Source organism: Amycolatopsis suaedae (genome assembly GCF_004214935.1).
GTDB classification, from domain to species: domain Bacteria; phylum Actinomycetota; class Actinomycetes; order Mycobacteriales; family Pseudonocardiaceae; genus Amycolatopsis; species Amycolatopsis suaedae.
Map to the genome: position 1 here is coordinate 55,376 of NZ_SFCC01000006.1, position 229,605 is coordinate 284,980.

General features: G+C 70.0%; 205 protein-coding genes, 4 tRNA genes and 1 riboswitch (2 of these 210 only partly in view). Of the genes, 104 read left to right on the plus strand and 105 right to left on the minus strand.

All coding sequences use genetic code 11. The features are described 5' to 3' along the window. Together EWH70_RS12850 and EWH70_RS12855 are read right to left on the minus strand one after the other, a co-directional pair. A protein-coding gene (locus EWH70_RS12850; RefSeq protein ID WP_130475590.1) for an FAD-binding oxidoreductase crosses the window boundary here: on the minus strand, positions 1-497 show its 5' portion. Its footprint begins 889 nt before the window's first position; the window shows 497 of its 1,386 coding nt (coding positions 1-497); the start codon lies at positions 495-497; the stop codon falls past the left edge of the window. A gap of 97 nt (positions 498-594) precedes the next feature. Next, on the minus strand, positions 595-1,149 hold the full coding sequence (locus EWH70_RS12855; RefSeq protein ID WP_130475591.1) for an adenine phosphoribosyltransferase: 555 nt from the start codon (positions 1,147-1,149) through the stop codon (positions 595-597). Between the two features lie 423 nt (positions 1,150-1,572). Here EWH70_RS12855 and EWH70_RS12860 point away from each other — a divergent pair, with 423 nt between their 5' ends. From EWH70_RS12860 to EWH70_RS12870, 3 genes are read left to right on the plus strand one after another with little or no spacing between them, the layout of a single operon-like run. Further along, on the plus strand, positions 1,573-3,039 hold the full coding sequence (locus EWH70_RS12860; protein WP_130475592.1) for a DNA-3-methyladenine glycosylase 2 family protein: 1,467 nt from the start codon (positions 1,573-1,575) through the stop codon (positions 3,037-3,039). Positions 3,040-3,054: 15 nt separating this feature from the next. Further along, entirely contained in the window at positions 3,055-3,555 is a 501-nt protein-coding gene (locus tag EWH70_RS12865) for a methylated-DNA--[protein]-cysteine S-methyltransferase (RefSeq protein ID WP_130475593.1), read from the plus strand. 44 nt (positions 3,556-3,599) lie between these two features. After that, positions 3,600-5,165, plus strand: a complete 1,566-nt coding sequence (locus EWH70_RS12870) for a carboxylesterase/lipase family protein (protein WP_130475594.1) — start codon at positions 3,600-3,602, stop codon at positions 5,163-5,165. A gap of 8 nt (positions 5,166-5,173) precedes the next feature. Here the strand turns inward: EWH70_RS12870 and EWH70_RS12875 are convergent, their stop codons facing one another. Next, complete coding sequence (locus EWH70_RS12875; RefSeq protein ID WP_130475595.1) at positions 5,174-7,381, minus strand: terpene synthase family protein; 2,208 nt, start codon at positions 7,379-7,381, stop codon at positions 5,174-5,176. Between the two features lie 184 nt (positions 7,382-7,565). Here EWH70_RS12875 and EWH70_RS12880 point away from each other — a divergent pair, with 184 nt between their 5' ends. Continuing rightward, on the plus strand, positions 7,566-8,378 hold the full coding sequence (locus tag EWH70_RS12880) for an SWIM zinc finger family protein (RefSeq protein ID WP_130475596.1): 813 nt from the start codon (positions 7,566-7,568) through the stop codon (positions 8,376-8,378). On the opposite strand, the gene EWH70_RS35450 is transcribed toward EWH70_RS12880, so the two are convergent. Further along, complete coding sequence (locus tag EWH70_RS35450) at positions 8,318-8,488, minus strand: hypothetical protein (protein ID WP_165436255.1); 171 nt, start codon at positions 8,486-8,488, stop codon at positions 8,318-8,320. The two genes, EWH70_RS12880 and EWH70_RS35450, sit on opposite strands and share 61 nt — an antisense overlap. Before the next feature lie 316 nt (positions 8,489-8,804). Between EWH70_RS35450 and EWH70_RS12885 the strand changes: the two genes are divergently transcribed. Continuing rightward, on the plus strand, positions 8,805-9,269 hold the full coding sequence (locus EWH70_RS12885) for a DUF4262 domain-containing protein (RefSeq protein ID WP_130475597.1): 465 nt from the start codon (positions 8,805-8,807) through the stop codon (positions 9,267-9,269). Positions 9,270-9,325: 56 nt separating this feature from the next. Next, a complete protein-coding gene (locus EWH70_RS12890; protein ID WP_240686960.1) occupies positions 9,326-10,357 on the plus strand; it encodes a YhjD/YihY/BrkB family envelope integrity protein in 1,032 nt (343 codons plus the stop codon). A 97-nt stretch (positions 10,358-10,454) separates the two neighbouring features. On the opposite strand, the gene EWH70_RS12895 is transcribed toward EWH70_RS12890, so the two are convergent. The 7 genes from EWH70_RS12895 to EWH70_RS12925 all read right to left on the minus strand — a co-directional run bounded on the left by EWH70_RS12895 (position 10,455) and on the right by EWH70_RS12925 (position 21,849). Beyond that, positions 10,455-14,477, minus strand: coding sequence for a TIGR02680 family protein (locus EWH70_RS12895; protein WP_130475599.1), 4,023 nt, complete (start codon positions 14,475-14,477; stop codon positions 10,455-10,457). Beyond that, positions 14,474-15,700: a TIGR02678 family protein gene (locus tag EWH70_RS12900; protein ID WP_130475600.1), complete on the minus strand. Its 1,227-nt coding sequence runs from the start codon at positions 15,698-15,700 to the stop codon at positions 14,474-14,476. The genes EWH70_RS12895 and EWH70_RS12900 overlap by 4 nt, the downstream gene beginning before the upstream one ends. Next, on the minus strand, positions 15,697-17,235 hold the full coding sequence (locus EWH70_RS12905) for a TIGR02677 family protein (protein WP_130475601.1): 1,539 nt from the start codon (positions 17,233-17,235) through the stop codon (positions 15,697-15,699). Before EWH70_RS12905 ends, EWH70_RS12900 begins: the two co-directional genes overlap by 4 nt. Before the next feature lie 73 nt (positions 17,236-17,308). Next, entirely contained in the window at positions 17,309-18,310 is a 1,002-nt protein-coding gene (locus EWH70_RS12910; RefSeq protein ID WP_130475602.1) for a FecCD family ABC transporter permease, read from the minus strand. Further along, positions 18,307-19,323: a FecCD family ABC transporter permease gene (locus tag EWH70_RS12915; protein ID WP_130475603.1), complete on the minus strand. Its 1,017-nt coding sequence runs from the start codon at positions 19,321-19,323 to the stop codon at positions 18,307-18,309. Before EWH70_RS12915 ends, EWH70_RS12910 begins: the two co-directional genes overlap by 4 nt. Then, positions 19,320-20,870, minus strand: coding sequence for a siderophore-interacting protein (locus EWH70_RS12920; RefSeq protein ID WP_130475604.1), 1,551 nt, complete (start codon positions 20,868-20,870; stop codon positions 19,320-19,322). Before EWH70_RS12920 ends, EWH70_RS12915 begins: the two co-directional genes overlap by 4 nt. Position 20,871: 1 nt before the next feature. Then, on the minus strand, positions 20,872-21,849 hold the full coding sequence (locus tag EWH70_RS12925; protein WP_130475605.1) for an ABC transporter substrate-binding protein: 978 nt from the start codon (positions 21,847-21,849) through the stop codon (positions 20,872-20,874). Between the two features lie 101 nt (positions 21,850-21,950). Between EWH70_RS12925 and EWH70_RS12930 the strand changes: the two genes are divergently transcribed. From EWH70_RS12930 to EWH70_RS12940, 3 genes are all read left to right on the plus strand, one after another. Next, positions 21,951-22,640, plus strand: coding sequence for a helix-turn-helix transcriptional regulator (locus EWH70_RS12930; RefSeq protein WP_165436256.1), 690 nt, complete (start codon positions 21,951-21,953; stop codon positions 22,638-22,640). Positions 22,641-22,746: 106 nt separating this feature from the next. Next, positions 22,747-23,940 (plus strand): CaiB/BaiF CoA transferase family protein, encoded by a 1,194-nt coding sequence (locus EWH70_RS12935; protein WP_130475607.1) that lies wholly within the window; start codon positions 22,747-22,749, stop codon positions 23,938-23,940. Next, on the plus strand, positions 23,937-24,710 hold the full coding sequence (locus EWH70_RS12940; RefSeq protein WP_130475608.1) for an enoyl-CoA hydratase/isomerase family protein: 774 nt from the start codon (positions 23,937-23,939) through the stop codon (positions 24,708-24,710). Before EWH70_RS12935 ends, EWH70_RS12940 begins: the two co-directional genes overlap by 4 nt. 8 nt (positions 24,711-24,718) lie before the next feature. Here the strand turns inward: EWH70_RS12940 and EWH70_RS12945 are convergent, their stop codons facing one another. Together EWH70_RS12945 and EWH70_RS12950 are read right to left on the minus strand one after the other, a co-directional pair. After that, entirely contained in the window at positions 24,719-25,480 is a 762-nt protein-coding gene (locus EWH70_RS12945; RefSeq protein ID WP_130475609.1) for an IclR family transcriptional regulator, read from the minus strand. 24 nt (positions 25,481-25,504) lie between these two features. Continuing rightward, on the minus strand, positions 25,505-26,761 hold the full coding sequence (locus EWH70_RS12950) for an SLC13 family permease (RefSeq protein WP_130475610.1): 1,257 nt from the start codon (positions 26,759-26,761) through the stop codon (positions 25,505-25,507). Between the two features lie 118 nt (positions 26,762-26,879). On the opposite strand from EWH70_RS12950, the gene EWH70_RS12955 reads away from it, so the two are divergent. Together EWH70_RS12955 and EWH70_RS12960 are read left to right on the plus strand one after the other, a co-directional pair. Further along, positions 26,880-28,049 carry a pyridoxal-phosphate-dependent aminotransferase family protein gene (locus tag EWH70_RS12955; RefSeq protein ID WP_130475611.1) on the plus strand — a complete coding sequence of 390 codons (1,170 nt, stop codon included), beginning with the start codon at positions 26,880-26,882 and terminating at the stop codon, positions 28,047-28,049. After that, positions 28,046-30,916 (plus strand): FAD-binding and (Fe-S)-binding domain-containing protein, encoded by a 2,871-nt coding sequence (locus EWH70_RS12960; RefSeq protein ID WP_130475612.1) that lies wholly within the window; start codon positions 28,046-28,048, stop codon positions 30,914-30,916. Before EWH70_RS12955 ends, EWH70_RS12960 begins: the two co-directional genes overlap by 4 nt. On the opposite strand, the gene EWH70_RS12965 is transcribed toward EWH70_RS12960, so the two are convergent. The 12 genes from EWH70_RS12965 to EWH70_RS13020 form a co-directional block, all read right to left on the minus strand. Then, positions 30,902-32,656, minus strand: coding sequence for a choline/carnitine O-acyltransferase (locus tag EWH70_RS12965; protein WP_130475613.1), 1,755 nt, complete (start codon positions 32,654-32,656; stop codon positions 30,902-30,904). The two genes, EWH70_RS12960 and EWH70_RS12965, sit on opposite strands and share 15 nt — an antisense overlap. Positions 32,657-32,658: 2 nt before the next feature. Continuing rightward, the gene (locus EWH70_RS12970; protein ID WP_130475614.1) at positions 32,659-33,519 is read right to left on the minus strand and encodes a HalD/BesD family halogenase; all 861 of its coding nucleotides are present in this window, start codon (positions 33,517-33,519) and stop codon (positions 32,659-32,661) included. Between the two features lie 48 nt (positions 33,520-33,567). Continuing rightward, complete coding sequence (locus EWH70_RS12975; RefSeq protein ID WP_130475615.1) at positions 33,568-34,098, minus strand: HPP family protein; 531 nt, start codon at positions 34,096-34,098, stop codon at positions 33,568-33,570. Next, positions 34,095-34,808 (minus strand): respiratory nitrate reductase subunit gamma, encoded by a 714-nt coding sequence (gene narI / locus EWH70_RS12980; protein ID WP_130475616.1) that lies wholly within the window; start codon positions 34,806-34,808, stop codon positions 34,095-34,097. The genes EWH70_RS12975 and narI overlap by 4 nt, the downstream gene beginning before the upstream one ends. Beyond that, a complete protein-coding gene (gene narJ / locus EWH70_RS12985; protein WP_130475617.1) occupies positions 34,805-35,389 on the minus strand; it encodes a nitrate reductase molybdenum cofactor assembly chaperone in 585 nt (194 codons plus the stop codon). Before narJ ends, narI begins: the two co-directional genes overlap by 4 nt. Next, the gene (gene narH, locus EWH70_RS12990) at positions 35,386-36,942 is read right to left on the minus strand and encodes a nitrate reductase subunit beta (RefSeq protein ID WP_130475618.1); all 1,557 of its coding nucleotides are present in this window, start codon (positions 36,940-36,942) and stop codon (positions 35,386-35,388) included. Before narH ends, narJ begins: the two co-directional genes overlap by 4 nt. Continuing rightward, entirely contained in the window at positions 36,942-40,586 is a 3,645-nt protein-coding gene (locus EWH70_RS12995; protein WP_130475619.1) for a nitrate reductase subunit alpha, read from the minus strand. Before EWH70_RS12995 ends, narH begins: the two co-directional genes overlap by 1 nt. Before the next feature lie 91 nt (positions 40,587-40,677). Beyond that, a complete protein-coding gene (locus tag EWH70_RS13000; RefSeq protein WP_130475620.1) occupies positions 40,678-41,544 on the minus strand; it encodes a 5-oxoprolinase subunit C family protein in 867 nt (288 codons plus the stop codon). Beyond that, on the minus strand, positions 41,541-42,149 hold the full coding sequence (locus tag EWH70_RS13005; protein WP_130475872.1) for a 5-oxoprolinase subunit B family protein: 609 nt from the start codon (positions 42,147-42,149) through the stop codon (positions 41,541-41,543). Before EWH70_RS13005 ends, EWH70_RS13000 begins: the two co-directional genes overlap by 4 nt. Continuing rightward, a complete protein-coding gene (locus EWH70_RS13010) occupies positions 42,149-42,907 on the minus strand; it encodes a LamB/YcsF family protein (protein ID WP_130475621.1) in 759 nt (252 codons plus the stop codon). The genes EWH70_RS13005 and EWH70_RS13010 overlap by 1 nt, the downstream gene beginning before the upstream one ends. Then, positions 42,908-43,675 carry a putative hydro-lyase gene (locus EWH70_RS13015; RefSeq protein ID WP_476692387.1) on the minus strand — a complete coding sequence of 256 codons (768 nt, stop codon included), beginning with the start codon at positions 43,673-43,675 and terminating at the stop codon, positions 42,908-42,910. Positions 43,676-43,712: 37 nt separating this feature from the next. Continuing rightward, entirely contained in the window at positions 43,713-44,957 is a 1,245-nt protein-coding gene (locus EWH70_RS13020; protein ID WP_130475623.1) for an MFS transporter, read from the minus strand. Positions 44,958-45,075: 118 nt separating this feature from the next. Here EWH70_RS13020 and EWH70_RS13025 point away from each other — a divergent pair, with 118 nt between their 5' ends. Further along, complete coding sequence (locus tag EWH70_RS13025; RefSeq protein WP_240686961.1) at positions 45,076-45,747, plus strand: GntR family transcriptional regulator; 672 nt, start codon at positions 45,076-45,078, stop codon at positions 45,745-45,747. A 327-nt stretch (positions 45,748-46,074) separates the two neighbouring features. On the opposite strand, the gene EWH70_RS13030 is transcribed toward EWH70_RS13025, so the two are convergent. From EWH70_RS13030 to EWH70_RS13055, 6 genes are read right to left on the minus strand one after another with little or no spacing between them, the layout of a single operon-like run. Next, entirely contained in the window at positions 46,075-46,719 is a 645-nt protein-coding gene (locus tag EWH70_RS13030; RefSeq protein ID WP_130475624.1) for a response regulator, read from the minus strand. 3 nt (positions 46,720-46,722) lie between these two features. Next, entirely contained in the window at positions 46,723-47,916 is a 1,194-nt protein-coding gene (locus tag EWH70_RS13035) for a sensor histidine kinase (RefSeq protein ID WP_165436257.1), read from the minus strand. A 38-nt stretch (positions 47,917-47,954) separates the two neighbouring features. Continuing rightward, the gene (locus EWH70_RS13040) at positions 47,955-50,426 is read right to left on the minus strand and encodes an FtsX-like permease family protein (RefSeq protein ID WP_130475626.1); all 2,472 of its coding nucleotides are present in this window, start codon (positions 50,424-50,426) and stop codon (positions 47,955-47,957) included. Between the two features lie 3 nt (positions 50,427-50,429). Next, a complete protein-coding gene (locus EWH70_RS13045; protein ID WP_130475627.1) occupies positions 50,430-51,158 on the minus strand; it encodes an ABC transporter ATP-binding protein in 729 nt (242 codons plus the stop codon). Further along, positions 51,155-52,039 carry a CPBP family intramembrane glutamic endopeptidase gene (locus EWH70_RS13050; protein WP_130475628.1) on the minus strand — a complete coding sequence of 295 codons (885 nt, stop codon included), beginning with the start codon at positions 52,037-52,039 and terminating at the stop codon, positions 51,155-51,157. The genes EWH70_RS13045 and EWH70_RS13050 overlap by 4 nt, the downstream gene beginning before the upstream one ends. Before the next feature lie 42 nt (positions 52,040-52,081). Continuing rightward, on the minus strand, positions 52,082-52,663 hold the full coding sequence (locus tag EWH70_RS13055; protein ID WP_130475629.1) for a TIGR03086 family metal-binding protein: 582 nt from the start codon (positions 52,661-52,663) through the stop codon (positions 52,082-52,084). A gap of 57 nt (positions 52,664-52,720) precedes the next feature. Here EWH70_RS13055 and EWH70_RS13060 point away from each other — a divergent pair, with 57 nt between their 5' ends. Continuing rightward, the gene (locus EWH70_RS13060) at positions 52,721-53,623 is read left to right on the plus strand and encodes an RNA polymerase subunit sigma-70 (RefSeq protein ID WP_130475630.1); all 903 of its coding nucleotides are present in this window, start codon (positions 52,721-52,723) and stop codon (positions 53,621-53,623) included. On the opposite strand, the gene EWH70_RS13065 is transcribed toward EWH70_RS13060, so the two are convergent. Beyond that, positions 53,616-56,771 (minus strand): DEAD/DEAH box helicase, encoded by a 3,156-nt coding sequence (locus tag EWH70_RS13065; RefSeq protein ID WP_130475631.1) that lies wholly within the window; start codon positions 56,769-56,771, stop codon positions 53,616-53,618. The two genes, EWH70_RS13060 and EWH70_RS13065, sit on opposite strands and share 8 nt — an antisense overlap. Positions 56,772-56,974: 203 nt before the next feature. Here EWH70_RS13065 and EWH70_RS13070 point away from each other — a divergent pair, with 203 nt between their 5' ends. The 4 genes from EWH70_RS13070 to EWH70_RS13085 are packed head-to-tail and all read left to right on the plus strand — an operon-like array spanning position 56,975 to position 62,865. Then, positions 56,975-57,571 (plus strand): TIR domain-containing protein, encoded by a 597-nt coding sequence (locus EWH70_RS13070; RefSeq protein WP_130475632.1) that lies wholly within the window; start codon positions 56,975-56,977, stop codon positions 57,569-57,571. After that, positions 57,568-59,220 carry a tyrosine-protein kinase family protein gene (locus EWH70_RS13075; protein WP_130475633.1) on the plus strand — a complete coding sequence of 551 codons (1,653 nt, stop codon included), beginning with the start codon at positions 57,568-57,570 and terminating at the stop codon, positions 59,218-59,220. Before EWH70_RS13070 ends, EWH70_RS13075 begins: the two co-directional genes overlap by 4 nt. After that, positions 59,195-59,803, plus strand: a complete 609-nt coding sequence (locus EWH70_RS13080; RefSeq protein ID WP_130475634.1) for a hypothetical protein — start codon at positions 59,195-59,197, stop codon at positions 59,801-59,803. Before EWH70_RS13075 ends, EWH70_RS13080 begins: the two co-directional genes overlap by 26 nt. Continuing rightward, on the plus strand, positions 59,800-62,865 hold the full coding sequence (locus tag EWH70_RS13085; protein ID WP_130475635.1) for an ATP-binding protein: 3,066 nt from the start codon (positions 59,800-59,802) through the stop codon (positions 62,863-62,865). Before EWH70_RS13080 ends, EWH70_RS13085 begins: the two co-directional genes overlap by 4 nt. A gap of 46 nt (positions 62,866-62,911) precedes the next feature. On the opposite strand, the gene EWH70_RS13090 is transcribed toward EWH70_RS13085, so the two are convergent. Further along, positions 62,912-63,781 carry a signal recognition particle subunit SRP19/SEC65 family protein gene (locus EWH70_RS13090; protein ID WP_130475636.1) on the minus strand — a complete coding sequence of 290 codons (870 nt, stop codon included), beginning with the start codon at positions 63,779-63,781 and terminating at the stop codon, positions 62,912-62,914. Between the two features lie 223 nt (positions 63,782-64,004). On the opposite strand from EWH70_RS13090, the gene EWH70_RS35455 reads away from it, so the two are divergent. Then, entirely contained in the window at positions 64,005-64,145 is a 141-nt protein-coding gene (locus EWH70_RS35455) for a hypothetical protein (protein ID WP_165436258.1), read from the plus strand. A gap of 100 nt (positions 64,146-64,245) precedes the next feature. Further along, a complete protein-coding gene (locus tag EWH70_RS13095) occupies positions 64,246-65,430 on the plus strand; it encodes a helix-turn-helix domain-containing protein (RefSeq protein WP_205669111.1) in 1,185 nt (394 codons plus the stop codon). On the opposite strand, the gene EWH70_RS13100 is transcribed toward EWH70_RS13095, so the two are convergent. After that, a complete protein-coding gene (locus EWH70_RS13100; RefSeq protein WP_240686962.1) occupies positions 65,394-68,321 on the minus strand; it encodes an AfsR/SARP family transcriptional regulator in 2,928 nt (975 codons plus the stop codon). The two genes, EWH70_RS13095 and EWH70_RS13100, sit on opposite strands and share 37 nt — an antisense overlap. Before the next feature lie 120 nt (positions 68,322-68,441). Between EWH70_RS13100 and EWH70_RS13105 the strand changes: the two genes are divergently transcribed. The 3 genes from EWH70_RS13105 (at position 68,442) to EWH70_RS13115 (ending at position 70,312) form a co-directional block, all read left to right on the plus strand. Further along, a complete protein-coding gene (locus EWH70_RS13105) occupies positions 68,442-69,023 on the plus strand; it encodes a vWA domain-containing protein (protein ID WP_130475638.1) in 582 nt (193 codons plus the stop codon). Between the two features lie 74 nt (positions 69,024-69,097). Beyond that, positions 69,098-69,928: a hypothetical protein gene (locus tag EWH70_RS13110; RefSeq protein ID WP_240686963.1), complete on the plus strand. Its 831-nt coding sequence runs from the start codon at positions 69,098-69,100 to the stop codon at positions 69,926-69,928. Positions 69,929-69,985: 57 nt separating this feature from the next. Next, positions 69,986-70,312, plus strand: coding sequence for a nucleotide pyrophosphohydrolase (locus EWH70_RS13115; protein ID WP_130475639.1), 327 nt, complete (start codon positions 69,986-69,988; stop codon positions 70,310-70,312). Here the strand turns inward: EWH70_RS13115 and EWH70_RS13120 are convergent. The 4 genes from EWH70_RS13120 to EWH70_RS13135 form a co-directional block, all read right to left on the minus strand. Continuing rightward, positions 70,309-72,204, minus strand: coding sequence for a DUF2075 domain-containing protein (locus EWH70_RS13120; RefSeq protein WP_130475640.1), 1,896 nt, complete (start codon positions 72,202-72,204; stop codon positions 70,309-70,311). The two genes, EWH70_RS13115 and EWH70_RS13120, sit on opposite strands and share 4 nt — an antisense overlap. Before the next feature lie 228 nt (positions 72,205-72,432). After that, positions 72,433-73,107, minus strand: coding sequence for a DarT ssDNA thymidine ADP-ribosyltransferase family protein (locus EWH70_RS36700; RefSeq protein ID WP_130475641.1), 675 nt, complete (start codon positions 73,105-73,107; stop codon positions 72,433-72,435). After that, positions 73,104-74,540, minus strand: a complete 1,437-nt coding sequence (locus EWH70_RS13130; RefSeq protein ID WP_130475642.1) for a 3'-5' exonuclease — start codon at positions 74,538-74,540, stop codon at positions 73,104-73,106. Before EWH70_RS13130 ends, EWH70_RS36700 begins: the two co-directional genes overlap by 4 nt. A gap of 985 nt (positions 74,541-75,525) precedes the next feature. Beyond that, positions 75,526-75,598 (minus strand) — tRNA-Arg (locus EWH70_RS13135). A 171-nt stretch (positions 75,599-75,769) separates the two neighbouring features. On the opposite strand from EWH70_RS13135, the gene EWH70_RS13140 reads away from it, so the two are divergent. The 7 genes from EWH70_RS13140 (at position 75,770) to EWH70_RS13170 (ending at position 82,538) form a co-directional block, all read left to right on the plus strand. Continuing rightward, entirely contained in the window at positions 75,770-76,420 is a 651-nt protein-coding gene (locus EWH70_RS13140; protein ID WP_130475643.1) for a response regulator, read from the plus strand. A gap of 21 nt (positions 76,421-76,441) precedes the next feature. Further along, positions 76,442-77,029 carry a trimeric intracellular cation channel family protein gene (locus EWH70_RS13145; RefSeq protein WP_130475876.1) on the plus strand — a complete coding sequence of 196 codons (588 nt, stop codon included), beginning with the start codon at positions 76,442-76,444 and terminating at the stop codon, positions 77,027-77,029. A gap of 34 nt (positions 77,030-77,063) precedes the next feature. Then, positions 77,064-77,753, plus strand: coding sequence for a response regulator transcription factor (locus EWH70_RS13150; RefSeq protein ID WP_130475644.1), 690 nt, complete (start codon positions 77,064-77,066; stop codon positions 77,751-77,753). Continuing rightward, positions 77,750-79,144 carry a sensor histidine kinase gene (locus EWH70_RS13155; RefSeq protein ID WP_130475645.1) on the plus strand — a complete coding sequence of 465 codons (1,395 nt, stop codon included), beginning with the start codon at positions 77,750-77,752 and terminating at the stop codon, positions 79,142-79,144. Before EWH70_RS13150 ends, EWH70_RS13155 begins: the two co-directional genes overlap by 4 nt. 83 nt (positions 79,145-79,227) lie before the next feature. Then, complete coding sequence (locus tag EWH70_RS13160; protein ID WP_130475877.1) at positions 79,228-80,028, plus strand: DeoR/GlpR family DNA-binding transcription regulator; 801 nt, start codon at positions 79,228-79,230, stop codon at positions 80,026-80,028. Then, complete coding sequence (galT, locus tag EWH70_RS13165; RefSeq protein ID WP_130475646.1) at positions 80,025-81,113, plus strand: galactose-1-phosphate uridylyltransferase; 1,089 nt, start codon at positions 80,025-80,027, stop codon at positions 81,111-81,113. Before EWH70_RS13160 ends, galT begins: the two co-directional genes overlap by 4 nt. 66 nt (positions 81,114-81,179) lie before the next feature. After that, positions 81,180-82,538, plus strand: coding sequence for a S1C family serine protease (locus EWH70_RS13170; RefSeq protein ID WP_130475647.1), 1,359 nt, complete (start codon positions 81,180-81,182; stop codon positions 82,536-82,538). Positions 82,539-82,571: 33 nt separating this feature from the next. Here the strand turns inward: EWH70_RS13170 and EWH70_RS13175 are convergent, their stop codons facing one another. Genes EWH70_RS13175 through EWH70_RS13195 form a run of 5 tightly spaced genes read right to left on the minus strand, consistent with a single transcriptional unit; the run spans position 82,572 to position 85,969 of the window. Further along, positions 82,572-82,988, minus strand: a complete 417-nt coding sequence (locus EWH70_RS13175) for a hypothetical protein (protein WP_130475648.1) — start codon at positions 82,986-82,988, stop codon at positions 82,572-82,574. After that, on the minus strand, positions 82,985-84,076 hold the full coding sequence (locus EWH70_RS13180; RefSeq protein WP_130475649.1) for a molybdopterin-dependent oxidoreductase: 1,092 nt from the start codon (positions 84,074-84,076) through the stop codon (positions 82,985-82,987). The genes EWH70_RS13175 and EWH70_RS13180 overlap by 4 nt, the downstream gene beginning before the upstream one ends. Continuing rightward, entirely contained in the window at positions 84,073-84,675 is a 603-nt protein-coding gene (locus tag EWH70_RS13185) for a methyltransferase domain-containing protein (protein ID WP_130475650.1), read from the minus strand. The genes EWH70_RS13180 and EWH70_RS13185 overlap by 4 nt, the downstream gene beginning before the upstream one ends. Further along, on the minus strand, positions 84,672-85,319 hold the full coding sequence (locus tag EWH70_RS13190; protein WP_130475878.1) for a TIGR04282 family arsenosugar biosynthesis glycosyltransferase: 648 nt from the start codon (positions 85,317-85,319) through the stop codon (positions 84,672-84,674). Before EWH70_RS13190 ends, EWH70_RS13185 begins: the two co-directional genes overlap by 4 nt. Then, entirely contained in the window at positions 85,319-85,969 is a 651-nt protein-coding gene (locus tag EWH70_RS13195) for a glycosyltransferase family 2 protein (protein WP_130475651.1), read from the minus strand. Before EWH70_RS13195 ends, EWH70_RS13190 begins: the two co-directional genes overlap by 1 nt. 142 nt (positions 85,970-86,111) lie before the next feature. On the opposite strand from EWH70_RS13195, the gene EWH70_RS13200 reads away from it, so the two are divergent. Genes EWH70_RS13200 through EWH70_RS13210 form a run of 3 tightly spaced genes read left to right on the plus strand, consistent with a single transcriptional unit; the run spans position 86,112 to position 89,195 of the window. Then, positions 86,112-87,425 carry a hypothetical protein gene (locus tag EWH70_RS13200; protein ID WP_130475652.1) on the plus strand — a complete coding sequence of 438 codons (1,314 nt, stop codon included), beginning with the start codon at positions 86,112-86,114 and terminating at the stop codon, positions 87,423-87,425. Positions 87,426-87,435: 10 nt separating this feature from the next. Beyond that, complete coding sequence (locus tag EWH70_RS13205; RefSeq protein WP_130475653.1) at positions 87,436-88,137, plus strand: response regulator transcription factor; 702 nt, start codon at positions 87,436-87,438, stop codon at positions 88,135-88,137. Continuing rightward, positions 88,134-89,195 carry a sensor histidine kinase gene (locus EWH70_RS13210; RefSeq protein ID WP_130475654.1) on the plus strand — a complete coding sequence of 354 codons (1,062 nt, stop codon included), beginning with the start codon at positions 88,134-88,136 and terminating at the stop codon, positions 89,193-89,195. The genes EWH70_RS13205 and EWH70_RS13210 overlap by 4 nt, the downstream gene beginning before the upstream one ends. On the opposite strand, the gene EWH70_RS13215 is transcribed toward EWH70_RS13210, so the two are convergent. After that, positions 89,192-90,250, minus strand: coding sequence for an NAD-dependent epimerase/dehydratase family protein (locus EWH70_RS13215; protein WP_165436259.1), 1,059 nt, complete (start codon positions 90,248-90,250; stop codon positions 89,192-89,194). The two genes, EWH70_RS13210 and EWH70_RS13215, sit on opposite strands and share 4 nt — an antisense overlap. 116 nt (positions 90,251-90,366) lie before the next feature. On the opposite strand from EWH70_RS13215, the gene EWH70_RS13220 reads away from it, so the two are divergent. Next, positions 90,367-90,867 carry a MogA/MoaB family molybdenum cofactor biosynthesis protein gene (locus tag EWH70_RS13220; RefSeq protein WP_130475656.1) on the plus strand — a complete coding sequence of 167 codons (501 nt, stop codon included), beginning with the start codon at positions 90,367-90,369 and terminating at the stop codon, positions 90,865-90,867. A gap of 49 nt (positions 90,868-90,916) precedes the next feature. Next, positions 90,917-91,039, plus strand: coding sequence for a hypothetical protein (locus tag EWH70_RS36480; protein WP_276320560.1), 123 nt, complete (start codon positions 90,917-90,919; stop codon positions 91,037-91,039). Here the strand turns inward: EWH70_RS36480 and mscL are convergent. The 3 genes from mscL to EWH70_RS13235 form a co-directional block, all read right to left on the minus strand. After that, a complete protein-coding gene (gene mscL / locus EWH70_RS13225) occupies positions 91,036-91,452 on the minus strand; it encodes a large-conductance mechanosensitive channel protein MscL (protein ID WP_130475657.1) in 417 nt (138 codons plus the stop codon). The genes EWH70_RS36480 and mscL overlap by 4 nt on opposite strands. Before the next feature lie 77 nt (positions 91,453-91,529). Beyond that, entirely contained in the window at positions 91,530-92,171 is a 642-nt protein-coding gene (cpaB, locus tag EWH70_RS13230) for a Flp pilus assembly protein CpaB (RefSeq protein WP_130475658.1), read from the minus strand. Between the two features lie 127 nt (positions 92,172-92,298). Then, a complete protein-coding gene (locus EWH70_RS13235) occupies positions 92,299-92,658 on the minus strand; it encodes an FmdB family zinc ribbon protein (RefSeq protein ID WP_130475659.1) in 360 nt (119 codons plus the stop codon). Positions 92,659-92,775: 117 nt separating this feature from the next. On the opposite strand from EWH70_RS13235, the gene EWH70_RS13240 reads away from it, so the two are divergent. Continuing rightward, positions 92,776-93,159, plus strand: a complete 384-nt coding sequence (locus EWH70_RS13240; RefSeq protein WP_130475660.1) for a VOC family protein — start codon at positions 92,776-92,778, stop codon at positions 93,157-93,159. On the opposite strand, the gene EWH70_RS13245 is transcribed toward EWH70_RS13240, so the two are convergent. After that, positions 93,134-93,763 (minus strand): 5-formyltetrahydrofolate cyclo-ligase, encoded by a 630-nt coding sequence (locus EWH70_RS13245; RefSeq protein WP_240686964.1) that lies wholly within the window; start codon positions 93,761-93,763, stop codon positions 93,134-93,136. The genes EWH70_RS13240 and EWH70_RS13245 overlap by 26 nt on opposite strands. A 21-nt stretch (positions 93,764-93,784) precedes the next feature. Here EWH70_RS13245 and EWH70_RS13250 point away from each other — a divergent pair, with 21 nt between their 5' ends. The 5 genes from EWH70_RS13250 to EWH70_RS13270 all read left to right on the plus strand — a co-directional run bounded on the left by EWH70_RS13250 (position 93,785) and on the right by EWH70_RS13270 (position 97,656). Further along, positions 93,785-94,690, plus strand: coding sequence for a UTP--glucose-1-phosphate uridylyltransferase (locus tag EWH70_RS13250; RefSeq protein ID WP_130475661.1), 906 nt, complete (start codon positions 93,785-93,787; stop codon positions 94,688-94,690). Beyond that, positions 94,687-95,958 (plus strand): molybdotransferase-like divisome protein Glp, encoded by a 1,272-nt coding sequence (gene glp / locus EWH70_RS13255; RefSeq protein ID WP_130475662.1) that lies wholly within the window; start codon positions 94,687-94,689, stop codon positions 95,956-95,958. The genes EWH70_RS13250 and glp overlap by 4 nt, the downstream gene beginning before the upstream one ends. A gap of 2 nt (positions 95,959-95,960) precedes the next feature. After that, on the plus strand, positions 95,961-96,623 hold the full coding sequence (locus EWH70_RS13260; protein WP_130475663.1) for a GNAT family N-acetyltransferase: 663 nt from the start codon (positions 95,961-95,963) through the stop codon (positions 96,621-96,623). Between the two features lie 142 nt (positions 96,624-96,765). Next, positions 96,766-97,530, plus strand: a complete 765-nt coding sequence (gene sepX, locus EWH70_RS13265) for a divisome protein SepX/GlpR (RefSeq protein ID WP_130475664.1) — start codon at positions 96,766-96,768, stop codon at positions 97,528-97,530. Between the two features lie 53 nt (positions 97,531-97,583). Further along, positions 97,584-97,656 (plus strand) — tRNA-Ala (locus EWH70_RS13270). 79 nt (positions 97,657-97,735) lie between these two features. Here the strand turns inward: EWH70_RS13270 and EWH70_RS13275 are convergent. The 10 genes from EWH70_RS13275 to EWH70_RS13320 all read right to left on the minus strand — a co-directional run bounded on the left by EWH70_RS13275 (position 97,736) and on the right by EWH70_RS13320 (position 105,026). Continuing rightward, a complete protein-coding gene (locus EWH70_RS13275) occupies positions 97,736-98,839 on the minus strand; it encodes a site-specific integrase (protein ID WP_240686965.1) in 1,104 nt (367 codons plus the stop codon). Between the two features lie 100 nt (positions 98,840-98,939). Further along, a complete protein-coding gene (locus EWH70_RS36610) occupies positions 98,940-99,254 on the minus strand; it encodes an excisionase family DNA-binding protein (RefSeq protein WP_338078572.1) in 315 nt (104 codons plus the stop codon). After that, complete coding sequence (locus tag EWH70_RS13285; RefSeq protein ID WP_130475667.1) at positions 99,143-100,735, minus strand: replication initiator; 1,593 nt, start codon at positions 100,733-100,735, stop codon at positions 99,143-99,145. The genes EWH70_RS36610 and EWH70_RS13285 overlap by 112 nt, the downstream gene beginning before the upstream one ends. Before the next feature lies 1 nt (position 100,736). Continuing rightward, positions 100,737-100,997: a hypothetical protein gene (locus EWH70_RS13290; RefSeq protein WP_130475668.1), complete on the minus strand. Its 261-nt coding sequence runs from the start codon at positions 100,995-100,997 to the stop codon at positions 100,737-100,739. A 2-nt stretch (positions 100,998-100,999) separates the two neighbouring features. Continuing rightward, positions 101,000-101,686, minus strand: coding sequence for an ABC transporter permease (locus EWH70_RS13295; protein ID WP_130475669.1), 687 nt, complete (start codon positions 101,684-101,686; stop codon positions 101,000-101,002). Next, on the minus strand, positions 101,683-102,426 hold the full coding sequence (locus tag EWH70_RS35805; protein WP_205669112.1) for a GIY-YIG nuclease family protein: 744 nt from the start codon (positions 102,424-102,426) through the stop codon (positions 101,683-101,685). Before EWH70_RS35805 ends, EWH70_RS13295 begins: the two co-directional genes overlap by 4 nt. After that, complete coding sequence (locus EWH70_RS13305) at positions 102,423-103,250, minus strand: FtsK/SpoIIIE domain-containing protein (RefSeq protein ID WP_130475670.1); 828 nt, start codon at positions 103,248-103,250, stop codon at positions 102,423-102,425. Before EWH70_RS13305 ends, EWH70_RS35805 begins: the two co-directional genes overlap by 4 nt. Positions 103,251-103,349: 99 nt before the next feature. Continuing rightward, positions 103,350-104,168, minus strand: a complete 819-nt coding sequence (locus tag EWH70_RS13310) for a hypothetical protein (protein WP_240686966.1) — start codon at positions 104,166-104,168, stop codon at positions 103,350-103,352. Positions 104,169-104,388: 220 nt separating this feature from the next. Next, positions 104,389-104,661 carry a hypothetical protein gene (locus EWH70_RS13315; RefSeq protein ID WP_130475671.1) on the minus strand — a complete coding sequence of 91 codons (273 nt, stop codon included), beginning with the start codon at positions 104,659-104,661 and terminating at the stop codon, positions 104,389-104,391. A gap of 35 nt (positions 104,662-104,696) precedes the next feature. After that, on the minus strand, positions 104,697-105,026 hold the full coding sequence (locus EWH70_RS13320; protein ID WP_130475672.1) for a hypothetical protein: 330 nt from the start codon (positions 105,024-105,026) through the stop codon (positions 104,697-104,699). Positions 105,027-105,220: 194 nt separating this feature from the next. Between EWH70_RS13320 and EWH70_RS13325 the strand changes: the two genes are divergently transcribed. Both EWH70_RS13325 and EWH70_RS13330 read left to right on the plus strand, forming a co-directional pair. Next, positions 105,221-106,552 carry an NsdA family TPR-like regulatory protein gene (locus tag EWH70_RS13325; RefSeq protein WP_130475673.1) on the plus strand — a complete coding sequence of 444 codons (1,332 nt, stop codon included), beginning with the start codon at positions 105,221-105,223 and terminating at the stop codon, positions 106,550-106,552. Positions 106,553-106,558: 6 nt separating this feature from the next. Beyond that, the gene (locus EWH70_RS13330; RefSeq protein ID WP_240686967.1) at positions 106,559-107,113 is read left to right on the plus strand and encodes an NUDIX domain-containing protein; all 555 of its coding nucleotides are present in this window, start codon (positions 106,559-106,561) and stop codon (positions 107,111-107,113) included. A 711-nt stretch (positions 107,114-107,824) separates the two neighbouring features. Here the strand turns inward: EWH70_RS13330 and EWH70_RS13335 are convergent. Next, positions 107,825-108,991: an AraC family transcriptional regulator gene (locus EWH70_RS13335; protein WP_165436260.1), complete on the minus strand. Its 1,167-nt coding sequence runs from the start codon at positions 108,989-108,991 to the stop codon at positions 107,825-107,827. Between the two features lie 31 nt (positions 108,992-109,022). Between EWH70_RS13335 and EWH70_RS13340 the strand changes: the two genes are divergently transcribed. Beyond that, positions 109,023-109,934 carry a poly(ethylene terephthalate) hydrolase family protein gene (locus EWH70_RS13340; RefSeq protein WP_130475675.1) on the plus strand — a complete coding sequence of 304 codons (912 nt, stop codon included), beginning with the start codon at positions 109,023-109,025 and terminating at the stop codon, positions 109,932-109,934. Positions 109,935-109,939: 5 nt separating this feature from the next. Here EWH70_RS13340 and EWH70_RS13345 read toward each other — a convergent pair whose 3' ends face one another. Both EWH70_RS13345 and pdxR read right to left on the minus strand, forming a co-directional pair. Then, positions 109,940-111,337, minus strand: a complete 1,398-nt coding sequence (locus EWH70_RS13345; protein WP_130475676.1) for an FAD-binding oxidoreductase — start codon at positions 111,335-111,337, stop codon at positions 109,940-109,942. Continuing rightward, entirely contained in the window at positions 111,307-112,767 is a 1,461-nt protein-coding gene (gene pdxR, locus EWH70_RS13350) for a MocR-like pyridoxine biosynthesis transcription factor PdxR (protein WP_130475677.1), read from the minus strand. The genes EWH70_RS13345 and pdxR overlap by 31 nt, the downstream gene beginning before the upstream one ends. Before the next feature lie 83 nt (positions 112,768-112,850). Between pdxR and EWH70_RS13355 the strand changes: the two genes are divergently transcribed. Both EWH70_RS13355 and EWH70_RS13360 read left to right on the plus strand, forming a co-directional pair. Then, positions 112,851-113,699 (plus strand): EamA family transporter, encoded by an 849-nt coding sequence (locus EWH70_RS13355; protein WP_130475678.1) that lies wholly within the window; start codon positions 112,851-112,853, stop codon positions 113,697-113,699. A 21-nt stretch (positions 113,700-113,720) separates the two neighbouring features. Next, on the plus strand, positions 113,721-114,527 hold the full coding sequence (locus tag EWH70_RS13360) for an MBL fold metallo-hydrolase (RefSeq protein ID WP_130475679.1): 807 nt from the start codon (positions 113,721-113,723) through the stop codon (positions 114,525-114,527). Here the strand turns inward: EWH70_RS13360 and EWH70_RS13365 are convergent. The 4 genes from EWH70_RS13365 to ykgO are packed head-to-tail and all read right to left on the minus strand — an operon-like array spanning position 114,524 to position 117,585. After that, positions 114,524-115,114 (minus strand): TetR/AcrR family transcriptional regulator, encoded by a 591-nt coding sequence (locus EWH70_RS13365; RefSeq protein WP_130475680.1) that lies wholly within the window; start codon positions 115,112-115,114, stop codon positions 114,524-114,526. The genes EWH70_RS13360 and EWH70_RS13365 overlap by 4 nt on opposite strands. Next, positions 115,111-116,580, minus strand: coding sequence for an FAD-dependent monooxygenase (locus EWH70_RS13370; RefSeq protein WP_130475681.1), 1,470 nt, complete (start codon positions 116,578-116,580; stop codon positions 115,111-115,113). The genes EWH70_RS13365 and EWH70_RS13370 overlap by 4 nt, the downstream gene beginning before the upstream one ends. A gap of 25 nt (positions 116,581-116,605) precedes the next feature. Beyond that, positions 116,606-117,457 carry a class I SAM-dependent methyltransferase gene (locus tag EWH70_RS13375; RefSeq protein ID WP_130475682.1) on the minus strand — a complete coding sequence of 284 codons (852 nt, stop codon included), beginning with the start codon at positions 117,455-117,457 and terminating at the stop codon, positions 116,606-116,608. A 5-nt stretch (positions 117,458-117,462) separates the two neighbouring features. Then, entirely contained in the window at positions 117,463-117,585 is a 123-nt protein-coding gene (gene ykgO / locus EWH70_RS13380; protein WP_130475683.1) for a type B 50S ribosomal protein L36, read from the minus strand. A 134-nt stretch (positions 117,586-117,719) separates the two neighbouring features. Between ykgO and EWH70_RS35810 the strand changes: the two genes are divergently transcribed. The 4 genes from EWH70_RS35810 to EWH70_RS13400 are packed head-to-tail and all read left to right on the plus strand — an operon-like array spanning position 117,720 to position 121,295. After that, entirely contained in the window at positions 117,720-119,510 is a 1,791-nt protein-coding gene (locus EWH70_RS35810; protein ID WP_205669113.1) for a hypothetical protein, read from the plus strand. Beyond that, positions 119,486-119,863 carry a hypothetical protein gene (locus EWH70_RS13390; protein WP_205669114.1) on the plus strand — a complete coding sequence of 126 codons (378 nt, stop codon included), beginning with the start codon at positions 119,486-119,488 and terminating at the stop codon, positions 119,861-119,863. The genes EWH70_RS35810 and EWH70_RS13390 overlap by 25 nt, the downstream gene beginning before the upstream one ends. 28 nt (positions 119,864-119,891) lie before the next feature. Next, positions 119,892-120,779 carry a helix-turn-helix domain-containing protein gene (locus EWH70_RS13395; protein ID WP_130475684.1) on the plus strand — a complete coding sequence of 296 codons (888 nt, stop codon included), beginning with the start codon at positions 119,892-119,894 and terminating at the stop codon, positions 120,777-120,779. Positions 120,780-120,839: 60 nt separating this feature from the next. After that, positions 120,840-121,295, plus strand: coding sequence for an SRPBCC family protein (locus EWH70_RS13400; RefSeq protein ID WP_130475685.1), 456 nt, complete (start codon positions 120,840-120,842; stop codon positions 121,293-121,295). On the opposite strand, the gene EWH70_RS13405 is transcribed toward EWH70_RS13400, so the two are convergent. The 3 genes from EWH70_RS13405 to EWH70_RS13415 form a co-directional block, all read right to left on the minus strand. Further along, complete coding sequence (locus EWH70_RS13405; RefSeq protein WP_130475686.1) at positions 121,273-121,479, minus strand: hypothetical protein; 207 nt, start codon at positions 121,477-121,479, stop codon at positions 121,273-121,275. The two genes, EWH70_RS13400 and EWH70_RS13405, sit on opposite strands and share 23 nt — an antisense overlap. Beyond that, entirely contained in the window at positions 121,467-121,676 is a 210-nt protein-coding gene (locus tag EWH70_RS13410) for a DUF4328 domain-containing protein (protein WP_130475687.1), read from the minus strand. The genes EWH70_RS13405 and EWH70_RS13410 overlap by 13 nt, the downstream gene beginning before the upstream one ends. 219 nt (positions 121,677-121,895) lie before the next feature. After that, positions 121,896-122,348 carry a winged helix-turn-helix transcriptional regulator gene (locus EWH70_RS13415; RefSeq protein ID WP_130475688.1) on the minus strand — a complete coding sequence of 151 codons (453 nt, stop codon included), beginning with the start codon at positions 122,346-122,348 and terminating at the stop codon, positions 121,896-121,898. A gap of 85 nt (positions 122,349-122,433) precedes the next feature. Here EWH70_RS13415 and EWH70_RS13420 point away from each other — a divergent pair, with 85 nt between their 5' ends. Together EWH70_RS13420 and EWH70_RS13425 are read left to right on the plus strand one after the other, a co-directional pair. Beyond that, positions 122,434-123,087 (plus strand): DUF899 domain-containing protein, encoded by a 654-nt coding sequence (locus EWH70_RS13420; protein ID WP_130475689.1) that lies wholly within the window; start codon positions 122,434-122,436, stop codon positions 123,085-123,087. Between the two features lie 9 nt (positions 123,088-123,096). Further along, on the plus strand, positions 123,097-123,537 hold the full coding sequence (locus EWH70_RS13425) for a pyridoxamine 5'-phosphate oxidase family protein (RefSeq protein ID WP_130475690.1): 441 nt from the start codon (positions 123,097-123,099) through the stop codon (positions 123,535-123,537). Here EWH70_RS13425 and EWH70_RS13430 read toward each other — a convergent pair. Beyond that, entirely contained in the window at positions 123,534-124,682 is a 1,149-nt protein-coding gene (locus EWH70_RS13430) for an epoxide hydrolase family protein (RefSeq protein WP_130475691.1), read from the minus strand. The two genes, EWH70_RS13425 and EWH70_RS13430, sit on opposite strands and share 4 nt — an antisense overlap. A gap of 63 nt (positions 124,683-124,745) precedes the next feature. Here EWH70_RS13430 and EWH70_RS13435 point away from each other — a divergent pair, with 63 nt between their 5' ends. Next, a complete protein-coding gene (locus EWH70_RS13435; protein ID WP_130475692.1) occupies positions 124,746-125,702 on the plus strand; it encodes a helix-turn-helix transcriptional regulator in 957 nt (318 codons plus the stop codon). Here EWH70_RS13435 and EWH70_RS13440 read toward each other — a convergent pair. Continuing rightward, positions 125,695-126,627 (minus strand): LysR family transcriptional regulator, encoded by a 933-nt coding sequence (locus EWH70_RS13440; RefSeq protein WP_130475693.1) that lies wholly within the window; start codon positions 126,625-126,627, stop codon positions 125,695-125,697. The genes EWH70_RS13435 and EWH70_RS13440 overlap by 8 nt on opposite strands. Before the next feature lie 122 nt (positions 126,628-126,749). Between EWH70_RS13440 and EWH70_RS13445 the strand changes: the two genes are divergently transcribed. Continuing rightward, positions 126,750-127,562, plus strand: a complete 813-nt coding sequence (locus EWH70_RS13445) for an aldo/keto reductase (protein WP_130475884.1) — start codon at positions 126,750-126,752, stop codon at positions 127,560-127,562. Here EWH70_RS13445 and EWH70_RS13450 read toward each other — a convergent pair. Together EWH70_RS13450 and EWH70_RS13455 are read right to left on the minus strand one after the other, a co-directional pair. Beyond that, positions 127,541-128,074 carry a dihydrofolate reductase family protein gene (locus tag EWH70_RS13450; protein WP_130475694.1) on the minus strand — a complete coding sequence of 178 codons (534 nt, stop codon included), beginning with the start codon at positions 128,072-128,074 and terminating at the stop codon, positions 127,541-127,543. The two genes, EWH70_RS13445 and EWH70_RS13450, sit on opposite strands and share 22 nt — an antisense overlap. Continuing rightward, positions 128,071-128,652, minus strand: a complete 582-nt coding sequence (locus EWH70_RS13455; RefSeq protein ID WP_130475695.1) for a TetR/AcrR family transcriptional regulator — start codon at positions 128,650-128,652, stop codon at positions 128,071-128,073. The genes EWH70_RS13450 and EWH70_RS13455 overlap by 4 nt, the downstream gene beginning before the upstream one ends. Positions 128,653-128,762: 110 nt before the next feature. Here EWH70_RS13455 and EWH70_RS13460 point away from each other — a divergent pair, with 110 nt between their 5' ends. Together EWH70_RS13460 and EWH70_RS13465 are read left to right on the plus strand one after the other, a co-directional pair. Further along, a complete protein-coding gene (locus EWH70_RS13460; RefSeq protein WP_130475886.1) occupies positions 128,763-129,029 on the plus strand; it encodes a type II toxin-antitoxin system Phd/YefM family antitoxin in 267 nt (88 codons plus the stop codon). Next, on the plus strand, positions 129,017-129,442 hold the full coding sequence (locus tag EWH70_RS13465; RefSeq protein ID WP_205669115.1) for a type II toxin-antitoxin system VapC family toxin: 426 nt from the start codon (positions 129,017-129,019) through the stop codon (positions 129,440-129,442). The genes EWH70_RS13460 and EWH70_RS13465 overlap by 13 nt, the downstream gene beginning before the upstream one ends. Before the next feature lie 12 nt (positions 129,443-129,454). Here the strand turns inward: EWH70_RS13465 and EWH70_RS13470 are convergent, their stop codons facing one another. Genes EWH70_RS13470 through EWH70_RS13480 form a run of 3 tightly spaced genes read right to left on the minus strand, consistent with a single transcriptional unit; the run spans position 129,455 to position 133,653 of the window. Then, a complete protein-coding gene (locus tag EWH70_RS13470; RefSeq protein ID WP_130475696.1) occupies positions 129,455-131,296 on the minus strand; it encodes an alpha-L-fucosidase in 1,842 nt (613 codons plus the stop codon). Between the two features lie 55 nt (positions 131,297-131,351). Then, a complete protein-coding gene (locus EWH70_RS13475; RefSeq protein ID WP_130475697.1) occupies positions 131,352-132,125 on the minus strand; it encodes an SGNH/GDSL hydrolase family protein in 774 nt (257 codons plus the stop codon). 49 nt (positions 132,126-132,174) lie between these two features. Beyond that, positions 132,175-133,653 (minus strand): GAF domain-containing protein, encoded by a 1,479-nt coding sequence (locus EWH70_RS13480; RefSeq protein ID WP_130475698.1) that lies wholly within the window; start codon positions 133,651-133,653, stop codon positions 132,175-132,177. A 101-nt stretch (positions 133,654-133,754) separates the two neighbouring features. Between EWH70_RS13480 and exaC the strand changes: the two genes are divergently transcribed. Then, a complete protein-coding gene (gene exaC / locus EWH70_RS13485) occupies positions 133,755-135,278 on the plus strand; it encodes an acetaldehyde dehydrogenase ExaC (protein WP_130475699.1) in 1,524 nt (507 codons plus the stop codon). Next, positions 135,278-135,622 (plus strand): DUF779 domain-containing protein, encoded by a 345-nt coding sequence (locus EWH70_RS13490; RefSeq protein ID WP_476692386.1) that lies wholly within the window; start codon positions 135,278-135,280, stop codon positions 135,620-135,622. The genes exaC and EWH70_RS13490 overlap by 1 nt, the downstream gene beginning before the upstream one ends. A gap of 43 nt (positions 135,623-135,665) precedes the next feature. On the opposite strand, the gene EWH70_RS13495 is transcribed toward EWH70_RS13490, so the two are convergent. Then, complete coding sequence (locus EWH70_RS13495; protein WP_205669116.1) at positions 135,666-137,258, minus strand: beta-N-acetylhexosaminidase; 1,593 nt, start codon at positions 137,256-137,258, stop codon at positions 135,666-135,668. A gap of 230 nt (positions 137,259-137,488) precedes the next feature. Between EWH70_RS13495 and EWH70_RS13500 the strand changes: the two genes are divergently transcribed. Beyond that, entirely contained in the window at positions 137,489-139,261 is a 1,773-nt protein-coding gene (locus EWH70_RS13500; RefSeq protein ID WP_130475700.1) for a serine/threonine-protein kinase, read from the plus strand. A gap of 412 nt (positions 139,262-139,673) precedes the next feature. Here the strand turns inward: EWH70_RS13500 and EWH70_RS13505 are convergent, their stop codons facing one another. Both EWH70_RS13505 and EWH70_RS13510 read right to left on the minus strand, forming a co-directional pair. Beyond that, a complete protein-coding gene (locus EWH70_RS13505; RefSeq protein ID WP_240686968.1) occupies positions 139,674-141,230 on the minus strand; it encodes a dolichyl-phosphate-mannose--protein mannosyltransferase in 1,557 nt (518 codons plus the stop codon). Positions 141,231-141,251: 21 nt separating this feature from the next. Then, the gene (locus EWH70_RS13510; protein WP_130475701.1) at positions 141,252-141,887 is read right to left on the minus strand and encodes a hypothetical protein; all 636 of its coding nucleotides are present in this window, start codon (positions 141,885-141,887) and stop codon (positions 141,252-141,254) included. Between the two features lie 52 nt (positions 141,888-141,939). On the opposite strand from EWH70_RS13510, the gene rsmI reads away from it, so the two are divergent. From rsmI to EWH70_RS13550, 8 genes are all read left to right on the plus strand, one after another. Beyond that, positions 141,940-142,785 (plus strand): 16S rRNA (cytidine(1402)-2'-O)-methyltransferase, encoded by an 846-nt coding sequence (gene rsmI, locus EWH70_RS13515; RefSeq protein ID WP_130475702.1) that lies wholly within the window; start codon positions 141,940-141,942, stop codon positions 142,783-142,785. A 76-nt stretch (positions 142,786-142,861) separates the two neighbouring features. Further along, positions 142,862-144,001: a serine hydrolase domain-containing protein gene (locus EWH70_RS13520; protein WP_130475703.1), complete on the plus strand. Its 1,140-nt coding sequence runs from the start codon at positions 142,862-142,864 to the stop codon at positions 143,999-144,001. Positions 144,002-144,064: 63 nt separating this feature from the next. Then, a complete protein-coding gene (locus EWH70_RS13525) occupies positions 144,065-144,478 on the plus strand; it encodes a hypothetical protein (RefSeq protein WP_130475704.1) in 414 nt (137 codons plus the stop codon). A gap of 198 nt (positions 144,479-144,676) precedes the next feature. Further along, the gene (locus tag EWH70_RS13530; protein WP_240686969.1) at positions 144,677-146,308 is read left to right on the plus strand and encodes a peptide ABC transporter substrate-binding protein; all 1,632 of its coding nucleotides are present in this window, start codon (positions 144,677-144,679) and stop codon (positions 146,306-146,308) included. A 22-nt stretch (positions 146,309-146,330) separates the two neighbouring features. Beyond that, the gene (locus tag EWH70_RS13535; RefSeq protein ID WP_130475705.1) at positions 146,331-147,260 is read left to right on the plus strand and encodes an ABC transporter permease; all 930 of its coding nucleotides are present in this window, start codon (positions 146,331-146,333) and stop codon (positions 147,258-147,260) included. After that, complete coding sequence (locus tag EWH70_RS13540; protein WP_130475706.1) at positions 147,253-148,182, plus strand: ABC transporter permease; 930 nt, start codon at positions 147,253-147,255, stop codon at positions 148,180-148,182. Before EWH70_RS13535 ends, EWH70_RS13540 begins: the two co-directional genes overlap by 8 nt. A 3-nt stretch (positions 148,183-148,185) precedes the next feature. Further along, a complete protein-coding gene (locus EWH70_RS13545; protein WP_130475707.1) occupies positions 148,186-149,169 on the plus strand; it encodes an ABC transporter ATP-binding protein in 984 nt (327 codons plus the stop codon). Beyond that, positions 149,162-150,145 carry an ABC transporter ATP-binding protein gene (locus EWH70_RS13550; RefSeq protein ID WP_130475708.1) on the plus strand — a complete coding sequence of 328 codons (984 nt, stop codon included), beginning with the start codon at positions 149,162-149,164 and terminating at the stop codon, positions 150,143-150,145. The genes EWH70_RS13545 and EWH70_RS13550 overlap by 8 nt, the downstream gene beginning before the upstream one ends. On the opposite strand, the gene EWH70_RS13555 is transcribed toward EWH70_RS13550, so the two are convergent. Both EWH70_RS13555 and EWH70_RS13560 read right to left on the minus strand, forming a co-directional pair. Next, positions 150,146-150,631: a pyridoxamine 5'-phosphate oxidase family protein gene (locus EWH70_RS13555; RefSeq protein WP_130475709.1), complete on the minus strand. Its 486-nt coding sequence runs from the start codon at positions 150,629-150,631 to the stop codon at positions 150,146-150,148. A gap of 78 nt (positions 150,632-150,709) precedes the next feature. After that, entirely contained in the window at positions 150,710-151,252 is a 543-nt protein-coding gene (locus tag EWH70_RS13560; RefSeq protein WP_130475710.1) for a QsdR family transcriptional regulator, read from the minus strand. 64 nt (positions 151,253-151,316) lie between these two features. Here EWH70_RS13560 and EWH70_RS13565 point away from each other — a divergent pair, with 64 nt between their 5' ends. Beyond that, positions 151,317-152,273 (plus strand): quinone oxidoreductase family protein, encoded by a 957-nt coding sequence (locus tag EWH70_RS13565; RefSeq protein WP_130475711.1) that lies wholly within the window; start codon positions 151,317-151,319, stop codon positions 152,271-152,273. Between the two features lie 94 nt (positions 152,274-152,367). Here the strand turns inward: EWH70_RS13565 and EWH70_RS13570 are convergent, their stop codons facing one another. The 7 genes from EWH70_RS13570 to EWH70_RS13600 form a co-directional block, all read right to left on the minus strand. Further along, positions 152,368-153,657 carry an aminodeoxychorismate synthase component I gene (locus EWH70_RS13570; protein WP_130475712.1) on the minus strand — a complete coding sequence of 430 codons (1,290 nt, stop codon included), beginning with the start codon at positions 153,655-153,657 and terminating at the stop codon, positions 152,368-152,370. Positions 153,658-153,705: 48 nt separating this feature from the next. Further along, a complete protein-coding gene (locus EWH70_RS13575) occupies positions 153,706-155,322 on the minus strand; it encodes an ABC-F family ATP-binding cassette domain-containing protein (RefSeq protein ID WP_130475713.1) in 1,617 nt (538 codons plus the stop codon). Further along, positions 155,322-156,935, minus strand: coding sequence for an ABC-F family ATP-binding cassette domain-containing protein (locus EWH70_RS13580; RefSeq protein WP_130475714.1), 1,614 nt, complete (start codon positions 156,933-156,935; stop codon positions 155,322-155,324). Before EWH70_RS13580 ends, EWH70_RS13575 begins: the two co-directional genes overlap by 1 nt. Positions 156,936-157,106: 171 nt before the next feature. After that, on the minus strand, positions 157,107-157,721 hold the full coding sequence (locus tag EWH70_RS13585; RefSeq protein WP_130475715.1) for a glycoside hydrolase family 25 protein: 615 nt from the start codon (positions 157,719-157,721) through the stop codon (positions 157,107-157,109). A gap of 99 nt (positions 157,722-157,820) precedes the next feature. After that, complete coding sequence (locus EWH70_RS13590; protein ID WP_130475716.1) at positions 157,821-158,588, minus strand: ABC transporter permease; 768 nt, start codon at positions 158,586-158,588, stop codon at positions 157,821-157,823. Beyond that, complete coding sequence (locus tag EWH70_RS13595; protein ID WP_130475717.1) at positions 158,578-159,570, minus strand: ABC transporter ATP-binding protein; 993 nt, start codon at positions 159,568-159,570, stop codon at positions 158,578-158,580. Before EWH70_RS13595 ends, EWH70_RS13590 begins: the two co-directional genes overlap by 11 nt. 80 nt (positions 159,571-159,650) lie before the next feature. Continuing rightward, positions 159,651-160,244 carry a PadR family transcriptional regulator gene (locus EWH70_RS13600; RefSeq protein ID WP_130475718.1) on the minus strand — a complete coding sequence of 198 codons (594 nt, stop codon included), beginning with the start codon at positions 160,242-160,244 and terminating at the stop codon, positions 159,651-159,653. 62 nt (positions 160,245-160,306) lie between these two features. Here EWH70_RS13600 and metG point away from each other — a divergent pair, with 62 nt between their 5' ends. The 10 genes from metG to EWH70_RS13650 all read left to right on the plus strand — a co-directional run bounded on the left by metG (position 160,307) and on the right by EWH70_RS13650 (position 172,592). Next, positions 160,307-162,100 (plus strand): methionine--tRNA ligase, encoded by a 1,794-nt coding sequence (gene metG / locus EWH70_RS13605; RefSeq protein WP_130475719.1) that lies wholly within the window; start codon positions 160,307-160,309, stop codon positions 162,098-162,100. Then, positions 162,097-162,921, plus strand: a complete 825-nt coding sequence (locus EWH70_RS13610) for a TatD family hydrolase (RefSeq protein WP_130475720.1) — start codon at positions 162,097-162,099, stop codon at positions 162,919-162,921. Before metG ends, EWH70_RS13610 begins: the two co-directional genes overlap by 4 nt. Before the next feature lie 408 nt (positions 162,922-163,329). After that, a complete protein-coding gene (locus EWH70_RS13615) occupies positions 163,330-164,712 on the plus strand; it encodes a resuscitation-promoting factor (protein WP_240686970.1) in 1,383 nt (460 codons plus the stop codon). 9 nt (positions 164,713-164,721) lie between these two features. Then, positions 164,722-165,579 (plus strand): 16S rRNA (adenine(1518)-N(6)/adenine(1519)-N(6))-dimethyltransferase RsmA, encoded by an 858-nt coding sequence (rsmA, locus tag EWH70_RS13620; RefSeq protein WP_165436263.1) that lies wholly within the window; start codon positions 164,722-164,724, stop codon positions 165,577-165,579. A 51-nt stretch (positions 165,580-165,630) separates the two neighbouring features. Continuing rightward, positions 165,631-165,721: riboswitch (SAM riboswitch) on the plus strand. A 205-nt stretch (positions 165,722-165,926) separates the two neighbouring features. Then, positions 165,927-166,928 (plus strand): methionine ABC transporter ATP-binding protein, encoded by a 1,002-nt coding sequence (locus EWH70_RS13625; RefSeq protein WP_165436264.1) that lies wholly within the window; start codon positions 165,927-165,929, stop codon positions 166,926-166,928. A gap of 274 nt (positions 166,929-167,202) precedes the next feature. Then, positions 167,203-167,778, plus strand: coding sequence for a TetR/AcrR family transcriptional regulator (locus EWH70_RS13630; protein WP_130475723.1), 576 nt, complete (start codon positions 167,203-167,205; stop codon positions 167,776-167,778). A 9-nt stretch (positions 167,779-167,787) separates the two neighbouring features. Further along, the gene (locus EWH70_RS13635; protein ID WP_130475724.1) at positions 167,788-168,753 is read left to right on the plus strand and encodes a 4-(cytidine 5'-diphospho)-2-C-methyl-D-erythritol kinase; all 966 of its coding nucleotides are present in this window, start codon (positions 167,788-167,790) and stop codon (positions 168,751-168,753) included. Next, the gene (locus tag EWH70_RS13640; RefSeq protein WP_130475725.1) at positions 168,753-169,124 is read left to right on the plus strand and encodes an ASCH domain-containing protein; all 372 of its coding nucleotides are present in this window, start codon (positions 168,753-168,755) and stop codon (positions 169,122-169,124) included. The genes EWH70_RS13635 and EWH70_RS13640 overlap by 1 nt, the downstream gene beginning before the upstream one ends. Then, complete coding sequence (locus EWH70_RS13645; RefSeq protein ID WP_130475726.1) at positions 169,124-170,881, plus strand: ABC-F family ATP-binding cassette domain-containing protein; 1,758 nt, start codon at positions 169,124-169,126, stop codon at positions 170,879-170,881. Before EWH70_RS13640 ends, EWH70_RS13645 begins: the two co-directional genes overlap by 1 nt. Before the next feature lie 22 nt (positions 170,882-170,903). Further along, the gene (locus EWH70_RS13650) at positions 170,904-172,592 is read left to right on the plus strand and encodes a fatty acyl-AMP ligase (protein ID WP_130475727.1); all 1,689 of its coding nucleotides are present in this window, start codon (positions 170,904-170,906) and stop codon (positions 172,590-172,592) included. A gap of 1 nt (position 172,593) precedes the next feature. Here the strand turns inward: EWH70_RS13650 and EWH70_RS13655 are convergent, their stop codons facing one another. The 4 genes from EWH70_RS13655 to EWH70_RS13670 form a co-directional block, all read right to left on the minus strand. After that, complete coding sequence (locus EWH70_RS13655; RefSeq protein WP_130475728.1) at positions 172,594-172,989, minus strand: DivIVA domain-containing protein; 396 nt, start codon at positions 172,987-172,989, stop codon at positions 172,594-172,596. Next, positions 172,986-173,357, minus strand: a complete 372-nt coding sequence (locus EWH70_RS13660) for a DivIVA domain-containing protein (protein ID WP_130475729.1) — start codon at positions 173,355-173,357, stop codon at positions 172,986-172,988. The genes EWH70_RS13655 and EWH70_RS13660 overlap by 4 nt, the downstream gene beginning before the upstream one ends. 200 nt (positions 173,358-173,557) lie before the next feature. Next, the gene (pth, locus tag EWH70_RS13665) at positions 173,558-174,151 is read right to left on the minus strand and encodes an aminoacyl-tRNA hydrolase (RefSeq protein WP_130475730.1); all 594 of its coding nucleotides are present in this window, start codon (positions 174,149-174,151) and stop codon (positions 173,558-173,560) included. A 12-nt stretch (positions 174,152-174,163) separates the two neighbouring features. Then, the gene (locus tag EWH70_RS13670) at positions 174,164-174,790 is read right to left on the minus strand and encodes a 50S ribosomal protein L25/general stress protein Ctc (protein WP_130475731.1); all 627 of its coding nucleotides are present in this window, start codon (positions 174,788-174,790) and stop codon (positions 174,164-174,166) included. A gap of 274 nt (positions 174,791-175,064) precedes the next feature. Here EWH70_RS13670 and EWH70_RS13675 point away from each other — a divergent pair, with 274 nt between their 5' ends. Then, positions 175,065-176,147, plus strand: coding sequence for a hypothetical protein (locus EWH70_RS13675; RefSeq protein WP_130475732.1), 1,083 nt, complete (start codon positions 175,065-175,067; stop codon positions 176,145-176,147). On the opposite strand, the gene EWH70_RS13680 is transcribed toward EWH70_RS13675, so the two are convergent. From EWH70_RS13680 to EWH70_RS13700, 5 genes are all read right to left on the minus strand, one after another. Then, a complete protein-coding gene (locus EWH70_RS13680) occupies positions 176,144-176,992 on the minus strand; it encodes a TIGR03621 family F420-dependent LLM class oxidoreductase (RefSeq protein ID WP_130475733.1) in 849 nt (282 codons plus the stop codon). The genes EWH70_RS13675 and EWH70_RS13680 overlap by 4 nt on opposite strands. Before the next feature lie 258 nt (positions 176,993-177,250). Then, a complete protein-coding gene (locus EWH70_RS13685) occupies positions 177,251-178,231 on the minus strand; it encodes a ribose-phosphate diphosphokinase (protein WP_130475734.1) in 981 nt (326 codons plus the stop codon). Beyond that, positions 178,228-179,700 carry a bifunctional UDP-N-acetylglucosamine diphosphorylase/glucosamine-1-phosphate N-acetyltransferase GlmU gene (gene glmU, locus EWH70_RS13690; RefSeq protein WP_130475735.1) on the minus strand — a complete coding sequence of 491 codons (1,473 nt, stop codon included), beginning with the start codon at positions 179,698-179,700 and terminating at the stop codon, positions 178,228-178,230. Before glmU ends, EWH70_RS13685 begins: the two co-directional genes overlap by 4 nt. A 45-nt stretch (positions 179,701-179,745) precedes the next feature. After that, on the minus strand, positions 179,746-181,452 hold the full coding sequence (locus EWH70_RS13695) for a GGDEF domain-containing protein (RefSeq protein WP_130475892.1): 1,707 nt from the start codon (positions 181,450-181,452) through the stop codon (positions 179,746-179,748). A gap of 80 nt (positions 181,453-181,532) precedes the next feature. After that, positions 181,533-181,604 (minus strand) — tRNA-Gln (locus EWH70_RS13700). Positions 181,605-181,774: 170 nt separating this feature from the next. Here EWH70_RS13700 and EWH70_RS13705 point away from each other — a divergent pair. From EWH70_RS13705 to EWH70_RS13715, 3 genes are all read left to right on the plus strand, one after another. Continuing rightward, complete coding sequence (locus tag EWH70_RS13705; RefSeq protein WP_130475736.1) at positions 181,775-182,737, plus strand: acyl-CoA desaturase; 963 nt, start codon at positions 181,775-181,777, stop codon at positions 182,735-182,737. Between the two features lie 92 nt (positions 182,738-182,829). After that, positions 182,830-183,423, plus strand: coding sequence for a TetR/AcrR family transcriptional regulator (locus tag EWH70_RS13710; protein WP_165436275.1), 594 nt, complete (start codon positions 182,830-182,832; stop codon positions 183,421-183,423). A gap of 345 nt (positions 183,424-183,768) precedes the next feature. Continuing rightward, positions 183,769-184,503, plus strand: coding sequence for an SDR family NAD(P)-dependent oxidoreductase (locus tag EWH70_RS13715; protein WP_130475737.1), 735 nt, complete (start codon positions 183,769-183,771; stop codon positions 184,501-184,503). A 3-nt stretch (positions 184,504-184,506) separates the two neighbouring features. Here the strand turns inward: EWH70_RS13715 and EWH70_RS13720 are convergent, their stop codons facing one another. The 3 genes from EWH70_RS13720 to EWH70_RS13730 form a co-directional block, all read right to left on the minus strand. Next, entirely contained in the window at positions 184,507-185,349 is an 843-nt protein-coding gene (locus EWH70_RS13720; RefSeq protein ID WP_205669118.1) for an alpha/beta fold hydrolase, read from the minus strand. A gap of 9 nt (positions 185,350-185,358) precedes the next feature. After that, positions 185,359-185,916, minus strand: a complete 558-nt coding sequence (locus EWH70_RS13725) for a TetR/AcrR family transcriptional regulator (protein WP_130475738.1) — start codon at positions 185,914-185,916, stop codon at positions 185,359-185,361. A gap of 296 nt (positions 185,917-186,212) precedes the next feature. After that, positions 186,213-187,415 carry a PQQ-dependent sugar dehydrogenase gene (locus EWH70_RS13730; RefSeq protein ID WP_130475739.1) on the minus strand — a complete coding sequence of 401 codons (1,203 nt, stop codon included), beginning with the start codon at positions 187,413-187,415 and terminating at the stop codon, positions 186,213-186,215. 101 nt (positions 187,416-187,516) lie between these two features. On the opposite strand from EWH70_RS13730, the gene EWH70_RS13735 reads away from it, so the two are divergent. The 5 genes from EWH70_RS13735 to EWH70_RS13755 all read left to right on the plus strand — a co-directional run bounded on the left by EWH70_RS13735 (position 187,517) and on the right by EWH70_RS13755 (position 194,773). Further along, positions 187,517-188,122, plus strand: coding sequence for a TetR/AcrR family transcriptional regulator (locus EWH70_RS13735; RefSeq protein ID WP_130475740.1), 606 nt, complete (start codon positions 187,517-187,519; stop codon positions 188,120-188,122). Next, positions 188,119-189,195, plus strand: a complete 1,077-nt coding sequence (locus tag EWH70_RS13740; RefSeq protein ID WP_130475741.1) for an aminotransferase class V-fold PLP-dependent enzyme — start codon at positions 188,119-188,121, stop codon at positions 189,193-189,195. Before EWH70_RS13735 ends, EWH70_RS13740 begins: the two co-directional genes overlap by 4 nt. Positions 189,196-189,286: 91 nt before the next feature. After that, entirely contained in the window at positions 189,287-192,838 is a 3,552-nt protein-coding gene (gene mfd, locus EWH70_RS13745) for a transcription-repair coupling factor (protein WP_130475895.1), read from the plus strand. A 43-nt stretch (positions 192,839-192,881) separates the two neighbouring features. Beyond that, the gene (locus EWH70_RS13750) at positions 192,882-193,832 is read left to right on the plus strand and encodes a SurA N-terminal domain-containing protein (protein WP_165436265.1); all 951 of its coding nucleotides are present in this window, start codon (positions 192,882-192,884) and stop codon (positions 193,830-193,832) included. Next, positions 193,829-194,773: a nucleoside triphosphate pyrophosphohydrolase gene (locus tag EWH70_RS13755; protein WP_130475743.1), complete on the plus strand. Its 945-nt coding sequence runs from the start codon at positions 193,829-193,831 to the stop codon at positions 194,771-194,773. Before EWH70_RS13750 ends, EWH70_RS13755 begins: the two co-directional genes overlap by 4 nt. Here the strand turns inward: EWH70_RS13755 and EWH70_RS13760 are convergent, their stop codons facing one another. Then, a complete protein-coding gene (locus EWH70_RS13760; protein ID WP_130475744.1) occupies positions 194,774-195,343 on the minus strand; it encodes a TetR/AcrR family transcriptional regulator in 570 nt (189 codons plus the stop codon). A gap of 77 nt (positions 195,344-195,420) precedes the next feature. Between EWH70_RS13760 and EWH70_RS13765 the strand changes: the two genes are divergently transcribed. Beyond that, complete coding sequence (locus tag EWH70_RS13765) at positions 195,421-196,326, plus strand: aldo/keto reductase (RefSeq protein WP_130475745.1); 906 nt, start codon at positions 195,421-195,423, stop codon at positions 196,324-196,326. A gap of 35 nt (positions 196,327-196,361) precedes the next feature. Then, complete coding sequence (locus EWH70_RS13770; protein WP_338078574.1) at positions 196,362-197,216, plus strand: lysozyme family protein; 855 nt, start codon at positions 196,362-196,364, stop codon at positions 197,214-197,216. A 467-nt stretch (positions 197,217-197,683) separates the two neighbouring features. Here EWH70_RS13770 and EWH70_RS13775 read toward each other — a convergent pair whose 3' ends face one another. Continuing rightward, positions 197,684-198,079, minus strand: a complete 396-nt coding sequence (locus EWH70_RS13775) for a tetratricopeptide repeat protein (protein ID WP_130475746.1) — start codon at positions 198,077-198,079, stop codon at positions 197,684-197,686. A gap of 242 nt (positions 198,080-198,321) precedes the next feature. Here EWH70_RS13775 and EWH70_RS13780 point away from each other — a divergent pair, with 242 nt between their 5' ends. The 7 genes from EWH70_RS13780 (at position 198,322) to EWH70_RS13810 (ending at position 205,622) form a co-directional block, all read left to right on the plus strand. Further along, positions 198,322-198,780: a VOC family protein gene (locus EWH70_RS13780; protein ID WP_130475747.1), complete on the plus strand. Its 459-nt coding sequence runs from the start codon at positions 198,322-198,324 to the stop codon at positions 198,778-198,780. A gap of 92 nt (positions 198,781-198,872) precedes the next feature. Continuing rightward, positions 198,873-200,159 carry a phosphopyruvate hydratase gene (gene eno, locus EWH70_RS13785; RefSeq protein ID WP_130475748.1) on the plus strand — a complete coding sequence of 429 codons (1,287 nt, stop codon included), beginning with the start codon at positions 198,873-198,875 and terminating at the stop codon, positions 200,157-200,159. Between the two features lie 6 nt (positions 200,160-200,165). After that, the gene (locus EWH70_RS13790; protein ID WP_130475749.1) at positions 200,166-200,687 is read left to right on the plus strand and encodes an FtsB family cell division protein; all 522 of its coding nucleotides are present in this window, start codon (positions 200,166-200,168) and stop codon (positions 200,685-200,687) included. 9 nt (positions 200,688-200,696) lie between these two features. Then, positions 200,697-201,197, plus strand: a complete 501-nt coding sequence (locus EWH70_RS13795) for a DUF501 domain-containing protein (RefSeq protein WP_130475750.1) — start codon at positions 200,697-200,699, stop codon at positions 201,195-201,197. A 362-nt stretch (positions 201,198-201,559) separates the two neighbouring features. Further along, on the plus strand, positions 201,560-202,687 hold the full coding sequence (locus EWH70_RS13800; RefSeq protein WP_130475751.1) for a lytic transglycosylase domain-containing protein: 1,128 nt from the start codon (positions 201,560-201,562) through the stop codon (positions 202,685-202,687). 198 nt (positions 202,688-202,885) lie between these two features. Continuing rightward, positions 202,886-203,839: a Ppx/GppA phosphatase family protein gene (locus EWH70_RS13805; RefSeq protein ID WP_130475752.1), complete on the plus strand. Its 954-nt coding sequence runs from the start codon at positions 202,886-202,888 to the stop codon at positions 203,837-203,839. 58 nt (positions 203,840-203,897) lie between these two features. Further along, entirely contained in the window at positions 203,898-205,622 is a 1,725-nt protein-coding gene (locus EWH70_RS13810; RefSeq protein WP_130475753.1) for a S8 family serine peptidase, read from the plus strand. Between the two features lie 42 nt (positions 205,623-205,664). Here the strand turns inward: EWH70_RS13810 and EWH70_RS13815 are convergent, their stop codons facing one another. Beyond that, a complete protein-coding gene (locus EWH70_RS13815; protein ID WP_130475754.1) occupies positions 205,665-207,140 on the minus strand; it encodes a S10 family peptidase in 1,476 nt (491 codons plus the stop codon). A gap of 30 nt (positions 207,141-207,170) precedes the next feature. Between EWH70_RS13815 and EWH70_RS13820 the strand changes: the two genes are divergently transcribed. The 3 genes from EWH70_RS13820 to EWH70_RS13830 all read left to right on the plus strand — a co-directional run bounded on the left by EWH70_RS13820 (position 207,171) and on the right by EWH70_RS13830 (position 209,427). Continuing rightward, a complete protein-coding gene (locus EWH70_RS13820) occupies positions 207,171-207,863 on the plus strand; it encodes a uracil-DNA glycosylase (protein WP_130475755.1) in 693 nt (230 codons plus the stop codon). Between the two features lie 141 nt (positions 207,864-208,004). Next, the gene (locus EWH70_RS13825; RefSeq protein WP_130475756.1) at positions 208,005-209,327 is read left to right on the plus strand and encodes an NAD(P)/FAD-dependent oxidoreductase; all 1,323 of its coding nucleotides are present in this window, start codon (positions 208,005-208,007) and stop codon (positions 209,325-209,327) included. Positions 209,328-209,353: 26 nt separating this feature from the next. Next, a tRNA-Leu gene (locus EWH70_RS13830) sits at positions 209,354-209,427 on the plus strand. A gap of 327 nt (positions 209,428-209,754) precedes the next feature. Here EWH70_RS13830 and EWH70_RS13840 read toward each other — a convergent pair. Both EWH70_RS13840 and EWH70_RS13845 read right to left on the minus strand, forming a co-directional pair. Next, on the minus strand, positions 209,755-213,009 hold the full coding sequence (locus EWH70_RS13840) for a S8 family serine peptidase (protein WP_130475757.1): 3,255 nt from the start codon (positions 213,007-213,009) through the stop codon (positions 209,755-209,757). Then, positions 213,006-214,508, minus strand: a complete 1,503-nt coding sequence (locus EWH70_RS13845; protein WP_165436266.1) for a M20/M25/M40 family metallo-hydrolase — start codon at positions 214,506-214,508, stop codon at positions 213,006-213,008. Before EWH70_RS13845 ends, EWH70_RS13840 begins: the two co-directional genes overlap by 4 nt. A 235-nt stretch (positions 214,509-214,743) precedes the next feature. On the opposite strand from EWH70_RS13845, the gene EWH70_RS13850 reads away from it, so the two are divergent. The 4 genes from EWH70_RS13850 to EWH70_RS13865 all read left to right on the plus strand — a co-directional run bounded on the left by EWH70_RS13850 (position 214,744) and on the right by EWH70_RS13865 (position 220,742). Next, a complete protein-coding gene (locus tag EWH70_RS13850; protein ID WP_165436267.1) occupies positions 214,744-216,174 on the plus strand; it encodes a PKD domain-containing protein in 1,431 nt (476 codons plus the stop codon). Positions 216,175-216,248: 74 nt separating this feature from the next. Further along, on the plus strand, positions 216,249-217,985 hold the full coding sequence (locus tag EWH70_RS13855; protein ID WP_130475760.1) for a PKD domain-containing protein: 1,737 nt from the start codon (positions 216,249-216,251) through the stop codon (positions 217,983-217,985). Between the two features lie 21 nt (positions 217,986-218,006). Then, entirely contained in the window at positions 218,007-219,809 is a 1,803-nt protein-coding gene (locus tag EWH70_RS13860) for a PKD domain-containing protein (RefSeq protein ID WP_205669119.1), read from the plus strand. Positions 219,810-219,902: 93 nt separating this feature from the next. Further along, positions 219,903-220,742 (plus strand): LLM class F420-dependent oxidoreductase, encoded by an 840-nt coding sequence (locus tag EWH70_RS13865; RefSeq protein WP_130475761.1) that lies wholly within the window; start codon positions 219,903-219,905, stop codon positions 220,740-220,742. A gap of 9 nt (positions 220,743-220,751) precedes the next feature. On the opposite strand, the gene EWH70_RS13870 is transcribed toward EWH70_RS13865, so the two are convergent. Continuing rightward, a complete protein-coding gene (locus tag EWH70_RS13870) occupies positions 220,752-222,470 on the minus strand; it encodes an acyl-CoA dehydrogenase family protein (RefSeq protein ID WP_130475898.1) in 1,719 nt (572 codons plus the stop codon). A 324-nt stretch (positions 222,471-222,794) separates the two neighbouring features. Between EWH70_RS13870 and EWH70_RS13875 the strand changes: the two genes are divergently transcribed. Together EWH70_RS13875 and EWH70_RS13880 are read left to right on the plus strand one after the other, a co-directional pair. Then, positions 222,795-226,052, plus strand: coding sequence for a LamG-like jellyroll fold domain-containing protein (locus tag EWH70_RS13875; protein WP_130475762.1), 3,258 nt, complete (start codon positions 222,795-222,797; stop codon positions 226,050-226,052). A 64-nt stretch (positions 226,053-226,116) separates the two neighbouring features. Next, positions 226,117-229,605 carry the 5' portion of an RHS repeat-associated core domain-containing protein gene (locus EWH70_RS13880; RefSeq protein WP_130475763.1) on the plus strand. The gene runs 3,270 nt beyond the window's last position, so the window shows 3,489 of its 6,759 coding nt (coding positions 1-3,489); the start codon lies at positions 226,117-226,119; the stop codon falls past the right edge of the window.

The window sequence follows — 229,605 nt, forward strand, 5'->3', positions numbered from 1 at the left end:
AGGCCGCGCACGTGGTCGGCCGCGTAGCCGTACCTGCGTGCCATCAGCCCGAGACCGCCCGCGACCGTGTAGCCCACCGCCCCCACGTGCGGAGAGCTCCCGCTCAACGGAGCCAGCCCGTGCTCGGCGGCGAGGTCGAGCACCTGGTGCCAGCGTGCGCCGGCGCCGACATGCGCGGTACGCCTGCCAGGGTCGATCCGCACACCGGACAGCTGCCGGGTGTCGATGAGCAGGCTCGGGCCCGACGTCGTGCCGGGTGCCTGACCGTGCCCGGTCGACTGCATCCCCACCGTCATTCCGGTGCCGGCCGCGATCGTCACCGCGGCGCGCACGTCCTCGGCCCCGGTGGCGCTGACGATCACGCCGGGCTCGTGCCGCGCCGCCGCCTGGAAGCCCGCCAGGGCGTCGGCGAAGCCACCGGTGCCTGGCGAGTGCACCGGGCCTGCCACCGCCCGAGCCAGCGCCGACGTCACATCTGGGTTCACGGAAGTGCTCATGAACCCACCCTGAGCGTGCCCACGCCAGAAGTCCAAGACCTAGTTGCTCTATAGGTCAGAAGCAGTGGTTATGGAGATCGGTCGTTATGTGTGCTTGTCAATCAACAGTGATCAGGACGTCCAGCGGGACGCCGCCGAGGCCGTGCTCGATCCTCGCCCGGCCGCCGAGGAATCCCAGTTCGAGCAACATGGCCACGCCGACGACGGTCGCGCCCGCCCGGCGCACCAGCCGCAGGCCCGCCGCCGCGGTGCCGCCGGTGGCGAGAACGTCGTCCACCAGCAGCACCCGGTCCTGCTCGGTGAAGGCGTCCTGGTGCACCTCCACCTGAGCAGTGCCGTACTCCAGTTCATAGCTTTCGGTCAGGGTCGCGGCCGGCAGCTTGCCCGCCTTGCGAATCGGCACGAAGCCGACTCCCGCACGGATTGCCACCGGTGCCGCGAGGACGAATCCCCTGGCCTCCAGACCCGCCACCTTCGTGGCGCCGTACCGGGTGCAGAGGCCCGCCAGTGCCTCGACCAGCTCCGCGAAGGCTGCCGGGTCCGCGAGCAGCGGCGTGATGTCCTTGAACGTCACGCCGGGCTTGGGAAAGTCCGGGATGTCCCTGATGTGCCGGAGGAGCCGCCGGCCGAGCGTGGTCTCCGGTGTGGTCATGGCCATCCTTTCCTGATCGGGCCCGGGCGTGCTCCCCGCACGCGGCCGGCTCAGCCTAGGCCAGCCGCGGTGTTCGCTCATGGCCGCCACGTTACGGCGGTGGGAAGGGCGGGACATCGATCGTTCGTCGATGGTTGCCTGCGACTTTCGTCGATGATCCGGCGTCCGGGAAATACGACGGAAGAGACGGTGGTCCGTAACTTTCCGCCGATGTCCTGGCGCCGTGCCGGCCGTAGCGTGGCGGTCATGAGAACAGCTGGTCCTATGTGGACGAGCGGGCGAGCGGGCATCGGCACGGAACGGAGGTGGTCGACAGGACGGTAGGAGCGGGCGCATCACCGCCCTGCGGAGTGTGCGCCGGTGCGTCAGGTAGATGTCGCTTTTTCGCCAGCCGAACCCGGGCGGTTCGGCGATGCTGGTGACATGTACGAGGACGTGGACCGGTGTGTGCGAGCGGTGCGGTCGAAGGACGCGCGTTTCGACGGCTGGTTCTTCACAGCGGTGGTCACCACGGGCATCTACTGCCGGCCAAGTTGCCCCGTGGTGCCGCCCAAGGTGACGAACATGCGGTTCTATCCCAGTGCCGCGGCCGCGCAGCAGGCCGGCTACCGGGCCTGCAAGCGGTGCCGGCCGGACGCCACGCCCGGCTCGCCACTCTGGAACGAGCGTGCCGACCTCGTGGCCAGGGCGATGCGGTTGATCGCGGACGGCGTGGTCGACCGTGACGGTGTCCCGGGGCTCGCCGCCTCGCTCGGTTACAGCGTCCGCCAGGTGCAGCGACAGCTGCACGCCGAGGTGGGGGCCGGCCCGCTGGCGCTGGCGAGGGCTCAGCGTGCCCAGACTGCCCGGCTGCTGATCGAGACCAGCTCGCTGCCCATGGGTGACGTGGCGTTCGCCGCCGGGTTCGCCAGCGTGCGTGCCTTCAACGACACCGTGCGTGAGGTGTTCGCCCTGTCGCCCAGTGAACTGCGATCCCGTGCCGCCCGCGGTGCGCCGGGTGGCGCGGGCACGGTGGTCGTCCGGCTGCCGTTCCGCACGCCGTTGTGTCCGGACAACCTGTTCGGGCACCTGGTCGCCACGGCCGTTCCCGGCGTGGAGGAGTGGCGCGACGGTGCGTACCGGCGGACCCTGCGTCTGCCGCACGGTCACGGCATCGTGGCGCTGCGCCCGAGGGCGCGGTACGTGGAGTGCCGGCTGACGCTGAGCGACCTGCGGGACCTGTCGACCGCGATCGCCCGGTCCCGCCGGCTGCTCGACCTGGACGCCGACCCGGTCGCCGTCGACGAGGTGCTGGGCCAGGACCCGGCGCTCGCCGCGGCGGTGGCCTCGGCTCCCGGCCGACGGGTGCCCAGAACGGTGGACTCGGTCGAGTTCGCCGTCCGGGCGGTACTGGGGCAGCAGGTCTCCACCGCGGCGGCACGGACCCACGCGGCACGGCTGGTGCGCGCGCACGGTGAGCAGGTGAGTGACCCGCACGGCGGGCTCACGCACCTGTTCCCCGGAGCACCGGAGCTGACGGAGATCGACCCGGAGAGCCTGGCGCTGCCCGGGAGCCGTCGGCGGACGGTGGCGGCCCTGGCCGGCGCCCTGGCCGAGGGGGAGCTCGACCTCGGGGCAGGCGCGGACTGGGCGGCCGCCCGGGCGCGGCTGGCCGAACTGCCGGGCGTGGGCCCGTGGACGGTCGAGACCATCGCCATGCGCGCGCTCGGTGATCCGGACGCGTTCGTGCCGGGCGACCTCGGAGTACGGTCGGCCGCTCGTGAACTCGGCCTGCCGTCGACACCCGCGGCGCTGACTCGCCACGCCGCGGCATGGCGGCCCTGGCGTGCCTACGCCGTGCAGTACCTGTGGGCAACAGGTGACCACAGCATCAACCGGCTACCAGCCTGAACGAAAGGAAGGACGATGGAACGCACACACACGGTCGTCGACAGCCCGGTGGGGCCGCTGACGCTCGTCGCCACGGACGGCACGCTGTCCGGGATCTACATGGACGAGCAGCGGCACCGGCCGGACCAGTCGACGTTCGGAGAACGGGACCCCTCGGCGTTCGGAGAGGTGACGGAGCAGCTCGCCGAGTACTTCGCCGGTACTCGCACCGACTTCGAACTGGAGGTGAACTTCGGCGGAACTCCGTTCCAGCGGACGGTCTGGACCGCCCTCACCGGGATCGGCTACGGGGAGACCGTCACGTACGGTGAGCTGGCCGAGCGGATCGGGCGCCCCACCGCGGTCCGGGCGGTCGGCCTGGCCAACGGCAAGAACCCAATCTCGATCGTGGTGCCCTGTCATCGGGTGATCGGCTCGTCCGGTGACCTCACCGGCTACGGCGGCGGTATCGAACGGAAGCGTTTCCTGCTGACCATGGAGGGCGCCAAGCATTTCAATGCACCCGCATTACTTTGACGCGGAGTGAGGTCATACAGTTGCATTGAACTGAAGGGGGTTCGATGCGGCGAGTGGTCGTGGTGGGGATGCTGCTGGCATTGGTGGCCGGCTGCAGCGGCGATCCGGCACCCGCCCAAGCGCCGCCGCCCGGGCCGGTGGTGACGACGGACAGCGGGCAGGTCCGCGGAGTCGCGACCGACCGGTACCGGCTCTTCCAGGGGATTCCGTACGCCGCGCCACCCGTTGGCGGACTGCGCTGGCGTTCGCCGCAGCCTGCCGAGGCATGGGCCGGGGTCAGGGACGCCACGGTGCCGGGAGCCCGGTGCGCACAGCGTGCGTCGGCAGGCGGCAACGCCGCCAGCACGTCCGAGGACTGCCTGTTCCTCAACGTGACGGCCCCCGTGGCGGCGTCGCCGGCGACGCCGCGGCCGGTGCTGGTCTGGCTGCACGGCGGGGGGTTCGTCGAGGGAGCGGGCAGCGACTTCGACGCCCGCCGTATGGCCGTCGACGGCGACGTGGTCGTGGTCACCCTGAACTACCGGCTCGGGATCTTCGGGCTGCTCGCGCACGACGCTCTCACCGGCTCCGGTGGGTACGCGATCGAGGACCAGCAGGCCGCCCTGCGCTGGGTGCGACGCAACGCGCAGGCGTTCGGCGGTGACCCCGGCAACGTCACGCTGGCCGGTGAGTCCGCAGGCGGCAAGAGCGTCTGCGCCCAGCTCGCGTCGCCCTCGGCGGCCGGTCTGTTCGAGCGAGCGGTCCTGCAGAGCGCGCCGTGCGCCGGCACGGTCCCGAGCGGCCTGATGTTTCCCGGGGTGCCGGCGTTCCCGCAGTGGCCATCGGTCGCCGACCGCGAGCCGGACGGGGCGAAGGTTGCCGCCGAACTGGGCTGCGCCGACCCCGCCACCGCCGCGGACTGCCTGCGGGCGGTGCCGGTGAACGCGCTGCTGGACAAGCACGACCGGTTCCTCTCGCCCGCTCACGGCAATCCGGTGCTGCCGTTCGGTCCCGACCCGGCCATCGCCGAGGGGCGGGTCCTGCCGGTACCCGTCCTGGCCGGGTTCACCAGGGACGAGATGAGTGAGCTGGCCGTGGTATCGCACGACCTCGCGGGTAAGCCGCTCACCGCGCAGCGCTACACGGAGCTGCTACGGGAGGCGTTCGGGCCGGCGGCCGAGCAGGTGGCCGCGGAGTACCCGCCGTCGCGGTACGCCTCGCCCAGCCAGGCGTGGGCGGCGGTGAGCACGGACCGGGTCTTCGCCTGCCCGGCAGTCGGCTACACCACGCGGTTCGCCGCCCGGATGCCGACGTGGGCCTACGAGTTCGCGGAGCCGGGCCCGCCCGTTCCCGGTATGACCTTCCCCGCCGGCGCGGCTCATGCGGCCGAGCTGCCCTTCCTGTTCCCGAACTTCGACACGACGGCTCCGGCCCTGTCGAGCCGGATGATTCGGTACTGGGCCGCCTTCGCGCACACCGGCGACCCGAACCGCCCCGACCAGCCCGCGTGGCCGCGGTACGGGCCCGGTGCCACCGCACTCCGGCTCGCCGGTGGCGGTGGACTTGTCGACCTGGCCGCCGAGCACCGCTGCGGCTTCTGGCAGACGGTGCCCGACCAGACCGTTCCCTGAGCGCCGGCTCAGGGAACGGGCACCAGCCGGCGTAGCCGCGCGGCCGAGGTACCCAGCCCGGTCGGGCCGGTCGGCAACCGCAGGTCGGCGGCGAGGTGCCGATGCAGGTCCGCTTCGCTGTAGCGATGGCAGCCCTCGTGCCAGTTGTGGATACCCGACATCCAGTGCTTGAGCTGTTCCGCGTAGTCGAGCACGGCCCGGCGGGCGCCGGAGTCCAGGCCGAAGTCCGTGAACATGGCGGGCAGTTCGACGGCCAGCACGTGCTCGAACTGGTGCAGTCGCGCGGTCATCAGGTCGGCCACCACCTGCTTGGCACGATCCTCGGCGCAGTCGAGGAAGTTGCGCACCACCAGCACGGCGTTGTGCACCTCGCCCTCGAACTGGATCTCCTTCTGGTATGAGTACAGGTCGTTGAGCAGGCAGGCGTAGTCAGCGGCCGAGTTCTCCATGGACGTGAACGGCCTGCTGCGGAACACCTCGTCGGGCACCGCGTGGTCCTTGGTGAGCCGGCACAGGTCCATCGTGAAGTCCGCGCCGAACGTCCTGCGGCGCATCTCGACGTAGTCGACCGGATCCGGGACGCGGTTCTGCCGCTGGTTGTCCAGCTCCCACACCCAGGCATCCAGCATGACCTCGAGCGAGGTACGCAGCCTGCGCCGGTGGCCGGGGGTCATCCCGTCCGCGGTGCGGAACCACAGGTCGGCAAGCCCGCGCTCCAGCGCGTCGGTGGGTGCCGGCGTGGGCTCGTCGCCGACCGGCAGGAACCGCTTCAGCCGTGCGGTGCACATCTTCGCGGGCGTCAGGTCGGGGTTGCGGCCGAAGACGCGCGGGTAGTAGTCGTCCCCGTAGGTTCCCCAGGCGAGCCACCCGGAGGCCAGGTCCAGCTCCTCCGGTGTCGCGTCGGGATGGAGCCCGGCCGCGCACAGCGGAAGGTCGTAGGCACGCAGCTTCGCCTCGTCCCAGACACCGGGCACCGGATCGAGGATTCCCATGCGGCGCGCCCACTCGACGACGTTCTCCCGCGCCACGTCCAGGTGCGGACTCATGCGCAGCTGGAACGGCTGGTGGATTTCCGGCCGCCACGGATCGACCGTCGCGAACGGGACATGGCTGAAACTCCGCAGCCGCTGCCCCGACGTCGCCAGCAGCGAAGGAACGATCCGGCTGGCCGACACTCCAATACCCTTCGGCCCACCCAGAACCGGCCCGGAATCGGCCATCCCCTCGTTCATGTACCGGCTGGAGCGCAGGTGCCACTCGTGCCCACCGGACTGCCAGTCCTGCAGGCCCTTGATGTAGGCCATGAGATCCCGCTGTGCCTTCGGATCGAGACCGTTCTCGACGACCAGCGCGGGCAGCTCGGTCAGCGCCGTGTGCTCGAACTGGTGCAGCCGCGACGTCAGCAGGTCGTTGACCGACTCCGCGGCCTCCTGCGTGCTGCAGCCGAGGAACTTCTCGAAAACCAGCACACCGTTGCTGAGCTCGCCCTCCTCCCGCACCTCACGTTCGTAGGAGAACAGGTCGTTGCGCAGGTGCACGGCGTCGGCGAACGTGTCGCGCAGGACCTCCAGCGGCCGGCTCGCCGCGACCGCCGAGGGCACCTCCGCGCCGGCCGCGTGCTCGACCAGGTTCGCCGACCACGGCGCACCGCCGACCTTGCGGCGCATCTCGATGTACTCGATGGGGTTGGCCACCCTGCCCTCGTTGATGTTGGCCAGTTCCCACAGCGACTCCTCCAGGAGGTTGCGGGTGCTGTCCACGAACCGCCTGCGCCAGGTGGTGCTGTGCGCGGGGATGGTGCGGTTCCACAGATCGGCCAGGCCGCGTTCGACCGGGTTCTCCGGCTCCGCGGTGATCTCACCCTCCACCGGCATGAACTCGCGCAGCCGGTCCAGGTACGCCTTCGCGCCGGTCAGGTCACGGGTGCGCTTGTACAGCTCCAGGAAGTGATCGTCGAAGTAGAAGACCCACACGTACCAGTCGGTCACCAGGTCCAGCGCGGGAGCCGGTGCGTCGGGATGGGTGTACGAGCACAGCAACGCGTAGTCGTGCGCGTCGAAGTCCCGCTCGTCCCAGATCGCGGTACCGTTCTGCGGCACGTCGATCATGTCCATCTCGTACGCCCACGCCTTGCTGTGCTCGCGCGCCCGCTCCAGGTTCGGGTTGAGGCGAGCCGGATAGGGCATGTAGAACTCGGGCAGTTCGAACGGCCGCATCTTCGCCACTTACCTGCCTTTCCGTCGCTGGACCCCAGTAGGCAACCAACTCCGAACGGGCAGGCCAAGGTGCTGTGCACGGACAACACACGATCGAGGACGGGGTTCGCTCAGCTGGCCCAGCCCGCCTCCCGGGTGTGCCCCCACCGTTGTCCTGGCCGGGTGAGCCTGGCACTGTCGGGGTATGGCGATTCTGCTGACCGAATGGTCCATCCGGGGAGCGGCCGACCCGCGGACCTTCGACCGTGGACGCGACGTGTTCGAGTCGGGCAGCATCCGGCGGATCCTCGTCGAGGGGGAGACCGTGACGGCAACGGTCGCGGGCGCCAGGCCGTACCGCGTTCGTCTGCGGCTGACCGACGGGGGACTCGAGGGCGTGTGCGACTGCCCGCAGGGGCAGGACGAGGTGTTCTGCAAGCACTGCGTGGCCACCGCGCTGGCGTGGATGCGGGGCATGCGTTCGTCCATTGTGGACGCGCACGCGGTGCTGCCGGACCTTTCCGAGCTACGGCAGGCGATCCGGTTGCCCGACCCGTGGCATGCCTACTCCTACTTCGAGCGGGTCAACGCGGTGCTGGACCGGCTGGCCGGTAGCGGCGACGCCGACGCGGTCGCCGACCTGGTCGAACACGCCCGGCTGCTGCTCATCGAGGCGAGCGAGGCGCGCGACGAGGAGGACAGCGGCTTCACCGCGGCGGTGACCAGGTGCGAGGAGATCCACCTCGCCGCCTGCCTGGCGGGTTCGCCCGACCCGGTCCGGCTGGCGGACACGGTCGTGACCCGCGCGCGGTCGCTCGACTTCGAGGATGCCGCCGAGGTCGTGCCCGCCTACTTTCCCGCCCTGGGCCGCGCCGGCCTCGCCCGGTGCCGGGAGTTGCTGGAGGCCGCGCTCGCCGACCTGCCGGGTGGGCCGGCGTCGGTCTTCGACAGCAGGCGCTACGCCATCGCGGCGGTGCTGGACGCCGCTGCCGAGCACGAGCGCTCGGCGGTCCGCTGACGTGGCCGGGCCGGCAGGCGGTCGTTGAGTTCCACCAGCAACGGCCCGAGCGCCATCAGCCCGAGCAGCAGCAGTGCGACGGCGATTCCGATGATGCCGATGACCGACATGGGGTGCTCCTTGCCTTGACTGCCTCCAGTCTCGGCCTTCACCCGGGGCCTTCACTTCGGTCGATGGGCCAGATCCGGGTCGGCCAGTCGGCCGACCGGGATATTCCCTGAGACGGGTGACGCCGTCGCTCGACCGGCCCAACGCCGGAGCCGGCCGTAGCGACGCGCGTTCGGCAGCGAATCTCGATGGTGATCATCGTTGCGCCATCGGTAGCCCGCCGGCCGAACCGTCGGTCATCGGCTCACGACGCCTCCGGAGCACAGTGTCGGTCCCCTCCCGCATGGTGTTCGCAGGAACCACGAGGAGGGGGAACCGATGTGCTGGATATGCGACGACCCGCGGCTCACCGTGCGGGATTACCTGGAGGAGTGCGCGGCGATGATCGCGCGGAACGGGTGGATGGTGCAGGGGGTCGAAGGCGGCCGGTATCCGCCGTGGGCCTACACGGTCGGGCTCACCGGCTACGACCTGCCCGAGCTGGTGATCACGGGAATGCTGCCGGAACGGGCGGCCGGAATCCTCAACCAGCTGGCCCGCGGCGTGCTGGACGACGGGCCACCCGTTCCGGGCGGGAGGGTGCCGCTGCCGGACGGCACGTTGGCCGAGACCGTCCGGCTCACCGAGCCGTCGGCCCACCTGCGGACCGCGGTCGGAATCTACGGCGGCCGGATCCGGGCCAGGCAGCTCGTGCACCCGGACGACCGCGGGCACTGGCCGTGGGATCCCGGATACCGGGCAGGCCGCGGCGGGCAGCCGGTGCTGGGAATGCGGGGTGGATGAGTCCGGACGCGGCGGGGCGCCTTGGCCGTCCCGGCGGGCGCGGGTTAGTAATACGCGTGAGCACCCAGCAGAGCACCGCGTCCGGCTGGCGCCGGTTCCGCGCGCGTTACCGGTGGTTCGACCACCTGGTGCGGGCGGTGGACCGCTACGTCGACTACCACGGTTACCACTACGTCGCCTCGATCACCTACTTCAGCGTGTTCTCCATCGTCCCCATGCTGATGGTGGGGCTGTCGATCGCGGGTTTCGTGCTGGCAGGCCAGCCGGAGCTGCTCGGCCAGATCACGGAGGGCATCCTGCGGGTCGTCCCGGACTCGCTGGGCCCCACCGCGCGGGACCTGGTGACGAAGCTGATCGAGAACCGCACCCAGGTCGGCGTGTTCGGTCTGGTCATCGGCCTGTACTCGGGCTGGAACTGGATCAACGCCCTACGTGACGCCCTGACGGCCATGTGGGACCAGCAACGCGTCGACCCGCCGCTGCTGCGGATGATCCTGGTGGACTTCCTCGCGTTGCTGAGCCTGGTCCTGGCTCTGATCGTCTCCTTCGGCCTCACCGCCGTCGGCGGCGCGCTTGGCACGTTCCTGCTGCGGCTGACCGGGCTGGACCACACCGGGGTGGCGTCGGTCCTGCTGACGATCGGTTCGGTCGTGCTCGCGCTGGTCGCCAACGCGCTGGTGTTCCTGTGGGTGCTGACCCGCCTGCCGCGGACACCGGTCGGCATCCGGAGCGCGGTCCGGGGTGCGCTGGCGGCGTCGGTCGGCTTCGAGCTGCTCAAGCAGGCCGGGAGCATCTACCTGCGGTTGATCGGCAACTCGCCGACGGGCGTGGCGTTCGGCTCGGTCATCGGTGTGCTGTTCTTCATCTCGCTGGTGTCGCGGATGGTCGTGTTCATCACCGCGTGGACGGCCACCGCCCGCGACGCACCGGTGCCGGTGAAGCCGCCGCCACCGGTGATCGTCCGGCAGGTGGTGGTGCCGCCGCGCCGGACGGCCGTCGCGGTGCCCGCTCTCGCCGGGGTGGTGACCGGCGTCGTGGCGACGCTGACCTTCCTACGTGCCGGTCGGGCCCGTCGGCGTCTGGACTGACGAGCCCAAAGGCCGCTCCGCGGCCGACGGCGAGGAGGGAAGACGCCGACTCAGGGGGCCCGACCGCGCCCGAGCGGAGCGAGGGCAGAAGACACAGCTATTCCGGGAGTAGCTCCATGCCGTTCCAGGTGAAGTGGGCGGTGGTCACCGCGTCGTCCCCGTCGCCGCCGGTGATGAGCTGGTGGATGCTGACGCCACTGAGCTCGGAGTAGGTGCACCATTCGTGATCGGAGGTGAGCATCAGATCCAGATCGAGCGCTGACAACAGCGCGAACACCTGGCCCCGGTTGGTGGTGTCCACGCCGACGAACACCTCGTCGAGCAGGATGATCCGCGGCGCCTCCGGGACGGCCTGGTAGTGGGCCGCGAGTGCGGCGAACAGCGGCAGGTGCAGTGCGATGGCCTTCTCGCCACCGGAGAGGGCACCGTGCAGCTTGCGGGTCAGCAGCTGCCAGCCCATGCCGCCGCCGCGGTCGACCTTGACCACGAACCGGTGCCACGACGTGTAGTCGAAGACCTGCGCCAGCTGCTGTTCCCAGCTGGTCGCCGAGTCGTCGGCCTTGGCCTGCTCCACCCGCTCCCGGAAAAACCGGTGCAGGGTCTGCCGGTCGGCGTCGGACAGCTGGTCCGGTTCGAGGAGCAGCAGGTCGCGGGCCGACCGCGTGCCCGGCGGCAGGTCCTCGGCGACCTCCCACTCCAGCCGCACGGCGAGCCGGGAGGCCGTGCGGACCCGCTCCAGCCGCGCGTTCATGTCGGTCACCAGCTCGCTCGCCTGCCGGATGCGCGCGGCCAGGTGCCGCCGGGTGTCGCCGGTCAGCGTCTGGTCGAACAGCCTGCGCTCGCGCTCGCTGATCTCCTGGCGGGTCTGCTCGGCCTCGGCCCGCAGGATCTCCAGCAGCTCGGCAGCACCGACGCGGACGCCGTCCACCAGCGCGGTGAACACCTGCACGTCACCGTCGGCCTCCAGGTCGAGGTCCGTGCGGGACTTCAGCGTGTCCCGGGAAGCGTGGATGGACTCCGACAGCCGGTGCAGTGCGTCGGTGAGGTTGTTCGGTGCGTGCGGGACCGACGGCCACGCCGTGGCGATCGTCCGCGCCGCCTCCAGCGCCGCGTCGATGCCCTCCGACGCCGACAGTGCCGACTGGAACCGGGGCAGGTCGTCGATCCCGCTGTCGGCGGGGAACACCCCGGTCGCCACCGCCCGGAACCGGCGGGCAGCCTCGTTGCGGCGCGCGGCACCGGCGTCGCGGGCGCTCGCGTCCGTCGTGCGCTGGGAGTCCAGCCAGCCCAGCTGGGTGGACAGCTCGTACACCTCGCGGTTCGCCGCGTCCAGTTCGGACCGCAGGTCGATCAGCTTCGTGCGCAGCGCGTCGGTCTCGGCGAGCACCCTGCCGTGGTCGACGCCGACCGTCTCCTCGACCGCGGCCAGCGTCGTGGCCAGTTCCGCGTGCCTGGCCTCGGCTTCCTCGGCCTCGGCCTCCCGGGCCTTGGCGTTGTCGGCGGACCGCCGCGCCCGGTCGGCGACGACCTCCAGCGTCGCCTTGGCTCCGGCCAGCCGGGTGTGCTCGTCCAGCCAGCTGTCCGCCTGGTCGGCGAACGACCGCACCGACGTGTCCACAACGGACAGTGCGGAGCGGTCGGTGGGCAGGCCGTTCTCCGCGGCGAGGCTGGTCAGATCGTGCAGTGCCCGCGACACGGCCCGCTCGGCGGCCGACACCGTCTCGACCCGCTGGGCGACGACCGTGTTCGCGGCGCCCAGCTCGGCCTCGGCCACCGCCTGCCTGCGGGCGGCGTCGGCCAGCTCCGACCGGTCCGGCCGGGTGGCCCGCTCCGTCTGGATGGCCAGCCGCCGCGTCTCCAGCGTCATCAGTTCGCGCTCGAGGTCGGCGATCACGCCATCCTCCTCGCTGATGCGTGCGCGGTGCTCGTCGATGCGGTGCTGCCGCGCCCGCCGCCGTGCCCGCGAGCCGATGTGCTCGGCCTCGTCCTTGTGCCAGCTCCCGGTCAGGTTCCCGAGCCGCCAGGTGCCGTCGGCCCCGACGGCGGCAGGCCCGTCGGGCGGCAGCCGGTCGCCGAACGCGATCGCGGACAGCAGCTGGGTGACGACCCGCGGCTGTACCTCGGTGTCGCGTTCGGACACCAGCACGTCCGCCAGCGACCGCCCGGGAACCGAGCGCAACGCGTCCGGGTCGGCGAACACGTCGTGGCCTTCCACGTCGCCCCGGTAGCCGACCCAGGCGGTGAGCAGCCCACTGCCCTCCAGCGCGGCCTCGATCCCGGCGTGCCAGTCCTCCGGGGTGTCCCTGGCGAAGTCGACGAGCCTCCACAGTGGAGCGCCGACCATCCGGGACCGGTCGGTGGTCTGCGTCGACGGCGGCTCGGGCGGCAGCTCCTGCTCGGCGTTGAGCAGGTGGATCTCGGCGACCAGCTCGTGCCGGTCCGCCTTGGCGATCCGCAACCGCGCCCGCAGCACCGTTTCCTGCTCGATGACCTCCCGCAGGGCCGTCGCCGCGGCCGCGTCGACAACGTCGAGCAGCGCCACCTCCGGTTCGACGTGGTCCAGCAGCGCCGACGGGTCCTCGAACACCAGCTCCCGGCAGTCACTGGCCCACTCCAGCAGCCTGCCGCCCAGCGCGACCCTGGCCCGCTCGCGGTCCTCCGCCGCGGCGTCGACCCGGTCCTGCGCGCCGGCCACCTCGGCCCTGGCCAGGTCCAGCTCGGCCTCGGCCTGCTGCCTGCGTTCCACCGCCAGTTCGTGCGCGCTCAGCGCGCGCTGCACCAGGGCGAGCTGGTCCTGCCGGTTGCGCACGGCCGCCCGCAGCAGCGGTCTGGCCCGGCCGCTGGCCAGGTTGGCCTTCGCCTCGGCGTGCACGCTGGCCAGCCCGGCCCTGCCCGCCGCGGTGCGGACGTCGTCGTCCCGCGAGCGGACCGCGCCTGCCTGCCTGGTCACGTCGTGCTGCGCCTGACGTTCCGCTTCGGCGTCGGATTCCGCGTCGGCCCGCAGCCGGACCGCGTCCCGCCGGGTCCGCGCGGCCAGGGCGGCAGCGTCGGCGGTCCGCCTGCGCAACCGGTCCAGTTCCCGGCCGGACCGGTAGTCAGGGCTCTCGGTCAGCCCGGCGCGACGGGCCTCGGCGGCGTCGATGTCCTTGCCCAGCGAGCGAACCCGCGCCTCGGCGGCCGACCGGCGCCGCTCCGCCTCGTCGTAGGCCTCGGCGGACCGCTGCGCGGTCGCCGTCAGTTCGCCGAGTTCGGCGTCGGCCGACAGCAGTGCGGCGGCACCGGAACGCAACACGCGCTGTGCGTAGGTCTTCTGCCTCGCCGCCAGCGTCTTGGCGGCCGCGACCTCGTCCTCCAGCCGCTTGAGCCGGTCGCGCTGGGCGTCCAGCCGCTCGAAGCCCTCGGCCAGGTCGGCGATCTCCTGCTGGCCCAGCGGTGGCAGCGCACGGGACAGCAGCGTCGACAGCAGCGCCGGGTCGAGCCGCTGCGACAGCTTCGGCATCCGCAGTTGCAGCAGGGCGGTGATGAGCGCGTCGTACCGCTGCTCGGTCAGCCGGGGGAACAGGACCGTACGCACCGCGGTGCGGTAGTCGTTCGCCGTCGCGTGTACGGCTCCCCGGGTGCCGAGACGTTCCTCCAGCGCGGGCCGGGTGAGCGGCTGGCCGGACTCGGTCACCAGCGAGAGGTTCTCGCCGATCCGCAGGTCGGTGGTGAAGTAGTCGGGGTGCACGGTGGTGTTGTGGGCGCTGGCCTGCAGCCGAGCGCCGCAGGTGAACCACCTGCCGGTCGGCGAGCGGAACTCCAGCCAGACGTAACCCACCCTGGACGTGGCCGAGGTCCCCTCGCCCATGAGGTTCCAGTACATGGTCCGCTCGCCGGTGCCGAACGTCGACAGCCGGTTGGCCCGCAGGTTGGCGTCGAACAGGAACGGCAGCAGCAGTTCGAGCGCCTTGGACTTGCCACTGCCGTTGGGACCGCGCAGCAGCAGGCGCCCGTGGTGGAACTCGAAGACCTCGTCGTAGTACCGCCAGACGTTGAGGATGCCCGCGCGGGTGGGGGTCCACCTCGGCGTGCGGGCCAGCGGTTCGGCCGCACCGCGGCGGGGCAGGTCGGTCACGGTCATACGGGGTTCTCCTCGGTGCCGCGCACGGCGTACCGCGCGGCCGCGGGACAGGGTCGTACCACGCCGTCGGTGATCCGCACCAGGTCGAACGCGGTCAGGACGGCCAGCGCGCCCGCGGTGAGCCGGTCGGCGCCCGCGTCGCGGCAGGCGGCGGCCCAGCGGGGGAACCGCCGCAGCAGCCCGGCGGTGGCGTTGCGCAGTTGCTCGACGGTCGCCGGCCCGTCCAGGTGATCGAGCAGGAGCAGGGCGGCCACCCCGGTGTCACTGTTGTCGTCGGGGAAGCGGGTGTCCGTGGCGATGCCGTCGACGTCCACCAGCAGCACGCCCTCGGCCCGTTCCTCCAGTGCGAACCCGCCCTGCTCGGCCGCGCGCCGCAGCAGCTGGCGCCCGGCCGGTGAGGTGAGGTACTCCCGTTCGGCGGCGGACAGGTCGGCGAAGTACAGCACCGGGTCGTCCACCAGCCTGCGGAACACCGAATGCCGCAGCCACAGGTTGCGCTGAGTCTCCGAGGCGGCGGCGCTGTCCTGGTGCCTGCCCGAGGTCAGGCCGTACCGGCGCTCGCTGGCGACGGCGCTGACCAGTTCGCTGAACCGCGACGCCACCTCGTCGGGCGGCACGCCGAGGCCGGACGGGCCGACCGGCGCCGCGAGCAGCCGCAGCAGCAGCGTCGAGTCGACGCGGTAGAGCACCTTCGCCGAGGCCGAGTCGGCGAACGACTCCGTGCTGCCGTCGACGACCTCCAGCGCGCCGTAGCCTTCCAGCACACCGAGGACGTCGGCGAACGCGGCACGCTCGGCGCGGCTGGCCGGGTCGAAGGTCACCACGACGTCGTCGGCAGCCGTGGCCCTGGCGACGCGGTCGGCGAGCAGGCCGACGGTGGTCACCGGCACGGTGAGCAGCTCGGCCGCCACCACGCAGAACAGGACGTAGCGCCTGCGGTCGAACGGCACGCCCGCCGGTCCGGGACGGCGTGCCGGGCGGGTGGAGTCAGTGCCCGCCCGCACCTTGAGCAGGCGGGCGTAGCCCAGGCGCGGCTCGACGGTGAGCGTCCAGCCGCAGTAGTAGTCGAACCACTTGCGGATCGGTTCCCTGCGCCTGCGAACCAGATCGAACACCTCGGGTGCGGCGCGTTCGGTGATCAGCGGAGTGGCGAGCAGCTGGCGGATGCCGCGGGCGATCTCCTCGCGCTCGGCGGTGACCAGCTGGTTGGCGAGGTGGCTCATCGGGCACCGGCCTCGCTGACCCGCTGGGCGGCACCACCCGCGGAGCGCAGCTCCACCTCGTAGTCCGGCCCGCGGAACTCGCCGCGGGCCGTCGTCAGCACGGCGGTCGCGCCGTCCGGCGGTGGGCGCAGCAGGATCTCGATGCGGCCGTCGGAGGAGATGCTGCGCCGCGCGCCGGTGGTGTCCGGGCCGGCGTCGAGTGCCCGCCCGAGCAGGTCCAGCAGCCGTTCGAACACCGAGTGGTCCAGCCGCGTGAAGCCGGACAGCCGGACGGTGCCGCCGGTGTCGATCATGTTCCACGCCGCCTCCAGCTCGGCCCGTTCGGCGAGTGCGCGCTCGGCCCGCGCGGCCTTGATCGCGGTCACGTCGCGCACCCGGCCCGCGCGAGCGGACCGTTCGGCCGACTCCGGCGGCCACAGCCTCGGCGCGACCTCCACCGGCGGGGCGTCCCGCCAGGACGTCCGGGGGCTCACCAGCTCGGGGTCGGGGTCGGCGAGGTGCGCGTGCCGGGCCGGGCTCAGCCCGAACATGGTCGACCACAGCCGGTGCAGGTCGTCCTGACCGGGTACGACGGTGAACCAGCGGGCCAGCTCCCGGAAGTCCGCGACCGCGCTGCTGGCCTGCCGCCGGGACTCGGTGATCCGGTCGAGGACCTGCAGCAGCGTGACGATGGCCTGGCGGGCGACGAGGTGCAGCTGCTCGGCCCGCGGGGTGGCGCCGTCGGCGGGAAGGAACCAGTTCCGCAGCGCCGTCCAGTGCTCGCGCCTGCGGGCCAGCCACTCCGGGGCCGGGTCGACGGGCGTGAGCCGGGGCAGCTCGGCTCCCCGCAGTGCGCGCTGGTGCAGGTGGTCGACGCCGCGCTCACCGATCTCGCGGACGCGGGTGGCGATGGTGTGCGCGCGGTGTTCCAGATTGGTGAGGAACTCCTGGAGGTAGGCCACCGTGGACGCTTTGACCTCGTGGAAGGTCGCCAGGTCGGCTCCGTCGGCGCGCAGCAGCCGCTGCAGGTCACCGTTGAACCGGCGGGCACCCTCCCGCAGGGCGCCGAGGTGGTTCTCCACCTCGATCAGCGTGCTGAAGACGCGGCGGTCCTGCCCGGCGTCCAGCTCGTGCACCAGGTCGCCGAGCCGGTCGGCCAGCGCGTCCAGTACCGCGGTCTGCAGTGCGCCTGCCGACGCGAGGACCTCCATGGACCGGCTTATGCCCGCGAAAGCCGCCTCGCCGCGGCGGGTGAGGCAGTACCGCAGGTTGCGGCGCTCGTACTCGGTGGCGGTGCCCAGCTCGCCGACGTGGTCCTGGATGACGTCGACGAGGTTGCCCGCGCGCAGTTCCTCCAGCGCGCCGACGAGGTCGTCCTCGGTCAGCGCGCCCGGCCAGCCTGCCGCGCGCAGCCGGGTGCGCAGGCCGTCGACGCTGAGGGTCTCGGTCAGCTCGTCACCGGCCTCGCTGAAGGCACGCAGAACCGAAACATGCAGCTCAGCCCGGTCACCGCTGACGAAGCGGAAGATCTCGGACAGAACACGGTTCGGTTTCACGTTCGCCTCCCGCTCACACCGTACGGGGTGGTTCAAGTCCGTGTGAGGTCTTCACGGAAGGGGGTGTGGCGATTCACGAAGTCCGGCGCGCTCCGCGCACGAGCAGCCACACCAGGTACGCCCCGCCGACGACCACGGTGACCACACCCACCGGCAGCAGCACCGGGTGGAACAGCCACTGCGCGACGCCGTCGGACACGATCAGCAGCAACGCGCCGACACATGCCGACGGCAGCAGCGTCGTACCGGAGCCGCGCACCAGCCGCCGGGCGATCTGCGGGGCGGCGAGCGCGATGAAGTTGATCGGCCCGGCCACCGCGGTGGCGGTCGCGGTGAGCGCGACCGACAACGTCAGCAGCCCCAGCCGGGTGCGCTCGGTGTTCAGCCCGGACGTGGCGGCCAGCTCGTCGCCCAGCTCCAGCTGCCGCATCGGCTGGAAGATCATCGCCGACAGGGCCACCAGCGCCAGTGCGACCGCGGCGGCCACCCCGGCGTCCGGCCACGCGACGCCGTTCAGGCTGCCGGTCGCCCAGGTGCTCGCGCTCATCGCCACTTCGACGTCGGCGGTGAGCAGCAGCCAGGTGTTGACCGAGCCGAGCATGGCCGTGACGCCGATGCCGACGATGATCAGCCGGAACCCCTGTACACCGCGGGACCAGGCCAGCAGGTAGACGGCGATCGCGGTGGCGACGCCGCCTGCCAGCGCGCCCAGCGCGACGTGGGTGTAGCCGGTTCCGACCACGAGCATGGTGACCAGCGCTCCGGTGTGCGAGCCGGACGTGAAGCCGATGATGTCCGGGCTGCCGAGCGGGTTGCGGGTCAGCGACTGGCAGATCGCCCCGCTGACGCCGAGCGCGGCACCCAGCGTGAGGGCGGCCAGCACCCTGGGCAGCCGCCATTCGACGACGACCGTCGTCGCCGCGCGGTCGCCGAGTCCGAGCAGTGCGCCGATCACCTCGCCGGGGCCGAGCGCGATGCTGCCGATGCCGAGCAGCGCGATGCCGCAGGCCAGTGCGACGCCCAGGGTGGCCGCACCGGCCACCACCGCCCGGCGGCGGTCCACGGTCGTGATCATGCCGCGCTCGCCTTGCGCCCGCGGACCATGGCGATCAGCACCGGCGCGCCGAGGAACGCGACGACGACGCCCATCGGCACCTCGCCCGTGCTGAGCACGAGCCTGCCGAGGGTGTCCGCCCACAGCACCAGCACCGGCGCCAGGACGGCGGTCAGCGCGAACATCCAGCGGTGGTCCGGGCCGGTGATCCAGCGCGCCACGTGCGGCACCATCAGGCCGACGAACACGACCGGGCCGGCGAGTGCCGTCGCGCCGCCTGCCAGCAACGTCACGGCACCGATCACCGCCGTGCGGACGACGGCCGGATTGGACCCCAGCGCGCCGGCCAGTTCCTCGCCGAGCGCGATGACGTCGAGCGGCTTCGCCACCACCGCGGCGATGACCAGCCCGGCGAGCAGGAACGGCGTGACCGTCCCGAGTGTGCCGAGATCGGTGCCGGTCAGCGCGGTCGACGCCCAGTGCCGCATCCGCTCGAACGTCTGCTCGTCGATCAGCACCAGCGAGAGGACGATCCCGTTGAGAACGGCACTGAGCGCCATGCCGGACAGCACCAGCCTGCCGGGAGTGGCCCGTTCGCGTCCCGCGGCGGCGATGACGTAGACGGCCACGGTCGCCAGCAGGGCCCCGAGGAAGGCGAACCACACGTATCCCGAAGCGGCCATGCCGCCGACCAGGGCGACCGAGAGCGCGACGAAGAAGGCCGCGCCCGCGTTCACGCCGAGAATTCCGGGATCCGCCAGCGGGTTGCGGGTCAGCGCCTGGATCAGGCCACCCGCGACGCCGAGCGCGGCACCCACGGCGATCCCGGTGAGCGTCCGGGGCAGCCGGGTCTCGCGGACGATCACCTCGTCGTAGGCGCCGGTGTGCTGGAACAACGCGTTCCACACCGTCTCCACCGGCAGATCGGCCCAGCCGATGACCAGGCTGGCCCAGATCGACCCGGCGAGCGCGGCCAGCCCCAGCGCGACACCGAGCGGCCGGCGGGTGGCCGGCCGGGTGAGCGTGGCCGTCATCGGGAGGTGAGCTCGACCAGCAGGTGATCCCAGCCGAGGTGACGAACGGAGGTGACGGTGTACCCGGCCCGCTCGGCGAGCACGGTCAGGTCCGAGGGCTTTCGCGGCGGTGCGCCGGTGGCCGCCCAGTGCCGCAGCGCGTGGGACAGCTCGGCCCTGCCGCCGGGCTCGTCGTCCTCGGCGTGCTCGACGAGCAGCACCCGCGTTCCGGCGAACGACCGCAGCAGCGCGACGGCGTCGTCATCGGGCAGGCCGCCCAGTGCCAGCGCGCACACGGTGGTGCCTGCCGGTTCGGCGAGCCGGACGGTGTCACCGACGGCCTCGCGCACCAGGCCGGCGCCGGGACCGGTGATCCGGACGGCCTCGCCGGGCCGCCAGGCCGGGCTGTCGGTGATGCCGCCTGCCAGGAACACCAGCGACCGCAGCCGGTCCGGGCTGTCGACCGCCGGTCCCGCGGGACCGCCTGCCCGGACTGCCTCGGGCAGCTTGACCAGCGCGGAGTCGGCGTCGGTTTCCAGCCCGTGCAGGAGCCGTTCGTCGTCGAGGAGGTCCTCGCCGAGCGGGGCGAGGCCCACGACGTCGCCGGTGACCTCCAGCAGGCCGATCGTGCCGAGGTAGCGGGCCAGCAGGCCCAGCCCCTGCTCAGGGCAGCCGGTCTCGGCAGCGAGGTCCGCAACGGATCGCGGTTTGGCGGCGACGGCCTGGATCAGCCCGGTCCGTACGGCGGCGCGCACGGCGTGGCCCGGCAATGGATCGAGCAGCAGCCGGAGGGTGTCGTTCCTGCTGGTCCGCCAGTACCCGGTGATGTTGACCCGCTCGCGGGGCAGCTCGCGGGTGTAGGTGCACCACCGCCGCAGCGGCTTGAGCGAGGTGGCCTCGCCGCCGCACCAGACGTAGGGCTTCTCGTACGGCCAGGGCATCCCGGTCACGTAATCGGCCACTGTGGACGGACGCCGCAGCCAGGTCACCTCGACGTCGCCGCTGGTGTCGAGCGGGTAGGCGTCCGCGCCGTCGTGGGTGATCTCGACGACGACCCGGACCGGGCAGTCCAGCGGCCGTTCGTCGAGGAACCGGCCGATGGCGGGTAGCGCCGTCTCGTCACCGGCCAGCAACACGAAGTCCACATCGGACGGCAGGTCCAGTGACGACTTCGGCCCGACCAGGTGCAACCGGTCGCCGGGCGCGGCGGTGCGGGCCCAGCGTGCGGCCGGGCCGTCGCCGTGCAGCACGAAGTCGAGGTCCAGCTCGCCGGCCCGCGGATCCCACCGGCGCGGCGTGTAGTCCCGGTTGACCCGCGTGTGGCTGTGTGGCCAGTCGATTCCGGTGCGGTGCTGCACCGGCAGTTCCGGCTCGGTCCGGCCGGGCGGCGGCAGCAGGATCTTGACGTGGTCGTCGAAGCCGTCGCTGACGAAGCCGGGCAGGTCGAGCCCGTCCCGGTGGAACGGGCGCAGTTGCTCGCCACCGAGGGTGACCCGCCGCATGGCCGGGGACGGGTCACTGACCCGCAGTACGGTCAGCTCCCGCAGGATCACCGGGAACGTGCGCATCTCAGCTCCCCGCGAACTGCCGCTGGACGTGGTCCAGCGTGGCCATGACGGCCTGGTAGTCGGCACGGTAGGTCCAGCCGGGCAGGTCGTACACCTTGCCGGCGCGGAAGGCAGGAAGCCCCGCGTAGAGCGGATCCTTGGCCAGTGCGGCGGCGTTGGGCACGCCGGGCTGGAACGGGACGACGAAGACGACGGGCGCGGTCACCACCGAGCCGAGCTGCTCCGGAGTGATCTTGACTGAGTCGCCGGTGCTGGCCGGTTTGAGGTTGGGGTTCCGCTGGCCGACCGGGTCGGCCGGGAAGCCGAGGTCGCTCATCGTGGCGGGCAGCGCGGACCCCTCCGGCAGGAAGTAGGTGCCACCGGTGGTGGTCATCAGGTAGATGGCGGCGCCGTCCGGACGTTTGGTCGCGGCCTTCACCTGGGTGACCTTGGCCTGGTAGGCGTCGACCATGGTCTTGGCCTCGGCGGGCTTGCGGAACACCTGGCCGGCGAGGAACGACAGCTCGTCACGCCAGGTCGACGGCTTGGTGCTGACGATGACGGTCGGCGCGATCTGGCTCAGCCGGTCGTAGGCCTCGACGGCCTGCAGGCCGGGGCGGCCCTGCCCGCCGGCGACGATGAGGTCGGGCTTCTCGCCGAGGATGGCCTCGAAGTCGAAGCCGTCGAAGCTCCACGGCAGCACCTTGGTGCCCGCGGTCTTGGCCTGCTCGGCCCAGAACTGCGAGAAGCCTTCCGGGCTCGGGTCGCGGGTGGTGGGGATGGTGGCGCCGACCGGGACGCCGAGGCCGTAGAGGTAACCGGTGAGCGCCGGGTTGAGCACGACCACCTTCCTGGGGGCGGCGGGGATGTTCACCACGCCCTTGTCGGTGGTGACCGGCACCGTGGCGTCGGCCGCTTCGGTGCCACCGCCGCATGCGGTCAGTCCCAGCGCCAGCACGGCGCTCAGGACCACGGTTCTCCACGGCAGCTTCGTACGCATCTCGCCCCTCTCCAACCAGGCAGGTGTCGGGGCAAGGTTAGGCTAAGTTACCTTCCTGGTCGGTGCCCCAGAATGACAACCACGACACGGAGGTGACATTCGTGACCGTTCGCGTGGAGGACGTTCCCGAGCGTCACCGGGTCCGGTTCACCGGACACGACTTCCACAGTCACGACGAGCCCCTGCTGATCTGGGTGCTCGCCGGCCGGGGCCGCGTGCGTGCGCTCGGCGAGGAGTACGTCCTGCCCGCCGGGACCGGCCTGTGGCTGGCGGCCGGTGTGCCGCACGACATGTCGTGGGACGTCCGCGGGGTGACCGCCGGGTTCCTGCTCGCGCCGGGTGCGGAGCCGGACGGCGGCTGCCTGCTCGTCGCCGATCCGGCGCTCGCCGAGGCGGTGGCCGCCGCGCTGGCCGCCGCGCCGGGTTCGGAGGAGGAGCGGGCTCCGCTGCGCGCGATGCTCACCGAGGTGCTCCGCGAGGTGGCGGGTGCGCCGCTGCCGTTGCCGCTGCCGTCGCACGAGGTCGCCGGCGCCATCGCGGGCGAACTGCTGGCGGGCGACGGCGACACCCTGGAGCTGCTGTCCCGGCGGCACCACATCAGCCCGCGGCAGGTCCAGCGGCTGTTCCTGGAGGAGACGGGGCTGACGTTCAGCCGCTGGCGCACCCGGGCGCGCCTGAACCTGGCGTTGACCGAACTGCGGGCGGGCCGGTCGATGGGGCAGGCGGCCCGCCGTGCCGGCTACCGCAGCCGCCACGGCCTGGCCAAGGCACTTCGCCGAGAGGGTCGCTGAACCGGACCTCCGAGTGTTGACGGCCGGGACGCTCGCCGCCTACCGTTGTGCCGTATCACGATGTGTGTGCCGTAATACGGCACGACGAGTGGAGCGGCGGCCAACGATGACGTCTGCGCTGGGACACCTGACCGTCCTCGACCTGACCCAGGTCATGGCGGGCCCGTACTGCTGCCAGTTGCTGGGTGACCTCGGCGCCGACGTGATCAAGGTCGAGCCGGTCGGCCGCGGCGACGCCACCCGCGAGGCCACCGGGCACCGGCTGCCCGGTGGGCAGAGTGCGGCGTTCCTCGCCGTCAACCGCAACAAGCGCAGCGTCGCGCTCGACCTGAAGTCCGACGCCGGGCGGGAGACGTTCCACCGGTTGGCCCGCACGGCCGACGTCGTGGTGGAGAGCTTCCGGCCCGGCGTCGCGGCCCGGCTGGGCGTCGACTACGCGACGCTCAGCGCCGTCAACCCGCGGCTGGTCTACGCCTCGATCTCCGGCTTCGGCCAGACCGGTCCGTACGCGGCGCGGCCCGGGTACGACCTGATCGCGCAGGCCATGTCCGGGATCATGAGCGTGACCGGCGAGCCGGGCGGCGAGCCGGTGAAGTCCGGGGTGCCGGTCGCCGACATGTCCGCCGGTCTCTACTGTGCCGTCGGCATTCTCACCGCGTGCCTGGCCCGGGAACGGACCGGTCGCGGGCAGGCCGTCGACGCGTCGCTCTACGACGCGGCACTCGCGCTGTCGGTCTGGGAGACCTCCGAACTGTGGGCCACCGGCAGGGCGCCCGGGCCGCTCGGCTCGGCGCACCGGGTCAACGGGCCGTACCAGGCACTGTCCACACGCGACGGGCACCTGGTCATCGGCGCCAACAACGACCGGCTGTGGCAGCGGTTGTGCGATGTGCTCGGTCGTCCCGACCTGGCTGCCGACGAGCGGTTCACCACCAACACCGACCGGGTCCGTAACCGGGAGCCGCTGGCCACCGAGCTGACCTGCACCCTGCGCACCCGCGACACCGCCGACTGGGTCGAACGGCTGCTCGAAGCCGGCGTCCCGGCCGGCCCGATCCACGACTACGCCCAGTCCTGTGCCGACCCGCACACCCAGGCCAGGCAGATGGTCCTGGAAATGGAGCAACCCGGCGAAGGCCGCGTCCGCACACTCGGCATCCCGGTCAAGCTCAGCGACACCCCCGGCTCGGTCACCCGCCCGGCGCCCGGGCTCGGGCAGCACACCGACGAGGTTCTGCGGGCCGCCGGCTACTCGGCCGGCGAGATCGCCGCGATGCGGCAGACGGGAGCGGCGGGATGACCGGCGAGCTGCTGACCGACTTCACCGGGCCGGTCGCCACCGCGACCTTCAACCGTCCGGCCGCTCGCAACGCGATGACCTGGGCGATGTACGACGGGCTGGTCGAGTTCTGCGAGCGGGTCGACGCCGACCCGGACATCCGGGTCGCCGTCCTGCGTGGCGCCAGCGACCGCGCGTTCGTCGCGGGCACCGACATCCGGCAGTTCGCCGAGTTCGACGGCGCCGCCGACGGGCTGGCCTACGAGCAGCGCATCGAGGGCGTGATCAGCAGGCTCGAACGGGTGGAGGTGCCGACCGTCGCCGTCGTCGACGGGTACGCGACCGGCGGTGGCCTGACCATCGCCGCCGCCTGTGACCTGCGGATCTGCACGCCGTCGGCGCGCTTCGGGCTGCCGATCGCCCGCACGCTCGGCAACTGCGTCTCGATGGCGACCTACGCCCGCCTGGTCGCCCTGCTCGGTCAGACCAGGACGCTGCACCTCATCTACACGGCCGGATTCGTCGACGGCGAGGAGGCGCTGCGGGCAGGACTGGCCAGTGAGCTGGTCGACGCCGGACGGCTGGACGACCGGTTGCGTGAACTGTGCGAACAGCTGGCCTCGCACGCGCCGCTGACGATGCGGGTCAGCAAGACCGCGCTGCGCCGGCTGCGGGAACACACTCTGCCGCCGGACGACGACCTGCTGGCACTCTGCTATGGCAGCGCCGACTTCCGCGAGGGCGTCACCTCGTTCCTGGAGAAACGCAAGCCACGCTGGCAGGGCCGGTGATCCCGGCGTCAGACCGGGTCGATCGCGCCGCGGTGACCGAGCGTGGCGCTGATCCGTCGCGCGGCCTCGGCCACCATGGCACCGAACCTCGCCCGCGCCTCCTCCGGCATCCGTCCGCTCGGCGCCGAGATCGACACGCTCGCCACCGCGGCGCCGCTGTGGTCGAAGATCGGCGCGGCGACGGCGGCGATGTCGGTCCGCCACTCGCCGACGTTCACCGCGTAGCCACGGCGCCGGACCTCGTGCAGCTCGGCGAGGAACTCGTCCCAGTCGACGATGGTGCTGCCGGTGTGCCGTTCCAGCTCGTCGCCGAGGATCTCGTGGACCCGCTCCGGCGGCAGGGTGGACAGGATCGCCTTGCCGTTGGACGAACCGTGCAGCGGCACCCGGCTGCCCAGCGGCAGCACCGCACGCACCGGATGTGCGGTCTCGATCCGCTCGATCAGCACCGCGTGGTCACCGTCGCGCACCATCAGGTGTGCTGTCTCGCCGGACTCGCGCCGCAGTTCGTGCATGACGGGTGCCGCGGCGTCGCGCACACTGAGGTCGCCGATGGCGAGCTGACCCACCTGCAAGGCGCGTCCGGTGAGCACCCAGCGGGTGACCTCGGCGCCGTCCGGGCAGATCCACCCGGCCGTCCACAGTGTACGGAGCGCGCGCTGCACGGTGCTCTTCGGCAGGTTCAGGGAACGCGCCAGCTCGCCGACACCGATCGGCTGAGTGTGGGCCACCTCCTCGAGCACCCGGAAGGTGGTGAGCACGGCGCGCATACCGCGAGTCTAGCCGCATCGGACTCACAGCCAGCCCGGGAGCACGAAGATCGCCCACGCGCAGATCGGCGCGACGGCGATCATGCTCATGCCCCACACCATCAGGCCGCGGAACACCCGGTCCCTGCTCTCCTCCGGGGTGCTCGCCACGACCAGCGCGCCACTGGTGGAGAACGGCGAGGAGTCCACAACGGACGAGGAGATCGCCAGCGCGGTGATCATGCCGACCGCGCCGATCTCGCCGCCGAGCAGGAACGGCACCGCGAGCGGGATCAACGCGCCGAGGATGCCGGTCGTCGAGGCGAACGCCGAGACGGCGGCGCCGATCAGGCAGATGACGAACGCAGCCAGCAGCGGGATGCCGATGCCCGCGACGCTGTTGCCGAGGAAGTCGATGGTCCCCACGGACTCCATCAGGCTGACGTAGGTCACCACACCACAGATCAGCAGTACGGTCGGCCAGGCGACCTCGCCGACGCACTTCTTCGTGGTGCCCGGCCAGAGCAGGCACAGGACCGTGCCGATGCTGATGGCCAGCAGGCCGACGTCGAGGTCGAAGAACAACGCGCCGACGGTGAGCAACACGATCCCGGCGAGCGTGGTCGCCTTCGGCGCGTCCAGCCGCACCTGGCCCTCCGTCGAGGTCGGCTCGTCCTCCACAGTGGACACCCTGCGCCGCAGCAGGTCCTTGCCGCCGAACAGGAAGAACACGACCACGCTCAGCACGACGTTGAAGACGAACGACGCGATCCACAGCAGCGTCGGGTTGCCGGGGAGGTTGTTGCGGTCGACCACGCCGTTGGTGATGGTGCCGAAGATGCTGATCGGGGAGAAGCCACCGGCGCTGGCGCCGTTGATGATCAGCAGCCCCATCAGCATCGGGTTGATCCGGTGGCGGACCGCGAAGCTCAGCCCCACCGGCGACATGATCGCCACCGCGCCGGGCACGACGGCGCCCACCATGGTGAGCAGGCTGGTGACCGCGAACATCACCCACGGGATGAGCGCGATCCGTCCCCGGACGGCGCGGACACCCGCGTGGATGAGCCAGTCGACGGTGCCGTTGGCCTTGGCGATGGCGAACAGCAGCGTGACACCGGCGAGTACGACGAAGAGGTCGCCGGGAAAGCCGGCGAACAGGTCGTCGGCTTCCTTGCCGAAGACGAACGTCCCGATGACGAAGGTCCCGAGGAAGGCCACCGCGCCCATGTTGACCGAGCGAACCGTGGCCACGAGAAAGATCAGGACGAGGCCGATGATGGAGACGAGCTGGGTAGACATTCCACTCCTCGAGACATCCGTTGGCTCGCAGGCATTTTCATAATGTGGAAACTAGATCTCGTATGCGGAAAGTATGAGCTGCGACACATAACTCGTCAACCCTGTGAACGGAGCATCGATGGTTTACCGCACCGGACGGCACTTTCTGCAGATTCCAGGTCCCACCAACGTTCCCGACCGGGTGCTCCGGGCGATGTCGGCTCCGGTGATCGACCATCGTGGACCCGAGTTCGCGAGTCTGGCATCCGAGACACTGCTCGAGCTGCGCCCGGTTTTCGGTACCACGCAACCGGTCGTCGTCTACGCCGCGTCCGGCACCGGTGCCTGGGAGGCGGCGCTGGTCAACACGCTGAGCCCCGGTGATCGCGTTCTGGCATTCGAGACCGGGCACTTCGCCGTGCTGTGGCGCGATCTCGCGCGGCGGCTGGGCCTCGAGGTCGAGTTCGTTGCGGGGGACTGGCGCCGCGGCGCCGATCCGGCCGAGGTGACGGCGCGGCTGACCGCCGACACCGAGCACCGCATCAAGGCGGTCTGCCTGGTACACAACGAAACCTCGACCGGTGTGGCGAGCAGGGTCGCCGACGTGCGCCGCGCGATCGACGACGCGGGACATCCCGCGTTGTTCCTCGTCGACACGATCTCCTCGCTCGGCTCGATCGACTACCGGCACGACGAGTGGGGCGTGGACGTCACGATCAGCGGATCGCAGAAGGGCCTGATGCTGCCACCCGGCCTGTCGTTCAACGCGATCAGCCAGAAGGCGTTGCGCGCGGCGGAATCCGCGGGCCTGCCGAGGTCGTACTGGGACTGGGGGCCGATCCTGGAAGCCAACCGCCGCGGATTCTTCCACAGCACACCGGCGACGAATCTCCTGTACGGCCTGCGGGAAGCGCTGCGGATGCTGGACGAGGAGGGGCTGCCGAATGTCTTCGCCCGGCACGCCCGGCACGCCGAGGCGACACGTGCGGCCGTCCGGGCGTGGGGCCTCGAAGTGCTGTGTGCCGACGAACGCGAGTACTCAGGATCGCTCACCGCCGTCCTGCTGCCGGAGGGGTACAACGCCGACCGATTCAGGGAAATCGTCCTCGACCGGTTCGACATGTCACTGGGCACCGGGCTGGGCAAACTGGCCGGGAAGGTGTTCCGGATCGGGCATCTCGGCCATATCAACGATCTCACGCTCGCCGGCACCCTCGCCGGTGTCCAGATGGGACTGAAGCTGGCCGGTGTCCCGGTGTCCGACGGCGGGGTGGAGGCGGCGCTGGACGTGCTGGCGGGTGACCGATGAGCGAGCTGGAGCGGCGGCTACGCGCGGACGTCGGCGGCGAGGTCCGGTTCGACGACTACACCAGGCACCTGTTCTCCCGTGACGCCAGCATGTACTCGATCACGCCGCTCGGCGTGGTGTTCCCCCGCGACGCCGCCGACGTCGCGGCCGCGGTGTCGGCGGCCGCGGAGTTCGGCGTGCCGGTCGTGCCGCGGGGCGCCGGAACGAGTCTGGCCGGCCAGACAGTGGGCCCCGGCCTGGTGCTGGACATGTCCCGGCACATGGACCGGATCCTGGAGCTGGACCCGGAGGCGCGGACGGCACGGGTGCAACCCGGCGTGGTGCAGGACCAGCTCAACCGGGCGGCGGCCGCGCACGGGCTGATGTTCGGCCCGGACACCTCGACGAGCAACCGCGCGACGCTCGGCGGCATGATCGGCAACAACTCGGCCGGCAGCGGCTCGGTGCGTTACGGCATGACCATCGACCACGTCCGGACGCTCGACGCCGTGCTGTCCGACGCCTCGACTGTCCATCTCGCGCCGGTGAGCGGAGACGAACTGGCCGTTCGCGCGCGGCGGGACACGCTGGAGGGCACGCTCTACCGGGGCCTGCCCAAGCTGGTCGAGGCGAGCCGGGACGCCATCGGCAGCGGCTACCCGGCGTTCTGGCGACGTGCCGGCGGCTACCGGCTCGACCGGCTGGCCGACCCGACTCCGTTCGACCTGGCGAAGTTCGTCGTCGGCAGCGAGGGAACGCTCGTGGTGGCGACCGAGGCGGAGGTGAGTCTGGTATCCAAGCCACGGCACACGGTCATCGCCGTCGGCCACTTCACCAGTACCCCGGCCGCCATCGCCGCCACCGAGGACGCGCTGGCCTGCGACCCGGCCGCGGTGGAGCTGATGGACAAGACCATCCTCGACCTGTCCAGGCAGAAGATCGAGTACGCCGCACTCGGCGACATCCTGGAAGGCGACCCCGCGGCGCTGCTGTTCGTCACGTTCACCGGCGACGACGAACGCGAACTGCTCGCCGGCCTGGCCAGGCTGACCGCGAGCTGGCGTCGTAACGGCCACGGTTACCACACCCTGGAGGCGGTGACCCCGGCCCAGCAGGCGTCGTTGCTGAAGGTCCGCAAGTCCAGCCTCGGTCTGCTGATGGCCGCGAGTGTCGGCGCCCGCAGGCCACTGGCGTTCGTCGAGGACACCGCCGTCGACCCGCGATATCTGGCCGAGTACACGACCCGGTTCAAGCAGATCCTGGACCGGCACGGGATGCAGGCGGGGTTCTACGGGCACTGCTCGGTCGGCTGCCTGCACGTGCGCCCGTTCGTCGACCTCACCGAACCGGACGGCGTAGCGCGGATGCGGGCGGTGGCCGAGGAGGTCAAGGACCTGGTCGGCGAGTACGGCGGGGTGAACTCCAGCGAGCACGGCGACGGGCTGGCCCGCAGCGAGTTCAACCGGGAGCTCTTCGGCCCCGAGCTGTACGAGGCCATGCGGGAGGTCAAGCGGATCTTCGACCCGGCAGGCGTGCTGAACCCCGGCAAGATCGTCGACTCGCCGCCGATGACCGACCACCTGCGGGACCCCGCACTGCCAGAACCGGGTCCGCTGCGGACCCGGCTGTCGTTCGAGGTGGTCGGCGGCATGCGGGCGGCTGCCGACCGGTGCATGAACATCGGTCTGTGCCGCAAGACGACGGCAGGCGTGATGTGTCCGTCCTACATGGCCACCCGCAACGAGGAGGATTCCACCCGCGGCCGGGCCAACGCCCTGGTGAAGGCACTGTCCGAGCCCGACCCCGCGAAGGCACTGGGGGACGAGCGCCTGCACGAGGTGCTGGACCTCTGCCTGATGTGCAAGGCGTGCAAGAGCGAGTGCCCGCTCGGGGTCGACATGGCGAGTCTGAAATCCGAGACACTGGCGCACCACCATGACCAGCACGGAGTTCCGCTCCGGTCCCGGATCTTCGGCGGCATCCGGGGGTTGAACCGGCTGGGCGCGGCCACCGCGCCGCTGTCGAACCTGCCCGGCCGTGTCTGGCCGGCCAGACGGCTGATCGAGCGCTACCTCGGCATCAGCGCGCGGCGGCCGCTGCCGCGCTTCCAGCGCGTGACGCTGACGTCGTGGTTCCGCCGTCGGCAGGCTCCGGCCAGCCGGAGCCGGGGTGAGGTGTTGTTCCTCGCCGACTCGTTCACCACCTACACCGAGCCGGGTATCGGCCGGGCCGCGATCGAGTTGCTGGAGCTGGCCGGTTACACGGTGCGGCTGGTCTCCGACGGTTGCTGTGGCCGGTCCAGCCTGTCCAAGGGACTGGTGGACGACGCCAAGCGCAAGGCAGGCAGGCTGGTCACCGCGCTCGCCGGCTCGGACGCGCCGGTGGTCGGCTGTGAACCGTCGTGTGTGCTGACGCTGCGCGACGAGACGCTGTCGATGCTGCCCGGTGACGAGCGTGCCCGCGATGTCGCCGGACGGGTGCGGCAGGTGGAGGAACTGATCGCCGAGGCCATCGACGACGGCACGCTCGTGCTGGACACCGAGGCGTGGCCGGCCCGTTCGCGGATCCTCTTCCACGGGCACTGCCACCAGAAAGCGGAGGTCGGCACGGGCGCGACCATGGCGCTGCTGCGCCGCATCCCCGGCGCGGAGGTGGTGGAGCTGGACGCCGGCTGCTGCGGGATGGCGGGATCATTCGGGTTCGAGGCGGAGCACTACGACATGTCGATGAAGATCGGCGGTGACCGCCTGTTCCCAGCGGTCACCGCCGAACCCGAGTCGACCGTCGTCGCCGCGACCGGTGTGTCCTGCAGGCAGCAGATCGCCCACGGTACCGAGCGCAGCGCGCATCACCCAGTCGAACTGGTGCGTGCGCTAGTCCGCCAGTAGGTCGGCCAGTTCGTCCAGTGCCACCCGCAGTGCGTCTGAGAACCCAGACATCTGCTCGGCCACCGCCCGCGGTGTGCTGAGATAGATGTTGAGCCGGTCGGGCAGCAGGACGTAGGCGACGCCGATGCAGCGGCTGCTCGTGGAGCCGAAGCCGAAGAACTGGATGTTGGCCGATGGCGCCGAGCTGGTCGACAGGTAGTCGTCCCGCATGACCAGCCAGCCCGGCGTGTCGTACAGCGGCAGCGGATCGCCGCCGCGGCGACGCTGGATCAGCTGCAGTTCCCACAGGTGCTGCTCCGGCGCCGTCCCGGCCTGGCACTGCTTCGCCCTGGTCACGTGGGCCGTGGCGGCCTCGCGGAACGCGGACCGCTTCGTGTCTGCGTCCCCAGACGACTCCATTGTGGACACGAAGTTGACCATCTCGGGCGTGACCACCCGCATGGCCTCGGTGCGGCCGTTGCGGAACTGCCTGGTGGCGATCGATTCGTACGTCGCGCCGGTCAGCCCCTTCGCCCTGCGGTGCGCGAGCTGGTAGGCACACTGCACGAAGGCGTCCGGTGACATGCCCAGCTTCTTGATCCGCTCCGCGCCGATGTGCTCGAACGACAGCAGGGTGGTCGCGTTCGCCGCCGCGTAGTCGGTGAACGCCTTGGCCGCCGCGGCGACGTCCGCCCGCAGGGCGTCGTCGAGGGCGAACCGGATCGGCCGCACCGACGGCGTCCCCTGCGTCAGGGCGCCGTCCGGTTCGGTGGTCAGCAGCGCGTCGACGAACGCCAGGATCGTGGTGCCGTCGAGCAGACAGTGCTCGACGTTGATGCCGGCCCGGCCGTCCGGGAAGACGATCAGCGAGACGGCCTTGTCGAACCAGCGGTTGCGGCTGTCGCCGTGCAGCAGCGTGTCGCAGGCGGCCAGCGTGTCGGCGGGTGTCTCGTCCTCCAGACACAGGCAGAACAGCGCCGTCTCGACGACGTCGAGTGCCTCGGCGTTGGCCGGGTCGAGCGCGACCATTGCGCGGCGGCTGTCCGCCCACTCGGCCCTGGCCTTGCTGGTGAGCGCGCCGACGCCGTACTCGTCGGGCACCGCGTCGGCCAGGATCGTGCGCAGACCGTGCGCCAGCTCGGCGTGGGTGTGCGGACGGCCCTGGTCACCGACGACGTCGAGGCGGAACAGCTGCCCGCGCCGCAGCACGACGATGTGCCGGGCGGTCGACGGCCCGGGGTGCTCGTCGCTGTACGGCGTGCGGGCCGTGTCCTGCTCCGTGCCGGGGATACGGGTGGCGCTGAACAGGTACCGGTACTGCTCCATGGACTGGACCTGTCCGCGAAGGGTCACCGGCGGCAGTTCCTCCGCGTCGAGCCGGGCCTTGTAGGTCAGCGCCGTGGAGATCAGCCGTGCTGCCCGGTCGATCTGGTCGAGGTCGGAGTCCCGGAACAGGAAGAAGAAGTTGGCGTTGAGCGCGATCCGGTCGCGGCGGCCGAGGTAACGCGACGGCCAGAACTCGTCGAGCCAGCTGCGGACTCCCGGCGTCGAGTCGAACCGGGCGAGTTCCGCCTGCAGTTCGTGTGCCGGGCTGTCCGGTGCGAGGAAGCTCTCGACGGCCCGTTCTGTCTCGGCGAGCTGGTCGGCGTCGAGCAGCGGTGCGCACCAGTCGAGGAACAACCTGCAGCTTTCCTCGAGGCTGGGCAGCGGGACGCGGGGGAGCTGGTCTTCGTGGGCGAAGGTGCGGTCGGTCACGGTCATCCTCAGTCCAGAAGCTGGTCGGCGCGGGCGGTTTCGGCGGCGAGGTGTTCCGGCAACACCCTGCCGAACAGCTGCCGGGTGCGCTCGGCGCTGCCGATGATGCCAGGCCGGTCGCTGTAGGCGAAGATCGCCGAGTGCCGCGCCAGCGCGCCGCGCACCGGGGTCACCTGATGCAGTGAGAAGCGGCCCTTGAACAACTGCAGGTCACCGGGCCGGATCCGCAGCGTCTGGACCAGCTCCCTGCGCCCGGCCAGCACCGCCGCGACGTCGGGGAAGTTCTCGGCCTCGGCGGACCGGATGTTCGGGCAGTACTCGAACAGCCCGCCCTCCTCCGGTGCCTGGGTGAGCATGCTGACCGTGTACTCGTTGGTGTCGAAGTGCCACGGATGCGCCTGGCCGGGCGCGATGACGTTGAGCACCAGGCCGGACAGCGGGTCGGCCAGCTCGTGCAGTCGGGGCAGTTCGAAGCAGTCGGCGACGAAACGCTGGAACCGCTCACTGCCGTACAGGCGCTGGATGAGAAAGTGCGCGGGCAACTGGTCGCGGGCGACGAACGCGTTGCCCCGCTCCATGGTCACCCGGCCGGGATGTCCTTCCGGCAACGGCGTGTCGACGGCGATGTTGTAGGCGTTGACGGTCTCGACCCGGTCGTGTGCCAGCCCGGCGACGCTCGCGCATTCCTCGCGCAGGGTTTCCCGCAGCTCCGGCCGGATGAAGTCCGGCAGCACACAGCAGCCCACCCGCGACAGTTCGCGCCGCGCCCCTTCGACGGCCTCCCGCCAGCCGGCACCGCCGGGGTCGGTCAACGGGTAGCGGCCGGTGTCGACGACGGTGTCGGCCACCGGCACGTCGGAGCGAGTCATGCGCGATCCCCTTTCACAGGTGGGTGCTGTAAAGGAGGTAGCACAGTGCTACTGGTCGGTAGCCCCCTGTGTGACCGGTGCCACCGGCGCCTGCGGTTTCCAGACGGGGTAGGGAATCCTCGCCAGCCGGTTGACGGCGAAGCCGAGCGCGCTCAGCAGGACGACACTGGCCAGCACGACCAGCAGGTCGGCCGGCGTGCGCAGCAGGCCCAGCGCGATGATCAGCGTGGTCGCGCCGGCCGGCGGGTGCGGCAGCCGCAGCAGGACCATGCCGCCGCAGGTCAACGCCAGTGCCAGCGCCGCCGCACCGGCCCGGGCCCAGGTCACGTGCGTCAGGTCCGGCGGCGTGTCCAGCAGCCCGAACGTCGCCAGCCCCGCAGCGCCGGACAGCACGCCGACCAGGTGCCCGAGCAGGGTGTTGCGCGGGCACGCGGTCGGCTGCAGCGGCGTGGCGAACAGCAGGAACGCCGTGGGACCCAGCGAAGGGAACAGGAACGGCTGACCCGTGCCCATCGCCAGCGTGCCGATCAGCACCAGTACGGCGAACGCGCGAACCGACGTCGTGAACGCGGCGATCATTCCCAGCCGCGCCGGGGCGGACGGCTGCCGACGCGGTCCGGCACCCGGCGGCGGTAGACGACGTAGGGCCGCATCAGGTACTGCACCGGCGCGCTGAACGCGTGCACCAGCCGGGAGAACGGCCACAGCGCGAACAACAGCTGCCCGAGGACGGTGTGCAACTGGTAGCCGAACGGCGCGTCCGCCATCAGCTCGGGGTGCGGGTCGAACGTCAGGATCCCGCGAACCCACGGGCCGATGGTCTCCCGGTAGTCGTAGCCGCCGCCGATGCCGTTGTCGATCACGGTGGTCGCCAGTCCGGCGAGCATCCCGGCGAGTAGCACCGCGTAGGTGAACTTGTCACTCGTCGAGGTGGTCTTGCGGACCGCGGGGTTACGCAGCCTGCGGTACAGCAGCAGGCCCAGGCCGCCGACCGCGGCCAGTCCGGCCAGCGTGCCCATGCCGAGTGACACGAGGTGGTAGTTCTCGTCGGAAATGCCGAACCACGCCGTGACGGCCTTGGGCACCAGCAGGCCGAGGATGTGCCCGCCGAGCACCATGAACAGTCCGAAGTGGAACAACGGGCTGGCGACCTTCAGCATGCGCGACTCGTGTAGCTGCGTCGACCGGCTCGTCCAGCCGAACTTGTCGTGCCGGTACCGCCAGACGGTGCCGAACACGAGCAACGCGATGGCGGCGTAGGGCGCCGCGGCCCACAACAGCAGTGTCATCGGCCTACTCCGAACGGTTCGAGTCCGACCAGCTCGGCCGGCGGACCGGTCTCGGCGAGCGACGCCGCCAGCCGCTCGCTCTCCGGGTCCGGTGGTGGCAGCGTGCCGATCACGGCGGCGACCGCCTCGGCGTACGGCGTCACGGAGACCAGGTTGCGGTGCAACAGTTCCAGCGCCGGCCGGAACCGCAGCAGCACCCCCTCGGCGGCACCGCGGTCCCGCACGGCGGTGCTGAACTCCAGGATCACCGGCAGGAAGTCGGGCAGCTCGTTCTCGGCGAGTACGAAACCGTGTTCCCGGTACAGCCGTTTGAGCGTGGCCAGCGACGTGCCCCGCCGCCGGGTGTCGCCGTCGGTGAACCAGGTCAGGTGCAACGTCCGCCGCGGCTTGCGGTCGAACGTCTCCACGTAGTGCGCGGCCAGCTCGGCGGGCGGCCCGCCGAGGTGGTCGAGCACCCGCGCCAGCCCGGCGTGCCCGGCCTCCTCGGCACACGCCCGCAGCAGCGGCAGTTTCGACAGCACGCCGGAGTCGGGATACTGCAGGCACCAGCCGGCGACCTGCCGGACGACGTCGCGGCTCATCGCTTGGCCTGCGACGTCGGGAACATCGCGTCCGGCCGGCGACCGGAGTCCCAGCTGAGCAGGTCGACCCGGCCGTTCGGCGACGCGCCGCCCATGCCCGGTCCGCCGTCGGTGTCCAGGCTGCACGTCGTGGCGATGCCCTCCAGGTCGTGTGCCTGGCCGATGCCGGCGGTCGGGATGACATAGCGCTCGTCGTACTTCGCCAGCGCCAGCAGCCGGTACATCCCGAAGATCTCCTCCCCGGACAGGCCGACCGACGTGAGCAGCCGGTCGTCCGGCTCCTGACCGAGGTTGACCGCCCGCATGTACGACCGCATGGCCGCGAGCCTGCGCAACGACAGCCGCACCGGCCCGACGTCCCCCGCGGTGAACAGCTCCGCCAGGTACTCCAGCGGGATGCGCAGCGTGTCGATGGCGCCGAACAGGTTGTCGCCGCTCTCGCCGTCGAACCCGGAACCGGCGACCGCGTCGACCACCGGTGACAGCGGCGGGATGTACCAGACCATCGGCATCGTGCGGTACTCCGGGTGCAGCGGCAGTGCGAGCCGGTAGTCGTGGATGAGCTGGTACACCGGCGAACGCTGCGCGGCGGTGATCCAGTCGTGCGGGACACCGGCCGCCTCGGCCGCCTTGACGACGGCCGGGTCGTGCGGGTCGAGCATCAGGTCACGCTGCGCGGGGTACAGGTCGTGCTCGTCGGGGACCGACGCCGCCGCGGTCACCCGGTCGGCGTCGTAGAGCACCACGCCGATGTAGCGCAGCCTGCCGACGCAGGTCTCCGCGCAGACGGTCGGCTGCCCGGCCTCCAGCCGCGGATAGCAGAACGTGCACTTCTCGGCCTTGCCGGTCTTGTGGTTGAAGTAGACCTTCTTGTACGGGCAGCCGGTCACGCACATCCGCCACCCGCGGCAGGCGTCCTGGTCGACCAGGACGATGCCGTCCTCCTCGCGCTTGTACATGGCGCCGGACGGGCAGCTCGCCACACACGACGGGTTCAGGCAGTGCTCGCAGATGCGCGGGAGGTAGAACATGAACGTCTGCTCGAACTCGAACTTGATCTTCGAGCCGAGCTTCTCCACCAGCGGATCACGCACGCCGTGCTCGGTGGACCCGCCGAGGTCGTCGTCCCAGTTGGGTCCCCAGCTCGGCTGGGCCGGCTCGCCGGTGATCGCCGACCGCGGCGCCGCCGTCGGCACGTCGTCGCCGAGCGGGGCTTCGAGCAGGTTGGCGTAGTCGTAGGTCCACGGCTCGTAGTAGTCGTCGATGCCGGGCAGGTCGGGGTTGGCGAACACCGTCCCCAGCCGCTTCAGCCTGCCACCGGCCCGCAACCTCAGCTTGCCGCCGCGGGTGCGTACCCAGCCGCCCTTCCAGCGGTCCTGGTCCTCGTAGCGGCGCGGATATCCTTGCCCCGGCCGGGTTTCGACGTTGTTGAACCACGCGTACTCGGTGCCGGCCCGGTTGGTCCACGCCTGCTTGCACGTCACCGAGCAGGTGTGACAGCCGATGCACTTGTCGAGGTTCATCACCATGGCGAGCTGCGCGAGCACGCGCATCAGTACTGCACCTCCTGCGAGCGGCGGCGGATCACGGTGACCTCGTCGCGCTGGTTTCCGGTGGGGCCCAGGTAGTTGAAGCCGAACGACAGCTGCGCGTATCCGCCGATCAGGTGAGTCGGCTTCATCAGCAGCCGGGTCAGCGAGTTGTGCGTGCCGCCGCGTTTGCCGTTCGTCTCGCTGCGCGGAACGTTCACGGCACGGTCCTGGGCGTGGTAAAGGAACACCGTGCCGGTCGGCATGCGGTGGGACACGATCGCGCGGGCGACGACGATGCCGTTGCGGTTGACCGCCTCGATCCAGTCGTTGTCGCTCGCGCCGATGGCCTCGGCGTCGGCCGGGCTCATCCAGATGGCCTGACCACCGCGGGACAACGTCAGCATGTGCAGGTTGTCCTGGTACGTCGAGTGAATCGACCACTTGCTGTGGGGCGTCAGGTAGCGAACGGTCACCTCCGCACCCGACGGCCCGATCCGCGGCTCACCGAAGATGTGGTGCATGTCCAGTGGTGGCCGGTAGATCGGCATCGCCTCGCCCAGCTCGTGCATCCAGTCGTGGTCGAGGAAGAAATGCTGCCGTCCGGTCAGCGTGTGCCACGGCTTGCGGTGCTCGACGTTGATGACGAACGCGGAGTAGCGGCGCCCGCCGGTCTCGCTGCCCGACCACTCGGGGCTGGTGACCACCGACGCCGGCCTGCTCCTGGTGTCCTCGAACGAGATCCGCTTGCCCTCGTGCTCGGCCGACAGCCCGGCCAGCTCCGTGCCGACCCGCTCGCCGAGCGTGCGGAAGCCCTGCGTGGCAAGCCTTCCGTTGGTGGTGCCGGACAGTGCGAGGATCGCGTCGGCTGCCCGGATGTCGGTGTCGATCCGCGGCCTGCCGCCGGAAGTGCCGTTCTTGGCACGCAGCCAGTCCAGTTCCGCACGCACGTCGTAGGTGATGCCCTTGGTGGTCGTGCCCTGCTCGTCGAGCAGCGGGCCGAGCGTGGCGAGCTTCGCCGCGACGGCCGGATAGTCCCGCTCCACCACGGTCAGCCGCGGCATGGTGACGCCGGGAACCGGTGGGACGTCACCGTCGCGCCAGTCCCGCACGACACCGCCAGGTTGTGCCGTCTCGCCCGGGGTGTCGTGGACCATCGGGGTGGCGACGAGATCCCTGCGTACGCCCAGATGCCGTTCGGCCAGCTCGCTGAACCGGCGGGCGATCGTGTGGAACGCGTCGAAGTCGGTCCGGGTCTGCCACGGCGGGTCGACGGCTGCGTTGAACGAATGCACGAAGGGGTGCATGTCGGTGGACGACAGGTCGTGCTTCTCGTACCAGGTGGCCGCGGGCAGCACGACGTCGGCGAACAACGCGGTGCTGGTCATCCGGTAGTCCAGGCACAGCAGCAGATCCAGCTTGCCCTCGGGCGCCTCGTCTCGCCAGCGCACCGACGGCCGGTGCGGGGTCTCGTCGGCCCGCAGGTTGGCGTCGGTGCCGAGCAGGTGCCGGAGGAAGTACTCGTGTCCCTTCGCCGACGAGCCGAGCAGGTTGGACCGCCAGACGGTGAGCACCCTCGGCCAGTTCTCCGGCGCGTCCGGGTCGTCGACAGCGAAGCCGAGCCTGCCCTTCCGGAGTTGCTCGACGGCGTGCTCCACCGGGTCGGCACCCGCCGCCTCGGCCTCGTCGACCAGGTCGAGCGGGTTGCGGTCGAACGTGGGATAGGACGGCATCCAGCCCAGCCGCGCGGACGTGGCGAACGTGTCCACCGCGGTGGTCCCCGCCAGCGCGCCGCCGCCGGTCGGCGAGAGCAGGGTGTCGTGCCGCAGGCCGTCGTACCGCCACTGGTCGGTGTGCAGGTACCAGTACGCGGTCCCGATCATCTGCCGCGCCGGCCGGACCCAGTCCATCGCACCGGCCAGCGTGGCGTGCCCGGTCAGCGGCCGGACCTTCTCCTGCCCGACGTAGTGCGCCCAGCCACCGCCGTTGCGCCCCTGGCAACCGGTGAGCGTGAGCAGGGCGAGGAACGAGCGGTAGATCGTGTCGGAGTGGAACCAGTGGTTGGTTCCCGCGCCCATCAGGATCATGCAACGGCCCTCGGTCGCCGCCGCCGTCTCGGCGAACTCCCTGGCGATCCGGGTCACCCGCTCGGCGGGCACCGACGTGATCTCCTGCTGCCACGCGGGAGTCGCCGGCTGGCTCGGATCGTCGTAGCCGGACGGCCACGAGCCGGGCAGATCGTCGCGGTGCACGCCGTACTGCGCCAGCAGCAGGTCGTACACCGTGGTCACCGTGTGCCCGGCGACCTCGACGGCAGGGACACCTCGCCGCAGCACGTCGTTCTCCGGTGTGTCGAACCGCGGCAGCAGCACCTCGACACCGGTGTGGTCGGCGGCGTCGAGCATGCTCAGCCGCGGTTCGACGTCGCCGAGGTCGAGGTTCCAGCGACCGGCGTCGGCGTCGTTCCAGCGGAAGCCGATCGAGCCACCGGGCACCACGGGCTCGCCGGTGCGGTCGTCGATCAGGACCGTCTTCCACTCCGGCGACGCGCCGTCGCCGCCGAGGTCGGCCTCGGTGAGGAACTTGGCGGGCACCCAGGCGCCGTCGCGTTCTTCCAGCGTGACCAGGAACGGCAGGTCGGTGTACTGCTCGACGTAGTCGAGGAAGTAGAGCACCTGGCTGTTCACGAAGAACTCGGTGAGCAGCACGTGCCCCATGGCCATCGCCAGTGCGCCGTCGGTACCGGGGTGCGGCGCCAGCCACTCGTCGGCGAACTTCGTGTTGTCGGCGTAGTCCGGCGACACCACGACGACCTTCTGCCCGCGGTAGCGGGCCTCCACCATCCAGTGCGCGTCGGGTGTCCGGGTGACCGGGACGTTGGAGCCCCACATCATCAGGTACGCGGCGTCCCACCAGTCGGCGGACTCGGGTACGTCCGTCTGGTCGCCGAACACCTGCGGCGACGCGACGGGAAGGTCGGCGTACCAGTCGTAGAACGACAGCATCGGCGCGCCGATCAGCGACATGAACCGGGCGCCGACGGCGTGGGAGACCAGTGACATCGCCGGGATCGGGGAGAACCCGGCGACGCGGTCGGGACCGTACTCGGCGATGGCGTGCACGTGGGCCGCCGCGGCCAGTTCGGCAGCCTCGTCCCAGCTGATCCGGACCAGGCCGCCCTTGCCCCGCGCACGCTGGTAGACACGTCGCTTGAGCGGATCGGTCACGACGGACTTCCACGCCTCGACCGGATCCTCCAGCCGCCGCCTGGCCTCGCGGTACATCTCCACGAGTACCCCGCGGGCGTACGGAAAGCGTACCCGGGTCGGCGAATACGAGTACCAGGAGAACGACGCGCCACGTGGGCATCCGCGTGGTTCGTATTCCGGTTTGTCCGGTCCGGCCGACGGATAGTCCGGATCCTGGCTTTCCCAGGTGATTATTCCGTCGGAAACGTAGACCTGCCATCGGCAGGAACCGGTGCAGTTGACTCCGTGGGTGGATGGGACGACCTTGTCATGGCTCCACCGGTCACGGTAGAAACCGTCCGCATCCCGGCCGCCGACACGGTGGACGGTGTGCAGATCTTCCGAGGTCTCCCAGCGGGTGAGGTATCGCCCGAGACGCAACAATGCCTCGGAGGCGACGTTTTCAGTCAATCTCCGCAGCTTTCAGGTAGCTGGTTGAGGGGAACTCAACCGATGCTAGCGCTGAATTGATTGGGTGCCGCAAGCATGATCACTCGCGTGGCGGATACGGTTAAAATGACGGTAAAGAAGGCTGAAAGAATCGTATTCTTTGTCCCGGTCGCACCTGTGCGGCAAGATCGAGGTCGTTCTCGTCGACGACCGCGACCACCGGATAACCACCCGTCGCCGGATGGTCGGCGAGGAACAGGATCGGCTGCCCCGACGGCGGCACCTGAAGCGCGCCCGGCACGGCCGCTTCCGGCGGCAGTTCGCCGGACCGTGCCCGGGTCAGGGCCGGCCCCTCGAGGCGGACGCCGACCCGGTTCACGTCCGCCGTCGCGGTGTACGGCCGGGAGACCACAGTGGACAGAGCGTCGGCGGTGAACCAGTCCAGCCGGGGCCCCGGGGTGATCCGCAGCACCGGTTCGTCCGGCAGCGGTGGCCGGGGCGCGAGGTCGACGTTCGGCGGGCCGAGAACCCGGTGTCCCACCGGAAGCGTCGCTCCGGCGGTCAGCACGGGCGGCCCGAGGCCGCCGAGGGTGTCCGTCGCGCGGGCGCCGAGGACGGCCGGCACGTCGAAGCCGCCGCGTACGGCGACGTAACACCGCAGTCCACGCGACGGCATCCCGAGGACCAGCTCGTCACCGGCCCGCAGCGGGATCGGCGAGTCCGGTCCGGCCGCACGGCCACCTGCCGTGATCGCACACGGCGCGCCGGTGACGGCGACCGTCGTGGCCGAGGAGAACCGCAACACCAGTCCGCCCATGGTGGCCTCGATACCCGCGTTGCCCTCGGGGTTGCCGACCAGCCGGTTGGCCAGCCGCAACGAGCCGCGGTCGGCGGCCCCGGAACGGCCGACGCCGATCGCGGCGTACCCCGGCCTACCGAGATCCTGCACGGTGGCAAGGATTCCCGGGGTGAGCACCTCGGCTTTCATCGGGCGGTGAACCGGACCCTGGTGCCCGGCGTGAGCAGGTTCGGCGGGTCGCGTTCGACGTCCCACACCGGCAGCGACGTCCGGCCGATCAGCCGCCAGCCGCCCGGCGAGCTGTGTGGGTAGACCGCCGTGTACTCGCCGGCCACCGCGACCGATCCGGCGGGCACGCGGGTGCGCGGGCTCGGCCGCCGGGAGACGTGCAGCGCGGGTTCCAGCCCGGTCAGGTAGGCGAAACCCGGTGCGAAACCACAGAAGGCGACGACGTAGGACCCGGCCTGGTGCCGCCGGACGACCTCCTCGACCGGCAGTCCCGCGTCACCGGCCACCTCGATGAGGTCCGGCCCGTCGTAGTGCACCGGCACGACCACCTCGGCGGCCTCGGTATCCGTGGTGTCCACAGTGGAACGCCCGAGCAGGTCCTCGGTGAGCCGGTCCAGCCGGGTACGGCCCGGGTCGAACCGGACGAGCAGGGTCCGTGCCGCCGGCACGAGTTCGACCACGCCGTCGGGCGGATCCCGGTCGAGGCAGGCATGCAGGCCCAGCACGTCGGCCGGCCGGTCGAAGTCCACCAGCACGGCACGCGCACCGTAGGGCAGGAGCCGGATCACGGCGTCTCGACGAACGATCCGATGTGGACACCGGCGTCACGCAGGCCCTGCCGGATCCGCTCGGCCAGCTCGACCGCGCCCGGCGTGTCACCGTGTACGCACAGCGAATCAGGGTCGAGCTTCAGGTCGGTCCCGTCCTGGGCGACGACCGTGCCGGTGGTCGCCATCGTCACCGCCCGGCCGGCCACCTCACCGGCGTCGTGCAGGACCGCGCCGGGTAGCTTCCGCGACACCAGCAGGCCGTCCGCGGTGTAGGCCCGGTCGGCGAAGGCCTCGGCGTACGAGGCGATCCCGGCCTCGGTGGCCTTCCGGGCCATTTCCGAGCCCGGCGGGCACAGCAGTGCCAGGCCGGCGTCGAACCGGCGGATGGCCTCGACCACCGCGGCCGCTTGCTCGGCGTCGACCGCGGCCGTGTTGTACAGCGCGCCGTGCGGCTTGACGTACCGCACCCGGGTGCCCGCCGCCCTGGCGAACGCCTCGAGTGCGCCGATCTGGTAGAGCACGTCGTCGGCGAGGTCGTCCGGCGCGACGTCCATCGCGCGCCGCCCGAATCCGGCCAGGTCGCGGTAGGCGACGTGGGCGCCGATGACGACGCCGCGTTCGGCCGCGCGTTCGCAGACCCGCCGCATCACCGAGGGGTCCCCGGCGTGGAAGCCGCACGCGACGTTCGCGCTCGTCACGATGTCGAGCATGGCGTCGTCGTCGCCCATCTTCCAGGCGCCGAAGCCCTCGCCGAGGTCGCTGTTGAGGTCCATTCAGATCACCCTGAACTCGCTGTCGAGACGGTCGGTGATGAACATGTGGCCGGGCGCGTGGGTGATCGCGAACGGCGGGCGGGACGCCATCAGCGCCGCCTGCGGGGTCACGCCACACGCCCAGAACACCGGCACGTCGCCGGGCAGCGGGTCGACCGGGTCACCGAAGTCCGGCTTGGCGAGGTCGGCGATGCCGAGCGCGGACGGGGCCCCGATGTGCACCGGCGCGCCGTGCACGGCAGGCATCGCGCGGGTGATCCGCACCGCGTCGTCGATCCGGTCGGCGGGGATGTAGCGCATCGAGACCACCAGCGGCCCGTGCAGCCTGCCGGCCGGTTCGCACTCCTGGTTCGTCACGTACATCGAGACGTTGCGGCCCTGGTCGAGGTGCCGCAACGGGATCGCCTCGGCGGCGAGCGCGGACTCGAAGGTGAAACTGCAGCCGATGGAGAACGCGACCATGTCGTCGCGCCACCAGCGGCTCACGTCGGACGCCTCGCTGGTCAGCTGGCCGTTCTCCCAGATCCGGTAACGCGGGAGGTCGGTGCTCAGGTCGGCGCCCTCGGCCAGCCGGGTGGACGGGTCGCCGGGATCGCTGACGTCGAGCACCGGGCAGGGGGCGGGATTGCGCTGGCAGAACAGCAGGACGTCGTAGGCCCAGAAGTCCGGGACGGCGATCAGGTTGGTCTGGGTGAAGCCGTTCGCCCAGCCGGTGGTCGGCAGGTCGGTGCCTGCCCGGAACAGTGCTCGTGCCTCGGCGGGGGACAGCGTCGCGGGTTCGTCGAACGTGGTCACGGTTCCTCCCTCAGGTGAGTTCGCGGCCGCGGGTCTCCGGCAGGCCGAGCAGTGCCAGTGCGGCGACGGTGTACCCGACCGCGCCGAACACCATCGCACCGCCCGCGCCGAGGAACCCGACGACGGTCGGGAAGACCGCGCCGATCGCGCGGCCGAGGTTGTAGGTGAAGCCCTGGCCGGTGCCGCGCAACGCCGTCGGGTACAGCTCGGCGAGGAACGCGCCGAACCCGCTGAAGATCGCCGACATCGAGAAGCCGAGCGGGAAGCCGAGGAACAGCACGAGAGTGTTGGCGCCGTTGGGAATCTGGGTGTAGGCCACGATCAGGCCCGCGGAGAGCACGGAGAACAGCAGGAACGTCTTCTTGCGGCCGAGCAGGTCGGTGAGATAGCCGCCGGTGACGTAGCCGATGAACGCGCCGGAGATGAGGAACGCCAGGTAACCGCCGGTGCCGATGACGGTCAGGCCGCGGGCGGTCTTGAGGTAGGACGGCAGCCAGGTCGCCAGCGTGTAGTAACCGCCCTGGACACCGGTGGCCAGCAGCGCGGCGAAGAACGTCGTCTTCAGCAGGTCGGGCTTGAAGATGCCGGCCAGTGAACCGCGTTCCTTGACCACCCGCCGTTCGGCGGCGACCGGTGCGTCCTGGACGTTGCGCCGGACCCACAGCACGAGCAGCGCGGGGATGACGCCGGTCCAGAACATGACCCGCCAGGCGACGTCCGGGCTCCAGACGCTGAACACGATCGTGTAGACGACGACCGAAAGGCCCCAGCCGACGGCCCACGCGCTCTGCACGAACGCCACGGTGCGGCCGCGGTACTTCGCCTGTGCGTACTCGGCGACCAGCGCGGCGCCCGCCGCCCACTCGCCACCGAAGCCCAGCCCCTGCAGCGCGCGGAAGATCAGCAGCGTCTCGAAGTTCGGCGCGAATCCACATGCGACGGTGAAGATCGTGTACATCGCGATGGTGAGCTGCAGCGTCCGGACGCGGCCGATGCGGTCGGCCAGGATGCCCGCGCCGATGCCACCGATCGCGGAGACGACCAGCGTCGTCGTGCCGAGCAGGCCCGCCTCGCCGCCGGACAGGCCGTAGTACGCGGTGATCGCGGCGAGGCCGAGCGGCAGGGTCTGGTAGTCGAACGAGTCGAGGCCGTACCCACCGAACGCGCCGACGAACGCGCGGCGCCCGCGTGAGCCGAGGGTTCGGAACCAGGCGAACGGCCTGGTGTCTTCCGTGGTGGTGGCTGTCGCGTCCATGGCACCTCCGGGGTGTACCTCATCGTGTCACGGCTCACACTGTAGGTATTGTTCAACAATTCCACAAGAGGATTAGTCGCTGGTCCTCTCGTATGGCGATAACATCGACCTCGTGTCCATGCGTGAGCTCGAGGCGGACCGCGGCATGCTCGGCCGCACCAGCACGGCGGAACGGGTCGCGGCCGTCCTGCGGACGCGGATCGCCGAGGGGTTCTTCGCGCCCGGCGTACGGCTGTCGGAGCAGGACATCGGCACGGCCCTCGGGGTTTCCCGCAACACGCTGCGGGAGGCGTTCCGGCTGCTCACGCACGAGCGGCTGCTGAGCCACGAGCTGAACCGCGGCGTGTTCGTCCGGGTGCTGACCGTCGAGGACGTCGTCGACCTCTACAAGGTGCGCAAGCTCGTCGAGTGCTCGGCGGTCCGTTCACTGACCGAACGGCCGGCGACCTACGACAAGCTCGCCGGGACGGTCGAGGACGGCCGCCGGGCGGAGCGGGAGCAACGCTGGCGCGACCTCGGGACGGCGAACATCCGCTTCCACGCCGCGATCGCCGAGCTGGGCGGCAGCGCGCGGATCGTCGAGCTGATGAGCGGCATCTTCGCCGAGTTGCGGCTGGTGTTCCACATGATGGCCGACCCCCGGCGGTTCCACGAGCCGTACCTGAAGCGCAACGCGGAGATCCTGGAGCGGATCGCCGCGGGCGACGGCCCGGGTGCGGAGGCCCTGCTGGCGAAGTACCTCGACGACGCCGAGCGGCAACTCGTCGAGGCCTACGCGGAGCGGGCTTAGCTACGCCACCGGTGCCGTGCGGTTTGCTCCCAATGTGGCATTGGGGGACTTGAAGTTCCCCAATGCCACATTGGGGGACTTTGCTGGGTGGCGGGGTTGTCTCGTTCGTGGTGGCTGCTGGGTCTGCCGGGCCGGATGTGACTGGTGAGGCGGCGACGTCCGGCGAGAAGGGTGTGAAGGTCCCCTTCATCACGTGAGACGACAGAAACTCGGCCTTCACACCGAACAACGGGCCATCCACCCACGTATCCGCGGCAAGCAACACCGGACTATGGCCGTGAAGGGGCCTTCACTTGCTTCGGGCGGCGGCCGAGGAGCAACCCCGGCTTACGCCCGCAGGTAGGCGAGCACCGCGAGCACCCGCCGGTGGCCGGTGTCGGTCGCGGGCAGGCCGAGCTTGCTGAAGATGTTGCCGATGTGCTTGTGGACGGCGCCGTCGCTGATGACCAGCAGGTCTCGGATCGTCGCGTTCGAGTGCCCCTCCGCCATCAGGCCGAGGACCTCCCGCTCCCGTGGCGTGAGGGCCCGCAGCGGATCGTCGTCCCGGCGCCGGGTCAGCAGCTGGGCGACGACCTCCGGGTCGATCGCCGTCCCACCGGCGGCCACCCGCCGCAGCGCGTCGAGGAAGTCGGCCACCTTGCCCACCCGCTCCTTCAGCAGGTAGCCGACGCCGCCGGTACCGCCGGACAGCAGCTCGGTCGCGTAGCTCTCCTCGACGTGCGCCGAGAGCACGAGGACGGGCAGGCCCGGCCACCGCTCGCGGGCGTCGACGGCGGCACGCAGGCCCTCGTCGCGGAACGTCGGCGGCATCCGGACGTCTGCCACCACGACGTCGGGACGGTCCTCGGCGACGGCTTTCAGCAGGTCATCGGGGTTGTCGACGGCCGAAGTGACCTCCATGCCCTCGGCCCGCAGCAGGTGGGTGAGCCCTTCCCGCAGGAGGGCGTCGTCCTCGGCGATCACGATGCGCACGCCCTATGTTCCCGTAGGGATCGCCACCTTCAGGACGGTAGGTCCCCCAACCGGGCTGTCGACCGTGGTGGAACCGTCGAACGCGGCGACCCGCCGCCGGATCCCGCTCAGCCCGGTGCCGGCCGACTCGTCGGCGCCGCCCCGCCCGTCGTCGGTGACCTCGATGACGAGCACGCCCGCGTCGTCCCGCAGGCTCACCGTGATCCGGTCCGCCCCGCTGTGCTTGACGGCGTTCGTGAGTGCCTCGGCCACCACGAAGTACGCGGCGGCCTCCACCGCGGCCGGGAGGCGGGGTACCGGGTGCTCGTCGACCGTGCAGGGGATCGGACAGTGCGCCGCCAGCGACCGGACGGCACCGGAGAGCCCGTGGTCGGCCAGCACGGGCGGGTAGATCGCGCGTACCACCTGCCGGAGTTCGGCGAGCGCGTCGGTGGCCGCGTTCTGCGCGGTGAGCACCAGGGGAAGCGCCGAACCGGGGTCACGGCGCAGCGCACGTTCGACCATGCCGAGCTGCATCACCACCGCGACCAGCCGGTTCTGCGTTCCGTCGTGGAGGTTGCGTTCGATCCGGCGCAACTCGTTGCCGTGTGCCTCCAGCGCGGCTGCCCGGGTCGCCGTGACCTCCGCGAGGCGTTCGGCCAGCGACTGCTTCGACGGTCCGAGCCGGGCCGCGCTGACCCTCGCGTACCACCGGGCCAGCGGGCCGACGGCCACGCCCAGCAGGCCGTACAGCACGGCGATGCCCAGCGCGAGCAGCGCGTCGCCCCAGGACCGCACCGGAGTGTCCACTGTGGTGGTGACGCCGGGAAAGGCCCACCAGAACCCGGCGATCACCAGGTTCTGCAGCACCCCGACGGGTGAGCCGATCGCCACCGCACCACCCAGCAGGCCCGCCCCGGCCTGCAACGCGACCCACTGGGCGTCGCGGCGAGCGGGCCTGCTCGCCGCGACGGTGGCCAGGTCGTCCTCCGTGGACGGTGGCGGCTGCGGAATCGTCGTGCCGAGGAACCGGCCGACCCGGCCACGTTCGCGGGCCGCGAGCCCCCGGGCGAGCCGCACGACGTGGGGCAGCAGCGGCAGCGTGACGACCAGCGCCACGCACAGGACCATCGCCAGCAGCACCGCCAGCGCCTGGAAACCGACCAGCGCGCCGACGGCGAGGAATCGCCAGGCCCCCGGCCACGATCGTTCGCTCACGGTGTGCTCCTCGGTGCGGGTTCGCGGCAATGGTGGCATCACGCGCCGGAGCCGACCGCGTCGACCGGACGGCCGCGCATGGCCGACCGTGCCGCGAACCCGATCGAGCAGAACCCGATCACGGCGGTGACCAGGACGATCGCCCCGTACAGCAGTGGATCGACGGTGGGCAGTGCCTGCCCGGTCGTGGCCAGGCTGATGCCGACCAGCGGCACCGCCGCCACCGCGGTCCCGATCACCGTCGCCGCACCCACCACGACCCCGGCCTCCAGCGTCATCATCCGCCGGACGTGCCTGCGGCTGGTGCCGATCAACCGCAGCATGGCGAACTCACGTGCCCTCGCCCCGGTGGCCATCACCAGCGTGTTCACCACGGCGATCACGAGGTACAGCAACAGCAGGCCGTTGGCGACGAGGTTCGTGGCGGACTGCTGGTCTCCCTGGCCGGCGGCGAACGCCGGCCGGTCGAGCACGCTCAGGCCGGGGTACCGCTGCGCGAGGGCCCGCAATGCGGCTTCGTCGCCGCCGGATACCAGGATCGCGTCGTCGAAGCCGGTTTCCGTGTGCCGGGCCAGCAGGTCACGCGGGGTGGTGACGTCACCGAACCCGAGTCCGTTGGCGTAGACCGCCACCACCCGGAGGTCCCGTTCGGTGCCGTCCCCGAGGTAGACCCGGACGGTGTCGCCGACCTCGGCCCCGGCGGTGCCCGCCGCCGTCGTGCTCAGCGCGACCGTGTCACCACGCAGCTCGCCGAGCGATCCCGCCGTCACAGCGAGGTCCATTGTGGACGCTGTATGCTCCGGCTCGATCCCCTGCGCGGCGAACGATTCGACCTCGATCTGGTCGAACATCGGGTACTCCACCAAGACCTGACTGCGGACCACGGGCAGCGCCGACCGGACCGCCGGCATGCCGCGGACCGTCTCGGCGATCTCCGGGGACAGCCCCGCACTGCCGCCGGACAGCACGAAGTCCGCGGTCACCCCCGCCCGGGCCTGCTCGGCCGAGGCGGCCTGCGAGGTGGTGAGGGTGAACAGCTGCACGGCGGCCATCGCCACGGCCAGCGCGAGCGGGACGACCGCGGCGCTGAGCCTGCGGGCGTTGGCGTTGCTGTTGGCGACCGCGAGGTGGCCACTGATCCGGCCGCGACGCAGGACCGGTGCGGCCACGGCGGTGGCCAGCCGCATCAGGTACGGCCCGAGCAGCGCGGTGCCGACCATCAGCAACAGCACCGAACCGGCCGCTCCGCCGAGGCCGCCGATGCCCGGCACCAGCATGGGCACCACCGTCCCGGCCACGGCGCCCGCCGCGAGGAGCACGAAGCCGCAGGTCCGCCGGACGGTGCCCAGCCGTGGGGGTTCGACGGCCGCCTCGACCAGTGCGTCGACCGGCTTTTCCCTGGCCAGGCGCCGGGCGGCGAAGTACCCGGCTGCCCAGCCGCCGAGTACGCACAGGATCAGCGCGACCGCCGCGGGTGCCGGGCTGAACGCGAGTTCGAAGTCCGGTGGGAGCACGCCGATCCCGGCGAAGGCGTCCCGGAGCAGTCCGGCGACGGCGAACCCCGGCAGGCACCCCAGGACCGCGCCGGTCACGGAGACCAGCAGTACCTCGGCGCCGATCATCCGGTGGATCTGCCTCGGTGTGGCCGCGATCGCCCGCAGCACCGCAAGTTCCCGCCGGCGTTGCTGGATCGACAGGCCGAGCGTCGAGGCGACGACGAACAACACGATCATGGCGACGGTTCCGATGAGCGAGGCCGACAGCACGGTCAGGAATCCCCGTGCCTGGCCGATGTCGAGGAACTCGGCGTCACCGATCTCCCGCCCGGTGTAGCTGACCAGCCCCAGTTCCGCGGTGATCCGGTCGGCCACCGCGGCGGGGTCCGCACCCGGTTCGGTGAGCACACCGACCGCGGCGATCTGGCCGGACAGCCGGGCGGCTGTCTCGTCGGTGACGAACACGGCCGACTGGCGCCGCAGCGACGGGGCCGAGGCAAGGCCGACCACCCGGAAGTCCGAGGGCACCGCGCCGACCGTGACCGTCACCGTGTCCCCAATGGACAGTCCGGACCCGGGATCGAGGACGGCTTCGTCCGGCGCTTCCGGTTGCCTGCCCGCGGTCAGCGTGAACGGTGCCAGCCGCGCGGACGACCAGCCGTGTGCGTACACCGGGACACTTCGCGGGCGGGACAGCAGGTTCACCTCGACACTGCGGTCCGGCACCGCCGCCGCGACCCCGGGCACCCGGGCGATCCGCTCCACCGCGTCGCCGGGCACCGGCACCCGTTCGGCGAACGAGGTCGACGGTCCCTCGGTCCCGTCGAACTCCTGCTTGCCCCCCACGACGACCTGCGCGGCCGCGTAGCGTTCCGCGGTGACGCCGGAACGCAGCCCGGACTCCAGCAGGACACCGCTGGCAGTGATCACCGCCGCACCGAAGAACAGGGCGACGAAGGCGGCGACGAATCCGCCGCGGCGAGCCCTGATCGTTCTCCAGGCGAGGTCGAACACGGCTCACACCTCCCCGAGGTGGGTCATCCGGTCGGACACCTCGGCGGCCGTCGGGTTACGCAGCTGGCCGGCGATCCGGCCGTCGGCGAGGAAGACGACCGAGTCGGCGTAGGAGGCTGCGACCGGGTCGTGCGTCACCATCAGCACGGTCTGCCCGAGTTCGGCGACGAGCCTGCGGAACAGTTCGAGCACCTGCCGCCCGGTGCGGGTGTCGAGTGCGCCCGTCGGCTCGTCGGCCATCACCACCTCGGGCCGGTTCACCAGCGCGCGGGCGATCGCCACCCGTTGCTGCTGCCCACCGGAGAGCTGGGCCGGGCGCCGGTCGATCCGGTCCCGCATGCCGACCCGGCCGAGCAGGTCCAGCAGCCAGTCGCGGTCGACCTGACGCCCGGACAACCGGGGCACGAGCTCGACGTTCTGTTCGACGGTCAGGGCGGACATGAGGTTGTAGGCCTGGAAGACGAACCCGACCCGCTCCCGGCGGACCGCGGTGAGCGCCGCCTCCTTCAGCCCGGACAGCTCGACGTCGCCGAGACGGACACTGCCCGACGTCGGCCGGTCCAGCCCCGCGGCGCAGTGCAGGAACGTGCTCTTGCCCGAGCCCGACGGGCCCATGACGGCGGTGAACGTGCCGCGGGGAAGCCCGAGGGACACCTCGCGCAGCGCGGTCACGGCGTTCTCCCCGGTGCCGTAGGTCTTGGTCACCGAATCCAGGAGCAGTGCGCTGGTCATGCGGCGACCTCCACCGGGGTCCGGGGAAGGCCGAGCCTGCCGCGGGTGGACGCGATCACCACGAGCGCGAGCGTGCAGAACCCGAGCGTCGGGCCCCACAGCCACTCGGGGTGTTCGCCGGGGAAGACGTCGGGCCACATGACCGACATGAAGTTGTTGATGTTCGAGTGCAGCAGCATGATGAGCGGCACGCTCTGGTGTGCCCGGTTGAACACGAGGGTGATCACGTAGCTGATGGCCATCGTCAGCACGAAGAACCGCAGGATCGCTTCCGGGCCCGCGTCCGGGCCGCCCCAGGGGGTGAGGAACAGCGGCAGGTGCCAGATCGTCCACAGGACGCCGAGGATGGTGGTCGCCACCAGCGGGTGATGCCGTTGCTGCAGGCGGGTCAGGGCGAAGTCGCGCCAGCCCGGTTCCTCGGCGAGTCCGGTGGTGAAGAACTGGAGCAGCAGCATCGGGAGGTAGAGGGCCAGCGCCGTCATGGACGGCAGGCGTACGACGTCCTCCGCGCCGTCCATGGCGAAGGTGCCTGCCACGATGGCGAGCGGGATCCCGAACAGCGCCAGCGCGTACCACCGCAGCCCGGCGCGGACCTGGAACAGCCGCCTGCGCCAGCGCCGCAGCCCGGCGCGTCCCTCGGTGACGGCGGTGACGGTGAACGCCGCCGCCAGCGGGCCGAGGTACGCGCCGGGCAGGATTGCGGTGAGCTGGTTGGTGATCAGGAAGTCCGGGTAGCGGAACGCCAGGATGCCGAGCCCGTCGAGCGACAGGATGTACGGCGTCCAGGCCAGCCAGCTGATCGCGTTGGCGAGCGTGAAGAACGAGATCAGCGGGTAGCGCAGGACCAGGGCCCGCCAGCCCGTGGACGGTGTGGAAGTCATGCCCCCAAAGCTAGAAATCGGACACGCCGAAGTCAGTGCAGGTCAGGGGCATCCTGAAGGTAGAGCAGGCTCTACCTTCCGGCCCAGGAGCGCGGCCAGCCGGTCCAGCGGCGATGCGTCGTCGGGTACCGGCTGCGGTGGTGCGAACGGGCTCCTGTCCGGCGGGACGTCGGCGAGCTTGCCGCGGGTGAACTCGATTTCGCGCTCGACGACGTCGCCGGGGACGTCGAGCTGTCGCCCGGTCGCCTGAGCGAGGTCCCAGCCGTGGGTGAGTTCCTCGACCGCCCGAAGATGGACGGCCGCGATGCCGGGCACGGGGCCGACCGGGACCTGGACGATCCGCTCCAGCACTCCGGGCAGCCGGAACGCGACGAGCAGCTCGTCGGCCGCCTGCCGGTAGGTGCCGGCCGGGTCGGCACCGAGCACGTCCTGGCCCTTCGGATCCAGCGTGCCGCCGGCTTCGCCGTGCAGGATGCCGGTGAACAGGCGGTTGCCGAGGACCATGTGGCCGACCAGCTCGCGGACGTTCCACTCCGGGCACGGCGTGGGTGCGTCCCAGCGGTCGATGGTGGCGACCAGGCCGCTGGTCGCGTCGAGGATCGTGGCGAGGTTCTCTGTCTCCATGGTTGTTCAGACACCGCCGATCGCGGAAACGGAACGGTCGCGTGTGATGATCTCGCGGTGGACACGTTCCGCGAGCTGATCGAGCCGCACCGGGACGAGCTGAGGCTGCACTGTTACCGGATCCTCGGCTCGCTCGCCGATGCCGAGGACGTGCTGCAGGAGACCATGGTCGCGGCGTGGCAGGGGCTGGACGGCTTCGCCGGCCGGTCGACACTGCGAACCTGGCTCTACCGGATCGCCACCAACCGCTGTCTCAACGCCCTGCGGGCCGGCCGTCGCCGCCCCGCCGAGCCGCTGCCGCCGTTCGACCCACCCGAGCCCAGCCGTCGCGGCGAGGTGACCTGGCTGGAGCCGTACCCCGACGGGCCGGAGGCGTCGTACGAAGCGAAGGAGACGGTGGAGCTGGCGTTCGTCGCGGCGCTGCAACGGTTGCCGCCCCGGCAGGCGGCGATCCTGGTGCTGCGGGACGTGCTTGGCTTCTCCACCGCGGAGGTCGCCGAGATGCTGGACACCAGCGCGACCGCGGTCAAGGGCGCCCTGCAGCGGGCCCGTGCCACGGTGCGGCAGCGTCCGGCCGTGACGGCGGAGCCGCCCGCGCTCGCCCGCCGGTTCGCGGAGGCGTTCACCGCGGGTGACGTCGACGGCCTGGTCTCGCTGCTGACCGACGATGCGTGGCTGAACATGCCCCCGGCGCCACACGAGTACCACGGTCGCGCGGCGATCGCGGAGTTCTTCACGGTGTTCTTCGACTGGTGCGGCGCCCGCCGGTTCCGCCTCGTACCGACCTGCGCGAACGCCCAGCCCGCCTTCGGCTGTTACCTGGCCCAGCCGGGTGAGCCGGTCGCGTACCCGGCCGGGCTCCTGGTCCTGAGCCCGCGGGACGAGCGGCTCGGTGCCGTCACCTGGTTCCTGCACGAGGGGCTGCTGGCCCGCTTCGGTCTGCCGTCCGAGGTCAGCTGAACAGGCTCCGGATGTCGTCCGCGTCGAGGGCGGTCGAGAAGCTGTCGCCGTCGTCGAGCACGCTGGTGAACAGTTCCGCCTTGCGGGCCTTGAGCGCCATGACCTTCTCCTCGATGGTGTCCTCGGAGATCAGCCGGTAGACCATGACGTTGCGGGTCTGGCCGATGCGGTGGGTCCGGTCGACGGCCTGGTTCTCGGTGGCGGGGTTCCACCACGGGTCGAGCAGGAAGCAGTAGTCGGCCTCGGTGAGGTTCAGCCCGAACCCGCCCGCCTTCAGGCTGATCAGGAACACCGGTGCGGAGCCGTTCTTGAACCCGTCGATGACCTCGGCGCGGTTGCGGGTCTTGCCGTCCAGGTAGCAGTACTCGATCCCGGCGTCGTCCAGTCGTGTGCGCACCCTGTCCAGGAAGCCGGTGAACTGGGAGAACACCAACGCGCGATGGCCGCCCGCGCGGACGTCGTCGAGTTGCTCGACGAGGGCGTCGAGCTTGGCGCAGGCGACCTGGTCGTGTTCGTCGTCGACGAGCCCCGCGTGCAGCGCCAGCCGCCGCAGCACGGTCAGCGAACGCAGGATCGTGAACCGGTTGCGGTCCAGGTCGTCGAGCATGCCGAGCACGCGCTGACGTTCCCGGTGCAGCCTGCGTTCGTAGATCGTCCGGTGCTTGGGGTGCAGCCGGACGCTGAGCACCTGTTCCTGCTTGGCGGGCAGCTCGGCGGCGACCTGCTCCTTCGTGCGCCGCTTCAGCAGCGGCTTGATCCGACGGCGCAGCCGCGCCAGCAGCTCGGCGTCGCCGCCGCGTTCGATGGGGCGGGCGTAGTACTCCTTGAACTTCGCGGGGTCGGGGAACAGGCCGGGTGCGGTGATCGACAGCATCGACCACAGTTCCATCAGGTTGTTCTCCAGCGGAGTGCCGGTGATCGCCAGCTTGAACGGCGCGGGCAACCGGCGTGCGCACTGGTACACCTTGGACCGGTGGTTCTTGGCGAACTGGGCCTCGTCGAGTACCAGCGCCGCCCAGTCGGCGGCCGCGTAGGCGTCGAAATCCAGGCGTAGCAACGTGTACGAGGTGACCACGACGTCCGCTTCCGGGAGCGTCCTCCCGCTGCGGGTGACCGTCGCGACCCGTAGGTGCGGGGTGAACCGCTCGGCCTCGGCGGCCCAGTTCGCCACGACGCTCGCGGGTGCCACGATGAGGAACGGCCTGCTGTCCGACTCGTGTGCGTGACTGATCAGGGCGAGTGTCTGCAGGGTCTTGCCCAGGCCCATGTCGTCGGCGAGGATGCCGCCGAGCCCGAGCCGCCAGAGCAGCGTCAGCCAGGCGACACCGTCCTTTTGGTACGGACGCAGCGTGGCGTCAACGCGTGGATCGGTGACGCTGTCCAGGTTGTCCAGGGACTTCAGTGCCTCGACCTGCCGCTGCCAAGCGTCGGCCTGCCGGTCGACGACGCCCAGCGCCGCGAGTTCCTCCCACAGCCCGAGCTGGTAGCGGCTGATGCGGGGCGTGCCGGAGGACGTGTCGGTGATGGCCCTGGCTTCCTCGATCAGCGTGCGGAGGGCCCGCAGCTCGGGCTTGTCCAGCGCGAAGTACGCCCCGTCGGGCAGCAGCAGGTGGGACTGGTCCTTGGCCAGCGCGGTGAACAGGTCGGTGAAGGGCACCTCGCGGCCCTCCACGCTGACGGTGACGCCGAGGTCGAACCAGTCACGCTCGCCGGCGATCTCGTCGGTGGAGACGGCGACGGTCAGCGAGTCGCCGACCTCCCGGTAGTCGGGTGCCCTGGTGATGTCGAGTTCCACGTCGGTGAGCAGCGGCAGCACCTCGGTGCTGAACCGTAGCGTGTCGAGGCCGGTGAGGGTGCGGTCGGTCGCCTGTTCTCCGGTCTCCTCGTGCAGGCGCCGCAGTACCTCCTGTTCGGCGGCCGGATCACGGTGTGGCTCGTCCCCAGCGATGGGGCTCAGGACCGTCGAGTCGCCTACCGTGTAGCGCCACTGCCAGGTCAGGTCGACGACGTGGCCGTCGCTGTACCGGGCCGACAGCCGCAGTACCGGCCCGGAGATGGCGGGCGGGGTGAAGGCGGAGTCCGACGACACGACCGCGGCGGTACGGCGCAGTCGCGGGAAGAACTCGGTGGCGAACCTGTCTCTGCCGCTGGCGGGCACCTCCAGCTTGCCCGCCCGCAGGGTCAGCTGCTGCAGCTGGGCCGAGGTGCCGCCGGGAAGCCGGACCAGGCGCAACCGCCAGGTGGCCGGGTCGGCGGTGGCTTGCGCCGGGTCGATGCAGACCGCGCCGTGCCCGTCGGATCCGATGAACGCCACCGGTTTCGTCTCCGCCGCGTCCGTCTCGATGGACGGAGTGAGGACCAGCGCTCCCTCGGTGCCGCCGGTGATGTCCACCGTCAGTTCGCCCGCGACGACCGGCGGCAGGTCGCCGAGGCCCTTGCGGGCATGCACCAGGCGCACGCCGGCCCGTGTCGCTTCGTCGAGCAGCGGCCACAACTGCCGTGACTCGCATGCGGTGAGGTCGAGGTGCCGGGCGTTGGCCGAGCTGTAGTAGCCGAGGAAGTCCGTGCCGGCGATGCGATACGCCGTATACAGCTCGCGCACCGCGGCCAGCTGTCGCGGCAGGTAGTCGGTGAGGTAGTGGGGCTGGTCCAGCGCCGGCCAGCTCAGGTCGCCGACGATCCAGCCGCCATGTTTCCTGGCGGGCCGTACCAGTCGCGCACGCAGGCGAGCCTGGTCGACGGACAGTTCGATCGCCAGCGGCGTCGTACCGCCGGTGGTGGCGGCGGGCTCGCGGAGCAGCGCGTCGAGCGACTCGGCCCAGTCCGGCTTGCGTTTCGCGGGGCGTCCCACGCCGTTCGCGGCGATCAGCAGTGCGACGACGTGTTTGCAGTCGAACTCGACGGGGCAGGAGCATTCGCCGTAGTCCAGCACCGCCTGCCCGCCGCGTCGTCCTGGCCGGAGGTGGGCGACCACCGCGTACGGCTGGGCTTCGCTGCCCTGGACCAGACCGTGGACGGCGTGGCGCTCCACCGCGATCGAAAGCACCGCCCGCTGCCGGGCATAAGCCGACCCGCGCGTGTAGGTGGCCGTGCCGACTGCCTGACGCACGTCGGCAAGGTCCACGAGGGGAGGCCCGATCTGCTGCACGTCGTCGAGGGTAGCGACCACGACCGACAAGACCGGGGCCCCTCGCCGGGGTGCTCCGGATCTGGTGCGAATGAGACGAGTGTGACTGCTGTGGCGCGCTGGACAATCCAGCCCGCTTTTTGGCCAGTTTATGGCCGGAATTGATTTAAGTGACCACTTTCCTGCCTATTATGTCCGGCGGTGCGCTGCCTAGCATTTGCCTCGTGTCCGGTTACAAGTACGACGTTTTCATCAGCTACAGCCGCCAAGGCAGTGTGCAGAAGTGGCTGTTGAACCACTTCCACAAGAAGCTCGAGGAATGTCTCGCCGACCAGTACGCGCCGGCGCCGAAGGTCTACGTCGATCGTTCCATGCCGCGTGGCGTACATTGGCCATCGCATCTGCAGCAGGCCATACGGCACAGCAAGATCATCCTTCCGCTGTTGACCCCCAACTACTTCGAGTCGAACTGGTGCATGGCGGAGCTGCGCAGTATGCAGGAGCGTCAGAAAGCCCTCGGGCTGGGTACCGTGGAGCGACCGCAGACCCTTATCCATCCGGTTCTGTACTCCGACTCGGACAATTTTCCCGACGAGGGCCGGGAATACTCCTGGTGGGACTTCAAAGCTTACGCGAATCCTGAGCCGCCGTTCCAGGTCAGTCCGGCCTTCTCCGACTTCCATTTCAAGGTCGTCGAGCTGGCGAAGGAGCTCGTCGAACTGCTGAAGCAGGTTCCCGACTGGCGGGACGACTGGCCGGTCGTCGATCCGCCGGACCCGTACCTCATTCCGCCGCCACCCCTTCCGAGGTTCGGCCCATGACCGGCACCGTCGTCACCTTCTACTCCTACAAGGGTGGAGTCGGCCGCAGCTCGACGTTGGCCAACGTCTCCATGCTGCTCGCCAGGTGGGGCCACCGGGTACTGGCTATCGACTGGGACCTGGAAGCACCAGGACTGCACCACTACTTCGGCCCGATGCTGCCCTCGGCGCCCCAGGGTGGCGTCGTCGACCTCGCCTATGACTTCCTCGACGGCGCCGAACGGCCACGTGACAGGGTGGTCCGGCTCGAATTCGACGGGGGCACAGTGGCGTTGCTGGCCGCGGGGCGCCACGACGCTGCCTATGCGGGCCGGGTCCAGGCCGTCGACTGGGAAGATCTCTACCAGCGTGGGTTCGCGGCATTTCTGGAACGCTGCCGAGCGGCATGGACGGCCGACTACGACTTCGTGCTGATCGACAGCCGCACCGGGATCTCCGACATCGGCAGTATCTGCACCGCTCACCTGCCGGACTGGCTGGTCGTCCTCTTCACCGCCAACGACCAGAGTGTCGAGGGTGCCGTGAACATCGCCAAGCTCGCCGACGTGGCAAGGGACCGGCTGCCCTACGACCGGCCACAGCACATGGTGCTGCCAATCTTGTCCCGTTTGGACAGTCGGGTGGAGTATCAGCGCGCCGAGCATTGGCAGGCGCGATGCGCGGAGCTCGCCGCGCCGCTGTTTCGCAACTGGCTGGCCAGGGGAGTGCCTGCCGAGCTGATGCTGCGTCATCTCACACTGCCGTACGTGTCGTACTGGAGCTTCGGCGAGCAACTGGCCGTACTGGAGGAGACGACTCCTTCGGCGGACCAGCTTTCGTTCGCGTTGGAGACCGTGGCGGCGGTGATCGCGCAGCAGTTCGACCGCACTGACCTGCTGGCGGACAACCGGGACGCCTATGTGGCGGCGGCCCGCACCCAGGAACGTACCTACGATCTCGATATTCTCGTGTCGAGTCCGCGGTCGGCGCTGAAGGTCACGATGGAACTCATCGACGAGTTGCGCGCGCTCGACCTCAATGCCGTCCGGTCGTTGTCTGGGGACCCAGACCTGCTGGATCAGGCCACCGAGCCGGCACGACATCTGTGTCTCGTCGTGGACGGAGCGGTGAGCCGCTGGCAGGCCACCGAGGCCGAGCGGTTCCTCCGGACAGTCGAAGCCGACGGCGACCGGCAGCTGTTCTGCGTGCTCACCAGCGACACCGACCGCGACGGACTGCCGGGATTCCTGCGTAACCTGCGGCATCTCGAACTCGGCGCCGGAACGCGGCCGCGTCAGGTGGCGCAGCAACTGCACGAGCTCATCACCGATGCCGGCCGTGACCGCGCGGACTCGGAGCGAAAGATCCTGGTGAGCGCCGGCTCCGCGTTGCGGAATGTGCCGAAGCAGGCTCATCACGGCCGCTGGGCACTCATCGACCAGACGGTGCGTGAGATGTCCACGGCGGTCGACGATGACGATCTCCTTCTGCTCAAGGATCTGACCACAAATCTGAAGCTGTTGAACGAGGTTCATTCCAGTAACGAGCGGTCGAGGGCTCCGGAGGGACTTTCTCGGCTGATCCATGTCCTGCTCGAACGGATCGACCGTGAAGCCGCGGGCTGGTTGACTGAAAGGTGGAGGGATGCCGGAGAAGTACGGAACCCATGAGAAAGCGGCGCTGTTCATCCTGACGTTGGAAAACCGGGAGGTGCCCAATCCCGAACTGACGAAGGACTACGGTGTGGATCTCCGGCCGGCCGGCCGCGACAAGCTGATCGGGGCAGGTCTGCTGAACACGTGGAAGGAGAACCGGCGGCTCGTTCACCGCGTTACCGAAGCGGGCATCGCATGGTGTGACAGCGAGCTGGACAAGCTGGAGACACCACAGCGTCAGGGACCATTGGCGCGGGTAATGTTCGAGTTGTTGCGCCGCATGGTACCGGTGCTCAGGCAGCACGGTGTCCGTCTTGCCGACCTGGTCGCTCCGGCAGACCTGGAGGCTCTCATCCGCGGGGCCTACCACGAGCTGTCGGTAGGCCCGCAGGACTGGGTACGCCTGGCGAAGGTGAGGTCCAAGCTGGACGGCGCTGACCGCGGCGAGGTCGACGAGGTTCTGCTGTCGATGACCCGGACCGGGCTGGTTCACCTGGCTCCGATCTCGAACCGCAAGACGTTGACCGAAGCGGATCACGCCGCCGCGATCCGGATCGGTAGCGAGGATAAGCATCTACTGGCGATCGAGGAATCATGACCGAGGATCTTCGCCAGGCGCTCGCGGCGCTCCGGTTCAACTCCGCCGAGACACCCGATGACGTCTGGCATACCCAGCCGTCCCATGTGGATGGACTGCACACCAAGGTGGAGCATCGCATCAGCTCGGGCATCGCTGATGCGAAGGCCAGTAACGGACCGAGCCCGATCGGCCTGGCACTTCAGGGGCAGAAGGGCGTGGGCAAGACCCACCTGCTCGGTGGAGTCAGGCGACTGGTGCAGAAGGAAGGCGGTTACTTCTTTCTCATCGACCTCACCACGGGTGCGGCCTTCTGGGACGACGTCGCGCAGGCGATGCGGAGTGAGCTGTGGCGGACCGACGACGACGGCGAACTCCAGCTGACCACACTGCTGCGGAGGCTGTGTGAACGGGCGGACGTGCCCTCCACGGTGGCGAAGGCGGTTCTTGGGGAAGCCCGGCTCACCGGCGAGGAGCTGCACGGCTTCGTCGGCGCGTTGAGGCGGGTCGACGCTCAGGTCGCCGTCGAATGTGGTGACACCATCCGGGCGCTCGTTCTCTACGGCAGCGCGAACGGAAGCCAAGTCAACGTCGGGAAGGACTACCTCGCCGGGCTACCCGAAGCCAATGACGGTGACCGGCGGCCGTGGGACCTGCACCCGCTGCCGAAGACGCAGCGCAACCTGGTTACCGACATGTCCCGGATCCTGGCCCTCACCGGTCCGAGCGTGGTCGCTGTCGATCAGCTCGACTCCTTGGTGAGCAAGGCGAGCAACGCGATCGATGAGCAGGCGACGGACGCCGAACAAGCCGGTGAACTCGCACTCATCGCCGACGGACTGATGCAGCTGCGCGAGACGACCCGTCGTAGCCTGTCCATTGTCGCGTGCCTGCCGGACACCTGGAAGCTGCTGCGATCGGTGGCGACGGACACGGTTTCCGATCGGTTCACCCAGACGCCGCTCCTCGGCGCCGTCGTCGATCCGAGGCTGGGGCGTGCGCTCGTCGCCAAGTGGCTCGCTGTGGTGTACGAGCGAATCGGGTTCGTGCCGCCCCATGCCACCTGGCCGGTGGCGGCGAGTGCGTTCGGCGATTCGTGGCGCGCCTACACCCCACGCCAACTCCTGCGCCGAGTGCAGGACCACGCCGAGGCCTGCCTCCACGGGGAGATCCGCGAGCTGGCGTCGTTCGACGAGGAGCCCGTCGAGGTGTCGCGCCAGGTGGGGCCGGAGCCGGACTACTTCACGCAGTACGACCAGCGGTTCGCCGAACTTCGCAACGCCGCCGACGTGGAAGCAGCGCTGAACCAGCACACCGAGAACGCGGTGATGCCGGAGTTACTGCAGGCAGCGCTGAAATCGTGGATCACCGAGGTAGGTAACGACGACCGCTCGTGGGAGACCGAACCAGCGCCGGACAGTGGCTACCAACTGCATGCCGGACTGCGGCGCATCCTCGACGAGGAACGGGATGTCACCGAACGCTGGGCGTTCCGCGCGATCGCACCCCGGCACGGCAACGCGGTGCTCCGGCGGGTGCGGGAGGCGAAAGCCGCGGCCGGGGTCCGGGCGGGCGCGCACAAGCGGCATCTGGTGCTGCTGCATCACGGTACGAAGGGCTGGACGGGCGCCAAGACCAGGGCAGAGGTCAACGAGCTGCCCGAACTGGGCAGCGAGCGGCTGGAAATCACGAAAGACGACGTACGGACCTTCTACGCGCTCAGGGAAATGCGCACCAGGATCAGCTACGAGCTGCTGAGCTGGCTGGAGGCCCGCAAGCCGGTGAGCCGTACGAACCTGATGCAAGCGCTCCGGCTCGGCGGAGAGCGGGCAAGGGCGAACCAGCGGGAGACGCGACCACCCCCGAAGGCGGGCGAGATCGCACTCGGGATGGACGGAGAGATCCGCATCGAGCTGGAGTCGCTGCGCAAGCACGCCATGGTGTTCGCCGGATCGGGATCGGGGAAGACCGTTCTGCTGCGGCGGATGGTCGAGGAATGCGCGATACGCGGCGTGTCGGCGATCGTGCTCGACCCCAACAACGACCTGGCGCGGCTGGGCGACGCCTGGCCGGAACCACCGGCCGGCTGGCGGCCGGGCGACGTCGAACACGCCGGCGAGTACCTGGCCGGCACCGAGGTCGTCGTGTGGACCCCCGGCCGGGGTAGTGGGCGGCCGCTCAGCTTCCATCCGCTGCCGGACTTCGCCGGGGTACGCGATGACGCCGACGAGTTCGCCGCCGCGGTCGAGGCGGCCGTGGCGAGCTTGGTGCCGCACGCGGGTGTCACCGGCGGCACGAAGGCCGCCATGCGCGGCCGGGCGGTGCTGCGGGAGGCGCTGACCCACTACGCCCGCGGGGGCGAACGCAGTCTGTCCGGGTTCGTCGACGTGCTCGCCGCGCTCCCGGAGGGCGTCAGCCAGCTCGCGACGGCCACCACGATGGCCACCGACCTGGCGGAGACACTCCGCGCCGCCATGGTCAACGACCCGCTGCTGGGCGGCGCCGGTGAACCCGCCGATCCGGCCGTCCTGCTGACGCCGGCCGGCGGCAAGCGGGCACGGATCTCGGTGATCAGCTTCGTCGGGTTGCCGTCGGAGGAGCAGCGGCAGAGCTTCGTCAGCCAGCTCCAGCTGGAGGTGTTCGCCTGGATCAAGCGAAACCCGGCCGTCGACCGGCCGCTCGGCGGGCTGTTCGTCATGGACGAGGCGCAGACGATCGCACCGTCGGGGACCTGGACGGCCAGCACGCAGAGCACCATCCTGCTGGCCTCGCAGGCACGCAAGTACGGCCTGGGCCTGCTGCTCGCCACGCAGGCGCCGAAGGGCGTGCACAACCAGATCATCGGCAACGCGACGACGCAGTTCTTCGGCAGGCTGAACAGCCCGGCGCAGATCGCCGCCGCGAACGAGATGGCCAGGGCCAAGGGCAGCACGGTCGGGGACATCTCGCAGCTGGAACGCGGGCAGTTCTACGTCACGGGGGAGAACTTCGGGTTCCGCCCGATGCGGTCGCCGCTGTGCCTGAGCCACCACCCGCCGAGCCCACTGCGGCTCGAGGAAGTACTCGACCGCGCACGCGGGTAAGGGACGCGCTCCTCCCCCTCGGTGAGGAGCGCGTCCCTTTGTGGGATCAGCGGGTCGTGTTCTCGATCCGCTGCCAGAGTGCGGTGAACAGCTCCTCCGTGCTGTACAGGCGGTGCTCGGTACTGCCGCCGAGCAATGACAGGTCGTGCAGCTCCAGTGCGCCGGAGCCTGCCGCGTAGACCGGCCGGGCCCAGCCGTTGCTGCAGACGCTGCCGGCGTCGTGCCTGCCGACCACGAAGTTCAGCGTCTCGTCGCCGCCGATGCCGCCGCGCTGGATGTCGAGCGCGTAGATCGTGTCGCCTGCGCGCTCGACCCGTACCGCGATCTGCGCGTCCGCGACGTGCACGGTGCCGACGAACCCACGCCGTTCCAGCTTCGGCACCGCCGCGGCGAACTGCGCGCCGAGGTACCGCAGGGCGGCGTCCTGCTCGGCGTAACGGCTGAAGCTCGCCGGGATCGCGGGCTCCGGCGCGGTCTCCCGTGCCGCTGTGACCACCCTCGACGCCGCCGCCGGCTTCAGGCCGGCGGCCTCCGCGGCCTCGATCCGGCTGCTCAGCGCCTCGGCCAGCTCGTCGGGCCGGTGCTCCGCCGTCCGCAGGTAGGTCACGTGCGGGTGCAGCAGTTCAGCGGGCACCTCTCCCAGCAGAACCGGCAGCACGTGCTCGTCCCCGTTCTTGACCGCACGCAGCATGGCCGAGGAGAAGTCGTCCACCTCGGACACGAACGGCAGGAAGAACAGCACCCGCGCATCGGGCAGGTCACCGGCGTCCTTGCGAGCCCACCACTCGTGGGTCTGGTCCGGCCCGTGCAGCACGGTCAGCCCGCTCTGCCGGCAGGCCTCGACGATTTCCTCCACCGTGGAGCGCTGTTCCTCGGCGAACGACACGACGATGTCGTAGGTCTCGGCTTCGGTCACGGTCAACCTCCTGGCTCGTGTTCGGATGTTCGTGACAGCATCCGGACCGCACGTGGACCAGAAGTGGATACGAAGTGGATGTGCCTCGTTTCCCGTTGCCCGTGTTGGTGGGCAACGGGAAACGTCTTGTTGACCGTGTGGTGATCACGAATCCTCGATAGCGGGGCCGGAAAACGAACCGGCACTCCGAAATCAGTTTACCAATTCCCTCGGAGGATTCGTCATGTCCAATTTCCTTGCCAAAGTCATCTCGTCGCTGATGGTGTTCGCCATCAGCTCCGCCGCCCCCGCTGTCGCAGTGGAAGCGTTGACCTCGCCCGCTCCAGCGACGACCGTGGCCGACGGCAACCCGTGGCACGGCTGACTATTCGATGACCAGTTGCCTGGACGCTCACGGGCGTCCAGGCAATTGCGTGTGCCACGCCGAAGTGCTGTACTCGAACCTGTCGAATAGGAGGCTTGGGGTGGTCGAATCATTTGGCGCGCTGCTGCGGGAATACCGCGACGGCGCCGGGATGTCGTTAACCGAACTGGCCAAGCGCGTCAACTACAGCAAGGGCTACCTCAGCAAGATCGAAAATGGAGTCAAGCCGCCGAACGCCATCCTCGCGCGGCTCTGCGACAGCACACTGGATGCCGGTGGTGCGCTCGTCGACGCGGCACGGTCCAGGCGAGCGGCGCCTGGCGAGGTGGACCGCCGCCAGGTGCTCGCCGCCAGCGCGGCCGCGGGTATCGCACTCGCGAGCGGCCCGCGGCCGGTGCCGGACGAGGGCGTGCTGGCGGGCCTGCGGACGTCGTTCGAGCAACTGCGGCGGCTGGGAACCCAGACCGGTCCGGCCGTCGTGCTGGAACCGCTGGTCGCGCAGGTCCGGACCGTGCACGGGCTGGCGCGGGAGATCCCCGAGCCCACCAGGTCACGCCTGCTGCTGCTCGCGGCGCGGATCGCCGAGTACACCGGCTGGATGAGCCAGGAGGCCGGCAACGAGCAAGGAGCGCTGTGGTGGACCCGGTACGCCGCGGAGACCGCGATCGCCGGCGGCGACAGGGACATCGCGAGCTATGCCTACGTCCGGGAGGCGGGGCTGGCGCTGTACCGGCAGGACCCCGTCGCCACGGTCGAACTGGCCCGGCAGGCCCAGCGGGCAGGAAGCGCACGCGTCCTCGGGCTGGCCGCTCGACGCGAGGCCCAGGGACACGCGCTGGCCGGCGACCGGGCTTCCTGCGAACGTGCGCTGGATCGCGCCGCCGGGTTCATGGAGTCGGCTGTCGTGGACACCGGTGCGTACCCGGTTCTCGGCAGCACGGCTGCGGATCCGCTGGAACTGGCCCGCGGGTGGGCCCTGTGTGACCTCGGCCGGGCGGGTGAGGCGGCGGCCGTCCTCGACCGGGAGCTGGCCAGGGTGCCGGCGACCGCCCGCCGGACCAGGGCGCGGTTCGGCGCTCGCCGGTCGCTCGCGTACGCCCTGTCCGGCGAGATCGACCAGAGCTGCGCCACACTGGCGGAGACGATCGACGACGCCGACCACGTCGATTCGGCGACCGTGCGAACGGATCTGCGGGAGCTGGCCAGGTGCCTCGGGCGCTGGCGTGGTCACCACGCGGTCCGGGAGATCTATCCCGAGCTGAACCGGGTGGTACGACGGCATTGACAGGCCAGGGCCTCGCGTTCCGAGCTCACCACGGAGGCCTCGGGGAGGCCCAGCGTGGCGAACTCGGTCTGGGCGCTGTCCCAGTGGCTGGCGGCGCGGTCGTGGTGGCCGGTCCGGTGCAGGGTCGCGGCGATGCCGTGATGGGCGCGGGCCTGGTGGGCGCGGTTTCCCGTGCCCGCGGCCAGGTCCAGTGCCGCGAGGTAGCTGCGTAGTGCCTCGGCGTCGTCCTGGCCGGCGTGGGCGGTCGCGCCACGGTCGAGGTAGAGCTGGGTGCGCAGGTCGGCGTCGGAGACGTCGGCTGCCACCTGCTTGGCCCGCTCCTGGTAACGCACCGCCTCGGTGAGCCGGCCGTGCCGCCGGTGCACGTTGCCGAGGTTGGTCAGCGCGTAGGCGGCCGCGCACAGGTCGCCCACCTCGGTGGCGTGCCCGTGTGCCTCGGTATGGCTGCGCAGAGCGTCGTCGAGCAGGCCAAGCCGCTGCTGCACGGAGCCGAGGTTGTTGAGTGCGTGCGCGGCTCCCTGGACGTGGCCGATCTCGCGCAGCATGGGTACCGCGGCTTCGTGCCGGCGCAGTGCGTCGTCGAGGTTTCCGTGTAGTTCGTTGAGGTAGCCGAGCATGCTCAGAGCGTGGGCCTGGCCGCGTGGGTCGTCGCATTGCCGGTACTTGTCCAGGGCAGCCGAAAGGTGCGCCATCGCCCGGTCGTGCTCGCCGAGTTCCATGGTGGGAATGGCGATCGCGCACAGGGTCGCGGCCTCGCCGCGGACGTCTCCCAGGCGGATCCACCTGGGTAGCGCCTTGGCGGCCAGTTCCAGTGCTTCGGTGAGCCTGCCGAGCCGGTCGTTCGCGGTCGCCAGCCGGAGCAGGACATGAGCCTGGCCGTAGTCGTTGTCCGGGTTGGCGGATACGACCTCCCAGGCGAGCTCCATGGTCTCGATCCAGTCCTCGAACTGGCTGGTCGTGTTGAAGTGACGCCAGATCAGCACGGCCAGCCGCCAGGCGTGCTCCGGTAGGCCGTGGGTGGCCGCGGCGCGGACGGCGGCGACGAGGTTCTTCTGCTCGGTGGCGATCCACTGCAACGCGGCGTCGGCGCCGGCGAACACCGGGGCGACCGGGCTGGCTCGGTCGGTTGCGGGCAACTGGGCGCGGTCGAACGGATAGGCGGTGCTCACCGCGGCGGCGAGCGTCACCAGGTAGAAGTCAAGCAGCCGAACCAGGGCGTCACTGGGCTCGGCAGGTGTCGCGGGCGGTTCGGCGGCGGCGAACTCCTTGAGCGGGTCCAGCATCTGGTAGCGCTCCGGGGAAATCTCCTCCAGCAGGCTGACCTGATGGAGTTCGTCGAGCGCCCCTCGGACGCCGGTGACGTCCCGGCCCGCGAGCGCCGCCGCGCCGGTCACGTCGATGTCGGGTCCAGGCAGGTGGCCGAGCAGGCGGAACAGGTACCGCTGTGGGGCGCCCAGCTGCTGATAGGACGCTCGCACGGCCGCGCTGTCCGGGCCGTTCTGTTCGAGCAGCCGCAGCAGATGGTCCAGTGGCCAGCGGTGATGCCGGCGGAACAACGCGGCGGCGACGTGGATCGGCATCGGCAGGTGACCGCACCGTCTGGCGATCTCGTCGACCTCGGCGGACCTGCCACGGACCCGCGCCGGATCGGTGAGGGCGCGGAACAGGGCGGCGCCTTCCTCCGGCGGCATGGGGGCGAGCCGGACGTTCTCGCCGGTGTCCGGCTCACCCATCTTCCGGCTGGTCACGATGGCGAGGCAGCCGGGTGCCTGCGGAAGCAGTGGCCGGACCTGGTCGGCCGAGGCGGCGTTGTCCAGCACCAGAAGCGTTCGGGTGCCGTACAGTTCGGTTTGGTAGAGGGTGACTTTCCGCCCCACTGTCGCCGGGATCTGCTCGGCGGGTACGCCGAGATCGGTCAGGGCCTGCGTGAGGGCGTCGCCGATCGTGGTCGCCGGCACGTTGGGCGTGAACCCGCCGAGCCGCACCAGGAGTTGCCCGTCGGAGAACCGGTCCCGCAACCGATGAGCCGACTCGATGGCGAGGCCCGTCTTTCCGGCGCCGGGCGGACCGCTGATCCACACGGCGCGGCCGCCTGCCGCGGCTGTCCGCTCGATCAGTGCGAGTTCCGTATCCCTGCCGGTGAACACACCGGGCCGGGACGGCAGAGAGCTGGGCGGTTCACCGCGTTCGGCTCGCGCGGCGAGGTTGCGAAGCTGAGGCCCCGGCTCCAGGTCGATTCCGCGGAGAGCCTCGCTGGTCGTGTGGAACACCCGGATTGCTTCCACGCGCGCGCCGTCGGCGATCAACGCCCGCATGAGCAACCCGGCGTGTTTCTGCCGTGCCGGGTCGAACTGCACGACGCGACGCAGCCGGTCCCGCGCCGACCGGTGATCGCCGGTGTTCAGCTCCAGCTCGGCGAGATCCCCGACCGCGTCGAAGTAGCTGTCCTCCGGCGAGATCACCTCGGTGCCGCCGACGCGGTCGATGTCGATGTCCTCGAGGTACCGGCCGCGCCACAGGCCCACGGCGGTCCTGAGCAGCTCGATCGCCCGGCGCGGATCATCGGCCTGCCGGGCCTCGGAACACAACCGGTCGAACCGGAAGGTGTCCACCTGGTCGTCGGTTACCCGTAGGACGTAACCGGTTGCTGTTGTCTCGATCTCCACGTCGGAGTCCTGGAACGCCTTGCGCAGCTTGTTGATGTAGCCGCGGACGAGGTGGCGGCGTTCCGGGTTGCCGTTCCAGACGATCTCGGTGAACCGCTCGGTCGACACCGGCCGGTTCGCGTGCAGCAGGAGCACGACGAGGACGAACCGTTGCTGTTGGTCCCCCAGCGGTACCAGGGCACCGTCGTGGCACGCCTCCAGCGGGCCCAGCATCCGAAACTCCACGCCACCTCCCCGGGACCGAGCTTGCTGTCTGCGAATGACATCGCGCAAGGGGCCGTCCGGGTCACGGAAAATCAGCTTTCGATCCACGATCGGTCTACGTCAGGTGGGCACGCTCGGTGGATGGAGTCGGATGTGTTGCCCTGTTACGTGGTCTGCGACGTGTCGTCCTCGATGACCGACCATCTCGAGGAGTTGAACGCGGGCATCCGCCAGTTCCGCGGAGCACTCCACGCGGACCGGGCCATCGGAACGTGGGTGCACTGCTGCGTGGTCGGTTTCGCCGAGGCTCCGCTGGTGCTGCAACCGTTACGTCCCGCCGACGAACTGGCCGAGCTGACCGGCTCCGCTCCCAGCGCGGGCAGCAACTTCGGCCCGGCGTTCACGTTTCTCCGTTCGGTGATCGACCGCGATGTACGCCGGCTCAAGGGGAATCGCCTGCGGGTGCAGCGGCCGATGGTGTTCTTCACGTCCGACGGCCAGCCGACAGACCCGGTGACCTGGCCTGCGGCCTACGGCGGTTTGACCGACCCTGCGTGGCAGGCTCGGCCCGACGTGATCGCGTTCGGCGTGGGCGACGCCGACCGCGCCACGCTCGGCAGAATCGGCACGTACCGGACGTTCCTGGGCCGCGACGGCGTCCGGCTGGGGACGGCGCTGACCGTGTCGGTGACGTGGGCGCCGATGCGTCCGGACGTTGTCTAATGCATCCACGATGTGTCCACTTCTCGTCCACTCCCGCGTCGCACGCTCCCTGTACCTGCGACGAGGGAGGGACCGTGTCACTGGTACGAGAGCTGAAGGCACTTCGTAAGGGGAGGGGCGTGTTCGCCGGACGCCTGACCGAGCGGATCGGCCCGGGCCTGCGCGCGGCGTGCGGGGTGGCCGACGACGACGGTCCGGTGACCGTCCGGCAGAAGCTGTCGGCGAGGCTGACCGAGCTGGCCGAGCACCTGCCGGACGACCTGCGCCTGGTGACGCTGGCGGCGTTCGCCATCAGTGCGCGGCAGCCCCTGTACCAGGACCGGGTGTCGTGGGCGGCAATGCAGGTCGACCGTGATTCCCGAACGGTCCGCCGTCGCGTCGACGAGGCGATCGACCAGCTGGCGGAGCTGGCCGCCGCGGTGCCGGTCGCGGCCGGCGGCTGGCGGACGGCGGAGCTGTGCGTGGCGGCGGCCCTGGACCGGGACCGGCCCGAGGTGCTGGAGCGCCGCCGCATCGTGGCCGACCAGGACGACCTGCGGGAGCTGGAGCTGGATTCGCCGGTGGCCGGTGAGGCCGACGTGTTCTACGGCGGCACCTTGACCGGCGCCGGCCTCGTGTTGCCGAGGCCCCTGTCCCGAGGTGAGTCGCACGACGTCGCGGTCCGCGTCCGGCTGTCGTCGCTGCCGCCGTACCTGGTCTGCGTCCCCGGTCGCCCCTGCGACCGCTTCGACCTGCGCCTGCGCTTCGGCCGCGGCTCGGCCCCCCGGGTCTGGAAGCTGCACGGCGCGTTCCAGCCGGCTCCGCAGTGGCAGGGCGACCCGCAGCCCGTGGACCGTGCGGGTGAGGTGCACCTGCGCTTCCGGAGCCTCACCCCGGGCCTGGCCTACGGAGCCCGCTGGGAGTAAAGGGCGACACGGGCCTCTTCGGAGGTAGTGGCGCTCTTGTGGGGCAGACTGACGGGCATGTCCTTCGACGACCTGACGACGCGGCTACGCGACTTCGCGGATGCGCGCGACTGGGAGCATTTCCACACGCCGAAGAACCTCGTGATGGCCCTGTCCGGTGAGGTCGGTGAGCTGACCGCGCTGTTCCAGTGGCTTACTCCCGAGGAGTCGGCCAAGGCCATGGACGACCCCGAGCTGAAGGAGAAAGTGCTGGACGAGGTGGCCGACGTGGCCATCTACCTGACGCGGCTCGTGGACGTTCTCGGCGTCGACCTCATCGAGGCATGCCACGCGAAGATCGACCGCAACGACCGTCGTTTCCCCGCCCGTACCGAGGCGCCCTAGCTCGTCATCTCCTCCAGGAACGCCTGTGTCTCGGGATCGGTGGAGTAGACCGCCGTGCCACGCATGCCGCGGGTGAGGAGAACCTTGTAGGTGTTCTTGATCAGTGCGCCGAAGTGCAGGTCGTCGGCCTTCCGTACGTCGCCGTCCTTGGACTCGCTCCGCACCGGAACCCACCGCCCGTCCCGGCGCACGAGGTCTGGGCCGAAGATCACCCCGGACCAGTCGTACTCGAAACCCTGCGCGGTGTAGATGCAGCCGACCTGGCCGAACCCGCGTGGATCCGTTGCCCAGTAGGCCGATTCGGGAACCCCCTCGACCTTCTTCTTCTCGTCCGACTTCGCATTCCACGGCCGGTGCCAGCCGCCGATCCTGACGTCGTCGACCAGGCGCAGACCGTTCTCGGTGGGCACCGGGTTGCTCCACTCCCAGCAGAACCCCGCGGCGAGCCGGGCCACGCCGCCGTTGGTGGCCTGCTGATGCAGGACCCAGGACTCAAGTGCTTCGGGTGACGCGGCCGAGGTCACCGTGATGCCCTCGTCCAGCGGCCCGGCGAGCTTGCTCCACGGGATCGCCGGCTCGTTACGAAGGCCGAGCAGCCGGGCAACCCACTCGTCGTAGTTGACCGAGCCACCGCAGCGCAGCTGGTCCTGGAGGCGGATGATCTCGACCTCGCAGCCGAGGCTCTGGGCAGCGGCGGTGATTTCCCGGACCGAACCCATCTCGCCGGGACGCACGGTCTGGTTCTCGTCCAGGAGAAACACCGGCACGGTGGCTACGTTGATCAGCTCGTCGATCTGCCGGCCGGCACGTTCACGCTGTTCCTTCTTCGTGTACTGGGTTACCCCGCTCTTCCGGATCCGGTGGGCTTCGTCGCAGATGAGGACGGTCAGTTCGCGTGGGTTACTGCCGACGTAGTTGTTGAAGTACTTGAACAGCCCTTTGACTCGCGTGTTGCCCTTGCCGGCGTACTTGCGCATCGTCAACGTGAACGAGCGCGAGCCCGTCGCGTGGTGGGTTGGAATACCTCGTCTGGCCAGTTCGCCCAGCAGGCTGAGAGCGATCACGCTCTTTCCCGACCCGGGGCCGCCCTCGACGATGATGACGGTCCGGGTCGGTGCCGCGTGTGCGCGTTCCACGGCCTGCATGACGACCTCGTAGGCGACCTTCTGCTCGTCGAGCAGGACGAACTGCTCGCGGTCCTGTATCTCGGCCGCGGCGAGGTCGAGCAGGGGTTTGGTCGGCCGGTGCGCATACCCCAGGAACTCGTCCCCGGCCTCCCGTGCCACGTCCCGCGCGGCCTCGGCGTCGAGCACGGCGCGTAGGTGATCGGCGAGCTTGGCCTTGTCGTCCATCGTGAAGAGGCGGCCGTACTGGCTGGTGGCGTACTGCAGCAGCCCGGCGACGTCGGCGCGGCGGGCGTTGTGCAGGTAGGCCACCCCGTGGACGGACTTGGGCCGGCTGGCGAGGCTCTCGGTGTGGTCCACCATGTACTGGCAGTACCCGCGCACCTGTTCGGCCGGGTGCAGGTGCCGGCCGGGCATGCCGGGGATGTTCAGTACCTCGGCCAGGTGAATCTCGGCTTTCGACCACTGCTTCAGCTCGACGAACACGAAACTGCTCTCGCCCGTTCGCGGGTGGGCACCGCACAGCACCACGTCGATGCGCTGGCGACTGTGCGGCAGCTGATGCTCGAGCAGGACCTCGATGTCGCCCAGGCCGGCGTCGACCAGGTCGTTTAGGAGGACGCGGAGGCTGTGCCGCCAGGAGTTGACCTCGCCAACCCCGGCCCGGGTGCCGAGGACGAACCCTGACTGCTCGGCCAGCCGGGTGTGCAGGTGTCCGAGGTTGGCCTCGGCCAGAAGGTCGGCAGCTCTGCCGCGTACCAGCGCCATCGTTTCTCCCCAAAACGGACGTGCGTCATCGACGTACGGTTTTGGGGGCAACAACGAGGTGGCCCTCGGTGCCCGTCGTGCCGTGCTGATCACACTAGTGGATCTAGCCGCTCACGTGGAGTCGCCTGACAACAGGTTCGCCTAAGGTCTGCGTCTGGGCGGGAAGCACCGGTGCGGCGACATGGGCAGGGCCAACGGTAAGCCCATCCGAGGTGGCGCGCAGGCCCTTTACTCGTGCGTGTACTTCATTTCGATCGGCCTGTTACCCCTCCGGACCTGCCAGGATAGTTCCCTTGGTTGAAAGAGAACCGGGGCCACATCAAGCGGAGGTATATCCTCCGTGGGGAATTGAAGTTTTAGCCGGAAGGTCTCCAGTTCGGCTTGCTCGTCGCTTTGTGTGATGACACTGCGTATGAAGCTACTCGAAATGGGGCCAGGGATCAGAATCTCGGCTTGGTCGTCCGTTGGCCACCAGGGTGGGTGTACTGAATTTCGATAGCGGTCTCCAACGCGATCAGAAAAAAGAGAATTAAACCCGGTGGCGCCGTCGCGAATTCCTGCTCCTAAGAGTCGCGCGGCGTTGTGAGGGCAGAACCGTGCCCCCGGGGTCTCCAGGATGCTTATGTCTAGAGTTATGACCACCCAATCCGGAAACGAAAGGTCGCGATTGCGCGCCTCCTGCAGATACCAGGAATTTGGGTACTCGAGACTTAAACAAATGTGACCGCGATGTCCATCGCGGCGATTCATGTCGCTCGGGCGAAAGCTGTCGTCCGAGGCTTCAAGGAGCGCGGTATCTCGCAGTTCCCTGGTGGCAATAATATGTGCAAGATTGGCTGCCTTGGTGAAATGGCACAGACGCGTAACGCCTCGCCTTCGAGCCTCGTCAATGATCTTATTCATGGATCTATCCGAAAGTAGAGCCCCGACCTCTCGTCGGGTAGAAATCTGGTAAGCTTGCTCGAATGTATCAGCACCAAGTCCGTTCGAGCTCGCGTCACTGCAACGTAGAGCTCACGTGCTTGTCGAATTCGAGCTTCTTCTAGCCCAAATGCATCTACGCTACTGGGGGTGGGCAGCCCGCTGTCATCGCAAAACGGGACGATTACGGCATCGAACTCCAAGCCCCTGGCTTCGGAGTGTGGTCCGTAGAATATCCCGGGCCGCTCGTCCCATTTTGACATGCCTTTGTGGAGGCGAATCGTCCTGGGATGATCAAGTAAGCCGACCAGGTCTTCTTCTGCGGTTTTGTCACGAATAAGAACCACTACTCGTTGGTTGGCCAGTCGTGTTCGCCGATCGCGGGCTAAATTGTTAGCAAATCTTGCTGCCTGCGCCACCTGGTCATCCGCAGATCTTGCTCTCACTAGAACTGGTTCGGGGCCATTGATCGGTGGATCCTTGGGCTCCACCAGGTCTATCCCTTCGGAAAACAATGGGGTTTCGGAAATAAATTTTGCAAAATGGGCAATAGGGCGAGTGTTGCGGTAGTTTCGGTCAAATTTGACGACTTTGCCGCCGCCAATCTTTAAGCCAAGCGACTTCCATGACATGCGGCTTCCGTATATTTGCTGTGCATAATCGCCGAAGAAGGTAACCGAACCCTTGCTGGACACGATAGAAGCCAGTGATCTGATCATGTCTGGGGAGAAATCCTGGCCTTCGTCGATGATCACGTGCCGGTAAATAGCTGGGTTCGGGCTCAGGCTAACTGCCCGTCGAAGTTCGTTGGAAATACCGGGCCAATCCTGGTCGAAGCCGCGCGACCTGCGGATCTGCTGGTAGCGACGGTAGACGTCACAAACAAGCTGACGATCCGCGACGCGGAGGTGTGGACCACGGCCACGTCCAACCCGCTCAATTTTTCCGTTGATATAGGCGTCGAAGTCGGTGATGGCGTTCCCGATCAGCCAGTCGAACTCATCACTGTAGAAGCTAACCGGCTTGCTGGAGGCCGCGCGTTTATAGTGGCCTCTACTATGGACGTCGTCGAGCGCCAGAGCGATGAGTTTGTCTCGCGTCTGATTATCGCAGATTCTTAGCTTTACGCCAAATTGCTCGACGAGGAGACGTCTAGCGAGAACATGGTACTGCTCTACCGTAATGTTAGGGTGATCGTCGACGATACTTCTGAGGTAGGTGGTCAAAGCTCCATTGAATGTTACGAGGAGAGTGGGGCCGCCGAACCCGGGGGCTGTCGCGAGGTAATGTGCACGTCGTACGGCCATTACGGTCTTCCCGCTGCCGGCCACCCCTAGCGCGACGCAGTGGCCTTGGGCTCGCAGATATACGACCTCGCGCTGTTGGCCCTGAGGTTCCGGCAGTCTGGCCCCCATGGCCGCATTATGGCATGACGGGGGGGCGCGAACGCTAGTGTTCAACTCATGTTCGTCGGCCCTGTAGGGAGGCGCCTGAGTGCTTGTCAGTCAAGAGACCCCGAGCTCCCTTCGCGATCAGCCTTTTTGGCGTATTGCCAACCTGGCTACATTGGGGTTCTTTCGTGTCGCTACGTCAGCACTACTCCGGCTCGACGCCGAGTGGTCCGGCGAACATGAGCTAGTGATCGACCACGGGCCTGCGGGCTTGCGCGTCCTACCGCGCTGCGCGTGAGGACGGCCAGCCGCCTCGAATAGGCATGGCCTAGGACGTTGGTGGAATCTATGCCGCCAAGCTGTGTACAGGCTTGACTCAGTTAATCTAAGTACGCCCGTTCCGAGGGAAGTGGTTCTTATTGTTGTGCCTCCGACCCTGTGAGCTAAGCTAGCGACTGAACCAAACTCGATGGTGAGGTATTCGCGCCTGCCAAGCTGTGTTTGAGCGGGTTCAAGGTCAACGATTTCGTAGATCTCATCGCGCTCTATGCGTCTACACCTCGCGCGCGGCATAGCGAATGACGTCGGCTTTGACTGCCCCCTCGGCGTGAAGGCTTCGCAAAGCTCGTAGCCGCGTCGGGGGTCCCCAGCGCGACGGCACCGCCGGCGCACGGCCGCGCGCTACCTGGAAGACGGCTTCCTCGCTGACTCGTAACGTTGAGAGAGCCGAAGTGTGCTCGATCAGTTGGTTTGGCCGGATAAGTAGCAGCGGATATCGGCATGTTAGTAGGAACTACAAGCCACCCGTTGCGCAATACGGGTTGCGGCCGCCTCAGCCTCGGAGGGTTGCCGTTGACTAGCCGGTGGCTAACCGGGTCGGTCACACCTGGGTGTGTCGTAGGCTAGCTGCAGCGGTACTGCGCGGAATCGGGAAGTCTGGGCGCCCACCGGCAGATGTTCAGGGCTTCGCAGTTGACCCCTGACAAAGGTGCCCCGGCAGAATCTAAAGTGCCCCCGGCAGGATTCGAACCTGCGACACCCGCTTTAGGAGAGCGGTGCTCTATCCCCTGAGCTACGAGGGCTGGCAGCTGTCAGCGTAGCGGGCCGGGGCGGCGACGCCCAAGGCGGGCCGTGTACAGTCACACAGAGTAACCTCACGATCATGTGACACCGACGAGTGGCGGGTTTCACCAGCGGGGATGCCTGTGGGTAGCCTTCCTCGACGGGGACCCACCGGCCCACGGAGGCTTGCGTTGATCAAGGTCGTGTTCGCAGACGACGAGGAACTGGTCCGGTCGAGCCTGCGCGCGATGATGGCGGGCGCGCCGGACATCGAGGTCGTGGGCGAGGCCAGCGACGGCAGATCGGCCGTGGAGACCGCTCGGCGGTTTCACCCGGATGTCGTACTGCTTGACATCAAGATGCGGGCTGCTGACGACGGGATCCGGGCGCTGCGGGCGATTCAATCGTTCCCCGAACCGCCGACCGTGGCCATGCTGACCACCTTCGACATCGACGAGTACGTCAGCCTCGCGCTGCGGCTCGGGGCCAACGGCTTCCTGCTCAAGGACATCGAGCCGGCCGCGCTCCTGCGCGCCATCCGGGACCTGGCCAGGGGCGGAGCTGTCCTCGACCCGGGGGTCGCCGCCCGCATGGTGACCGCCCACCGGGACGAGCAGCGGGCCGCGGCTCCTGCCCGGAAGCTTCTGGCCTCCCTCTCCGACCGGGAGCGGGAGGTCGTGGGGCTGATCGGTCAAGGGTTGTCCAACGCCGAGATCGGCGGGCAGCTGCACCTTTCCGAGGCGACCGTGAAGGGGTACGTCTCCGCGGTGCTGTCCAAGATCGGGGCCGCCAACCGGGTGCAGGCCGCATTGCTGGCCTACCGGGGTGGGCTGATCGAGTAACCCGTGCTGGTCGCGCTGGAGATGCTCGGTCTGGTGGCCTTCGCCGCCTCCGGCGCGCTGGCCGCCGTCTGGGCACGCCTCGACCTGTTCGGCGTCGTCATCCTCGGGCTCACCACCGCGCTCGGGGGCGGGATCATCCGGGACGTCCTGCTCGGTATTCACCCGCCTGCCACGCTCAGGACCTGGCCGTACCTGGCGGTCGCCGCGGGAACTGCCCTGCTCGTGTTCATTTTTCACCCTCAGGTGGCGAAGTTGCGGCGGGCGGTTCTACTCGCCGACGCGCTGGGGCTCGGCGTGTTCGCCACCGCGGGCACGTCGACGGCACTGCACGCGGGCGCGCCGGTGTACACGGCGTGTTTGATCGGGATGACCACGGGGATCGGCGGCGGGGCCCTGCGTGACCTGCTGCTGCGAGAAATCCCGCTGGTCCTGCGCAAGGAGATCTACGCCGTCGCCGCGCTGGCCGGCGCGATCCTCGTCGGCGCGGGTCACCTTGCCAGGCTGCCTGCCGGGCCGGTCACCGCCGTCGCGGCTGCGGTCACTGTGGGTATCCGGATGCTGGCGCTGTGGCGCAAGTGGAACGCGCCGGTGGCGAAGGGCCCGTTCTAAGCAGGATCTCAGCACCGTGCGTAACACTGTTGCCATGCGCATTCTTGTTGTCGACGACGACCGGGCCGTCCGGGAGTCGCTGCGCCGCTCGCTCGAGTTCAACGGGTACCAGGTCGAGCTGGCCAGCGACGGCGCCGCGGCGCTGGAGCAGATCGTCGCCAACCGGCCCGACGCCATGGTGCTCGACGTCATGATGCCTCGGCTCGACGGCCTGGAGGTGGCCCGCCGCCTGCGCAGCACCGGCGACGACCTGCCGATTCTCGTGCTCACCGCCCGCGACACGGTCTCCGACCGGGTGTCCGGCCTCGACGCCGGCGCCGACGACTACCTGCCCAAGCCGTTCGCGCTCGAGGAGCTGCTCGCCAGACTCCGCGCGCTGCTGCGCCGGGCCAGCCCCGAGGCCCAGCCGGGCCAGGCCGACGCCTTGACCTTCGCTGACCTGACGCTGGACCCCGGCACGCGCGAGGTTCGCCGCGGCGAGCGCGAGATCAGTCTGACCCGGACCGAGTTCGCCCTGCTCGAACTGTTCCTGTCGTACCCGAAGCACGTGCTCACCCGCAGCCGCATCCTCGAGGAGGTGTGGGGCTACGACTTCCCGACCTCGGGCAACGCCCTGGAGGTCTACGTCGGCTACCTGCGGCGCAAGACCGAGGCCGACGGTGAGCCACGGCTGATCCACACGGTGCGCGGCGTCGGCTACGTCCTGCGGGAGACGCCACCGTGACGACCGCCCAGCAGGGCAAGGGAGCGCGCCGCTTCTCACTGCGTTCCCGGGTGACCCTGCTGGCCGCCGCCTGCGTCGCCGGCGCCGTCGCGCTGGTCTCGATCGGGGCCTACTTCACCGTGAGCGGCAATCTGTACGCCCAGATCGACGAGAGCCTGCGGGAGCGGGCGGCCTCCGTTCTCAACGACAGCGAGATGGTCAGCAGCGGCGGCCAGAGCTTTCCCGGCTACCTGCTCAAGCTGTCCGAGATCCAGTTCGACGTCGTGCGGTCCGATGGGCGTTCGGTGCTCAGCTCGCCGATCGACGACCGGCCGCCGGTGGGCCTGGAGGAACGCAAGGTCGCCGCGGGCGCGTCCAGCCAGTCGATCCGTACCGACAGCCGCACCGACGCCCGGGTGCTCGCCGTTCCCTACCGCTTCGTGCCCGGCGTGGCGCTGGTCGTCGCCCAGCCGCTCGGCGCGACCAAGGAGACCCTGAACGACCTCGCCGTCGTCCTGCTGCTGATCGGCGGCGCGGGCATTCTGGTCGCCGCGGCGGCGGGCACCGCGGTCGCCAGGGCGGGGCTTCGCCCGGTGGAACGCCTGACGTCGGCCACCGAACGGGTCGCCCGCACGGGGGATTTGCGGCCCATCCCGGTCAGTGGCGACGACGAGCTGGCCCGGCTGAGCCACAGCTTCAACACCATGCTGGGCACGGTGGCCGAGTCGCAGGAACGGCAGCGGCAACTGGTCGCCGACGCCGGGCACGAGCTGCGTACGCCGCTGACGTCGCTGCGCACCAACCTGGAACTGCTGCTGGCCGCCGGGCGCGCCGGCGCGCCGAAGCTGTCCGACGAGGACCGGGCCGACATCGAGGCCGACATCCGGGGCCAGCTCGACGAACTCACTCAGCTGATCGGCGACCTCGTGGAGCTGGCGCGGCAGGACGAGCCGAAGACGCAGTTCGAACGGGTCGAGCTGATCGAGGTGGTCGAGCGGGCGCTGGACCGGGCCCGCCGCCGGGCCGGCGACATCGAGTTCGACGTCGACCTCAGCCCCTGGGTGCTCACCGGCGACTCCAGCGCGCTGGAGCGCGCGGTGCTGAACCTGCTGGACAACGCGGTCAAGTTCTCGCCGGACGGCAGTGTGGTGCGGGTGCGGATGTATCCGCTCGGCGACGGCACGGCGGTGATCGAGGTGGCCGACTCCGGGCCCGGCATCGCTGAGGAGGACCTGCCGAAGGTGTTCGATCGGTTTTATCGTTCGTCGGAGGCGCGCACCCTGCCCGGTTCCGGCCTCGGGCTGGCCATCGTCCAGCATGCCGCCGAACGGCACGGTGGCGCGGTCTACGCGGGCAGGGCGGCCACTGGCGGCGCTTTGCTCACCATCCGGTTGCCAGGCGTTCCCGGGTAAGTTCCTACACGGATGTGTTTGATCGTGTAGGATTTTGTTGATTGACTGTGGGGGTCAAGTCGACTCTCGGGAGAGTGAGTGCGGTGCTGGCGCGGCAGCGGCAGGCGGTGATTCTGGAAGAGGCCAGGCGCAACGGCGCGGTGCGCGTGAGCGACCTCGTCGGCCGCCTCGGCGTGTCCGACATGACGGTACGCCGCGACCTGGACGTTCTGGCGGGCAAGGGCCTGGTCGAGAAGGTCTACGGCGGCGCGACCTCGGTGATCGGCAAGAGCACCGACGAGCCCGGCTTCGAGGCCAAGTCGGTGCGCCAGCGAGCGCAGAAGGAGGCCATCGCCGAGGTGGCGGCCGGGCTGGTCCGGCCGGGCACGGCGATCGGCATCTCCGCGGGCACCACCACCTGGACGCTGGCCAGGGCACTCGACGGCGTGCCCGGCCTGACCATCGTCACCAACTCCATCCAGGTCGCCGACGTCCTGCGCGGCTCGCCCCAGCCGGACCGCACGGTCGTGCTCACCGGTGGCGTGCGCACCCCGTCCGACGCGCTGGTCGGCCCGGTCGCGGTCAACAGCCTGCGCAGCCTGCACCTCGACGTCGTGTTCCTCGGCGTGCACGGCATGGCCGACGGTCCCGGCTTCACCACGCCGAACCTGACCGAGAGCGAGACCGACCGTGCCCTGGTCGAGGCGGGCCGCAGGCTGGTCGTGCTCGCCGATCACACCAAATGGGGGACCGTGGGCATCTCCACCATCGCCGACCTGGACGAGGCCCACGTGGTCGTCAGCGACGACGGGCTGGGCGAGTCCGCCAGGGAGATCCTCGCCGAGCAGGCGGGCGAGCTGCTGATCGCGGAGGTTCCGGAGGACGAACACGAGGAATCCGAGTGAGGCGCACGCTCCGGCACCTCGCCGATGGCAGGGAGATCATCTACTTCGACGCCGACGGTGACGCCCCGGTCAGGACGGCCGAGGACACCCGGGATCTGCCGCAGGTCATGCCGGCGTCGGAGATCCGGCGTGACCCGCTGACCGGCGAGTGGGTGGCGATGGCCGCGCACCGGCAGACCCGCACCTACAAGCCGCCCGCCGACCTGTGCCCGCTGTGCCCGACCAAACCGGGCAAACCGAGCGAAGTGCCTGAGTCGGACTACCAGGTAGTCGTGTTCGAGAATCGGTTTCCCTCGCTGGCGCAGGACGTTCCGGACACCAAGTCCAGTGTGGACGGTCTGCCGATGGTGCCGGTCGCGCCGGGTCGGGGCCGCTGCGAGGTGGTTTGCTTCACCAGCGACCACGAGCGCTCCTTCGCCGAGCTGAGCCCGCGGCGGGTACGGATGGTCGTCGACGCCTGGGCCGACCGCACCGCCGAACTGTCCGCTGTGGACGCCATCGAGCAGGTCTTCCCGTTCGAGAACCGTGGCGAGGAGATCGGCGTGACGCTGCATCACCCGCACGGCCAGATCTATGGCTACCCGTTCGTCACGCCGCGCACCGAGCGGATGCTGGAAACCGCTCGTGCCTACCGAGCCGAGCACGGCAGGCACGTCCTCGGCGACGTGCTGGCCGCCGAACGGGCAGCTCGCGTGCGGGTGGTCGCCGAGGGCGAGCACTGGACGGCGTTCGTGCCGCCCGCGGCGCGCTGGCCGGTGCAGGTGCAGGTCGTCCCGCACCGCCAGGTGCCCGACATCGCGGCGCTGTCCGACGCCGAGCGCGACGACTTCGCCGAGGTGTACCTGCGGGTTCTCCGGCGCTGCGACGCGTTGTACGGCCGCCCGCTGCCCTACGTCGCGGGCTGGCACCAGGCACCGGTCCGGCGCGACCGCGACCTGGGCTGGCTGCACCTGGAGCTGTTCTCCGTGCTGCGTGCGCCGGACAAGCTGAAGTACCTGGCCGGTTCGGAGTCCGGCATGGCGGTGTGGGTCAACGACACGACGCCGGAACAGATCGCCCAGCGGCTACGCGACGCTCGCCCCTAAACTGTTCATGCCGGAACCACAGGAACGGCTCAGCTCGCTCTCAGGACCGACGGGCATGGTGAACGCATGACCGAGAACGACCCCGCCGCCAGGAACGACGCCGGCGAGCCCAGCACGCCACCCCGCGGGAATCCGCTCGGTGGCGACCAGGGGACGTCCACCCCGAACCCGTGGCAGCCGCCGTCGCACGGATACGCACAGCACAGCTCCTCCGGCACCGAGGGTGTGCTCTACGGTTCGGCCACCCCGCAGGGCGGTCAGCACTATCAACAGCACCAGCAACAGCACGGCACCGCCGTCTTCCCGCAGCCGCAGAACCAGGAGCCGCGCCGCTCCGGTGGCGGCGCCAGCGGCAAGGTCGTCGCGGGTGTCGCGGTGCTGGCCCTGGTCATCGGCGGTGGCACCGGTGCGGTCACCGGCTACCTCGCCAGCGATCTAGGTGGCGGGCCGTCGGTCAGCGCGCTCGACCAGCCGACGCCAGCTAAGCAGACTGCCAACTCGCCCGCCGGCACGGTGGAGGCGGTGGCCGAGAAGGTCGCGCCGAGCGTGGTGCAGATCCAGGTCGCCGGCCGCAGCGGCACCGGCAATGAGGGCTCCGGCTTCGTCCTGTCCTCCGACGGCTACGTGCTGACCAACAACCACGTCGTCGAGGCCGCCGCCAACGGCGGTCAGATCCGCGCCGTCTTCCAGGACGGCAGGCGTGCCCCGGCGACGATCGTCGGCAGGGCGCCCACCACCGACCTCGCGGTCATCAAGGTGGAAGGCCTGAACAATCTGCCGATCGTGGAGCTGGGCAGCTCGGCCAACCTCAAGGTGGGCCAGGGTGTCGTCGCCATCGGGTCGCCGTTCGAGCTGTCCGGGACCGTGACCTCGGGCATCGTGTCCGCGCTGAACCGCCCGGTGCGTGCGGGCGACCAGGGCCAGGAGACGGTGATGGACGCGATCCAGACCGACGCCGCCATCAACCCGGGTAACTCCGGTGGCCCGCTGGTCAACATGGCCGGGCAGATCGTCGGCATCAACTCGGCGATCTACAGCCCGCCGTCGAGCAACTCGCCCGGCGCGCAGTCCGAGGGGCGCAACCTGGGCATCGGCTTCGCCATCCCGATCGACCAGGCACGTCGCACCGCCGACGAGATCATCAAGACCGGCAAGGCGACGCAGACCTACATCGGCACGACCGTCGGTGACGCGCCGCAGGGGGGCGCGCAGATCGGCGACGTCACGCCGAACAGCCCCGCCGCGGCCGCGGGCCTGAAGAGCGGCGATGTCGTGGTGAAGTTCGGCGACCGCCGGATCGACACCTCCGACGCGCTGGTGGCGGCCGTGCGGACCCGGGCTCCCGGTGAGAAGGTCCCGTTCACGCTGGCCGACGGCAAGGTCATCGAGGTGACGCTCGGCGGACAGCCGATCGAAACCCGCTAAGTCGCTCGGCCACCTCGGGTGGCCGAGACCAGCTCATGGCCCGGACCGCCGGTTCCACGCGGTCCGGGCCATGCCGCTTACCAGCACTGCCACCCACACGGCCAGCAGCGACCAGCCCAGCCCCGCCCACGTGTCGCCGTCGTGCAGGCCAGGGCTCGGCGGGGTGCCGAACTCCCGCCACAGCAACGGAACGGCGAGCAGGACGAGCACGCCGCTCACCACGGTCCCGGCGACCACCGGACCCCGCCAGACGCGGCCGGTGACGGACGCCAGGCCCAGGCCGGCGGCGCCGACGACCGGTGCGATCAGCAGGTCGTGCACCACCGGGCCGGCGATCAGCCAGGCGGCGAGTTCGAAGGTCAGCGGCCGCACCGGCAGCAGCACCTCGGCGAGCAGGACGGCACCCCAGGCCAGCGCGGCCAGCCCGGGCAGCGCGAGCAGGACCCTCATGGCGAGACCTCCAGCCGTCGCACCCATTTCGTCTGCAGCACACCCGGGCGGTTCGGCGCGATGATCCGGCAGGGAAAGCCGTGGTCGAGGTTCAGCTCCTCGCCGTTCAGCTTCAGCGCGAGCAGCGTGAGCGGGTCGGCCGTGTGCTCGCCGGGCAGGTCGCTGCGGGCGTAGAGCCCGCCTTCCTCCAGCGACACCACGCCGACCCGGCTGCCCGGCGCCACGCCTGCCGCCCGCAGCAGGTCGGGCAGCGAGACGCCGGTCCAGACGGCCGACTGGCTCCAGCCCTCGACGCAGGCGATCGGCAGCTCGGCGGTGGTCTGCGGAAGTGCGGCGAGTTCGGCCCGGCTGAACGTACGGGTGCCGACGTCGAGCCGCCAGTCCGCCGATGCCGCCTTGTCGACGACACCGGCCGCGGCGGCGGTCCGGTTCACCGGAACGCCCTGCGAGCCGCGGTCCGACCGCCAGGACAGGCCGGAGACCGGCCGCAGCCACGGCACCGTCGCGCCTGCCGTGGCCACGACGGCCGCTCCGGCGGCCAGCCAGGTCGTCCGCAGGAAGCCACGGCGGGACAGGCCACTGGACTCGGGTTCCGGCTCGGTCTCGCGGCGCAGGGCGCGCCGCACGATCGGCAACTTGACCGCGACGTGGACGGCGATCGAACCGATCGCCACCCAGGCCAGGGCGTAGTGCAGCTGCGGGAAGTAGAAGTTCCACGGGTAGTTCTGGGCCACGTTGAGCAGCCCGGTCACGAGCTGGAAGAACGCCGAGCCGGACAGCACCAGGATCGAGCCGCGTTCCAGCGCGTGCAGCGGCGAGCGGACGAGCGGGCGGCCGAACAGCTTCGGGTAGACGCTCCACAGCTTGGCCAGCAGCAACGGGATCGCGGCGATGCCGGACACGACGTGCAGGCCCTGGGTGACGCGGTACAGCCAGACCGGGCGGCTCGGCCAGCCGAACCAGTCCGGCGGGTGCTGGATGAGGTGGCTGAGCAGGCCGGTGAGGAAGCAGATCAGGAAGCTCACGCCGAGCCAGACGCCGATGCGGGCGCTGACCCGTTCCGAGTGTGCCGCGCCGCGGAACCTCATGGGCGTTCCAACTCGGCGAACCAGCGGCCGGCCGCGGTCGCGGTCCAGCCGAGCCGCAGGCCGGCGGCCTCGGCGGCCCTGCCCAGTGCGTCGACACCCAGCCAGGCCCAGGCGAACCAGCCGCCGCCCTCGACCCGGACCCGCTCCCGGCGCAGGCCGGTGCCGGGTGGGTCCAGCTCGATCAGGGCGGTGCCGCCGGTGGCGAGCAGGTCCGCCGTCCGGCGCAGCAGCGCCACCGGGTCGCCGCCGATGCCGATGTTGCCGTCGGCGAGCAGCACGTGCTGCCAGCGGCCCTCGCCGGGCAGCCTGCCGAAGACGTCGCGGCGCAGTGCGACGGCACCGCGTTGCCTGGTCAGCCGGACGGCCACCGGTGAACTGTCCACGCCGAGCGTGACGATTCCCCGCGCGGTCAGTGCCGCGGTCAGCCTGCCGGGCCCGCAGCCGAGGTCGACCGTGGGACCCGCGCAGCGGTGCAGCAGCAGCTCGTCGCCGGGCCCGGGGCGGTCGGTGTGCCAGCGGGCGACGGGCAGTTCGATGCGTTCGCCGGTGCCCAGCTCCAGCCAGCAGTGCCTGCCGAGCAGGGCGGTCTCGAAGCTCATACCGACGCCACCGCCCTGGCGAACCGGCTGCCCGGCAGGGCATCGGCGACCCGGCGGGCGTCGGCCATGGTGTCCACATCGGACAGCGTGGCGGCCAGCGTCAAGTCGATGCCTGCCAGCGCGGCCCTGGTGTGGTTCGCGGTGTCCGGCCGGGACATCGGGACGCCGGACAGGGCGGCGGCGTGCCGGGGATCGCGCAGGCCGAGTGCCCACCAGCCGCCGTCGGTGGCCGGGCCGAGCACGGCGTCCGCGTCGGTGAGGCAGGCGGCCGTCGCGGCCAGGACGTCCGCGGTGGCCTGCGGTGTGTCCATGCCGATCTGCAGCACCGGCAGGCCCGGGTGCAGCACGGCGGCGTCGGCGTGCGCGGCCGCCAGCCGCTCGGCGAAGGTCCGGCCCCGTTGCGGGACGACCTGGACGCCGCGCAGCAGCCGGTGCAGGTCCTGGGCGTGTGCTGCGGCGTCGAGATCGCCGGTCGCGGCGACGAGCGGCACGGCGCCGGGCGTCGCCAGGACGGCGTCCAGGGTGTCGAGCAGTGCCGCCGCCGCGATGGCCGCCGCCTGGCCGGGTGTCGCCGGTGGGCAGAGCCGGGTCTTGGCCAGGCCGGGGACCGGGGCCTTGGCGACGACGAGCAGGCAGAACGGCATCACGACCGCACCACCCGTCCCATGTCCCTGACCGCGCGCAGGGTGCCGGCGACGGAGCCGGACACCTTCGAGGTGGTGCCCGCGGCTCGTGCGCGGTAGTCGACCTCGAACTCCCGCACCACCCAGCCGGCGCGCTGGGCGCGGATCAGCAGTTCGAGCGGGTAGCCGAAGGCGCGGTCGGTCACGCCGAGGCCGAGCAGCGCGGTGCGGCGGGCGGCGCGGATCGGCGCGATGTCGTGTACGCCCAGGCCGCGGCGGCGGAGCAGTGCCGAGAGCAGCGCGTTGCCCGCGCGGGCGTGCCACGGCCACACCGCCGCCGACACCGGGACCCGGCGGCCGACGGCCAGGTCCGCGCCGGTGTGCACGGCGGCGACCAGCTCGGGCAGGGCACCCGGATCGAGCGAGCCGTCGGCGTCGGCGAAGCAGACGATGTCGGAGGTCGCCGCTTCCAGTCCGGTGTGGACGGCCGCGCCGTAGCCACGCCGTGGCTCGGCGACGACCGTCGCGCCCAGCCGTGCGGCCACGGCGGGCGAGCCGTCGGTGGAGCCGTTGTCGACGACGATGGCGCGGTAACCGTCGGGCAGGGCGGCCAGTACGCCGGGCAGCGCCGCTGCCTCGTCGAGACAGGGGAGGATCACGTCTACCGTCACACCGGCGACGTTAGGTCCACGTTGGACGGCGTAGAAGCCTTGTGCTGCTTACCGAATTGTGACGGCGGCGAAGTTCTTACCGGGTTGTGACGGTGTGCCGTCCCGGCTTGGCCGGGCTGCTTGGCGGGGTTACCGTGCCGGTGTGCTCAAGTCCCGGGTCAGCGACCTCGCTGTCGTCGCGATCGCGGTGGGACTGGTCGCCGCAGCCATCGGTGTCGGCAACTATCTGAACCGGCCCGGGTCGGACGTGGTCATCTGGGCGTTCGCTCCGCCGCTTTACGGCGACTGGCTGCCGCACGCCGGCCCGGGGACGGTGTTCGCCGTCCTGATCGCCGTCGGTGTCGTGCTGTACGGCCCGGCGCTGGCCACGCGGTTGCCGACGCGGCCGCTGCTGGGTCTCGGCTATCTGACGGCGGTCGGCTGGACGGTCGCGCTGGCGCTGGTGGACGGGTTCCGGCGCGGGTTCGCCGACCGGCTCGCCAGCCCACACGAGTACCTGCGTGAGGTGCCGGGGATCACCGACATTCCCACGATGTTGCGTGAGTTCAGTGGCCGGATCCTGGATTATCGGCCGGATTCGTGGACCACTCACGTGTCCGGGCATCCGCCGGGCGCGACGCTGGTGTTCGTCTGGCTGGACCGGATCGGGCTGGGCGGGCCGGTGTGGGCCGCGGTGGTGTGCGTGCTCGCCGGAGCGCTGGTGGCGGTGGCGGTGCCGGTCACGCTGGCTGTGCTGGGCCGCGTCGAGGCGGCCCGCGCGGTGGTGCCGTTCGCCGTGCTGTTTCCCGGTGCGGTGTGGGTGGGGGTGTCGGCCGACGGCTTGTTCGCCGGGGTGACGGCGACCGGGCTGGCGTTGCTGGCGGTCGCGGGCGTGCGGCGTTCGGTATGGCCCGCCCTGGCGGGTGGCCTGGTGCTGGGGTTCGGGCTGTTCCTGTCCTACGGGCTGGTGCTGCTGGGGTTGGTGGCGCTCGCGGTGTTGTTTCTTTCGAGGGCGGCCTGGCCGGTGGTGGCGGTGGCCGTCGCCGGGGTGCTCGTGGTGGTGGCGGCGTTCGCCGCGGCCGGGTTCTGGTGGCTGGACGGCTACCACCTGGTGGTCGAGCGGTACTACCAGGGAATCGCCAGCGCCCGGCCGTACGGCTACTGGGTGTGGGCGAACCTGGCGGCGCTTGCCGTCGCGGTGGGCCCGGCCGTGATCGCCGGGCTGCGCCGGGTGGTCGTCGCGGGCCGGTGGTGGCGTGAGCCGGTGCTGCTGCTGGTCGCGGCCGCCGTGGTGGCGGTGCTGCTGGCTGACCTTTCCGGGTTGTCCAAGGCCGAGGTCGAGCGGATCTGGTTGCCGTTCGCCGTATGGTTGGTGCCCGGTGTGGCGCTGCTGCCCGCGCCCGGTCGTCGCTGGTGGCTGGCGGCGCAGGCGGTGACGGCGCTGGTGGTCAACCACCTGGTGCTGACGATCTGGTGAGGGGATTTCGATGGGTGAGCAGGCCGGGCGCGTGCTGGTGGTCGACGACGACGAGACCGTCCGCGACGTGGTCCGCCGCTACCTGGAGGTCGCGGGGTTCACCGTCGAGCAGGCGGGTGACGGCGCGGAGGGGCTGGAGCGGTTCGCGGCGTCCCGGCCGGACCTGGTGGTCCTCGACGTGATGATGCCGGGGATCAACGGACTGGAGGTGTGCCGCAGGCTGCGGCAGTCCAGCGACGTGCCGATCGTGATGCTGACCGCGCTGGGCGAGGAGGAGAACCGGATCGCCGGCCTGCAGCTGGGCGCCGACGACTACGTGACCAAGCCGTTCAGCCCGAAGGAACTGGCGCTGCGGGTGGCGTCGGTGCTGCGTCGCGCCAGGCTGCCGGTGGCGCCCGCACCGGCGCCGGTGCTGACCGACGGCGACCTGCGGCTGGAGATGGAGGCACGTCAGGCTACCCGGGGCGGACGGGAGCTGGCGCTGACCACGCGGGAGTTCGACCTGCTCGCGTACTTCCTCTCCCATCCCGGCACCGCGTTGTCCCGCGCCGACCTGCTGGAGCGGGTGTGGGGCTGGGACTTCGGCGATCAGTCCACTGTGACCGTCCACGTGCGACGGTTGAGGGAGAAGATCGAGCCGGACCCGGCCAACCCGGTGCGGGTGGTCACGGTGTGGGGCGTCGGGTACCGCTACGACAGGGTGGCGCCATGATTGAGCCGGACGAGTCGTTCGCCGCCATGCTCGAGCACGCGTGGCACATCCTACCGTTCGCGCTCGGGCTGGCGTTGCCGATCGCACTGGCCGGGGCGGGGGTCCTGTACCTGCTGCGCCGGGGATCGCTGGCCAGTTCGCTGACCGTGCTGGTGCTGATCCCGGTGGTGGCGACCCTGGTCGGGGTGCTCGGCATCAGCGGGTTCATGTTCAACACGACGCTGACCACCATGCTGCTGGTCTGCCTGCTGGTCGCCCTGGTGACGGTGCCGGCGGCGATCGTGCTGGGCAGGGCGATCGCGCGGCGCAGTGTCTGGGAGCGGGAGGCGCGGGAACGCGAGCGTGCCGCCGAGGCGTCCCGGCGTGAGCTGGTGGCGTGGATCAGCCACGACCTGCGTAGCCCGCTGGCCGGTATCCGGGCCATGGCCGAGGCGCTGGCCGACGGGGTGGTGTCCGAGCCTGCCGAGGTCTCGGGGTACGCGCAGCGCATCGGCGGCGAGAGCACCCGGCTCTCGGCGATGGTGGACGATCTGTTCGAGCTGTCCCGGATCACCGCGGGCGCGCTGGAGCTGACCCTGTCGGCCGTCCCGCTCACCGACGTGGTCAGCGACGCGCTCGCCGCGCAGACCCCGGTCGCCGAGCGCAAGCGCGTGCGGGTGCTGGCCAGCGCGCAGCCCCGGCCGGTCGTGGTCGTCGGTAGCGACCCCGAGCTGGCGCGCATCGTGCGCAACCTGGTCTCCAACGCCATCCGGCACACCCCGCCCGACGGGACGGTGGCGGTGCAGGTGGGCGTCGACGGTGACCAGGCCGTGCTCGCCGTGCACGACAGCTGTGGCGGCATCCCGGAGGCGGAACTGCCCAGGGTGTTCGACGTGGCGTTCCGCGGCACTCGGGCACGCACGCCCGACCGCAGTGGCACGACGTCCGGCGGCGGACTGGGCCTGGCCATCACCAAGGGCCTGGTCGAGGCACACCACGGCCGGATCGACGTGCGCAACCAGGAGCCCGGCTGCCGGTTCGAGGTGCGGCTGCCGCTGGCGCGGGTACCGGTCGGCTAACCGGGCTGACCGGCGGGCGTCCGCAGCGCCGCCGTGGCGAAGGCCGCCACGCCCTCGGTGAACCCGGTCGCGGCGGTGAAGCCCAGCAACCGCCGGGCCCGTGCCGGGTCGGCGACCACGTGCCGGACGTCGGCCGCCCGCGCGCCACCGACGGTCCGCGGTGCCGGACCGCCGCAGGCCGCCGCCAGCTCGGTGGCCAGCTCGCCGACGGTGTGCGGCGTGCCCGAGCAGACGTTGACGGGCGTGATCGGCTCCGGCGGCTCCGTGCCGAGGGCGAGCAGGTTCGCCCGGGCGACGTCGGTGACGTGCACGAAGTCGCGCCGTTGCCTGCCGTCCTCCAGGACGGTGGGTGCCTCACCGCGTTCCAGCGCGGACCGGAACAGCGACGCCACTCCGGCGTAGGGGGTGTCGCGCGGCATCCGTGGCCCGTAGACGTTGTGGTAGCGCAGGGCCCACACCGTGCCGCCGGTCTGCCGCGCCCAGGCACCGGCGAGGTGTTCCTGAGCGAGCTTCGTGGCCGCGTAGGTGCTGCGTGGATTCAGTTGTGCGTCCTCGGGCACCAGGAGCGGCGTCAGGGGGCTGCCGCAGGTGGTGCAGCGGGGATCGAAGTGTCCGGCGTCGATGTCCTCCTTTCGCCGGGGCGCCGGGGTGACGACGCCGTGTTCGGGGCAGGCGTAGCGGCCCTCGCCGTAGACGACCATCGACGAGGCCAGCACCAGCCGGCCTACGCCGGCGGCGTGCATCGCCGCGAGCAGCACGGCGGTGGCGTGGTCGTTGTGCCACGTGTACAGCGGGGCGTCGGACGGATCGAGGCCGTGACCGACGACGGCTGCCTGGTGGCACACGGCGTCGACACCACGCAGCAGCTCGGCCAGCAGCGCGGGATCGCCGACCTCGCCGCGTACCAGCCGGTGGTCGCCGAGGTAGCCGGGCTCTGCGGCGTGGGCGGCGGGGAGCAGGGCGTCCAGCAGGACCGGTTCGCCGCCGTCGGCCGCGATCAGGTCGGCGACGTGGGAGCCGATGAAGCCGGCACCTCCGGTGACAAGTACTCGCACCTCCTCGACGCTAGGGAGCGATCCGGCTCCGGGCAGCATTACTGAGTGGGCCGTCAGGAATTCGTCACATGTTGGTCCACGTGATCACGGACGGTCGCAGGCGCTACGGTGGCGTCATGGAACGCAGCGCGCAACGGCTTGGCCGGGCTCTCGTGGTGATCGTCGACGACCGGGCCGCTCACGGCGAGGTCGATGACACGGCTGGCCCGCTGGTCACCGAGTTGCTGGAGGAGGCGGGCTTCATCGTCGACGGCACCGTCGTGGTGCACGCCGACACGGTCGCCATCCGCAATGCGCTGAACACCGCGGTGATCGGCGGTGCCGACCTGGTGATCACGGTGGGTGGCACCGGGGTGTCGCCCCGCGATGTCACCCCCGACGCCACGGCGGGCGTCCTGGACCGGCCCATCCCGGGTATCGGGGAGGCGCTGCGGTCGTCCGGGCTGGCTGCCGGTGCCGTGGACGCGGGGATCTCCCGCGGCCTGGTCGGCGTGTCCGGCAGCACGCTGGTGGTCAACCTGGCCGGTTCCCGTTCCGCGGTCCGCGACGGGATGGCCACGCTGTCCGCGCTGGTGCCGCACGTCATCGACGAGCTGTCCGGGCTCAACGAGTCCTGACGCCGTGCCCGCCGACCGCGAACCCACCCGGCGACCCGACCGTCGCCGGGTGGACGAGGTCTTCGGGGAGGTGCTGCCGGACACCACGTCCGACGAGCGTGACCCCGAGACCCGTCCTACCGACGCCGACCGGTGGTACACGGAGAACCGGCCGCCGCACCACGACCGCTAGTCGTCGCGGGTTCCCGTGCGGGCGTTCTGCTGGCGGAGCAGGTCGCGGATCTCGGTGAGCAGCTCGACGTCCGTCGGCTCGGACGGGCCTTCCTCCTTGCCCCGCGCCCGGCGTTCCTGGATCTTCTTGACCGGCAGGACGATCAGGAAGTAGACCACCGCCGCGATGATCACGAAGTTGATCGCCGCGTTGATCACACCGCCGAAGTCCAGGAACGTCCCCTTGTTCTCGTCGAAGATGTAGAAGCCGAGCCCCTGCGCCGCGTCGGACCCGCCGATCGCGTTGATCAGCGGCTTGATCAGGCCGTTGGTGAACGCCGTGACGATCGCGGTGAAGGCCGTTCCGATGACGACCGCGACCGCCAGGTCGACGACGTTGCCGCGCATCAGGAAGTCCTTGAAGCCCTTCAGCACAACCGCTCCTCTCGCCATCCTCAGCCCCTCCGCCACCTCAACGGAGACGCTTCGCGTCGCTTGTCTTACACAATCAGCTACCGGAGGGTAACGGTTACCGGGCGGCCCAGCGAGGCGGCGGCGACCTGGGTGGCGACCTCCACCGGCGCGGTGAGCAGCACCAACGGTCCTTTCCCCGTGCGCTTATCCCCTTCCCGGGTGTCACCCACGGCATCGGTGATGGCGGACACGGTGACCGTGGAGGCGAGCACCCGGCGTCCCGGCTCGTGCTCACCGCCGGTCACCACGTCGACCTTCACACCGGGGTGCAGCAGACCGGCGACACCGGCGTCGGCCAGCCGGACCGGGACGGTCGACATGCCGGGTTCGGCCGCGGCCCAGCTGACCAGGCGGGCGTCGGTCAGCGGCTCACCGGCGCGTGCCGCGCCGGCCAGGAGCTTGCCGTCGACGGAGGGCGGATCGCGCAGGGCACCCGCCGGTACGAGGGGCACCGGCATCTCGGCGACGCGGACGTCGGCGGGTGTGAGAACGGTGCCCGCCGGCAGGTCGCGGACCGCGACCAGGGTGGCGGCGGTGGGGTCGCCACGGGCCGGTGCGGGCAGGATCGTCAGCACCACCGCGGTGCCGGCCATGCCGAGCGCCGCCAGCCTGCGGGTGAGCCGGGCGCGCCTGCCGCGGAACTGGGCGCGCGCCCTGTCGAACAGCTCTGCCCACTCCATGGGGACCTCCTACGTCGGGTGACCAGGCGTTTGCCTGATGTGATCGACGGTAGGAGCGGGTCGTCAGCGTGGTAAAGGGCGAGTTCGTCAGCCTGTGGACAACCGGGGGGCTGTGGACAACCCGGGGTCAGGGAGCGGCGGCGGCCGTCTTCGTCGTGGACGACCCGGACGACCCGGACGAGCCGCTGGAGCTGGACGAGCTCGACGAGGAGGAGCTGTCCGACGACTTGCTCGACGACGAGTCCGAGGACCCGTTGGACGAGCTGGACGTGGTGGTCGAGCTGCCGGACGACTTCGACTTGCCGGAGTCGGACCGCGAGTCGTTGCGGTAGAAGCCGCTGCCCTTGAAGATCACGCCGACCGCACCGTAGAGCTTGCGCAGCGGACCGGAGCACTGCGGGCACTCGGTCAGGCTGGCGTCGGAAAACGACTGGACCGCCTCGAAGCGGTGGTCGCATTCCTTGCACGCGTACTGGTAGGTGGGCACGGGGACTCCTTCTCACGTTGGCACTCGCCTCGCAAGAGTGCTAACGCCAATTGTGCTTCACATCATTCCACCGGTGCAAACCCATGTTCGTCACACCCCGGGCATATCCTCCCCGGCATGGCCTGCCGCATCTCCGAACTGGTCCTCGACGCCCGCGATCCCGAGCTGCTGGCTCGCTTCTGGTGCGAGGTGCTCGGCTACGTCGAACTGGACAGGGAGGAGGACGGCAGCATCGAGATCGGCCCGCCCGGCGTCGGGTTCGGCGGCCTGCAGCCCACGCTCATCCTCAGCCCCAGCCAGAACGAGCGGACCGGCCAGCTCCCGCTGCACATCGACGTCAACGCCACCGACCGCGACCAGGAGGCCGAACTCGCCCGCCTGCTGGCGGCAGGTGCGACGCACGCCGACGTCGGCCAGACCGGCGAGGAGGACTGGTACGTGCTGGCCGATCCGGAGGGCAACGAGTTCTGCCTGCTCAGGAAGCGCCTGGACGAGCGGTAGGAGTGCGCACCCAGCCTCCGTCCGGCAGCAGCACGCCGTTCATCCGGACGTCGTGCGGCTCGGTGGGCAGCTCCGGCACGAACTCGTCGTCGCGGACCAGCGCGATCAGCTCGGCGTCCGCGGCCAGTTCCAGCGACCGGTCGTAGTAGCCGGCGCCGCGGCCCAGCCGCACGCCCCGGTGGTCGACGGCCAGCGCCGGGACGAGCACGAGACCGGCCGAAGCCACGGCGGTCACGCCGAGCCGTTCCCCCGCGGGCTCCAGCACCCCGCGCAGCCTGCCCGGGACCAGGTCGCCCGAGCCGGTGTAGGCCGCCCACTCCAACGGGCCGGGGACGTCGGGAATCACCGGCAACAGGACCGTTCGCCCGGTCCGGCGCAGCTCGTCGAGCAGGGCGATCGAGCCGGGTTCGGTGCCGAACGGCAGGTAGCCGCAGACGACGTCCACCTCCGGCAGGCTCGTCAGCGAACGGACCAGTGACGCGGCCTCCGCGACCCGGCGGGCCATCGGTACGTCCGCCCTGGCCGCCAGCAGGCGCTTGCGCCACTGCGCCTTGGTCATCATGTCGCCGCCGTCAGTGCTGTCATTGCCGCCCGCTCGCACCATGCCAGGTTAGGCTTCGCACCCATGACGGGCGCCGAAACCACGCAGACGTTCCGAACCGCCATCGTGCCGGCGGCGGGATTGGGCACGAGATTCCTGCCGACCACCAAGGCCGTGCCGAAGGAACTGCTGCCGGTCGTCGACACGCCGGGGATCGAGCTGGTGGCGAGCGAGGCCGCCCAGGCCGGCGCGAAGCGGCTGGTCATCGTCACGTCGCCGGGCAAGGAGTCGGTGGTCAACTACTTCCGTAACGCGCCCGAGCTGGAGGAGACGCTCGAGAGCAAGGGCAAGACCGACCTGCTGGCCAAGGTTCGCCGCGGGCCCGGCCTGCTCGACGTCGAGGTCGCCATCCAGGAGCAGGCGCTCGGCCTCGGCCATGCCGTGGCGCAGGCCGAGGGCAACCTGACCGACGAGGACGGTGCCGTCGCCGTCCTCCTGCCCGACGACCTGGTGCTGCCGACCGGGGTGCTGGAGCGGATGGCGGCCGTGCGGGCCCGCGAGGGTGGCAGCGTGCTGTGCGCGTTCGACATCCCCAAGGAGCAGATCTCGCCCTACGGGGTCTTCGACGTCACCGACACCGGCGACCCCGACGTCAAACGCGTGCACGGGATGGTCGAGAAGCCCGCGCCGGAGGACGCCCCGTCGACCTACGCCGCCGCCGGCCGTTACCTGCTGGACCGGTCGATCTTCGACGCGCTGCGCCGGATCACCCCGGGTTCCGGTGGGGAACTGCAGCTCACCGACGCCGTCGCGCTGCTGATCGCCGAGGGACACCCGGTGCACGTGGTGGTTCACCGGGGTGGCCGCCACGACCTGGGCAACCCCGGAGGGTTCCTGCGTGCGGCGGTCGACTTCGCGCTCGAGGACCCCGAGTACGGGCCGTCCCTGCGCACCTGGCTGACCGAACGGATGGAGAGCCAGCGCCCATGACCGCACCCGAGTCCGCCGCCGCGCCGGAGTCCGAGGCCAGCGAGTTCCGCTCCGTGGACGACCAGCTCGCGCTGGCGCTTGGCGCCGCCGTCCGGCCGAGGCCGGTTCGCGTAGCCATCTCCGAGGCGCAGGGCCTGTTGTGTGCCGAGGAGGTCGTCGCCGAGCACGCGTTGCCCGGTTTCGACCAGGCGGCGGTGGACGGCTACGCGGTGCGCAGCGTCGACGTGCGCCCCGCGGGCCAGGAACCGGTGCAGCTGCCGGTTGTCGGGGAGATCCCGGCCGGTTCCCGTCAGCCGCGCCGGCTCCAGCCGGGCCAGGCGGTGCGGGTGGCGACCGGAGCGCCGCTGCCCACGCTCGCCGACGCCGTGGTGCCCGTCGCCTACACCGACGAGCACCCGGCGAAGGTCACCGTCCACCGGCCGGTTCCGTCGGCCGGATACGTCCGCCGGACCGGCGAGGACGTGCAGATCGGCGACGTCGCCGTCCGTCAGGGCGACACGATCGGCGCGGCCCAGGTCGGCCTGCTCGCCGCCGTCGGCAAGGCGAAGGTGCTGGTCTACCCGCGGCCGAGGGTGTCGGTGATCTCCGTCGGCGACGAGCTGGTCGACATCGACCGGACGCCGTCGGTCGGGCAGGTCTACGACGTCAACTCCTACGCGCTGGCCGCGGCCGCGCGCGACGCGGGCGCCGAGGTCAGCCGGGTGGGGATCGTCCCGAGCGACCCGAAGCGGCTGCGGGAGGTCGTCGAGGGCAGGCTGCTGATGTCCGAGGTCGTCGTGGTCGCGGGCGGGGCGGGCGGCAGCTCGGGTGACGAGGTGCTGGCCGCGCTGTCGGAGCTGGGCCGGATCGACATGACCAGGGTGGCCATGCACCCCGGCTCGGTGCAGGGTTTCGGCAGGCTCGGGCCGGACTCGGTGCCCACGTTCCTGATCCCGGGGAACCCGATGAGCGCGCTCGTGGTTTTCGAGGTGCTCATCCGGCCGTTGATCAGGGCGGCGCGGGGGACCCGCAACCCCCATCGCAGGACCGTCAGTGCGCGGCTGCTGTCGCCGATCACGTCGACCAATGGGCGGCGTGGTTTCCTGCGTGGTCAGCTGCTGCGGGACGAGAGCAACGGCGAGTACCTGGTGCAGCCGCTCGGCACGTCCGGCGCGCACCTGCTGGCGTCGCTGGCCGAGGCGAACTGCCTGATCAATGTCGACGAGGACCTCACCGAGGTGACCGCGGGCGAGCAGGTGAAGGTGACGTTCCTCGCCCAACGCGGCTGATCATGACGCCACCGGACTACTACCGGGCGGACAGCCGTCACCCGGGCTGGCCGGTGCGGCTCGGCCCGCTGACGGTCCCGGCGGGGACGGTCACGCTGCGGCCGGTGCGGCTGCGCGACGCGCGGGAGTGGAGCCGCACGCGCCTTGCCGACCGCGGCTACCTCGAACAGTGGGAGCCCAGCGCGGCCGGATCCTGGGAGGAACGCAACGCCGTGCTGGCGTGGCCGTCGCAGTGGGCGGCGCTGCGGTCGCTCGGCAGGCGCGGGCAGTGTCTGCCGTTCACGATCCTGCTGAACGGGACGTTCGCCGGGCAGCTGACGATCGGCAACGTCATCCGCGCGTCGCTGCGTTCGGCGTGGGTGGGTTACTGGGTGCCGTCCGCGCTGGCGGGCGGCGGGATCGCCACCGCGGCCGTGGCGCTGGCCGTCGACCATTCGCTGGGCGAGGCCGGGCTGCATCGCATCGAGGCCACCGTGCGTCCGGAGAACACGGCGAGCGTGCGGGTGCTGACGAAGGCCGGTTTCCGCAGGGAGGGCCTGTTCGAGCGGTACCTCGACGTCGCGGGCGGCTGGCGGGACCACCTGTGTTTCGCGATCACGGCGGAGGAGACTGGGCCGGGTCTGGTGGCCCGGCTGGTGGCGAGCGGCAAGGCCGAACACGCCTGAAGGCGCGTTACCACATAAGCTGGTTTTCACCTAATCCAGTGACAAGATCCATGATCTCTCCCGGCGAGCCTCCGTTTCTTCTGTTACTCCTGTGACTAGCGTGACTAACGAACGGAGTTCACGTCGGGGGAGGTGACGGGAGATGCCTAGCTCGTTGATCATTGTCGCGCTGGCCGCGGCATGGCTCGTCGTCCTCGTTCCCATGATCGCGCGCAAGCGCCAGGAGATCGCACGCACCGCGGACTCCGCGTTGGCCGCCCGAGTCGTGCGGAGCGGGAGCACACGCAACGAGGGGCGGGAGGAGTTCAGCATGGCCGACACCGTGCAGCCGGACGAGCACCCCGATGACCGTGACGACCTCGAGGCCGTGGAGGAGCCCGAGCCCCGGGAGGAGGCCGAGCTGCCGCCGCTGCCGCAGCCCAGGCCGGACAACCCCCGCCGCTACCGCCCAGGCCGTGGCGGCTTCGATCCGGAGGCCGCGGAGATCGCCGCGAAGGCGAAGTACGCGTTCCGGCAGCGTGTCGTGATCATCCTGCTGGTGCTGGCCGTCGTCACGGCCGGCCTGGCTGGATTCCTGCTCCCGTTGCTGTGGTGGGTGCACGGCGCCGTCGACCTGACGCTGATCGGCTACCTCGTGTACCTGCGCAGGCAGGTGCGGATCGAGAACGAGATCCGCGAGCGGCGGATGGCGCGCATGAGCGGCTCCCGGCCGGTGCGCCGGGCGCCGTCCGACGACGTGGAGGTCACCCGCGCGTCGGCGGAGATCGTCGGATCCGAGCGCAAGCCGTCGCCGACCTCGCGCATGCGCCGGCAGGCCGCGGTCGTCGACCCCGAGGACGAGGACCCGGCCTTCCACGACCTCGAAGAGCCTGGTCAGGCGGGTTTCCGCAGGGCGGCGGGCGAGTAGGGACCCTCCCGCTCGGTCGGCACAGCGCCGTTGCTATGCTGATCGGGCTTCAAGGGGCTGTAGCGCAGTTGGTAGCGCGTCTCGTTCGCATCGAGAAGGTCAGGGGTTCGATTCCCCTCAGCTCCACAGCAGGTCAGAGGCCCTTTCCGGACACCCGGGAAGGGCCTCTTTGCGACCTGTACAGCAGCAAAGTACAGCAGTAGCTTCACTGGAGGCTGTCCCCAAGCTTCTTGAGCGCTGCCCGAGTCTGCTCGGACGAAACCTCGGTGTAGACCTCCATCGTGACCGTGAACTGGGCGTGTCGCAGGATGCGCATCGCAACGCGGGGATGTACGTCAAGGTCAGCCAGCAGTGACCCGCAAGAACGTCGACCATCGTGCACGGTGATGTATCGCACGCCAGCCTTTCGGCACCGGGTGGCCCAGGAACGCAGGAAGTTGCGGGGCTCGATCGGGGTGCCGTTCTGAGTGGTGAACAACAGGTTGCTCTTAATCCAGGCGTCCGCCTTCTCGCGGTCCCGGTTCCGCTGCTCGATACGGAGCTTCAGCGCGGCCGTGACGACGTCGATAAGCGGCAGGGTGTCATCGGACGTCGCGGTCTTGGTCTGACGGTGCAGCAGGCGCTTACGGACGCGTTGAAGCTGCCAGGAGATGTCCAGCTCCGATGCCTCGAAGTTGATCGCATCGTCAGGCAGGCCCAGGACTTCGCCCTCACGCATCCCCATGACCACGATCAGGACGTACGCCGCGTAGAGCGGGTCATCCTCGGTCTTGGCTGACTCCAAGAACCGCCGAGCCTCATCGCTGGACCACCGTTGACGCCTAGGCTTACGAAGCGTCGGCAGGCTGACGAGCGCGACCACGTTCCGGCTGATCAACTCTTCTCGGATCGCGTGGTTCAAGGCGCTCCGCAGGCAATCCCGGATGTCTTTGACCGTCCGAGCTGAAGGCGTCTGCTCGCAACACCGCCCAAGGGCACAACATCGTTGCTTCACCTTCGTCCGACGAGCGTCCTTGCCCTGCGCGCAGCACTGGCACACCTGCGACAGCCTGTTGACCCACGTCTGTGCCTCGCGGAGTTGCAGCCGGTCGATTCGGCGTTCGCCAAGAAAGGGAGCTATGTAAAGCCTGACGAACAGCTCGTAGTTGACGTACGTCTTCGGTGCTCGATTAGGCTCGATGACCTCTTCGAGCCAGCTAAGCAGGTACGGTCCGAGTTTGGGCACATTCGTAGCAACCGGCCCTTTCTTGGCTTGGTGGTGTAACTTGAGCCACTTGTTATGTACCTCGTCGCGGTCCTTGCCGTACACGTACTTACGCTTCCGGGTGCCGACAGGCGTTTGTACCCACACGTATGCAGCGTAGCCATTGCGGTAAGGGTAAATTGAACCCTCGCCGTTGGCGCGCGATTTACCACTCATTTTCTGCCTCCTGGACTCGTCGTTGGATGTACTCATCGACCCAATTGGGCAAAATGCGACGGTTTCGTCCGTCTTTTATTGATCGGATTTCGCCCATGGCAACCAGCATCTTGGTCTTCGATAAACTAAATCCAAGCATCTGTGCGACCTCTTTTGTGGTATGCCACTTCGGCGTAATCACTGTCATGTTGTTCACCTCCTCCCGTTGATCAGCGCGTCGTGTTCTTCGCGTGCGGTGAGGCGGTGCTCTCGTGCTTTGGCTGCTGCGGTGTTCGCTAGCTGGGCGTCTCCAGTGGTGAGCCATCCCACGCCGTCGAAGGTGTGGGTGACGATGAGGTTGGCTTGGGCACCATCGGGATCATCGTCCAGGGGCGTACTCTCGGGCGGCTGACTGTCCTGTGTGGACTGTCCTATTTGGTAAGCGCGGCGGACGGCGCGGAGTGCTCCGAGGGTGGTGGAGTAGCGGCGACTTTTGGTGGCGAAGTGTCCGCCGTAGCCGAGCATGTGTGCCCAGCGCTGTAGTCCGCCCCAGCCGGGCAAGCTTCTCTGCGGTCCGTGGTCGGGTCCGTGGTCCCATTCGGCGCGTTGGGCGGCGCTGGTGCACCAGAGAGGGTACTGGCCGAGGGACCAGCAGGCTTGTAGCTGGCGGTTCTGGTGTGTGTCTTCGGTGGTGTAGTAGCGGATGGACTCGGCGGTGAGTCGGCGGGAGACGTGCCCGGCGTCCTCGGTGGCCTTGGTGGCGTACTTGGCGAGGTACCCGGCAACGGCGGTGGTGGTGAGGTCGCCCCGGTCGTCGAGATCGGCGCCGACGAGGCTGACGGGGCGGATGTCGAGTTGTTCGCCCCAGGAGATCTCCCAGCCGTCCTGCTTGCGTGGGTGCGGGGCAGTGTCGAAGCTCGTCGCGTGGACAGCGCTGGTGATGTAGGAGTGTAGATGGTCCACGGTGATCGCTGGGTGGGGCGTCAGCACCTGGTCTTTGTCGTTCGGGTCGTAGCCGTCCAGGCGGATCAGGGCATGGAAATGGACTGCCCCGCGGTGCTGATACTCGGCGACCTTGGCGTACTGCAGCCGCACCGCGGTTTGCCGGCCGAGGGTCTTCGCGTGCGCGGCCAGCTGGCGGTTGATGGCGATGGTGGTGCGTCGCCACAGCTCACCCGCGTGCAGGTTCCACACGGCCTGGTGTTCGTAGTCGTAGCACTCCCGGCACAGCGGCTCCCCCGTCCGCTGGTCCTCGGGAGTGTGGAAGGTCCAGCAGGCCAGCAGCACCCCGTGTGGGCACCTGACCGGGTTTCTCCGGGGCGTACACGGCCGACGGGCGCCAGGACGGCTGGCGGTGTGCACGAGGCCGAACGAGGGGGCGGTGAAGGTGACGAACAGGCAGGGATGGTTGACCACGGTGTCGGGGACACCTTTGCCGCCGAGTAACCCGGCTTTGATCAGGTGGTACATGTCGGCGCGATAGGTCTCGGCGCAGCCTGGGCACACAGTGGCACGGCGGTTCTTGCAGGCGACGTAGAGCATGCCGTCGGGCATGCTGTCGCTGATCCGGTCAACCTCGGTGACGCGGCCGTCGTTATCGAGCCACTGTGCTGCCACCCGCAGCCGCACTGGTTGGGAGCAGGCGGCAGCGGGCATGACGTGCGACAGCCACCAGCCGTAGCCGGGGTCGCTGGCCCGATTGAGGTGAGCAGGGGTAGCCGCAGGGAACGGCGAGTACTCGGCAACGGCCCCCACCCCCAGTACCGGTGTGGTGCTGGGGGTGAGAGTCGTGGTCGAGGCAGTCACGTCAGCCGCGTCCGACAATCCGAACCTGTGCGACGTTGAAGGCGGTCAGCGTGTATCGAAGCCGCTCGTCGCTGACGGGTTTCAGAGACACGTTCACTCGGTGCATGCGAAGTTCCCAGGAATTGTGAATGGTCCACACGAAGGTGGAAATGTCGGCGCCACTGTAATAGGCGTCTTCCCACTGGGAGGCGTAGTCGGCAAATGTTCCGAGGCTCATTGCCCCGTCGGTGATCCACATGAACTGCCGGTCGTCCTGACTCATTTCTACTTCTCCTTCGTGTCGTTGGTAACTAGTTTGGCCAGCGCGGACGCGAGACCAAGAACGATGACCGGAATAATGGCCACGAGCATGACGATCGGCCACGGTGCTTTCGTGTATCCGGCCGCGGCCATCAGGTGATACGCGACCTGAGCAATAGCGCCGATAACCAGGCTGCCAATGGCGGACCATTTCGCGAATCGCTGGGTACGCTGACTGCTGTCCTTGCTCGTGCCGAGCCACACCCGCAGGGCGTAGGCCGCGTAGGCTTCCACGGATAGCGGAAGGACCACGGCGGTGTTGATACGCAGGGCATCCCAGATGCCCGGCAGCGGGGTAATGATTCCGAAACCGGCCATCTGGCCGAGTCCGACCCAGCCGGACCACACGGCCACGGCAGCCGCCGCACCAATGATGATCAGCGGCCAAGGCTTGGGCCGCTTCACAACCGGCGCTTGCGTCTTCTTTCGCGTCGCAGTCGGCTTGGTCTTCGCCGTCTGTGTCGTGGTGGTCTTCTTCGTGGTAGTGGGCTTCTTGGCTACGTTGGTCCGCTGCGTCCGGGCAGACCGGTTCGGTGTGACAGTCTCCGGTGGACTGTCGGTGTTTGGCTGGACGGTGGTACCGGTTTGGTCCAGTGTGGACGGATGATGAGCGCGAATGGTGGTCGCGCCGTTGACGGTGGGAGTGCTCATGTCGTCTTCTCCTTGATCTCGGAGGAGTGAAGGTCGGCGCCAGTGGCCCAGCGGAACAAGGGCCAGGGATGCTTGCCGACGCGTGAAATGGGCTGATCTGCCTCTACGTCGACGAGGTAATCCGGCAGGAACAGGGTGAGTCCGGTTTCCAGGTCAACGACCATGCGGCAGGTGTTGTCGCTGCCGGATTCGAGGTCTTCTTGGACGCACCACACGGAGCCGTCCTTGCGGATGTATGGGGTGGTGTAGTTCAGAATTTTCATGGTGGGTGTCCTTTCGCTCCAGCCGAGCAGATCGGCAGGCGTGATCGTTCGAGGAATGCCGGTAATGCGGCGGGAAAGTTGCCGGGCGGCGTAGGTGATCACCGGCTTGTTGGTGATCCATTCGCCGTCGATCACGGCAAACAGGCGGCGTGCGACCGGGCGCAGTTCGCCGGGTGTCCACACCCGTTGCGGTGGTCGGATGCCGCAGTGCGGGCACACGCGGGAGGCGCCACCTTGTTGTTTGATCTGACGTTCCCGTGTCCGGGTGCCGGACCAGGTACGGGCCAGCGTCCAGGTGATGCCGTGCTGGCGGATCACGGCGAGTAGCCGGGCGCCATGGCCCTGTTGGTGCTGCATGAGCCGCTGGTTCAGGTCGGCTGCCCAGCCGAGATAGTGCCGGGCGTGCTTGTAAGGCTGGTCGAAGTGCAGCAGGTACACGGTGCCGGTCCGAGACCGTCGCGGGTTGGCGGTGGTCATGCCGACCACCCGGTGCGACGAAGTTGACGGGCGTACTCGACTAGCCCGTAGATATCGGAGTCGGACAGGTAGGCCGACTTCATGCGGCGCGGGGTGCCGCCTTCGGCGAGCAGCAGGCCGATACCTCGGTCTTCGGGAGCGATGTCCTTGGCGGAGTAGCCCTGCTTGGCCCAGCCGACCGACAGGATGATGTCGCTGCTGGAATCGGTGGTGCAGCGGAAGGCGAGCCGGTAGCCGAACAGGTCCCGCAGGCTGGTCGGGATGATGTCGGCCGAAGGCCGTTGGGTCGCGGCGACCACGATGATCCCGGCCGCTCTGCCTCGCGCGATGACGTCGCGCAGCAGGATCATGAACTCTTCGCGCTGGTCCTTGGTGCCGGTGGTCACCGAGTAGTAGGCGACTTCATCGATCACGCAGAGGATCACCGGTACCGGGTCGGTGGCGATGACCTTGCGCCGGTTGACCCGAGCCAGTTCGGCGTAACGGCGGTTCATCTCGCATTGGAGCTGCCGCAGCCGCTTGTTGGCGTCGGTGATGTTCGGGCCGACGAAGACGTCAGCGACGTCGCGCCACATGCCCAGTTCGACTTCCTTGCCATCGAACAGCCACATCGAGCAGTCCGTGGACAGCGCACCGTGTGCAACAATGTTGTTCAGTTCGACGGACTTGCCCGAACCGGGTTCGCCGCCCATGAGCAGCTGCCGGTAGACGATCGGGGTGTCGACGCTGTAGCCGTATTCATCAATCCCCAGGTGAACGGGGTCATACATCGACAGGCTGGCCACCGGATACCTGTCCGGCGCAGCCGCAGTAGTGGTGGACATAACAAGGTTCCTTCCAAGGCGAATGCGGATGACGCGAGCGAGCGACACGGGCCGAAGGAACCGCCAAGAACCAGCCGTCCCGTGTCGAGCGTGCTCACATCAATCGATGTAGTCGGTTAAGTCCTCTCCGGACACGACCACCGCACCGTTAGCCGACTCAGCCGGAGCCGACGAAGCAGTGGTGGTCTTGCGAGAGCCGTTCTTCTTGACTTCCGGTCCGACCGGTTCCGGAGTTACCGCCGTGATGTCCTCAACGGTGGCGGCCTTGATGGCCTCTGTGCCCTCACCCTTAACCTTGTTCTTCACCAGACTGGTGAGCTGAGACAACGGTGAGGCGATAGCGTCACTGCTGGCCAACGGATCACGGCGGATGATCTCTACCTTGACCAATGTGGACAGCTTGCGAACCCGCTGCATTCGGGCATCCATGGCAAAACACGCCGGAGCGATATAGGTCAGCGCATCTTCGATGTCTTCGCCCGAAGCGCCAGCACGAACCCAGAGCCAGACCTTCTCGCCGGTCTTTGTCGGACGTGCCCACAGCATCAACGGCAGACTGCCGTCCAGGTTCATCGTGCGGACCTTGCACACCTTCAAGCAGGCACGCATACGATGCCGGTCCAGTACGCACCAGAACCGTGCCATCAGATATCGCCCCGTCGCCGGGAACAACAGCAGGCCCGCGAGCAGGGCCACGCACAGCACGTTGCCGGCAATGTCACCAAACACCGACCGGAACCACCAGTTGCAGGCTGCAGCGAGCACGACGACCACCAGGATCGCTCGGGACCTGACCACCAGGCCGATGAGCTGCCAGACGATGGCGAACGACATCAGGAACAGGATGACCAGTGTCCCGCCCATCACGTACGGGTTGAGGTTCAACATGATCGTCAGAACAACGACCACGATCACCATGAACAGGCACCGTCGCCAGGTGCCGAAGAGCGGCCGTAACACCGACCATGGACCCGTTTGACGACGATCGAAGTACTCGAACCCAGCGCGGTTACCACCACGCCCAGTACTGCGAGTAGACTTAGCCATGACTCGACCCTCCAAGGCGAGTTGATAAGTGAAGAGACACGGGGCCGGAAGGAACCGCCAAGAACCAGTCCGGTCCCGTGTTCTCTCAATTTCAGCCGTCGAGCGCTCCGAACACCTCGTTCGAGTTCAACTGCTGATCGGCAACGATGTAGCGAGCCCATGCCATGCACGTCTGAGCGCCCATGACCTCATAGTTCCGCCACATTTTTCGGTATTCGTCCCACAGACGATCAGCCTCGTCTGTGTCGCCTGCATCACGCGCAGCCTTCCAGGCATCCGACTTCAGCTTGCACTTATGGCCCATCTCCGCCTGAGCCTTGCTCAGACGCTTCCACAACTCCCACAGTTTCGCGGAATCAAGCACGATCCGGACTCCTAACTAACTAGTGAGTTGTCCGCTCACGCGGCAGACTTGCCAGCAGCAACCAGCTTCAGCTCGCCAGCCCGAAACGCGGTACCGTTCTTACCGTTCTGTGCCCACGGAATCGCCTGCAGATCAATCGGGGTGACAAGCTGACCAGCGTTGACCTTGGGGGGCTGCTCGCCCGCGACGGTCACGTTGATCACCTCAGCCCCGTCATCTGCCATGGCGACAAGCTGCACAGTCCACAACGGCATCTGCGTGTTTCGGTCGCGCTTCTGCGCCGGGTTCGCGCCTGGCTCCATCTTCGCCTGCGGGTCACGAGACACCGTAAACGTGACCTTCGACGTGTCAATGATCAGTCGCATACTCACTGCCCTCCAAGGCAATTTGATTTCTAACGCCCCGGTTATCGGTGGCGTAGTTCCATAGAACCCTTTCGTCGCCGCGTTCTACAGTGACGACAGATGACGGGGGTGACGGTGCATGACGCTCCTATTGAAAATGCGGCTTCGGTGCGAGATAATTGGAGCGGATGCACGTACCCGACTTAGGGGGGCGGATGACTCCGCTACGGCAGGCGCGCGACAAGAAGGGGTGGACCAAGGTCAAGCTGGTTCACCTGATCGAGGCATGCGCACGTCAGCGCAAGGTGAAGCTGCACAAGACCACGCAGAGCTTGCTGCGCGAGGTGTCGTTCTGGGAAAGCGGGAGCCGGAACCCGCAGGAGCCGATCCGAAGCATCCTGTGTCAGATCTACGGCATGTCTGCTTTGGAACTGGGCTTGAGTCCCACGCCAAACGAGGCACGGTCGGATGTTGGCTTGATCTACTCGCCTGCCTTGCAGGACGCGGTTGAGACGTTGACCAAGCTATCCGTGTTCGATTTCAACCGGCACACTGGCGTGACTCAAGGTGACTACTCGGTGGACGCTTTGAACGCGGCGTGCATGGACTGGCTGTTTCAGGAGTCACGCTACGAAGCTCATGCTGGCGCGATCTCTATGTCTGACGTAGCTGAGGTTCGAGCAGCTACGCAGATGTTCGACAGCCTGGATCGCTCGGTGGGTGGAGAAGAGCAGCGGTTGCACGCCGTTCAGTTCCTGCGTGAGAAGGTGGCTCCGAAACTCGAACGAGCTGGTGATGATCCGACAAGTCGCGCGTTGTTCACAGCGACGGCATCCCTCTGCGAGGTCATCGGATGGATGGCATACGACGCCGAACGCCATAGCGCTGCTCAACGCTACTTCGTACAGGCGCTCCGTTGGTCGAAAGACGCCGACGAACCTGCGTACGGAGCGTATGTGTTGAACACTATGAGTCATCAGGCCCTGTATCTGAAGCGCCCGAACCATGCGCTGCGGTACGCCTTGGCCGCTCGTGCAAACGCCCATGTGGCGGATGTGCCGATTGTGGCAACGGAAGCGACGCTGCTCGCAGCACAAGCGCATGCGCAGATGGGCAACGAACCCGAGTGTCGGAGCTTGATCCTGGAGTCGGAGACGTTGTTCGCCCGTGTGCGCCCAGGCAACACGCCGTCATGGGCGAAGCACTGGACGGACGCGGTGTTCGCTACGTTCGTCGGTACCTGCTGGGTTGATCTAGGTAAGCCGCGGGAAGCGTACGAGCCGTTGAAGCTCGCCTGGGATGCCGCCGAGGGACAGCCGCGACGCCGGGTGTACAGCACGGGGCAGTTGGCGAAGGTGGCTGCGTTGAACAACGATGTTGAACAGGCGGCTAGTCTCGGGTTGGCGGCAGTCGACTCAACCGGCCGGCAGTCGTCACAACGGTCGTTGCAGGTGATTCGAGAGGTTGATGGACAGCTCCGGCGTTACGCCAAGCAACCCGTCGTACGAGACTTCCATGAACGCGCCCGTCTCCTGCTGGCGGGGTGAAAGCGAGTGACAGAGCAGATGCATCACCTCGACGCGGATCAGGCCGCTCGGTTCTTTCAGGACATGAACGCCGAAGGGGAGCCGGAGAAGGAGTTCAACCCCGGCATCGCTAGCCGCATACCGGGCAAAACGGTAGCGGCAGGTGCCCTCATTCAGGATGGGCAAGGCCGCCTCCTGTTCGTGACACCCATCTACAAGCCGTACCTGGAGATCCCTGGTGGTGTAGTCAACAGCAACGAACCGCCGCATGCCGCCTGCCAGCGCGAGGTTCGTGAAGAGCTGGGACTAGACATCGAACTGGGTGGTCTGCTGGTGGTCGACTGGACTCCCCAACATGGTGTGTGGCGAGACAGCCTTCAGTTCATCTTCGATGGCGGCGTTCTGCCTGCCGAGCAGGCCCAGCGGATCACCTTGCCCTACGACGAGCTGAAGAACTTCCAGTTCGCCGAGCTGGACCAGGTGGCGAAGCAGCTCAAGCCCTCGTTGCACCGACGTCTTCAGCAGGCCGTTGCTGCGAAGGAAGCGGGAACCGCCACGTACAGCGAGTTCGGTCGGAGCTGACCACTGAGGGGCTACGCGCCCGGCTCGTGAGGACTTTCTTTACGTCTTCAAGCCGCCCCTGACGGGGCGGGAACGGCGCGGCCGAACAGGCGAGCGTCGCTGCGTCCTCCGCGCAGGCGCTCCGGACTCCGCTCGCCATCACGGGCGCCGTCGGCCGCGCCTATCACGCGCCGTCAGGGGCGGTGAAACGTGAGAAGTTCTCAGGTGCTCGCCGCGAACACGAGCTGTCACCTCCGGCCAGGACCAGGCGCGCACAGTGTACGGGCCGTCACTCACGCCTCAAGCCCTGATCGGCGCTGCGGTGAGGCAGTCGGGCGGCCGGTTGTCGACGCCGATCAGGGCTTGACCCGCGAGCCTCCACGGCCCTAGCAACCCGCCTTGCGGGCAGGCCGGACGGCCTGCCCGATGGTGCGTGCGCGCCTGGTCCTGGCCTCTTCCCGGCGCGGGGGCCGTACCGCAGCGAAGTACAGCAACCACGCTGACTCCGGCTGTACCTGTTTGCCTGCCTATGCCGCTCTGACCTCGATAAACACCAACAATGATCTTCCTGCGAACAGTTCGCATCGAGAAGGTCAGGGGTTCGATTCCCCTCAGCTCCACGCATGGTGGCCCGTGCCCGCGGAGGGCGCGGGCCTTTTGCGTTCCGCGTGTCTTGTGGGGGCGTAGCCCCCACGCCCCGCTCGGGGCACGGCCCCGAAGCCCCAACGGTGGTTACGTTGGTCTTTTCCGCTCCGCCGCGAACTGCGCGGGTGTCCGGCCGGTCCACCTTTTGAACGCCCGGCGGAACGAGGACGGATCCTGAAAACCGACCTGGCGGGCGACTTCGGCGACGGTGTGCGACCCGGCCGCCAGCAGTTCGGACGCTCGGTCCCGGCGTACCTCGGTCATCACCCGCACCAGCGTGGTGCCCTCGTCGGCCAGGCGTCGTTGCAGCGTCCGGGTACTCATCGCCAGCGCCGCGGCGATGGTGGTCTTGTCAGCCTGGCCGTCCACGTCGAGCCCGAGGGTCAGCGCCCGTACCCTGCTGACCAGTCCCGTCGACGACGGCAGCCGACGGACCATGGCCATAGCCAGTTCGTCGGCGGTCCGCGCCAGCTCCGGTGACCCGGTCTGGAGCGGTTTCGTCATCAGGCCGAGCTCGAAGTCGAGGCGGTAGTCATCGGACCCGTAGGTGACCGGGCAGCCGAAGAACTTGGTGAACACCTCGTTGTGACGCTGATCGTCTCGCATCAGGCGCACGCCCTTTGGCGCGAACGATCGGCCGCCGAGGTACCGGCCGCACAGCACGATCGACGCGACAAGGGCCTCCATCGCGGTTGTGTTCGGCGCGGGAATCGGGTCGGGAAACGAGTTCGTCCACGAGTACGTGTCACCGTCGGTCGTCAATTCCATCTTGCCCGACGGGGCTAACACCACCGTTTGGAACCGATTCAGTCGCTCGAACGCATTGTGCAGGCTCGAGCTGGTCACCATGCCCATGCTCAGACCGGCGAATGTGGACGGCCGCACCATGCGGGCGACCGAGAGGGCGAAGGTGGGGTCTCCCGTCGCATCGACGGCGAGTTCCCACAGGGTCGTGGTGGCCGACAGCGGGATCCGGCGCCCGGGCTGCTCGAACACCGCGGGGTCGATACCGGCCCGCACGGCCATCGAGGCGCCATCGAACCCCGCGCTGTCCAGAGCGCGCACCACCAGGGCGGTCCAGCTGGCCAGGACCGTCGGGTGCTCGGCGCCTGCGGCGGCGATGGCGGGATCCGTTCGGATGTCAGGAGGCATGGGCACGAAGGGCGGCCGGATATTGGCTCGGATTGTAACCCCGGCTGGCCGATCGTGCCCTTCCTCGCGAGGAAGGTCCTGACCAAAGATTGGACTCGACATTCCAGGCCGCGGGAATCGAGAAGGAGCAGACATGGATGTTCACGGACGTCGCACCTGGCACCAGAATGCTCGCGGGAATCGACGCGTGCGCCGGCTCGCGATCGCGCTCGCCATTGCCGGAATCAGCGCCCTCGGCGCAGCGCCACACGCGGCAGCGCAGACCATTGACGAAGTTCCGGCGGCCGCCAGCTGCTTGCCCAAGGTCGACGACTACACCGCAGACGGCCCGTTCGACGTCGCCACCGACGTCGCGGGCAATGTGAAGATGTGGATTCCCCAGGACCTGCCCGCCGGCTGCCGGGTCCCCGTCGTCCACCTCGCCAACGGCACCGGGGCACGGTGCTCGTTGTACGCGGCGACCCTCCAGCGCTTCGCCTCCCACGGTTTCGTCGCCGCCTGTTACGAGGACACCGATACCGGCCAGGGAACCCAGGCGATCGAGGCGATCAAAACCGTGACAGCCGAGTACCCGGACATCGTCGACACTCGATACGGCTTCACCGGGCACTCGCAGGGTGGCGGCGGAGCCATCCTCGGTGTCTATCGGGCGGAGCGGCAATGGGGCACCGCCGCCAGGTACGCCGGCTTCGGGATCGAGCCGGCACATGGCTTCGGCGATTCGCCCGGCAACTGGGCGAGCCTCTACGCCGAGATCCAGTCCCCGGTCTCGATGTTCAACGGTTCACGCGATCTCCTGGTCAGCGCGTCATGGGTGCGCAGGGGGTACGAGGCGCTGAGCGACTCGGTGGAGAAGGCCTGGTACGAGGGCGTCGGCGCATCGCACATGAGCCCGATCCCCAACAGCTACGCCAGCGAGATGGGACTCGCCTGGTTCCGCTGGCAACTGCTCGACGACCCGGATGCCTGCCGGTACTTCAACGGCATGCCGGATTCGGCCACGTGGAACCTCCAGGAGACCGCCAATCTGAGCCCCTGCGGCTGATCTCGCTAGCCGGGCGCGATTACCTTGCCGGGGTTGAAGATCCCGTGCGGGTCCAGCGCGTCCTTGATCGCCCGGCCGAGTGCCAGGACGGCCGGGCCTGCCTCGGCGGCGAGCCCGTCCCGTTTGAGCAGGCCGACTCCGTGCTCGCCGGTGACCGTGCCGCCCAGCTCCAGCGCCGCCGCGATGATGTCGTCGAACGCCGCCTGCGCACGTTTCCTCGCGGCGTCGTCGCCGGAGCGGGTGATCAGCAGCGGGTGGAGGTTGCCGTCGCCGGCGTGCGCGATGTTGGCGATCAGCGTGTCGTGCCGCGCGGCGGCTTCCTCGATGCGCGCGAGCATGCCGGGGACGGCGCCCTTGGGCACGCAGACGTCCTCGGTCAGCACCGGCCCGAGTCGTTCCAGCGCGGGGTAGGCCAGGCGCCGCGCGTCGAACAACGCGTCGGCCTCCTGCTGGTCGGTCGAGCGCGCCGCGAACGTCGCCCCCGCCTTCTCGAAGCAGGCCAGCATGGCGTCGGCTTCCCGTTCGCCTGCCGGGCCCGCGCTGTCGGTGCGGCCCAGCAACAACACGTCGGCCTCGGTCGACAGGCCCATGTTCTTCCACTCGTCGACGGCGGCCAGGCAGTGCCGGTCGATCAGTTCCAGCGCGGACGGCTCCAGCCCGGCCACGGCGACGGCCTCCACCGCGCGCCCGGCATCGACGATCGAGGAGAAGTAGCCCACGACGGTGTGTTCGGGCAGGCGGGCCGGGCGCAGCCGCACGGTGACCTCGGTGATGAACCCGAGCGTGCCCTCGGAGCCGACCATGAGCCCGGCGAGGTCGTAACCGGCGACGCCCTTGGCGGTGCGACGGCCGACCCGGACGAGTTCACCGGTCCCGGTCACGAACTCCAGGCCCAGGACGTAGTCGCGGGTGACGCCGTACTTGACGCAGCACAGCCCGCCCGCGTTCGTGGCGACGTTGCCGCCGATGGTCGACCACGGCGCGCTCGCGGGGTCCGGCGGATACCAGAGCCCGTGCTCGGCGCAAGCCGCGCGCAGGTGGTCGTTGACCACGCCCGGCTCGACCACGGCCAGCCGTTCCCGCCGGTTGATCTCCTTGATCGTGGTCATCGCCTCGGTCGAGACGACCACGCTGTGCTCGATCGCGTTCGCGCCGCCGGACAGTCCGGTCCCGGCGCCCCGCGGGACGACCGGGGCGCGGTGCCGCAGACAGGCCTGGACGACGTGCCGCACCTCCTCGGCGGTACGCGGCCGCACCACCGCGGCCGGTGTGCCGTGCGGTGCCCATTCGGCGTCGTCGTGGACGTAGCCGGACACCACGTCGGGATCGGTGATCACCCGGCCGGCGGGCAGGCCGCTGTCCAGGTCCTCGATCAGCTCCCGCCGCCACGCGTCGTCGCCCATGACGGCGACGGTAACCGGCCGGACGCGGCTTCGGCGAGAGCCCGCACGCCCCGGCGGATCTGGTTCTCGGTGACGTTGCCGAAGCCGAGCACGAGGGCGGGCGGACGGGGCTCGGTTTCCGCCGCCGCGAACCGGTAGCCGGTGAGCCCGTTGACCCGGACGCCCAGGGTCGCGGCGGTGGCGACGACGGCGCGTTCGGACGTCCCGTCGGGCAGGCGCAGCAGGGCGTGACACCCGGCTGCCAGCCCGCGCAGCCTGCCCGGTCCGAAGACGGCGTCGGTCTCGGCCGCCAGCACGTCCCGACGTGCGCGATAGATCTCCCGCACGCGTCGCAGATGCCGGTCGAACCGGCCGGTCTCCATGAGCAACGCCAGCGCTTCCTGGTCCAGCCCGGGGGCGCCGCGGGAACTGAGCCGTTTCTCCTCGACGATCATCGCCACGAACCGCGGCGGCGCGAGCACCCAGCCCAGCCGGATCGCGGGGGCGAGCGTCTTGCTGACCGATCCCAGCGCGATCACGCGGTCCGGGCTGAGGCCCTGCAGGGAGCCGACCGGCTGACGGTCGTAGCGGAACTCGGCGTCGTAGTCGTCCTCCAGGATCACCCCGTCGACCTCCTCCGCCCAGGCGACCAGGTCACGCCGGCGCGACGGGCCGAGCGCGACCCCGGTGGGACATTGGTGGGCCGGTGTCAGCAGCACCGCCCGTGCTCCGGACTCACGCAGGCGGTCCACGTCGATACCGTCGTCGTCTACGGGCACCGGTACGGCCGAGAGGCCCGCGCGGCTGGCGATGACATCGTGTTCGCGGGGGCCGGGGTCCTCCAGCGCGACGTCGTGGATGCCGTGCCGCGCCAGCGTCGCGAAGGCGAAAGCCAGTCCCTGCCGGAAACCGGAGACCACGACGGCATCGTCGGCCACCGCGCAGCCGGACCGCACACGACGGTGGTAGGCGGTGACCACCTCCCGCAGGTGCCTCGAACCGGCCGGGTCCTCGTCACCCAGCTCGGCGGTCGGCAGGGTGCGGGTCGCTTCCGACATCGCCCAGCTCCAGTCGGTCAACGGCACCGAGCCGAGATCGGGGATGCCGTACTCGAAGTCGGCAACGGCAGGCCGGTCCCGGGCCGCGCCGGCACCGGGCGCCCGCCGGGCCTGGGCGCCGGACGGCAGGGTGGCCACCCGGGTCCCCGAGCCGACCGCCGACTCGACGTACCCCTCGGCCAGCAGCTGCTCGTAGACGTCGACGACCGTGCCCCGGGAGACGCCGAGCAACTCGGCCAGGCGCCGAGTCGACGGCAGGCGCTCACCGGCGCCGAGCCGCCGGTCGCGGATCGCCGCCCGCAACTGGTCCTGGATCTGGATCCCGAGCGGACCGGCGTCGCGGTCCAGCGTCACCAGGAGGTCGGGGCCACCACGTGCCCAGTCGACGGTCATGCCATCAGTACACCAAAATGGTCCGGTCCGCGGGGTGGCGAATGGACCTTCTGAGTGGACCGCATGGGCCTCAGGCTCTAAGCATGAACCTCGGAATCCTTCTGGCACTCGCGTCGGCCCTGGCGTACGGCGCAGCGGACTTCATCGGTGGCGCCGGTTCGCGCCGGTACTCCTCCTGGCAGATCGTTCTCGCCGGGCAGGCCGCCGGCGCGCTCGTCATGCTCGTGGCCGGACTGCTCCTGCCGGGGAACCCGGCCGTGGCGGACTTCGCCTGGGCACTGCTGGCCGGAGCCGGCTCGGCGACCGGCGGCATCTTCCTGTTCCGCGGGCTGGCCCGCGGCCGGATGGGCCTGGTGGCGCCGATCTCGGCGGTCGGGGCCGCGATCCTGCCCGTGCTGGTGGGCGTGGCCTTCGGCGAGCGGCCGGGCTGGCTGGTCTGGGTCGGTGTGCTCGTCGCACTTCCGGGAATCTGGCTGGTCTCCCGGGAAGCCACGCCGGACCGGTCGTCCGGTACGCGCGGAGCACTCGTCGACGGCGCCGTCGCGGGCGTGGGCTTCGGGGTTCTGTTCATCGCGCTCGCCCAGATCCCCGACGACGCCGGCCTGTTGCCGCTGGCCGCCAACCAGCTGATCGGCGCGGTCCTGACCATGGTCGCCGCCACGAGCCTCGGACAGCCCTGGTGGCCTCGCCGCGGTGAGGCCGCGGTCGTCCGCTGGGGCAGTGCCTCCGGCGTACTCGGCGCCGCGGGCACCCTCGCGTTCATGCTCTCCACCGGGACGACCAGCCTCGGCATCGCCGGAGTCCTCGCCTCGCTCTACCCGGCCGTCACCGTGCTGCTCGCGGCAGGCGTGCTCGGCGAGCGGATCGGCGGCAGCCAGCGAACGGGCATCGCGATCTGCACCCTTGCCGTTGTCACCCTGGCACTCGGCTGAACCAGTCCACGGAGGAATCACATGCTGACGCAGGTCACCGAAGACGTACTCGTCCACCGGAGCGAGTTGCTCCAGAACAACACCGTCGTCGTGCGAGGAGCGGACGGTGTGCTGCTCATCGACGCCGGGATCACCGGCGACGAAATGGTCTGCCTGGCCAACGACCTTCGGGAACCCGTCGTGGCGGGCTTCTCGACGCATCCCGACTGGGATCACGTGCTCTGGCACGCCGCGCTCGGCGACGCGCCCCGGTACGGGACCACCCGCTGCGCGGATCGGCTGCGGGAACTGCGGTCGAAGGCGGGCTGGAAGGCCCGCGCCGCCGAGGCGCTGCCGCCGGAGATCGCCGGGGAAACTCCACTGGACCTGTTCGGTCTCGTCACCGGGCTGCCTGCCGGAACCACGCGGATCCCCTGGGACGGCCCGGAGGTGCGGATCATCGAGCATCCGGCGCATTCCCCCGGTCACGCGGCGCTGTTGATCGAGGACCAGCGGGTCCTCGTCGCGGGCGACATGCTCTCCGACGTCTTCGTCCCGATGCTCGACGACCCGGACGGCACCAACGACCCCGTCGAGGAGTACCTCGTCGGCCTGCGACGGCTCGACGACGTCGCCGACGAGGTCGACGCCGTCGTCCCCGGGCACGGATCGGTCGGCAGAGGTGACGAGGTGCGGGCACGGATCGAACTGGACCGCGCGTACGTACACGCCCTGCGGGCCGGGGCCACTCCCGGCGATCCGCGGATCGGCCCGTCGGTCAAGCCCGGCTGGGAATGGGTGAACGACATCCACGAAGGGCAACGGCTGCGGTTCGGCCCAGGCCACTAGCGAAGCAGGCCGACCTGGACGTAGAGCGAACGCAGGTACGCCCGCATGGCGTCGGCGTCCGGCGGGTCCGGCCGCAGCATGCGGTAGGTCGTCGCGCCGGCGAGCATGTCGGTGAGGGCGTCGAGGTCGGCGTCGGGGGCGACCGAGCCCTCCTCCTGGGCCCGGGCCAGCAACGCCCTGGTCAGTTCACGGCGCGGGAGGATGTAGCCACGCCAGTAGATCTCCATCAGCGCGGGATGGCTGACGCTGGAACCGAAGACGCGGGCGACGAGCGCCCGCAGCCGCGGGCTCGCGGCTGCCCGTGCCGTGGCGTCCAGGCCCTGCTCGACCAGTTCGTACGGTGACCTGCTGGCGATCTGCTCCGGGGAAGGCCACGGAATCTCTTCGGTGACCAGGGTTTCCACCGCCTGGGCGATCAGGTCCTCTTTGGACGGCCAGCGGCGGTAGACGGTCAGCTTTCCCACCCCGGCGCGTTTGGCGACCTGTTCGATGCTCGTGCCCTCGACGCCGCGTTCCAGGAAGATCTCACCGGCGGCGTCGAGAATCGCGCGATCGGCCTCGGGATCGCGCGGCCTGCCCCTGCTCACCGGGGCCGGCCGCCGCGGAGCAGGGCGGCCAGCGTCTCGCCGAGGTCGGTGTCGTCCCGCCAGGCCGCGTGCCCGTCGGGCCGGACCAGCAACGCACGCGGTTCGTCGTCCACGCGGTGCAGCGTAACCAGGCCGGGGCCGAGCAGCTTCGCCGCCGTTTCCGCGTGCTCACCGTGGCCGCCGCGGGGGAGCAGCAACGCCCATCCGCCGCGAAGTTCGGCGTGCAGGCGGGTGCCGCTGCCGTCGTCGCGGGTACACGGCAGGTCCGGAACCCGGTCGCCGATCGGGCGGCGCCCGCCCAGCGGCCCCTTGCGGTAGCTGACGCCGAGCTGGGAGGCGCTGTAGGTGGCCGTCCGCTGGACCAGCGGAAGGTTGCCCAGCCTCACCAGCACCTTGTCGCGGAGAAACCGGCCGAACGGCGTGCTGGCGATGTTGATCCTGGTCACCGCGGTCGTCGCCCGCAGCACGTCCTCGGCGAGTGGCCGCCGCTCGGCCTCGTAGGTGTCGAGCAGTGCCTCGTCGGCGTATCCGCCGGCGACGGACGCGAGCTTCCAGGCGAGGTTCTCCGCGTCGCCGAGCCCGGTCAGCATGCCCTGCCCGCCGAACGGCGAGTGCACGTGGGCCGCGTCGCCCGCGAGCAGGATGCGTCCCCGGCGGTAGTGCTCGGCGAGGCGCCGGTGCACGCTGAACACCGAGGCCCAGTTACACCGGCCGAACCGGGCGTCGCGGCCGGTTCGCTCGCGCAGGTACCGCGCCAGCCGGTCGACGATCTCCACTTCGGACGGTCGCGCCCCGGGCTGCCCGGGGTCGTAGGCGAACAGGCGCCACCTGTCGCCCGGCATCGGCATCGCGGCGAAGAGCCCGTCCGGATGAAGCCAGCCGCTGGTGCCGTCGCGGTCGATGTCCCAGTCGATCTCCAGGTCGGCGAGCAGGAACCGCTCGCTGATCCGGACGCCGGGGAACGGGATGTCCGCGAGTCCCCGCACCGTGCTGCCGGAACCGTCGCAGCCGGCGAGCCAGGCCACCCGGGTGGTTTCGCCTCCGGCGAGGCCGACGGTCACGCCGTCGGCGTCCTGTTCGGCGCCGACCACCTCGGTGCCCCATTCCGTGCTCACCCCGAGTTCGGCCAGCCGGTCGCGCAGCGCGGCCTCGACCGACGCCTGGGAGATCATCATCGGCGGCGCCGCGGTCCGCAGGCCGGTGTCGCCGAACCGGACCTTCATGACCGGCCGGTCGCCCGCGTAGGTGGTGACGGTGATCGCGTGCAACGCCTGCTCGGGCAAGGTGCCCAGCGCTCCGAGCCGGTCGAGTACCTCCGACCCGCGTGCGTGCACGAAGTTCGCCCTGGACGTGGTGGCTGGCCCCGGAGCCCGGTCCACCACGCGTACCGATACACCCTGCTGGCGCAGCCCGCAGGCCAGCGCCAATCCGGCCGGACCGCTGCCGGCCACCAGCACCGTCGTCATTTAATAAACGGTACGGTACCGTTTATTAAATGTCCACTCCCGCCAGATGCCAGGTCGTGGCCTGGAGCACGAACAGGTCGGGGCGATTGGCCAGCGCCGCGGAGTCGGCCGGATCGAGCAGGCGAGCCAGGGCGGCCGCGTCCTGAGACGTCAGCCGATCGCCGATCAACCGCTGGATCCGGGTGAAGCGGTCGACCACGTGACGACGGACGTCGTCGCTGACCGGCGCGGGCAGGTCGAGCAGGAAGGTGCGGCTCGCGTGGTGGCGTAGCCCGGCGTCGGCGAACAGCAGTGGCCAGTCGCGGCCGCCGCCGACGGCGGCACCGGTCAGCGACCACGTTTCGACGAAGTAGTCGCTCAGTGTCGCTTCCAGCCGGTTCACGAAGCTGGGCAGCCCGACGCCGTAACCGCCGGGCAGGAAGCGCGACGGCAGTCCACCCTCGGCTACCGCCAGCACCCCCGAGGCCGGCGCGAGCAGCGCGGACAGCTCGCGGAGCGCGGCGACCGGGTCGGGCAGGTGGTGCACGACGTGCGCGCACCACACGACGTCGGCCGGAGCGAGCGCCGCCAGTGACGGATCGCCGATCGCGCCGGGCTCGGCGCGGACCCGCTCGCCCAGCCCGCGCTCGGCGAACCGGGCGGCGGCCCGTGCGGTGAACTTCTCGGTGGGGTCGACCGCGACCACCTCGCTGCCGGGGAACTCCTCGGCCAGGACCACCGTGGCGCAGCCGGGGCCGGACCCCACATCGAGTACCCGGGAGCCGGTGCCGGGTGCATGTCGCGCCGCGAGCCACCGGGCGGCCTGCCGCACCATCGGCTCGCTCACGGTGCCGTCGCGCTCCACCGTCGCCAGTTCGTCGTCCCAGATCGCGGTCATGGTGGTCAGCCCTGGCGGGCCTTGAACCGGGGGTTCTTCTTGTTGATCACGAACGTCTTGCCGTGGCGGCGCACCACCTGGGCTCCGGGCTTGTTCTTCAGTGAGCGCAGTGACTTCCGTACCTTCATGGACACCAGTGTGGCGGTAACGATAATCATGTTCAACAAGCGGATGTATTTCTCGTGTACCGGTGGTGTTAACGTGCTCCGTAATGCGCAGATGAGCCATTTGTTTGTGGCGGTGCGTATGACGGAGGCGGCTGATGGTCAGCAATAGAGCGGTCCTTTATACGTTGTCCGGTGGAGTGTTGACCGCGGTATTCGGTGTGCTCGGTGCCGCGGACGCCGATGCGGAACCCCGGAATACCGCGGGTCAGCCGTCGTCGCCTGCCTCGAAACCGAGCGGTTCGGCGAATGCGGCGGAACGGCGTTTGGATAACGCATCGAAGAAGCGGCAGGAGCGGTCGGCCGGTTCGGAGAAAAGTGCGGAGCGGCGGCGGGAGAACGCGGAGAAGAGGGAGCGGAAGGCGACCGAGAAGGGTTCCAAGAAGCCCAGCGGTTCAGCCAACGCGGCCGAGCGGCGCAGGGAGAACTCCGAGAAGAAACGCGAATCCGCGAAGCGGAATTCGGGGAGTAGCAAAAGTTCGGCGAATGCGGCGGAACGGCGTTCGGACAAGGCTTCGAAGAAGCGGCAGGAGCGGGAGCAGTCGGCTGGTTCGGAGAAGAGCGCGGAGCGGCGGCGGGAGAACGCGGAGAAGGCTTCCAAGAAACCCAGTGGCTCTGCCAACGCGGCCGAGCGGCGCAGGGAGAACTCCGAGAACGCGGTCAGGCAGGTACAGCGCAAGCTTGGCAACGGCCAGGTCGGCCGGAGTGTGCGGCAGGCCGGCCGCGAAGGCGCGCCACGCCTGACCAGAAGCCAGGCGCGGCAGGCGGTCGCACGCCACACGCAGGGCCGGTCGGTGACCCTCGCGAAACTGCAGAGTTCCAACGGCAAGAAGGTCGCGGGCAAGACCGCGCAGGGAAACGACAGAGGCCGCCTGCGGCTCGTGTCCAATCCCCATGATCCCGACGGGGACTACGATTTCTGCCCGCTGGGCGGCGGAAGTTGCAACGAGGTGGACCTGGACGGCTCGTCCGCCAACGACTTTCCGGAGATGAACGACGAGCCGATGAAGGTGCAGACCCCAGGGGGTGGCGGCTTCCCGCTGCCCGGGATGTCGGGGGGTTCACGCGGTGGGTCCGGCACGGTACCGCCGAAGGCCGACCCGCCACCCAAGGGAAATCCGCCACCCCCACCGCAGACGGGTCAACGCAGCCCCCAGACGACCCCGCCCGCGGCTCCCCCGCCCGGGCAGGGTGGCAAGGGGCAGACCGGTAGCTCACCAGGCACGGGTGGCCGCGCTCCGTCTGCGCCGGGGACCTCCCCCGGCGGGTCGGCGTCGCCGGCGCCCGAGGCTCCCCGGGTTCGTCCGGCACGGCCGGCCGAGGAGCGGAGCACACCCCGGCGGCGGGACAAGGACGACCGGCGTGACCGGCGTGACGAGCCGCGGCGGGAGCGCAAGGCCGACGACCGCAGGTCCACGGACCGTCGTGACGACTCGGACCGTCGGCGCCACCGCGAGTCGTCCTCCGCGGCGGACCGGAGCAGGGAAGCCGGTGACAGGCGTCGAGAAGATGTTCAGCAGCTGAATCCGCGAGACATCCGGCAGAGCCAGACCTCCGTGCGAGACGGCGGTGAGATTGTCGAGAGCATGAAGGCGAACGGCTGGGTCGGCGAGCCCATCGACGTGGTGCGCCTGCCGGACGGCCGGCTGACCACTCTGGACAACACCCGGGTGGTCGCCGCTCGGCACGCGGGGATCGATGTCCGGGCGAGAGTGCACGAGTACGACGAACCGTTGCCGGACGCCGACCAGATCGAACGATTCTCGACCACGCGTGGTACGCCCTCCACCTGGGGGGACGCTGTTAGGCTGCGAATCGGTAAGCAGTCGGCGTCGTACCGGAACAGGTGGCCTGAGGGGTCGCCGTGGACATCATGGGACGGAAACTGATCATGGCGGACCTTCTGTCGGCTTCGGACCTTCCTGAGGGTTTCGACTACCCCGCGGAATTCATCCGACTCGTCGAGTTGGACCTGACCAAGCTCGAACCGTGGTGGGTTTTCGACGGCGAGAATCTGCGGCGGCGGTATGCGGGGCTGAAAGAGCGCTACCCGGATCGCAACATCGTTCCGTTCGCTCGCCGGGAGGACAATGATGACGTCGCATGCTGGGATCTGGACGCTGGCGATGTCGTAGTCGTGCATGACTTCGCCTCGCCAGGTTCGGAACAAAGGGAACGATTCCCCGATTTCACCTCCTGGCTGCGCCAGGCGTTCGAGGACTTCATCGCGCACGGCGAGTAAGGTCCGTCGGCCACGGTAGTGTCGGGTCGTGGTGTTCGACTCCGCGCGGTTCGACCTCCAGCCCTACACCGGTTTCGACATGGCTCGTTACGTCCGGCGGACGTACTGCAGCTGGGAGAGCGCGGGCTGGCAGTCCCTGCTGGTCCAGCGGTTCGACCACGTCGCGGTCGCCGAGGACATGGCGATGCCGGGGGCCGCGGATCTGCACCTGATTCTGCCGCTCGCCGGCCGTGCGGTGATGGAGACGCGGTGTGGCGGCCGGGTCACCCGCCGGCTGTGGGCTCCGGGACGGCTGGACATGGGGATCCCTGGGCAGCCGTCCGTGCGCGGCTACCGCGCGGACGGGCCGATGTGCAGCCTGCAGATGCACATCCCGCGGGACACCGTCGACTCGACGGCCGCGCGGCTCGGTGGCCGGGAAGTCGACTTCGAGGCCATGGCGGCGTCCCTGGACGCCGGCGATCCGCTGGTCGAGGAGGTGATCCGGGGCGTCGGAGCGGCGGGCGACGCCGACGACCTGTACGCCGAGTCGGCGGCGGCGTTCCTGGCCACCCATCTGCTCGTCCGGCACTCCCGGCTGCGGGCTCCCAGGACGACGCGGGAGGACGCCCGGGTGCGCGTGGCCGTGGCGATCATGCGCGAACGGATGGCGGATTCACTCACCCTGGCAGACATCGCCGCCGAGGTTCACCTGTCGGTGTACCACTTCGTCCGGACCTTCAAGGACGTCACCGGGCAGACGCCGTACCGGTTTCTCACCCGGCTGCGGATCGAGGAGGCGAAGCGGCTCCTGCGGGACACCGATCTGCCGATCGCGCAGATCGCGGCCCGCTGCGGCTTCGCCAGTCCCGGCGCGTTGTCGACCGCCTTCACCCGGCACACCGGTACCCGCCCGTCGGCCTACCGCAATTCCTGACCGGTACGCCGCAATCTCACGCATTCGGTCACGGAGGCGCCGTCGTTAGCGTCGGTGACCATGAACGACTACGACGTGACGGCCGAATCGGCGGCACCCCCGTCGGCGGTGTGGGCACTGCTGCTCGACCCGCGGAGCTGGCCCACGTGGACCCAGATCGACGCACTGGAAACCGGCCAGTCCGAGGGCCTCTCGCCCGACGGCCGGGACGGGGTCGGGGCGACCCGCGCGTTCCGCACCGGCGATGTGGTCACCAAGGAGCGAATCACGGCCCTCGAACCGGAACGCAGGTTCGCCTACGAGGGGGTCGAGATCCCGTTCATGTCCGATTACGAGGCCGCGGTGGAGCTGTCGGAGCTGCCCGGCCACGGCACCAGGATCCACTGGCACGGCACGTACACGGTTGCCGTGGCGGAGATGCGCGAGTCGTTCCCGGCCTACCTCCAGGGTTTCATGCAGGACATGGCGAACGGACTCGCGGCGCACGCGGCAGTCAGGACGCAGGGGGCGGGCTGAGCGGCGGCCACTGGGCGACCGGCTGGCTCGCCTGCGCGACGGCGTGCAGTACGGCGGCACCGACGAACACGCACGCCCAGCCGACCAAGGCCGGCGGCAGGGTGCCGTTCCGGCGCGGTTCTGCCGGAAACAGCCGGGGATCCGATGCCTGGGCCGACTGGCCCAGCTGGATCAGCGGCAGCACCAGGTTGGCGACGGGAATGAACAGCCGCCGATCGCCCAGCCAGGCCCGAGCCCGAGCGGACCGCGCAACGCGACTGCGTTGGTCGCGTGCCGGTGCTGCCAGATGATGAAGACGATCCCCGTGGCGAGGTTGAGGAGCACGAAGCAGGCCTCCCAGACGGCGACCGAACTGTCGGCGCGTTCGATGGCCTCGGTCATGAGTGGCGACCTCGGGCCGTCGGTGAAGAGTTGACGTCGTCGGCCCGGCCGAAGTAGGCGAACGCGGTCCGTAGCGATACCGCCGCGGCGATACCGAGCAGAATCGAAACCGCTGTCGCCGGCCCGTTCAGTGGCCAGGTGCCCCGTCGATCGTTCATGGCCGAAGCTAGATCGCGCACGCCCGCGTCCGGCGGGGTCAGGCAGCCTGCTGCCAGTTCCTCAGGCGAAACCGGGGCCGGGCAGGACGTCGATGTCGGTGGCGTGCATCGGTTCGCCGCACACCGAGCAGCGGGGCTCCACGTGACTGATCTCGCCGCAGGCGTGGTGCCGGTACAGCACCGGCGGCCCCGCCTCGCCGGCCAGCCACCGGTCGCCCCAGCGCACCATCACCATCAGCAGATCGCACAGCTCGGCGCCCTTGGTCGTCAGGACGTATTCGTGCCGCGGCGGACGGCTGGAGTACTCCTTCCGTTCCAGGATTCCGGCCGTGACCAGCCACTTCAGCCGTTCGGTCAGCACCTTGCGGGAGATCCCGAGGTCCTGCTGGATCTGTTCGAAGCGGGAGATGCCCACGTAGACGTCGCGCAGGATCAGCGGCGACCACGGTTCGCCGATGACGTCGAGGGTCCTGGCGATCGAACAGGCCATGTCGCCGAACTGGGTGCGCTGCATGGGGACGATTCTAGCCGAGAGGGTTCCCTGAGGGAACTTAAGGTGCTACGGTCAGGTTCCCTGAAGGAACTGAGAGGAGCAGTCGATGAATCGCCCGCCGGTCGTCTCCCCGGAGGAATGGCAAGCCGAACGGGATGCGTTGCTGGTCAAGGAAAAGGAGCTGACCAGGGAACTCGACGCCCTGGCCGCGCGGCGCCGCAGGCTCCCGATGGTCCGGCTGAAGCCCGGCTACCGGTTCACCGCTCCGGACGGCGCCACCGTGCCGCTCACCGATCTGTTCGACGGCCGCAGGCAGCTGGTGATCTACCACCACATGCTGTCCCCCGGGCAGGACTGGGTGTGTTCGGGGTGCTCGTCGTTCACCGACAACCTCGCCAACCAGGCCCACCTCAACGCCAGGGACACCACGCTGATCCTGATGTCGCCCGCACCGCAGGACGAGATCGACGTGCTGCGTAAGCGGTTCGGCTGGACCGTGCCCTGGTATTCGGCGTACGGCAACGACTTCTACGCCGACCTGGGACTCGGTGGCGGCTTCGGACTGAGCGTGCTGCTGCGCGACGGCGACGAGGTGTTCCGGACCTACTACACCAGTGGCCGCGGTGTGGACCGGCTGCGGATGGACTTCAACCTGCTCGACCTCACCCCGTACGGCAGGCAGGAAGAGTGGGAGGACTCCCCGGACGGCTGGCCGCAGGACCCGACCATGTCCTGGCTGAACAACCGCGACGAGTACTAGGAGCCTCCCATGTCCCGCACCATGACCGCCGCCGAACGCGAGGATTTCCTTGCCCAGCCCCACATCGGCGTGCTGAGCGTGGCGAGCGACGGTGACCGGCCGCCGCTGACGGTGCCCGTCTGGTATGCCTACCAGCCGGGCGGGAACCTCACCTTCTTCACCGGAACGCAAGGCCGGACGGCCCGCAAGACCGCGTTGCTCGAACGGGCCGGCCGGCTCAGCTTCTGCGTGCAGAGTCCGGAGCCGCCCTACCGGTACGTGACGGTCGAGGGCACCGTGGTCGGGGCCGACCGCAGTCCGTCGGCCGAGGACGTGGCCGCGATCGCCGGACGGTACCTGCCCGAGGACGTCGCCCGCGGCGTCGCCGAGGAGGAGACCGGGAACGCCAGTGGCACCTTCGTGTTGTTCACCGTCCGGCCGGATCGCTGGCTCAGCGCGGACTTCGGCTAGCCGGCGGCCAGCTCGCCGAAGAACTCCCGGATGTCGGCGACGAGCAGATCCGGCCGTTCCATCGACAGGAAGTGCCCGCCGTCGTCCAGTTCGGTCCAGCGCACGATGTTGTGGTCGCGCTCGGCCCACCGGCGAATGGTCACGTCGTGCGCGGTGAGCAGGACGGCCAGCGGAGTCGTGCCACGCGGCGCCGGCTCGCTGTCCCAGGAGGCCCCGGCGAGGGCCTCGTAGTAGATCTGCGCCGCGGAGCCCGCTGTCGCGGTCAGCCAGTAGATCGAGATGCCGGTCAGCATCCGGTCGCGGTCGACGCTGTCCTCCGGCAGCCCGTCCTCCGGCACCGTCAGCTCCTTGTACTTCTCCACGATCCACGCGAGCTGCCCGCTCGGTGAGTCGGTGAGGCCGTAGGCGACCGTCTGCGGACGCTTGGAGTTGCACTGCAGGTAGCCGTCGTTGAAGTTCTCCATCCGTTCCCAGCGGGTCTGCTCGGCTTCGCTGAGGCCGTCGAACTCGCCGTCGGCGCCGACCGGGAACGTGATCATGCCGTTGAGGTGCACGCCGGTGACGCGGTCGGGTACCTGAGCGGCGAGCAGGGGGCCCACCCACGAACCGGTGTCGTAGCCGTGGACGCCGTACCGCTGGTAACCGAGCCGGTCCATCAGCTCGGCCAGGATCGCCGCCATCCGGCCCGCGTCCATCCCGGGACCGGCCAGGGGCGTCGAGAACCCGAACCCGGGCAGCGACGGGATCACCAGGTGGAACGGTCCGCCGGGAGCGTCGGGGTCGGTGAGTGGGCCGATCACGTCGAGGAAGTCGGCGAACGTGCCCGGCCAGCCGTGCAGCATCAGCAGCGGCCGCGCCGCCGGCTCCGGTGAGCGTACGTGCAGGAAGTGCAGGTTCTGCCCGTCGATCGTGGTCAGGAACTGCGGGTGCTCGTTGAGTGCTGCCTCATGAGCGCGCCAGTCGTAGCCGTCGGCCCAGTAGGCCGCCAGCTCCTTGAGGTAGCCGACGGGAACGCCGCGGTCCCAGCCGACACCGGGCAACTCGTCCGGCCAGCGGGTGGCGGTCAGCCGCGCACGCAGGTCGTCCAGCTGGGCCTGCGGAATGTCGATGGTGAACGGGCGGATGTCCTGCTGCGAGTTCGTCATGCCAGTCAGGCTAGGAGCCTCATAGGACAGCCTCGGTCCTAAGCGGCTGGCATTATCGACGACATGTTGGAGACCTCGGCACGCCTGCTCCGGTTGCTGTCGCTGCTGCAGACGCATCGTGACTGGTCCGGCACCGACCTGGCCGGCCGCCTCGGCGTCACCACCCGCACGGTGCGCCGCGACGTCGACCGGCTGCGGGAGCTTGGCTATCCGGTGCACGCCGTCCAGGGCACCGCGGGTTACCGGCTCGGCGCGGGAGCGGCGTTGCCACCGCTGCTGCTGGACGACGACGAGGCGGTGGCGGTGGCGATCGGCCTGCGCACGGCCGCGGGCGGCGCGGTCGCCGGGATCGAGGAGACCTCGCTGCGCGCGCTGACCAAGCTGGAGCAGGTACTGCCGCCGCGGCTGCGGCACCGGGTCAACACCCTGCAGACGACGACCGTGCGGGCCGGTGTCGCCCCCGCGCCCCAGGTCTCCGCCGACACGCTGGTGGCGATCGCCGACGCGTGCCGTCGCCGGGAACGCCTGCGGTTCGACTACACCAGCCCGCGCGGCGGCCCGACCGTCCGCGACACCGAGCCACACAGCCTGGTCAACTTCGGCAGGCACTGGTACCTGGTTGCCTGGGACGTCGGCCGCGCGGACTGGCGGACGTTCCGCGTCGACCGGCTCGACCCGCGGACACCGACCGGCCCACGGTTCCCGCCGAGGGAGCCGCCGGACGGTGACGTGGCCGCCTACGTCGGCAGGCAGCTGTCCGAGCGGGCGTGGCAGGCACGGGCGACGGTGCGGCTGCACGAGTCGGCCGACGCGGTCGCCGACCGGGTCTGGCCCGGCATGGGCATGCTGGAAGCCGTCGACGAGCGGAACTGCTTGCTGCACGTCGGCGCGGAGACCGTGTGGGACCTGGTCTGGATGATCACCTCGGTAGGTTCTGATTTCACCCTGGTGAGCGGACCTGACGAGCTGGCCGATGCGCTGCGTGCTCAGGCCAGACGGTGCCTGGAGGCGCTCACCTAGCCAGCTGATCGAGGACGGTGCTCGCCGAGCGGGCTTCCCGCCGCAGCGCCGCGCGCAGTTCCACCACGCCGGGCCGGTGGACCGATCCCGCGCGTACCGCGGTGTAGATGGTCCGTTCGACCGAGCCGCCGCGCACCGGCCGTACCGACAGCGCCAGGTCGCCGTCTGCACCGAGTAGATCCGGCAGCAGCGCGACGGCCTGACCGGCTCGCACCAGCGCGAGGATCATCAGCAGGTCGGTGGTGTGGTGCCGGGCGTCCGGTTGGAAACCGCCGAGCTCCGCGCAGGCGGCGAACACCGTGTCGGTGTAGGCGCTGCCGGCGAGGCCGACCGCCCACGGACTGTCGGCGAGCGCGGACAGCGCGAGCGGCCCGGTGCCCGCCCGGGGATGGTCCGCGGGCAGCACGACCCGCAGCGGATCGGTCGCCAGCACCTCCCAGTCGACGCCGGGGTAGCGCGGGGCGAGGCCGCGGTCGTACTCGTCGCCGAGCACCAGGTCGATCTCGCCCAGCGTCAGCGCTCGCACGGCCGCGTCCGGCTCGATCTCGGACACGTGAACGCGCAGCGCCGGATACCGCCGGGTGAGCCGGTGCAGGACCGGCGCGAGCAGGCTGATCGTGCCCGTCTGGAACGACGACACGTGCAGCGATCCCCTGACCTGACGGGATGCGGCGGCGAGGTCGGCCTCGGCCTGTTCGACGCGAGTCAGCAAGGCTTCGGCGTGTTCGAGCAGGATCAGGCCGGCGTCGGTGAGCCGGACCCCGCGCCCGACCCGTTCCAGCAACGTCGCGCCTGCCTCGGCCTCCAGCTTGGCCAGCTGCTGCGACACCGCGGGCGCGCTGTAGGAGAGGGCCTCGGCGGTGGCGGCGATCGTGCCCCGCGCGTGCAGTTCCCGCAGCAGGCGGAGACGTTTGAGGTCGAGCATACGTAAGTATAGCTTTCGAATCGGGCAAGAAAACTGCGATGGCTCCTTTATGGTGGTTCGTGTCACGATGGTCGGGTCACATCGTGGACCGAGGGGTGAATTCCTTGCACGACAACACTTTCATGCTCGGCGGCGACCTGCCCGTGCACCGGCTGGGCTTCGGCGCCATGCGGTTGCACGGCCGGACGTCGGCGGAGCGGGCCGAGTCGGTCCGGATCGCCAGGCGCGCGGTCGAGCTGGGCGTGACGTTCATCGACACAGCCGACTCCTACGACCTGGGCGGCAACGAGGAACTGCTCGCCGAGGCGCTGCACCCGTATCCGGATGATCTGGTCATCGCGACGAAGGCCGGTCAGAGCAGGCCGGGTGGCGACTGGGTGCCGCTGGGGCGGCCGGAGTACCTGCGGCAGCAGGCGGATCTGAGCCTGCGCAGGCTGCGGGTGGACCGGATCGACCTGTTCCAGCTGCACCGCGTCGACCCGAAGGTGCCGTTCGACGAGCAGATCGGCGCGTTACGGCAGCTGCGTGACGAGGGGAAGGTCCGGCACGTCGGGCTCTCCGAGGTCACCGTCGACGAGATCGAGCGGGCGCGGGCTGTCGTCCCGATCGTCAGCGTGCAGAACCGCTACAACCTGAGCGACCGGCACTCCGAGCCGGTGCTGAAGTACTGCGAGGCCAACGACATCGCGTTCATCCCGTGGCTGCCGGTTGCGCCGAGCCGGGACGCGGGTCCGGTCGCCGAAGTCGCGCGCAGGCACGGGGTCGGGCCGGTGCGGGTCGCGCTGGCCTGGCTGCTCGGGCTGTCCCCGGTGATGCTGCCGATCCCGGGGACGTCGTCGATGGCGCACCTGGAGGACAACGTCGCCGCGGCGACGTTGGAGCTGTCGGCCGCCGACGTCGCCGAGCTGGAGGGTCAGCCGCTCACGACGGTGTAGGTGGTCTGGACGAACCCGGCGTCGTAGGTCGTCGTCGACTGGTGGGCGAGGTCGACGTCGGCGGGCAGCTCGCCGAACAACGGCAGTCCGGCGCCCAGCAGCACGGGCGCGGTGGTGATGGTCAGCTCGGTCAGCAGGCCCGCCCGCAGGAAGCTTTGGACGACCTGGCCGCCGTCGGCGTACACGTGTTTCGCGCCGCGATCGCTCAGGTGCGCGACGAGTTCGTCGAGGTCGCGGTGGACGGAAATGCGCGGGTCGGCGTCGGCGGCGAGCCGGGTGCTCAGGACGGCGACGTGCTTGCCGTCGTAGGGCCAGACATCGGTCCCGAAGCTGAGGACTTTTTCGTAGCTGGCCCTGCCGAGGACGACCGTGTCGATGCCGGCGGCGAACTTCTCGTACCCCATGTCACCGGCCTGCTCGCCCCGGCTGGTGAGCCACTCGATGTCGCCGTCCGGGCGGGCGATGAAGCCGTCGAGGCTGGTGGCGATGAACGCCGCGGCGGTGAACGTCATGCGGGACTCCGATCGGTCAGCAGATGGTCGATTTCCGCGCGGAGGGTGTCGGTGAGCGGGCCGTTGCCGTGCAGGGCCCACACGATCAGGATGCCGTTGTAGGCGATCTGGACCGAACGGGCCATTCGCGCCGGGTCGCCGGTCAGCTCGCCAGCGCCGACCGCCTCGGTGAGCGACGCCGTGATCTCGGCGAGCATCCGGTCGGCGTGGGCGGCGGCGTGCGCGCGGAAGTCGGGGTCGGTCAGGTCGAGCTGGAGGAAGCCGAGGCTGTTGGCGAGCTGGCGAGGCGATTCGACGACGCCGGCCAGCTCGCCGAGCGCCGCGTGCAGTGCGGCCAGCGGTGACGGGTGCTCGCCGCGGACCCGGTCGAACAGCTCGCCGACGTCGTGAGCTGCCCGTTCGGCCACCGCGAGCAGCAGTCCGCGCTTGGAGCCGAAGCGCTGCACCAGCGTCGGCGCCGAGAGACCCGCCTCCCGCGCCACGGCCGCCAGGGTCAGCCCGCCGGGGCCGTGTTCGGCGATCGCCCGCCCGGCGGCGTGCAGGATCGCCTCGTCGCTGGTCGTCCTCGGTCGTGGCACGGGGACGACGGTACGGGCGGCAGGTGAGTTTGTAAAGGAACGTTCGTTTATTAATTACTGTGGGATTATCCGACTATCCGATAGTTTGATATCGTGGTCCTGTGCGTGAGATGACAGCGACCGAGGCAAGCCGGAACTTCCGGCGGGTGCTGAACCTGGTCGAGGCCGGTGAGTCCGTGGCGCTGACCCGCTATGGCGAGACCATCGCCACCATCGTCCCCACGCCACGGTCGAACGCCGACGCGGTGCGGTCCATGCTCGACGACTGGCATGCCAGTCCGGAGGCCGCCGCGATCGATGACGAATTTGCCGAGCGTGTCGCAGCCGTGCGTGCCAAGGACTCGGCCGAACTGGACCGGGACCCGTGGCTCGACTGATCCTCGACACGGGGGTCGTGATCTGCGCGGCTCGAGGCCTGCTCGACACGGACAGCACCATGCCGCCGGGTAGCGATCTGGCGGTGCCGGCGGTGGCGGTCGCCGAGTACCTCGCGGGTGTCCTGGCTGATGAGGACGGGAGCCGGTCTGCCGCACAGCGGGGATTCCTGGAGCGGTTCCTGGGCGTCGTGCCGGTGTGCGACTACGACCGTGAGGTCGCGGCCCACCATGCCGAACTTCTCGCGTACACGCGCGAGACCGGACAGCACCGTGGTGCCCTGGATCTGATCGTCGCCGCGACCGCCCGGGCGACCGGTCGCGTCCTTGTCACCACCGACGAAAAAGCCCGGTTCGGCGAGTTGCCCGGTGTGGTGGCCAGCGTCGCCAGCGTCAATCGCGCTCGCCGACGCTGACCACCTGGAGGCCTAGGCCGGGTACAGCTGCGTCGTCGGGATGACCTGCTCCGGCGTGTTCGGGCTGGACCACAGGAGTTTCGCCACCGCCTCGTTGGACTCCTTGCGGAAGTCCAGCCGGATCTTGTGCCGTTTCCCGGCCTGCAGGTCCACCGCGACCGACGACAGCAGCGGGCCGTGGTCCTGCCAGTTGTCCACCACCAGCTTGTCGTCCACCCACAGCCGGACGGTGTTCGACGTCAGCGTCGTCAGCGTGTACCGCTCGCTGAACCGCGGCTGCACGAAACCGGTCCAGCGCCCGGAAAAGCCGGAGTACAGGATCGTCGGATCGGGCGAGCCCTGGTACTTCCAGTTGTAGTTCACCAGCGGGTCGGTACGGGTGACGGTCGGCGTCCCGCCGGGTTTGCGGTTGGCCCAGAACTCCGCCTTGAGCCCGGTCCCCGTGCCGATCGCGGCCGGTGCGGGCGGCGCGACACCGATGGCGATCACCGTGGCGATGTCGTTGGTCGGGGCGCCGGACGGAGTCAGCGTCACCGTGTCACCGGACCGGCTCACCGCGACGCGCTGCGTGCTGCCGAGCACCCGCGCGCTACGGACGTCGAAGCCCGACAACGCCTTCAGCGTCAGCGAGCCACCAGCGCCCGGCCAGCGGTAGACCGAGGCGTACAGCGTGTCGCCCTTCCTGCTGACGCTGCCCCAGTCCGGCTCGGCCACGATGCCCGGCGTACCCGCGCCGTGGACGGCATCGGCCTGCCGGTTCCGCACGAGCCAGGATCCCATGGCACGCAAGCGATCCACGGACTCCGCCGGAATCCTGCCGCGCGCGTCCGGGCCGACGTTGAGCAGGTAGTTGCCGCCGCGGCCGGCGATCGAGATCAGGTTGCGGGTCAGGTCGGCAGGCGACTTCCACCGGTTGTCCCACTTCGCGTACCCCCAGCTGCCGTTGAGCGTCATGCACGACTCCCACAGCTGCCCGGAAACCGGCTCCGCCGGAATGGTCTGCTCCGGCGTACCGGTGTCGCCGTCGACCAGCCTGCGCTTGCCGACGCGGTTGTTCACCACGATCTTCGGGTCCAGCGTACGGACGTAGGCCTCCAGCGCCTCGCCGTCCTGGGTCAGCCACGGGTTGCTGGGCCGGTCGGTGCTCCACTCGCCGTCGAACCAGAACACCGACGGCTGGTAGTTGTCCACGAGTTCCTTGAGCTGGGCGTACATCCGCTCCTTGTAGCGGCCGAACGTCGACGGGTGGACGGCGTCGGGGTCATTCCAGTCCCAGATCGAGTAGTAGAAGCCCAGCTTGATGCCGTGCCGCTCGGTGGCGGCCTTCAGCTCGGCGAGGATGTCGCGGTTCTTGTCGAACGACGAGTGGTCGCGCAGGTTCCACCGGTTGACCTTGGTCGGCCAGAGCGCGTAGCCGTCGTGGTGCTTCGACGTGATCACGATGTAGCGCTGGCCTGCCTCCTTTGCCGTGCGTGCGATGGCCTCGGCGTCGAACTCGGCCGGGTTGAACTCTGCGGCGAACCGCTCGTACTCCGCCTGCGGAATCCGGCACTGCCGCTTGATCCACTCCGCGTCGCGGCAGACGGTGCCGTCTGGTCTGGTGTATTCACCCTCCAGGTGTGAATACACGCCGAAGTGGATGAACATCCCGAACCGGTCCTCACGCCACGCGCGGGTGCGCTCGGACGTCAGCGGATCGTCGATCGCGTGGTTGGTTCCCGGACCCGACGCCGGCGGGCTCGCCTGCGCCACAGTCGTCGGATGTGTCGGCTGCCCGGTATCGGTCAGCAGGCCGACAACGAGCGCGGTCGCGGCCGCGGAAATCAGCGCCGTGCGCCAGGTCTGCCAGGACATGGAACAGCACGCTAAGACAGCGATAGGTCAGATGTATACCGCCGACCGTGGTAGGTCAGACAGGGCGGACCGGGAGCAGATCGGGCTGTTTCGGCAGGAAACCGTCGCCGGGCGAGCGGCCGATCAGCCGATTGCGCACGCGCGAGATCGCCACCGGTCGGACCTCTCGCCACAACCATGCCGCGTGCCCACGCACGCCGGGCTGGGGCGGCGGACCGGGCAGCGGTTCCAGCCAGGACGGCTGCGTGCTGACCCCGAGCACGGTGAGCAGGTGTGCCGCGAGCCGCCGGTGCCCATGGTGGGACAGGTGCAGCCGGTCGCGGCCGAAGTACCGCAGGTCGTGCACGGCCGGGTCCGGGCCGATGTCGACCAGCAGCGCGCCGTAGTGCTCGGCTGCGGCGGTGATCGCCTCGTTGAGGACGGTGATCCGCGGCCCCAGCCGCCTGCCGAGCGGCATGCGGCGGGAGATGTCGCTCAGCGTGAACACCGCGACCGTCGGCGCGATCTCGGTGGCCCCGCCGACGGCGGTGTCGACCCGGCGGCGGATCTCGTCGTCGCTCCAGCCGCCGGACATCACGTCGTTTCCGCCGCCGAACAGTGCGATGAAGTCCGGCCGCAAGCGTTTGGCAACCGGCATCTGTTCGGCGACGATCTGGTCCAGCCTGCGCCCGCGAACGGCCAGGTTCGCGTACCGGAGGCCGGGCTGCTCGTCGGCGAGCCGCTCCGCGACGAGGTCCGCCCAGCCGCGGTAGCGGGACCCGTCCGGGTAGGGGTCGTCCAGGCCCTCGGCGCAGCTGTCGCCAAGGGTCACGAACCGTTCGAAGGGCATTCGGTACTCCGCAATCCGCCGTTAACCAGACGGACAGGGTACCGGCAACTCAGAGACGGCCGCGGTGGGCGAGCAGGACAGCCCGTCGCGGGTCGTCGGCGGGCAGCCGTTCCAGCAGCGCGTCGATCACCTCGAGATCGTCGGCGCCGCAGGAGGTCTCCCAGAACGTCCACAGCGGCTCGGCGCCGTCGCCGTCCAGCACGACCCGCCGCGACAGCGCGGTCAGCGACTCCCGCTCCTCCCGCACGGCCGGCGACTCGGACGCGGGCAGCAGCGGACCGCCGAACGCCGCCGCCACCCCGGCGGCCGACCCGGACCGCACCGCCGCCCTGGCCCGCAGGAAGTCCGCGTCGACCGTCGCGGCCAGCCGGTACGGCCGGGTGCGCACCACCGCGGAGCCGAGCTGGCCACGCAGCCGGTGGATCTCCGCCCGCACGGTCACCGGGTTGCCCGCGTCGCCGTAGAGCAGGAACGCCAGCTGATCCGAGCGCAGCCCCTGCGGGTGCAGCGCCAGCAGGGCCAGGATCTCGGCGTGCCGCAGCGTGATCGGCACCTCCTGGCCGTCGACGGTTGCCGTCGGATCGCCGTCGTCGAGAAACCTCAGCCGCAGCACCGGTTGCGGCGCGCTCGACCGGGGCCTGCGCTGCAGCCGCAGCAGGTATCCCTCCGCCAGCGGCTCGACGGTGGCGAGGCGGCCGTCCGGCAGGGTCACCGTGCCGCCGGCCGGCCGGATATCCACAGTGGACGGAAGCGGGCCGCAGGACTCGGTGGCCAGCACCCGCCCGGTCCGCGACAGCAACGCGCCCGGCTCGCCCCGCAACGCCGTCAGGTGCGGCATGTTGAGCAGCCGGAGCCGCTCGTCCCGCACGGCCAGTTGCGCGGCGAGCTGCCCCTCCGCCAGGCGGGCCGACGCGGACACCAGCGCCAGCGTCGCCGGGTGGACCGTCCGCAGTGGACCGCTGACGTCGATCGCGCCGAGCAGCCCGCCGGTCTCCGGGTCGCGCAGTGGCGCCGCTGCGCAGGTCCACGCGTGATAGGTGCGCACCAGGTGCTCCGCCGAGTAGATCTGCACCGGCTCGCCGGTGGCCAGCGCGGTGCCCATCGCGTTGGTGCCGATGACGTCCTCGGTCCACCGCGTGCCCTCCGACAGGTGCACCCGGTCGGCCCGCAACCGCACGTCGGTGGCGCCCTCCCGCCACAGGATGTGCCCCTGGGCGTCGGTGACGATCATGATGTGCTCGGCGTCGTCGGCGATGCTGACCAGCGTCTGCCGGAGGATCGGCAGTACTGCCGCAAGCGGATGGGCGGAACGGACCTCTTCCAGCTCGGCGTCCTCGTAGACCAGCGGCGGCGGGGTGCTGTCCGGGTCCACGTGGGCGGCCAGCGAGCGGTTCCACGAGTCGGAGACGACCGACCGCGGCGACCGCGGCGCAGGAACCCCGGACAGCACCGCCTCGTGGACATGGGCGAGCAGCCGCGCGTACGACACCGGGTCGCGCAGCAGGTCCGGGGCGGGCCGCTCTGCCACACCCTGAGCGTAGAGACCGCCGTCACAGCGCTGCAACGTCGGTGCAACGTGGCGCTGCCTACCGTCCCGGCCAACCTCAGCGACGAGCCAGGAGGACGCAGATGACCAGGTACGCAGCACCCGGCACCGAGGGTGCCGTCGTCGACTACGAGCCGCGCTACGACCACTACATCGGCGGTGAGTACGTACCGCCGGTCAAGGGCAACTACTTCACCAACCCGACCCCGGTCACCGGTCAGGTGTTCACCGAGGTCGCCCGCGGCACCGCCGAGGACGTCGAACGCGCGCTGGACGCCGCCGAGGGTGCCGCCCCGGCCTGGGGCAGGACTGCCCCCGACGAGCGGGCCGGCGTGCTGCTCAAGATCGCCGACCGCATGGAGCAGAACCTGGAGAAGCTCGCGGTCGCGGAGAGCTGGGAGAACGGCAAGCCGGTCCGGGAGACGCTGGCGGCCGACATCCCGCTGGCCATCGACCACTTCCGCTACTTCGCGGGCGCGCTGCGGGCCCAGGAGGGCGGCATCTCGCAGATCGACGACTCCACCGTCGCCTACCACTTCCACGAGCCGCTCGGCGTCGTCGGCCAGATCATCCCGTGGAACTTCCCGCTGCTGATGGCGACCTGGAAGCTCGCCCCGGCGCTGGCCGCGGGCAACGCCGTGGTGCTCAAGCCGGCCGAGCAGACACCGGCGTCGATCCACCTGCTGCTCTCGCTGATCGGCGACCTCATCCCGCCCGGCGTGCTGAACGTCGTCAACGGCTTCGGTGTCGAGGCGGGCAAGCCGCTGGCGTCCAGCCGTCGCGTGCGCAAGGTCGCGTTCACCGGCGAGACCACCACCGGCAGGCTGATCCTGCAGTACGCCAGCGAGAACATCATCCCGGTCACCGTCGAACTCGGTGGCAAGAGCCCGAACATCTTCTTCTCCGACGTGGCCGACGCCAACGACGCCTTCTACGACAAGGCGCAGGAGGGCTTCGCGCTGTTCGCGCTCAACCAGGGCGAGGTGTGCACCTGCCCGTCGCGTGCGCTGATCCAGTCCGGCATCTACGACCGCTTCCTCGACGACGCGGTGGCCAGGGTGGAGCGCATCAAGCAGGGCGACCCGCTGGACACCGAGACGCAGATCGGCGCGCAGGCGTCCAACGACCAGCTGGAGAAGATCCTTTCCTACATCGACATCGGCAGGCAGGAGGGCGCGAAGATCCGCACCGGCGGCGAGCGCGTCGACCTCGGCGGTGACCTGTCCGGCGGCTACTACGTGCAGCCCACGGTGTTCGAGGGCGACAACAAGATGCGGATCTTCCAGGAGGAGATCTTCGGCCCGGTGGTGTCGGTGACCCGGTTCGACGACTACGACGACGCCATGAAGATCGCCAACGACACCCTCTACGGCCTCGGCGCCGGTGTCTGGTCCCGCAACGGCTCGGTCGCCTTCCGCGCGGGCCGCGACATCCAGGCGGGCCGGGTGTGGGTGAACAACTACCACGCCTACCCGGCACACGCGGCCTTCGGCGGGTACAAGTCGTCGGGCATCGGCAGGGAGACCCACAAGATGATGCTCGACCACTACCAGCAGACGAAGAACCTGCTCGTGTCCTACTCGGACGACGCGCTCGGCTTCTTCTGATGGAGCGGGTCGCGTTGACCGGCGCCGCCGCCGACCTGCTGCGGCGGCTGGTGGCCGAGCACGGGCCGGTGATGTTCCACCAGTCCGGCGGCTGCTGTGACGGCAGTGCGCCGATGTGTTACCCGCGCGGCGAGTTCCGCATCGGCGACCTCGACGTGCACCTCGGCGACCTGCGGGTCGACGGTATCGACCCGGTGCCGGTGTGGATGTCCGGCGCGCAGTTCGAGTACTGGAAGCACACCCACCTGACCATCGACGTGGTGGCCGGGCGGGGTAGTGGGTTCTCGCTGGAGGCGCCCGAAGGCGTGCGCTTCCTGATCCGGTCCCGGCTGCTCGACGGGTGAACACGGCGGAGGGGGCCGCACCCGGGCGCGGCCCCCTCCGTCGTCACTTCCAGTCGATCTGCGGCGACCGGTAGAAGTCGATGCCCTGCAGGGCCAGGCGCGGCCCGTGCGCACCCAGCCGGGTCCGGAACGACTCCCAGTCGTGGCTGGCCGCGGCCGACCAGGCCAGCTCGGCCACCGCGGGCAGCCTCGGGAACGCCATGAACTCGATGTCGTCCATCGTCCGCAGCGTCTCCGACCACAGCGGCGCCTCGACGCCGAGGATCGCCGACTCCGGGACCACCGGGAACTGCGTGCCGGGGTTCCAGTCGTAAGCGGTCTTGACCTCGATGTAGCCGGCCCACTTCAGGCCCAGCTTGGTGTTCTCGTCGTACTTCATGTCGAGGTACACCTTGGGCGCCGGGGAGAGCAGCACCTTGCCGCCGCGCTTGACGTGCTCACTGACCGCGGCGTCGGTGTCGTTGGCGGTGAACCAGTACTGCGCCACCGTGTCGGTCGGCGGGGCCGCCTTGGCGATCTCGTGCCAGCCCTGCGCCTTCTTGCCGTACTTGGTGACCATCGGGATCACCCGGTCCATGAACTTCTTGTAGTCCGCGTCGGGCGTCGAGTGCGCCTCGTCGCCGCCGATGTGCAGGTACGGCCCCGGGGTCATCTCGGCCAGCTCGCGGATGACGTCCTCGACGAACTTGTACGTCACCTCGGAGTCGATGCACAGCGAGCTGTAGCCGACCTCCATGTCGGTGCGCGGCGGCACCGGCTTGCCGTCGCAGTTCAGCTCGCCGTAGACCGACTGGGCCGCGTTGGTGTGACCCGGCAGGTCGACCTCGGGAACGACCGTGATGAATCGTGACGCCGCGTAGCTGATCAGCTCCTTGTAGTCGGCCTTGGTCAGGAAGCCGCCGCCGACGCCGTCGACACCGGTGCCCTCGCCGCCGCCCTCGGGAGCCAGCCGCGGCCAGCTGTCGATCTGGATGCGCCAGCCCTGGTCGTCGGTCAGGTGCAGGTGCAGGTAGTTGATCTTGTACTGGGCGATCTGGTCGATGTAGCGCTTGATCTCCGGCAGCGTGTGGAAGTGCCGGGCGATGTCCAGCATCGCGCCGCGGTGCTCGAACCGCGGGTAGTCGACGATCCGGCCGCCGGGCAGCGTCCACAGCTTCGGCTGGGGCCGCTTGGCCTCGATCTGGGCGCCGAACAGCTGACGCAGCGTCTGCACGCCCGCGAACAGGCCCGCCCCGGTGTTGGCCCGGACGGTCACGCCGCCGCCGGCGACGTCGAGCTGGTAGCCGTCCTCGCCGATCCGCGGGTCGGCCTTGCCCAGCTGCAGCGAGATGCCGGGGCCGAACGAGTGGCGGGGGTTCACCGGGAGCGGGTAGCCGGTGGCCGGGCGCAGTACCCCGGCCAGGTACTCGCCGACCTGCTTGGCTTCCTTCGAGCCGCGCTCGGTCTTGATGGAGCTGATCGGGGTCAGCCAGAACTTCGAGTTGTTCGGCTTGGTCTCGACCGGCGCGGGGATGACATCGGTGAGTTTGCGGGCCTCGGCCGCGGGCTGATCGGCAGCCGCGCCGGGTGCCGCCGCCACAGAGGCGGCCAGCACGGCCGCGCCCAGCAGCGTGGTGAGGGACAAACGCTTCCGCACGGAGCACCTCCGAATGGGGAAGAGAGACCCATAAAGGTATAGACCAATGCACTAAAGGTCACAATGTTCCGACCGGCTAATTCACGCTGTGTGATTGAATAAGTGAATCCGCTGACCGGCTGTGGCCGTCCCGTGATGAACCGGTGGGCGCCAGCGGCGTCCTCAGGGTGGGACGACATACTGGTCTTCCGGTACAACGGCAATAACGAACGAGGAAAAGGAGCGGGGGCGTGGACTCATTCGCGAGCTCGTTGCTCTCGTTCGCCCACAGCATCTTCGGCCCGGGCTTCTGCCCCGGCGACTGGGTGTGGGCGACGGGGACCGCGGGCGCGCTGATCGCGCTCTTCCCGATCGCTGGCGCGATGATCATCGCGCTGATCCGCAAGTTCACCGGGAACCGCTACGACCTGACGATGATGGGCGTCTTCGGCGTCGTCGCCGCCATCATGGTGCTGCTGTTCCCCGCTCTGCTGTTCAGCGGCGTGTCCAGCACGTTCCGCGCGGTCAACGCCGGCCAGACCGGCGGCCTGACCAGCGCCGAGCTGGCCACCAAGGACAAGTCGTTCTGCTGGGTCGACGAGGGACAGGACAAGTACCTCGGCGGTGGCGAGAACGTCTTCGAGGCGCTGTTCTACCCGTCCGGCAACGGCCTGGCCTACGGCTTCTACCTCGGCGCCCTGGTCGGCCTGCCCGCGCTGGCGCTGCTGTTCACCATGCTGCTGGCCCGCACCTCGCTGCGTCGCGGCCCGAAGTGGCCGGCGCGGTTCTTCTGGATCCCGTTCGTCCTGATGTACGTGTTCACCCTGGGTGTCAGCGCCAACACGGCCGTGCACCTGTGGCTGGGCTACGTGCCGATCACCGTGCTCGGTGTCGTGCCGGTGGCGCTGGTCGGCGCGCCCGCGTGGTCGACCATCCAGCGGGCCGAACGACGGCAGGCCGAGGCCAAGCTCCGGCAGGAGCAGCAGGAGAAGCCGCCGCCCTACGTCCCGCCCGCGCAGGACAAGCCCGCCCTGCCACCGCCGCCGCCCCCGCCGGCCAAGCAGTACCCGCAGACCGCGCTGGCCGAGGCGCCGTCGCCGGAACTGGCTGCCGCGCCGGGGCCCGTCCCGCTGCCACCGGGGTCGATCAAGGCGGGCGGCAGCCGGTACCGGCGGGTCCGCCAGCTCGGCGCCGGTGGGTTCGGGACCGTCTGGCAGGCCGTCGACAACCAGCTCGGCCGCACCGTGGCGCTCAAGATCGCGCACGCGCCCGACCGGGACACCGCGGAGCGGATGAACCGTGAGGCCAGGGCGCTGGCCGCCATCCACCATCCGAACTGCGTGCGGGTCTACGACCTGGTGGAGGAGCCGGACGGCCTGGCACTGGTGATGGAGTACCTGGAGGGGCAGTCGCTGGCGACGGCCGTCGACGGCGCCGGGCCGCTCGACGACGTCGCGGCCGGGCGCCTGTGGGCCACGATGGCCGGCGCGCTGTCGGCCGCGCACGACAAGGGGGTGCTGCACCGTGACGTCAAGCCGTCGAACGTCATCGTCGACCCCGGCGGCATGCCGCACCTGATCGACTTCGGGATCGCCCGCAGCAAGGGCGACTCCACGCTGACCGCCACCGGCATGATGATCGGCACCCCGGACTTCGTCGCGCCGGAGACCGCGGCCGGCGCGCCGGCCAGCCCGGCGTCGGACGCCTGGCAGCTGGCAGCGACGGTGAGCTACGCGTTGTCCGGTCACCCGCCGAGGGGCACCAGGGAGACGCCGATGGCGGCCCTGATGGCGGCGGCCCGCGCCGAGCCGGCCAACCAGCTGCCGCAGCGAACGGTCCACTCGCGCCTGCTGATCGCCTCACTCGACCCCGAGCCGCGCCGCAGGCCGACGCTGAACGCGGTGCGGCAGGAGGTGGAGGGCTGGCTGGCTCGCCAGGGGACGTCCACCGACGGCCCGGTCACCCGGGTCGTGCCCAGGGCGGGCAACTCGGCCGGCTTCCGCGCCCCGCACCAGGGCTCCTAGCGCCCGTGCCCAGGGAGGCGAGTCTTCCGGAACGCGAATGACGCGCCCGGCGAAGCCCGGTGTGGGTTGGCTTGTCGCATGTCCCCCAATGTGGCATTGGGGTACTTGAACTCCCCCAATGTGGCATTGGGGGAGTTCGCCGGTGGCCGGGGTGGTTTCGTTCGTGGTGACTGGTGGGGTTGCCGAGCCTGCTGTGACCGCTGAGGTCGCCGAGGCCGCGACACCGGCGCCGCAAAGCTCGCGAAGGCCACCTTCATCACATGAGACGACAGGAACTCGGCCTTCACGAGCGGACCCGCGAGTCCCACCGTCACGCACGCGAGTTCCACGCTCCGGCACGCGAACTCCACCGTCCCGCAACCACCCCACACCCGCGGAAATGCCGGGCCCTCACGGCATCGAGGCAGGTGCCTCAGCGCCAGGAGGGCAGCCAGAGTTCGGCCTGCCAGCGTTCCTGGGTGATCGAGTCGCCGTTGAGGATCGGCCACAGCCAGACGAAGTTCGCCACCACCAGGCCGACGTACAGCGCCACGACGAGCAGTCCCGTCCCGCGCCGTTCGACGCCCAGCTTCGCCGAACCGAGGATCTGGCCGAGGATCAGCGTCAGGCCCAGGATCAGGAACGGCGCCATCGGCGTGGCGTAGAAGAAATACATCTGCCGGTCGAGGTTGATGAACCAGGGCAGCAGGCCGGCGAGGTAGCCGACCAGCACCGCGGCGTAACGCCAGTCGGCGCGGAACAGCCACCGCCACAGCCCCCAGGCGAGCATCGGCAGAGCCAGCCACCACATCGCCGGCGTGCCGATGAGCATGGTCGCGCTGACGCACTCCGTCTCACCGCAGCCTGCCGCGGCCGTGCCGGACGCGTAGGCGTAGAGCATCGGCCGCAGGCCCATCGGCCAGGTCCACGGCTTGGACTCCCACGGGTGCGGGTCGTCGGCCGGGGTGTTCAGGCTGGAGTGGAAGTCGAGGACGTGCAGCGAGTACTGCGCGAGCGACTGCAGTGCGTCGGGCACCCAGGCGAAGATCCACCACGGCTGGATGTTCTTCATCTCGACCAGGTGCCGGTCGGTCGCGGTCTCGCTGGCGAACCAGAAGCCCCACGTCGCCAGGTACACCAGCAGCGGGATGGCCACCAGTGCCCACAACGCGGGCAGGACGTCCCTGCGCAGGGTGCCGACCCATGGCCTGCTCACCCCCGCCGCCCGCCGCGCCGCGACGTCGAAGGCCACGCAGAGCAGGCCGAACGCGACGATGTAGTACAGGCCGGACCACTTGACGCCCAGCGTCAGGCCGATCATGACCCCGCCGGCGAACCGCCACCAGCGGAACCCGAGCTTCGGACCGAAGCGGGATTCGTCGAGCCAGCCCTCGCGCACGGAAACGGCCAGCCGTTCGCGTACCTGGTCGCGGTCGACCAGCAGGCACGCGAACGCGGCGAGCACGAACAGCGCGAGGAAGATGTCCAGCATCCCCATCCGGGCCTGCAGGTGCAGCACGCCGTCGCAGATGACCAGGATCCCGGCGACGGCGCCGAGCATGGTGGACCGCGTCAGCCGCCGAGCCACGCGGACGGCCAGCAGGATGATCAGCGTGCCGGAGAGCGCGGCGGTGAACCGCCAGCCCCAGCTGTTGTAGCCGAGCAGCCACTCGCCGATGGCGATCAGTTGCTTCGCGACCGGCGGGTGGACGACCAGTTCGTAGCCGTAGTTGTCCTCGTAACCGCCGTTGCGCAGCATCTGCCACGCCTGCGGGACGTAGTGCTTCTCGTCGAAGACCGGCGTGCCCTTGTCGGTGGGGTGGCCGAGGTTCTGCAGGCGGATGACGCCGCCGATGACGGTGAGCACCAGCGTGACCACCCAGCCGCGGAGCCGGTCGGTCGGCATCGGCCTGCCGAGCAGCGTGGCCTCCCGGTCCGACGGCGGTTCATCCACGCCGGACCGCGACTGGCGCGTCAGGACTGTGGTCACGGGCCCGATCCTACGGGGAGCTCAGCGCACCTTGCCCGCGGCGGCGGCCGCGAACCGGCTGAGCACTTCCTCGCGCCAGAAGGCACTGGTCGCCGGACCGTCGTTCTTGGCGAACGACACCGCTGTCTGGCCGCCCAGACGGAACATCAGCGGACCCTGGCGGCAGGTGGCCTCCCAGACCTCGGTCTCGTTGGCGTCGCAGTGCCGCCCCGGCGGGACGTTCGGCGCGATGCGGGTGAACTCGAAGTACTTCTCGACCAGAGCCGGGTCGCCGACGGCGGCCACCCGGATCCACAGTGTGCTGTTCGCGTTCGTCTCGCCGGGCAGACGGAAGCGGAACAGGCACTCGCCCGCGGCGGCCGTGGTCTGGTCGGTCCACGCCTGGTCGGCGGCGAACTCCGGGAACGAGCGCGGCCGCACCTGCCGGGGCGTCTGCTCGACGTCGGTGGCGCCGAGCAGTACCGCGGAGATGTCACCGGTGGAGAGCAGGGAACACGCGTCGGGCCACTGGCTCGCCGGTACGACGGCGCCCGGTGCGGCAGGGATGGGGACCTCGCCGCGGATCATCGGCTCGCCGATCTCCGCGCGCTCGCCGCCGACCGTGGAACAGCCTGTGAGCAGCAAAAACAGGGCCAGTCCGGCCATGGCGAAGCGCATGGCGCGACAATACCCAGCACACCGAGGGCCCAGTGGCGAAACGAGGAAACCCATGTCCGAACGAAGCGGCAGGCTGGTGCTCGCCGCGACGCCGCTCGGTCACGTCGGTGACGCATCGAGCCGACTTGTCGACATGCTGACGGTGGCGGACGTCGTCGCCGCCGAGGACACCCGCAAGCTCCGCGCGCTGGCCTCCGCGCTCGGCGTGACGCCGGGCGGGCAGGTCATCTCGTTCTACGAGGACGTCGAGACCAGCAGGCTGCCGGTGCTGCTCGACGCCGTCCGTGACGGGCGGACCGTGTTGCTGGTGACCGACGCCGGGATGCCGAGCGTGTCGGACCCCGGCTACCGGCTGGTCGCGGCCTGCGTCGCGGAGGATCTCGCCGTGACCTGCCTGCCCGGGCCGTCGGCGGTGACCACGGCGCTGGCGTTGTCCGGGCTGCCGTCGGACCGGTTCTGCTTCGAGGGATTCGCCCCGCGCAAGCCGGGGGAGCGCGCGCGGTGGTTCGGGATGCTGGCGGCCGAGCAGCGGACGACGGTGTTCTTCGAGTCGCCGCACCGGCTGGCCACCACCCTGGCCGAGGCCGCGAGCGCACTGGGTGACGCCCGCCGGGCCGCCGTGTGCCGGGAGCTGACGAAGACCTATGAGGAGGTCCGCCGCGGCACGCTGGCGGAGCTGGCGGAGTGGGCTGCCGACGGCGTGCGCGGCGAGATCACCGTGGTGCTGGCCGGCGCCGAACCGCCCGTGGCGGACATGGGCGAACTCGTCGAGCGGGTCGCCGAACGGGTCGCCGGTGGTGAACGGCTGAAGGCGGTGGCCGCGGAGGTCGCGGCGGCGTCCGGCGTCTCGAAGAAGGAGCTGTACGACGCGGTGGTCGCCGCCCGCGCGGGGCGCTGACTCCCACCGTGGGCTGAGGCCGGAAGTCGGATCGTGGTCCGATCCGGTTCGCACGCCCGACTGTCACCGTTGCCCCATGCGAACTTCGAGAACGGGCAAGCTGATCGTCGCCGTGCTGACCGGCGCCGCGTTGATCGCCGGGACGGGACCGGCCGGGGCGGGCGGATACGACGGGGCCGAGTTCCGGCGGGACGTCCGGACGCTGCACGAGGACGGGATCATCGGCGTGCACGGCCGGGTCAGTACCGAACGTGGCCAGTGGACGGCGGCCGCCGGGGTGGCGGACCGGGAGACGGGTGCGCCGGTGTCGCCGCGCAGTCACTTCCGGATCGCCAGCAACACCAAGACGTTCGTCGCCGTCGTGATGCTTCAGCTGGCCGGTGAGGGCAGGCTGGGCCTGGAGGACACCGTCGAACGGCACCTGCCCGGCCTGATCCGGGGCAACGGCAACGACGGCCGGGCGATCACGATCCGGCAGTTGCTGCAGCACACGAGCGGCCTGCCCGAGTACCGGCAGGCCTGGCCGCCGACCCCGGAGTTCTTCGAGCAGATCCGGTACCGGCACTTCGAGCCTGGCGAGCTGGTCGGGCTGTCGCTGCGGTACCCGTCGACCGGCGCGGGGCACCACTACTCGAACACCAACTACGTGGTGGCGGGGATGATCATCCGCGCGGTGACCGGGAACTCCTGGGCCACGGAGGTCGACCGCAGGCTGATCCGCCCACTGGGCCTGACCGGCACCAGCGTGCCCGGCGACGATCCGTCGATGCCGCCGCCCACCGCGCGTGGGTACCAGCAGTGGTTCCCCGGCCCGCTGATCACCGACGTGACCGAGCAGAACCGGTCCGGCAGCGACGCGGCCGGGGCGATCATCAGCACCACGGCCGACCTGGGCCGCTTCTTCCGGGCGTTGCTGGCCGGGCGGCTGCTCGCGCCGGCCCAGCTCGCCGAGATGAAACGGCTGGTGCCGGTCGGCGACGACCGGCAGGCCGGGTACGGCCTCGGCCTCGTCCCGTTCCGGCTGAGCTGCGGCGGGGTGTTCTGGGGCCACGGCGGGCAGACCACCGGCTACCTCAGCACGGTCGGCGTCTCCGAGGACGGCCGCCGTTCCGTCGTGCTGTCGCTCACCGGGCTGACCGGCAACTCTCCAGCGGATCTGGAGAAGCCGAAGGCACTTTCGGAGCGGATGGTCGACCGGGTGTTCTGCGACCGCTGACCCGGCCGCAATTGAGTAGTTGTACCGAGGTCGCCCGGACGCCGGAACTGCCAGGCTGACCTGGTGGACGACGACCCGATCAGGCCGCGGAACGTGGTGCTGGGCCTGGTACTGGCTGCTCTGATCGGTGGTTGCCTGATCGGCGCCCCGGTGATCCTGCTCCAATCGTTCGGCGAAGCATTGCTCGGCGCTTTCGGGGAACGTTCGGGCGGTGGGGCGAGCCATTTGCTCTGGGCTGTTGGCTGGGTAATCGTCTTGCCACTGGCCGGGTGGATCATCGCCGGCCTCGCGGAGTGGAAGACAGCCCGCCGACTTTTCGGCGTCCTGCTGGCGCTGGGTGCCGTGGCCGCTGTCCTCCTGGTGCTGCTGGACGGGCTCCGCTACCGGCGCGAGTTCCGGCCCCCGCCGGCTCCGGAGCCGACCGGGTACCACTGCGCCGAGCACAGTGGCGGAACCGCCGAATGTCCCGGCGGTTGACGGCCCTGGGCGGCCGCACCTTGAGCATCCGAACCGGTGAAGAGGTGCGGCCGTTCGGCCCAGTGCGAAAGTTTCTGGAGGCAAGAGTGATCGGTTCGTAACCGACCGGATTCTGTGACCGGTACCACTTCGCCGCTAGCGTCCACGCAACGGCCGGACGGGTGTTCGCCGGCAGTGGATTCTGGGAGGCGATCGGTCGTGCGGGTTCGATCCGGTGTGTCGGCGGTGGCCGTCGTCGCGGCGTCGGCACTGGTGTTGTCCGGCTGCGGGGGCGGCGAGGGATCCGGATCGGGTGGCACCGAAGGCACGGTGACGATCTTCAACGGCGAGCCGGAAAACCCGCTGATCCCTGGAAATACCACCGAGGCATACGGCCAGACGGTGATCGACCCGATGTTCACCGGGCTGATCGAGTACAACCCCGACACCGCCGAGCCGTACAACGCGGTGGCCGAGTCGATCCAGACCACCGACTCCAAGGTCTTCAAGGTCAAGCTCAAGCCCGGCTGGAAGTTCCACGACGGCACCGACGTCAAGGCCAAGAACTTCGTCGACGCCTGGAACTGGACGGCCTACGGGCCCAACGCCACCCAGGGCGCGTCGTTCTTCAGCGCGATCCAGGGTTACGACGAGGTTCACCCGAAGGACCCCGACGGGACCAGCGGTCCGCAGAAGGCGCCGCAGCCCGCGGTCGACAAGATGTCCGGGCTGAAGGTCATCGACGACCTCAACTTCGAGATCACGCTGTCCAAGCCGTTCTCGGTGTTCCCGACGACGGTCGGCTACGGCGTGTTCTCTCCGCTGCCGGACGCGTTCTTCGCCGACCGCAAGGCCTACGAGGCCAAGCCGATCGGCAACGGCCCGATGAAGTTCGACTCCCGCGAGGTCAACAGCTTCATCAAGCTCACCCGCAACGACGACTACCAGGGCGAGGACAAGGTCAAGTTCAAGGACCTGGTGCTCAAGGTCTACCAGAGCCGCGAGGCCGCCTACAGCGACCTGATCGACAACAACCTCGACTTCATCGAGGAGCTGCCGACCAGCGCGCTGGCGGGCCAGCAGTTCCGCCGCGACCTCGGCGAACGCGTGGTCGAGAAGGACTCGCTGATTGTCCAGCAGGTGTCCTTCCCGTTCTACCGCAAGCCGTACGACAACCCCGACCTGCGCAAGGCCATCTCGATGGCCATCGACAGGGACACCATCACCAAGCAGATCTTCGACGGCACCCGCACGCCAAGTGACGGCTGGGTGCACCCGCTGATCAAGGGCTACCGGCCGGGTCAGTGCGGCGAGTTCTGCACGTTCGACCCGGTCAAGGCCAAGGAATACCTCGCCCGCTCCGGCCACAAGGGACCGATCCAGATGCAGACCAATGTGGACGGCGGGCACAAGGAGTGGGCCGAGGCGGTCTGCAACAGCGTCAAGAACGCGCTGAACACCGAGTGCCAGTTCGTCCAGGTGACCGACTTCAACGAGCACCGGCGGATGGTCAACGCCAGGGAGATGGTCGGCATGTACCGCTCCGGCTGGATCGCCGACTACCCGTCGATCGAGAACTTCCTCAACCCGCTGGTGAAGACCGGTGGCTCGTCCAACGACGGTGAGTACTCCAACCCCGCGGTCGACGCCAAGCTCGACGAGGCCGACCGGGCGCCGAGCGAGGCGCAGGCCATCGAGCTGTACGCGCAGGCCGAGAAGATGGTCGCCCAGGACATGCCGATCGTGCCGCTGTGGTCGCAGAAGACACAGGGCGGCCGGTCGGATCGGCTGAAGACCGCCAAGCTGGACGCCTTCCGCAAGCTCGACCTGACCTCGGTCGAGCTGGCCTGACCCGCACGAGCTGGGCACGCACGTGGGCCGATACGTACTTCGCCGCCTGCTGCAGATGATCCCGGTGTTCTTCGGTACGACACTGTTGATCTATCTGCTGGTGTGGGTGGTCCCCGGTGACCCGTTCGCGGGCAAGTGCGGGGAACGCGACTGTCCGGACTCCTACATCAACGAGATGCGGGAGAAGTTCAACCTGGACGACCCGTTCTTCGTGCAGTACTTCAAGTACCTCGGCAACCTGCTGCAGGGCGACTTCGGCGAGACGTACTCGGGCAGGCCGGTCAGCGAGCTGATCGCGGGCGCCTACCCGGTCAGCCTGCGGCTGGCCGTCGTGGCGCTGCTCATCGAGGCGGTCATCGGGATCACCGCCGGCGTGCTCACCGGGCTGAGCAAGCGCCGCTTCCTCGACAACCTGGTGCTGGTGTCCACCCTGTTCCTGATCTCCGTCCCGGTGTTCGTCACCGGTTTCGTGCTGCAGTTCGTGTTCGGCCTGCAGCTGGACATCTTCCCGCCGACGGTGCCCGACCGGAACGCCTCGGTGTTCGACCTGCTGCTGCCCGGCCTGGCGCTGGCCAGCCTGTCCATGGCCTACGTCGCGCGGCTCACGCGGGCCAGCATCGCGGAGAACAAGCGGGCCGACTACGTCCGCACCGCGGTGGCCAAGGGCCTGCACCCGCGCCGCGTGGTCGGCGTGCACCTGCTGCGTAACTCGCTGATCCCGGTGATCACCTTCCTCGGCGCCGACCTCGGCGCGTTCCTCGGCGGGGCGATCGTCACCGAGGGCATCTTCAACGTGCCGGGGCTCGGCGGGCTGATTTTCCGGTCCATCGCGTCGAAGGAGGGCGCGGTCGTCACCGGCATCGTGGTGCTGCTGGTGCTGGTGTACCTGGTGCTGACCCTGCTGGTCGACCTGGCCTACGCCGTTCTCGACCCGAGGATCCGTTATGACTGACCCCAACGCGGCGACGGCCGGCGAGACCGTCCAGGCGGTGACCAGGGAGGGCAGGCCCCGAGGGCTGTTCGCCGACGCCTGGTACGAACTGCGCAGACGGCCGATGTTCTGGCTGTCCGCAACGCTCATCCTGCTCGTGCTGCTGATGGCCGCGTTCCCGCAGCTGTTCACCTCGGTGGACCCGAACTACGCCGACCTGTCCCGCAGCAGGCAGCCACCGTCGGGCGAGGCCTGGTTCGGCTACGACAACCAGGGCGGCGACGTCTACGCCAGGACGATCCACGGGGCCAGGGCGTCGTTGCTGGTCGGCCTGCTGGCGACGGCGGCGACCGTGTTGCTCGGTGCGACGCTCGGCGTACTCGCCGGTTACCACGGAGGGTGGCTCGACACGGTGCTGTCTCGGATCTCAGACATCTTCGTGGGCCTGCCGTTCGTGCTCGGCGCCATCGTCATCCTGTACACGTTCAACACCCCGGGCAGCACGCCCAGCGGTGTGCGGGTGATGACGCAGGTCGTCCTGTCGATCGCCGTGCTGGCGTGGCCGGTTGCCATGCGGATCATGCGGTCGGCGACGATCACCGCCAAGCAGCAGGACTACGTCAAGGCGGCACGGGCGCTCGGCGCCGGCCCGGGCAGGGTGATCGTGCGGCACATGCTGCCCAACACCGTCGCCCCGGTGCTGGTGTACGCGACGATCGCGCTCGGCGCGTTCATCGGTGTCGAGGCGACGTTGTCGTTCCTCGGCGTCGGGCTGCGCCCGCCGGTGGTGTCCTGGGGTGTGATGATCAGCGCCGCCAAGGACTACATCCGCGTCGCGCCGCACATGCTGCTGTTCCCGGCCGGTTTCCTCACCCTCACCGTGCTCGCGTTCGTCACGCTCGGCGACGCGGTGCGTGAGGCACTCGACCCGAAGCTTAGGTGACCCATGGAACCGTTGCTGGAAGTTGACGGCCTGGAGGTCGAGTTCCGTACCCGGGACGGCGTCGCCAGGGTGCTGAGCGGGGTGAGCTGGCACGTCGGTGCCGGTGAGACGCTGGCCATCCTCGGTGAGTCCGGTTCCGGCAAGAGCGTCACGGCGCATGCCATCCTCGGCATCCTGGACACCCCGCCCGCCTTCGTCACCGGTGGTGCCGTCCGGTTCCGCGGTGAGAACCTGCTGACGGCGAAGGAGGAACGCAGGCGGGAGGTCCGCGGCGCCGGGATCGCCATGGTGTTCCAGGACGCCCTGTCCGCGTTGAATCCGGTGTTCACCGTCGGGTTCCAGATCGCCGAGCAGTTGCGGACCCGCCGTGGACTGTCCAAACGCGAGGCCCGCGCACGTGCGGTCGAGCTGCTGGACATGGTGCACATCCCGAATCCCAGACAACGGCTCGACCAGTACCCGCACGAGTTCTCCGGCGGGATGCGGCAGCGCGCCATGATCGCCATGTCGCTGGCGCTGGACCCGGAGGTCCTGATCGCCGACGAGCCGACGACGGCACTGGACGTCACCGTGCAGGCGCAGATCATGGACCTGCTCGACGAGATGCGCAGGGAACGCGACATGGGCCTGGTCCTCATCACGCACGATCTCGGGGTCGTCGCCGAGGTGGCCGACCGGATCGCGGTGATGTACGCGGGCCGGATCGTCGAGGAGTCCGATGTGTACTCGCTGTACCGGCGTCCGTCGCATCCCTACAGCGAGGCGTTGCTGGAATCCGTGCCACGGCTGGACTTCAAGGGCAAGCGGCTCAACAGCATCTCGGGCCTGCCGCCCAGCCTGCTGAACGTCCCGCCGGGCTGCCCCTTCCACCCTCGGTGTCCCCGGGCGGAAGACGTCTGCTCCGACCAGCGTCCGGAGCTGGCCAGGCTGGACGGCGGTCAGTACAGCGCCTGCCACTTCGCGGAGGAGGTGGTCCGCGGTGGCTGAGTCCATTCTGGAGGTACGCGACCTGGTCAAGCACTTCCCGGTGACCAGGGGCATCCTGTTCCGGCACACGGTCGGTCAGGTGAAGGCCGTCGACGGCGTGTCGTTCGACCTGGCACGCGGGGAGACGCTCGGCGTGGTCGGCGAGTCGGGCTGCGGCAAGTCCACGCTCGCGCAGGTGCTGATGCGTCTCGAACCGCCGACGTCGGGAACGGTCCGCTTCGAGGGCAGGGACATCTTCGCCATGGGCCAGGCCGAGCTGCGCCGGCTGCGGCGGGAGATCCAGATCGTGCTGCAGGACCCGTACACCTCGCTGAATCCGAGGATGACCGTCGGTGACATCGTCGGTGAGCCGTTCGAGATTCACCCCGAGGTGGCGCCGAAGGCGCAGCGGCGGCAGAAGGTGCGGGAGTTGCTGGAGGTTGTCGGCCTCAACCCCGAGCACATCAACCGCTACCCGCACCAGTTCTCCGGCGGTCAGCGGCAGCGGATCGGGATCGCGCGGGCACTGGCGCTGCGGCCGAGCGTGATCATCTGCGACGAGCCGGTGTCCGCGCTGGACGTGTCGATCCAGGCGCAGGTGCTCAACCTGCTCGCCGATCTGCAGCGCGAGTTCGGCCTGTCCTACATCTTCATCGCGCACGACCTGTCGGTGGTGCGGCACCTGTCCGACCGGGTCGCCGTGATGTACCTGGGCAAGATCGTGGAAATCGGTACCGAGGACGAGATTTACACGCGGGCGACCCATCCGTACACGCAGGCGCTGCTGTCGGCCGTGCCGGTGCCCGACCCGGCGGCGCGGCAGCGGCGGCAGGTCATCCGGCTGACCGGCGACGTGCCCAGCCCGATCGATCCGCCGTCCGGCTGCCGGTTCCGGACCCGCTGCTGGAAGGCCGAGGACCTGTGTGCCGAGAAGGTCCCGGAGCTGGTGCCCCGGGCCGCCCCGCAGGCGTCGGCCTGCCACTTCGCGGCGGAATGATCAGCTTTTCTGCCGCAGCAGGCTTTCCACGGCCGAGGGAACGGTGGTCTCGAAGTCGAGCAGCTTCGCCCACTCCGGCTCGACGGTGATGAGCACCATCTCGTCGTACAGACCGCGCACGCCCTGTTCCCACCGGTCGAAGTGCTCGGCGGGGGTCACCTTCCTGGACGCCTCGATGTAGGCGTCGGGCACGCCGTCGACCCGCAGCAGCCGTGCGGTGCCACGGACCAGCAGGACCTTCGGCGGCCACTGGCCCTGGGTGTCGATGGTGATCGCCACCTTGGGGTTGCGCCGCAGCGCGGGGACCTTGGCGGAGTTCGGTACGGTCGCCATCACGATGTTCTCGCCATCCCAGTGGAACGCGATCGGGACCACCCGCGGTGCCCCGTCGAGCCCGTCGTAGGCCAGGCGGGCCGGGATCGACGAGCCCAGCAGTTCCTGCGCGTACGGCCTGGCCAGTACCTCGGCGACGTCCTCACGCTTCATGTCCGGCTCCTCTGCTCGAGTGGGTTCACCGGTGGGACGGAGCCGGGCGGGGGATCTCGACATCCCGGCCGGATATTCCTACTCGCGCCCGCCGAGCAGGGCAAGTACGGCCTGCCGGGCCTTGCCGGCGTCGGGCTCGGCGCCGGTGATGACGTCGGTGTAGATGAACGACTCGGCGATCCGGACCACCAGGTAGGCCAGGTCCGGGATCGGCAACGGGGGGTCGAGCGTGCCTGCCTCGGCCTCCTCTGCCAGTAGCTCGGCGACCGTGTCGATGGTGCGCCGCTGCACGACGCTGGCCTTCGTGGTCAGCAGCCGCAGCGCCCGCTCCGGCTCGTTGCGCAGGAACGCCGAGAACGCGGCATCGTCGTTGACCGCCCGGACGTAGGACCCGACGAGGTCGGCCACCCGCGCCGCGCCGCTGCCCCGGGCGGCCCGCAGGTGCCGGGCGAACGCAGCCTCGGTCAGCGACCAGATCACCTCGCCGAGCAGCTTGTCGCGGTTGCCGATCCGGCGGAACAGTGTCGCCCTGCTGACGCCCAGTTCGGTGGCGAGGTCGACCATGTCGATCTTCCGCCCGGCCAGGAACCACTTCCTGGCCACCTCGAACGCAGTGCTCACCAGATCACATTAACAGCCGCGTGAGACGAATGTAGGATCGTCTCATCGGCTACGAGGAGGACAGATGCGCGCAGTGCAGGTGACCGAGTTCGGCGGGCCGGAGGTGCTCACCCCGGTCGAGCTGCCCGAGCCGGAGCCCCGGGACGGGCAGGTGCTGATCGCGGTCGACCACATCGGGGTCAACTACGCCGACACGCACCAGGCCGAGAACAGCTACCTCGCCCCGAGCAAGCTGCCGCTCGTGCCGGGCGGCGAGGTCGTGGGCAGAACTGCCGACGGCAGCCGGGTCGTCGCGTTGCTGAACGGTGGCGGCTACGCGGAGAAGGCGGTCGCCAGGCAGGACTGGGCGTTCCCGGTGCCGGACGAGGTCGACGACCTGACCGCACTGTCGTTCATCGTGCAGGGCAGCACGGCCTGGCTGCTGCTGCGGCGCAGCGCGCACCTGGCCGAGGGTGAGTCGGTCGTGGTGCACGCTGCCGCGGGTGGTGTCGGCAGTATCGCCGTCCAGCTCGCCAAGGCGTGGGGTGCCGGCCGGGTGATCGCCACCGCGAGCAGTGCGGCCAAGCGCGAACTGGCGCTGGAACTCGGCGCGGACGTCGCCGTCGACTCGCGGGCCGAGGACATGACCGCGACCCTGCTGGAGGCCAACGGCGGCAAGCCGGTCGACATCGTGCTGGACATGACCGGGGGCAGCACCACCGACGGCAGCATCAAGGCGCTCGCGCCGTTCGGCAGGCTGGCGTTCTACGGAATGGCCAGCCGCGAGCAGCCCAAGCCGGTGGAACTGCGTAACCTGCTCGGCCACTCGACGACCATCGCCGGCATGTGGCTGCCGCACGTGTTCACCCTGCCCGGCAACGTGTTCGGCGAGGCGATGGCCGACCTGTTCGCGCTGGCGACCGCCGGCGAGATCCGCGCGGTCGCGGGTGGTGAGTACGGCCTCTCGGAGGCCCGTGCCGCCCACGAGGCGCTGCGTGCCCGCGGCACCACCGGCAAGCTCATGCTGGACCCGAAGCGCTGAGCCGGGCACCCAAGCTCGTGAAGGCCACCTTCATTACGTCTCACGTGGTGAAGGTGACCTTCACGTGCTTTGCGGCATGGCGGGGTTGCCTCGTTCACGGGCTTGGCGGCGTTGCCAGCAGGTCGTCGAGCGGGGCCGCCTTGTGCAGGCACTCCTGCCACTCCCGCTCGGCGACCGAGTCGGCGGTGATCCCGCCGCCGACGCCCAGCCACAGCCGGTCGCCGTGCAGTTCGAACGTCCGGATGGCCACGTTCAGCTCCAGCCCGGCGACCGGCGAGGCCAGCCCCACCGCGCCGGTGTAGACGCCCCTCGCGGTGCCCTCCAGCTCCGCGATCAGCTCCAGCGCGCGGATCTTCGGCGCGCCGGTGACCGAGCCGGGTGGGAACGTCGCGGCCAGCAGGTCCGCGTCACCACGCCCGGCCGCGAGCTCGGACTCCACTGTGGACTCCAGGTGCCAGACGCCGGGAGCCGGGCGCACCGTCAGTAGCTCGGGAACCCTGACGCTGCCGACGGTGCTGACCCTGCCGAGGTCGTTCCGCACCAGGTCGGTGATCATCACGTTCTCCGCGACGTCCTTTGTGGACTTCCGGAGTTCGGCGGCGAGATGGTCGTCCGCCGGACCGCGTCGCGGCAGGGTGCCCTTGATCGGGGTGGACCGGACGCGGTCGCCGTGCCGGGACAGGAACAGCTCCGGCGACAGCGACACCACCGCGCCCCAGTCCCCGGCCAGCATCGCCGCCCGCCGCGGAGCCAGCCTGCGGACGCCCTCGGCGAACAGGTCGTGCGGCGTCCCGGTGAACCGGCAGGAGAAGCGGGTGCAGATGTTGGCCTGGAACAGCTCGCCGGCCTCGATCTCGTGAACGCAGGATTTCACCGCGGCGTGGTGGTCCGACGCCAGCGGCCGGTCGAGCCGGGCGGGCGTCCAGGTTCCGGCAGCTGGAGCAGGGCCGGACAGCAGCCGGTCCAGTTCGGCGGCCAGCGCATCCGGTTCCGGCTGCCCGTCGGGCACCAGCGCCTCGAACCACCACCGCCCGCCGGTGTCCCGCCGCAGTACGTGGTCGGCCCAGCCCCACACCGCCGCTGGCAGTGCCGACCGCCTGCCGGACGGGTCGGTCAGGTCGTAGGACAGGTAGCCGAACCAGCCGCCGCCGACCGCCCCCGGCGGGGCGTCCCCGACCTCCGGCTGCCTGCCCGGCACGTCGAACGCCTCGTCGGCACCGTAGGGGCGGGTGTCGAGTCTGGGAACCAAGACAGCAGTGCTGCCGAACCACTCCCCGCAGAGCGCCGCTGTCTTGAATCCCAGACTCTCGGCGCGCGCGGCGAGCAGGCGGAGCGCCACGTCGGGCGCGACCGCCGACCGCAACGCCCTGCGCACCAGCCGCATGGCCACATTCTTCTCACGGCGTGCCACCCGAACGGAAGCCGCGAACGGTCACAACCTGGGGCGAGATGACTCACAGGGGTCGATTTCGGTCAGCCGCCCGTCGAGCCGCAGCCATCGGGTGACCCCGATCGTGCGCAGGAACGGCAGGTCGTGACTGGCCACGACGAGCGCCCCGGAGTAGGCGGCGAGTGACTGGCCGAGCTGGCGCACGCTGGCCAGGTCCAGGTTGTTGGTCGGCTCGTCCAGCAGGAGCAGCTGCGGGGCGGGCTCGGCCAGCAGCAGGGTCGCCAGTGTGGCGCGGAACCGTTCGCCGCCGGACAGCGTGCCGGCGAGCTGGTCGGCCCGCGTGCCGCGGAGCAGGAAGCGGGCCAGCCGCGCGCGGATGGTGTTGTTCGACGCCGACGGTGCCGCACGGGCGACGTTGTCGACAGCCGACAGCTCGTCGTCCAGTACGTCCAGCCGCTGGGGTAGCCAGCGGGCCGGCACGTGCAGGGTCACCTCCCCGGCCACCGGCGGGAGGTCGCCGAGCACCGTCCGCAGCAAGGTCGTCTTGCCCGCGCCGTTGTCGCCGACGAGCGCGATCCGTTCCGGGCCCCGCACGTCGAGATCGGCCAGTGCCCCGTTCCGCAGCTCCACTTCGGACAGCCGGAGCACCTCGCGTTCCTGCGGGACGGCCGTCGCCGGCAGGTCGACGCGGATCTCGTCGTCCTGCCGCACGCCGTCCTCGGCCGCCTTGAGCCGGTCCATCGCCTGGTCCAGCCGGTCGATGTGCAGATTGCGGTACTTGCCCGCGGCGATCTCGGCGTCCTCGGCACGCTTGCGCATGCGGACCTTCGGCTCCCGCTTCTGGTCGAACATCTTCTGGCCGTAGCGCCTGCGGCGCGCCAGCTTCGTCTGCGCCTCGATCAGCTCCCGCTTCTGCCGCCTGACGTCGGACTCGGCTGCCCGCAACGCGCGCTCGGCGGCCTCCTGTTCCGCGGCCAGCGCGGCTTCGTAGTCGTCGATGTTCCCGCCGTAGTAGGCGATCTCACCCTCGCGCAGATCACCGATCCGGTCGACCAGACGCAGCAGCTCGCGGTCGTGCGAGACGATGACCAGCACGCCCTTCCACGACCGGACTGTCTCGTATACCAGACCGCGGGCCCGCTGATCGAGGTTGTTGGTCGGCTCGTCGAGCAGCAGCACGTCCGGTTCCCGCAGGATCTGGGCGGCCAGGCCGAGCAGCACCACCTCGCCACCGGACAGCTCGCCGACGTGTCTGGTCACCGAGACATGGCCGAGCCCGAGCTGGTCGAGTGTCGCGCGGGTGCGTTCCTCGACGTCCCACCGGTCACCGACGACGGCGAAGTGCCGCTCGTCGGTGTCGCCTGCCTCGATGGCGGCGATGGCCGCGCGAACGTCGACGATTCCGAGCACCTCGTCGACCCGGCGCCGCGCGTCGAGGACGAGGTTCTGCGGCAGGTAGCCGAGCCGCCCGGTGACGCTGATCGTCCCCGCCGCGGGGGTCAGCTCACCCGCGATGAGCCGCAGCAGGGTCGACTTGCCCGAGCCGTTGACGCCGACCAGGCCGGTCCGGCCCGCGCCGAGCACGGTGTCCAGGCCGCCGAACACGAAGCTGCCGTCGGGCCAGGCGAAGTCCAGCCCCGCGATCACGATCGCCGACATCAGCGCACCTCCGGTCCGGCCGTCTCGGTCAGCCTGCCCCCGGCCAGCCGTAGCCACCGGGTGATGCCGATCTCGGCGAGGAAGCGCTCGTCGTGACTGACCACGACGAACGCGCCCTCGTAGGCGTTCAGCGCGCCGGTCAGCTGACCGACGCTGACCAGGTCGAGGTTGTTGGTCGGCTCGTCGAGCAGGAGCAGTTGCGGGGCGGGCTCGGCGAACAGCACACACGCCAGCGTCGCCCGCAGCCGCTCGCCGCCGGAGAGCACGCCCACCGGCAGGTGGATGCGGTCGCCGCGGAACAGGAACCGGGCCAGCAGGTGCATGGCCTTGTCGTCGGGCAGCTCTGGCGCGGCGTCGCGCAGGTTCTGCACCACCGTGCGGTCGAGGTCGAGCAGGTCGAGCCGCTGGGACAGGTAGGCGATGCGGCCGTCGGCGCCGCTCACCTCACCGGCGTCCGGCGCGGACTGCCCGGCGACGACACGCAGCAGCGTGGACTTGCCCGAGCCGTTCGCGCCGAGCAGCGCGATCCGCTCGGGACCGCGGATGGCCAGGTCGACGCCGGGATCGGCGAAGACGTCCCGGACCCGCAGGCCCTCGCCGAGGAACACCGTCCGGCCGGCTGGCACGTTGCTCTGCGGCAGCGACAGGGAGATCTTCTGGTCCTCCCGCAGCGAGCGGCCCGCCTCGTCGAGCCGGGCCTTCGCCTCGCTGACCCGCTGGGCGTGGGTGCCGTCGGCCTTGCCTGCCGTCTCCTGCGCCTTACGAGCGAAGTTGCCCGCGTGCAGGCGTGAGATGCCGGCCGAGGACAGGTTGCGTGCCGCGTTGCTGGCCCGCCGGGCGGCCCGTTCGCGGGCGACCTGCATCTCCCGCTTCTCCCGTTTGAGGTCCTGCTCGGCGTTGCGGATGTTGCGCTCGGCGACCTCCCGTTCGGCCCGCAGCGCCTCCTCGTAGTCGCTGAAGTTGCCGCCGAACTGCCGCAGTTCACCGCGGTGCAGCTCGGCGATCCGGTCCATGGTGTCCAGCAGCGTGCGGTCGTGGCTGACCACCAGCAGCGAGCCCCGCCAGTCGGCGAGCACGTCGAGCAGCCGGTGCCGGGCGTCCAGGTCGAGGTTGTTCGTCGGCTCGTCGAGCAGCAGGACGTCGGGTTGCTTCAGTAGCTGCGCGGCCAGGCCGAGGGACACCGCCTGGCCGCCGGACAGCGTGCCCATCGGGCGGTCCAGCTCGACGTCGCCGAGTCCGAGCCTGCCGAGCACGACCTTGGCGCGGTCCTCGATGTCCCAGTCGGTGCCGATCGTGGTGAAGTGCGCCTCGTCGGCGTCGCCACCCTCGATGGCCCGCAGTGCCCGCAGGACGGGCGCGATCTCCAGCACCTCGGCGACGGTGAGGTCGGCGATGAGCGGCAGCGTCTGCGGCAGGTAGCCGAGCACGCCGTCGACGGAGACCGAGCCCGACGCCGGCCGCAACTCACCCGCGACCAGCCGCAGCAGGGTGCTCTTGCCCGCGCCGTTGGGCGCGACCAGTCCGGTGCGGCCGCTACCGACGGTGAACGAGAGGCCGTCGAAGACAGGAGTGTCGTCCGGCCAGGAAAAGGACAGGTTGGAACAAATGATCATGTAGGGCGCTTCCGGAAGTCGGCGCGGGCAGACGGCCCGGCGCGAGGACAGGGCTCAGGACACGACGAACCGGGCCACCGGACGGACGGCGGCCTGCGGTGCCGGGCTCACCCGGAGATGTCGTCCTCGCCTACCATGACTTCCTCTCAGCGGTCACTCGCGGTGAGCATGTTAGATCAGGACGTCGGCCAGCGTAAAGGGATATACGACGGCGTCGTAGCCGATCTCGCCGTGGAAGCCGGGGACCGCGTCGCCGCCACCGTGCTGGTGCAGGCCGAGCCGCGGATGGAACCAGCCGGGCCTGCCGGGAATGCCGTTGTGCCGGACCAGCCACAGGATCACTTCGCTGTCGGCCCAGCGGTCCGGGTGCAGCCGGTGCTGCCAGTCCTCGTAGCGCGCGTAGACGAGTACGCGTTCCAGGCCGGTCGCCTGCCGCACCGCCTTGATCCACGATTTGATGAACCGGTCGTCCACACTGTCCACTTCGACGTCCAGCGTCGGCGCGAGCGATCCGGGAGACAAAGCGCCGAGCCGTTTCGCGGTGCGGACGAAATGTTCGACCTGATCGTGTACCGAACCCGGCCGGGCGAAGTGCCGCGCGCCGGTGTGAATACCGGCTTCCTGCGCCTGACGCAGATTACGGGCCGCCGCTGTATCGCTCCAGTTCGTGCTTTCGGTGATCGTCACGGCGGCGAAAACGACGCCGCCGGCACGCACCGCGGCCCAATTGTCCACGGCGTCGTGATGGGACAGGTTTATCCCACGTTCCGGCTCCGGTTCCCGCATGTTCTGCCCTCTGTCCACTCCCCGTGGGGCAGAGCATGCCACGAAATACCGAAATCGGAGCGGAGCCGGAACGCGGGGCGTGTCCTTATGACGGATATCTCAGGCGTTCTCCTTCTGGAACTTGCGTGTTCCCCACCAGACGGCGAGAACGGCCATGACGACCAGCACGACGCAGCCGGTGAACAACGCGTCCATCGTGAAGTCACCGCGGAACGTCGCGCGGTTCGCCTCGACGACGTGGCTGAACGGGTTGACCCGGGAGATCGCGTACAGCCAGTCCGGCGCGAGCCCGGTGGTGATCGGCAGCAGGATCCCGGACAGCAGCAGCAACGGCATCAGCACCGCGTTCAGCAGCGCCGGGAACGCGTCCTCGGTCTTGATCGACATCGCCAGCGCGTAGGACGCCGACGACATCGTCAGCGCCAGCAGCCCGACGATGACCAGGCTGAGCAGGATCCCCGCAGCCGGTGCACGCAGTCCGAACGCCACCATCGCCAGCGCGATCAGCAGCACCGCCTGGAACAGCGCCTGCAGCACGTTGTTCAGCACCTTGCCGAGCAGCAGCGCCACGCGGCTGGCCGGGGTCACCCGCAGCCGTTCGACGATGCCGAGCCGCTGCTCGGCCATCAGTCCGAACCCGACGAACGAACTGCCGAACAACGCGATCATGACGATCAGGGCGGGCGTGAAGATCGACCACACGTCACCGGGCGGGAACCCGGGGGTGTTCTCGACGATCTTCTCCATCAACGGTCCGAACAGCACCAGGTACAGCAGCGGCTGCATGATCTGGATCATCAGCCACGCCGGGTCGCGGACCGCCTGGCGGAACTCGCGTCCGAAGACCAGCGACGTGTCACGCAACACCGGCGGCCTCCTTCTCCTCGGCGGGAGCCGACTCCTCGGCGTCCCGCAGGGTGCGGCCGGTCAGCGTCAGGAAGACGTCGTCCAGTGTCGGCCGGTTCACCTGTACCGACAGCATCCGGATGTTCGCGGCATCCAGCGCGCGCAGCAGCTCGGGCATGGCCGTATCGCCGCGGGGGACCCGGAAGCGGACCTGGCCGTCCAGAGTGGACACCTCGTGCGCGCCGGCCAGCCTGCCGGCGATCTCCGCGGCCGCATCGACCGAGTCCGGTTCGACACCCACGGTGACGCCGTCGCCGCTGACCTGCGCCTTGAGCGCGTCCGGCGTGCCCTCGGTGACGATCCGGCCGTCGTCGATGACCAGGATCCGGTCACACAGGTTGTCGGCCTCGTCGAGGTAGTGCGTGGTCAGGAAGACGGTGACGCCGCGCCGGTCACGCAGGTCGCGGATGTGTTCCCACAGGTTGGCCCTGCTCTGCGGGTCCAGGCCGGTGGTCGGTTCGTCGAGAAAGATCAGCCCTGGCTCGTGGACGAGCCCGAGCGCGATGTCCAGCCTGCGGCGCTGGCCGCCGGACAGTGTCCTGGTGAGCCGGGTGTCGAGCCCCGCGAGATCGAGCCGCTCGGTGAGCACGCCGGCCCTGCGCCGGACCTCGGCCCGGCTGAGCCCGTAGAGCCTGCCCTGGAACTCGATCTCCTCGATGACCCTGGCCTCGGGGGAGGTGCCGCCGCCCTGGGCGACGTACCCGATCCGCTTGCGAACCCCCAGTGGATCGGTCAGCAGATCGCAGCCGCCGACCGTCGCCTCGCCCGCCGTGGGGCGCAGCAGCGTGGTCAGCATGCGCAGCGTGGTGGTCTTGCCGGCCCCGTTCGGGCCGAGAAAGCCGACGAGTTCGCCGTCGGCCACGTCGATGTCGACGCCCTTGACCGCGTCGACCGTGCGACCCCGGGCGGCGAACCGCCTGCTGAGGCCGCGGGCCCTGATCATGACTTCCCCTCTCGTAATCAAGCTTGACTAGTGGAACGGACACAACTGTGCCGCAGGCGAGGACAGCTAGTCAAACTTGATTACTTGACGGGTGTGCCGAACGACGGCTCGTGGTCGTCGGCCATCACGTAGTCGCCTGCGCGCAGCCGCCCGATGACCTCGCCGGTCCACCGGACGTCGGCCTCGACGTGCACCAGCCACAGCCGGTACAGCTCCTCGATGTGCGCGGGCTGGCCCCACTCCTGGGCGCTGCTGAGCAGGCTGCGGGCGTTGGCGGTCTGCGACTCCAGCTGGGTGAGCCGGTGGGTCAGCAGCGAGATGGCCCGCTCCCTGGTCAGCTGCGGCATCAGGGTCATCGCGGCGGACAGCTCGTAGGAGGTGCCCGGCTGGTCCTCCACGCCGGACAGGCCCCTGGACAGGCGCACCATGAAGTCGGTCTCGCCGTCGGGGGTGAGCCGGTACGCCGTGCGCTCGGGCCCCCGGCCGGGCTCGGTGGCGACCTCCTCCAGCAGGTTCTCCGCGGCCATCTTCTTCAGCGCGTGGTAGATCGACCCGGGCGCGACGTTGCCCCACTTGTCCGCCGACCAGGTCAGCAGCTCCCTGCGCACCTGGTAGCCGTGTGCCTGGCCGAGCATCCGCACGACGCCCAGCACCAGCAACCGGGTAGCTGACACCGGCGGCCCCTCCGCTCTTCCCGATGAAAACCGATATGACGGCATCCGTAGGCTAAACAGGTATGAGCATCCCAGTTCTCACCGCGGTGGCCTGGCCCTATGCCAACGGCCCCCGCCACATCGGCCACGTCTCCGGGTTCGGGGTCCCCTCCGACGTCTTCTCGCGCTACCAGCGAATGGCCGGCAACCGGGTGCTCATGGTCTCCGGGACCGACGAACACGGCACGCCCATCACCGTCCAGGCCGACAAGGAGGGCCTGACCTCGCAGCAGACCGCCGACAAGTACACCCGGCAGATCGGCGAGGACCTGCGTGGCCTCGGCCTGACCTACGACCTGTTCACGCGGACGACCACCGGCAACCACGCCGCGGTCACCCAGGAGATCTTCCTGGCCCTGCACCGCAACGGCTACGTCGTCCCGAAGGTCACCCGCGGCGCCATCAGCCCGTCCACCGGGCGGACGCTGCCCGACCGCTACGTCGAGGGCACCTGCCCGATCTGCGGTTACGACGGTGCCCGCGGCGACCAGTGCGACAACTGCGGCAACCAGCTCGACGCCGCCGAACTGATCAACCCGCGGTCGCGGATCAACGGCGAGACGCCGAAGTTCATCGAGACCGAGCACTACTTCCTCGACCTGTCCGCGTTCACCGAGACGCTGGGCAAGTGGCTGTCCACCAAGACCGACTGGCGGCCCAACGTCCTCAACTTCACCCGCAACCTCGTCGACGACATGCGGCCCCGGCCGATCACCCGCGACCTGGACTGGGGCGTGCCGGTGCCGCTGGACGGCTGGCGCGACCAGTCGATGAAGCGGTTCTACGTCTGGTTCGACGCGGTGATCGGATACTTCTCGGCCAGCGTCGAGTGGGCGCGCCGGTCTGGGAACCCAGACGCCTGGCAGCAGTGGTGGAACAACGCGGACGCGCGGTCGTACTACTTCATGGGCAAGGACAACATCACCTTCCACGCCCAGATCTGGCCGGCCATCCTGTTCGGCCACAACGGCCAGGGCGACCGGGGTGGCGAGCCGGGGCGTTACGGCCTGCTCAATCTGCCGAACGAGATCGTCTCCAGCGAGTTCCTCACCATGAGCGGCTCGAAGTTCTCGACCTCGCGCGGCACGGTCATCTACGTCAACGACTTCCTGCGTGAGTTCGGCCCGGACACCCTGCGCTACTTCATCTCGGCGGCAGGCCCTGAGACCCAGGACACGGACTTCACCTGGGAGGAGTTCGTCCGCAGGACCAACTTCGAGCTGGCCAACGAGTGGGGCAACCTGGTCAACCGGTCCGTGTCGATGGCCCACAAGAACAACGGCGCCATTCCGGCACCGGCGGCGCCCGCGCCGGCCGACGAGGAGCTCAAGGCGCTGGCCCGCGCGGCCTTCGGCACGGTTGGGGAGCACCTGTCGCGGTCCCGGTTCAAGCAGGCGCTGGCCGAGGCCATGAAGGTCGTCTCCGCGGCGAACAAGTACATCTCCGACCAGGAGCCGTGGAAGCTGAAGGAGGACACCGACCGCCGCGACGCTGTGCTGCACACGGCGCTGCAGGTCGTCTCCGACGCGAACACCCTGCTCACCCCGTTCCTGCCGCACGCGGCGCAGAAAGTGCACGAGGCGCTCGGCGGCACCGGGGTGTGGGCGGCGCAGCCGGAGCTGAGTGAGGTCGAGGACCTCGACATCCCCGGCCGGATCAACCCGATCCTGTCCGGCGACTACGCGGCCGAGCAGGCCGAGTGGACGTCCAAGCCGGTCGAGGTGGGCAGGCCGCTGGCCAAGCCGACGCCGCTGTTCCCCCGCCTGGACGCCGAACTCGGCGAGACCGGCCCGGAGTGGGCTCCGATCGAGAAGTGAGCAATAAAGAACTACCACCGGTGCCGGAGCGTCTTCCGGCACCGGTGGTCGACTCCCACACGCACATGGACGCCTGCGGCGCGGTCACCGCCGAGGACGTGCGGGCCATGGTGGACCGTGCCGAGGCGGCCGGCGTGACCCGGGTGGTGACCGTCGCGGACGACCTCGCCGCGGCGCGCTGGGCCGCCGAAGCGTCCACCTGGGACGAACGGGTGTTCGCCGCAGTGGCCGTGCATCCCACGCGTACCAAGGACTTCGGCGAGGCCGAACGGTCCGAGGTGGAGCGTCTGGCCGGCCAGACACGGGTCGTCGCCGTCGGCGAGACGGGGCTGGACTACTACTGGGACTACTCGCCGCACGACGCGCAGCAGGAGGCCTTCCGCTGGCACATCGACCTGGCCAAGCGGCTCGGCAAGACGCTGATGATCCACGACCGCGACGCCCACGAGGACGTCCTGCGGATCCTGGCCGAGGAGGGTGCGCCGGAGCGGGTGGTGTTCCACTGCTTCTCCGGGGACGCGGACTTCGCCCGCCGCTGCCTCGACGCGGGCCACGTGCTGTCCTTCGCCGGCACGGTGACCTTCCGCAATGCGCGTGACCTGCGGGAGGCGGCGGTGCTGGCGCCTGCGGGGCAGTACCTCGTCGAGACGGACGCGCCGTTTCTGACCCCGCACCCGTTCCGCGGGCGGCCGAACGAGCCGTACTGCACCGCCTACACGGTCCGGCACCTCGCCGAGGTGCGTGGCGAGAGCGTCGAGACGGTCGCCGACGCGGTGCGGCAGGCAGCCGAACACGTCTTCCAACTCCCCAGTGTTACTTAGGGTTGAACGCATTGCGACATCCGGGGTCTCGGCTCGGCCACCCGGTGGAGTGATGCAGATCACGACACTCCGGGGGGTGTTTGCGCAACCTCCCGGTCTTCGTTACTGTCCCGTGATCGTGCCGGCTGGTTGCCCGCTAACGGCGACCGTCGGAACGCCCACAGTCACGTCAGTGCACGTCGGGGAGGTGACTCGGGGCCCAGCGGCCCTGGTTGCCATGGATGGCGCTGACTGCGGGAGCCGGATGAGTGGTGTGCCCTCATGGACGCGGGCGCGCCCGAATGAAGGCACACGGCCTTTTGGAAAGGGATCGACCCAGTGACTGGTGGCTACAGGCGCGATGACTCGCGCCGGGACACTTCGAGCTTCTTCACCTCGCAGCCCGACGCCACGGCGTACGTCGGCTCGGTGGCAACGCTCGACAGGCCCGAGGAACACGCGGGTGAACTGGACTTCTCGGCGTTCTCCGACGACCTGAACATCACCGAGCAGGACGTGCTGGCCGTCCTCGGCCCCGACGCCGAGGCGATGATGGCCGAGGCCGACATCGACGTCGACGAGCTGATCAGGCTCATCAACGCCGAGACCACGATGCTGCCGCCGATCGTCATCCCGGACGCGGCGGCCGAGAGCGGTGAGACCGAGCTGGAGCCGGTCGTCGTCGCCGCGAAGACCTGGAAGCAGCGCTTCCTCAAGGGCGCCGCGCTGGCCGTACTGCTGACGCTGGGCGGCGGCGGTGCCGCCGCCATGGCGATGAACAAGCACGTGACCGTGAACGTCGACGGTCAGGAGCAGACGGTCCGCAGCTTCGGCGACACCGTCGGCGAGGTCCTGGAGGACGCCGAGCTGACGATCGGCGCGCACGACGCGCTGTCCCCGTCGCCGGACGCCGCCGTCTCCGACGGCGAGGTCATCACCCTGGAGCGCGGCCGCCAGCTCAACCTGGTCGTCGACGGCTCGCAGCGGCAGTCCTGGGTACGGGCGACCACCGTCGCCGACGCCATCAGCCAGCTCGGCGTGCCGGAGGCGAGCAAGCCGGGCACCTGGTTCTCGCTGCCGCAGGACGGCAAGCTGCCGCTGGAGGGCGCGACCCTCGAGATCAAGACGCTGAAGAACATCACGCTGTACGACGGCGCCAGCGAGCCGAAGAAGATGACCACGAACGCGGTCACCACCAAGGAGCTTCTCGGCGAGCTGCGGCTGACCCTCGGCCCGGAGGACAAGGCCGACGGCGGCCTGGACTACAAGCTCACCGACGGCGCCGAGGTGCACATCAGCCGCACCGGCGTCAGCGTGATCCAGGAGAAGGAGACCATCGACCCGCCGGTCGAGAAGATCGAGGACCCCGAGCTCGAGAAGGGCAAGGAAGAGGTCGTCGAGCAGGGCGAAGCCGGCGAGAAGATCGTCACCTACAAGGTCACACGCGAGAACGACAAAGAGGTCGCTCGTGAGGAGATCAAGGAAGAGATCATCAAGGAGGCCAAGCCGAAGAAGGTCAAGGTCGGCACCAAGAAGGCGCCGAACCCGGCCATCTCCGACGGCGCGGTCTGGGACCGGCTCGCCCAGTGCGAGGCCGGTGGCAGGTGGAACGCCAACACCGGCAACGGCTACTACGGCGGCCTCCAGTTCAACGCGAGCACCTGGCGCGCCTACGGAGGCGACCAGTACGCCCCGCTGCCGCACCAGGCGACCAGGGAGCAGCAGATCGCCACGGCGACCAAGCTGCGGGACTCCCGCGGTGGCTACGGCGCCTGGCCGCACTGCTCCAGCAAGCTCGGGCTGCCGAAGTAAGCTTCCTGGGTGGTTACTCCCGCCGGCCTGCTCGGGCCGGCCGAGATTCGCGCGCTCGCGGCCGAGCTGGCCGTCCGGCCGACGAAGAAGCTCGGCCAGAACTTCGTACACGACCCGAACACGGTGCGCCGCATCGTCGACCTGGCCGGGGTCGGCGCCGGTGACGTGGTGCTGGAGGTCGGCCCCGGCCTGGGCTCGCTGACGCTGGGGCTGCTGGCCGCCGGTGCGTCGGTGTCCGCGGTGGAGATCGACCCTGTCTTGGCGACCAGACTGCCCGCGACCGTGCGCGAGCACGCGCCTGCCGTGGCCGACCGGCTGGCGGTGTACCCGGCCGACGCGCTGCGGCTGCGGGCCGCCGACCTCGCCGAGCGGCCCACCGCGCTGGTGGCCAACCTGCCGTACAACGTGGCCGTGCCGGTGGTGCTGCACCTGCTGGCCGAGCTGCCGTCGCTGGAGCGGGCGCTGGTGATGGTCCAGACCGAGGTGGCCGACCGGATGGCCGCCGGTCCGGGCAGCCGCACCTACGGCGTCCCCAGCGTGAAGCTGGCCTGGTATGGCCGCGCCAGGAAGGTGGCGGCGGTGCCGAGGTCGGTGTTCTGGCCGGTCCCCAACGTGGACTCGGCTCTTGTCTCGTTCTCCAGACAGCCCGTCGAGTCCACTGTGGACCGTGAGGTGGTCTTCGCTCTCGTCGACGCCGCGTTCGCACAGCGTCGCAAGACCCTGCGGGCCGCACTGGCCGGCTGGGCGGGCTCGGCCGAACGGTCCGGACAGGTGCTCGCCGCCGCCGGCGTCGACCCCCGGACCAGGGGCGAGCAGCTCACGGTCGCCGACTACGTCCGCATCGCGGACGCTGCGTCGACCGTGTGATCTGTGCCAAGGGACTTGCGTTTCAGGATGTGGATCGGGTGTACTTCTAATCGTCCATCCCGAGCGACCGAGAGACCTGGCTCGTCGACGTCGCAGCAACCACCCGACCCCGGGCAGGTGCTAACGCCAGGACCGATGGAGGATCCTGTGTACCGCTCGCGCATGCTCACCAGGCGCCGGGTCGTCGATGAGTGCCGCCGCACCGTCAGTGCGTGTCGTCGCTCAACCGCAACCGCCTGAGATCCGACCCGACCTCGCTTGACCGTCCACAGTAGACGGCTTATTCGCTGACGGACAACGTGCGCGCAGCAGCCTGCGTGTGCGTCCCCATGCAGGAGCAAACTCCCGTGATCACTGTCGAAAACCTGAGCAAGTCCTTCCCCGGTCCCGTTGTCGCGCTCCGCGACGTGACCCTCGACGTCGGCGCCGGCTCGCTGTTCGGCGTCGTCGGCCCGGCCGGCGCCGGCAAGTCGACCCTCGCTCGTTGCGTTGCCCTGCAGGAGCGGCCCGACCGCGGTGTCGTGCGGCTGGACGGGCAGAACACGGCGGGGCTGGACGGCAGGCGGCTGCGTGAGGTGCGCAGGCAGGTCGGCGTCGTCGACCCTCGGGCGAAGCTGCAGACCGAGCGGACCGTGGCCGGCAACGTCGCGGCGCCGCTGGAGCGGCTCGGCCTGGACGGGCCGGTGCGCCGGTCACGTGTGGGCACGCTGCTGGACCTCGTCGGGCTGACCCAGCGGGCCGGTCACCTGCCCGGTGACCTGACCGAGGGCCAGCGGCGCAGGGCCGCGCTGGCTCGCGCGCTCGCCGCGGCCCCTTCGGTGCTGCTGGCCGACGACCCCACCGCGGACCTGCCGGCCGAGGAGATCGGCGGGGTGCTCACCGTCCTGGACCGTGCCCGCGCCGAGCTGGGCCTGACCGTGCTGCTGACCACGAACGACGCGGGCGTGGTCCGGCGGCTGTGCGACGACCTGGCCATCCTCGACGACGGCACCGTCGTCGAGAGCGGCAACGTGCTGTCGCTGCTGACCACCCCGGGCAGTCAGACGGCGCAGGCGCTGCTGCCGGACATCGAGACGCCGAGGGCGCAGGCCGCGCGCTACGACCGGTCGGCCGACGTGGTGCTGATCGGCTTCGCCGCGGTCGGTGCCCTGCTGCCGGAGGCCGCGAACCGGTTCGGCGTCGACATCGCCACCATCGGCGGTGGCCTGACGCGCATCGGCGACACCCCCGTCGGCAGGCTGCGCCTGGGTATCCGCGGCGTCGAGGCCGACGCGGCCCTCGCCTGGGTCGCCGAGCGCGGCGCCCATGTCACCCGTCCGGCCGACGGGCCACGCAGCGTAGCCGCCTGACTCCCGTCGGAAGGGGAGCAAGGGAGCTTTACTCTCGTCTTAGGGTAGTAAAGCTCCCTTGCTCCTTACGGGAGTGGCGGGTGGGGCTGGTGGGACACCTGGGGGTGAACGGCGCGGGTGGCCCGCGAGGTGGTGGATGCGGGTAGTTTTCCCGCCAAAGTCCGGTCCGTTCCCTGGTTCCGAGAGGTACGCTTCCGGGTCAGCAGCTGCTGGCGGCTTGCCAGCTACGCTGTCCGGCCCAGGGTTCGACGGGCCGCGGACGGAGGGACTGCGCATGGCTGGCCGTCGTGGGGACACCAGGGAACGCATCCGTGAGGTGGCCCTGAAGCTGTTCATCAGGCAGGGCTACGAGAAGACCACGCTGCGTGAGATCGCCGAGGAACTCGAGGTCACCAAGGCCGCGCTCTACTATCACTTCCCCACGAAGGAGGCGATCGTCCGCTGCCTCGTCCAGGAGCTGGTCGCCCTGATCGACGAGCTGATCGCCTGGGTCGAGGCGAAGCCGCCGGGGCCCCAGCTCCACGTGGAGTTCCTCGGCCGGTTCAGCGAGGTGGTCAGCGGTGACTTCGGCAGGCTCATCCTCTTCGTGCAGCACAACCTGCCGACGATGCGCGACATCGTCGGCGCCGGTGCGGTCGGGGAGCGGCTGACCACGTTGTTCGACCTGCTGTACCGCGGCGAGGACCCCGAGGCGCGGCTGCGGATCAGGCTGGCCCTGATCGCCGTGTTGTTCGGCAACAACGCCACTGTCCTGACCGACCGGCGCAGGGAACCGCAGCCGGAGCTGGCCCTGCGGGTCGCGCTGGATCTGGCTTCTCCTCGCGCATCGGCGGTATCGACGGGCACGTAGGCTGGACGGGTGCTAGCCGTCGTCCCTCCACCGGTCACCGTGCGGGTGCCGTCGAAGATCAACCTCCACCTGTCGGTGGGAGACCTGCGATCCGACGGCTTCCACGATCTGGTGACGGTGTTCCAGGCGCTGTCGCTGGTCGACGAGGTCACCGTCGCGGTGACCGACGACCCCGGCGTCGAGGTCTACGGCGAGGGGCAGGACTCCGTGCCGACCGGCGCCAACAACCTCGCCTGGCGCGCGGTCCAGGCGCTGGCCGCCTACGTCGGCAGGGACGAGAGCGAGCCCAAGGTGCGGGTGGTGCTGCGCAAGGGCATCCCGGTCGCGGGCGGGATGGCGGGCGGCAGCGCCGACGCGGCCGCGACGCTGGTCGCGCTGTCCGCGTTGTGGCGGCTCGACATCGGCCGCGACGAGCTGGCCGGTGTCGCCGCGAAGCTGGGCAGCGACGTCCCGTTCGCCCTCTACGGTGGCACCGCGCTGGGTACCGGCCGCGGCGAGCAGCTGGTGCCGGTGCTGTCGCGGCACACCTTCCACTGGGTGCTGGCCTTCGACCAGCGCGGGCTGTCGACGCCGAGGGTGTACGGCGAACTCGACCGGCTACGCGAGGCTGGCGACCCGCCGCGGGTCGGCTCGCACGCACCGGTCGTCGAGGCGCTCGCCTCCGGTGACCCCCGCCAGCTGGCGCTGCTGCTCGGCAACGACCTGCAGGCCGCCGCCGTGTCGCTGCGGCCGGGGCTGCGCCGCACCCTGCGTGCCGGAGTCAACGCGGGCGCGCTGGCCGGAACGGTCTCCGGGTCGGGGCCGACCTGCGCGTTCCTGTGTGCCGACGCCCAGTCGGCCGTCGAGGTGGCCGCCGAGCTGGCCGGCGCCGGTGTGTGCCGGACCGTGCGGGTCGCCCACGGCCCGGTTCCCGGCGCGCGGGTCGTCGGCGGCGAGAACGACCCCCGGCCGGCACCTCCGCAGGTGCACGCCTGATGCGTAAGGCCGAGTTCGGGTCGCCAGGGCCACTGAGGGACCAGTTGGTCGCCGCGATCCTGGCAGGCACCAAGGTCACCACCACCGGGCTGCTCGCCGAGTACGAGCAGGCCGGGGAGCCGCTGCCCGAACCGGGCGAACGGTGGCTGCTGGTCGACTCGGATGATGTGACCATCGGGATGATCGAGATACTTGAGGTGACCTGTCTACGGCTGGCGGACGTGGACCTGAGACACGCGGTGGACGAGGGCGAGGGATACACGACCGTCGCGCAGTGGCGGTCGGCGCACGAGCAGTTTTGGAACGGGGGCGACATGGACGACGACACCATGGTCGTCGCCGAGCGGTTTCGTCTGGTGGACAAGATCTGATGGTCAACCTGGTCAATCTGGAATCGGTGAGCAAGTCCTACGGCGTCCGGCCGTTGCTGGACGACGTGTCGCTCGGCGTGGCGGCGGGCGACCGGATCGGCGTGGTGGGTCTCAACGGCGGCGGCAAGACGACGCTGCTCGAAGTGCTGGCCCGCATCGCCGAGCCGGACTCCGGGCGCGTCAGCCATACCCGTGACCTGCGCATCGCCGTCGTCACGCAACGCTCCGACCTGACCGAGGGCACGGTCCGGGACGCCGTCCTCTCCCACTACACCGCCGAGCACGAGTGGGCGGCCGACGCCCGGGTCCGTTCCATTGTGGACGGACTGGGGATTTCCGCGCTGGGACTGGAGTCCGAGGTCGGGCGACTGTCCGGAGGGGAGCGCCGACGGGTGGCGCTGGCCGCGGCGCTCGTCGGTGAGCTGGACCTCGTCGTGCTCGACGAGCCCACCAACCACCTCGACGTCGAGGGTGTGCGCTGGCTGGCCGACCACCTCATCGCCCGCCAGATCGCGCTGGTCGTGGTCACCCACGACCGGTGGTTCCTGGACACCGTCTGCACCCAGACCTGGGAGGTCGTCGGCGGCCGGGTCGAGCAGTACGAGGGCGGCTACGCGGACTGGGTCTTCGCCAGGGCCGAGCGGGCGCGGCTGGCGGCCACCGCCGAGGAGAAGCGCCGCAACCTCGCCCGCAAGGAGCTGGCCTGGCTGCAGCGCGGCGCGAAGGCTCGCACGTCCAAGCCGCGGTACCGGGTCGAGGCGGCCGAGGCGCTGATCGCCGACGTGCCCGCGCCCCGGGACTCGGTCGAGCTGCTGGCCTTCGCCCGCCGCAGGCTCGGCAAGACCGTGCTGGAGCTGGAGGACGTCAGCCTGGACGCCGGCCCGAAACCGCTGCTGGACGACGTGACCTGGCGCATCGGCCCCGGCGACCGGATCGGCCTCGTCGGCGTCAACGGCTCGGGCAAGACGACGTTGCTGCGGCTGCTGGCCGGGGACACCACGCCGAAGGCGGGCAGGCGGATCGAGGGCAAGACCGTACGGCTGGCGCACCTGCGTCAGGAGCTGGACGACCTGCCTGGCGACCTGAGGGTGCTGCAGGCGGTCGAGGACGTCGCCGCCCGCGTCCAGCTTGGCAAGCAGGAGCTGTCGGCGTCGCAACTGGCCGAGAAGCTCGGCTTCCCGCCCGCCCGGCAGTGGACGCCGGTCGACGACCTGTCCGGCGGTGAGCGCAGGCGCCTGCAGCTCGTGCGGCTGCTGATGGCCGAGCCGAACGTCCTGCTGCTCGACGAGCCGACCAACGACCTGGACATCGACACCCTCCAGCAGCTGGAGGACCTGCTCGACTCCTGGCCGGGCACGCTGGTGGTCGTCTCGCACGACCGGTACCTGGTGGAGCGAATCTGTGACACCGTCGTGGCGTTGCTCGGCGACGGCAAGGTCACCCACCTGCCCGGCGGCATCGAGGAGTACCTCGACCGCAGGGCCGGCGCCCCGGTGAAGGCGGCACCGAAGCGGGCCGAGCCCACGCCGGCCAAGGTCAACGCGGCCGAGCGCAGGGCCGCGGGCAAGGAGCTGGCCAGGCTGGAGCGCAAGCTGGACAGCCTGCACGACAAGGAATCCCGGCTGCACACGGCGCTGGCCGAGGCCGCGACCGACCCCGACCGGCTGCTGAAGCTGGACGCCGAGCTGAAGGCCGTCGTCGCCGAGAAGGACGAGGTCGAACAGCGCTGGCTGGAAACCTCCGAACTGGTGGAGTAAGCACCCGTTTAAGCTTGGGCACATGAGTCGGTTCGTGGACACCCTGGTCGCCACCGCGACCAAGGGCGGTCAGCAGCGGGGAATGGTCACCGGGGAGCCCAACGAGCCCGTCCGCCAGACGTGGGGGGAGATCCACGAGCAGGCGAAGCGGGTCGCGGGCGCACTCGTCGAGCAGGGGGTCCGGCCCGGCAGCGCGGTCGCCGTGCTCGCCGCGGCTCCGGTGCTCATCGCGCCGACCGTGCAGGCCGTCTGGCTCGCCGGCGGCAGCGTGACCATGCTGCACCAGCCCACCCCGCGTACCGACCTCGCCGAGTGGGCCGAGGACACGCTCAAGGTCCTGCGCATGATCGGCTCGGACCTGGTGCTGCTCGGGGAGCCGTTCGACCAGCTCGGCTCGGTGCTGACCGAGCACGGCATCGCCTTCCGCTCGATCACCGACCTGTTCGAGGGCGAGCCACTGGCCGAGCCGGTGCACTCCGGTGAGGACGACCTCGCGCTGCTCCAGCTCACCAGCGGTTCCACCGCCGAGCCGAAGGCCGTGCGGATCACCTACGGAAACCTCTACACCAACGTCAAGGCGATGGTGGAGCGCGCGGAGTTCGTCTTCGACCGCGACGTCATGGTGTCCTGGCTGCCCACCTTCCACGACATGGGCATGGTCGGCTTCCTCACCGTGCCGATGACGTTCGGCGTCGAGCTGATCAAGGTGACGCCGGTCGAGTTCCTGAGCGGGCCGCTGATCTGGCCGCGGCTCATCACGAAGTACGGCGGCACGACGACCGCCGCGCCGAACTTCGCCTACGCCGTGGTCGGCCGCCGCATGGCCAACGCCGAGGACGGCGAGTTCGACCTGTCCACGCTGCGGATCGCGCTCAACGGCGCCGAGCCGATCGACGAGACCGCGGTGAAGACGTTCACCGACGCCGGCGCGCGGTTCGACATGCCGCCGGAGTGCGTCTTCCCGGCCTACGGCATGGCCGAGGCGACGCTGGCCGTGTCGTTCGCGCCGCTGTTCACCGGGCTGACGCTGGACGTGATCGAGGCACACGCGCTGGAGGCGGAGAACCGCGCCGTGCCGGTGCCCGAGGACGACCCCCGGCGCGGCACCGACGACGTCCGGTCGTTCGCCGTGCTCGGCCGCCCGCTGGACGGGCTGGAGGCCCGCATCGTCGGCGACGAGGGCCGGGTGCTCGGCGAGCGCGAGGTCGGCGAGATCCAGCTGCGCGGCGAGGCCGTCACGCCGGGCTACTTCACCGTCGACGGGCCGTTGGACATCCGTGATGCCGACGGCTGGCTGCCCACCGGCGACCTGGGTTACCGCATCGGCGACCAGCTCGTCATCTGCGGCCGCAGCAAGGACGTCATCATCATGGGCGGGCGCAACATCTACCCGACCGACATCGAGCGCGCCGCCACCTCGATCGAGGGCGTGCGGGCAGGCAACGCCGTCGCCGTGCGGATCGACGCCGGTACCAGGCGGGAACGGTTCGCCGTGGTGCTCGAGTCCAAACTGGCCGGTGACGCCGAGGCCGAGCGGGTGCTGGCCAAGGAGGTCGCCGCGCGGGTGCGCGACGCCGTCGAGTTCCGGCCGTACTCGGTGGTCGTGCTGCCCGCCGGCAGCCTGCCGAAGACGCCGTCGGGGAAGGTGAAGCGCGCCGCGACCGCGACGAAGTTCGCCGAGGAGATCGCTCGCGGCGCGCGTTCCAGCTGAGTTACCTGACCAAGCCCGGGTAGGTCACCGTGTCGCGGTCGCGCTGGACCATGCCGCGCATGCGGCGCCAGAGCGGCTGGCGATGGTGGCTGTGTTCCAGTGCCGGAGCCACGAACGCCGCCTGGGCGCGCGGGGTCCAGCCGTCCCGGGTGGCCAGCGTGCTCTCGATCTGCCGGAGGAAGGCGTCGACCTCGCTCTGGTCGTAACCCCGCTTGCCGATCGGTGGCCTGCCGAAGGAGACGTCGTGCACCTGCTCGGCGGTCATCGGGGTCTCGCCCTCCAGCGCCGAAGCCACCTTGGTCATGAATGAGTCCACATCGGACTCCGAGTAGCCACGCATGCCGATGCCTGCGCGACTGAACCGCATGTTCAGCACTTCCATGGCGGTCAGGGTCATTGCTGCTCCTGGAACTGCTCGGGTTGGCTGTCCACGGCACGCTTCGTCGGGAAGGCGCCGGTTTCCCCCTGCCCCCTGGCTTGCGGAACCTGATGTGCCCTGCGGTCGACCCCGGTGCGTGCCAGCAACTCGTTCTCGACGCTGTCGAGGAACTCGTCGACGTCGCGCTCGTCGTAGCCGCGCCTGCCGATGATCGGCCTGGCGAACATCACGTGGTGGACCTCCGCCGCGGTGAGGTCGTCCTCTCCATTCAGTGTTTTGACGATGCGGCGGACGAACTCGTCCACCTCGGGTTTGGCGTAACCACGCCTGCCGATCGGTGCGGTACCGAACTCGACGCGCTCGGCGTCCTCGGCGGTCAGGGACATGCACGGGCTCCCGGTCGGTGTGATGGTTTCCGACACCTGTGTAGCCCGGCGTTCCGGGGGCGGGAAGACCCTCGGCAGACCGTCGACTCGAATAGGGGTCCGATGCAACGCCTTTGGGTTAGCGCGTCGATACGCTGGGTGACACCGTCACTCTGAAAGTGGTGATCGTTTTCACGTGCACTCGCCCGTGCACGGCGAATTCAGGAGGCGTGGAAGGAGTTCTGGGCCGCCAGCAGACCGTGTGCGACCAGCGCCTCGACGGCGTCGGCGCAGCGGTCGACGTTGAGCGCCAGCTCCTTGCGCTCGACCGTCGAGAAGTCCTTCAGCACGTAGTCGGCGGGGTCCATCCGGCCGGGCGGACGGCCGATGCCGAATCGCACGCGGAAGTAGTCCTTGGTGCCGAGGGACTTGGTGATCGAGCGCAGTCCATTGTGGCCGTTGTCGCCGCCGCCCAGCTTCAGCCGCAGCGAACCGTAGGGCAGATCCAGCTCGTCGTGCACGACCACGACACCGTCCGGGCCGACCTTGAAGAACCGCGCGGTTCCGGCGACCGGCCCGCCGGAGAGGTTCATGAACGACCGGGGTTTGGCCAGCGCCACCTTGCGGCCGGCCAGCCGTCCCTCGACGACCTCGGCGCCGGACTTGTGTGCCTTGAACTTCCCGCCCATCCGCGCGGCCAGCTCGTCGAGCACCATGAACCCGACGTTGTGCCGGTTGCCCGCGTAACGCGGGCCGGGATTGCCGAGGCCGGCGAGCACGATCTGCTCGCCGGCCCCGGGAAGGTCCTGCTCCACCGCTGGTGTGGCTTACTCGCCCGACTCGGGCGTCTCCGGCTGGTCCTCGACGACACCGGCGCCCTCGATGTCGACCTCGGCCGCCATCGCGGCCTCGCTCGGCGCCTCGTTGACGGCGACCACCAGGTACTCGGGGTCGGTCACCAGGGTCGAGCCGGCCGGCAGGGTGACCTGGCCGGCGGTGATCTGCGAACCGGCGGCGAGGCCGTCGATCGAGACCTCGATCTGCTCCGGGATGTGCAGCGCCTCGGCCTCGAGCTGCAGGGTGTCGACATCCTGGTTGACCAGGGTGCCCGGGCCGGCGTCGCCGGTCAGCACGACCGGGACGTCGACGGTGACCTTCTCGCCCCGCTTGACGACCAGCAGGTCGACGTGCTCGATGTAGTTCTTCAGCGGGTGGACCACGATGGTCTTGGTCAGCGCCAGCTCGCTGCCGTTCTCGACGTCGAGCGTCAGCACCGCGTTCTGGCCGTTCTCCCTGATCACCCGGGCGAACTCGATCGCGGGCAGCGAGAGGTGACGGGGGTCGGTGCCGTGGCCGTACAGCACAGCGGGGATCTTGCCGGCGCGCCGGGTGCGCCGCGCGGCACCCTTGCCGAACTCGGTACGGGGCTCAACGGACAGGCGTACCTCGGACACGGTTCTGCACTCCTTCAACTTCACTACACGCTGCGGTGGGGAAAGTCGGCGGCGAGGTACACGACATGCTTGTGCGCGTAACCACTCAAGCCGCCGCGTCGATCACGTCGGACTCGCTGAGCCCGCCTCGCCGAGACAACCCGAACAGTTTAAGCGGCCCACGATCACCCCGCGCGGCGGGGGCCGAATTCCGGTACGTGTGGAACCAGACCCGGCTGACGGCGTCAGACTGGCAGGCGGGTGCGGTGACGGAACGGCTCGAACGGGGTGACCGATGCGGCGTTCGGCAGCGGTGGTGCTGGGGGTGACCGCTGCCGCCCTGCTCGGCGCCTGCTCGGCACCGGTGGCAGGGACCCCTGTCGCCGTTCCCGCCGATCAGCAGCGTGCGGACCGGCGGGCCGAGCGGGCCGCCGCGGTCGACGAGGCGCTGACCGCGCTGGCCGGAGCCGGCGCGGTGGCCTACCGGATCAGCACGGGAGCGGGGGAGACCGTCCTCAACGTCACCCGCAACGGCACCGTCCACGGCACGCTGCCGGTCGGTGGCCATCCGGTGACGCTGGCCGAGGTCGACGGCGACAGCTACCTGTCGGCTCCGGCGCCGTACTGGCGGACGCTGAACGTCGGCGAGGCCAAGGCCGGTGAGTACGCCGCCCGGTGGATGCGAGTGGACCCCTCGGTCCTGCCGGTGCGCCCGAGCGCGACGTTCGCGCCGGCCGCGCTGGTCCGGGCGCTGCGGGACCGGCTGGCCGCGGCCGACCAGTTCGCCGAGCCCGTCCGCACCCGGCTGCCGGACGGGACCGAGGCGTTCGACGTCACCGTGGCGGGTGGCCGGTTCACCGTGACCACGGCCAAGCCGCACCGGCTGGTCAGCCTGGACGCGGGGCTGGTCGGTGCCGGGCTCGGGGCGGCGAAGCTGTGGCCCGCCGTGCTGGCCGGCGAGGGCGTCCGCCAGTTCCAGGCGGCGCTGGAGGGGGAGCTGGGCAACCTGGGCCAGGCGTTCGACTTCGGCGCCGACCTCGCGGTCACCGTCGAGGCGAACGCCGTGACCTGCACCGGAGCCGGGGTCTGCACCTCCGACGTGCGGGTGCGCAACACGGTCGACGGGGCCTCGGCCGTGCGGATCGTGGTGTCCGCGCTGGTCACCGCCGACGGGCTGGGGCAGCGCAACTGCTCGCAGGAGTCGTCGGCCGCGCCGAACAGCACGGTCACCGTGGCCTGCACGGTCACGTTCGGCGCGCCAAGTTCGCCGGGCCAGTACCGCGTCGTGTCGTCGTCGACGGCCACCGGCGAGGCGGTCGTCGGCCTCGATGTCGAGGCGCTGCGGGGCAAGATCCAGAGCGAGTTCAGGGCGCTCTAAATGTCGCCCATGAGCGGGGCGAACGTCTCCAGGAACGCCTCGAACACGGTGATGTAGGTGAATCCGTAGCGCTCCCGCAGGCCGCGGACCCTGGCGACGATCTCCTCCGGCGTGCCGACCAGCAGCTGGGGTGCCTCGTGCAGCTGCTCGGCGGTGAGGCTGATGTGCGGGACGTCCGCCTTCAGCCGGGCGTAGACCGCGCCCGGGTCCGAGGTGACCTCGACGTGCTGGATCAGCATGTTCGCCTCGACCGCGCGCCCGCCCGCGTGTTCCCGGAAGAAGGCCACCCGCTCGTCCAGCTGCTCGGCGCTGTCCAGGTCGAGGGTGCCGGGTGGCAGCCCGCGGGCCTGCCGGGTCCCGGCGAAGCCGACGATGTCCGCGTGCTCGGCGGCCACCCTGAGTACGCCGTCGCTGTTGCCTGCGACCAGCAGCGGTGGCATGTCCCCGGCCAGCCGGCGGCGCAGCTCGCCGATGACCTCCGCCAGCCGCTCGGTGCGCCGCGCGACCGGCTCCCACGGCAGGCCGGCGTCGTCGAACTCCCACTTCATGTGCCCGGCGCCGAGCCCGAGGTCCAGCCGCCCGCCGGTCACCTCGACGGTGCTGGCGATGTCGCGGGCCAGCAGCGCCGGGTTGTAGAACGGGACGTTCAGCACCAGCGGGCCGACGCGGGGCCGCTCGGTGACGACGGCCGCCGACACGATGGCCGGGAACGGCGCGGGTGCGCCGAGGTGGTCGGGGATCGTGATGGCGTCGAACCCGGCCGCCTCGGCCCGGCGGCACTTGGCCAGCCACTCCTCCCGCGAGCCGATCGACCGCAGCCCCACGCCGAACCGGAAGTCACCCATGCCCTGACGCTAGGCCGCACCGGCCTCGGTAGTCAGCCCCGTTTCGCGCTGGGCCGAAAGCTCGTGAAGGCCACCTTCATTACGTCTCACGTGCTGAAGGTGGCCTTCACGTGCTTTGCGCCGTAGCCGACCCGCACCGGTCGGGCCCGTCGGCGTCTGGACTGACGAGCCCAAAGCTCGCGCAGCGAGCGACGGCGAGGAGGGAAGACGCCGACTGAGGGGCCCGACCGCGCCCGCAGCGAAGCAAGGGCCAAAGACTCAAGCGTTGCCGTCGAAGAGGCTCGTGACCGAGCCGTCCTCGAAGACCGCCTCGATGGCCCGCGCCAGCAACGGCGCGATCGACAGGACGGTCAGCCCGGGGAAGCGCTTCTCCTCCGGGATCGGCAGCGTGTTGGTCAGGATGACCTCACGGGCCTTGCAGTTGGCCAGCCGCTCGGTCGCCGGCGAGGACAGGATGCCGTGCGTTCCGGCGATCACCACGTCCGACGCGCCCTCGTCGAGCAGCGCCTCGGTGGCCTTCACGATCGTCCCGCCGGTGTCGATCATGTCGTCGATCAGGACACACAGCCGGCCCCGCACCTTGCCGACGACGCGGTTGGCGACGGCCTGGTTCGGCTTGTCCGGGTCGCGGGTCTTGTGGATGAACGCGATCGGGCGGTTGCCGAGCGTCTCGGCCCACTTCTCGGCCAGCCGCACGCGGCCGGAGTCCGGCGAGACGACGGTGAGGTCCTGGTCGCCGTAGGTGGCCTTGATGTGGTCGGCCAGCACGGTCTGCGCGAGCAGGTGGTCGACCGGGCCGTCGAAGAAGCCCTGGATCTGCGCGGTGTGCAGGTCGACGGTCATGATCCGGTCGGCGCCGGCGGTCTTGAACAGGTCGGCGATCAGCCGGGCCGAGATCGGCTCGCGGCCCTTGTGCTTCTTGTCCTGCCGCGCGTACGGGTAGAACGGCATGATCACGGTGATCCGCTTGGCGCTGGCGCGCTTGAGCGCGTCCACCATGATCAGCTGCTCCATCACCCACTCGTTGATCGGGTCGGTGTGGCTCTGGATCACGAAGGCGTCGGTCCCGCGGACCGACTCCTGGAACCGGACGAAGATCTCGCCGTTGGCGAAGTTGTGCGCCGTCTGCGGCGTGATCTGCACGCCGAGGTGCTTGGCGACCTCCTCCGCAAGCTCCGGGTGGGCGCGGCCGGAGAAGAGCATCAGATTCTTCTGCGGCGTTCCTGGCTTCGGGCTCATGTCGGCGACTCCCCGTCGTTCTCTGTTTCCTGCTGCTCGGCGAGTGCCTTCTCGGCTGCTTCCGCCGCTGGGGTGCCGGCCCTGCGCCGGGTCACCCAGCCTTCGATATTGCGCTGTGGCCCACCCGACACCGCAAGCGCCCCCGGTGGAACGTTTCGCCTGATCACGGTTCCGGCCCCGCTGACGGCGCCGTCGCCGATGGTCACCGGCGCGACGTACATCGTGTCCGACCCCATCCGGACGTGCGAGCCGACCGTGGTGTGGTGCTTGTTCACCCCGTCGTAGTTGACGAACACGCTCGCCGCGCCGATGTTGCTGTACTCGCCGATCGTGGCGTCGCCCACATAGCTCAGGTGCGGGACCTTGGTGCCGGTCCCGATGTCGGCGTTCTTGGTCTCGACGAAGGTGCCGATCTTGCCCTTCGCCCCCAGCTTCGTGCCCGGACGCAGGTACGCGAACGGGCCGACGGTCGCGTTCTCGCCGATGACCGCGCCACTGCCGTGCGTCCGCACGACCGAGGCGCCGTCGCCGACGGTCACGTCGGTCAGCGTGGTGTCCGGTCCGACGGTGGCCCCCTCGCCGACCCTGGTCTCGCCCTTGAGCTGCACGCCCGGCTCGATCCGGACGTCGCGGGCGAGCGTCACACCCGCGTCGATCCAGGTGGTGGCCGGGTCGACGACGGTGACACCGGCGCGCTGCCACTCGCGGACGATCCGGCGGTTCAGCTCGGCGCCCAGCGTGGACAGCTGCACGCGGTCGTTGACGCCCTCGGTGAGCCACGGGTCGTCCACGACCAGCGCGCCGACCCGCTTGCCGTCGGCACGGGCGTGGCCGAGGACATCGGTGAGGTACAGCTCGCCCTGCGCGTTGTCGGTGGACAGCTTCGCCAGGCCCGCGGCCAGCACCGCGGCGTCGAACGCGTACACGCCGGAGTTGATCTCCGGGATCTCCAGCTGGTCGGCGGTGGCGTCCTTCTGCTCGACGATCGCGGTGACCGTCCCGTCGGCGTCACGCAGGATCCGGCCGTAGCCGGTCGGGTCGTCGAGGACCGCGGTGAGCACGGTCACGCCGTTGCCGCTGCCGGAGTGCTCGGCCAGCAGCGCGGACAGCGTGGTGGTGTCGAGCAGCGGGGCGTCGCCGTAGCTGACGATGACCGTTCCGCCCAGGTCGGCCGGCAGCTCGGCCAGCGCGCAGGACACCGCGTGGCCGGTGCCGTTCTGGCTTTCCTGGACCGCCGTGCCGATCTGCCTGCCGAGCGTCTTGGCCAGCGCGTCGAGATGGGCGCCGACGGCCTCCCTGCCGTGGCCGACGACCACGACGAGGTGCTCGGGATCCAGCCCGGCCGCGGCGCGGACGGCGTGTTCGACCAGCGGCCGCCCCGCGATCGGGTGCAGCACCTTCGGGGTGGCAGACCGCATGCGGGTGCCCTCACCCGCGGCCAGAATCAGCGTGCTCAGCGGGCCGGTCACAACGCTCCCTTGGTTGACGTGCTCGGTCACTCCCGGGCGTCGATCCTACGTGTGCTCGCGCAGGCCCCACGCCGGGTCGGTGTGACCGTCGTGCTCGGGCCAGCCGCTGGGCGTTTCGCCCGCTTCGAACCCGGCGGACGCGATCTGGTTGCCGCCCTGCCGCTTGGCCTCGTACATCGCCGCATCCGCCCGCGACAGGACCTCCTCCGGCCGCTCCTGCGGACGGATCGAGACCAGCCCGACCGACAGCGTCACGCCGTGGGACAGGTGGTGCGGCAGCGACGCGACGGCCGTCACCGCGCGGCCGAGCGCCTGCTTGGCGGCGGTCACCGGCGCGCCGGGTAGCAACGCGATGAACTCGTCACCGCCGTAGCGGGCGACGATGTCGCCGCCACGCAGGGCGTCACGCAGCGTGCTGGCGACGACGCGCAGCACGTCGTCGCCCTCGGCATGCGAGTGGCGGTCGTTGACGCCCTTGAAGCCGTCGAGGTCGACCAGCGCCACCGACAGCGGCTGGGAGTCGACCGACGCCGCCAGCTTGCGCAGCTCGTCGTCGAGTGCCCTGCGGTTGGGCAGCCCGGTCAGCGGATCCTGCAGTGCCTGCTGGGTGATGGCGCCGTGCTGTGCGGCCAGCCGCTCGTTCTCCCTGCGGGTGTTGAGCGTGGCGATCTGCGACTCGCGCATGGCCCACAGGTCGGCCTCCAGCGCGCCGGCGTAGTTGAGCAGCAGCGAATGGTTGCTCTGGCCGCCGTGCCGGTCCTCGTTCTCGTGGGTCTCCAGCTTGGCCAGCTCGCGGATGAGGTTGAGCCGCATGGACGGCTGCGAGTTGTCCTCGGCCATGTTCTGCCGCGCCATCGTCAGCGCCTGCAGCGCCTCGTCGCGCCGGCCGTCGGTGTCCAGGCAGCGGGCCAGCGCGATGGTGACGATGACCTGCTCGTGCGGCCAGCCGGGCTCGTCGAGCAGGTTGTGCAGGCGGTCGATGTGGCTGGCGCCCGGTTTGTCCAGCGCGAGGGCCGCGGCGAGCACGCCGACCTGGTCGACGGCGGGAATGCCTGCCTTGCGGGGGAACAGCGACTCGGCGAACGGCGCCTCGATGGCGACGGCCATGGTGGCGGCGGTGCTGAACTTGTCCGTGGCCTCGTCGAACCGTCCGACGCGCTCCAGGCGCAGGCCCCAGCCCAGCAGCATCTTGACCCGGTTGACCAGCTGCAACGTGATCTCGTGTGGCCCCGCGCTGTCGCGGATGGCCTGGTGGGCCCTGGAGATGACCTCCTCGGCGGCCTCGTAGACGCCGAGCTGGTTGAGCACCAGCCAGCAGTCGATGAGCGCGGAGGACAGCAGCTTGTCCCACGCCCGCCTGCCCAGCTGGACGTCCGGGCTGCCTGCCTCGTCGAGGATGGCCAATGCCCTGGCGATCTCGGTGAGCGCCGCGTCCTCCTGCTCGGCCAGCACGAGCCTGCGGCCACGCAGGGCGTGCGCGTCGGCCCGCAGCAGCGCCAGGCCGTGCCTGCGGGTGTGGGCGAGCATCTCGTCGAGGCGTTCCTCGGCCTCGGTGGCCATCCCCTTGGTGACCAGGCGGGCGAGGCCGGTGGCCCGCAGCAGCTGGGCGACCAGCAGGGGCTCGCCGCGGCGCTGCGTCTCGTCCAGCATCTCGTCGAGGGTGGCGATGATGTCGAGCTGCTCGGCGTAGTTGTTGCGCTGCACCACGGCGATGAGCTCACGGGCGCGCCCGACCAGCCAGGCGTCGGACATCTCGGCCAGCGCCGGGCGTCTGGTGTGCCTCTCGCTCACGTCCTCGGGCAGCGCCTTTACCCCCTCGACCAGCTTGCGTGCTCCGCCGCCAGGATTCGAACCTGAACTGTCAGAACCAAAATCTGAAGTGCTGCCAATTACACTACGGCGGATCGTGCCTGGTCAGGATAAACAGGCATGATCCTGCCGGACCACAGGGGTGAGCTGCCGCACCGCCGGAGGTTTTGCCTCTCCCCACGCGTGGAAACCTCCTGTACCGTAACTTACGGCATCGTAGGTAAGGTCACCCTTAGTGGGTATGTAGCAGGAAGAAGTGATGCGCATGACGGCCACGCTCGACCGCTCCGCGGGGGGAGAGCCGCCGGCAACCAAGGGTCCCAAGCCGGTCATCGACGGCAGGCGGGGCTTTTCCGTTCAGTTTTCCGTGTACCTCGGCGTGATCCTGCCGCTGGTCGCGCTGCTGGTCGCCGTGCCCTTCGCCTGGGGCTGGGGCCTGACCTGGGTTGACGTCGGCCTATTCGTCTTCTTCTACGGGGTGAGCGGCCTGGGGATCACCGTCGCCTACCACCGCTACTTCACCCACGGCTCGTTCAAGGCCAAGCCGTGGCTGCGGGTCGTCATGGCCATCGCGGGCAGCATGGCCGTGCAGGGCCCGGTCATCACCTGGGTCGCCGACCACCGCAGGCACCACGCCTTCTCCGACCGCGACGGCGACCCGCACTCGCCGTGGGCGTTCGGCAGCTCGCCGCTGGCCATCGCCAAGGGCTTCTGGCACGCGCACATGGGCTGGCTGTTCGACCGCGACCAGAGCAACCGGGACCGGTTCGCGCCCGACCTGGTGAAGGACCCCGCGATTGTGCGGGTGGACAAGCTGTTCTGGCTCTGGACGCTGCTGAGCCTGACCCTGCCCGCCCTGCTCGGCGGCCTGATCACCTGGTCGCTGTGGGGCGCGGTGACCGCGTTCTTCTGGGCCGGGCTGGTGCGCGTGTGCGTGCTGCACCACGTGACCTGGTCGGTGAACTCGATCTGCCACATGATCGGTGAGCGCCCGTTCGCGGCGCGGGACCGGTCGGCGAACTTCTGGCCGCTGGCGATCCTGTCGTTCGGCGAGTCGTGGCACAACCTGCACCACGCCGACCCGACGTCGGCCCGGCACGGTGTGCAGCGTGGGCAGATCGACCTGTCGGCACGGCTGATCTGGATCTTCGAGAAGTTCGGCTGGGCGTACAACGTGCGCTGGCCCACCCCGCAGCGACTGGCCCGGATCGCGGCGGAGTCACGCTGAGCGTCTAGGCTGGCCGGGTGGCCGCCAGACGCCGAGCTAAGCGAGACGCGGTCACCGGAGCACGTCCGAGTGCTCCGGTGACACGTGTGCGGATGACCGGCGCCGAGCGGCGGCAGCAGCTGCTGAACGTCGCCAGGGAACTGTTCGCCGAAAAGGGTTTCGAGGGCGCGTCGATCGAGGAGATCGCGCATCGCGCCAACGTCTCCAAACCCGTGGTGTACGAACACTTCGGCGGCAAGGAAGGTATCTACGCGGTCGTCGTCGACCGGGAGACCCAGCTGCTGCTGGACCGGATGGTGTCCACTTTGCACGGTGGGCACCCGAGGGCGATGCTGGAGCAGGCCGCGACGGCGTTGCTGAGCTACGTCGAGGACTCACACGACGGCTTCCGCATCCTGGTGCGGGACTCACCGGTGGCCAGCTCGACGGGCACGTTCTCGACGCTGCTCAACGACATCGCCAGCCAGGTCGAGCACATCCTGGCCCAGCAGTTCTCCGCGCGTGGCTACGACGACAAGCTCGCCGCGCTGTACGCGCAGGCGCTGGTCGGCATGGTCGCGCTGACCGGGCAGTGGTGGCTCGACGCCCGCAAGCCCAAGCGGGCCGAGGTGGCCGCGCACCTGGTCAACCTGGCCTGGAACGGCCTGTCCCACCTGGAGCACAAGCCCAAGCTGCGCCTGAACTGACGCTCCCGGGGGGCCGAAGCATGTGAAGGCCACCTTCACCACGTCACACGTAATGAAGGTGGCCTTCACGAGCCTGGGCCGAACCACGTCTCGCGATCTGGAACCGACGTCCACATCGTGAGTTCTGCGCTCACGCACGCGAGTTCTGCATTCCGGCACGCGAACTCTGCGCTCGGAACCACCCGCCTCGCCCTGCCGCACCCGGATTTTGCCGGGGCACTGACGTGAGACGTGTGAAGGTGGCCTTCACGTACCCGGCACCGGCGTTCACGTACGTGGACCGGGCCGGACGCGGGGGTACGCTCCGGCGCGGCAGTGTGAAAGCGCTTACCAAGAAGGTGGGGCATGGGCGACAGCAGGGAAGTCGTGGTGACCGGGGGTGGCACCGGAATCGGGTACGCCGTCGCGGCGCAGTTCGCCAAGGCGGGTGACCGGGTGACGATCACCGGTCGCAGGGAGCAGGTGCTGGCCGAGGCGGCGACGCGGCTCGGCGCACGCCACGTCGCGTTCGACGCCGCCGATCCGGCGGCCGTCCAGGCGGCACTGGCGGACCTGCCCGAGCGGGTGGACGTGTTGATCAACAACGCGGGCGGCAACACCGACCGCGACGGCCGCCCGGCGCCCGAGCCGGGCGACCTCGCCGCGCTGGCCGACGGCTGGCTGGCCAACTACACCGCCAACGTCATCACCACCGTCCTGGTCACCGCGGCACTGCGGGACCGGCTCGCCGAGGGGGCGAGGGTGGTGACCATCGGCTCGATCGCCGCGAAGGCGGGCTCGGGTTCCTACGGCGCAGCCAAGGCGGCGCTGGAGGCGTGGAACGTCGACCTGGCGCGGCAGCTCGGCCCGGCCGGCGGCAGCGCGAACATCGTCGCGCCCGGCGTCATCCGCGACACCGAGTTCTTCAAGGGCACGGTCACCGAGGAGTGGATCCGCGGGCGGACCGACGCGGCCTTCAACCGGCGCGCCGGGCAGCCGGAGGAGGTCGCCGACCTGATCTTCTTCCTGGCGGGCACGGGTGCGGGGCATATCACCGGCCAGGTCGTCCACATCAACGGCGGTGCCCACCAGGCCAGGTGATCCTCACCGCTGTTCGAGCAGCGCCCTGAGCGCGCCGGCGAACTGCGTGGGACGTTCGGTCGGCCCGAGGTGGCCGCCGGGGACCTCGGTCAGCGGGAGGCCGAGCCCGGTGGCCAGGGCCGCCGCGGCCCGATAGGGAAGCTGGCCGCGGGAGTCGATTCCCGCGACGGGGACCAGCCGGGTGCGTGCCGCGCCGAGCGCCGTCAGGTCGATGTCGTTGGTGGTGAACGGGATCAGGACGTGCTCAAGGAACAGCGGCTGGAGTTCCCTGAGTCGCGCGAACAGCTCCACTAACTCCGGGGTGGGCGGCTCGGGTCGCGTCTCGGCGTAGCCGTCGAGCCAGTCGCCGTAGTGCCGCGGTTCCGGAAAGGTCGTGCCGGGTTCGGGGGTGGTCATGGCCTCGGTCATGAGCCGCCCCGCTTCGTCCAGGTCCCCGGCGCGCGCGGCCGTCCGGACCGCTTCGAGCGCGTCCCGATGACGTCCGGCGTCCGGCAGCAGGCTTAGCACCGGGGGCTCGTGGACGACGGCGAGGCGAACGCGGTCGGGCTCGTGGGTCAGCAGTTCGAGAGTGGTGATGGCCCCGGCGCTGAAGGCGACCACGACCGGCGGCTCGTCGAAGAGCGCGTCGATCAGGCCAAGGGCGTCCTCGGCGTACACCTTCGGATGCTGGTCGGTGCCCGGCCGCGACGAGACCAGGCGGCTCGACATGGTGACGACGCGGTGGTGGCCCGCCAGGTGCGTGGCGAGCCCGTCGAGGCTGCCGGGATGGCCGGAGCCGCCGGGCAGGAGCAGCAGCGGCGGGCCTTCGCCGCGTTCGCGGTAGTCGATGGGGGTTTCGGTGCGCAAGGGTCTCTCCTAGGCCATGGACCAGTTGGCCAGGGTGTGGTGGAGTGTGTCGACCGCTCGCCGCCACGAGGTGTCGAGACTGTGGTCGGCGGTGAAGCTGCCGGTGGCCTCCAGGTCGCTGAAGCCGTGCAGGGTGCTGCGCAGGAGACGGACCGCGTCGGTGGCGTCGGGTTCGGTGAGGTCGTAGCCGCGCAGCAGCGCATAACACGCCTCGACGATGCGGGTCACGCCCGGCGAGTCGGACGGCACCGGGTGACGGGTGGCCGCGTAGCGGCCCGGATGCCCGGTGGCCATGGCCCGGTAGGCGTCGGCGAAGGCGACCAGGGCGTCGCGCCGGGAGCGGCCTGCCACGGCCGAGCCGAGCGCGTCGGCCCATTCGGTGAGTGCGAGCTGCGCGACGCGTTCCCGCAGGTCGGCCAGCCCGCGGATGTGGGTGTAGAGGCTCGCGTCGCGGACGCCGAAGTGCTTCGCGACGGCCGCCAGCGTCAGGTTCCCGAAGCCGATCTCGTCGGCCAGATCGGCGGCGGCGGACACGAGCGCGTCCGGCGTGATCCTCTCCCGCGGCATCTTCCTAACCTCCCTAGGGCACATCCTAGGGTACACAGGCCACGGGGGCCGGAGCGCACGCGAGTTCTGCGCTCGAGACCAGCCACGTCGCCTGCCCGAGGCCCGACTTTGCCGGGGCGGGCGGCCGGAAGGCAGAACTCGCGGTCGTGAAGGCAGAAGTCGTGGTCCGGAACGCAGAACTCACGATGCGGACTCGGCATCGCATACTCGGCAGCCATTGGGGGACACGCGACAAGCCACCCACACCGGACGATGCCGCGAAGGTGGGCCTTCACGGCAAGGTCCGCGGCGGCGGGTCAGGCCAGCGTGACGCGCAGGATCTTGTCGTTGTCGCCGGTCGAGGTTGAGACGTACAGCGCGCCGTCGGGGCCGAGCCGGGCGGCCCGCAGCCTGCCGTGGGTGTCGTTGAACTCCGGCGGCAGCAGCACGTCGGTGACCGCCCCGGAGCCGTCGAGCCGGAACAGCAGCATCTTCTGCCCACGCAGCGCGACCACGGCGAGCCTGCCCTCCAGCTGACCCCACTGCGTACCGGCCAGGAAAGCCGCGCCGCTGGGTGCCTCGGACACCGAACCGGACGTCCACAGTGGAGGGACGGCGTCCGGGAACCGCTCGGTGTCGCTCATCGAGACGCTCTCGTCGTACTCGTCCGTGGTGCCGCCCCTGGACGGGTCCCAGCCGTAGTTGCGCCCGGGAATGATCTTGCTGACCTCGTCGCGGCCCCGCGGCCCGTGCTCGCTGATGAACACCTGGTCGCTGCCCGGCTGCACGGCGACGCCCTGGACGTTGCGGTGGCCGTAGGTGAGCAGCCTGCGCTCGACGGGGTCGGGCGAGGAGGCGAACGGGTTGTCCGGCAGGCCCTCGCCGGTGCGCAGGTCGATGCGCAGCACCTTGCCGCCCAGGTTCTTCCGGTCCTGCGGGATGCCGGGGTGGTCGGCGATGTCGCCGGTGCCCACCAGCAGCGCGCCGTCCGGCGCCACCGTCGGCCGGCACCCGGAGTGGCGCCCGCTCGCGTTGACCGGCAGTCCGGTGAGCAGGTCGCCGACCCGCTGGGCGCTGCGGCCGTCGGGGGACAACGTCCACGTCACCACCCGCACGTCCACCGGGCTGCCGCCGTTCTGCCTGGTCTGGCAGGTGACGAACCGGCGCGAGTGCACGAAGTCCGGGTGCACGGCGAGCCCCATCAGCCCGCCCTCGCCCTTGACCAGTACGTCGGCGAAGTCGGCGTCGACCTCGGTCACCGTCGCGCCCGGCGTCATCCCGGACAGCAACGCCAGCCTGCCGGGTCGCTGGGTGACGAGCACCTTGCCGTCCGGCAGGAAGCCGACGTCCCACGGGTGCTCCAGGCCGCCGGCGACCTCCTCGATCTTCAGCGCGGTCCCGGTCGGTGGGGCCGGTGTCGGCACCTGCGGGGCCGGGCTCGGTTGCTCGACGGGCTCGCTGCTGCACGCGGTCAGTCCGCAACAGACGGTGAGCAGCAGCCCTACGGTTCGCGCGCGCATGGTCACAGCATGCGCCGCCAGCTGTGCGTTCGCTGTGTGCACGGGTTATTTCTCACCGGATCCCCTGCCCTGCCGGGAGTTTTGAACTATGGTCCCCGCCGATGGACGTCAGTCGAAGGCAGACCGGCGGAGCGCCGGTGCGGGAGCGGGCGGATGCGGCACGCAACCGCGAGCGCATTCTGGCCGCCGCGGGACGGCTATTCGCCGAGCGCGGCATCGAGGCGGTGTCCATGGACCAGATCGCGTCGGCCGCCGGGGTCGGCAAGGGAACGTTGTTCCGCCGGTTCGGCGACAAGGCCGGGATGGCCGCCGAACTGCTGGGCCGCCGCGAGCTGAGCCTGCAGGAAGCCGTCCGCTCCGGTCAGCCGCCGCTGGGACCCGGCGCGCCGCCCGGCGAACGGCTGGACGCCTTCCTGTGTGCCTACCTGCGTTTCCTCGAACAGCACCTGGATCTGGTGCACCTGTCGGACACGGCAGCGCCCGGCGCGCGGTACCGGTTCGGCGGCTACTGGTTCTGGCACCGGCACGTCGCCGCACTGCTCGGCCAGGCGCGGCCGGAGGTCGACGCCGACTACCTCGCACACGTCCTGCTCGGCCCGCTGGCCGCGGAGCAACGGCGGGCGCTGGCGGGCGAGTACGCGGCCGAGCGGGTACTCGCCGGGTTGCGCACGATGCTGAAGCTGGTGCTCACCGGAAAGCCGCAGTGAGAGACGAGTTCGCCGAACCGCTGGGTTACCTCGACTTCGGCCGCTTCGGGCCGCTGTCACGAACGGTCCACCGGGTCCGCCACGAAGCGGGCGAACGGGCCGTTGCCGCACCCGACGGGTTCGTCGACGCCGTGATGCGGGACGAGGAACAGGCACTCGCCGTCGCCGCCCGGCTGACCGGGTTTCCCGTCGACGCCGTCGTCACGCAGCCCAACACCAGCACCGGCCTGCTGCATGCCGCGTTCGGGCTGCCTCCGGGTGACGTGCTGGTCTCCACCGGCGAGTTCCCGGCCAACCTGCACCCGTGGCAGCGGGCAGCCGACGCCGGGCGGGTGCGGGTCCGCCCGCTGCATCCCGCCGACGGCCGGGTCACCCCCGAGCTGGTCCGCGCCGCGCTGGACGACCGGGTCGTGGCACTCGCCGTCAGCGCCGTCGACTCCCGCACCGGCTACCGCGCCGACCTGCCCGGCCTGCGGGACGTGCTGGGCGACCGGCTGCTGATCGTCGACGCCATCCAGGGCTTCGGCGTCACCGACGAGGACTGGACGGTGGCCGACGTCGTGGCCACCGGCGGGCAGAAGTGGCTGCGCAGTGGCTGGGGGACCGGCTTCCTGGCCTGCTCGCCCAGGGCGCTGGACCGGCTGAACCCGACGCTGAGCGGCTGGGCGGGCTCGGCCGACCCCGCCGCGTTCGACCGGGTGGCGCCGGCCGCCGCGGGCGCCGCACGGTTCGCCCTCACCCGGCTCGACCCGATCGCGGGCGCGGGGTTCGCGGCCGGGCTGCGGCTCGTCGAGTCGATCGGGGTCGCCCGCATCGAGGCCGTCGTCGCCGAGCGGGTCGGCGAGCTGGTCCAGGTGGTCCGCTCGGCAGGCGGGCTGGCGGCGCCGCGGCGTTCCGGGATCCTGCCGGTCTCGGTGCCCGGTGTGCCCGGCCCGGCGCTGGCGGCCGCGCTGGCCGGCCACGGCGTCACCGCGACCACCCGGCCGGGGCACGTCAGACTGTCGGTGCACGCGTCTACCCTGAGTGAGGTGGCCGACCTGGTTCACGCGGGCGTCAAGGCCGCGAGGGCGTAGGCTTGGCCGTGCCGACCCCACCCGTGGTCCGACCGGTGTGGGGCACATCATCGTGTCTTCGACCAAGGGATCTTCGGTGAGCCACGCCTCCTTGTCGCCTCTGCTGACCTCCGTCCTGCGCGAGCCCTCCCTGCGGGCCGTGCTCGACCGCGCGGGCGCGCCGAGGCTCGAACTGCAGGGCCCGACCGCCGCCCGCCAGCTGGTGGCCGCCGCGCTGGCCCACGCGGGCAGGCCGGTGCTGGCCGTCACGGCCACCGGCAGGGAGGCCGACGAGCTGACCCTCACGCTGTCCTCGCTGCTCGGGCCGGACGCCGTCGCCGACTTCCCGTCCTGGGAGACGCTGCCGCACGAACGGCTGTCGCCGCGGGCCGACACCGTGGGCCGCAGGCTCGCCGTGCTGCACCGGCTGGCCGGGCCGGACCACGGCGGCCTGCGGGTCGTCGTGGCGACGGTGCGCAGCCTGATCCAGCCGATGGCCCCCGGGCTCAGCACGTTGGCCCCGGTCGAGCTGCGGGTCGGCGAGGAGCAGGACTTCGACGGTGTGCTGACCCGGCTGGTCGAGCTGGCCTACGGCCGCGTCGACATGGTGGAGAAGCGGGGCGAGTTCGCCGTGCGTGGCGGCATCCTCGACGTCTTCCCGCCCACCGCCGAGCACCCGTACCGGGTGGAGTTCTGGGGCGACGAGGTCAGCGAGATCCGCGCGTTCGCCGTGTCCGACCAGCGGTCGATTCCCGGCGAGATCGCCGAGGTGGTCGCGCCGCCGTGCCGGGAACTACTGCTCACCGACGACGTCAAGGCACGGGCGGCCGACCTGGCCACCGAGCACGAGGCCGACGCCCAGCTCGCCGAGATGCTGACCAAGCTCTCCGGCGGCGTCCCGGTCGAGGGCATGGAGGCGCTCATCCCGGTGCTCTGCGCCGGTGAGCTGGAGATGCTCACCGACGCCATGCCGAAGGGCACCCACGTGCTGCTGGCCGACCCGGAGAAGATCCGGGCCCGCGCGGCCGACCTGGTGCGTACCGGGCAGGAGTTCCTGGAGGCGTCCTGGATGGCCGCGGCCGGTGGCGGCCAGGCGCCCATCGACCTCGGCGCGTCGGCCTACCGAGACCTCGCCGAGGTCGCCACGCACGCCGGCGACACCGGACGTCCCTGGTGGACGCTGTCGCAGCTGACCACCGACGCCGAGGACGTGCTGCCGATCGGCGTCGAACCGGCTCCCGCCTACCGCGGCGAGCTGGAGCGGGCCATGACCGACCTGCGTGCGCACCTGGCGACCGGTGGCGCGGCGGTACTGGTGGTCGCCGGGCACGGCACCGCGGCGCGGGCCGTCGAGCAGCTGAGTGCCGCCGACGTCCCGGCGACGCTCGCGGAGAACGGGCTCGCCGAACCGCCGGCGGCCGGTGTGGTCACGGTGACCTGCGGTGGTCTCGCCGACGGGTTCGTCGCGCCGGAGCTGGGACTGGTGGTGCTCAGCGAGTCCGACCTGACCGGCCGGGGCGCGGCCGCCGGACAGTCCACACGCGACCTGAACACCAAGATGCCCTCGCGGCGGCGCAACGCCGTCGACCCGCTGGCCCTGCGGGCCGGTGACTACGTCGTGCACGACCAGCACGGCATCGGCCGGTTCGTCGAGATGGTGCAGCGCACGGTCGCCGGTGCCACCAGGGAGTACCTGCTGCTGGAGTACGCCTCGTCCAAGCGCGGCCAGCCGGGCGACCGGCTGTTCGTGCCGACCGACCAGCTCGACGAGGTCTCCCGCTACGTCGGCGGTGAGCTGCCCACGCTGAACAAGCTCGGCGGCTCGGACTGGAAGAACACCAAGGCCAAGGCACGCAAGGCGGTCAAGGAGATCGCGGCCGAGCTGGTCCAGCTCTACGCCGCGCGGCAGGCCGCACCCGGTCACGCGTTCGGCCCGGACACGCCGTGGCAGCGCGAGCTGGAGGACGCGTTCCCGTTCACCGAGACCAACGACCAGCTCGCCGCCATCGACGAGGTCAAGTCGGACATGCGGCGGGGCGTCCCGATGGACAGGGTGATCTGCGGCGACGTGGGCTACGGCAAGACCGAGATCGCGGTGCGGGCGGCGTTCAAGGCCGTGCAGGACGGCAAGCAAGTCGCCGTTCTCGTGCCGACGACCCTGCTGGCCCAGCAGCACCTGAGCACGTTCACCGGGCGGATGCAGGCGTTCCCGGTCACCATCAAGGGCCTGTCCCGGTTCACCGCGAAGTCCGAAGTGGACGGTGTGCTGGAGGGGCTGGCCTCCGGTGAGGTGGACATCGTCATCGGCACGCACCGCCTGCTGCAGACCGGGATCCGCTACAAGGACCTCGGACTGGTGATCGTCGACGAGGAGCAGCGCTTCGGTGTCGAGCACAAGGAGCACATCAAGGCGCTGCGCACGCACGTCGACGTGCTGACCATGTCGGCGACGCCGATCCCGCGCACGCTGGAGATGTCGCTGGCCGGCATCAGGGAGATGTCGACCATCCTGACCCCGCCGGAGGACCGGCACCCGATCCTGACCTACGTCGGCGCCTACGACGACAAGCAGGTCGGCGCCGCCATCCGCCGTGAGCTGCTGCGGGACGGCCAGGTGTTCTACGTCCACAACCGGGTGTCGTCCATCGAGAAGGCGGCCCGGCGCATCCGTGAGCTGGTGCCGGAGGCGCGGGTGGTCACCGCGCACGGGCAGATGAACGAGGACAAGCTGGAGAAGATCATCCAGGGCTTCTGGGAACGCGAGTACGACGTGCTGGTGTGCACGACGATCGTCGAGACCGGACTGGACATCTCCAACGCCAACACGCTGATCGTCGAGCGCGGTGACCTGCTCGGGCTGGCCCAGCTGCACCAGTTGCGGGGCCGGGTCGGCCGTGGCCGCGAGCGTGGCTACGCCTACTTCCTGTACCCCGCCGAGGCGCCGCTGACCGAGACCGCGCACGACCGGCTGGCGACCATCGCGCAGAACACCGAGCTGGGCGCGGGCATGGCCGTCGCGATGAAGGACCTGGAGATCCGCGGTGCCGGCAACATCCTGGGCGCCGAGCAGTCCGGGCACATCGCCGGTGTCGGCTTCGACCTGTACGTGCGGCTGGTCGGCGAGGCCGTCGACGTCTTCCGCAGGTCGGCGGGCGCGGGCGGTGTCGAGGAGGACGAGACGCCCACCGAGGTGCGGGTGGATCTCCCGGTCGACGCGCACATTCCGCACGACTACGTGTCCGGCGAACGGCTGCGGCTGGAGGCCTACCGCAAGATCGCCGCGGCGCGGGACAACGACGAGCTGGCCGGGGTCCGCGACGAGCTGGTCGACCGGTACGGCCAGCCGCCCGCGCCGGTGGAGCGGCTGCTCGCCGTCGCGCGGTTCCGGCACGCCTGCCGGGAGGCCGGGGTGACCGAGGTGTCCACGCAGGGCAACTCGATCCGGTTCGCCCCGCTGCAGCTGGCCGACTCGCAGCTGGTGCGGCTGAAGCGGTTGTACCCCAAGGCGTTGTACAAGGCGGTCACGCACACGGTCTCGGTGCCGCGGCCGACCGAGGGCGGCGCGGGCGGGCGGATCGGCGCGCCGCAGCTCCGGGACGACGCGCTGCTGGACTGGTGCACGTCGCTGCTGCGTTCGCTGACCAAGCAGCCCGCTGCCGTTTGACCGTGCCGTCCGCTGTGAGAGGGTATGCGCTGTGATGCGGATCATGGGGCGTTCCAAGGTGCTGTTGGCCGTTCTGGCGACCTCGACACTGCTGCTGGTCGGCTGTGGTTCCGGGCCGAGCCAGGTGACGTCGGCCGCGATCGTCGGCGACCGGTCGGTCCCGCTGGCCGAGGTGCAGCAGGAGATCCAGTGGCTCATCGACCACTCGCCGGAAGCCAAAGAGGCCAAGCAACAACGCAAGCTGGACCTGACCGCCCGTGAGGTGGTGGCCAACCGGATCAAGCACGAGCTGATGGCCGTGGCGGCGCAGCGGATGGGTTTGCGTGCCGATCCCGCGCAGGTCGACGCCCAGATCGAGCGGTTCGGTGGCGTGGACGCCGTCGCCACGCAGATCCCGACCGAGCCCTCACGGGTCCGCGAGTTCTTCACCGACCGCGTGCTCGCCGAGCAGGTCGGCGCGCAGGCGGTGGGCAACCTCGCCGTCACCGCGGTCAGCACCGTGATCACCGCCGAGGCACCCGGGTCGACGGCGAAGGACAAGGCCATCGAGCTGGGCAGGAAGGTCGCCGCCGACCCCGCCAGGGCGGCGCAGCTGATCGCCGAGTCCGGCAACGAGCCCGCCAACCGCACGTGGACCCTCCCGCAGACGTTCGGCGAGGAAGCCAATGCGGAACTGGTCATCAGCCCGCTGTTCGGGGCGAAGCCGGGAACGGTGCTGGTCATCCAGCCCAGCTCCCAGGCAGCGGGCTGGATGGTCGCGCTGGTGACCGACCGGCGCACCGCGCCGCTGCCCGACGCCGGGCAGGGCGTGCCGTCCCAGGCACTGTCGTTCATCGGCTGGCGTCAGCTGCAGCCGCTCGCCGAGGAACTCGGCATCCGGGTCAACCCGCGTTACGGCGTCTGGGACGAGGCCGGGATGAAGCTCGCGCCGAACACCGACGAGCTGACGGGCTTCCAGTTCCCCGCCAGGGACGTGCGACCATCGAAGCCATGAGTGTCGTGGTCGTCGTACCGCCGGAACTGCCCGCGGTGCTGCCGGCCGCTGCGTGGCCCGCGCTGCGGGACGCCGATGCCGTCTTCGCGGCAGGTGACCTGCCCGAGGTGACCAGGGTGGCGCTGGACGCCAAGCCCGCGCCGTCCCCGGAGGAACTGGCGGGGCTGTCCCGCGTGGTGCTGGTGGCGTCCAGCCGTACCGACCCCGGTGCGGCTGCGTTGCTCGCCGCGGGTGCCGCGGTGGTCGAGACGCCCGTTCCGCCGCTGGTGGAGGCCACGGCCGTGATGGACCGGCTGCGTTCGCCGGGGGGCTGCCCGTGGGACGCGGTGCAGACGCACGACTCGCTGCGGCAGTATCTGGTCGAGGAGACCTACGAACTGCTGGACGCCATCGAGGAGGGCGACCGGGCGGCGTTGCGGGAGGAACTCGGCGACGTCCTGCTGCAGGTGCTGTTCCACGCCCGGGTCGCGGCCGAGCACGAGACCGACCCGTTCGACGTCGACGTCGTGGCCGGTGAGCTGGTGGCGAAGCTGGTCGGCAGGCACCCGCATGTGTTCGCCGACGCCGATCGGGTCGCGACGGCGACGCTGCAGGAGGAGAACTGGGAGCGGCTCAAGCAGGCCGAGAAGCGCCGCGAGTCCATTGTGGACGGTGTGGCGCTCGGGCAGCCCGCAGTGGCACTGGCGGGCAAGCTCGGCCAGCGCAGTGGCCGCGCGGGTGTGCCGCTGGATCTGTTCCCCGCCGGGGAGGACGAGGGCTCCCGGCTGTTCCGGATCGCCGCGACGGCCCGCCGGGCGGGCGTCGACCCGGAGGGTGAGCTGCGGGCCGTGGCGAAGCGGTTCGCCGCCGACGTCCGCGCGGCCGAACGAGCCGCCCGCGAGGCCGGGATCGACCCGGCGACGCTGGAGGCCGACGGCTGGCGCCGCTTCTGGCCCGCCTGATCAGCCGGTTCTCAGCGCGTCCAGCACCAGATCGAGCAGGTGGCCGGTGCGTTCCGGCGTTCCTGACGCCGTGGTGCTGAGGTTGACGCCGAGCAGCATCGCGGTGACGTCGTCCGCGTCGACGTCGTCGCGGAGCGTGCCGGACTCGGCGCCGGCGGCCAGGATCGTGGCGATGGCGCCGGTGATGCGTTCCCGGGTGGCCGCCGTGACGATCCGTCCCGAAGCCATGGCGGCACGCAGCGTGTCCGCCATGCCGCGTTTGGTGGCGACGAAGGCGGCGTAGCGCCCCATCCAGGCGCGGAGCGCCTCGTCCGGCGGAAGCTCGCGGAGCAGGCTGGGCACGCTTCCGGTGACGTCGTCGAGTTCCGCCGCGTACACCGCCTCGACCAGCGCTTCCCGCGTCGGGAAATGGCGGTACAGCGTGCCGCTGCCGACGCCTGCCGCCTTGGCGATGGCGTCGAGTGAGACCACGTCCTCGGCGGTCGCGAACGCGTTGCGGGCCACCTCGATGATCTTGTCGCGATTACGTATCGCGTCCGCTCGCGGAGCCTTCTTCGGACGGGATGCCAAAACGGGGACCTCTCCGGTACGCTGATGAAACGGGGAACTCTCCGCTTATCTTATCGGCTCACGCGGAAGGCCATCGGATGACCACGAACACCACTCCGGCACGGACCGCGACGCTGGCCGGGCGTCAGGTCGCCCGCGTCGGTTACGGCGCGATGCAGCTGGAACGGCTGCACGGCGACCGGGACGCGGCGATCGCCCTGCTGCGGCACGCGGTCGACCTCGGCGTCGACCACGTCGACACCGCGCAGTTCTACGGCAACGGCTTCGTCAACGGGCTTATCCGGGACGCCTTCGCGCCCGGCGAGGTCATGGTGGTCAGCAAGGTCGGTGCCACTCCCGACCCCGGCGGTGACCTTCCGCTGCGGCCCGCGCAGCGGCCGGAGGAACTGCGGGCGAGCGTCGAGGACAACCTCGAATCGCTTGGCGTCGACCAGATCCCGGTGGTGAACCTGCGCAGGCTGGACACCGGGCCCGGCCTGCGTGCGTCCGGCGACCAGGTGGTCGACCTCGACGACCAGCTCGCCGTCCTGACCGAACTGCGCGATCAGGGGAAGATCGGCGCGATCGGGCTGAGCTGCGTGACCGAGGAAGGGCTGCGGCGTGCGCTGCCCGCGGGGATCGTCTGCGTGCAGAACGCCTACAGCCTGGTGGCGCGTGACGACGAGCCGCTGCTCCGGCTGTGTGCCGAGCGTGGGATCGCCTGGGTGCCGTTCTTCCCGCTGGGTGGCGCGTTTCCGGGCCTGCCGAAGGTCGCCGAGGAACCCGCGGTCGTCGCCGCCGCGCGGGCGCTCGGCCGTACCCCGGCGCAGGTCGGCCTGGCATGGCTGCTGCACCACTCGCCGAACGTGCTGCTGATCCCGGGCACCGCCGACCGCGCGCACCTGGCGGCGAACGTCGCCGCCGGTTCGCTGGAACTCGACGACGCCACCATGACCGCGCTGAACGCCGTCGAATCGCGGTCGATGGACGTCAGCCTGGGTTGAGCGGGGGCTGTGTTCACGGCCTGTAACCTGAACGGGTGGTCGACCCCGTCTCGTCCTCGACGACCGAGCAGCTGCCGCGCCCGGACGCGCCGGATCGTCGGCGGATGCCGCCGCGGCTGGTCCGCAGGCTGGCGCTGACGCTCGGGCTGATCCTGGCCGGGGTACTCCTGATCGTCACGATCGGTATCGACCGCGAGGAGCCTGAACCGTCCGGGCCGCCGCCGTTCGTCGTCGAGGAACTCAAGCCGCCGCCGGGTGCGACCGCGCCGCGGGCGGGTCTGCCCGCACCCGAGGACCGGCCGAACGCCTCCGACATCGCCGCGCTCGACGCCTGGTCCAAGAAGGTGGCCGGGGTGACCCAGGTGTCCGCTCGCGCGCTCGTCGCGTACGGCCGGGCCGAGATGTGGCTGCGTTCGGAACGTCCGGAGTGCCGCATCACCTGGGTGACGGTGGCCGGCATCGCGCGGGTCGAGTCGCAGCACGGTGGTTTCGGCGGCGCGCAGGTCGGCGTCGACGGCAAGGTCACCAAGCCGATCATCGGGGTACCGCTGAACGGCTCGCCCGGCGTGAAGGCCATTCCCGACACCGACGGCGGCAGGCTCGACGGCGACACCCAGTGGGACAGGGCCGTCGGGCCGTTTCAGTTCCTGCCCGGCACCTGGCAGCGTTACGCCACCCGTGCGGCGAGCGACGGCGCGGTGGCGGATCCGCAGAACATCGACGACGCCGCGGTCACCGCCGCCCGTTACCTGTGCGCCAGCGGCGGCGACCTCGGCACGCCGGAGGGCTGGTGGAAGGCGGTGCTCACGTACAACCAGTCCGTCGCCTACGGCCAGGACGTCTTCAGCGGCGCCGACGCCTACGCGGCCGCCACCGCGAACCTGCGCTAGCGGCGAACCTCGTGAAGGCCCCCTTCACCACGTCACACGTAAGGGCTCCGGCAAAGTCTCGTCGCGGCAGGTGGCTGGTCTCGAGCGTGGAACTCGCGTGCCGGAACGCAGAATTCGCGTGCGTGAGGGTAGAACTCACGATGTGGACGCCGGTTCTCACGTGGTGCCGGTCGCCCGCGTGAAGGGGCCGTTCGCGCGAGTCCTCCGTTCCCGACCCGCGAGTCGACCGTTGCGGACCCGCGAGTTGCACGTTCCCGCCCACCTGGTCCCACTGCCCGGGACACCGATTCCAGATCGGGGGACGAACCCGTCTTCGCCTCGTCGAGCGGGGCCACTCGCCGCGAGTCCCACCGTCGTGCACGCGAGTTCCACGCTCCAGCACGCGAACTCCACGCTCCCGCGCCCTGCGGACTCCGACTTTGCCGGGTGACCGGGTCACGGCATCAGGCGTCACCAGATCTGACGGGTCAGGAGTCCTTCAGCGCGATCCGGGCGGCGACCTCGCCGATCGCCTCCTGGTACTCCGGCACCGGATTCATCGCCGCCGCCATCCGCAGCTGGGCCAGCGCCTCGACGAGCCTGCCCAGCCGTTGCAGCGTCCTGCCGAGCACGAACCGCGCGTAGTGATCGGCCGGGTCCAGCTCCAGCACCCTGGTCAGTGCCCGCTCGGCCCGCCGCAGCTGCGCGGAGTGGAAGTACGCGCGGCCGGCCAGCAGTTGCACGCTCGGTTTGTCCGGTTCGGCGTCCAGGACGGGTTCGAGCACCTTGAGCGCGTCGAGCGGGCGGCGGCTTTCCACCAGAGCCTCGGCCCGGCGAAACGCCGCGAACCGGGCTTCGCCGGAGTCTGCGTCCTGATCACCCATGGTCCCTCGACGTTACCCCCGTACCGGCCTCCCGTCGAAGCGGCTAACAAGGTGGACGCCGGTCACGATCAAGTAGCGACGTCGCCACTCGGCCGGGGCTTGAGTGACCGCGGATCCGTTTGATCGCCTCGAATGACGGTCGAGCGCCAGCCACGAGGCTCCGCGGGTGCCGACCGACTCGAACTGCGTTTGACAGGGGTGCGCCGCACGTCACGTTCGCCGACGTGGTGGACTTGCCCGCCATGAGCGACGAGCAAGCCAGGGGCGTGGGGTACCTCGGCCTAGCCCCGTACCTCTACTACGCGGACGCCACCGAGGCACTGGAGTGGCTCGGCCGGGTCTTCGGCTTCACCGAGCAGGTCCGGTTCGTCGACGAGGGTGGCGGTGTGTTCCAGGCCACGATGCTGGCCGGCGACGCCGAGATCGTCCTGACGAGCACGGGCGGTGACTACTGGGCCGCGAAGGGTGTCGACGGTCCGGTCGGGCAGCTCAACATCGTCTACGTCGACGACGTGGACGCCCAGTACGAGCGGGTGTGCGAGCAGCTCGGCGACACCGACATCCCGGCCCCGCAGGACCAGCCCTACGGCGCGCGGGTGTTCACGGTGTCCGACCTCGGCGGCAACAGCTGGTCTTTCTGGCAGCGTTTCTCCGATACGGTCGAGCTGCCGGCCGGCTGGCAAGAGGTGCGCGCGGAGTAGCGACGCCTCGCGCGTGCCTCCGACCGGTGATCATGCCCTGCGACTACGCTGGGCTCCGACGTCGTTCGCACAACCGGGTGAGGGAGTAAGGCGTGGCCGTCATCGAGCAGGTAGGCGCGCGCGAGATTCTGGACTCGCGTGGCAACCCGACCGTCGAGGTGGAGGTGGCTCTCGACGACGGAACGCTGGCGCGGGCCGCCGTCCCGTCGGGGGCGTCCACCGGCGAGCACGAAGCCGTCGAACTGCGTGACGGTGACGCGTCCCGGTACAACGGGAAGGGCGTGGAGCGGGCCGTCGCCGCAGTGCTCGACGAGATCGGTCCGGACCTCACCGGCATCGACGCGGTCGACCAGCGCATCGTCGACCAGAAGCTGGTCGACCTGGACGGCACGCCGGACAAGTCCCGCCTCGGCGCCAACGCCATCCTCGGCGTCTCGCTCGCCGTGGCGAAGGCCGCGGCCGAGTCGGCCGAGCTGGAGCTGTTCCGCTACCTTGGCGGGCCGAACGCGCACGTGCTGCCGGTGCCGATGCTGAACATCCTCAACGGTGGTGCCCACGCCGACACCGATGTGGACATCCAGGAGTTCATGATCGCGCCGATCGGCGCCGAGTCCTTCCGCGAGGCGCTGCGCTGGGGCGCGGAGGTCTACCACTCGCTGAAGTCGGTGCTGAAGGGCCGCGGCCTCGCCACCGGCCTCGGCGACGAGGGCGGTTTCGCGCCGAGCCTGTCCAGCAACCGCGAGGCGCTGGACCTGATCCTGTCCGCCATCGAGAAGGCGGGCTACGTACCGGGCAGGGACGTCGCGCTCGCGCTGGACGTCGCGGCCACCGAGTTCTTCGCCGACGGCGCCTACACCTTCGAGGGCACCAAGCGCAGCGCGGAGCAGCTCACCGCGTACTACACCGAACTGGTCAACGACTACCCGATGGTGTCCATTGAGGACCCGCTGGCGGAGGACGACTGGGACGGCTGGGTCAGCCTGACCGCCGCGCTGGGCGAGCGGGTGCAGCTGGTCGGCGACGACCTGTTCGTCACCAACCCGGACCGGCTGGAGGACGGCATCACCCGCCGCGCCGCGAACGCGCTGCTGGTGAAGGTCAACCAGATCGGCACGCTGTCGGAGACGCTGGACGCCATCTCGCTGGCGACCTCCTACGGCTACAAGAGCATGATGAGCCACCGGTCCGGCGAGACCGAGGACACGTTCATCGCCGACCTCGCCGTCGCCACCGGCGTCGGCCAGATCAAGACCGGCGCGCCCGCCCGCAGCGAGCGGGTGGCCAAGTACAACCAGCTGCTGCGGATCGAGGAGACCCTCGCCGACGCGGCCAGGTACGCGGGCGACCTCGCCTTCCCGAGATTCAACGCGGAGTCCTGAGTTCCGATGGCTGAGCGGGGCAGGAGTCGCGGTCGCGGGCGCGGACGTGCGGGCAGCACGTCCGCGCGCAGGCCCGAGCGGGAGCGCGCACGCAGGGAAGGCCGGCGTGCGCGGCTGCGGCGCGGGCTCAGTGCGAAGCGTGCCTCCGGCGCCGCGAAGGTCCTCGGACTGTCCACGACGCGGCGGGCCGCGGTGGTGGCGATCGTGGTCTGCGCGCTCGCCTTCACCATCGCGGTTCCACTGCGGACGTACCTGACCCAGCAGTCCGAGGTGGCCTCGCAGGAACAGCAGCAGGCCCAGCTGCGCGAGCGCGTCGCGCAGCTGGAGGAGCGGCAGGCCGAGCTGGCCGACCCGGCGCAGGTGCAGGCCGAGGCCCGCAGGCGGCTGCGGTACGTCATGCCCGGCGAGACCCCGTACATGGTGCAGCTGCCCGAGGACAAGCAGAAGGCGCAGCAGCCGCCGGCCGAGCAGAAGCCCGAGCAGCCGGGACCCTGGTACGAGAAGTTGTGGAAGCAGGTCACCGGGTAGTTTGTGACGGTGAGCAAGCTGGAGTTCGAACCGGTCACCGAGGCGGACAGGGCGGTGATCGCCGAGCAGCTCGGCAGGCCGCCCCGCGCGCTGCGGGCGGTGGCCGCGCGGTGCCCGAGCGGTCATCCGTCGGTGGTGCAGACCAGTCCGCGCCTGGAGAACGGCACCCCTTTTCCCACGCTGTACTACCTGACCTGCCCGAGGCTGAACTCCTTGGTGGGCAGGCTGGAGGCATCCGGCCTCATGCGCGAGATGACCGAGCGGCTGGCCGAGGATCCCGAACTGGCCGCGGCGTATCAGCGTGCCCACGAGTCCTACCTGGCCCAGCGCGACGCCATCGAACCGCTCGGCCACCAGGTGACCGCGGGCGGGATGCCGGGCAGGGTCAAGTGCCTGCACGTACACCTCGCGCACACGCTCGCGTGCGGGCCCGGCGTGAACCCGTTCGGCGACGAAACCCTGGAACTGCTGCGCTCGCAGGAGGGCTGGCCGTCCGGCGACTGCGCGTGAACGGCAGGATTCCGGTTCCTGGCTTGCCGAACGGCCCGTTCGGCGAATTCCCGGCCCGCGATGCCGCGCCGAGGACGTAGTCTGCGGGTGCCGGGACGGCGAGACCATCGTCAGTATTGGGCCATTTGGAGTAACCCTTGTGGCGCAAGGATGAACTAGCCGTCCCCACTTGTGAAAATCCGACGGAGTTCTAGGCCATTAGGGCCGGAACGGTGTTTCCGCCGGCTTTACATCAGGCATGCTGTGGTGGCATTGCCGGGGTACGGACAGATCGCGTTCGACGTGGAGGGTGTTCGGTGCGGGTGTGGGAGCGGCGCGGAGCGCGCACGGAAGCCAGAGCGGGACGACGGCGCGGACGGGCAATGCTCGCGGGGGCACCGTTACTGGCATTGCCGCTGGTGATTCCCGGTAGCGGGATCGGGGTGCTGGGCACAACCACGGTGTCCGACGACGACCCCAACCGGTACCTGACCGCGCAGGGCGAACCGCTCGACACCCAGGGCAACCCGGTCAACGTCAACGGAAGCCTGCCGGTCGGCGACTCGATCGGCGAGTCCCTCGGCGGTCCCGACACGCGGTCCGGCAGCGCCGGTCTGCCCTCCGGTCCGCTCGGCATCCCCGGCGCCGCGCTGCAGGCCTACGTCAAGGCCGCCGAGAACCTGGCGGCCAGCCAGCCCGCGTGTCAGCTGCACTGGTCGCTGCTGGCCAGCATCGGCCGGATCGAGTCCAACCACGCCCGCGGTGGCAACGTCGACGACAACGGCCACACCCGCGCGCCGATCCTCGGGCCGGTGCTCAACGGCTTCGGGCCCGTCGCGGCGATCAGCGACACCGACGGCGGCGCCTACGACGGCGACACCGTGTGGGACCGCGCGGTCGGGCCGATGCAGTTCATCCCGTCGACCTGGCGGGGCTACGCCTCCGACGGCAACGGCGACGGCGAGAGCAACCCGAACAACATCTACGACGCCACCGTCGGCGCCGGCCGCTACCTGTGTTCCGGCGGGCTGAACACGGCCGACCCGCAGCAGCGGGCGACCGCGGTGTTCCGCTACAACCGGTCCAGCTCCTACGTCGCCACCGTGCTGACGTGGGCCGATGCCTATGCCCGCGGTGTGCACCCGACGGCGAACTCGAACAACCCGTCGATCCTGGCGGCCCCGCCCGCTCCGTCCGGCGGTGCGGCTCCGGCCCCGGTCACCCCGCCGCCGGCGCCGGGGCCGACGACTCCGCCGCCGGGCACCACGACTCCGCCGCCGGGCACCACGTCGATCACGCAGCCGCCGACGACGACCACGACGACGCCGACCCGCACCGGGCCGTCGACGCCGCCGAGCCCGCCGACGACCACGACGACGACCACCCCGCCGCCGACCTGCCAGACGCCGGACCCGAACCAGCCGCCGCCGACCACGCCGCCGCCGGCGGGTGAGCTGCCCTGGTGCGAGCCGACGACGACCCCCAGCTCGGCCGAGAGCAAGACCCCGTAGTTCCCCCGCGACCGCGCCCCGCACGGCTCCCGTGCGGGGCGCGGTCGCGAGCACCCACCCGTGCGCGAGTCGTACGCTCCGGGCCGCGAGTCGTACGTTCTCCCGCGCGAGTTGTACGTTCCGGCGGCCCGGGAGGCGGCTTTAGCCCGCTAAAGCCGCCTCCCCGCCGGTGGTGCGGCGAGCGGATAGGGTGGCCGCATGCCTCGGGTAGCCGCCATCGACTGTGGGACCAACTCCATCCGCCTGCTCGTCGCCGAGCTGACGCACCGCCACGACGGCACCGTCGACCTGCGTGACCTGCATCGGGAGATGCGGATCGTGCGGCTCGGCCAGGGTGTCGACGCCACCGGCAGGCTCGCGCCGGAGGCGCTGGAGCGCACCAGGGCGGCACTGGCCGACTACACGGTCGCCGCCCGCCGCAAGGGCGTCGAGAAGGTCCGCATGGTCGCCACGTCGGCCACCAGGGACGCGAGCAACCGCGACGAGTTCTTCGGCATGACTCGCGACGTGCTCGGCACCGAGGCCGAGGTCATCAGCGGCGACGAGGAGGCCCGGCTGTCGTTCACCGGCGCCGTCGGCGAGCAGGATCCCGACGACGGCCCGTTCCTCGTCGTCGACATCGGCGGCGGGTCCACCGAGCTGGTGCTCGGCACCTGGGACGGCAGGAAGGCCGAGGTGCTCGCCGCGCGGTCGGTGGACATCGGCTGCGTGCGCATCACCGAGCGCTGCCTGAAGTCCGATCCGCCGTCGGGCGACGAGGTGACCGCGGCCGGCGCGCTGGCCGCCGAGGTGCTGGCCGGGGCGTTCGACGCCGTCGACGTCTCCAAGGCCCGGACCTGGATCGGCGTCGCGGGCACGGTCACCACGCTGTCCGCCGTCGCACAGGGACTGCCGGAGTACGACCGGGACCGCGTGCACCTGTCCCGGCTGTCGCAGGCCGACATCGGCAGGCTGGCCGACGAACTCCTCTCCGTCGACCACGAGACACGCGCGGCCAACCCGGTGATCCATCCGGGCCGGGTCGACGTCATCGGTGGCGGCGCGGTGATCCTGCGGACGCTGTCGGAGCAGCTCTCCCGGCTCGGCGGGCCGTCCGAACTGACTGTCAGCGAGCACGACATCCTCGACGGCATCGCGCTCAGTCTCGCGTAGGCACGACTTTCGTCGGGATTTTCCTCGCTTCGGGTTGCGGCGCGGTTAGGTTGCTGCGGTGAAGAAGTCGAAGCTGTTGTTCGCGGCACTCGCGCTGCCGCTGGGGCTGACCGGGCTCGCCGTACCCGGCACCGCCCTCGCCCAACCCGAACTGTCCGGTCCGGCGACGGAGTTCACCGTCCTCGCCGCCGACGGCCAGGACGTCGCCGCCGCTGAGCGGGCCGTCCGCGCCGCGGGCGGGACGGTCGTGCGCTCCAACGGCGCGATCGGCCTGGTGACGGCCACCGCGCCGGCGTCGGGCTTCACCCAGCGCCTGGCCGCCGACCCCACCGTGGTCGGCGCCGCGCGGGCCAAGCCCATCGGCCACTCGCCGTCCGGGCGGATCAGCCCGGACCCCGACGCCGTCGAGCGCGAGTCCAAGCACCTCGGCGCGCAGGCCGCGCCCCGCAAGCCGAAGCCGGTCGGCACCGACCCGCTGGACGACCAGCTGTGGGGCCTGAAGTCGGTCCGGTCGGACCTGGCCCGCACCGTCCAGCCGGGCGACCGGCGGGTGAAGGTCGGCATCATCGACACCGGTGTCGACGGCAAGCACCCCGACATCGCGCCCAACTTCGACCTGGCCGCGTCACGCAACTTCGTCCGCGACATGCCCACCGACGAGAACGGCAAGGTCGTCGACGGTCCCTGTGAGTTCCGCGGCTGCGTCGACCCGGCCGACCACGACGACAACGGCCATGGCACCCACGTCGCCGGCACCATCGGCGCCGCCGCGAACGGCTTCGGCCTGTCCGGCGTTGCACCGAAGGTGACGCTTGTCAACGTCCGGGCCGCCCTTGACTCCGGCAGCTTCTTCCTGCAGCCGGTGGTCGACGCGATCACCTACGCCGGCGACGCCGGCCTGGACGTGGTCAACATGAGCTTCTTCGTGGACCCGTGGCTGTACAACTGCCAGGCCAACCCGGCCGACTCCCCGGAGCGGCAGGCCGAGCAGCGCACCATCACCACCGCGGTCAACCGCGCGCTGACCTACGCGCACCGCAAGGGCGTGACGCAGGTCGTATCGCTGGGCAACCAGCACACCGACCTGGGCGCTCCGCAGCCGGACACGGTGAGCCCGAACTTCCCGGCGGGCAACAACTACAAGCGCACGATCGACAACGGCTCGTGTGTGACGCTGCCGGTGGAGGGCGCGCACACGATCGGCGTCTCGTCGTTCGGGCCGTCGCAGGCCAAGGCCGACTACTCCAACTACGGCGTCGAGCAGATCTCGGTGTCCGCGCCGGGCGGCTACTACCGCGACTACTTCGGCACCGACCAGTTCAAGAAGGTGGAGAACCAGATCCTGTCGGCCTACCCGCGTAACGTCGGCGTGGCCGAGAAGATGATCGACGCCGACGGCAACGTCACGCCGGACGGTGTGAAGGCCGGCGTGCAGAAGGCCACCGCCGCCGATGGCCGCGTCGGCTACTACCAGTGGCTGCAGGGGACGTCGATGGCGTCGCCGCACGCGTCCGGTGTCGCGGCGTTGATCGTGTCCCAGTACGGCAAGCCGGGCCGCGGCGGGTTCGCCATGGACCCCGACGCCGTGCAGCGGGTGCTGGAGGGCACCGCCGCGCCGATCGCCTGCCCGGTCCCGCGCACCGTCGACTACCTCGACGAGGGCCGGGACGAGACCTACACCGCCACCTGCACCGGCGGGGTGGACTTCAACGGCTTCTACGGCCACGGCGCCGTCGACGCCTACGCCGCGGTCCGCCACGGCGCTCCCTACCTGCGTCCCTGACGCCAGACCGCCCCTTCCCCGCGGGGAAGGGGCGGTCCCGGCTCAGCGGTTGGACGCCGAGCGGATGAAGTCCGCCAGGTCCTTCGACTGCCGCAACCGGGTGGGTTCGTGGCAGTACATCATGTGGCCAGCCGGGTAGTAGGCCCTGTCGATGTTGTCCCGCAGTTCCTCCGGGATGGCCAGGTTCGCCAGTACCTGCTCGGCGGCGAAGTACGGCGTCGCGCCGTCGTAGTGGCCGAACGCCACGTGCAGCTTCAGGTGCGGGTTCTGCCGCATCGCCGCGCTCAGCCCGGCCACCGCGGACACCGCGCGGCCCTCGAACTCCTTGTACGACCACGCCTGGTTGACGTCCATTGACAGCAGCTCGTACGGCAGGTCGCTGGCGTACTCCAGCTCGGCCCGCACGTAGTGGTTGAACGCGGCCGAGTACGCGCCGATGATCCGGGAGATCGCGGCGTCGTCGCTCATCAGCTCGCGGCCACCGTCCGGCTCCCAGGTGGTGAACCGGCCGTCCATGCGCCCGGTGGTCAGTCCCTGGTCGCGCAGCAGCTCGGTGAAGAAGCGCACGTGCTCGATCCGCAGGTTCACCCGGTCCACATAGGACTCTTCGAGCCCGGTCAGCGACGCCAGTGTCCGCACGGCCTCGGTGCGTTCCGCAGCGGACAGCCGGGCGCCCTGGCTCAGCACCCACGGCAGCTCGCGGGCGGCAAACTCCTCGGCGTCGGCGAGGACGTCGTCGAGCGGCCGGTCACCGTGCCTGCCGTGGTAGTGCGCGATCGCCGCGTAGGTCGGCACGAACAGCGAGTACGGCTGGTCGTTGCCCTCGGTGAACCGGATCGTCCCCATGTCGAGCACCGACGAGATCAGCAGCAGGCCGTTGAGGTACATCCCGTGCCGCTCCTGCAGGTGCGCGGCCAGCGCGGCGGCCCGCAGGGTGCCGTAGGACTCACCGGCGAGGAACTTCGGCGACAGCCAGCGGCCGTTGCGGGTCGTCCACAGCCGGATGATCTCGCCGACCGTCTCGACGTCGGGGGTGAACCCGTGGTGGTCGCCGGGCTTCTCGCCGGTGGTCGAGCGGGAGTAGCCGGTGGACACCGGGTCGATGAACACCAGGTCGGAGTGGGCGAGCAGGGTCTCGGGGTTGTCCGCGAGCCGGTACGGCGGCGGCTCGGGGTCGGTCACGTCGCCGGACACCGCGCGACGCGGGCCGAGCAGGCCCATGTGCAGCCAGATGCTGGACGAGCCGGGGCCGCCGTTGAAGGCGAACGTCACCGGGCGCTTCTCGGCGTCGGCGTCGTCCACTGTGTACGCGGTGACGAAGACCTCGGCCTTGGGCAGGTGCCCGTCGAACTTGCCGTCGGTCAGCACCTCCTTGCGCAGCACGATCCTGCCAGCCTGTGCGGTGTAGGCGAGCTTCTTGCGCTTCACGGTGAGGGTGTGGTGCGTGGTCACCAGGTCGTCGGTCGGCTCGGGCTTCGCCTCGGCCTCCTCGACGGTGTCGTTCTCGTTGTCCGGCATGGCTCCAACTTAGTCGCGATGATGTGAAGCATGGACATGGCCGAACTCGACGCCGCGGTCAGCCAGTGCCGTGCCTGCCCCCGGCTGGTGGAGTGGCGGGAGGAGGTGGCCCGGACGAAGCGGGCCGCGTTCCGGGACTGGACCTACTGGGGGCGGCCGGTGCCCGGCTTCGGTCCCCACGACGCGGCGCTGGCGATCATCGGGCTCGCGCCCGCCGCGCACGGCGCCAACCGCACCGGGCGGATGTTCACCGGCGACCGTTCCGGGGACTTCCTCTACCAGGCGCTCTACGACGTCGGCTTGGCCTCCCAGCCGCACGCCGAGCACATCGACGACGGGCTGGAGCTGCGCGGCACCCGCCTGACCGCGCCGGTGAAGTGCGCGCCGCCGGAGAACAAGCCGACGCCTGCCGAGCGGGACGCCTGCAGGCACTGGCTGGCCGACGAGCTGCGCCTGCTCACCCCGACGCTGCGGGCGATCGTCGTCCTCGGCGGGTTCGGCTGGCAGGCGTTGCTCCCCGTGCTGGCAGCCGCGGGCTGGCAGGTGCCCCGGCCGCGGCCGAAGTTCGGGCACGGGGTGCGCGTGACCCTGGCGGGGCCCACGGAGATCACCCTGTTCGGGTTGTTCCATCCGTCGCAGCAGAACACCTTCACCGGCAGGCTCACGCCCGCCATGGCGCGTGACGTACTGAGCGCCGCCGCGGCCGCGGCGGGCCTGGTCTGAGTGCGGGCGGCGACCACTGGACTACCCGCCGCAGCCGGTCCGAAACGCCCGTTTCTGAATCGTTCCACCGGCGCAGCGACGCTGGTCACAGCAACGTGGGGTATGTGAGCGGGATGTCAAGTGTGGTGGGACCATGGACGCATGGCAGCGAAATCGGAACCGACTCGGATCCTGGTTCTCGGTGGTGGCTACGTCGGTCTGTACACGGCGCTCGGCCTCCAGAAGAAGCTCCGGGCCAACGAGGCGTCCGTGACGGTCGTGGACCCTCAGCCCCACATGACCTACCAGCCGTTCCTGCCCGAGGCGGCGGCCGGCGCCATCGAGCCGCGGCACGTCGTCGTCCCGCTGCGCCGGGTGCTCAAGCGGTGCCACGTGCTGACCGCGCGCGTCACCAAGATCGAGCACGGGCGCAAGACGGTGACCGTCGAGGCGGCCGACGGCCACATCGAGCAGCTGTCCTACGACGTCCTGGTCGTCGCGCTCGGCGCCGTGGCCAGGGTGCTGCCCATCCCCGGCCTCGCCGAGCAGGGCATCGCCTTCAAGACCATCGGTGAGGCGATCTACCTGCGCAACCACGTGATGACCAAGCTCGACCAGGCGGCGAGCACGCTCGACCCGGAGCTGCGCAAACGCTTGCTCACCTTCACGGTCGTCGGCGGTGGCTTCGCCGGTATCGAGGCGCTGGCCGAGCTGGAGGACATGACCCGGTTCGCCACCCGGTACTACGAGAACATCTCGCCGGAGGACATCCGGTGGGTGCTCGTCGAGGCGGCGGGCCGGATCCTGCCCGAGGTGCGCGAGACGCTCGGCGTCTACACCGTCGAGCAGCTGGAGAAGCGCGGCATCGAGGTCTACCTCTCGACGGCGGCGAAGTCGTTCGAGAACGGTCATGTCGTGCTCTCGGACGGCACCGAGTTCGACAGTGACACGATCATCTGGACGGCAGGCGTCAAGGCCAACCCGGTCCTCGCCGACTCGGACCTGCCGCTGGACCGCCGCGGCAGGCTGGAGGCGACCGCCGCCCTGCAGGTCGTCGGTCACCCGGACGTGTGGACCGCCGGTGACGTCGCCGCCATTCCGGACCTGTCGCGGACCGAGCAGGACCCGACGGCCACCTGCCCGCCGAACGCGCAGCACGCCGTGCGGCAGGCCCGTCACCTGGCGAAGAACATGATCAAGTCGCTGCGTGGTGGCAAGCCGAAGGACTACTTCCACAAGAACCTCGGCGCCGTGGCCGGCCTCGGCCTGCACAAGGGCGTCGCCGACGCGATGAACCTGAAGATCAAGGGCTTCCCGGCCTGGGTCTTCCACCGCGTCTACCACGCCTACGCGATGCCGACGTTCAACCGCAAGGTCCGCATCATCTTCGACTGGCTGCTCGGCGGTCTGTTCCGCCGCGAGGTCATCTCGCTGGGGCAGATCAACAACCCGAAGGAAGAATTCGCCCGAGTCTCGAAGTCCTGACCGCCGCTTACCCTAGGCTGTTGGCTGCCCCGGTAGCCCAACTGGCAGAGGCAGTCGGCTTAAAACCGACCCAGTGCGGGTTCGATCCCCGTCCGGGGCACGGACCCGCGCCGTGCCGACCAGGTCCGAGGTCTGGACGGTGAAGGTGCGCCGCAGTGCGGCGGGGTTGATTCCGCCGCTCGGGGTGAGCAATGCCTCCAGGCGGCGCACCACCGCGGCGGCCTCGTCCCGCAGTGCCTCGGCGCGCGGGGGTGTGGGCACCATCGCCTGTCCCGCCCGTCCGTTCCGGACCCGCGAGTCCCACCGTCGTGCACGCGAGTTCCACGCTCCGGCACGCGAACTCCACGCTCCCGCACCACCACGACTCCCGACTTTGCCCCCTTTCACGGCATAGTCCGGCGCTGCCGGCCACGGACAGTCCGTTCGATCACAGTGCGAACGCGCGGGTCGTGGTCTGCTCCACGGTGTTGCCCGCGTCGTCGACCGCGGTCGCGCGCAGGGAGACGAACGCCGCGCCGGGTTGCTGCGGCACGGTCACCCGGTAGCCGTCCGCCTCGCGGGTCACCGGAAGGTCCTGCCAGGTACGGCCGTCGTCGTAGGACGCCGCGACGGCGGGCGGCCCCGGCGTCGCAGGGGAACCGTGCTGCCGCTGCACCGTCACCGCCATCGGAACCGGGGCGCCCCCGGGTGCCGCGCCGTGGTCGTCGAGACCCTCCGGCGCCAGCCGGACCGCCAGCAGCGGCAGCGGCTGCCATCCCGCCGCGTGCGCGGAGCGGAACGTCCACACGACGTTCGTCCTGGTGGACAACACCGAGACGTCCTTGCGGAAGGCCTCGGTCTCCAGCCGGTAGGACGCCTCCTCCGGCGGTACGTCGAAGCTGCCCTGGCCGGCCGACGAGTGTTCGCCCACCAGCGCGCCGTCGCGGTACAACGCGGTCCGTCCCGAGTCGACCTCGGAGAACCCGGCGCGGTCGGTGGCCGCGTCGGAGAACAGCGGGATCCGGGCGGAGATCTGGTTGCCCTGGCGCAGAACCCACGGGCCGGTGCCCGGCAGACCCGGCCCGAAGACCGGCGTGTTCCACGACTCGGTGTACCGCAGGCCGGCCTCGTGATCGACCGGGCCTCCGGTGAGCTCAGTCTCGCCGGCCGAGTCGCGGTACTGCTCGAAGGTGCCGTGCCAGGTCAGCCCGTCGGTGTTGTGGAACTCGGTGCGGGTGACCGGAATCCGGAATCCGGTTCCGTAGCCCGCGCCGTAGCCGAGGGTGGGTTCCTGGCCGATCCACTGGCGTATCCCGGATCTGCCCTCCGCCTGGGTGCCGTAGCGGACGCGCACCTCGGCGAGCTGGTCGTCGGCCACGTGGCGGGCGAATCCCGCCGGAGTCTGCCCGTAGGTGAACCACTGCAGGTGGTAGGTGACGGCCGGGTCGCCGCCGGGGCCGGGAACCTGCCACATGCCGCCGATGTCGGCGATCAGCTCGCCGTCGGCGACCGGCGGCCCGGACCTTCCGGTGAACAGCCCGGCGAAGCCGTTCGCGATCAGCCCGGTCACGAGCATGCCGCCTGCCGAGCGGCGCAGGTAACCGAGTCCGGCCACGGCGGGCTGGACGCCCGCTCTGTCGAACGTCACCGCGACCGGCAGCGCCTGCCGCGCGTCGAGGACCACGGTGGTGTCACGGGTGACGTCCACGACGGGCTGGGTCAGCGTGGCGGTGCCACCCTCGCGTCCGGTGTAGACGGTCGCGTCCAAGTGGTACCGGCCGGCCAGCACCCGGATCTCCGCCCGGCCGGAGTTGCCGCTGAAAACCCGGTAGCGACGGTGATCGATACCGTACACAAAGGACGCATACGCCTCAGCCGGCCGACCCGCCCGATCGGTGTGCAGCAGGGTCAGCGTGTAGCTCTCCGGTTCCTTGTCTGCCACCACCGGGGTGACGACCTGGATCGTGCCCGCGCTCGCGCGAATCCGGGCGGTGTAGTGACCGTCGGGCCCGGCGGTGGTCGGTGCCACGCGGACGGTCACCGTGGCGCTGCCGCCCGCCGGCACAGTGACCGAGGACGCCGAGAGGGTGAACATCCCGGCGGGTGCGGGGGAGCCGGTCGGGTCGAGCGAGTCGACGGCCAGCGCCAGCGTGACCGGTTCGCTGCCCGCGTTGTGGTAGGTGACCGGCTTGTCGACGGGCCGGTCGTCGTCGTGCGGCCACGCGAACCGGCCGGCCGAGACGCCGCCGGGGTCGGCGACGACGTCCTGGCTGACCGCGCGGTACGCGTCGATCCTGCCCGCGCCCTGCGCGTAACCGCCGACGCCGTCGCGAGGTCGTGCCGAGGACATCAGGGCCGCCTTCAGCCTGCTGCCCGGCCAGTCCGGGTGCCGCTGGGCGAGCAGGGCCGCGGCAGCCGTGACGTGCGGGGCGGCCATCGACGTGCCGCTCTTCTCGGTGTAGGCGGTGCCGAGCTGGCCGTGGGTCCGGTTGGCCCTGGCCGCGGTGATCGCCACGCCGGGAGCGGTGACGTCCGGCTTGAGTGCCGCGTCGCCGAACCGGGGGCCGCGGCCGGAGAAGTCCGCGAGCACGTCGGACTTGTCCACCGCGCCGACGGCCAGCGCGGCGTCGGCCGTGGCCGGTGAGCCGACCGTCTCGTCGCCGTAGCGACCCTGGTTGCCCGCGGCGACCACGAACAGCAGCCCGTACTTCTCGGACAGGCTGTCGACGGTCTGCTCCAGCAGGTCCCTGCCCGGGGCGTCCGGGCCGCCGAGGCTGAGGTTGACGATGTCGGCGCCGCTGGTCGCGGCCCACGTCATCCCGGCGAGGACGGCGGACTCGGCACACGTGTCGCCGTCGCAGACCTTGCCGATCATGAGGTCGGCGTCCGGCGCGGCGCCGCGGAACCGGCCGCCGGACCGGGCTCCGGTGCCGGCGAGGATGGACGCGACATGCGTGCCGTGACCGACGGTGTCGCCCGGTCCGGTCTTGGTGAAGTCGCGTACTTCGGCGAGCCTGCCGTCGAAGTCGCCGTGCCGGGCGTCGATGCCGGAGTCGAGGACGGCGACCTTCACGCCCTTGCCGGTGTACCCGGCACGCCACGCCTCCGGCGCCCCGATCTGCGCGACGCTCTCGTCCAGCCGGACCGGGACCCGGCCGTCGAGCCACACCTTCCGCACCCCGGGGCCGATCAGGCCGCCCCACAGCCCGGCGAGGGAGTGTTTCGCCAGCCGGGCCGCGACCGCGCCGACGGCGGGCACGGTGTCCCGCACCGGCGTTCCGGCCCGGCGGACCGCGGCGTCGGCGCCGTCGCCCTGCACGAGTACCGGCAGGTCGGCGCGGCGGTCGTCGCCGTAGCCCTGCCGGAGCAGCCCGGCCACGTCGAACAGCCGCTCGTCCAGCCGTCCCGCGCCGAGCAGCGGCACGGCGTCGGACGGCAGGACGGCGAGGTGCTCCCCGGTGGCGTCGGTGTACTGCTGGGTGCGGAAGGTGATCCGGTCCCGGCCCGGCCCGGCTTCCACGTGCGGCATCAGCCGCGGCCCGATCCGGCGCACGGTCACCCGGTCGCCGGTCAGCAGGGTCACGCTGCCCTCGATCCCCGGAACAGGCGGGACCCCGGTGGCTGGGGGCCCGCCCGCGACCGGCACCACCGCGGTCGTGACGAGCGCTGTCACGACCAGGGCGGCGTCCCTGCCGATCGTCATCCCTGCTGGCCGAAGCAGAAGGCCTGGCTGCCGAAGCTCCAGCACTGGACGGTCTTACTCGTCGAGTGACTGTTACCGGCCCGGTCGGTCACCGTGAGCTTGGCCGTGTAGTTGGCCTGCCGGTTCGGATAGGTGTGCGTCGCCGTGGCACCGGTGCCGGTCTTGCCGTCACCGAAGTCCCAGGCGTACGAGGCGATATCGCCGTCGGGGTCGGTGGAGCGGGTGCCGTCGAAGGTGCAGTTCGCCCAGCTGCAGTTCGCGGTGAACTGCGCCGTCGGCGGCTGACCGGCCGGGACGCCGATCCGGACGGTCCGGACGGCATCGTCGGTGTTTCCGTCGTTGTCGGTGACGGTCAGGGTGACCTGGTAGTCGCCGTCGGCGCCATAGGTGTGCGTGGGTGTCGCACCGGTACCGGACTTGCCGTCGCCGAACGTCCAGGCGTACGAGGTGATCGAACCACCCTCGTCCGACGAGGCGGACGCGTCGAACCGGCACTCCCGGGTGGCCTGGTCGCAGTCGGCCGAGAACTCGGCCACCGGCTTGCCCGGCTCACTGGAGCCGCCACCGGCCAGTTCCCAGACGGCCCAGGAGATGGCGTCGGAGTTGCGGCCGAGCGCGGTCTCGTCGAGGTTGGACATCGTGTCGCAGGACTGGTGGTAGCACCGGTCGTAGGCCACCCCGGCCTGGCCGCCCCACTTGTCCGCCTGGGCCTGGGTCTTGCGTTGCTCGGCGCCGGTGAAGATGCCGCCGGTCTTGATCCCTGCCCGCTGGAACGACGCACTGTCACTGCGCCCGCCGACGCTCTGCCCCTCGGTCGGCACGTTGATCTTGGCGAAGTAGTCCTTGATGGTCTGTTCGATGGCGGTGTCGTCGTCGTTGTAGACGAAGTATCCGGCGTTGGGCGAGGCGACCATGTCGAAGTTCAGGTACGCCTGGATATGGCCGCGTTCGGTGCCGGAGAGGTTGTCCACGTAGTACCGCGAGCCGTTGAGGCCGGCTTCCTCGTCACCCCACCAGCCGAAGCGCACGGTCACCGGTGGGTTCGGGTTGGCGGCGGCGAATGCCTCGGCCACCGCGAGTACGGCCGCCGACCCGGAACCGTTGTCGTTGATCCCCGGTCCGGCACACACGCTGTCCAGGTGGCCACCGGCCATGATGACCTTGCTGGGGTCCCTGCCGGGTAGTTCGGCGAGCACGTTCGCGCTGCGCCCGCCCCGGCCGGAGAACGGCTGCTCGGACACGGTGTATCCAGCGGCTTCCGCCTTCTGCTTCACGTAGTTCACCGAGCCGGTGTAGCCGCCGGACCCGGTGCACCGGTTACCGCCGCCCTGGTTCTCGGCGATGCTCTGGAACTGACGCAGGTGTCCCAGTACGGCGTCGGTGGAGATGTCCGGTGCGCCGTTGGGCAGGTCGGCGGGCTCGGCCGCGGTTACCGTGGGGCCGGTCAGCCCCCACAGCGCGGCCACCACCACGGCGAGGGTCGCGGTCATCCGTCTCATCGGGGACTCTCCTCGGGCAGAAGGCGGACTTTCGCACAAATGTGTGCGTGCCTCGGTCGACCGAACAATCCGTACCCCTACGCAGAAAATCCGTAGTCGATAACGAAATGGCAGACGGCCAAAAAGATGCGGGGGGTACGGATAGGTACCCCGATTGTTCCCGCCGGGCGTCCGGCCGAATCCTCGGATGACCGGAGCCCGCCGTGCGGCTTCGGGCGATGCGAGGGAGCAACGCATGAGACCAGTTCAGTTGGCCCGGTTCGGCAGGGCTGCCGGGCTGGCCACGGTGGTGGCGCTGATGACGCTCACCCCTGGCCTTGCCCAGGCGGTCGAACCGGGCGACCCCGCGTTCGAGGCCACCACACCGATGCTGGCGGAGCCGGCGGAGGGCCCCACGACGCAGATCGTCGGGGGCGAGAAGACGACCGTCGCTCAGTATCCGTATGCCATCGCCATGCTGCGTGAGGGCGGATCGCGGCCGATGGGGCAGACCTGCACCGCGTCGGTCGTGGCGCCGAGGGTGATCCTCACGGCGGCACACTGCAAGGACGGCCAGGGTGCGAAGTCCATGTACTACGGGGCAGACGACCTGACCGTCGGCGGCGGCACCAAGATCGAGGTCGAGGAGTACCTCCAGCACCCGAACTACGATCCGCCGAACGGCTGGCAGACCGGCTACGACGTCGGCATCGTGGTGACCAAGACCGACGTGCCCGTACCCGCTGGTTACAAGTTCCCGCGGGTGGCCGACTCCAGCGACGCGTCGCTGAGCGACCCCGGCAAGGACGCCCTGACGCTGGGCTACGGCCGGGTCAGCGACGGTGAGAACCAGTACGCGCACCTGAAGAAGGCGACGCTGCCCATCGTCGACGGGCAGGGGGAGTGCAGCTCGTTCGGGTCGTTCAACCCGTCGTACATGATCTGCGCCGGCTATCAGGACGGCAGGCACGGAATCTGCCAGGGCGACAGCGGCGGCCCGCTGGTCGTCGACGGCGTGATCATCGGCGTCAGCTCGTGGGTCAAGATCGGCTGCGGGAGCTACGGCGCGTGGGGCCGGTTGACCAACGGGATGGGCGACTGGGCCAACGAGATGATCGACAAGTACAGCGAGCCGACCGAACCGGGCGCGCCGACGGCGTCGTTCACGGCGGACTGTGCGGGGACGTTGAACTGCAAGTTCGACGGCTCGGCCTCGTCGGATCCGAACGGGTCGATTGCTTCCTACGCCTGGGATTTCGGTGACGGCAAGACCGGTCAGGGCGTGGCGCCGAGCCACAGCTACGCGACCGCCGGGCAGTACACGGTGAAGCTGACCGTGACTGACAACGAGGGCAAGACGGGCACGGTGAGCAAGAAGGTCAGTGCTGGTGCTCCGCCCGCGGGTGAGCCGCCGACGGCGCAGTTCACGGCGAACTGCAGCTGGGCGAACTGCACGTTCGACGGTACGCGGTCGACCGACCCGGACGGCGATATCGCCTCGTATGCCTGGGATTTCGGTGACGGCAAGACCGGTACCGGTGCCACGGCGACGCACACCTATCCGAACCGGCAGGCCAACTACACGGCCAAGCTCACGGTGACTGACAGGGCCGGTAACAGTCACTCGACGAGTAAGACCGTCCAGTGCTGGAGCTTCGGCAGCCAGGCTTTCTGCTTCGGCCAATGACGCCGGAAGCACCTTCTCCCCAACCCCCGAAAAGGAGTTCCGACGTGTCTCAGCAACACAGTACGAGGCGACTGATGGCCAGACTCTGTCTGGGCCTGACAGCGAGCGCGGCGCTCGCCGTCAACGGCCTGGGCAGCGCTCAGGCCGCCGAGGGACAGGTCCTCGGCGCCGGCTCGCCGGACGCCGTCGCCGGCAGCTACATCGTCACACTGCACGGAACGCCGTCGAAGGCGCCCGGCACGCAGTCCGCCGTCGGCGCCACGGCAGGCGACCTCGCCCAGCGCTACGGCGGCGACGTCAGCCGGGTGTACTCGGCCGCGCTGCGTGGTTTCTCCGTGCGGATGTCCGAGCAGCAGGCACGCAGGCTGGCCGCGGACCCGGCCGTCCGGTCCGTCGAGCAGAACGCCACGGCCAAGCTGGTCGAGACCTGGGGGCTCGACCGGGTCGACCAGCGTGATCTGCCACTGAGCGACAGCTACACCGCGCCCAACGACGGGTCCGGTGTCACGGCCTACGTCGTGGACACCGGAATGGATCTCGACCACCCGGACTACGGCGGCAGGGCGAGCAGCGGCTACGACTTCATCGACAACGACAACGACGCCAGCGACTGCCAGGGACACGGCACCCACGTCGGCGGCACCGTCGGCAGCAAGACCTGGGGTGTGGCCAAGAACGTGAAGCTGGTCGCGGTCCGGGTGCTGGGGTGCGACGGCCGGGGTACCTGGGACCAGATCATCGGCGGCATCGACTGGGTGACCGAGCACGCGCCGGAAGCCGCGGTCGGCAACATGAGCCTCGGCGGTCAGCGGAGCACCACGGTCAACGACGCGGTGAGCAACTCGATCCGGGCGGGCGTCGCCTGGGCGGTCGCCGCGGGTAACGAGGGCCAGGACGCCTGCAACGTCAGCCCCGCCAGCGTCCCCGAGGCGCTCACCGTGGCCGCGTCGGACAACCAGGACAGGCGCAGCATCTGGAACTCCACCCAGTCGTCCAACTACGGTCGCTGCGTCGACCTGTTCGCGCCGGGTTCCAATATCACCTCCACCCGCAACGGTGGCGGAACCCAGCAGATGGGCGGCACGTCGATGGCCACCCCGCACGTCGCGGGCGCGCTCGCGCTGGAGATCCACGGCAAGCCGAACGGATCCGTCGCCGACGCCAACGCCGCCGTGGTGAACACCGCGACGCCGGACAAGATCAGCGACATCAAGGGATCGCCGAACAAGCTGCTCTACGTCAACGAACTCGGCGGTGGCGGTGGCGAGCCGGGCGACCCGACGGCGTCGTTCACGGCGGATTGTGCGGGGACGTTGAACTGTAGGTTCGATGGTTCGGGTTCGTCGGATCCGGATGGGTCGATTGCTTCGTACGCGTGGGATTTCGGTGATGGTAAGACGGGTGAGGGTGCCACGCCGAGCCACAGCTATGCGACGGCTGGTCAGTACACGGTGAAGCTGACCGTGACCGACAACGAGGGCAAGACGGGCACGGTGAGCAAGAAGGTGTCGGCCGGTGCGCCAGCGGGTGAGTCGCCGACGGCGCAGTTCACGGCGAACTGCAGCTGGGCGAACTGCACGTTCGACGGTACGCGGTCGACCGACCCGGACGGCGATATCGCTTCGTATGCCTGGGATTTCGGTGATGGCAAGACCGGCACCGGTGCCACGGCGACGCACAACTATCCGAACCGGCAGGCCAACCACACGGCCAAGCTCACGGTGACTGACAGGGCCGGTAACAGTCACTCGACGAGTAAGACCGTCCAGTGCTGGAGCTTCGGCAGCCAGGCCTTCTGCTTCGGCCAGTAACTCACCGGAAGGAGTTTTCCCGTGGTGAAGAAGAGATATCTGCGAAAGCTGGGTGGGCTCGGGCTGGGCATGGCCACCGCGACGGCGTTCACGCTGGCCGGTACCGGTCTGGCGCAGGCCGCGGAAGGCGTGGTGCTCAACGCGGGCGCGCCCGACTCGGTCCCCGGGCTCTACATCGTCGGACTGAACGGTCAGCCCTCGCTGGCGGCGTCGGCCAGGTCGGCGGTCGGCGCGGAGGCCACCGCGCTCGCCGACCGCTACAGCGGTGAGGTCCGCGACGTGTACTCGGCCGCACTGCGTGGTTTCTCGGTGCACCTGTCCGAGCAGGAAGCCAGGTACCTGGCGGCCGACCCGGCGGTGGACTTCGTGCAGCAGTCGCTGTGGGTCCGCTCAGCCGCGGTCAAGGCGGGTGAGCAGCCGAACCCGCCGTCGTGGGGCCTCGACCAGGTCGACGGTGCCGCGGACCGCGTCTACAAGTACCCGAACGCCGGCACCGGAGTCACCATCTACAACACCGACTCCGAGCTGAACCTCGACCACGTCTCGTTCGAGGGCAGGGCCAAGTCCGGATACGATTTCGTCGACGAGGACGACAACGTCAACGACTGCAAGGGCCAGTTCGACCAGGGCCACGGTACCCACACCGGCGGCACGTCGAGCAGCGAAACCTACGGCGTGGCAAAGGATGTCACGATCGTCGGCGTCAAAGTGCTCGGCTGCGACGGCAACGCGCCCGATGCGGACTCGATCCAGGGCATCGACTGGGTGACCCAGAACGCCCGGAAGCCGGCCGTGGCCAACGCGAGCTGGACCTCGGGTGGCGCGGGCGCCAACCCGGAGGGCATCAACCGGGCGGTGAACAACTCGATCGACGCCGGAATCGTCTGGTCGATCGCGGCGGGCAACGAGAACCAGGACGCCTGCAACGTCAGCCCGGCCAAGGTGGAGCGGGCCCTCACCGTCGCCGCCACCGACGAGAGCAAGAGCGAGGCGAGCTACTCCAACCACGGCCGGTGCGTCGACATCTACGCTCCCGGTACCAACATCACCTCCGCCAGCAACTCGAACAACAACGGCGGCAAGGGAATGCAGGGCACGTCGATGGCCGCACCGCACGTCACGGGGGCGGCTGCCCTCTACCTGTCGGCCAACCCGAACGCGACCCCGCAGCAGGTGCGGGACGCGCTCGTCAACGGTGCCCAGGACGGTTACGTCCGCAACATCGGGCCTGGTTCGCCGAACAAGTTCGTCGACGTCAGCGGCTTCGGCCAGGGGGAGCCGGGTAACCCGACGGCGTCGTTCACGGCGGACTGTGCGGGAACGTTGAACTGTAGGTTCGATGGTTCGGCTTCGTCGGATCCGGATGGGTCGATTGCTTCGTATGCGTGGGATTTCGGTGATGGTAAGTCCGGTGAGGGTGCCACGCCGAGCCACAGTTATGCGACGGCTGGTGAGTACACGGTGAAGCTGACGGTGACTGACAACGAGGGCAAGACGGGCACGGTGAGCAAGAAGGTCAGTGCTGGTGCTCCGCCCGCGGGTGAGCCCCCGACGGCGCAGTTCACCGCGAACTGCAGTTGGGCCAACTGCACCTTCGACGGCACGCGCTCGACCGATCCGGACGGTGACATCGCGTCGTACGCGTGGGACTTCGGCGATGGCAAGACCGGCAGTGGTCCGACGGCGACGCACACCTATCCCAACCGGCAGGCCAACTACACGGCCAAGCTGACCGTGACCGACCGGGCCGGTAACAGTCACTCGACGAGCAAGACCGTCCAGTGCTGGAGCTTCGGCAGCCAGGCCTTCTGCTTCGGCCAGTAGATCCGTCCACTTGTCCCGGGGCCCGCGCGCGGGCCCCGGGACTCACACAATCGAGTACCACACTGGAGTTACTCCAGGCTTACGATCTAGATCATGCGATTCGCCATCAAGACATCACCCCAGGACACGGCCTGGGAGGACATGCTCGCCGTGTGGCAGGCCGCAGACGAGATCGAGTTGTTCGAATCCGCCTGGACGTTCGACCACTTCTATCCCATTTTCTCCGATTCGACCGGTCCCTGCCTGGAAGGCTGGGTCACGCTCACCGCGCTCGCGCAGGCAACCCGCAGGCTCCGGCTGGGCACGCTGGTCAGCGGCATCCACTACCGTCACCCCGCGTTGCTGGCGAACATGGCCGCGACGCTGGACATCGTGTCCGGTGGGCGGCTGGAGATCGGAATCGGCGCCGGCTGGAACGAGGAGGAGTCCGGCGCCTACGGCATGGAACTCGGGTCGGTCAAGGAGCGCAGCGACCGGTTCGAGGAGGCTTGCGAGGTGATCGTCGGCCTGCTGAGCCAGGAGACCACCACCTTCCAGGGTGAGCACTACCAGCTCACCGACGCCCGATGCGAGCCGAAGCCGGTCCAGAAGCCGCACCCGCCCATCTGCATCGGCGGCAGCGGTGAGAAGCGCACGCTGCGCACCACGGCGAAGTACGCCCAGCACTGGAACTTCGTCGGCGGGACGCCCGAGGAGTTCGCTCGCAAGCGCGAGGTGCTGCACCGGCACTGCGCCGACATCGGCCGCGACCCGAGCGAGATCATGCTGTCCTCGCACGTCCGCCTCGGCACGGACGGCGACTACGCGAAGGTCGCCGCCGAAGCCGAGGCCCTCGGCGAGAAGGGTCTCGACCTGGCCATCGTCTACCTGCCGCCGCCACACACCCCGGCAGTGCTGGAGCCGCTGGTGAAGGTGCTCGAACCCCTGCGTTGAAACGGAGCCTCAGAGGTTCATCCGGTAGGCGCCGGACAGCGACTCGACGAGCTGCCAGACGGCCTGGGTCCGCTCGGCGTCGACGACCGGCTTGCGGACGTGCTCCAGCGCCCACTTCTGCTGGCCGTCGGTCGACGACGACTTGCCGTGCAGCTCGACGGCCAGTACCGAGTAGTCGCGGACGAACACCTCGAAGATCGTGTCCAGCACGGCCGGGTCCAGGTCGGTGAGGTGTGCCTGCTCCAGGATGAGCTGGGCGTACACGACCAGGGTGAACAGGTGGCCGAGCGTGAGTAGGAAGTCCAGGTCCTTCTGCTGGGCCTCGTCCGGCGGCGCGGTGCCCAGCAGGGTGACCAGGCCGTCGGCCTGCTCGCGGAAGCGTGCGACGTTCGGAACGCCGGCGTAGGGCTCGTAGGCACGGCGCCAGTCGGCGAACGTGACCGAGCCCAGCCCGCGTGCGGGACCCTGACGGAACAGGAACTCGTCGTCGGCCGCGTCTGTGCGAGTGGGCACCTCGGGACGGTCCGCCGGCGCGAGGAGGTAGTTCGGCATGAACTTCAGGATCAGCGCGAGGTTGACGTGGACCGTGCCCTCCAGCTTCGCCGGCGCGCCGATGTCACGGGCCGCGCCCTCGAAGTAGGTGTCCTTCTCGAAGCCGCGCGCGGCGATCACGTCCCACAGCCCACCGACGACCTTCTCACCCTCGGTGGTCATCTTCATCTTCGTGATCGGGTTGTACAGCAGGTAGCGCCGGTCATCCGGGCCCGCGGTGCGGAAGTAGTCGATCGCCCTGTCGCCGTAAAGCTTCATCGCCCGCAGCCGTACGTAGGCGTCAACCATCGCCTGGCGGACATGCGGAAAGTCGGTGACTCGCCTGCCGTACAACACCCGGTTGTGCGCGTGCGTGACCGCCTCGTACATGCAGTGCTCGGCCATGCCGACGGAGGCGAAACCGATGTTGAACTTGCCGACGTTGACGGTGTTCAGCGCGGCGTCGAACGCGGCCTGGCCGGTGTGCAGCACGTCCGCGTCGGTGACCGGGTAGTTCTCCAGCCGGAACTCGCTGACGAACATCTGCGAGTCCACCGTGTTCTTCACCAGGTGGTAGTTCGGGTGCTGGCTGTCCACGGTGAAGAACACGTAGCCGTCCGGACCGTCCACATCGGTGCGCCTGCCGAACACCGACACCATGCGGGCGACGTTGCCGTTGCCGATGTAGTACTTGCCGCCCGTCGCGGTGAAGCCGCCGTCCGCGCCGGGGGTCAGCAGCATGTCGGTGGAGTAGATGTCCGCGCCGTGCTCCTTTTCGGACAATCCGAACGCGAACACCGCGCCGTCGTCCAGCCACCGGGCGGCGCGCTCGCGGGCCTGCTCGTTGGTGCTCTGCCAGATCGGGCCGAGGCCGAGGATGGTGACCTGCCAGGTGTACCAGTAGGAGAGCCCGTAGAACGCGAGGATCTCGCTCAGCGCGGAGATGCGGCTGGTGTCCCAGCGTTTGCCGGCGTCACCGCCGGCATCGCGTACCGGGGTGAGCAGCGTGGCGAAGATCCGCTCCCGCGCCTGGAACTCCAGGAAGTCCGCGTACCAGACCCGCCGCTGGTAGTGGTCCAGCAGCGTCTGCTTGCCGCGGCTTTCGAACCAGTCGATGGTCGCGCGCAGCACTCGCTGGGTCTCCGCGTCGAAGTGGGACGGGTCGTAGGTACGTGGGTTGAACACGTCCAGCAGCATCCCGGGCTGTTGGCCCCAGGTCAACGTTGGTTACCGCACAGTAGCTCCTCGTGTGGCGTACTAGTTCATTGGCACTAGATGGCACGTCAACCGGTAAATTATTTTCCGTCGAGCCGTTGTTCGTAGCTCTTTTCGTTCACTCATTCGGTCGCTTTTGAACAACTGTTCGGATTGGAATGCTCGGAGTTCGTCACGCCGGGTGCATATGTGGATGCGCCTGGTTCCATCGAGGGGGAACTCGTGTCGTCTCGTGCCTTTGCGCTGCCCGCTGCGCTGCGAAGATCGCTTGCCGTTCTGATCGCCGCCCTGGTCACGCTCAGCTTGATGACGCCGGCAGCGGCGGCGCGACAGCCGGTGACGGAGGCGGCTGACGCGACGGCTGCCCTGACCGCGGCTCGGGAGCAGGGAAGTCCGGTCAAGATCGCCAGCCGCACCACGGAGACCGACGAGGTTTCGGCGAACCCCGACGGCACGGTCACCTGGCGACAGAGCGCACAGCCTGAGCGGGTTCTACGCGACGGCACGTGGCGGCCGGTCGACCTGACCCTGCGCAGGCAGGGTGACGGGTCGGTGGCACCCGTCGCCGCGGCCGTGGACCTCCGCCTCTCGGGTGGAGGCGCGGAGTCACCCCTGGTCGTGGCTGCCAGAGAGGGTTACGAGGTCGGTCTCCGCTGGCCAGGGACCTTGCCTGAGCCGGCACTCGACGGCGCCTCCGCGAGGTATGCCGAGGTCCTGCCAGGCGTCGACCTGGTGGTCACGGCCTCGGTGCTGGGCTTCCACCAGGTGCTGGTCGTGAAGACGCCGGAGGCCGCCCGCAACCCGCTGCTGGACACGATCGCATTCGGCTCGCATCTGCGGAACGCCTCAGTGCGAGAGGGGTTCGTCGACGGTGAGCCGGGCTTGCAGGTCCGGGACGCTGCCGGTCGCACGGTCTTCCGCGGGGACGCTTCACGGATGTGGGACTCGACCGCGTCAGGTGACCACGATGGGCTGGCCGTCGCACCGGGCGAGGGTAGTCGCCGGGCGTCGATGGAGGTCGATGTCAGCGCGGACACCGTCGCGGTGCGGCCGGACGAAGCCTTCCTGGCGGACCCGGCGACGACTTACCCGGTCTACATCGATCCCGAGTACCACTGGGCAGGCCTGAAGAACCATCACGCGGTTGTCCAGAGCGGGCACCCCGACGCTCGAAACTACGACGTCAACGCCGGCGACCTCATCGATCTGAAGGCCGGCCGGGCCACCGACGGCTCCGGTACGTCCCGCTCGTACATGGAGATGAACCTGACCCGGGTACGGGGAACGGTGATCAAGGGAGCGACTCTGCGCACCCGGGTGCGGCATTCGCATTCCTGTTCCGGTGGACCGACGGACGTCTGGCTGGTCGGTGGCATCCACGCCGGTACGACCTGGCGCAACCAGCCTGGGTGGACCCGCTGGCTGGCCAGCAACAACCGGTCCAACAACGCCGCTTACTGCCCGAGCGACGGGGGAGCCGACTTCGACGTCACCGGCGCGGTACGTGACGGAGCGGCGGGGCACTGGGCGTCCGTGACCCTGATGCTGAAGGCCGCCAACGAGTCCGACACGGCGTCGTGGCGCAGGTTCGATCTGAACCCGGTGCTGGAGGTCCGGTACAACTCGACACCGAACGTCCCAGCGGAAATGTCGATCGAGGGCGGCCTGTTCGGCTGCACCATCGGCCCCAACCGGCCGGTCATCGCCACCAAGACGCCACGGCTGCGCGCCCGGCTGTCCGATCCGGACGGCGGCATGATGGACGCCGGATTCCGCGTGTTGCGCGGACCGTCGGGCGGGGCGACCTGGGACGGCAACAACAAGTACACCGGAAACGTGCCCTCGGGCTCTTTCGCCGAGGTGCGGGTCGACCCGGGCGTCGTGCCCGCGGACGGTATCTACACCTGGTGGCTGTGGTCGGGCGACTACGAACTCGTGTCCTACTCGCCGACCTGCGAGTTCGAGGTAGACACGGTGGTGCCGGGCGAGCCTGCCGTGTCCTCGGCCGACTTCCCGCCCGGTGTCGCTGTCGGCGGTCCCGGAGTCACCGGGGCGTTCACCGTGAAGGCGAACGGCACGGCTGACGTGCACCACTACCTGTACACGGTGACCGAGAAGGAGGTCGGCGTCCCGGCGACACGGGTAGACCCGCCGGCGTTGGGTGGCGATGCGACCATCCGCTTCACGCCGAGCGTGTCGGGCCCCCAGACGCTCTGGGTTCGGTCGGTGGACCGAGCCGGGAACCTGTCGCCCGTCGTCGGCTATCGATTCGAGGTCGAGGATCGTGAACCGCTGACCCCTGGGTTGGTGGGGCACTGGCGGTTCAACGGTGACGGCACCGATGCCGGACCCGGCGGGCGCCATCTGACAGCGGTCGCCGCGCCCGGCTTCGTCACCGGTTACGAGGACCGTGCCACGCAGCTGGACGGTGCCACCCAGTGGCTGGAGCAAGCCGCCGCCGTGGACACGACGAAGACGTTCGCGGTCTCCGCATGGGCGAGGGCGGACCGAACCGGGCGGTGGTCGTCCGTGGTGTCCCAGGACGGCAACCGGACCAGTGGGTTCCAGCTGCAGACCACGGTGGACGGCAAGTGGTCGTTCTCGATGTTCGGCGCTGATGCCGACGGAGGCGGGCAGCCACATTCGAGAGCCGTTTCGACGACGCCGGTGCAACCCGGCGTGTGGACGCACCTCACCGGCGTCTACGACGCGGGTGAGGGAACCCTCCGGTTGTATGTCGACGGCCGCCGGGAGTCCCAGGTCGGTCACAGGTCGAACTGGAATGCCGCCGGATCGTTCCTGGTCGGTGCCGCGCAGTGGAACGGCAGACGGCAGGACCAGTTCCAGGGTGCGGTTGACGAGGTGCGTGTCTACCAGCGGGCACTCGTTCCGGCGGAGGCGGCGTTGCTGGCGAACCAGGTGGTACCGCGTGCCCGGTACGCGCTGGATGAAGGCAGCGGAACCTCCACCGTGGACTCGGTAACCGGCGCGCGGGCAACGTTGCACGGTGAGGTGAGCTGGGTGACCGAACCGGGCAGCACGGCGGTCCGTCTCCAGCTGGCGCCGCTGTCGTCCCGCGCCTACGTGTCAGGACCGCGCCCTGCGATGCGGACCGACAAGTCCTACACGGTGTCGGCCTGGGTGCGCGCGGACACACTCGACCAGCACAGCCGGGCGGTGGTGAGCCTCGGCGATCCGAAGTTCTCACCGTTCCTGCTCGGCTACCGCGGCGAGACGGGTAAGTGGGGAATGCTGGTCTCCTGCTCACCGACGCAGGCATGCGGCACACCCGCCGTGAGCCCCGCGGCCGCGACGACCGGTACCTGGGTCCACCTCACCGGCGTCTACGACACCGCACTCCGCGAGGCACGTCTCTACGTCAATGGCGAGCTGGCCGGCAAGACAGCCGGCGTTACCGGTTGGAACGGATCAGGTGACCTGCTGATCGGACGAGGCATCTGGACGGGGGTGCCGTCGGACGACTGGTACGGATCCGTCGACGACGTCCGCCTGTTCTCCGGCGTCCCCACCGCCGACGGCATTCGTGAGCTAGCGCGGCGTTGAGCCGTTTCCGCTTTCCTGAAAGGAAAACCCTGTGCGGTTTCGTCGTGTAGCCAGACGCGCCGGAGTGTTCGCGCTGTCGGCATCGATGCTGGTGTCGTTGGTCACCGTGGGAACCGAGGCCGTGGCCCAGGTGAAGGGCGACCCGCCTCCTGTCCAGGCGGACAAGTCCGTACCCGGTGGTCCGGTCCCGGTGCCAGACGCGCCGGTGAGCGAGACCGACAAGCGAGGCACCGTGTCGCCGCCCGAGGCGCGTTGGCCCGCGGCCGGCAGCGCCGAGGTCGACGTCGTTCCACCGGAGCCGGCGCGCGCGGTGCACACGGCGGGGGCCGCGGAGTTCCGTAGGGCGGGTGACCTGCCGGTGTCCATCGGCCGCACGACGGCCGACGCGGTCAAGGTCAGTGCGGCGCCCGGACCGCAGGGCCGGGTGCGGGTCGAGACGTACGGCCAGGATCTGTCCGAACGCCTCGGTATCGCGGGCACGCTGTTCCAGCTGAGTGAACCGGGCACGCGAGCCGCGGCAGCACAGGCGCCGCTGGCCGTCCGGGTCGACTACGGCGGTTACGCGCAGGCTTACGGTGGAGACTTCGCTTCCCGGCTCGGCCTGGTTCGCTACCCGGCATGTGCGGTGGCCACGCCGGACAAGGCGGAGTGTCGCACCGGGACGCCGGTCGAGACCGACAACAATCTTGCCGCCAAGCACGTGTCCGCCAGTGCCTCCCTGGCGGAAGGGCCGGCGGTGTTCGCCGTCGCGGCGGCGCCGGCCGGATCAGGTGGCACGTTCAAGGCCACCTCGCTGGCTCCCTCGGGCAAGTGGTCGGCGGGCGGCTCCAGCGGCGATTTCACCTACAGCTACCCGTTCGCGGTTCCGCCGGTTCCCGGTGAAAAGGCACCTTCGATTTCGCTCGGCTATTCGTCCGGTGCGATGGATGGCAGGACCAGTTCGACCAACAACCAGGCGTCGATCGTGGGCGACGGCTGGGAGTTCAGCGTAGGCGGTTACATCGAGCGGCAGTACAAGCCGTGTACCGAGGACCTGGGCGGAAACCAGGGAAACACCGAGACTGGCGACCGCTGCTGGGCCACCGACAACGCGACCATGGTGCTGGCCGGCGTGTCCACCGAACTGGTGCGCGTAGCCGGATCCGACGCCTGGCGGCCGAAGAACGACGACGGGTCCCGTATCGAGAAGCTGTACGGTGCGGTGAACGGCGATGACAACGGCGAGCACTGGCGGGTCACCACACCGGACGGAACTCAGCACGTTCTCGGTGTCAACCGGCTTCCCGGCTGGGCCGACAAGAAGCCGTTGACCGAGTCGACGTGGACCGCCCCGGTGTTCGGTAACCACGCCGGCGAACCGTGTAACAAGCCGGCGTACGCCGACTCGTGGTGTCAGCAGGCATGGCGGTGGAACCTCGACTACACGGTTGATCCGCGTGGCAACGTGATCACGTACTACTACAACAAGGAGATCAACCACTACGGCCGCAACAAGACCGCAAGTGCGGCCACCCCATACGTCCGGGCCGGACAGGTCCGGCGTATCGAATACGGCCTGCGCAGCGACAACTACTTCGCCCATGCGCCCGCACGGATCGCGTTCACCACGGCCGAACGCTGCCTCCCCAGCGGGACCATCACCTGTGCGCCCGAGCAACTGAACAAGGACACCGCCAAGAGCTGGCCGGACGTCCCCTTCGACCAGATCTGTGACGCCGGCAAGACCTGTGAGTACCGCACCTCGCCGTCATTCTTCTCCCGTAAGCGCCTGGTCACCGTCACCACTCAGGTGGCCGACGGCAGCGGCTGGCGGTCGGTCGACACCTGGTCGCTGTCCCAGCATTTTCCGCCGGCGGAGCAGGGCGACGGTCTGTCACCGGCGATGTGGCTGGGCAGCATCACGCGCGCCGGACACGTCGGCGGCTACGAGGCGATGCCGCCGATCAGGTTCGGCGGCGTGCCGATGCCCAACCGCGTCGACGCGGTGGACAACCTGCCACCGCTGACCCGGTTCCGGCTCAACGTCATCCACACCGAATCCGGTGGGTACACCGAGGTCAAGTACTCGGACAAAGACTGCCGCCGCGCCGACCGCATGCCGGCGAACCCCGAGCACAACACCATGCGCTGCTACCCGACCTGGTGGGTGCCGGAGAACGGGCAGAAGCCGATCTTCGACTGGTTCCACAAGTACGTGGTCACGGCGGTCACCGATGATTCCCGCACAGGTGGGGCGTCGCTGCTGAAAACGGCCTACGAATACCCGGAGAACAAGGGCGCCTGGCACTTCGACGAGAACGAACTCGGCAAACCCGAACACCGGACCTGGTCGGCCTGGCGTGGGTACGCGAAGGTGCGCACGATCACCGGTGAGCCCGGCACGACCCAGTCGATCAGCGAATCCCTGTACATGCGCGGCATGGATGGCGACAAGTTGCCGAACGGTGGGACCCGGGACGTCTGGGTGACCGATGCCGAGGGCGGAAAGCTGGAGGACCATCCCAGGCTCGCCGGTTTCACCAGGGAGACCCTGCAGTACGCCGGTGACAAGGTCCTGTCCGCGTCGATCACCGACCCGTGGTTGCACGGACCCACCGCCACCAACGGCGAGGACAAGGCGTTCCGGCTCGACACCGGCGCCGCCCGTGGCCGGACGCTGTTGGAGAACGGTAGCTGGCGCCGCACGCAAGTCACCCACAGCTACAACGGCGACGGCGTCGTGGAGCAGGTCGACGACGCGGGCGACACGGCGGTCACCGGCGACGAGAAGTGCTCGCGCACCAGCTATGCCCGCAACCCCGGGGCATGGATGCTGACATACGTCTCCCGCGTACGTGAGGTGGCGCTGCCCTGCTCGGCCGGCCAGGGGGCCGACGTCGACGTGCTGTCCGACGTCCGCACCTACTACGACGGCAAGGCACATGGCGAGGGGCCGACCCGAGGTGACGCGACCGCGACCGACCGATGGGACGGTGCGCGTTACCAACTGGTCGGCAACACCGTCTACGACGAGTACGGGCGGGTTAAGGAACGGTCTGACCCGGCCGGGCGCAAGTCGACCGTGGCCTACACCCCGGCCACCGGACTGCCGACCACGGTCACCAACACCAACGCGCTCGGCCACGTCACCGTCACCGAGTTCGATCCGGCACGTAACAGCATCCTCGCGGAGGTCGGAGCCAACCAGGAACGCAGCGACGCCGTCTACGACCCGCTGGGCCGGCTGGTCAAAGCATGGACACCGAACTGGACCAAGCAGGCCAACCCGGCCAAGCCGGTCAAGGAGTACGCCTACAAGTACCGCACTGACGCGCCGACCGTCGTCACCAGTAAGTCGCTCCGGGACGACGGGCTGAACTACACGACCAGCGTCACCCTGTACGACGGAATGCTGCGGGAACGGCAGACCCAGACGCCCGGCGTGAAGAGCGGCCGTGTGCTTACCGACACCTGGTACGACTCCCGCGGCCAGGCATACAAGACCAACGCCGCGTACTACAACGACCAGCCGGTCAGCGAGGCATTGCACGGTGTCACCGACTGGGCCGTTCCG

Coding starts and splice junctions, on each gene's coding strand:
- EWH70_RS13870 (WP_130475898.1), bottom strand. CDS start 222,470: ATGCTGCTGGACGTGTTCAACCCACGTACCTACGACCCGTCCCACTTC.
- EWH70_RS12965 (WP_130475613.1), bottom strand. CDS start 32,656: ATGACCGTGACCGACCGCACCTTCGCCCACGAAGACCAGCTCCCCCGC.
- exaC (WP_130475699.1), top strand. CDS start 133,755: ATGACCAGGTACGCAGCACCCGGCACCGAGGGTGCCGTCGTCGACTAC.
- EWH70_RS13750 (WP_165436265.1), top strand. CDS start 192,882: ATGGGGCGTTCCAAGGTGCTGTTGGCCGTTCTGGCGACCTCGACACTG.
- EWH70_RS13250 (WP_130475661.1), top strand. CDS start 93,785: ATGACGGGCGCCGAAACCACGCAGACGTTCCGAACCGCCATCGTGCCG.
- EWH70_RS13680 (WP_130475733.1), bottom strand. CDS start 176,992: ATGGGTGACTTCCGGTTCGGCGTGGGGCTGCGGTCGATCGGCTCGCGG.
- EWH70_RS13855 (WP_130475760.1), top strand. CDS start 216,249: ATGGCCAGACTCTGTCTGGGCCTGACAGCGAGCGCGGCGCTCGCCGTC.
- EWH70_RS12870 (WP_130475594.1), top strand. CDS start 3,600: ATGCGGCGAGTGGTCGTGGTGGGGATGCTGCTGGCATTGGTGGCCGGC.
- EWH70_RS13440 (WP_130475693.1), bottom strand. CDS start 126,627: ATGCTCGACCTCAAACGTCTCCGCCTGCTGCGGGAACTGCACGCGCGG.
- EWH70_RS35450 (WP_165436255.1), bottom strand. CDS start 8,488: ATGTCGGTCATCGGCATCATCGGAATCGCCGTCGCACTGCTGCTGCTC.
- EWH70_RS13575 (WP_130475713.1), bottom strand. CDS start 155,322: ATGTCGGCGATCGTGATCGCGGGGCTGGACTTCGCCTGGCCCGACGGC.
- narH (WP_130475618.1), bottom strand. CDS start 36,942: ATGCGCGTGCTCGCGCAGCTCGCCATGGTGATGAACCTCGACAAGTGC.
- EWH70_RS13640 (WP_130475725.1), top strand. CDS start 168,753: ATGCGTAAGGCCGAGTTCGGGTCGCCAGGGCCACTGAGGGACCAGTTG.
- EWH70_RS13240 (WP_130475660.1), top strand. CDS start 92,776: ATGGCCTGCCGCATCTCCGAACTGGTCCTCGACGCCCGCGATCCCGAG.
- EWH70_RS12865 (WP_130475593.1), top strand. CDS start 3,055: ATGGAACGCACACACACGGTCGTCGACAGCCCGGTGGGGCCGCTGACG.
- EWH70_RS13050 (WP_130475628.1), bottom strand. CDS start 52,039: ATGACTTCCACACCGTCCACGGGCTGGCGGGCCCTGGTCCTGCGCTAC.
- glp (WP_130475662.1), top strand. CDS start 94,687: ATGACCGCACCCGAGTCCGCCGCCGCGCCGGAGTCCGAGGCCAGCGAG.
- EWH70_RS12925 (WP_130475605.1), bottom strand. CDS start 21,849: ATGCGTACGAAGCTGCCGTGGAGAACCGTGGTCCTGAGCGCCGTGCTG.
- EWH70_RS13055 (WP_130475629.1), bottom strand. CDS start 52,663: ATGGAGACAGAGAACCTCGCCACGATCCTCGACGCGACCAGCGGCCTG.
- EWH70_RS13445 (WP_130475884.1), top strand. CDS start 126,750: ATGCTCGGCGGCGACCTGCCCGTGCACCGGCTGGGCTTCGGCGCCATG.
- EWH70_RS13475 (WP_130475697.1), bottom strand. CDS start 132,125: ATGCCCTTCGAACGGTTCGTGACCCTTGGCGACAGCTGCGCCGAGGGC.
- EWH70_RS13085 (WP_130475635.1), top strand. CDS start 59,800: ATGACCGAGGATCTTCGCCAGGCGCTCGCGGCGCTCCGGTTCAACTCC.
- EWH70_RS13335 (WP_165436260.1), bottom strand. CDS start 108,991: ATGTCGAGTCCAATCTTTGGTCAGGACCTTCCTCGCGAGGAAGGGCAC.
- EWH70_RS13685 (WP_130475734.1), bottom strand. CDS start 178,231: ATGAGCCCGAAGCCAGGAACGCCGCAGAAGAATCTGATGCTCTTCTCC.
- sepX (WP_130475664.1), top strand. CDS start 96,766: ATGCCTAGCTCGTTGATCATTGTCGCGCTGGCCGCGGCATGGCTCGTC.
- EWH70_RS13000 (WP_130475620.1), bottom strand. CDS start 41,544: ATGAAAGCCGAGGTGCTCACCCCGGGAATCCTTGCCACCGTGCAGGAT.
- EWH70_RS13850 (WP_165436267.1), top strand. CDS start 214,744: ATGAGACCAGTTCAGTTGGCCCGGTTCGGCAGGGCTGCCGGGCTGGCC.
- EWH70_RS13715 (WP_130475737.1), top strand. CDS start 183,769: ATGGGCGACAGCAGGGAAGTCGTGGTGACCGGGGGTGGCACCGGAATC.
- EWH70_RS13080 (WP_130475634.1), top strand. CDS start 59,195: ATGCCGGAGAAGTACGGAACCCATGAGAAAGCGGCGCTGTTCATCCTG.
- EWH70_RS13310 (WP_240686966.1), bottom strand. CDS start 104,168: ATGGTGATCGTGGTCGTTGTTCTGACGATCATGTTGAACCTCAACCCG.
- EWH70_RS13595 (WP_130475717.1), bottom strand. CDS start 159,570: ATGATCAGGGCCCGCGGCCTCAGCAGGCGGTTCGCCGCCCGGGGTCGC.
- EWH70_RS13565 (WP_130475711.1), top strand. CDS start 151,317: ATGCGCGCAGTGCAGGTGACCGAGTTCGGCGGGCCGGAGGTGCTCACC.
- EWH70_RS12910 (WP_130475602.1), bottom strand. CDS start 18,310: ATGATCACGACCGTGGACCGCCGCCGGGCGGTGGTGGCCGGTGCGGCC.
- metG (WP_130475719.1), top strand. CDS start 160,307: ATGAGCATCCCAGTTCTCACCGCGGTGGCCTGGCCCTATGCCAACGGC.
- EWH70_RS35805 (WP_205669112.1), bottom strand. CDS start 102,426: ATGACCACCGCCAACCCGCGACGGTCTCGGACCGGCACCGTGTACCTG.
- EWH70_RS13845 (WP_165436266.1), bottom strand. CDS start 214,508: ATGAGACGGATGACCGCGACCCTCGCCGTGGTGGTGGCCGCGCTGTGG.
- EWH70_RS12975 (WP_130475615.1), bottom strand. CDS start 34,098: ATGATCGCCGCGTTCACGACGTCGGTTCGCGCGTTCGCCGTACTGGTG.
- EWH70_RS13105 (WP_130475638.1), top strand. CDS start 68,442: ATGGAGTCGGATGTGTTGCCCTGTTACGTGGTCTGCGACGTGTCGTCC.
- EWH70_RS13150 (WP_130475644.1), top strand. CDS start 77,064: ATGCGCATTCTTGTTGTCGACGACGACCGGGCCGTCCGGGAGTCGCTG.
- EWH70_RS13450 (WP_130475694.1), bottom strand. CDS start 128,074: ATGACGTTCACCGCCGCGGCGTTCATCGCCACCAGCCTCGACGGCTTC.
- EWH70_RS13755 (WP_130475743.1), top strand. CDS start 193,829: ATGAGTGTCGTGGTCGTCGTACCGCCGGAACTGCCCGCGGTGCTGCCG.
- EWH70_RS12945 (WP_130475609.1), bottom strand. CDS start 25,480: ATGCGCGCCGTGCTCACCACCTTCCGGGTGCTCGAGGAGGTGGCCCAC.
- EWH70_RS13555 (WP_130475709.1), bottom strand. CDS start 150,631: ATGAAGCGTGAGGACGTCGCCGAGGTACTGGCCAGGCCGTACGCGCAG.
- EWH70_RS13415 (WP_130475688.1), bottom strand. CDS start 122,348: ATGCAGCGCACCCAGTTCGGCGACATGGCCTGTTCGATCGCCAGGACC.
- EWH70_RS13490 (WP_476692386.1), top strand. CDS start 135,278: ATGGAGCGGGTCGCGTTGACCGGCGCCGCCGCCGACCTGCTGCGGCGG.
- EWH70_RS13470 (WP_130475696.1), bottom strand. CDS start 131,296: ATGTCCTGGCAGACCTGGCGCACGGCGCTGATTTCCGCGGCCGCGACC.
- EWH70_RS13120 (WP_130475640.1), bottom strand. CDS start 72,204: ATGGCGCTGGTACGCGGCAGAGCTGCCGACCTTCTGGCCGAGGCCAAC.
- EWH70_RS13585 (WP_130475715.1), bottom strand. CDS start 157,721: ATGCGGGAACCGGAGCCGGAACGTGGGATAAACCTGTCCCATCACGAC.
- EWH70_RS12915 (WP_130475603.1), bottom strand. CDS start 19,323: ATGACGGCCACGCTCACCCGGCCGGCCACCCGCCGGCCGCTCGGTGTC.
- EWH70_RS13420 (WP_130475689.1), top strand. CDS start 122,434: ATGAATCGCCCGCCGGTCGTCTCCCCGGAGGAATGGCAAGCCGAACGG.
- ykgO (WP_130475683.1), bottom strand. CDS start 117,585: ATGAAGGTACGGAAGTCACTGCGCTCACTGAAGAACAAGCCCGGAGCC.
- EWH70_RS12970 (WP_130475614.1), bottom strand. CDS start 33,519: ATGACTCGCTCCGACGTGCCGGTGGCCGACACCGTCGTCGACACCGGC.
- EWH70_RS13020 (WP_130475623.1), bottom strand. CDS start 44,957: ATGGACGCGACAGCCACCACCACGGAAGACACCAGGCCGTTCGCCTGG.
- EWH70_RS13045 (WP_130475627.1), bottom strand. CDS start 51,158: ATGACCAGCGCACTGCTCCTGGATTCGGTGACCAAGACCTACGGCACC.
- EWH70_RS13210 (WP_130475654.1), top strand. CDS start 88,134: ATGATTGAGCCGGACGAGTCGTTCGCCGCCATGCTCGAGCACGCGTGG.
- EWH70_RS13370 (WP_130475681.1), bottom strand. CDS start 116,580: ATGACGACGGTGCTGGTGGCCGGCAGCGGTCCGGCCGGATTGGCGCTG.
- EWH70_RS13355 (WP_130475678.1), top strand. CDS start 112,851: ATGAACCTCGGAATCCTTCTGGCACTCGCGTCGGCCCTGGCGTACGGC.
- EWH70_RS13805 (WP_130475752.1), top strand. CDS start 202,886: ATGCCTCGGGTAGCCGCCATCGACTGTGGGACCAACTCCATCCGCCTG.
- EWH70_RS13325 (WP_130475673.1), top strand. CDS start 105,221: ATGACTCCGCTACGGCAGGCGCGCGACAAGAAGGGGTGGACCAAGGTC.
- EWH70_RS13695 (WP_130475892.1), bottom strand. CDS start 181,452: ATGTCCGACGCCTGGCTGGTCGGGCGCGCCCGTGAGCTCATCGCCGTG.
- EWH70_RS13520 (WP_130475703.1), top strand. CDS start 142,862: ATGCGAACTTCGAGAACGGGCAAGCTGATCGTCGCCGTGCTGACCGGC.
- EWH70_RS13660 (WP_130475729.1), bottom strand. CDS start 173,357: ATGTCCCTGACCGCCGAGGACGCCGAGCGCGTCGAGTTCGGTACCGCA.
- EWH70_RS13570 (WP_130475712.1), bottom strand. CDS start 153,657: ATGCGGCTGGTGCGCAGGGCGTTGCGGTCGGCGGTCGCGCCCGACGTG.
- EWH70_RS13375 (WP_130475682.1), bottom strand. CDS start 117,457: ATGACCGCGATCTGGGACGACGAACTGGCGACGGTGGAGCGCGACGGC.
- EWH70_RS13175 (WP_130475648.1), bottom strand. CDS start 82,988: ATGAGGGTCCTGCTCGCGCTGCCCGGGCTGGCCGCGCTGGCCTGGGGT.
- EWH70_RS12860 (WP_130475592.1), top strand. CDS start 1,573: ATGTACGAGGACGTGGACCGGTGTGTGCGAGCGGTGCGGTCGAAGGAC.
- EWH70_RS13580 (WP_130475714.1), bottom strand. CDS start 156,935: ATGATCATTTGTTCCAACCTGTCCTTTTCCTGGCCGGACGACACTCCT.
- EWH70_RS13735 (WP_130475740.1), top strand. CDS start 187,517: ATGGACGTCAGTCGAAGGCAGACCGGCGGAGCGCCGGTGCGGGAGCGG.
- EWH70_RS13865 (WP_130475761.1), top strand. CDS start 219,903: ATGCGATTCGCCATCAAGACATCACCCCAGGACACGGCCTGGGAGGAC.
- EWH70_RS12855 (WP_130475591.1), bottom strand. CDS start 1,149: ATGACCACACCGGAGACCACGCTCGGCCGGCGGCTCCTCCGGCACATC.
- EWH70_RS12950 (WP_130475610.1), bottom strand. CDS start 26,761: ATGTCTACCCAGCTCGTCTCCATCATCGGCCTCGTCCTGATCTTTCTC.
- EWH70_RS13340 (WP_130475675.1), top strand. CDS start 109,023: ATGGATGTTCACGGACGTCGCACCTGGCACCAGAATGCTCGCGGGAAT.
- EWH70_RS12885 (WP_130475597.1), top strand. CDS start 8,805: ATGTGCTGGATATGCGACGACCCGCGGCTCACCGTGCGGGATTACCTG.
- EWH70_RS13730 (WP_130475739.1), bottom strand. CDS start 187,415: ATGCGCGCGCGAACCGTAGGGCTGCTGCTCACCGTCTGTTGCGGACTG.
- EWH70_RS12880 (WP_130475596.1), top strand. CDS start 7,566: ATGGCGATTCTGCTGACCGAATGGTCCATCCGGGGAGCGGCCGACCCG.
- EWH70_RS12935 (WP_130475607.1), top strand. CDS start 22,747: ATGACGTCTGCGCTGGGACACCTGACCGTCCTCGACCTGACCCAGGTC.
- EWH70_RS13435 (WP_130475692.1), top strand. CDS start 124,746: ATGTTGGAGACCTCGGCACGCCTGCTCCGGTTGCTGTCGCTGCTGCAG.
- EWH70_RS13460 (WP_130475886.1), top strand. CDS start 128,763: ATGACAGCGACCGAGGCAAGCCGGAACTTCCGGCGGGTGCTGAACCTG.
- EWH70_RS12895 (WP_130475599.1), bottom strand. CDS start 14,477: ATGACCGTGACCGACCTGCCCCGCCGCGGTGCGGCCGAACCGCTGGCC.
- EWH70_RS13430 (WP_130475691.1), bottom strand. CDS start 124,682: ATGACGAACTCGCAGCAGGACATCCGCCCGTTCACCATCGACATTCCG.
- EWH70_RS13205 (WP_130475653.1), top strand. CDS start 87,436: ATGGGTGAGCAGGCCGGGCGCGTGCTGGTGGTCGACGACGACGAGACC.
- EWH70_RS13245 (WP_240686964.1), bottom strand. CDS start 93,763: ATGGTGCGAGCGGGCGGCAATGACAGCACTGACGGCGGCGACATGATG.
- EWH70_RS13075 (WP_130475633.1), top strand. CDS start 57,568: ATGACCGGCACCGTCGTCACCTTCTACTCCTACAAGGGTGGAGTCGGC.
- EWH70_RS12940 (WP_130475608.1), top strand. CDS start 23,937: ATGACCGGCGAGCTGCTGACCGACTTCACCGGGCCGGTCGCCACCGCG.
- EWH70_RS13360 (WP_130475679.1), top strand. CDS start 113,721: ATGCTGACGCAGGTCACCGAAGACGTACTCGTCCACCGGAGCGAGTTG.
- EWH70_RS13840 (WP_130475757.1), bottom strand. CDS start 213,009: ATGACGATCGGCAGGGACGCCGCCCTGGTCGTGACAGCGCTCGTCACG.
- EWH70_RS13710 (WP_165436275.1), top strand. CDS start 182,830: ATGACCGGCGCCGAGCGGCGGCAGCAGCTGCTGAACGTCGCCAGGGAA.
- EWH70_RS35455 (WP_165436258.1), top strand. CDS start 64,005: ATGTCCAATTTCCTTGCCAAAGTCATCTCGTCGCTGATGGTGTTCGCC.
- EWH70_RS13345 (WP_130475676.1), bottom strand. CDS start 111,337: ATGGGCGACGACGCGTGGCGGCGGGAGCTGATCGAGGACCTGGACAGC.
- EWH70_RS12875 (WP_130475595.1), bottom strand. CDS start 7,381: ATGCGGCCGTTCGAACTGCCCGAGTTCTACATGCCCTATCCGGCTCGC.
- EWH70_RS12960 (WP_130475612.1), top strand. CDS start 28,046: ATGAGCGAGCTGGAGCGGCGGCTACGCGCGGACGTCGGCGGCGAGGTC.
- narI (WP_130475616.1), bottom strand. CDS start 34,808: ATGACACTGCTGTTGTGGGCCGCGGCGCCCTACGCCGCCATCGCGTTG.
- EWH70_RS13875 (WP_130475762.1), top strand. CDS start 222,795: ATGACGCCGGCAGCGGCGGCGCGACAGCCGGTGACGGAGGCGGCTGAC.
- EWH70_RS13775 (WP_130475746.1), bottom strand. CDS start 198,079: ATGGGTGATCAGGACGCAGACTCCGGCGAAGCCCGGTTCGCGGCGTTT.
- EWH70_RS13800 (WP_130475751.1), top strand. CDS start 201,560: ATGCTCGCGGGGGCACCGTTACTGGCATTGCCGCTGGTGATTCCCGGT.
- EWH70_RS13645 (WP_130475726.1), top strand. CDS start 169,124: ATGGTCAACCTGGTCAATCTGGAATCGGTGAGCAAGTCCTACGGCGTC.
- EWH70_RS13820 (WP_130475755.1), top strand. CDS start 207,171: ATGGACATGGCCGAACTCGACGCCGCGGTCAGCCAGTGCCGTGCCTGC.
- EWH70_RS13655 (WP_130475728.1), bottom strand. CDS start 172,989: ATGACCCTGACCGCCATGGAAGTGCTGAACATGCGGTTCAGTCGCGCA.
- EWH70_RS13410 (WP_130475687.1), bottom strand. CDS start 121,676: ATGACCGAGGCCATCGAACGCGCCGACAGTTCGGTCGCCGTCTGGGAG.
- EWH70_RS13650 (WP_130475727.1), top strand. CDS start 170,904: ATGAGTCGGTTCGTGGACACCCTGGTCGCCACCGCGACCAAGGGCGGT.
- EWH70_RS36610 (WP_338078572.1), bottom strand. CDS start 99,254: ATGGCTCACCACTGGAGACGCCCAGCTAGCGAACACCGCAGCAGCCAA.
- EWH70_RS13260 (WP_130475663.1), top strand. CDS start 95,961: ATGACGCCACCGGACTACTACCGGGCGGACAGCCGTCACCCGGGCTGG.
- EWH70_RS13630 (WP_130475723.1), top strand. CDS start 167,203: ATGGCTGGCCGTCGTGGGGACACCAGGGAACGCATCCGTGAGGTGGCC.
- EWH70_RS13815 (WP_130475754.1), bottom strand. CDS start 207,140: ATGCCGGACAACGAGAACGACACCGTCGAGGAGGCCGAGGCGAAGCCC.
- EWH70_RS13185 (WP_130475650.1), bottom strand. CDS start 84,675: ATGAGCTTCGAGACCGCCCTGCTCGGCAGGCACTGCTGGCTGGAGCTG.
- EWH70_RS13545 (WP_130475707.1), top strand. CDS start 148,186: ATGGAACCGTTGCTGGAAGTTGACGGCCTGGAGGTCGAGTTCCGTACC.
- EWH70_RS13780 (WP_130475747.1), top strand. CDS start 198,322: ATGAGCGACGAGCAAGCCAGGGGCGTGGGGTACCTCGGCCTAGCCCCG.
- rsmI (WP_130475702.1), top strand. CDS start 141,940: ATGTCCGAACGAAGCGGCAGGCTGGTGCTCGCCGCGACGCCGCTCGGT.
- EWH70_RS13145 (WP_130475876.1), top strand. CDS start 76,442: ATGCTCGGTCTGGTGGCCTTCGCCGCCTCCGGCGCGCTGGCCGCCGTC.
- EWH70_RS13025 (WP_240686961.1), top strand. CDS start 45,076: ATGCGTGAGCTCGAGGCGGACCGCGGCATGCTCGGCCGCACCAGCACG.
- EWH70_RS36700 (WP_130475641.1), bottom strand. CDS start 73,107: ATGAATAAGATCATTGACGAGGCTCGAAGGCGAGGCGTTACGCGTCTG.
- EWH70_RS13180 (WP_130475649.1), bottom strand. CDS start 84,076: ATGAGGTTCCGCGGCGCGGCACACTCGGAACGGGTCAGCGCCCGCATC.
- EWH70_RS13705 (WP_130475736.1), top strand. CDS start 181,775: ATGACGGCCACGCTCGACCGCTCCGCGGGGGGAGAGCCGCCGGCAACC.
- EWH70_RS13675 (WP_130475732.1), top strand. CDS start 175,065: ATGCGGCGTTCGGCAGCGGTGGTGCTGGGGGTGACCGCTGCCGCCCTG.
- EWH70_RS13115 (WP_130475639.1), top strand. CDS start 69,986: ATGTCCTTCGACGACCTGACGACGCGGCTACGCGACTTCGCGGATGCG.
- cpaB (WP_130475658.1), bottom strand. CDS start 92,171: ATGGAGTGGGCAGAGCTGTTCGACAGGGCGCGCGCCCAGTTCCGCGGC.
- EWH70_RS13425 (WP_130475690.1), top strand. CDS start 123,097: ATGTCCCGCACCATGACCGCCGCCGAACGCGAGGATTTCCTTGCCCAG.
- EWH70_RS13790 (WP_130475749.1), top strand. CDS start 200,166: ATGGCTGAGCGGGGCAGGAGTCGCGGTCGCGGGCGCGGACGTGCGGGC.
- EWH70_RS13540 (WP_130475706.1), top strand. CDS start 147,253: ATGACTGACCCCAACGCGGCGACGGCCGGCGAGACCGTCCAGGCGGTG.
- EWH70_RS13290 (WP_130475668.1), bottom strand. CDS start 100,997: ATGAGTCAGGACGACCGGCAGTTCATGTGGATCACCGACGGGGCAATG.
- EWH70_RS13320 (WP_130475672.1), bottom strand. CDS start 105,026: ATGCGACTGATCATTGACACGTCGAAGGTCACGTTTACGGTGTCTCGT.
- narJ (WP_130475617.1), bottom strand. CDS start 35,389: ATGAGCCGCGACGTCGTCCGGCAGGTCGCCGGCTGGTGCCTGCAGTAT.
- EWH70_RS13725 (WP_130475738.1), bottom strand. CDS start 185,916: ATGCCGCGGGAGAGGATCACGCCGGACGCGCTCGTGTCCGCCGCCGCC.
- EWH70_RS13825 (WP_130475756.1), top strand. CDS start 208,005: ATGGCAGCGAAATCGGAACCGACTCGGATCCTGGTTCTCGGTGGTGGC.
- EWH70_RS13295 (WP_130475669.1), bottom strand. CDS start 101,686: ATGAGCACTCCCACCGTCAACGGCGCGACCACCATTCGCGCTCATCAT.
- EWH70_RS13305 (WP_130475670.1), bottom strand. CDS start 103,250: ATGTCCACCACTACTGCGGCTGCGCCGGACAGGTATCCGGTGGCCAGC.
- EWH70_RS13010 (WP_130475621.1), bottom strand. CDS start 42,907: ATGGACCTCAACAGCGACCTCGGCGAGGGCTTCGGCGCCTGGAAGATG.
- EWH70_RS13220 (WP_130475656.1), top strand. CDS start 90,367: ATGGAACGCAGCGCGCAACGGCTTGGCCGGGCTCTCGTGGTGATCGTC.
- EWH70_RS13765 (WP_130475745.1), top strand. CDS start 195,421: ATGACCACGAACACCACTCCGGCACGGACCGCGACGCTGGCCGGGCGT.
- EWH70_RS13130 (WP_130475642.1), bottom strand. CDS start 74,540: ATGGGGGCCAGACTGCCGGAACCTCAGGGCCAACAGCGCGAGGTCGTA.
- EWH70_RS13400 (WP_130475685.1), top strand. CDS start 120,840: ATGAACGACTACGACGTGACGGCCGAATCGGCGGCACCCCCGTCGGCG.
- EWH70_RS12920 (WP_130475604.1), bottom strand. CDS start 20,870: ATGCGCACGTTCCCGGTGATCCTGCGGGAGCTGACCGTACTGCGGGTC.
- pdxR (WP_130475677.1), bottom strand. CDS start 112,767: ATGACCGTCGACTGGGCACGTGGTGGCCCCGACCTCCTGGTGACGCTG.
- EWH70_RS13170 (WP_130475647.1), top strand. CDS start 81,180: ATGACCGAGAACGACCCCGCCGCCAGGAACGACGCCGGCGAGCCCAGC.
- EWH70_RS13510 (WP_130475701.1), bottom strand. CDS start 141,887: ATGCGCTTCGCCATGGCCGGACTGGCCCTGTTTTTGCTGCTCACAGGC.
- EWH70_RS12900 (WP_130475600.1), bottom strand. CDS start 15,700: ATGAGCCACCTCGCCAACCAGCTGGTCACCGCCGAGCGCGAGGAGATC.
- EWH70_RS12955 (WP_130475611.1), top strand. CDS start 26,880: ATGGTTTACCGCACCGGACGGCACTTTCTGCAGATTCCAGGTCCCACC.
- EWH70_RS35810 (WP_205669113.1), top strand. CDS start 117,720: ATGGTCAGCAATAGAGCGGTCCTTTATACGTTGTCCGGTGGAGTGTTG.
- EWH70_RS13190 (WP_130475878.1), bottom strand. CDS start 85,319: ATGCCGTTCTGCCTGCTCGTCGTCGCCAAGGCCCCGGTCCCCGGCCTG.